Source organism: Nitrobacter sp. (assembly GCF_051535215.1).
Classification (GTDB): Bacteria; Pseudomonadota; Alphaproteobacteria; order Rhizobiales; family Xanthobacteraceae; genus Nitrobacter.
In genome coordinates this window covers 169,706-390,207 of sequence record NZ_JBPPLY010000003.1, presented here as the reverse complement: position 1 = coordinate 390,207, position 220,502 = coordinate 169,706, and the positions used below count along the sequence as shown (strand labels likewise).

206 protein-coding genes and 5 tRNA genes (1 of these 211 cut by a window edge) are annotated in these 220,502 nt (G+C 62.1%); 138 read left to right on the top strand and 73 right to left on the bottom strand.

The window, feature by feature from the left end:
• Window positions 1-68 precede the first annotated feature (68 nt).
• Window positions 69-926 carry a class I SAM-dependent methyltransferase gene (locus ACS3WB_RS06270; protein WP_438274695.1) on the top strand — a complete coding sequence of 286 codons (858 nt, stop codon included), beginning with the start codon at window positions 69-71 and terminating at the stop codon, window positions 924-926.
• 9 nt (window positions 927-935) lie between these two features.
• On the opposite strand, the gene ACS3WB_RS06265 is transcribed toward ACS3WB_RS06270, so the two are convergent.
• The 3 genes from ACS3WB_RS06265 to ACS3WB_RS06255 form a co-directional block, all read right to left on the bottom strand.
• Entirely contained in the window at window positions 936-1,259 is a 324-nt protein-coding gene (locus ACS3WB_RS06265; protein ID WP_438274694.1) for a hypothetical protein, read from the bottom strand.
• 119 nt (window positions 1,260-1,378) lie between these two features.
• The gene (gene pepT, locus ACS3WB_RS06260) at window positions 1,379-2,632 is read right to left on the bottom strand and encodes a peptidase T (RefSeq protein WP_438274693.1); all 1,254 of its coding nucleotides are present in this window, start codon (window positions 2,630-2,632) and stop codon (window positions 1,379-1,381) included.
• Between the two features lie 161 nt (window positions 2,633-2,793).
• The gene (locus ACS3WB_RS06255; RefSeq protein WP_319796536.1) at window positions 2,794-3,129 is read right to left on the bottom strand and encodes an HU family DNA-binding protein; all 336 of its coding nucleotides are present in this window, start codon (window positions 3,127-3,129) and stop codon (window positions 2,794-2,796) included.
• A 177-nt stretch (window positions 3,130-3,306) separates the two neighbouring features.
• On the opposite strand from ACS3WB_RS06255, the gene ACS3WB_RS06250 reads away from it, so the two are divergent.
• A tRNA-Asp gene (locus tag ACS3WB_RS06250) sits at window positions 3,307-3,383 on the top strand.
• A 196-nt stretch (window positions 3,384-3,579) separates the two neighbouring features.
• Here ACS3WB_RS06250 and ACS3WB_RS06245 read toward each other — a convergent pair.
• Window positions 3,580-3,774, bottom strand: a complete 195-nt coding sequence (locus ACS3WB_RS06245; RefSeq protein ID WP_438274692.1) for a hypothetical protein — start codon at window positions 3,772-3,774, stop codon at window positions 3,580-3,582.
• Between the two features lie 329 nt (window positions 3,775-4,103).
• Between ACS3WB_RS06245 and ACS3WB_RS06240 the strand changes: the two genes are divergently transcribed.
• The 27 genes from ACS3WB_RS06240 (at window position 4,104) to ACS3WB_RS06110 (ending at window position 32,198) form a co-directional block, all read left to right on the top strand.
• Window positions 4,104-4,469: an NADH-quinone oxidoreductase subunit A gene (locus ACS3WB_RS06240; RefSeq protein WP_438274691.1), complete on the top strand. Its 366-nt coding sequence runs from the start codon at window positions 4,104-4,106 to the stop codon at window positions 4,467-4,469.
• Window positions 4,460-5,074 carry a NuoB/complex I 20 kDa subunit family protein gene (locus ACS3WB_RS06235; protein ID WP_438274690.1) on the top strand — a complete coding sequence of 205 codons (615 nt, stop codon included), beginning with the start codon at window positions 4,460-4,462 and terminating at the stop codon, window positions 5,072-5,074. Before ACS3WB_RS06240 ends, ACS3WB_RS06235 begins: the two co-directional genes overlap by 10 nt.
• A 12-nt stretch (window positions 5,075-5,086) precedes the next feature.
• A complete protein-coding gene (locus ACS3WB_RS06230; RefSeq protein ID WP_438274689.1) occupies window positions 5,087-5,707 on the top strand; it encodes an NADH-quinone oxidoreductase subunit C in 621 nt (206 codons plus the stop codon).
• Window positions 5,707-6,918 (top strand): NADH-quinone oxidoreductase subunit D, encoded by a 1,212-nt coding sequence (locus tag ACS3WB_RS06225; protein ID WP_438274688.1) that lies wholly within the window; start codon window positions 5,707-5,709, stop codon window positions 6,916-6,918. Before ACS3WB_RS06230 ends, ACS3WB_RS06225 begins: the two co-directional genes overlap by 1 nt.
• On the top strand, window positions 6,918-7,880 hold the full coding sequence (locus ACS3WB_RS06220; protein WP_438274709.1) for an FkbM family methyltransferase: 963 nt from the start codon (window positions 6,918-6,920) through the stop codon (window positions 7,878-7,880). Before ACS3WB_RS06225 ends, ACS3WB_RS06220 begins: the two co-directional genes overlap by 1 nt.
• A 13-nt stretch (window positions 7,881-7,893) precedes the next feature.
• Window positions 7,894-8,649: an NADH-quinone oxidoreductase subunit NuoE gene (gene nuoE / locus ACS3WB_RS06215; RefSeq protein ID WP_438274687.1), complete on the top strand. Its 756-nt coding sequence runs from the start codon at window positions 7,894-7,896 to the stop codon at window positions 8,647-8,649.
• Complete coding sequence (gene nuoF, locus ACS3WB_RS06210; RefSeq protein WP_438274686.1) at window positions 8,649-9,974, top strand: NADH-quinone oxidoreductase subunit NuoF; 1,326 nt, start codon at window positions 8,649-8,651, stop codon at window positions 9,972-9,974. The genes nuoE and nuoF overlap by 1 nt, the downstream gene beginning before the upstream one ends.
• 5 nt (window positions 9,975-9,979) lie before the next feature.
• Window positions 9,980-12,055: an NADH-quinone oxidoreductase subunit NuoG gene (gene nuoG / locus ACS3WB_RS06205; protein ID WP_438274685.1), complete on the top strand. Its 2,076-nt coding sequence runs from the start codon at window positions 9,980-9,982 to the stop codon at window positions 12,053-12,055.
• A gap of 5 nt (window positions 12,056-12,060) precedes the next feature.
• Window positions 12,061-13,131 carry an NADH-quinone oxidoreductase subunit NuoH gene (gene nuoH / locus ACS3WB_RS06200; RefSeq protein WP_438274684.1) on the top strand — a complete coding sequence of 357 codons (1,071 nt, stop codon included), beginning with the start codon at window positions 12,061-12,063 and terminating at the stop codon, window positions 13,129-13,131.
• Between the two features lie 7 nt (window positions 13,132-13,138).
• Window positions 13,139-13,627: an NADH-quinone oxidoreductase subunit NuoI gene (gene nuoI, locus ACS3WB_RS06195; protein ID WP_292611435.1), complete on the top strand. Its 489-nt coding sequence runs from the start codon at window positions 13,139-13,141 to the stop codon at window positions 13,625-13,627.
• Window positions 13,628-13,827: 200 nt separating this feature from the next.
• Complete coding sequence (locus ACS3WB_RS06190; RefSeq protein ID WP_438274683.1) at window positions 13,828-14,466, top strand: NADH-quinone oxidoreductase subunit J; 639 nt, start codon at window positions 13,828-13,830, stop codon at window positions 14,464-14,466.
• Window positions 14,463-14,771: an NADH-quinone oxidoreductase subunit NuoK gene (nuoK, locus tag ACS3WB_RS06185; protein WP_292611439.1), complete on the top strand. Its 309-nt coding sequence runs from the start codon at window positions 14,463-14,465 to the stop codon at window positions 14,769-14,771. Before ACS3WB_RS06190 ends, nuoK begins: the two co-directional genes overlap by 4 nt.
• A gap of 53 nt (window positions 14,772-14,824) precedes the next feature.
• Window positions 14,825-16,894: an NADH-quinone oxidoreductase subunit L gene (nuoL, locus tag ACS3WB_RS06180; RefSeq protein ID WP_438274682.1), complete on the top strand. Its 2,070-nt coding sequence runs from the start codon at window positions 14,825-14,827 to the stop codon at window positions 16,892-16,894.
• A gap of 1 nt (window position 16,895) precedes the next feature.
• Window positions 16,896-18,404 carry an NADH-quinone oxidoreductase subunit M gene (locus ACS3WB_RS06175; RefSeq protein WP_438274681.1) on the top strand — a complete coding sequence of 503 codons (1,509 nt, stop codon included), beginning with the start codon at window positions 16,896-16,898 and terminating at the stop codon, window positions 18,402-18,404.
• A 22-nt stretch (window positions 18,405-18,426) separates the two neighbouring features.
• Complete coding sequence (gene nuoN / locus ACS3WB_RS06170) at window positions 18,427-19,863, top strand: NADH-quinone oxidoreductase subunit NuoN (protein ID WP_438274680.1); 1,437 nt, start codon at window positions 18,427-18,429, stop codon at window positions 19,861-19,863.
• A 14-nt stretch (window positions 19,864-19,877) separates the two neighbouring features.
• Window positions 19,878-20,690: a biotin--[acetyl-CoA-carboxylase] ligase gene (locus ACS3WB_RS06165; RefSeq protein ID WP_438274679.1), complete on the top strand. Its 813-nt coding sequence runs from the start codon at window positions 19,878-19,880 to the stop codon at window positions 20,688-20,690.
• Complete coding sequence (locus ACS3WB_RS06160; RefSeq protein WP_438274708.1) at window positions 20,690-22,360, top strand: ribonuclease J; 1,671 nt, start codon at window positions 20,690-20,692, stop codon at window positions 22,358-22,360. The genes ACS3WB_RS06165 and ACS3WB_RS06160 overlap by 1 nt, the downstream gene beginning before the upstream one ends.
• 112 nt (window positions 22,361-22,472) lie before the next feature.
• Window positions 22,473-22,877: a methylmalonyl-CoA epimerase gene (gene mce / locus ACS3WB_RS06155; protein WP_438274678.1), complete on the top strand. Its 405-nt coding sequence runs from the start codon at window positions 22,473-22,475 to the stop codon at window positions 22,875-22,877.
• Window positions 22,877-23,152: a DUF1467 family protein gene (locus ACS3WB_RS06150; RefSeq protein ID WP_438274677.1), complete on the top strand. Its 276-nt coding sequence runs from the start codon at window positions 22,877-22,879 to the stop codon at window positions 23,150-23,152. The genes mce and ACS3WB_RS06150 overlap by 1 nt, the downstream gene beginning before the upstream one ends.
• 73 nt (window positions 23,153-23,225) lie before the next feature.
• Entirely contained in the window at window positions 23,226-23,597 is a 372-nt protein-coding gene (locus tag ACS3WB_RS06145) for a DUF2946 domain-containing protein (RefSeq protein WP_438274676.1), read from the top strand.
• Between the two features lie 91 nt (window positions 23,598-23,688).
• Entirely contained in the window at window positions 23,689-25,908 is a 2,220-nt protein-coding gene (locus ACS3WB_RS06140; RefSeq protein ID WP_438274675.1) for a TonB-dependent receptor domain-containing protein, read from the top strand.
• Between the two features lie 95 nt (window positions 25,909-26,003).
• Window positions 26,004-26,528, top strand: coding sequence for a copper chaperone PCu(A)C (locus tag ACS3WB_RS06135; RefSeq protein ID WP_438274674.1), 525 nt, complete (start codon window positions 26,004-26,006; stop codon window positions 26,526-26,528).
• Window positions 26,528-27,058 (top strand): YcnI family protein, encoded by a 531-nt coding sequence (locus tag ACS3WB_RS06130; RefSeq protein WP_438274673.1) that lies wholly within the window; start codon window positions 26,528-26,530, stop codon window positions 27,056-27,058. Before ACS3WB_RS06135 ends, ACS3WB_RS06130 begins: the two co-directional genes overlap by 1 nt.
• A gap of 8 nt (window positions 27,059-27,066) precedes the next feature.
• Window positions 27,067-28,641 (top strand): copper resistance CopC/CopD family protein, encoded by a 1,575-nt coding sequence (locus tag ACS3WB_RS06125; protein WP_438274672.1) that lies wholly within the window; start codon window positions 27,067-27,069, stop codon window positions 28,639-28,641.
• A 175-nt stretch (window positions 28,642-28,816) separates the two neighbouring features.
• Entirely contained in the window at window positions 28,817-30,136 is a 1,320-nt protein-coding gene (gene proS, locus ACS3WB_RS06120; protein ID WP_438274671.1) for a proline--tRNA ligase, read from the top strand.
• Window positions 30,137-30,209: 73 nt separating this feature from the next.
• Window positions 30,210-31,490 (top strand): lipoprotein-releasing ABC transporter permease subunit, encoded by a 1,281-nt coding sequence (locus ACS3WB_RS06115; protein WP_438274670.1) that lies wholly within the window; start codon window positions 30,210-30,212, stop codon window positions 31,488-31,490.
• A 9-nt stretch (window positions 31,491-31,499) separates the two neighbouring features.
• Entirely contained in the window at window positions 31,500-32,198 is a 699-nt protein-coding gene (locus ACS3WB_RS06110; protein ID WP_438274669.1) for an ABC transporter ATP-binding protein, read from the top strand.
• A 44-nt stretch (window positions 32,199-32,242) separates the two neighbouring features.
• Here the strand turns inward: ACS3WB_RS06110 and ACS3WB_RS06105 are convergent, their stop codons facing one another.
• The gene (locus ACS3WB_RS06105; RefSeq protein ID WP_438274668.1) at window positions 32,243-32,500 is read right to left on the bottom strand and encodes a DUF3551 domain-containing protein; all 258 of its coding nucleotides are present in this window, start codon (window positions 32,498-32,500) and stop codon (window positions 32,243-32,245) included.
• 246 nt (window positions 32,501-32,746) lie between these two features.
• Between ACS3WB_RS06105 and pyrF the strand changes: the two genes are divergently transcribed.
• From pyrF to lpxB, 18 genes are all read left to right on the top strand, one after another.
• The gene (gene pyrF, locus ACS3WB_RS06100; protein WP_438274667.1) at window positions 32,747-33,463 is read left to right on the top strand and encodes an orotidine-5'-phosphate decarboxylase; all 717 of its coding nucleotides are present in this window, start codon (window positions 32,747-32,749) and stop codon (window positions 33,461-33,463) included.
• Between the two features lie 122 nt (window positions 33,464-33,585).
• The gene (locus ACS3WB_RS06095) at window positions 33,586-33,813 is read left to right on the top strand and encodes a hypothetical protein (RefSeq protein WP_438274666.1); all 228 of its coding nucleotides are present in this window, start codon (window positions 33,586-33,588) and stop codon (window positions 33,811-33,813) included.
• 367 nt (window positions 33,814-34,180) lie between these two features.
• Window positions 34,181-37,687: a DNA polymerase III subunit alpha gene (dnaE, locus tag ACS3WB_RS06090; RefSeq protein WP_438274665.1), complete on the top strand. Its 3,507-nt coding sequence runs from the start codon at window positions 34,181-34,183 to the stop codon at window positions 37,685-37,687.
• Between the two features lie 169 nt (window positions 37,688-37,856).
• A complete protein-coding gene (locus ACS3WB_RS06085) occupies window positions 37,857-40,328 on the top strand; it encodes a caspase family protein (RefSeq protein WP_438274664.1) in 2,472 nt (823 codons plus the stop codon).
• A gap of 360 nt (window positions 40,329-40,688) precedes the next feature.
• A complete protein-coding gene (locus ACS3WB_RS06080; RefSeq protein ID WP_438274663.1) occupies window positions 40,689-41,687 on the top strand; it encodes a 30S ribosomal protein S2 in 999 nt (332 codons plus the stop codon).
• 124 nt (window positions 41,688-41,811) lie between these two features.
• Window positions 41,812-42,735, top strand: coding sequence for a translation elongation factor Ts (tsf, locus tag ACS3WB_RS06075; RefSeq protein ID WP_438274662.1), 924 nt, complete (start codon window positions 41,812-41,814; stop codon window positions 42,733-42,735).
• Window positions 42,736-42,790: 55 nt separating this feature from the next.
• Window positions 42,791-43,507, top strand: coding sequence for a UMP kinase (pyrH, locus tag ACS3WB_RS06070; RefSeq protein WP_438274661.1), 717 nt, complete (start codon window positions 42,791-42,793; stop codon window positions 43,505-43,507).
• Window positions 43,508-43,556: 49 nt separating this feature from the next.
• The gene (gene frr, locus ACS3WB_RS06065) at window positions 43,557-44,120 is read left to right on the top strand and encodes a ribosome recycling factor (RefSeq protein WP_292611750.1); all 564 of its coding nucleotides are present in this window, start codon (window positions 43,557-43,559) and stop codon (window positions 44,118-44,120) included.
• Between the two features lie 19 nt (window positions 44,121-44,139).
• A complete protein-coding gene (locus ACS3WB_RS06060) occupies window positions 44,140-44,898 on the top strand; it encodes an isoprenyl transferase (RefSeq protein WP_438274660.1) in 759 nt (252 codons plus the stop codon).
• 5 nt (window positions 44,899-44,903) lie between these two features.
• A complete protein-coding gene (locus tag ACS3WB_RS06055) occupies window positions 44,904-45,746 on the top strand; it encodes a phosphatidate cytidylyltransferase (protein WP_438274707.1) in 843 nt (280 codons plus the stop codon).
• A gap of 3 nt (window positions 45,747-45,749) precedes the next feature.
• The gene (gene dxr, locus ACS3WB_RS06050; RefSeq protein WP_438274659.1) at window positions 45,750-46,973 is read left to right on the top strand and encodes a 1-deoxy-D-xylulose-5-phosphate reductoisomerase; all 1,224 of its coding nucleotides are present in this window, start codon (window positions 45,750-45,752) and stop codon (window positions 46,971-46,973) included.
• A 458-nt stretch (window positions 46,974-47,431) separates the two neighbouring features.
• Complete coding sequence (locus tag ACS3WB_RS06045; RefSeq protein WP_438274658.1) at window positions 47,432-48,583, top strand: M50 family metallopeptidase; 1,152 nt, start codon at window positions 47,432-47,434, stop codon at window positions 48,581-48,583.
• A 285-nt stretch (window positions 48,584-48,868) separates the two neighbouring features.
• The gene (bamA, locus tag ACS3WB_RS06040) at window positions 48,869-51,406 is read left to right on the top strand and encodes an outer membrane protein assembly factor BamA (protein WP_438274657.1); all 2,538 of its coding nucleotides are present in this window, start codon (window positions 48,869-48,871) and stop codon (window positions 51,404-51,406) included.
• Between the two features lie 32 nt (window positions 51,407-51,438).
• On the top strand, window positions 51,439-52,524 hold the full coding sequence (lpxD, locus tag ACS3WB_RS06035) for a UDP-3-O-(3-hydroxymyristoyl)glucosamine N-acyltransferase (RefSeq protein ID WP_438274656.1): 1,086 nt from the start codon (window positions 51,439-51,441) through the stop codon (window positions 52,522-52,524).
• Between the two features lie 3 nt (window positions 52,525-52,527).
• Complete coding sequence (fabZ, locus tag ACS3WB_RS06030) at window positions 52,528-52,983, top strand: 3-hydroxyacyl-ACP dehydratase FabZ (protein WP_438274655.1); 456 nt, start codon at window positions 52,528-52,530, stop codon at window positions 52,981-52,983.
• Window positions 52,983-53,789, top strand: a complete 807-nt coding sequence (gene lpxA / locus ACS3WB_RS06025) for an acyl-ACP--UDP-N-acetylglucosamine O-acyltransferase (RefSeq protein ID WP_438274654.1) — start codon at window positions 52,983-52,985, stop codon at window positions 53,787-53,789. Before fabZ ends, lpxA begins: the two co-directional genes overlap by 1 nt.
• Window positions 53,790-53,823: 34 nt before the next feature.
• Complete coding sequence (locus tag ACS3WB_RS06020) at window positions 53,824-54,681, top strand: LpxI family protein (protein WP_438274653.1); 858 nt, start codon at window positions 53,824-53,826, stop codon at window positions 54,679-54,681.
• Window positions 54,681-55,856 carry a lipid-A-disaccharide synthase gene (lpxB, locus tag ACS3WB_RS06015; protein WP_438274652.1) on the top strand — a complete coding sequence of 392 codons (1,176 nt, stop codon included), beginning with the start codon at window positions 54,681-54,683 and terminating at the stop codon, window positions 55,854-55,856. Before ACS3WB_RS06020 ends, lpxB begins: the two co-directional genes overlap by 1 nt.
• Before the next feature lie 94 nt (window positions 55,857-55,950).
• Here the strand turns inward: lpxB and ACS3WB_RS06010 are convergent, their stop codons facing one another.
• The 3 genes from ACS3WB_RS06010 to gltX all read right to left on the bottom strand — a co-directional run bounded on the left by ACS3WB_RS06010 (window position 55,951) and on the right by gltX (window position 60,142).
• Window positions 55,951-57,171, bottom strand: a complete 1,221-nt coding sequence (locus ACS3WB_RS06010; protein ID WP_438274651.1) for an amidohydrolase family protein — start codon at window positions 57,169-57,171, stop codon at window positions 55,951-55,953.
• A gap of 97 nt (window positions 57,172-57,268) precedes the next feature.
• Window positions 57,269-58,570 (bottom strand): citrate synthase, encoded by a 1,302-nt coding sequence (gene gltA / locus ACS3WB_RS06005; protein ID WP_438274650.1) that lies wholly within the window; start codon window positions 58,568-58,570, stop codon window positions 57,269-57,271.
• Between the two features lie 147 nt (window positions 58,571-58,717).
• Window positions 58,718-60,142 carry a glutamate--tRNA ligase gene (gene gltX, locus ACS3WB_RS06000; protein ID WP_438274649.1) on the bottom strand — a complete coding sequence of 475 codons (1,425 nt, stop codon included), beginning with the start codon at window positions 60,140-60,142 and terminating at the stop codon, window positions 58,718-58,720.
• A 219-nt stretch (window positions 60,143-60,361) separates the two neighbouring features.
• On the opposite strand from gltX, the gene ACS3WB_RS05995 reads away from it, so the two are divergent.
• Window positions 60,362-62,041, top strand: coding sequence for a glutamine--tRNA ligase/YqeY domain fusion protein (locus tag ACS3WB_RS05995; RefSeq protein WP_438274648.1), 1,680 nt, complete (start codon window positions 60,362-60,364; stop codon window positions 62,039-62,041).
• Between the two features lie 310 nt (window positions 62,042-62,351).
• On the opposite strand, the gene ACS3WB_RS05990 is transcribed toward ACS3WB_RS05995, so the two are convergent.
• Window positions 62,352-62,915, bottom strand: coding sequence for an AAA family ATPase (locus ACS3WB_RS05990; protein WP_438274647.1), 564 nt, complete (start codon window positions 62,913-62,915; stop codon window positions 62,352-62,354).
• Between the two features lie 273 nt (window positions 62,916-63,188).
• On the opposite strand from ACS3WB_RS05990, the gene ACS3WB_RS05985 reads away from it, so the two are divergent.
• Window positions 63,189-65,471, top strand: a complete 2,283-nt coding sequence (locus ACS3WB_RS05985) for a ComEC/Rec2 family competence protein (protein WP_438274646.1) — start codon at window positions 63,189-63,191, stop codon at window positions 65,469-65,471.
• Between the two features lie 30 nt (window positions 65,472-65,501).
• On the opposite strand, the gene lexA is transcribed toward ACS3WB_RS05985, so the two are convergent.
• Together lexA and ACS3WB_RS05975 are read right to left on the bottom strand one after the other, a co-directional pair.
• On the bottom strand, window positions 65,502-66,206 hold the full coding sequence (lexA, locus tag ACS3WB_RS05980; protein ID WP_438274645.1) for a transcriptional repressor LexA: 705 nt from the start codon (window positions 66,204-66,206) through the stop codon (window positions 65,502-65,504).
• Between the two features lie 153 nt (window positions 66,207-66,359).
• Entirely contained in the window at window positions 66,360-67,574 is a 1,215-nt protein-coding gene (locus ACS3WB_RS05975; protein ID WP_292619568.1) for a molybdopterin molybdotransferase MoeA, read from the bottom strand.
• A 504-nt stretch (window positions 67,575-68,078) separates the two neighbouring features.
• On the opposite strand from ACS3WB_RS05975, the gene ACS3WB_RS05970 reads away from it, so the two are divergent.
• Complete coding sequence (locus tag ACS3WB_RS05970; RefSeq protein WP_292619566.1) at window positions 68,079-68,474, top strand: SPW repeat protein; 396 nt, start codon at window positions 68,079-68,081, stop codon at window positions 68,472-68,474.
• Here the strand turns inward: ACS3WB_RS05970 and moaC are convergent.
• The 4 genes from moaC to ACS3WB_RS05950 form a co-directional block, all read right to left on the bottom strand.
• A complete protein-coding gene (moaC, locus tag ACS3WB_RS05965; protein ID WP_438274644.1) occupies window positions 68,463-68,975 on the bottom strand; it encodes a cyclic pyranopterin monophosphate synthase MoaC in 513 nt (170 codons plus the stop codon). The genes ACS3WB_RS05970 and moaC overlap by 12 nt on opposite strands.
• A 254-nt stretch (window positions 68,976-69,229) precedes the next feature.
• Window positions 69,230-70,045: an indole-3-glycerol phosphate synthase TrpC gene (gene trpC / locus ACS3WB_RS05960; protein WP_438274643.1), complete on the bottom strand. Its 816-nt coding sequence runs from the start codon at window positions 70,043-70,045 to the stop codon at window positions 69,230-69,232.
• Window positions 70,046-70,054: 9 nt separating this feature from the next.
• Window positions 70,055-71,068 carry an anthranilate phosphoribosyltransferase gene (gene trpD, locus ACS3WB_RS05955; protein WP_438274642.1) on the bottom strand — a complete coding sequence of 338 codons (1,014 nt, stop codon included), beginning with the start codon at window positions 71,066-71,068 and terminating at the stop codon, window positions 70,055-70,057.
• Between the two features lie 36 nt (window positions 71,069-71,104).
• Entirely contained in the window at window positions 71,105-73,012 is a 1,908-nt protein-coding gene (locus ACS3WB_RS05950) for a SurA N-terminal domain-containing protein (protein ID WP_438274641.1), read from the bottom strand.
• 257 nt (window positions 73,013-73,269) lie between these two features.
• Between ACS3WB_RS05950 and tpiA the strand changes: the two genes are divergently transcribed.
• The 5 genes from tpiA to ACS3WB_RS05925 all read left to right on the top strand — a co-directional run bounded on the left by tpiA (window position 73,270) and on the right by ACS3WB_RS05925 (window position 78,512).
• Window positions 73,270-74,022, top strand: coding sequence for a triose-phosphate isomerase (gene tpiA / locus ACS3WB_RS05945; RefSeq protein WP_438274640.1), 753 nt, complete (start codon window positions 73,270-73,272; stop codon window positions 74,020-74,022).
• 140 nt (window positions 74,023-74,162) lie between these two features.
• The gene (gene secG, locus ACS3WB_RS05940; RefSeq protein WP_438274639.1) at window positions 74,163-74,552 is read left to right on the top strand and encodes a preprotein translocase subunit SecG; all 390 of its coding nucleotides are present in this window, start codon (window positions 74,163-74,165) and stop codon (window positions 74,550-74,552) included.
• A gap of 165 nt (window positions 74,553-74,717) precedes the next feature.
• Window positions 74,718-76,349, top strand: a complete 1,632-nt coding sequence (locus ACS3WB_RS05935) for a CTP synthase (RefSeq protein ID WP_438274638.1) — start codon at window positions 74,718-74,720, stop codon at window positions 76,347-76,349.
• A 91-nt stretch (window positions 76,350-76,440) separates the two neighbouring features.
• Window positions 76,441-77,304 (top strand): 3-deoxy-8-phosphooctulonate synthase, encoded by an 864-nt coding sequence (kdsA, locus tag ACS3WB_RS05930; RefSeq protein ID WP_438274637.1) that lies wholly within the window; start codon window positions 76,441-76,443, stop codon window positions 77,302-77,304.
• Window positions 77,301-78,512, top strand: a complete 1,212-nt coding sequence (locus tag ACS3WB_RS05925; protein WP_438274636.1) for an MFS transporter — start codon at window positions 77,301-77,303, stop codon at window positions 78,510-78,512. The genes kdsA and ACS3WB_RS05925 overlap by 4 nt, the downstream gene beginning before the upstream one ends.
• 13 nt (window positions 78,513-78,525) lie before the next feature.
• Here the strand turns inward: ACS3WB_RS05925 and queF are convergent, their stop codons facing one another.
• Window positions 78,526-79,002 carry a preQ(1) synthase gene (gene queF, locus ACS3WB_RS05920; protein ID WP_438274635.1) on the bottom strand — a complete coding sequence of 159 codons (477 nt, stop codon included), beginning with the start codon at window positions 79,000-79,002 and terminating at the stop codon, window positions 78,526-78,528.
• A 240-nt stretch (window positions 79,003-79,242) separates the two neighbouring features.
• Between queF and eno the strand changes: the two genes are divergently transcribed.
• Window positions 79,243-80,526, top strand: coding sequence for a phosphopyruvate hydratase (gene eno, locus ACS3WB_RS05915; RefSeq protein ID WP_438274634.1), 1,284 nt, complete (start codon window positions 79,243-79,245; stop codon window positions 80,524-80,526).
• A gap of 57 nt (window positions 80,527-80,583) precedes the next feature.
• On the opposite strand, the gene ACS3WB_RS05910 is transcribed toward eno, so the two are convergent.
• Window positions 80,584-81,258, bottom strand: coding sequence for a hypothetical protein (locus tag ACS3WB_RS05910; RefSeq protein ID WP_438274633.1), 675 nt, complete (start codon window positions 81,256-81,258; stop codon window positions 80,584-80,586).
• 222 nt (window positions 81,259-81,480) lie between these two features.
• Here ACS3WB_RS05910 and ACS3WB_RS05905 point away from each other — a divergent pair, with 222 nt between their 5' ends.
• The 4 genes from ACS3WB_RS05905 (at window position 81,481) to ACS3WB_RS05890 (ending at window position 84,403) form a co-directional block, all read left to right on the top strand.
• Window positions 81,481-82,731: a hypothetical protein gene (locus tag ACS3WB_RS05905; RefSeq protein ID WP_438274632.1), complete on the top strand. Its 1,251-nt coding sequence runs from the start codon at window positions 81,481-81,483 to the stop codon at window positions 82,729-82,731.
• A 14-nt stretch (window positions 82,732-82,745) separates the two neighbouring features.
• On the top strand, window positions 82,746-83,333 hold the full coding sequence (locus tag ACS3WB_RS05900; RefSeq protein ID WP_438274631.1) for a protein-S-isoprenylcysteine O-methyltransferase: 588 nt from the start codon (window positions 82,746-82,748) through the stop codon (window positions 83,331-83,333).
• Window positions 83,334-83,467: 134 nt separating this feature from the next.
• Window positions 83,468-84,025, top strand: a complete 558-nt coding sequence (locus tag ACS3WB_RS05895) for an NADPH-dependent FMN reductase (RefSeq protein WP_438274630.1) — start codon at window positions 83,468-83,470, stop codon at window positions 84,023-84,025.
• Between the two features lie 60 nt (window positions 84,026-84,085).
• The gene (locus tag ACS3WB_RS05890; RefSeq protein ID WP_438274629.1) at window positions 84,086-84,403 is read left to right on the top strand and encodes an FtsB family cell division protein; all 318 of its coding nucleotides are present in this window, start codon (window positions 84,086-84,088) and stop codon (window positions 84,401-84,403) included.
• Here ACS3WB_RS05890 and ACS3WB_RS05885 read toward each other — a convergent pair.
• Window positions 84,382-84,603, bottom strand: coding sequence for a hypothetical protein (locus ACS3WB_RS05885; protein ID WP_438274628.1), 222 nt, complete (start codon window positions 84,601-84,603; stop codon window positions 84,382-84,384). The genes ACS3WB_RS05890 and ACS3WB_RS05885 overlap by 22 nt on opposite strands.
• On the opposite strand from ACS3WB_RS05885, the gene pdhA reads away from it, so the two are divergent.
• From pdhA to ACS3WB_RS05855, 6 genes are all read left to right on the top strand, one after another.
• Window positions 84,602-85,624 (top strand): pyruvate dehydrogenase (acetyl-transferring) E1 component subunit alpha, encoded by a 1,023-nt coding sequence (gene pdhA, locus ACS3WB_RS05880; protein WP_438274627.1) that lies wholly within the window; start codon window positions 84,602-84,604, stop codon window positions 85,622-85,624. The two genes, ACS3WB_RS05885 and pdhA, sit on opposite strands and share 2 nt — an antisense overlap.
• Window positions 85,625-85,650: 26 nt before the next feature.
• Window positions 85,651-87,066: a pyruvate dehydrogenase complex E1 component subunit beta gene (locus tag ACS3WB_RS05875; protein ID WP_438274626.1), complete on the top strand. Its 1,416-nt coding sequence runs from the start codon at window positions 85,651-85,653 to the stop codon at window positions 87,064-87,066.
• 18 nt (window positions 87,067-87,084) lie between these two features.
• The gene (locus ACS3WB_RS05870) at window positions 87,085-87,522 is read left to right on the top strand and encodes a hypothetical protein (protein ID WP_438274625.1); all 438 of its coding nucleotides are present in this window, start codon (window positions 87,085-87,087) and stop codon (window positions 87,520-87,522) included.
• A gap of 9 nt (window positions 87,523-87,531) precedes the next feature.
• Window positions 87,532-88,899 carry a pyruvate dehydrogenase complex dihydrolipoamide acetyltransferase gene (locus ACS3WB_RS05865; RefSeq protein ID WP_438274624.1) on the top strand — a complete coding sequence of 456 codons (1,368 nt, stop codon included), beginning with the start codon at window positions 87,532-87,534 and terminating at the stop codon, window positions 88,897-88,899.
• Between the two features lie 76 nt (window positions 88,900-88,975).
• Window positions 88,976-90,397 (top strand): dihydrolipoyl dehydrogenase, encoded by a 1,422-nt coding sequence (lpdA, locus tag ACS3WB_RS05860; RefSeq protein WP_438274623.1) that lies wholly within the window; start codon window positions 88,976-88,978, stop codon window positions 90,395-90,397.
• Window positions 90,398-91,040: 643 nt separating this feature from the next.
• Complete coding sequence (locus tag ACS3WB_RS05855) at window positions 91,041-91,865, top strand: tetratricopeptide repeat protein (protein ID WP_438274622.1); 825 nt, start codon at window positions 91,041-91,043, stop codon at window positions 91,863-91,865.
• A gap of 133 nt (window positions 91,866-91,998) precedes the next feature.
• Here ACS3WB_RS05855 and xth read toward each other — a convergent pair whose 3' ends face one another.
• Window positions 91,999-92,790 carry an exodeoxyribonuclease III gene (gene xth, locus ACS3WB_RS05850; RefSeq protein WP_438274621.1) on the bottom strand — a complete coding sequence of 264 codons (792 nt, stop codon included), beginning with the start codon at window positions 92,788-92,790 and terminating at the stop codon, window positions 91,999-92,001.
• Between the two features lie 77 nt (window positions 92,791-92,867).
• A complete protein-coding gene (erpA, locus tag ACS3WB_RS05845) occupies window positions 92,868-93,200 on the bottom strand; it encodes an iron-sulfur cluster insertion protein ErpA (protein ID WP_438274620.1) in 333 nt (110 codons plus the stop codon).
• 112 nt (window positions 93,201-93,312) lie between these two features.
• Between erpA and ACS3WB_RS05840 the strand changes: the two genes are divergently transcribed.
• The 7 genes from ACS3WB_RS05840 to gyrA all read left to right on the top strand — a co-directional run bounded on the left by ACS3WB_RS05840 (window position 93,313) and on the right by gyrA (window position 103,571).
• Complete coding sequence (locus ACS3WB_RS05840) at window positions 93,313-94,527, top strand: deoxyguanosinetriphosphate triphosphohydrolase (protein ID WP_438274619.1); 1,215 nt, start codon at window positions 93,313-93,315, stop codon at window positions 94,525-94,527.
• Between the two features lie 38 nt (window positions 94,528-94,565).
• Window positions 94,566-96,359 (top strand): arginine--tRNA ligase, encoded by a 1,794-nt coding sequence (argS, locus tag ACS3WB_RS05835; RefSeq protein WP_438274618.1) that lies wholly within the window; start codon window positions 94,566-94,568, stop codon window positions 96,357-96,359.
• A 103-nt stretch (window positions 96,360-96,462) separates the two neighbouring features.
• The gene (locus tag ACS3WB_RS05830; protein WP_438274617.1) at window positions 96,463-97,941 is read left to right on the top strand and encodes an SPOR domain-containing protein; all 1,479 of its coding nucleotides are present in this window, start codon (window positions 96,463-96,465) and stop codon (window positions 97,939-97,941) included.
• A 46-nt stretch (window positions 97,942-97,987) separates the two neighbouring features.
• Window positions 97,988-99,007 (top strand): beta-N-acetylhexosaminidase, encoded by a 1,020-nt coding sequence (gene nagZ / locus ACS3WB_RS05825; protein WP_438274616.1) that lies wholly within the window; start codon window positions 97,988-97,990, stop codon window positions 99,005-99,007.
• Window positions 99,004-99,840, top strand: coding sequence for a segregation and condensation protein A (locus tag ACS3WB_RS05820; protein ID WP_438274615.1), 837 nt, complete (start codon window positions 99,004-99,006; stop codon window positions 99,838-99,840). Before nagZ ends, ACS3WB_RS05820 begins: the two co-directional genes overlap by 4 nt.
• 18 nt (window positions 99,841-99,858) lie before the next feature.
• Complete coding sequence (gene scpB, locus ACS3WB_RS05815) at window positions 99,859-100,644, top strand: SMC-Scp complex subunit ScpB (RefSeq protein ID WP_438274614.1); 786 nt, start codon at window positions 99,859-99,861, stop codon at window positions 100,642-100,644.
• 185 nt (window positions 100,645-100,829) lie between these two features.
• Window positions 100,830-103,571: a DNA gyrase subunit A gene (gene gyrA, locus ACS3WB_RS05810; RefSeq protein WP_438274613.1), complete on the top strand. Its 2,742-nt coding sequence runs from the start codon at window positions 100,830-100,832 to the stop codon at window positions 103,569-103,571.
• A 245-nt stretch (window positions 103,572-103,816) separates the two neighbouring features.
• Here gyrA and ACS3WB_RS05805 read toward each other — a convergent pair whose 3' ends face one another.
• Window positions 103,817-104,071 (bottom strand): hypothetical protein, encoded by a 255-nt coding sequence (locus tag ACS3WB_RS05805; protein WP_438274706.1) that lies wholly within the window; start codon window positions 104,069-104,071, stop codon window positions 103,817-103,819.
• A 475-nt stretch (window positions 104,072-104,546) separates the two neighbouring features.
• Here ACS3WB_RS05805 and coaD point away from each other — a divergent pair, with 475 nt between their 5' ends.
• The 6 genes from coaD (at window position 104,547) to tgt (ending at window position 108,842) form a co-directional block, all read left to right on the top strand.
• A complete protein-coding gene (coaD, locus tag ACS3WB_RS05800; protein WP_438274612.1) occupies window positions 104,547-105,044 on the top strand; it encodes a pantetheine-phosphate adenylyltransferase in 498 nt (165 codons plus the stop codon).
• Between the two features lie 34 nt (window positions 105,045-105,078).
• Window positions 105,079-105,639 carry a peptidylprolyl isomerase gene (locus ACS3WB_RS05795; RefSeq protein ID WP_438274611.1) on the top strand — a complete coding sequence of 187 codons (561 nt, stop codon included), beginning with the start codon at window positions 105,079-105,081 and terminating at the stop codon, window positions 105,637-105,639.
• A 9-nt stretch (window positions 105,640-105,648) separates the two neighbouring features.
• A complete protein-coding gene (locus ACS3WB_RS05790) occupies window positions 105,649-106,083 on the top strand; it encodes a hypothetical protein (protein ID WP_438274610.1) in 435 nt (144 codons plus the stop codon).
• Entirely contained in the window at window positions 106,059-106,523 is a 465-nt protein-coding gene (locus tag ACS3WB_RS05785; RefSeq protein WP_438274609.1) for a peptidylprolyl isomerase, read from the top strand. The genes ACS3WB_RS05790 and ACS3WB_RS05785 overlap by 25 nt, the downstream gene beginning before the upstream one ends.
• A 109-nt stretch (window positions 106,524-106,632) precedes the next feature.
• On the top strand, window positions 106,633-107,712 hold the full coding sequence (queA, locus tag ACS3WB_RS05780; RefSeq protein ID WP_438274608.1) for a tRNA preQ1(34) S-adenosylmethionine ribosyltransferase-isomerase QueA: 1,080 nt from the start codon (window positions 106,633-106,635) through the stop codon (window positions 107,710-107,712).
• Window positions 107,709-108,842: a tRNA guanosine(34) transglycosylase Tgt gene (gene tgt, locus ACS3WB_RS05775; protein WP_438274607.1), complete on the top strand. Its 1,134-nt coding sequence runs from the start codon at window positions 107,709-107,711 to the stop codon at window positions 108,840-108,842. Before queA ends, tgt begins: the two co-directional genes overlap by 4 nt.
• Here the strand turns inward: tgt and ACS3WB_RS05770 are convergent, their stop codons facing one another.
• Window positions 108,843-109,082 carry a hypothetical protein gene (locus tag ACS3WB_RS05770; RefSeq protein ID WP_438274606.1) on the bottom strand — a complete coding sequence of 80 codons (240 nt, stop codon included), beginning with the start codon at window positions 109,080-109,082 and terminating at the stop codon, window positions 108,843-108,845.
• A gap of 364 nt (window positions 109,083-109,446) precedes the next feature.
• Between ACS3WB_RS05770 and cysK the strand changes: the two genes are divergently transcribed.
• The 3 genes from cysK (at window position 109,447) to ACS3WB_RS05755 (ending at window position 111,041) form a co-directional block, all read left to right on the top strand.
• Complete coding sequence (gene cysK, locus ACS3WB_RS05765; protein WP_438274605.1) at window positions 109,447-110,424, top strand: cysteine synthase A; 978 nt, start codon at window positions 109,447-109,449, stop codon at window positions 110,422-110,424.
• A gap of 29 nt (window positions 110,425-110,453) precedes the next feature.
• Window positions 110,454-110,696 carry a BrnA antitoxin family protein gene (locus ACS3WB_RS05760; protein ID WP_438274604.1) on the top strand — a complete coding sequence of 81 codons (243 nt, stop codon included), beginning with the start codon at window positions 110,454-110,456 and terminating at the stop codon, window positions 110,694-110,696.
• A gap of 147 nt (window positions 110,697-110,843) precedes the next feature.
• Window positions 110,844-111,041 (top strand): hypothetical protein, encoded by a 198-nt coding sequence (locus ACS3WB_RS05755; protein ID WP_438274603.1) that lies wholly within the window; start codon window positions 110,844-110,846, stop codon window positions 111,039-111,041.
• A gap of 4 nt (window positions 111,042-111,045) precedes the next feature.
• Here the strand turns inward: ACS3WB_RS05755 and ACS3WB_RS05750 are convergent, their stop codons facing one another.
• The 7 genes from ACS3WB_RS05750 to ACS3WB_RS05720 all read right to left on the bottom strand — a co-directional run bounded on the left by ACS3WB_RS05750 (window position 111,046) and on the right by ACS3WB_RS05720 (window position 116,698).
• Window positions 111,046-111,543, bottom strand: coding sequence for a hypothetical protein (locus tag ACS3WB_RS05750; RefSeq protein WP_438274602.1), 498 nt, complete (start codon window positions 111,541-111,543; stop codon window positions 111,046-111,048).
• Between the two features lie 16 nt (window positions 111,544-111,559).
• On the bottom strand, window positions 111,560-111,910 hold the full coding sequence (locus tag ACS3WB_RS05745) for a hypothetical protein (protein ID WP_438274601.1): 351 nt from the start codon (window positions 111,908-111,910) through the stop codon (window positions 111,560-111,562).
• 160 nt (window positions 111,911-112,070) lie between these two features.
• Entirely contained in the window at window positions 112,071-112,280 is a 210-nt protein-coding gene (locus ACS3WB_RS05740) for a hypothetical protein (protein WP_438274600.1), read from the bottom strand.
• A 405-nt stretch (window positions 112,281-112,685) separates the two neighbouring features.
• Window positions 112,686-112,955, bottom strand: a complete 270-nt coding sequence (locus ACS3WB_RS05735; RefSeq protein ID WP_438274599.1) for a hypothetical protein — start codon at window positions 112,953-112,955, stop codon at window positions 112,686-112,688.
• 82 nt (window positions 112,956-113,037) lie between these two features.
• Window positions 113,038-113,113: transfer RNA gene (locus ACS3WB_RS05730), tRNA-Lys, on the bottom strand.
• Between the two features lie 149 nt (window positions 113,114-113,262).
• Complete coding sequence (locus ACS3WB_RS05725) at window positions 113,263-115,932, bottom strand: glycosyltransferase (protein WP_438274598.1); 2,670 nt, start codon at window positions 115,930-115,932, stop codon at window positions 113,263-113,265.
• A gap of 190 nt (window positions 115,933-116,122) precedes the next feature.
• Window positions 116,123-116,698, bottom strand: a complete 576-nt coding sequence (locus tag ACS3WB_RS05720; protein ID WP_438274597.1) for a beta-1-3, beta-1-6-glucan biosynthesis protein — start codon at window positions 116,696-116,698, stop codon at window positions 116,123-116,125.
• A 259-nt stretch (window positions 116,699-116,957) separates the two neighbouring features.
• On the opposite strand from ACS3WB_RS05720, the gene ACS3WB_RS05715 reads away from it, so the two are divergent.
• The gene (locus tag ACS3WB_RS05715; RefSeq protein ID WP_438274705.1) at window positions 116,958-118,583 is read left to right on the top strand and encodes a beta-(1-6) glucans synthase; all 1,626 of its coding nucleotides are present in this window, start codon (window positions 116,958-116,960) and stop codon (window positions 118,581-118,583) included.
• On the opposite strand, the gene ACS3WB_RS05710 is transcribed toward ACS3WB_RS05715, so the two are convergent.
• Both ACS3WB_RS05710 and ACS3WB_RS05705 read right to left on the bottom strand, forming a co-directional pair.
• Entirely contained in the window at window positions 118,543-118,923 is a 381-nt protein-coding gene (locus ACS3WB_RS05710) for a hypothetical protein (RefSeq protein WP_438274596.1), read from the bottom strand. The two genes, ACS3WB_RS05715 and ACS3WB_RS05710, sit on opposite strands and share 41 nt — an antisense overlap.
• A gap of 187 nt (window positions 118,924-119,110) precedes the next feature.
• On the bottom strand, window positions 119,111-120,505 hold the full coding sequence (locus ACS3WB_RS05705) for a hypothetical protein (protein ID WP_438274595.1): 1,395 nt from the start codon (window positions 120,503-120,505) through the stop codon (window positions 119,111-119,113).
• Window positions 120,506-120,654: 149 nt separating this feature from the next.
• Here ACS3WB_RS05705 and glmU point away from each other — a divergent pair, with 149 nt between their 5' ends.
• A complete protein-coding gene (glmU, locus tag ACS3WB_RS05700; RefSeq protein WP_438274594.1) occupies window positions 120,655-122,016 on the top strand; it encodes a bifunctional UDP-N-acetylglucosamine diphosphorylase/glucosamine-1-phosphate N-acetyltransferase GlmU in 1,362 nt (453 codons plus the stop codon).
• Window positions 122,017-122,069: 53 nt separating this feature from the next.
• On the opposite strand, the gene ACS3WB_RS05695 is transcribed toward glmU, so the two are convergent.
• The 4 genes from ACS3WB_RS05695 to ACS3WB_RS05680 form a co-directional block, all read right to left on the bottom strand.
• Window positions 122,070-122,288 carry a hypothetical protein gene (locus ACS3WB_RS05695; protein WP_438274593.1) on the bottom strand — a complete coding sequence of 73 codons (219 nt, stop codon included), beginning with the start codon at window positions 122,286-122,288 and terminating at the stop codon, window positions 122,070-122,072.
• A 163-nt stretch (window positions 122,289-122,451) separates the two neighbouring features.
• Complete coding sequence (locus ACS3WB_RS05690) at window positions 122,452-122,649, bottom strand: hypothetical protein (RefSeq protein ID WP_438274592.1); 198 nt, start codon at window positions 122,647-122,649, stop codon at window positions 122,452-122,454.
• Window positions 122,650-122,837: 188 nt separating this feature from the next.
• On the bottom strand, window positions 122,838-123,725 hold the full coding sequence (locus tag ACS3WB_RS05685; RefSeq protein ID WP_438274591.1) for an outer membrane protein: 888 nt from the start codon (window positions 123,723-123,725) through the stop codon (window positions 122,838-122,840).
• A gap of 249 nt (window positions 123,726-123,974) precedes the next feature.
• Window positions 123,975-124,418 (bottom strand): hypothetical protein, encoded by a 444-nt coding sequence (locus ACS3WB_RS05680; RefSeq protein ID WP_438274590.1) that lies wholly within the window; start codon window positions 124,416-124,418, stop codon window positions 123,975-123,977.
• A gap of 139 nt (window positions 124,419-124,557) precedes the next feature.
• Between ACS3WB_RS05680 and ACS3WB_RS05675 the strand changes: the two genes are divergently transcribed.
• Entirely contained in the window at window positions 124,558-124,740 is a 183-nt protein-coding gene (locus ACS3WB_RS05675; protein WP_438274589.1) for a hypothetical protein, read from the top strand.
• A 340-nt stretch (window positions 124,741-125,080) separates the two neighbouring features.
• Here ACS3WB_RS05675 and ACS3WB_RS05670 read toward each other — a convergent pair whose 3' ends face one another.
• On the bottom strand, window positions 125,081-125,287 hold the full coding sequence (locus ACS3WB_RS05670; protein WP_438274588.1) for a hypothetical protein: 207 nt from the start codon (window positions 125,285-125,287) through the stop codon (window positions 125,081-125,083).
• 209 nt (window positions 125,288-125,496) lie between these two features.
• On the opposite strand from ACS3WB_RS05670, the gene ACS3WB_RS05665 reads away from it, so the two are divergent.
• A complete protein-coding gene (locus ACS3WB_RS05665; RefSeq protein WP_438274587.1) occupies window positions 125,497-125,997 on the top strand; it encodes a ferritin-like domain-containing protein in 501 nt (166 codons plus the stop codon).
• A gap of 162 nt (window positions 125,998-126,159) precedes the next feature.
• A complete protein-coding gene (locus ACS3WB_RS05660; protein WP_438274586.1) occupies window positions 126,160-126,351 on the top strand; it encodes a hypothetical protein in 192 nt (63 codons plus the stop codon).
• Window positions 126,352-126,395: 44 nt separating this feature from the next.
• Here the strand turns inward: ACS3WB_RS05660 and ACS3WB_RS05655 are convergent, their stop codons facing one another.
• Window positions 126,396-126,713 (bottom strand): hypothetical protein, encoded by a 318-nt coding sequence (locus tag ACS3WB_RS05655; RefSeq protein ID WP_438274585.1) that lies wholly within the window; start codon window positions 126,711-126,713, stop codon window positions 126,396-126,398.
• Window positions 126,714-126,841: 128 nt separating this feature from the next.
• On the opposite strand from ACS3WB_RS05655, the gene ACS3WB_RS05650 reads away from it, so the two are divergent.
• On the top strand, window positions 126,842-127,081 hold the full coding sequence (locus ACS3WB_RS05650) for a hypothetical protein (protein WP_438274584.1): 240 nt from the start codon (window positions 126,842-126,844) through the stop codon (window positions 127,079-127,081).
• A gap of 317 nt (window positions 127,082-127,398) precedes the next feature.
• On the opposite strand, the gene ACS3WB_RS05645 is transcribed toward ACS3WB_RS05650, so the two are convergent.
• Window positions 127,399-127,725: a hypothetical protein gene (locus ACS3WB_RS05645; RefSeq protein ID WP_438274583.1), complete on the bottom strand. Its 327-nt coding sequence runs from the start codon at window positions 127,723-127,725 to the stop codon at window positions 127,399-127,401.
• A gap of 108 nt (window positions 127,726-127,833) precedes the next feature.
• A tRNA-Asn gene (locus ACS3WB_RS05640) sits at window positions 127,834-127,908 on the bottom strand.
• Between the two features lie 255 nt (window positions 127,909-128,163).
• Between ACS3WB_RS05640 and ACS3WB_RS05635 the strand changes: the two genes are divergently transcribed.
• From ACS3WB_RS05635 to ACS3WB_RS05610, 6 genes are all read left to right on the top strand, one after another.
• On the top strand, window positions 128,164-128,826 hold the full coding sequence (locus tag ACS3WB_RS05635) for a protein-L-isoaspartate O-methyltransferase family protein (RefSeq protein WP_438274582.1): 663 nt from the start codon (window positions 128,164-128,166) through the stop codon (window positions 128,824-128,826).
• Window positions 128,827-129,030: 204 nt separating this feature from the next.
• Window positions 129,031-129,267: a twin-arginine translocase TatA/TatE family subunit gene (locus tag ACS3WB_RS05630; RefSeq protein ID WP_438274581.1), complete on the top strand. Its 237-nt coding sequence runs from the start codon at window positions 129,031-129,033 to the stop codon at window positions 129,265-129,267.
• A gap of 94 nt (window positions 129,268-129,361) precedes the next feature.
• A complete protein-coding gene (gene tatB, locus ACS3WB_RS05625) occupies window positions 129,362-129,883 on the top strand; it encodes a Sec-independent protein translocase protein TatB (RefSeq protein WP_438274580.1) in 522 nt (173 codons plus the stop codon).
• The gene (gene tatC, locus ACS3WB_RS05620) at window positions 129,880-130,689 is read left to right on the top strand and encodes a twin-arginine translocase subunit TatC (RefSeq protein ID WP_438274579.1); all 810 of its coding nucleotides are present in this window, start codon (window positions 129,880-129,882) and stop codon (window positions 130,687-130,689) included. The genes tatB and tatC overlap by 4 nt, the downstream gene beginning before the upstream one ends.
• A 157-nt stretch (window positions 130,690-130,846) precedes the next feature.
• Window positions 130,847-132,304: a serine--tRNA ligase gene (gene serS, locus ACS3WB_RS05615; protein ID WP_438274578.1), complete on the top strand. Its 1,458-nt coding sequence runs from the start codon at window positions 130,847-130,849 to the stop codon at window positions 132,302-132,304.
• Complete coding sequence (locus tag ACS3WB_RS05610) at window positions 132,304-133,632, top strand: chloride channel protein (protein WP_438274577.1); 1,329 nt, start codon at window positions 132,304-132,306, stop codon at window positions 133,630-133,632. The genes serS and ACS3WB_RS05610 overlap by 1 nt, the downstream gene beginning before the upstream one ends.
• A gap of 48 nt (window positions 133,633-133,680) precedes the next feature.
• On the opposite strand, the gene ACS3WB_RS05605 is transcribed toward ACS3WB_RS05610, so the two are convergent.
• Entirely contained in the window at window positions 133,681-133,881 is a 201-nt protein-coding gene (locus ACS3WB_RS05605; RefSeq protein WP_438274576.1) for a hypothetical protein, read from the bottom strand.
• A gap of 300 nt (window positions 133,882-134,181) precedes the next feature.
• Here ACS3WB_RS05605 and surE point away from each other — a divergent pair, with 300 nt between their 5' ends.
• Window positions 134,182-134,949: a 5'/3'-nucleotidase SurE gene (gene surE, locus ACS3WB_RS05600; RefSeq protein ID WP_438274575.1), complete on the top strand. Its 768-nt coding sequence runs from the start codon at window positions 134,182-134,184 to the stop codon at window positions 134,947-134,949.
• Between the two features lie 75 nt (window positions 134,950-135,024).
• Here the strand turns inward: surE and ACS3WB_RS05595 are convergent, their stop codons facing one another.
• Window positions 135,025-135,414, bottom strand: a complete 390-nt coding sequence (locus ACS3WB_RS05595) for a response regulator (protein ID WP_438274574.1) — start codon at window positions 135,412-135,414, stop codon at window positions 135,025-135,027.
• A gap of 304 nt (window positions 135,415-135,718) precedes the next feature.
• Here ACS3WB_RS05595 and ACS3WB_RS05590 point away from each other — a divergent pair, with 304 nt between their 5' ends.
• Both ACS3WB_RS05590 and ACS3WB_RS05585 read left to right on the top strand, forming a co-directional pair.
• A complete protein-coding gene (locus ACS3WB_RS05590) occupies window positions 135,719-136,372 on the top strand; it encodes a protein-L-isoaspartate(D-aspartate) O-methyltransferase (RefSeq protein WP_438274573.1) in 654 nt (217 codons plus the stop codon).
• Window positions 136,373-136,499: 127 nt separating this feature from the next.
• On the top strand, window positions 136,500-137,831 hold the full coding sequence (locus ACS3WB_RS05585) for a peptidoglycan DD-metalloendopeptidase family protein (protein ID WP_438274572.1): 1,332 nt from the start codon (window positions 136,500-136,502) through the stop codon (window positions 137,829-137,831).
• Between the two features lie 151 nt (window positions 137,832-137,982).
• Here the strand turns inward: ACS3WB_RS05585 and ACS3WB_RS05580 are convergent, their stop codons facing one another.
• Window positions 137,983-138,942, bottom strand: a complete 960-nt coding sequence (locus ACS3WB_RS05580) for an ATP-binding protein (RefSeq protein WP_438274571.1) — start codon at window positions 138,940-138,942, stop codon at window positions 137,983-137,985.
• Window positions 138,943-139,235: 293 nt separating this feature from the next.
• Between ACS3WB_RS05580 and yajC the strand changes: the two genes are divergently transcribed.
• From yajC to ACS3WB_RS05555, 5 genes are all read left to right on the top strand, one after another.
• Window positions 139,236-139,637, top strand: a complete 402-nt coding sequence (gene yajC, locus ACS3WB_RS05575; RefSeq protein WP_438274570.1) for a preprotein translocase subunit YajC — start codon at window positions 139,236-139,238, stop codon at window positions 139,635-139,637.
• A 12-nt stretch (window positions 139,638-139,649) separates the two neighbouring features.
• Window positions 139,650-141,251 (top strand): protein translocase subunit SecD, encoded by a 1,602-nt coding sequence (gene secD, locus ACS3WB_RS05570; protein ID WP_438274569.1) that lies wholly within the window; start codon window positions 139,650-139,652, stop codon window positions 141,249-141,251.
• A gap of 16 nt (window positions 141,252-141,267) precedes the next feature.
• Window positions 141,268-142,395, top strand: coding sequence for a protein translocase subunit SecF (gene secF, locus ACS3WB_RS05565; protein WP_438274568.1), 1,128 nt, complete (start codon window positions 141,268-141,270; stop codon window positions 142,393-142,395).
• Window positions 142,392-142,778, top strand: coding sequence for an Mth938-like domain-containing protein (locus tag ACS3WB_RS05560; RefSeq protein ID WP_438274567.1), 387 nt, complete (start codon window positions 142,392-142,394; stop codon window positions 142,776-142,778). Before secF ends, ACS3WB_RS05560 begins: the two co-directional genes overlap by 4 nt.
• 96 nt (window positions 142,779-142,874) lie before the next feature.
• The gene (locus ACS3WB_RS05555; RefSeq protein ID WP_438274566.1) at window positions 142,875-143,738 is read left to right on the top strand and encodes a phytoene/squalene synthase family protein; all 864 of its coding nucleotides are present in this window, start codon (window positions 142,875-142,877) and stop codon (window positions 143,736-143,738) included.
• Window positions 143,739-143,741: 3 nt separating this feature from the next.
• On the opposite strand, the gene ACS3WB_RS05550 is transcribed toward ACS3WB_RS05555, so the two are convergent.
• From ACS3WB_RS05550 to ACS3WB_RS05540, 3 genes are all read right to left on the bottom strand, one after another.
• A complete protein-coding gene (locus ACS3WB_RS05550; protein ID WP_438274565.1) occupies window positions 143,742-144,842 on the bottom strand; it encodes an AMP-binding enzyme in 1,101 nt (366 codons plus the stop codon).
• 24 nt (window positions 144,843-144,866) lie between these two features.
• Window positions 144,867-146,300, bottom strand: a complete 1,434-nt coding sequence (trmFO, locus tag ACS3WB_RS05545; RefSeq protein ID WP_438274564.1) for a methylenetetrahydrofolate--tRNA-(uracil(54)-C(5))-methyltransferase (FADH(2)-oxidizing) TrmFO — start codon at window positions 146,298-146,300, stop codon at window positions 144,867-144,869.
• A gap of 349 nt (window positions 146,301-146,649) precedes the next feature.
• The gene (locus ACS3WB_RS05540; RefSeq protein WP_438274563.1) at window positions 146,650-147,585 is read right to left on the bottom strand and encodes a DUF2189 domain-containing protein; all 936 of its coding nucleotides are present in this window, start codon (window positions 147,583-147,585) and stop codon (window positions 146,650-146,652) included.
• 448 nt (window positions 147,586-148,033) lie between these two features.
• Here ACS3WB_RS05540 and ACS3WB_RS05535 point away from each other — a divergent pair, with 448 nt between their 5' ends.
• The gene (locus tag ACS3WB_RS05535) at window positions 148,034-148,411 is read left to right on the top strand and encodes a DUF3597 domain-containing protein (RefSeq protein WP_438274562.1); all 378 of its coding nucleotides are present in this window, start codon (window positions 148,034-148,036) and stop codon (window positions 148,409-148,411) included.
• Window positions 148,412-148,579: 168 nt separating this feature from the next.
• On the opposite strand, the gene ACS3WB_RS05530 is transcribed toward ACS3WB_RS05535, so the two are convergent.
• Window positions 148,580-148,852 carry a GNAT family N-acetyltransferase gene (locus ACS3WB_RS05530; RefSeq protein ID WP_438274561.1) on the bottom strand — a complete coding sequence of 91 codons (273 nt, stop codon included), beginning with the start codon at window positions 148,850-148,852 and terminating at the stop codon, window positions 148,580-148,582.
• Window positions 148,853-148,939: 87 nt separating this feature from the next.
• Window positions 148,940-149,221, bottom strand: a complete 282-nt coding sequence (locus ACS3WB_RS05525; protein WP_292614910.1) for a GNAT family N-acetyltransferase — start codon at window positions 149,219-149,221, stop codon at window positions 148,940-148,942.
• 302 nt (window positions 149,222-149,523) lie between these two features.
• On the opposite strand from ACS3WB_RS05525, the gene ACS3WB_RS05520 reads away from it, so the two are divergent.
• On the top strand, window positions 149,524-149,934 hold the full coding sequence (locus ACS3WB_RS05520; RefSeq protein ID WP_438274560.1) for an NADH:ubiquinone oxidoreductase subunit NDUFA12: 411 nt from the start codon (window positions 149,524-149,526) through the stop codon (window positions 149,932-149,934).
• Window positions 149,935-150,119: 185 nt separating this feature from the next.
• Here the strand turns inward: ACS3WB_RS05520 and ACS3WB_RS05515 are convergent, their stop codons facing one another.
• Entirely contained in the window at window positions 150,120-151,835 is a 1,716-nt protein-coding gene (locus ACS3WB_RS05515) for a FecR domain-containing protein (protein ID WP_438274559.1), read from the bottom strand.
• Between the two features lie 567 nt (window positions 151,836-152,402).
• On the opposite strand from ACS3WB_RS05515, the gene ACS3WB_RS05510 reads away from it, so the two are divergent.
• Together ACS3WB_RS05510 and ACS3WB_RS05505 are read left to right on the top strand one after the other, a co-directional pair.
• Complete coding sequence (locus ACS3WB_RS05510) at window positions 152,403-153,326, top strand: DUF2155 domain-containing protein (protein WP_438274558.1); 924 nt, start codon at window positions 152,403-152,405, stop codon at window positions 153,324-153,326.
• 201 nt (window positions 153,327-153,527) lie between these two features.
• Window positions 153,528-155,285 (top strand): methyl-accepting chemotaxis protein, encoded by a 1,758-nt coding sequence (locus ACS3WB_RS05505; RefSeq protein ID WP_438274557.1) that lies wholly within the window; start codon window positions 153,528-153,530, stop codon window positions 155,283-155,285.
• A 71-nt stretch (window positions 155,286-155,356) separates the two neighbouring features.
• Here the strand turns inward: ACS3WB_RS05505 and aat are convergent, their stop codons facing one another.
• The 10 genes from aat to ACS3WB_RS05455 all read right to left on the bottom strand — a co-directional run bounded on the left by aat (window position 155,357) and on the right by ACS3WB_RS05455 (window position 165,288).
• A complete protein-coding gene (gene aat, locus ACS3WB_RS05500) occupies window positions 155,357-156,034 on the bottom strand; it encodes a leucyl/phenylalanyl-tRNA--protein transferase (protein ID WP_438274556.1) in 678 nt (225 codons plus the stop codon).
• Window positions 156,035-156,106: 72 nt separating this feature from the next.
• Complete coding sequence (locus ACS3WB_RS05495; protein ID WP_438274555.1) at window positions 156,107-157,195, bottom strand: sensor histidine kinase; 1,089 nt, start codon at window positions 157,193-157,195, stop codon at window positions 156,107-156,109.
• On the bottom strand, window positions 157,192-157,632 hold the full coding sequence (locus ACS3WB_RS05490; protein WP_438274554.1) for a response regulator: 441 nt from the start codon (window positions 157,630-157,632) through the stop codon (window positions 157,192-157,194). The genes ACS3WB_RS05495 and ACS3WB_RS05490 overlap by 4 nt, the downstream gene beginning before the upstream one ends.
• Window positions 157,629-159,230, bottom strand: a complete 1,602-nt coding sequence (locus ACS3WB_RS05485) for a sensor histidine kinase (RefSeq protein WP_438274553.1) — start codon at window positions 159,228-159,230, stop codon at window positions 157,629-157,631. Before ACS3WB_RS05485 ends, ACS3WB_RS05490 begins: the two co-directional genes overlap by 4 nt.
• A gap of 85 nt (window positions 159,231-159,315) precedes the next feature.
• A complete protein-coding gene (accC, locus tag ACS3WB_RS05480; protein ID WP_438274552.1) occupies window positions 159,316-160,671 on the bottom strand; it encodes an acetyl-CoA carboxylase biotin carboxylase subunit in 1,356 nt (451 codons plus the stop codon).
• Window positions 160,672-160,696: 25 nt separating this feature from the next.
• Window positions 160,697-161,185 carry an acetyl-CoA carboxylase biotin carboxyl carrier protein gene (accB, locus tag ACS3WB_RS05475; protein WP_438274551.1) on the bottom strand — a complete coding sequence of 163 codons (489 nt, stop codon included), beginning with the start codon at window positions 161,183-161,185 and terminating at the stop codon, window positions 160,697-160,699.
• Between the two features lie 35 nt (window positions 161,186-161,220).
• On the bottom strand, window positions 161,221-161,697 hold the full coding sequence (gene aroQ, locus ACS3WB_RS05470) for a type II 3-dehydroquinate dehydratase (protein WP_438274550.1): 477 nt from the start codon (window positions 161,695-161,697) through the stop codon (window positions 161,221-161,223).
• A gap of 286 nt (window positions 161,698-161,983) precedes the next feature.
• Complete coding sequence (locus ACS3WB_RS05465; RefSeq protein ID WP_438274549.1) at window positions 161,984-162,784, bottom strand: DUF1236 domain-containing protein; 801 nt, start codon at window positions 162,782-162,784, stop codon at window positions 161,984-161,986.
• Between the two features lie 174 nt (window positions 162,785-162,958).
• Window positions 162,959-163,726 carry a DsbA family protein gene (locus tag ACS3WB_RS05460; protein WP_438274548.1) on the bottom strand — a complete coding sequence of 256 codons (768 nt, stop codon included), beginning with the start codon at window positions 163,724-163,726 and terminating at the stop codon, window positions 162,959-162,961.
• 122 nt (window positions 163,727-163,848) lie between these two features.
• Window positions 163,849-165,288, bottom strand: a complete 1,440-nt coding sequence (locus tag ACS3WB_RS05455) for a M48 family metalloprotease (protein ID WP_438274547.1) — start codon at window positions 165,286-165,288, stop codon at window positions 163,849-163,851.
• Between the two features lie 173 nt (window positions 165,289-165,461).
• Here ACS3WB_RS05455 and ACS3WB_RS05450 point away from each other — a divergent pair, with 173 nt between their 5' ends.
• Both ACS3WB_RS05450 and ACS3WB_RS05445 read left to right on the top strand, forming a co-directional pair.
• On the top strand, window positions 165,462-166,649 hold the full coding sequence (locus ACS3WB_RS05450) for a pyridoxal phosphate-dependent aminotransferase (RefSeq protein ID WP_438274546.1): 1,188 nt from the start codon (window positions 165,462-165,464) through the stop codon (window positions 166,647-166,649).
• A gap of 263 nt (window positions 166,650-166,912) precedes the next feature.
• Window positions 166,913-169,033 (top strand): sodium-translocating pyrophosphatase, encoded by a 2,121-nt coding sequence (locus ACS3WB_RS05445; protein ID WP_438274545.1) that lies wholly within the window; start codon window positions 166,913-166,915, stop codon window positions 169,031-169,033.
• A gap of 256 nt (window positions 169,034-169,289) precedes the next feature.
• On the opposite strand, the gene ACS3WB_RS05440 is transcribed toward ACS3WB_RS05445, so the two are convergent.
• Window positions 169,290-169,550, bottom strand: a complete 261-nt coding sequence (locus ACS3WB_RS05440) for a GCG_CRPN prefix-to-repeats domain-containing protein (RefSeq protein ID WP_438274544.1) — start codon at window positions 169,548-169,550, stop codon at window positions 169,290-169,292.
• On the opposite strand from ACS3WB_RS05440, the gene ACS3WB_RS05435 reads away from it, so the two are divergent.
• Both ACS3WB_RS05435 and ACS3WB_RS05430 read left to right on the top strand, forming a co-directional pair.
• Window positions 169,526-169,777, top strand: coding sequence for a hypothetical protein (locus ACS3WB_RS05435; protein WP_438274710.1), 252 nt, complete (start codon window positions 169,526-169,528; stop codon window positions 169,775-169,777). The genes ACS3WB_RS05440 and ACS3WB_RS05435 overlap by 25 nt on opposite strands.
• A 117-nt stretch (window positions 169,778-169,894) precedes the next feature.
• Window positions 169,895-170,710, top strand: a complete 816-nt coding sequence (locus ACS3WB_RS05430) for an isocitrate lyase/PEP mutase family protein (RefSeq protein ID WP_438274543.1) — start codon at window positions 169,895-169,897, stop codon at window positions 170,708-170,710.
• 81 nt (window positions 170,711-170,791) lie between these two features.
• Here ACS3WB_RS05430 and ACS3WB_RS05425 read toward each other — a convergent pair whose 3' ends face one another.
• Window positions 170,792-171,205 (bottom strand): hypothetical protein, encoded by a 414-nt coding sequence (locus ACS3WB_RS05425; protein ID WP_438274542.1) that lies wholly within the window; start codon window positions 171,203-171,205, stop codon window positions 170,792-170,794.
• Window positions 171,206-171,704: 499 nt separating this feature from the next.
• Between ACS3WB_RS05425 and ACS3WB_RS05420 the strand changes: the two genes are divergently transcribed.
• Together ACS3WB_RS05420 and ACS3WB_RS05415 are read left to right on the top strand one after the other, a co-directional pair.
• Window positions 171,705-175,199, top strand: a complete 3,495-nt coding sequence (locus tag ACS3WB_RS05420; protein WP_438274541.1) for an indolepyruvate ferredoxin oxidoreductase family protein — start codon at window positions 171,705-171,707, stop codon at window positions 175,197-175,199.
• A gap of 121 nt (window positions 175,200-175,320) precedes the next feature.
• Window positions 175,321-178,002 carry a PAS domain S-box protein gene (locus ACS3WB_RS05415; RefSeq protein ID WP_438274540.1) on the top strand — a complete coding sequence of 894 codons (2,682 nt, stop codon included), beginning with the start codon at window positions 175,321-175,323 and terminating at the stop codon, window positions 178,000-178,002.
• A 55-nt stretch (window positions 178,003-178,057) separates the two neighbouring features.
• On the opposite strand, the gene ACS3WB_RS05410 is transcribed toward ACS3WB_RS05415, so the two are convergent.
• The 3 genes from ACS3WB_RS05410 to ACS3WB_RS05400 all read right to left on the bottom strand — a co-directional run bounded on the left by ACS3WB_RS05410 (window position 178,058) and on the right by ACS3WB_RS05400 (window position 180,279).
• Entirely contained in the window at window positions 178,058-178,408 is a 351-nt protein-coding gene (locus ACS3WB_RS05410; RefSeq protein WP_438274539.1) for a GrlR family regulatory protein, read from the bottom strand.
• 328 nt (window positions 178,409-178,736) lie between these two features.
• On the bottom strand, window positions 178,737-179,417 hold the full coding sequence (locus ACS3WB_RS05405) for a glutathione S-transferase family protein (protein WP_438274538.1): 681 nt from the start codon (window positions 179,415-179,417) through the stop codon (window positions 178,737-178,739).
• 349 nt (window positions 179,418-179,766) lie between these two features.
• Window positions 179,767-180,279, bottom strand: a complete 513-nt coding sequence (locus ACS3WB_RS05400) for a hypothetical protein (RefSeq protein ID WP_438274537.1) — start codon at window positions 180,277-180,279, stop codon at window positions 179,767-179,769.
• Between the two features lie 146 nt (window positions 180,280-180,425).
• On the opposite strand from ACS3WB_RS05400, the gene ACS3WB_RS05395 reads away from it, so the two are divergent.
• Window positions 180,426-181,208: a nodulate formation efficiency C protein gene (locus ACS3WB_RS05395; protein ID WP_438274536.1), complete on the top strand. Its 783-nt coding sequence runs from the start codon at window positions 180,426-180,428 to the stop codon at window positions 181,206-181,208.
• A 383-nt stretch (window positions 181,209-181,591) separates the two neighbouring features.
• Here the strand turns inward: ACS3WB_RS05395 and ACS3WB_RS05390 are convergent, their stop codons facing one another.
• On the bottom strand, window positions 181,592-181,744 hold the full coding sequence (locus ACS3WB_RS05390) for an aa3-type cytochrome c oxidase subunit IV (RefSeq protein WP_438274535.1): 153 nt from the start codon (window positions 181,742-181,744) through the stop codon (window positions 181,592-181,594).
• Between the two features lie 1,369 nt (window positions 181,745-183,113).
• Window positions 183,114-183,190: transfer RNA gene (locus ACS3WB_RS05385), tRNA-Arg, on the bottom strand.
• A 370-nt stretch (window positions 183,191-183,560) separates the two neighbouring features.
• On the opposite strand from ACS3WB_RS05385, the gene ACS3WB_RS05380 reads away from it, so the two are divergent.
• Window positions 183,561-184,886 (top strand): tetratricopeptide repeat protein, encoded by a 1,326-nt coding sequence (locus tag ACS3WB_RS05380; protein ID WP_438274704.1) that lies wholly within the window; start codon window positions 183,561-183,563, stop codon window positions 184,884-184,886.
• A gap of 27 nt (window positions 184,887-184,913) precedes the next feature.
• On the opposite strand, the gene ACS3WB_RS05375 is transcribed toward ACS3WB_RS05380, so the two are convergent.
• The gene (locus ACS3WB_RS05375; protein WP_438274534.1) at window positions 184,914-185,330 is read right to left on the bottom strand and encodes a hypothetical protein; all 417 of its coding nucleotides are present in this window, start codon (window positions 185,328-185,330) and stop codon (window positions 184,914-184,916) included.
• A gap of 364 nt (window positions 185,331-185,694) precedes the next feature.
• On the opposite strand from ACS3WB_RS05375, the gene ACS3WB_RS05370 reads away from it, so the two are divergent.
• Complete coding sequence (locus tag ACS3WB_RS05370) at window positions 185,695-187,995, top strand: CHASE2 domain-containing protein (protein WP_438274533.1); 2,301 nt, start codon at window positions 185,695-185,697, stop codon at window positions 187,993-187,995.
• A gap of 168 nt (window positions 187,996-188,163) precedes the next feature.
• Here ACS3WB_RS05370 and ACS3WB_RS05365 read toward each other — a convergent pair whose 3' ends face one another.
• The 3 genes from ACS3WB_RS05365 to ACS3WB_RS05355 form a co-directional block, all read right to left on the bottom strand.
• A complete protein-coding gene (locus ACS3WB_RS05365) occupies window positions 188,164-188,553 on the bottom strand; it encodes a cupin domain-containing protein (RefSeq protein ID WP_438274532.1) in 390 nt (129 codons plus the stop codon).
• A 112-nt stretch (window positions 188,554-188,665) separates the two neighbouring features.
• Window positions 188,666-189,793, bottom strand: a complete 1,128-nt coding sequence (locus ACS3WB_RS05360; protein WP_438274531.1) for an S-(hydroxymethyl)glutathione dehydrogenase/class III alcohol dehydrogenase — start codon at window positions 189,791-189,793, stop codon at window positions 188,666-188,668.
• 169 nt (window positions 189,794-189,962) lie between these two features.
• The gene (locus ACS3WB_RS05355; protein WP_438274530.1) at window positions 189,963-190,625 is read right to left on the bottom strand and encodes a peroxiredoxin; all 663 of its coding nucleotides are present in this window, start codon (window positions 190,623-190,625) and stop codon (window positions 189,963-189,965) included.
• A gap of 368 nt (window positions 190,626-190,993) precedes the next feature.
• Here ACS3WB_RS05355 and ACS3WB_RS05350 point away from each other — a divergent pair, with 368 nt between their 5' ends.
• The 3 genes from ACS3WB_RS05350 (at window position 190,994) to ACS3WB_RS05340 (ending at window position 194,106) form a co-directional block, all read left to right on the top strand.
• Window positions 190,994-191,563: a hypothetical protein gene (locus ACS3WB_RS05350; protein ID WP_438274529.1), complete on the top strand. Its 570-nt coding sequence runs from the start codon at window positions 190,994-190,996 to the stop codon at window positions 191,561-191,563.
• Between the two features lie 157 nt (window positions 191,564-191,720).
• Window positions 191,721-193,736 carry an acetyl-CoA carboxylase biotin carboxylase subunit gene (locus ACS3WB_RS05345; protein ID WP_438274528.1) on the top strand — a complete coding sequence of 672 codons (2,016 nt, stop codon included), beginning with the start codon at window positions 191,721-191,723 and terminating at the stop codon, window positions 193,734-193,736.
• 70 nt (window positions 193,737-193,806) lie between these two features.
• Entirely contained in the window at window positions 193,807-194,106 is a 300-nt protein-coding gene (locus ACS3WB_RS05340; protein WP_438274527.1) for an acylphosphatase, read from the top strand.
• Between the two features lie 56 nt (window positions 194,107-194,162).
• Here the strand turns inward: ACS3WB_RS05340 and lipB are convergent, their stop codons facing one another.
• Entirely contained in the window at window positions 194,163-194,888 is a 726-nt protein-coding gene (lipB, locus tag ACS3WB_RS05335; protein ID WP_438274526.1) for a lipoyl(octanoyl) transferase LipB, read from the bottom strand.
• A gap of 63 nt (window positions 194,889-194,951) precedes the next feature.
• Between lipB and ACS3WB_RS05330 the strand changes: the two genes are divergently transcribed.
• Together ACS3WB_RS05330 and ACS3WB_RS05325 are read left to right on the top strand one after the other, a co-directional pair.
• Window positions 194,952-195,194: a FliM/FliN family flagellar motor switch protein gene (locus tag ACS3WB_RS05330; RefSeq protein ID WP_292614625.1), complete on the top strand. Its 243-nt coding sequence runs from the start codon at window positions 194,952-194,954 to the stop codon at window positions 195,192-195,194.
• Between the two features lie 213 nt (window positions 195,195-195,407).
• Window positions 195,408-195,492 (top strand) — tRNA-Leu (locus ACS3WB_RS05325).
• A 55-nt stretch (window positions 195,493-195,547) separates the two neighbouring features.
• Here the strand turns inward: ACS3WB_RS05325 and ACS3WB_RS05320 are convergent.
• The gene (locus ACS3WB_RS05320; protein WP_438274525.1) at window positions 195,548-196,486 is read right to left on the bottom strand and encodes a DUF4062 domain-containing protein; all 939 of its coding nucleotides are present in this window, start codon (window positions 196,484-196,486) and stop codon (window positions 195,548-195,550) included.
• 370 nt (window positions 196,487-196,856) lie between these two features.
• Here ACS3WB_RS05320 and ACS3WB_RS05315 point away from each other — a divergent pair, with 370 nt between their 5' ends.
• From ACS3WB_RS05315 to thiL, 11 genes are all read left to right on the top strand, one after another.
• Window positions 196,857-197,090, top strand: coding sequence for a hypothetical protein (locus tag ACS3WB_RS05315; protein WP_438274524.1), 234 nt, complete (start codon window positions 196,857-196,859; stop codon window positions 197,088-197,090).
• 216 nt (window positions 197,091-197,306) lie between these two features.
• Entirely contained in the window at window positions 197,307-197,438 is a 132-nt protein-coding gene (locus ACS3WB_RS05310; protein ID WP_438274523.1) for a DUF3606 domain-containing protein, read from the top strand.
• 194 nt (window positions 197,439-197,632) lie between these two features.
• Complete coding sequence (locus ACS3WB_RS05305; RefSeq protein WP_319798168.1) at window positions 197,633-197,830, top strand: hypothetical protein; 198 nt, start codon at window positions 197,633-197,635, stop codon at window positions 197,828-197,830.
• 43 nt (window positions 197,831-197,873) lie between these two features.
• The gene (locus ACS3WB_RS05300; protein ID WP_438274522.1) at window positions 197,874-198,041 is read left to right on the top strand and encodes a hypothetical protein; all 168 of its coding nucleotides are present in this window, start codon (window positions 197,874-197,876) and stop codon (window positions 198,039-198,041) included.
• Window positions 198,042-198,338: 297 nt separating this feature from the next.
• Window positions 198,339-199,640: a serine hydroxymethyltransferase gene (gene glyA / locus ACS3WB_RS05295; RefSeq protein WP_438274521.1), complete on the top strand. Its 1,302-nt coding sequence runs from the start codon at window positions 198,339-198,341 to the stop codon at window positions 199,638-199,640.
• Window positions 199,641-199,776: 136 nt separating this feature from the next.
• Window positions 199,777-200,259, top strand: a complete 483-nt coding sequence (nrdR, locus tag ACS3WB_RS05290; RefSeq protein WP_292614511.1) for a transcriptional regulator NrdR — start codon at window positions 199,777-199,779, stop codon at window positions 200,257-200,259.
• Complete coding sequence (gene ribD / locus ACS3WB_RS05285; RefSeq protein WP_438274520.1) at window positions 200,256-201,407, top strand: bifunctional diaminohydroxyphosphoribosylaminopyrimidine deaminase/5-amino-6-(5-phosphoribosylamino)uracil reductase RibD; 1,152 nt, start codon at window positions 200,256-200,258, stop codon at window positions 201,405-201,407. Before nrdR ends, ribD begins: the two co-directional genes overlap by 4 nt.
• 81 nt (window positions 201,408-201,488) lie before the next feature.
• Window positions 201,489-202,097, top strand: coding sequence for a riboflavin synthase (locus ACS3WB_RS05280; protein ID WP_438274519.1), 609 nt, complete (start codon window positions 201,489-201,491; stop codon window positions 202,095-202,097).
• A 68-nt stretch (window positions 202,098-202,165) separates the two neighbouring features.
• Window positions 202,166-202,657: a 6,7-dimethyl-8-ribityllumazine synthase gene (gene ribH / locus ACS3WB_RS05275; RefSeq protein ID WP_438274518.1), complete on the top strand. Its 492-nt coding sequence runs from the start codon at window positions 202,166-202,168 to the stop codon at window positions 202,655-202,657.
• 7 nt (window positions 202,658-202,664) lie between these two features.
• Window positions 202,665-203,147, top strand: coding sequence for a transcription antitermination factor NusB (gene nusB / locus ACS3WB_RS05270; protein ID WP_438274517.1), 483 nt, complete (start codon window positions 202,665-202,667; stop codon window positions 203,145-203,147).
• 53 nt (window positions 203,148-203,200) lie between these two features.
• On the top strand, window positions 203,201-204,172 hold the full coding sequence (thiL, locus tag ACS3WB_RS05265; RefSeq protein WP_438274516.1) for a thiamine-phosphate kinase: 972 nt from the start codon (window positions 203,201-203,203) through the stop codon (window positions 204,170-204,172).
• A 117-nt stretch (window positions 204,173-204,289) separates the two neighbouring features.
• Here the strand turns inward: thiL and ACS3WB_RS05260 are convergent, their stop codons facing one another.
• Window positions 204,290-207,334: an Rne/Rng family ribonuclease gene (locus tag ACS3WB_RS05260; RefSeq protein ID WP_438274515.1), complete on the bottom strand. Its 3,045-nt coding sequence runs from the start codon at window positions 207,332-207,334 to the stop codon at window positions 204,290-204,292.
• Window positions 207,335-208,025: 691 nt separating this feature from the next.
• Here ACS3WB_RS05260 and ACS3WB_RS05255 point away from each other — a divergent pair.
• The 7 genes from ACS3WB_RS05255 to ACS3WB_RS05225 all read left to right on the top strand — a co-directional run bounded on the left by ACS3WB_RS05255 (window position 208,026) and on the right by ACS3WB_RS05225 (window position 220,392).
• Window positions 208,026-209,300: an N-acetylmuramoyl-L-alanine amidase gene (locus ACS3WB_RS05255; RefSeq protein WP_438274703.1), complete on the top strand. Its 1,275-nt coding sequence runs from the start codon at window positions 208,026-208,028 to the stop codon at window positions 209,298-209,300.
• A gap of 183 nt (window positions 209,301-209,483) precedes the next feature.
• A complete protein-coding gene (locus ACS3WB_RS05250; RefSeq protein WP_438274514.1) occupies window positions 209,484-211,976 on the top strand; it encodes a penicillin-binding protein 1A in 2,493 nt (830 codons plus the stop codon).
• 253 nt (window positions 211,977-212,229) lie between these two features.
• Window positions 212,230-213,361, top strand: a protein-coding gene (prfB, locus tag ACS3WB_RS05245; protein WP_438274513.1) for a peptide chain release factor 2 whose coding sequence is annotated in 2 segments (ribosomal slippage) — window positions 212,230-212,298 and window positions 212,300-213,361 — 1,131 coding nt in all. Because the reading frame shifts where the segments join, the coding sequence is not laid out codon by codon here.
• Between the two features lie 447 nt (window positions 213,362-213,808).
• On the top strand, window positions 213,809-215,206 hold the full coding sequence (locus ACS3WB_RS05240; RefSeq protein ID WP_438274512.1) for a TolC family outer membrane protein: 1,398 nt from the start codon (window positions 213,809-213,811) through the stop codon (window positions 215,204-215,206).
• Between the two features lie 277 nt (window positions 215,207-215,483).
• A complete protein-coding gene (locus ACS3WB_RS05235; RefSeq protein ID WP_438274511.1) occupies window positions 215,484-216,182 on the top strand; it encodes a PopZ family protein in 699 nt (232 codons plus the stop codon).
• Between the two features lie 182 nt (window positions 216,183-216,364).
• A complete protein-coding gene (locus ACS3WB_RS05230; RefSeq protein WP_438274510.1) occupies window positions 216,365-219,229 on the top strand; it encodes a valine--tRNA ligase in 2,865 nt (954 codons plus the stop codon).
• Window positions 219,226-220,392, top strand: coding sequence for an MFS transporter (locus ACS3WB_RS05225; RefSeq protein WP_438274509.1), 1,167 nt, complete (start codon window positions 219,226-219,228; stop codon window positions 220,390-220,392). The genes ACS3WB_RS05230 and ACS3WB_RS05225 overlap by 4 nt, the downstream gene beginning before the upstream one ends.
• Here the strand turns inward: ACS3WB_RS05225 and ACS3WB_RS05220 are convergent.
• A protein-coding gene (locus tag ACS3WB_RS05220) for a DNA-3-methyladenine glycosylase (protein ID WP_438274508.1) crosses the window boundary here: on the bottom strand, window positions 220,373-220,502 show its 3' end. It continues 491 nt past the right edge of the window; only the last 130 of its 621 coding nucleotides appear in the window; its start codon lies beyond the right edge, outside the window; its stop codon occupies window positions 220,373-220,375. The genes ACS3WB_RS05225 and ACS3WB_RS05220 overlap by 20 nt on opposite strands.

Here is a 220,502-nt window from a genome sequence, read left to right as displayed (position 1 = left end):
ACCGAGAGGGTCGGGAGTTCGAATCTCTCGCCGCCTACCATTGATTTCAGGTTCCTGCGGGAGCGGCGATGGCGGAAGGTCCCCAGACACCGAACGCGGACCAGATCGCTTACTGGAATGGACCCGGCGGTCAACGTTGGGTCGATCGGCAGCAGGCTCAGGATGAGATGCTGGAGCCGGTGTCGGCGATCCTGCTCGATCGCGCCAAATCGCATCCGGGCGAGCGCGTCATTGATGTCGGCTGCGGCTGCGGCGCCACCACGCGGGCGTTTGCCGAGAAGGTCGGCGCTGCGGGCCGCGTTCTCGGTGTCGACGTCTCGGCGCCGATGCTCCAACGGGCAAGACAAGTCGCGCCACAAAACGCTCCGATCGAATTCCGGCTCGCCGACGCCAGTGTCTATCCGTTCAAGCCGGGGTGGTATGATCTGATCATCTCCCGTTTCGGCGTAATGTTTTTTGCCGAGCCGGCCGCGTCGTTCGCCAATCTAAGGAAGGCATTGCGGCCGGGCGGCCGCCTGACCTTCGTGTGCTGGCGCGAAGCGCGCGCCAATCCGTGGCTGATGGCGCCGCTGCGGGCTGCTTACAATCATGTCCCGAAACTGCCCGAAGTCGGACCGGAGGACCCCGGTCCATTTTCCTTCGCCTCCGAAGCCCGCGTTCATCGCATCCTCGGCGAGGCCGGCTTTTCCGACACGTCAACGGAGGCTTGCGATCTCACATTGGATGTGGCGATCGGCCGTGGGCTCGATGCCGCTGTCGAGTCAGCCCTTCAGATCGGTCCCACCAGCCGCGCGATCGAGGGACAGCCTGCCGACGTCGTTGCCATCGTCAGGAAGTCAGTCCACGGGGCGCTCGCTCCGTTCGCCAAAGGGCAGGCGGTTTTGCTTCCGGCGTCGATCTGGGTCGTGACCGCGCAAAATTCCTGAGCGGCGCCTCTAGTCCTGGCAGTAGCCGTAGAATCCGCAGGCGTAGGGCAGCCGGTCGAAATAATAGCTCAGGACCGAACGGTCCTCGTAGTAGGGACGATAGTAGAAGTCGTTCGGTCGTCCGTAATAACCGGGCACCGGCGGCGGAAACCGGAATCGATAGAGCGCGCTTTCGGGATAGTCCTTCTCCTCCTCGCGCACGATGCGCGCGCGCGAAGGAGCGGCAGGCTCGGCGAAGATTTTGCCGATGCGGCTATGCACGGGAAGGTCGGCAGCCAATCCGGTCGATCCCATCGCGGCGAGGCCGATGACCGCGAGCAAGCTGGTGCGCATTTTTCTGTCCTCGTTGATTCGAGGATCATATCGCCCGACGTTTAGGAAAGATTAACGATGTCGCAATGGCTCGTTGTACGATCATGCCGCGCATTCATGCCGTCATTGCGACCATCTCGTCAGGCGCGTTCTTCCCAGATCGCGGCAAGATGCACGATGGTGCGGACTGCCGCTTCCATATCCTGCACGCTGACCCATTCGGTGCGTGAATGGAACGCGTGCTCGCCCGCGAAGATGTTCGGACAGGGCAGGCCCATGAATGAGAGCCGCGAGCCGTCGGTGCCCCCGCGAATGCTGCCTTTGACCGGCGCGAGGCCGGCGCGACGTATGGCTTCCATCGCGTTGGCAACGATCTCCGGATAACGCTCCACGATCTGCTTCATGTTGCGATACTGCGGATGGATCTCCAACCGATACGTTGAATGCGGAAAATCCGCCATGACGTCGCGGACGATTTTCTCCAGCAGGCCTTCCTTCTCCTTCAGGCCGGCATCGGTGAAATCGCGCACGATGAAGCTGAGCGTCGCGTGCTCCAGCGTGGCGCTGATGCCGGTCGGATGCAGGAAGCCCTCGCGTCCATCGGTGGTTTCGGGCGAGCACGTATCCTTCGGGAGCCGCTCGACGATGCGGGATGCGATCTTGATCGCGTGCTCCATCTTTCCTTTGGCGAAGCCCGGATGGGCGCTGACACCCTCGATGGTAATGACGGCGCCGTCGGCGGAGAACGTCTCGTCCTCGATATGACCGGCGGTCTCGCCGTCGATGGTGTAGGCGAAGGCCGCGCCCAGTTTTTTCAGATCGACCTTGTCGACGCCGCGCCCGATTTCCTCGTCCGGCGTGAAAAGGATCTTGATGGTGCCATGCTTAATCTGAGGATTGGCAAGCAGCACCTGGGCGGCGTCTATGATCTCGGCGACGCCAGCCTTGTTGTCGGCGCCAAGCAGCGTCGTGCCGTCGGACGTGATGATGTCGTTGCCGATCTGGTCGGCCAGCGCCGGGTTGTCGGCGGTGCGGATCACCTGCGACGGATCGCCGCAGAGCCCAATGTCGCCGCCGCGATAATTCCTGACGATCTGTGGCCGGACGTTTGCCCCTGAACAGTCCGGCGAGGTGTCCATGTGCGAGCAGAGGCAGATAATCGGCACCTGTTTGGTGCTGTTCGCCGGGATCGTCGCATACACATACCCGTGCTGGTCGAGATGGGCGTCCGCCACGCCGATCTCCTGCAGTTCACGCACCAGCAGGTGGCCAAGGTTCTTCTGTTTCTCCGTAGACGGGCAAGTCGGAGACGCCGGGTCCGACTGGGTATCGATGACGACGTAGCGCAGGAAGCGCTCCGTCACCGTATGGTTGAATGTCATCGGAGCGGCCATCGTATCGAAAGGATTATCGCAGGGCGGCAGTCTATCCGGAGATCAGGTCAATGACATCTGCCTGACCGTGACGATCCGGTTTCATGACGACGGCCTGGCGATCCGGTTTGCCGAAAAACCTCAGGCGTTCAAACCGGACCGTTCCGATCCGCGCACTTTGGTCAGACGGCTTCCTTGAGCTCTTTTGCGGCCCGGAACGCAACCTTCTTGGAAGCCTTGATGTGAATGGCTTCGCCGGTAGCCGGGTTGCGACCCATGCGGGCGGCGCGCTTGCGGACTTGAAGGATGCCGAGACCGACGATGCGAATGCGGTCGCCCTTCTTGAGGTGCTTGGTGATGCGGGTGACCATGTCGCCCAGGATGGCCTCGGTGGCCTTTTTCGACAACTCATGGTCGTCGGCCAATGCCGCCGCGAGATGCTTCAGCGTTACGGTGCTCGGGGTCGCTGCCTTCTTCGCCATATGGCTTTCCTCGTCGTTGCTGGCTTCGGAAGCCAAGGCGTATCAGGCCTTGGTCGATTCGGGGAGGTGCCGACCCCGTCGTTTTGCCTGTAAACAGCCTGTTTTTTGCATTGATCCCTCGAAAACGCCTGTCGTCCAGGGGGATTTGCAACCGCCTTGACTTGGAAAGGTCCCGCCTTTAAGCCCTGACACCTGCGCGGATACATGGCGTCCGCGGGAGTAGCTCAGTTGGTTAGAGCGCCGCCCTGTCACGGCGGAGGCCGCGGGTTCGAGTCCCGTCTCTCGCGCCAGTGTTTTCAAATAGTTAACTTCAGCCGGAACGAGACTTCCTGACTGCCGCCTCGGGACGACTTTCCGACTTCAGCTTCGGCCGCGTTTCTTGACGCGTTGCGCTTCGTCGCTAACAGAAGTCTGTACGCAAAGTCGCCGATGGCCGTTTGGACACCGATCCGAGATCGGCAACATCCCATCGACCGCCTGAGTAAATCACCTTACCAGCAATATTCCCGAACTGGATATCATCGTCGGCTGGCCGGCCTTGAGGACATGGACGGTCTGGACAGCATTGGCGCCGGGGCGGACGGAGGCGCCGAACGCTGCCAGCGAGGCGCCGAGGATCAGCGCGACGGCCACGATCTTCAGGTGGGTGGTGCGGTCCGCGCTCTTGATCGAATGGTTCATGGTGCCCTCCTGTTTTCCGGCGTCGCATGCGCCGTTGGCAGAAAGAATAAATCCGGTCTGTTTCAGAAAGGCTTCGCGGCCTTCCCAAAATGGTTTCGTTTGCCTAATTTTTTCCGGAGGCGGGTGGGGGGTGAGGGAATGTCGCGGCGCAGTGCCGAGGGGACGGCCGCCGCGCCGTCAACGGCTCCTGTCAACCCGCAAAATCTCTCTCTCGGGTGCGTCAAATTGGGCTATCTTGCCACCCCTGTTGCACTAAGCTAAAGCCTCTCAAAAGTTCCAAAGCCTAACAAAAACTGCGGGTCGAGGGGCCGCAGCGAGGGGAAGCGCCGATGACCGGCATTTTGCAGAACTATCTCCCGCTTGTGGTGTTTATCGGTATAGCGGCCGTGATCGGTGCCGTGCTGTTGATCGCTCCTTTCATCGTCGCCTATCAACAGCCGGACCCGGAGAAGCTTTCGGCCTATGAATGCGGATTCAACGCGTTTGACGACGCCCGCATGAAGTTCGACGTCAGGTTTTACCTCGTCGCAATTCTTTTCATCATTTTTGACCTTGAGGTCGCATTTCTATTCCCTTGGGCGATCACGTTCGGCAAGCTCGGCGCCACGGGCTTCTGGTCGATGATGGTGTTTCTCGGTGTGCTGACCATAGGTTTTGCGTACGAATGGAAGAAAGGCGCGCTCGAATGGGATTGAGTTCCCCTACCGCTAGGTTCGCGAATGCTGCTTCCTCTGCCGGCGGTCCGGTCGCGGACCCGGCAGCAGCTTCGATTCTCGACCCTCGGACCGGCCGGCCGGTGGGCGCTGGCGATCCTTATTTTCTCGAGGTCAAGCACGAACTGTCTGACAAGGGCTTCTTCGTCGCCGCAGCCGATGATCTCATCACCTGGGCGCGCACCGGCTCGCTGATGTGGATGACCTTCGGGCTCGCCTGCTGCGCGGTCGAGATGATGCAGGTGTCGATGCCGCGCTACGACGTCGAGCGTTTCGGCTTTGCGCCGCGGGCTTCCCCCCGCCAGTCGGACGTGATGATCGTAGCGGGCACGCTGACCAACAAGATGGCGCCTGCGCTGCGCAAGGTCTACGACCAGATGCCGGAACCGCGTTACGTCATCTCGATGGGATCGTGCGCCAACGGCGGCGGGTATTACCATTATTCCTATTCGGTGGTGCGCGGCTGCGACCGGATCGTACCGATCGATGTCTACGTGCCGGGCTGTCCTCCGACGGCGGAAGCGCTTCTCTACGGCATCCTGCTGCTGCAGAAAAAGATCCGGCGCACCGGAACCATCGAACGCTAGAGGTTTGAAGGAATGGACGACAGCAGACTCGATGCCTTGGGTCAGATGATCGTTGCCACGCTTCCCGGCGCGGCGATCGGGCATGCCGTGTCGTTCGGTCAATTGAGCGTCACGGTCGATGCCGCGAAGATTGTCGAGGTTGCCCGTTTCATTCGCGACGATCAGCGCTGCCGCTTCGTCAACATCACCGACGTGACCGCGGTTGATTATCCCGGCCGGGAGAAACGCTTCGACGTGGTCTATCACTTCCTGTCACCGACGCTGAATACGCGCATTCGTCTGCGGGTCGAGGCCTCGGAGACCACGCAGGTGCCATCGCTGATCGAGGTGTTTCCCGGCGCTGACTGGTTCGAACGTGAGACCTACGATCTCTACGGCGTGATCTTCACCGGGCACCCCGACATGCGGCGTTTGTTGACCGACTACGGGTTCGACGGACATCCGCTGCGCAAGGACTTTCCGCTCACGGGGTTCGTCGAGGTGCGTTACGACGATGCCGAGAAGCGGGTGGTGTACGAGCCGGTGCGTCTCAATCAGGAATTTCGCAAGTTCGATTTCATGTCCCCATGGGAAGGCGCGGACTATCCGCTGCCGGGGGACGAGAAGGCGACCGGCGGCAAGGCGGGTGGCTGATGAGCGAAGCAGCACTTGGTACCGAAACTCCCGGTATGCGCAACTTCACCATCAATTTCGGTCCGCAGCATCCGGCCGCGCACGGCGTTCTGCGCCTGGTGCTGGAACTGGATGGCGAGGTGGTCGAGCGTGTCGATCCGCACATCGGTCTGCTTCACCGCGGCACCGAGAAGCTGATCGAGCAGAAGACCTATCTTCAGGCGATTCCTTATTTCGACCGGCTCGACTACGTCGCGCCGATGAATCAGGAGCACGCCTTCTGTCTCGCGGCCGAAAAGCTTTTGGGGATCGCAGTGCCCCGCCGCGGCCAGTTGATCCGGGTGCTCTACTGCGAGATCGGCCGCATTCTCTCGCATCTCCTCAACGTCACCACGCAGGCGATGGACGTCGGCGCGCTCACGCCGCCGCTGTGGGGCTTCGAGGAACGCGAAAAGCTGATGATGTTCTACGAGCGCGCCTCCGGCTCGCGCATGCATGCCGCGTATTTCCGCATCGGCGGTGTGCATCAGGACCTGCCGCCGAAACTGATCGACGACATCGACGCCTGGTGCGATCCGTTCCTTCGGGTCGTCGCCGACCTCGACCAGTTGCTGACCGCCAGCCGCATTTTCAAGCAGCGCAACGTCGATATCGGCGTGGTGACCCTGAAGCAGGCGTGGGAATGGGGTTTCTCCGGCGTCATGGTTCGTGGCTCCGGCGCGGCCTGGGATCTGCGGAAGTCCCAGCCTTACGAATGCTATGCCGAGATGGATTTCGATATTCCGATCGGCAAGAACGGCGACTGCTACGATCGCTATCTCATTCGCATGGAGGAGATGCGGCAGTCGGTGCGGATCATGAAGCAGTGCATCGCCAAGCTGCGCGCCGCCGACGGGCAGGGGCCGGTGGCGGTCGAGGACAACAAGATTTTCCCGCCGCGACGCGGCGAGATGAAGCGTTCGATGGAAGCGCTGATCCATCACTTCAAGCTTTACACGGAAGGCTTTCACGTTCCGGCGGGCGAAGTCTATGCGGCCGTGGAAGCGCCCAAGGGAGAGTTCGGCGTCTACCTCGTCTCCGACGGCAGCAACAAGCCTTACAAGTGCAAGATCCGCGCGCCGGGTTTCGCGCATCTGCAGGCGATGGATTTCATCTGCCGGGGGCATCTGCTGGCTGACGTCTCTGCCATTCTCGGCTCGCTCGACATCGTGTTCGGAGAGGTTGACCGGTGATCGCACAGCCGCCGATCCAGTTCGACCGGACTTCCGGCGTTCTCGAAGGAGCCAGCTCCTGGGAACGCGCGGCGGCGCTGGCCCTGGTTGCGGGCTCTAAGGTGTCGTCGCTGTTCGCGCATCGCGGCTACAACATTTGCGCCAACCTGCTGCGCAAGACGTTGCCGGAGCGCGACATCGCCGTCAGGCTCAATTCCGACGCCACGTTCGCGTTTCCCTATGGCGACGGTTACTGGAGCAAGCTGCTCAATCGCTCCTTCAAGTATGAAGACGAGCTTGAGCTACTGTTTCTCGACTCCGCCGATGTCGACTACACGTTGCTCGATTGCGGCGCCAATTACGGTTACTGGTCGGTGCTGGTCACCAGCAAGCCGTTCGGGTCGCGCAAGGCGATCGCGATCGAGCCATCATCGACGAATTTCGCCAAGCTTTCCAACAACGCCAAGATCAACGGCAACCGCTTCGAGGTCATGCAGAGTGCCATCGGCGCGGCGCGCGGCACGGCACGCTTGTCCGGCACCAAGCACGAGGCCTTCAGCATCGCCGGCGGCGCCGGCGCGGGCGGGGAGAGCGTACCGGTGCTGGCGCTCGACGATCTGCTCGACGACGGCAAGATTTCGCCGGACGGCAAGTATCTCATCAAGCTCGATGTCGAGGGCGTCGAGATTGAAGCCATCAAGGGCGGCACCCGCGTGCTGCGAGGCGACGCCGTGGTCCTGTGCGAGGAGCACGGCAACGATCCGAACCATACCGTCTCGCGTTACATTCTTGAGCAGACGCCGCTCACGCTGATCGTGCACGATCCGGCCAACGGCCGCTTCGAGACGTTGACCGAACTCTCCATTCTGGATCGCATCAAGGTCGCTTCCCACGTCGGCTACAACGTGTTCGGAACCTCGAGCGCATTCTGGCAAGATCGTTTTCGTCGCCTGAACGCGACCGCGTCGCAACGTGTTCATTGAGAGCTGGAGTACGATGTCCGTTCGTCGCCTGGCACCAAAAGAAAAACAGCCCGAGAGCTTCGCTTTCAGCGCGGAGAACCTCGCCTGGGCCAAGAAGCAGATCGCGCAATACCCGGCGGGTCGTCAGGCGTCCGCGGCCATCGCGATTTTGTGGCGCGCGCAGGAACAGAACGGCGGGTGGATTTCCGAGGCGGCGATCCGCGCGGTCGCCGATTTGCTCGACATGCCCTACATCCGGATGCTGGAGATCGCGACCTTCTACACGATGTTCCAGTTGCAGCCTGTCGGCAGGAAGGCCCACATCCAGGTCTGCGGCACCACGCCGTGCCGGCTGCGCGGCGCCGAGGACATTCTCGACGTCTGCAAAAGCCGCATTCATCACGAGCCTTTTCATCTGTCGAAGGACGGCGACTTCTCCTGGGAGGAGGTCGAGTGCCTCGGCGCCTGCGTCAACGCGCCGATGGTGCTGATCTGGAAGGATACCTATGAGGATCTGACGAAGGAGAACTTCGGCAAGGTGCTGGATGGATTTGCCGCAGGCCACCCGCCGAAGCCCGGCCCGCAGATCGATCGCCAGTTTTCCGCTCCCATCGGCGGTCCGACGACCTTGGATACGGCGGCCGGGAAAGGCGAAGGCGGGCGGCGTGCAAGCGCGCAACCGGCATTGACGGATGCGGACGCCAAGAAGCCGACCGACTCCGCAAGCCGGCGGGAAAGCCCCACGCCGAAACCTCCCGCCGACGACGCGACCAGGAAGGGCAAGACCTGATGCTCGACGACAAGGATCGCATCTTCCGCAATCTCTACGGCCTCCACGACTGGCGGCTTGCCGGCGCCCGCCGCCGTGGCGCATGGGACGGCACCAAGGCCATCGTCAACAAGGGTCGCGACTGGATCGTCAGCGAGATGAAGGCATCGGGCCTGCGTGGCCGTGGCGGTGCGGGTTTCCCGACGGGCATGAAATGGTCCTTCATGCCGAAGGACAATGCCGATGGCCGCCCGAGCTACCTCGTCGTCAACGCCGACGAGTCCGAGCCCGGCACCTGCAAGGATCGCGAGATCATGCGGCACGATCCGCATCTCTTGATCGAAGGCTGTCTGCTGGCCGGCGTCGGCATGGGCGCCCATGCCGGCTACATCTACATTCGCGGCGAATTCATCCGCGAGCGCGAGCATCTTCAGGCCGCCATCGACGAGGCCTATGAGGCCAGGCTGATCGGCAAGGACAATATCCACGGCTTCCCGTTCGATCTGTACGTCGCCCATGGCGCAGGGGCCTACATCTGCGGCGAAGAAACGGCGCTGCTGGAAAGCCTGGAAGGCAAGAAGGGCCAGCCGCGGCTGAAACCGCCGTTCCCGGCCAACGTGGGTCTCTACGGTTGCCCCACCACCGTGAACAATGTCGAGTCCATTGCAGTCGCGCCGGACATCCTGCGGCGCGGCGCGGCCTGGTTCGCCGCGATCGGCCATCCCAACAATGTCGGCACCAAGCTGTTCTGCATTTCGGGGCACGTCGAGCGTCCTTGCAACGTCGAAGAGGCGATGGGCATCACGTTCCGTGAACTGATCGAGACCCATTGCGGCGGCATCCGCGGCGGCTGGAACAATCTCAAGGCAGTCATTCCCGGTGGCTCGTCGGTGCGCATGGTGCCGGCCGAGCAGATTATCGATACGCCGATGGATTTCGACAGCCTGAGCAAGCTGCGCTCCGGCCTCGGCACCGCCGCGGTTATCGTCATGGACAAGTCCACCGACCTGATCCGGGCGATTGCGCGGATTTCGTATTTTTACAAGCATGAGAGTTGCGGCCAGTGCACGCCGTGCCGCGAAGGGACCGGCTGGATGTGGCGGGTGCTGACGCGGATGGCGGAGGGCCGCGCTCACAAGCGCGAGATCGACATGCTGCTCGAAGTCACCAAGCAGATCGAGGGTCACACCATCTGCGCGCTCGGCGACGCGGCGGCCTGGCCGATCCAGGGGCTGATCGCGCATTTCCGTCACGAGATCGAGGAGCGCATCGACCAGTATTCGCACAAGGCCGACCGCGACGATCAGGGCATCCTCGATCCCGCGCACATGGTCGCGGCGGAGTAGGGGCCATGACAAAACTCATTGTCGACGGCAAAGAGATCGACGTGCCCGCCGAGTACACGCTCTTGCAGGCGTGCGAAGCCGCGGGCGCCGAGATTCCGCGCTTCTGTTACCATGAGCGGCTTTCGATCGCGGGCAACTGCCGGATGTGCCTTGTCGAGATAAAAGGCGGTCCGAAGCCGGTCGCGAGCTGCGCCTGGGGCGTGCGCGACTGCCGTCCGGGTCCGAACGGTGAGCCGCCGCAAATCTCCACGCGTTCGCCCATGGTGAAAAAGGCACGCGAAGGCGTGATGGAGTTCCTGCTGATCAATCATCCGCTCGACTGTCCGATCTGCGATCAGGGCGGCGAGTGCGATTTGCAGGATCAGGCGATGGGATACGGCGTCGATACCTCGCGTTTCGCCGAGAACAAGCGCGCGGTCGAGGACAAGTATCTCGGCGCGCTGGTCAAGACCTCGATGAACCGCTGCATCCAGTGCACGCGCTGCGTCCGCTTTTCGGCGGAGGTGTGCGGCGCGCCGGAAATGGGCGCGATCGGCCGCGGCGAGGACATGGAGATCACCACCTATCTTGAAACCGCGCTCACCTCGGAACTGCAAGGCAACCTCGTCGATATCTGTCCGGTCGGTGCGCTGACGTCGAAGCCATATGCATTCGCGGCGCGGCCGTGGGAGCTCGGCAAGACCCAATCGATCGACGTGATGGATGCGGTCGGATCCGCCATTCGGGTCGATACGCGCGGGCGCGAGGTAATGCGCATCCTGCCGCGCGTCAACGAGGCGGTGAACGAGGAGTGGATTTCCGACAAAACCCGCCACGTCGTCGACGGCTTACGCACCCAGCGGCTCGATCGTCCTTATATCCGTGAGGACGGCGTGCTGCGCGAAGCCTCGTGGTCGGAAGCGTTCGCGGCGATTGCTGCGAAAGTCACACAGGCCGACGGTAAGCGGATCGGTGCGATCGCGGGCGATCTTGCCGCTGTCGAGGAGATGTTCGCGCTGAAGGAGTTGCTATCGAAACTCGGCTCGGTCAACGTCGCGGTGCAGGGCGGCGACGCGTTCGATCCGGCGGCAGGGCGGGCGTCCTACATCTTCAATCCGACAATCGCCGGCATCGAGCAGGCCGACGCGCTTTTGATCGTGGGATCGAACCCGCGCAAGGAAGCGGCGATCCTCAATGCGCGCATCCGCAAGCGCTGGCGGACCGGTCAACTCAAGATCGGGGTGATCGGCGAGAGCGCCGACCTGACTTACGATCATGATTATCTCGGCGCCGGCCCGGAATCACTCGCCGACCTCGCGGCCGGAAAGAACAAGTTCCTCGGCGTGCTCAAAGGCGCCGGCCATCCGATCGTGCTGGTCGGTGCGGGCGCGACATCGCGGCGTGACGGCAGGGCCGTTCTCGCGGCGGCGGCGAAGCTCGCCGTCGACGTCAGTGCACTGAAGGATGGCTGGAACGGATTTGCGGTGCTTCACGATGCGGCGTCGCACGTCGGTGCGCTGGACCTCGGCTTCGCGCCCGGGAAAGCCGGCATGACAGTCACGCAAATGACCGAACCGGGTGAACTCGACGTTTTGTTTTCGCTCGGGGCCGACGAGATCACGGCGCCGGACGGGGCGTTCGTCGTCTATATCGGGACTCATGGCGATGCCGGCGCGCATCGTGCCGACGTGATCTTGCCGGGGGCGGCCTACACCGAGAAGACCGGCATTTACGTCAACACGGAAGGCCGGGTGCAGATGGCTGACCGCGCCGGCTTCCCGCCCGGCGAGGCGCGGGAGGACTGGGCCATCATCCGCGCGTTGTCCGACGTGCTGGGCAGGACGCTGGGCTATGACTCGCTGGCGGCGCTGCGGCAGGCGATGTTCAAGGCGGTGCCGCATTTGATGCGGATCGACCGGATCGAGGCCGGCGATTCCCGCGCGGTCAAAAATCTTGCGGGCCGGGGCGGCAGCATCGAGAAATCGCCGTTCAAGGCTGCGATCGGCGACTATTATCTGACCAACCCGATCGCGCGGGCCTCGGCCGTGATGGCGGAATGCTCGCGGCTCGCGTCGGGTCGCATGCTGACGGCGGCGGAGTGAGCGTCATGGCCGAATTTTTCGCAATGCCGTTATGGACGGACTTTCTCTGGCCGCTGATCGTGATGGTCGCGCAAAGCGTGCTGCTGCTTGTCGTTCTGCTGATCGCGATCGCCTACATCCTGCTCGCCGATCGCAAGATCTGGGCGGCGGTGCAGATCCGGCGCGGGCCCAACGTCGTCGGGCCGTGGGGTCTGTTTCAGTCGTTCGCCGATCTTCTGAAGTTCGTGCTGAAGGAACCGATCATTCCCTCCGGCGCCAACAAGGGCGTGTTCCTGCTGGCGCCGCTGGTCTCCTGCGTGCTTGCGCTGGCGGCGTGGGCGGTGATCCCAGTCAATTTGAACTGGGTGATCTCCGACATCAATGTCGGGATTCTCTACATCTTCGCGATCTCGTCGCTGTCGATCTACGGCATTATCATGGGCGGCTGGTCGTCGAATTCGAAATATCCATTTCTCGCGGCATTGCGTTCGGCGGCGCAGATGGTCTCGTACGAAGTCTCTATCGGCTTCGTCATCATCACAGTATTGCTCTGCGCCGGCTCGCTGAACCTTACGGCCATCGTCGAGGCCCAGCATGCCCGCGGTCTGGCCAGCATGATCGGATTGCCGTGGCTGACCATCCTGAACTGGTATTGGCTGCCTCTGCTGCCGATGTTCGTGGTATTCTATGTATCGGCTCTGGCCGAGACCAATCGTCCGCCGTTCGATCTTGTTGAGGCCGAATCCGAGCTCGTCGCGGGTTTCATGGTCGAGTATGGCTCGACGCCGTACCTGTTGTTCATGCTCGGCGAATATGTCGCCATCACCACGATGTGCGCGATGGGCGCGATCCTGTTCATGGGCGGCTGGCTGCCGCCGGTCGACCTGCCGCCGTTCACCTGGGTGCCCGGCGTCGTCTGGTTCTCGCTGAAGCTGCTGTTCATGTTCTTCATGTTCGCGATGGCGAAGGCGATTGTGCCGCGCTACCGCTACGACCAACTGATGCGGCTCGGCTGGAAGGTGTTCTTGCCGCTGTCGCTGGCGATGGTGGTCATCGTGGCGGGCGTATTGCAGTTCGCCGGCATCGCGCCGAAGTGAGGTTGCCATGAGTATCAACGCAACAGCCCGTTCGCTTCTGCTGACCGAGTTCGTATCGGCCTTCTTCCTCACCATGCGGTATTTCTTCAAGCCGAAGCCGACCATCAACTATCCCTTCGAGAAGAATCCGATCTCACCGCGCTTCCGCGGCGAGCATGCGTTGCGCCGTTATCCGAACGGCGAGGAGCGCTGCATCGCCTGCAAGTTGTGCGAGGCGATCTGTCCGGCGCAGGCCATCACCATCGAGGCCGGCCCGCGCCGCAACGACGGCACGCGCCGCACCGTGCGCTACGACATCGACATGGTGAAATGCATCTATTGCGGATTGTGCCAGGAGGCCTGTCCGGTCGATGCCATCGTGGAGGGACCGAATTTCGAATTCGCGACCGAGACCCGCGAGGAACTCTACTATGACAAGGCCAAGCTGCTCGCCAACGGCGACCGTTGGGAACGCGAGATCGCGAAAGCGATCGAACTCGACGCGCCGTACCGGTGAGGTGAGGGCATGTTGATGAACGGAGCAGCATCCGGCACGCGCGGCTCTCTCCCCCCTTGCGGAGGAGAGTTGGAGAGGGGGGTAAACCCCACGCTCGGCATCCGCGGCATCCCCCCCTCCCTGACCCTCCCCCGCAAGGGGAGAGGGAACAGCCATGCATGCGCCGAGGTCTTTGCGATCAATAGCTCGGGGGTACGCGGATGATCCTTCCCGCGCTGTTCTTCTATTTGTTCGCCGGCGTGTGCGTCGCATCCGCCGCGATGGTCATCGTCTCGCGCAATCCCGTGCACTCGGTGCTGTTTCTCATTCTGGCATTCGTCAATGCCGCCGGACTGTTCATCCTGTTGGGTGCGGAATTTCTGGCGATGATCCTGATCGTGGTCTATGTCGGCGCGGTCGCGGTATTGTTCCTGTTCGTCATCATGATGCTGGACGTGGATTTCGCCGAATTGCGCGAGGGCTTTCTCGAATATCTGCCGTTCGGCATGGTGATCGCGGCCATCTTCCTGCTTGAACTGCTGCTGGTTGTCGGCGGCTGGACCCTCACTCCGGCGGTCACGAAATCGATCACGGCGGCCATTCCGGGCGAGGTGAGCAATACCGAGGCGCTCGGCCTCGTGCTCTATACGAAGTACATTCATTATTTCCAGCTCGCCGGCATGGTGCTGCTGGTGGCGATGATCGGCGCCATCGTGCTGACGCTGCGGCACAGGGAAAGCGTCAAGCGGCAGGACATCAATGTCCAGAACGCGCGAACTCCCGAGATGGCGATGCGCGTGCGCCAGGTCGCCTCCGGGCAGGGACTGCAGGACGCTGACGCTACGGAGTGGGTGAAATGACGATCGGGCTCGGTCACTATCTGGCGGTCGGCGCGATCCTGTTCACGCTCGGGATTCTCGGCATCTTCCTCAACCGCAAGAACATCATCGTCATCCTGATGTCGGTGGAGCTGATCCTGCTGGCGGTCAACATCAATCTCGTGGCGTTCTCGGTGTTCCTGGGCGACATCGTCGGACAGGTGTTTACGCTGTTGGTGCTCACGGTCGCCGCGGCGGAGGCCGCGATCGGTCTTGCTGTTCTCGTTGTCTATTTCCGCAACCGCGGGTCGATCGCGGTTGAGGACGTCAATCTGATGAAGGGCTGAAGCATGATCCGGAGAAGCGAGGACCGCGTGGTCATGCTCAATGGGGTGGGTGCATGATCGAGGCAATCGTCTTTTTGCCGCTGATCGGTGCGATTCTCGCCGGGCTGATTGCACTGGTGGGCGCGCATGGGCGCAACCCAAGCGGCGATACGGTCGACCATCACGGCGACCACGGTCATGCGCACGTGGCCACGGCGCATGACGATCATGGACATGGCGATGACCATGGCCACGACGACCATCACGTTAGCGAACCACCGGCGGCGGGATCGCGCGCGGCCGAGCTGATCACGACCGGCCTGCTGATCGCGTCCGCAGCCCTGTCATGGATGGCGCTGGTCGACGTCGGCTTCATGCATCATGACGCGCGGATCGCGCTGTTCTCGTGGATCTCCTCCGGCGATCTCCAGGTCGGATGGTCGTTGCGGGTCGATACGTTGACGGCGGTGATGCTTGTGGTCGTCACCACGGTGTCGTCGCTGGTGCACTTCTATTCGATCGGCTACATGGACGAGGATCCGAACCGTCCGCGCTTCTTCGGCTATCTCTCGCTGTTCACCTTCGCGATGCTGATGCTGGTGACGTCGGATAACCTGGTCCAGTTGTTCTTCGGCTGGGAAGGCGTCGGACTTGCCAGCTATCTGCTGATCGGATTCTGGTACCGGAAGCCGTCGGCGAATGCGGCGGCGATCAAGGCGTTCGTGGTCAACCGCGTCGGCGACTTCGGCTTCTCGCTCGGCATCTTCGCGGTGTTCATGCTGGTCGGATCGACGGATTTCGACACCATCTTCGCGGCGGCGCCGGGCCTGACCGGAAAGACCATCCACTTCCTCGCCTGGGACGTCAACGCGCTGACGTTGATCTGCCTTCTGCTGTTCATGGGCGCGATGGGCAAGTCGGCCCAGTTCCTCCTACACACTTGGCTGCCCGACGCCATGGAAGGTCCGACGCCGGTGTCGGCGTTGATCCACGCGGCGACCATGGTGACCGCCGGAGTGTTCATGGTGGCGCGGCTGTCGCCGTTATTTGAACTGTCGCAAGATGCGCAGGCTTTCATGATGTTCATCGGCGCGACCACGGCATTTTTCGGAGCGTCGATCGGTCTCGTTCAGAACGACATCAAGCGGATCATTGCCTATTCGACCTGTTCGCAGCTCGGCTACATGTTCGTGGCAATGGGAGCGGGGGCCTACTCCGTCGGCATGTTCCACCTGTTCACCCACGCCTTCTTCAAGGCGCTGATGTTCCTGGGCTCGGGATCGGTGATCTATGCGATGCATCACGAGCAGGACATCCGCTATATGGGCGGTCTGAAGGATCGCATCCCCTTCACGTATTTCGTGATGTTGATCGGCACACTGGCGCTGACGGGATTTCCGCTGACGGCCGGTTATTTTTCGAAGGATGCGATCATCGAATCCGCTTACGCAGCCCACAATCCATTCGCCTACTACGGGTTCTTGATGACCGTGATTGCGGCCGGCCTGACCTCTTTCTATACGTGGCGGTTGCTCTTCAAGACCTTCCACGGCGAGCCGCACGATCAGGCCCGCTATAAGGCCGCGCACGAAAGTCCGATCTGGATGCTGATCCCGATCGGCATTCTTGCGGCTGCCTCGATTCTCGCTGGCTATCCGTTCAAGGAGTTGTTCACGGGCCATGGGGTCGGAGAGTTCTTCGGGGACTCCGTGAAGATGCGCCCGCACATCATCGAGGCGATGCATCATATCCCGCAGACAGTCGCTTTCCTGCCCACCGCGATGATGATCCTGGGGTTTGCGGTGGCTTGGCTGTTCTATATTCACCGGCCTCTTATTCCGGTCCGGCTCGCCCGCGAACACCAGATGCTCTACCAGTTTCTGCTCAACAAGTGGTACTTCGACGAACTGTATGAGGTGATCTTTGTGCGTCCGGCGAAATGGCTGGGCCGCTTCCTATGGAAGAAGGGCGATGGCTACCTCATCGACGGCTTTGGTCCCGATGGCGTTTCGTCCGGCGTGCTCGATGTCACGCGAAACGTGGTCAGGTTGCAGAGCGGCTATCTCTACCACTATGCGTTCGCAATGCTGATCGGCGTCGCCGGCCTGATCACCTGGTTCATGTTCGGCGCGGGAGGCCAGTGAAATGACGACCTGGCCTGTTCTGTCGGTCACGACGTTTCTGCCGCTGGTTGGCGCGATTCTGATTTACGTGATGGCACGTGGCGGCGACGAAGCCGCCAACCGGACTGCGCGCTGGATCGCGTTGTGGACGACTGTTGTTACGTTTGCGGTGTCGCTGATCCTAGTCACCCGCTTTGATCCCGCCAATACCGACTTCCAGTTTGTCGAGGAGTCGACCTGGTTGGCGGCAAGCATTCGCTATCACATGGGAGTCGATGGCATCTCGCTGCCGTTCGTCATTCTGACGACGGCGCTGATGCCGCTCTGCATCATCGCGAGCTGGAAATCGATCACCAGCCGCGTACCTGCCTACATGATGGCGTTCCTGATTCTGGAAACGCTGATGGTCGGCACGTTCTCGGCGCTCGACCTGCTGCTGTTCTACGTCTTCTTCGAAGGCGGCCTGATCCCGATGTTTCTCATCATCGGGATCTGGGGCGGCCCGCGCCGCGTCTATGCCACCTTCAAGTTCTTCCTCTACACGCTGCTTGGCTCGGTGCTGATGCTGCTGGCCATCATGGCGCTGTACTGGAATGCCGGCACGACCGACATTCCGACGCTGATGCATACGGCTGTCCCATACAATCTGCAGAAGTGGGCGTGGCTTGCCTTCTTTGCCTCGTTCGCGGTCAAGATGCCGATGTGGCCCGTGCACACCTGGCTTCCCGATGCGCATGTCGAAGCCCCGACGGCAGGTTCGGTCATCCTTGCCGCGATCCTGCTGAAGATGGGTGGCTACGGCTTCCTGCGTTTCTCGCTGCCGATGTTCCCGCTCGCGTCGCACGATTTCGCGCCGCTGGTTTTCACGCTCTCAGCCATCGCGATCGTCTACACCTCGCTGGTCGCGCTGATGCAGGAGGACATGAAGAAGCTGATCGCCTATTCGTCGGTCGCCCACATGGGCTTCGTGACCATGGGAATCTTTGCCGGCACCATGCAGGGCATCCACGGCGGCGTGTTCCAGATGGTGTCGCACGGCATCGTGTCGGGCGCGCTGTTTCTTTGCGTCGGCGTCGTCTACGACCGCATGCATACGCGGGAGATCGCGGCTTATGGCGGGCTCGTCAACCGGATGCCGCTTTATGCGCTGGTGTTCCTCGTCTTCACGATGGCCAATGTCGGACTTCCCGGAACATCCGGATTCGTGGGCGAATTCCTGTCGCTGATCGGCACTTTCAAGGTCAGCATCCCCACGGCGGTGGCGGCGACGCTCGGCGTGATCCTGTCGGCGGCCTACGCTTTGTGGTTGTACCGGAAGATCGTGTTCGGGGCGCTGGTCAAGCCGACGCTCGCGACTATTAAGGATCTCACGTTGCGGGAAGGGTTGACGCTGGCGCCGCTGGTAGCACTGACGATCCTGTTCGGCGTTTATCCGAAGCCGGTGCTCGATCTGTCGGCGGCCTCCGTGCAAAATCTCGTCAACAACTATGCAAGCGCGACCGCCGCCATCAAGGCGGCGGCGCTGCCATGATCACGGCAGGTCAGGACACCCTATGATGTTTGAGGCTGCCGGATATCAACTGCTTCCCGTATTGCCGGAAATCGTGCTGGCGGTCGGAGCAATGGCGTTGCTGATGATCGGGGCGTGGTCCGGCCCGCGCGCCGCCGCTCTGATTACGGTTCTGGCTATATGCCTGCTCGGCGCTGCCGGCGTGATCGAGTACCTGCTGCCGAAGGGCAGACTGGTCACGTTCGGCGGCAGCTTTGTCGTCGATGAATTCGCGCGGTTTCTCAAGATCGCAGCGCTAGCCGGTTCGGCTGCGACGCTGGTGCTATCCCGCGAGTTCATCGAAGACGACTCCCGGCGGATGTTCGAGTTCGCGATTCTGGTGATGCTTTCGACGGTCGGCATGATGGTGCTGATTTCGGCGGCTGACTTGATCATGCTGTATCTCGGGCTCGAATTGATGAGCCTCGCGCTTTACGTGGTGGCGGCGAGCAACCGCGACAACGTCAAGTCTACCGAAGCGGGTCTGAAGTATTTCGTCCTTGGCGCACTGGCGTCAGGGATGCTGCTGTACGGCGCGTCGCTGATCTATGGTTTCACGGGCACCGTCAGCTTTGCGGGTATCGCAGCGGCTGCGAAGACCGGCAGCATCGGCATTATCTTCGGCCTCGTGTTCCTGCTGGCGGGCTTGTGCTTCAAGGTGTCGGTGGTGCCGTTCCACATGTGGACGCCCGACGTTTATGAAGGCGCGCCGACGCCGGTCACGGCGTTCTTCGCCTCGGCGCCGAAGATCGCGGCGATGGCGGTGTTCACCCGCGTGGTGCTCACCGCGTTTTCCGGCATCGCCTCGGAGTGGCAGCAGATCGTGGTTTTCGTTGCAATCGCATCCATGGCGCTTGGTTCGTTCGGCGCGATCGGGCAACGCAACATCAAGCGAATGATGGCTTATTCGTCGATCGGCCATATGGGTTTCGCGCTGGTCGGTCTTGCCGCCGGCACCGTCGAGGGCGCGCAGGGCGTCCTGCTGTATCTGGTCATCTACGCCGTGATGACGTTCGGGGCATTCACCGTCATTCTCGCCATGAGCCGTGACGGCCAGCCCCTGGAGCAGATCAGCGATTTCGCGGGGCTGTCGCGCACCAATCCTCTGATGGCGTTCTTCTTCGCGATGCTGTTGTTTTCGCTGGCCGGCATTCCGCCGCTGGCGGGTTTCTTCGCCAAGTTCTATGTCTTCACCGCCGCGATCAAGGCGGGACTGTTTACGCTTTCGGTGATCGGCGTCATCACCAGCGTGGTCGGCGCGTTTTACTACCTCAACGTCATCAAGGTGATGTATTTCGACGAACGTGCCGAAGCAACAGATGCCGTACATATCGAATTGCGGTCGGTCGTGGCAGCGACGGCGATCTTCAACATGCTGTTTTTCGCCTATCCGGCGCCGTTGGTCAGTGCCGCCACGGCAGCCGCGAAGTCATTATTCTGAATGGCATCGCTTAAATGACATTTTCGCTAGGTTCACGAGCCGCATCATTAGGCTACCGGCTCGCGGCCTTCGACAGTATCGGTTCAACCAATGCCGAAGCGCTGATGCGTGCGCGGACCGGAGAGACCGGTCCGATCTGGCTGGTGGCGAAGGCGCAGACGGCAGGGCGCGGCCGCAGACAGCGCGCCTGGCTCGCACCACCGGGCAATCTGGCCGCCAGCATTCTCGAAGTCATCGACGTGTCGCCCGGCGTGGCGGCGACCCTGAGCTTTGCCGCGGGACTCGCACTCGAATCTGCGCTGAAAACCGTCAGCCTTGAGGCGCGCGTGAGATCTCCGGGGTCTGATAACGTGACGTTTCAGTTGAAGTGGCCGAACGATGTGCTGGCAGGCGGCAAGAAACTTGCGGGAATTCTGCTGGAGGCCGAGACCGTCGCACAAGACCGTCTGGCCGTTGTCGTCGGCATCGGCGTCAATGTCGCCGCCGCACCCGAAGGAATGCCGAATCCTGCGGTCTCGCTGCGCGACCTCGGCATCGACATCGGCGCCGAGGATGTGTTTCGCGCGCTGAGCGAGGCCTGGGTGGAGTTTCGCGGCGTCTGGGACGAAGGACGTGGCTTTCGCAGCCTCAGGCGTCTATGGCTCGATCGGGCGGCCGGGGTCGGCCAGACTGTTTCGGTTCAGTCCGGCGCGTCCACGATATCCGGTCGCTTCGATAGCCTCGACGACGACGGCTGCTTGATCGTTGCGACCTCTGATGGCAGGCGCGTGGCTGTCTCCGCCGGCGATGTGTATTTCGGCGCGGCGGCATCGATCGGAGCAACATGATAGCGCGGCCCGATGAACTCATGTTCGCTCCGCTCGGCGGCGTGGGCGAGATCGGCATGAACCTGTCGATCTACGGGCTTGGCAACCGCCATCAGCGAAGTTGGCTCGCGGTCGATCTCGGTGTGTCTTTCGGCGACGAGGAGCATTTGCCGGGCATCGATCTCATCATGCCGGACATTCGCTTTCTCGAAAAAGAGCGGAAAAACCTCGTGGGACTCGTACTGACTCATGCCCATGAGGATCACTTCGGCGCGATCATCGATTTGTGGCCGCGTCTGAAATGTCCGATCTACGCCACGAAATTCAGTGCGGCGCTGTTTGAGGCCAAATGCGCGGCGGAACGCAATCCGCCGGAGATTCCGGTGACAGTGGTGCCGTCCGGCAGCCGCGTCGATATCGGCCCCTTTGGCGTCGAATTCATTCCCGTGGCGCATTCGATTCCGGAATCCCATGCGCTTGCGATTCATACGGCTGCGGGAATCGTCCTGCATACCGGAGACTGGAAGATCGATCCGACCCCGCTCGTTGGTCTGCCGACCGACGAGCGGCGGCTTCGCGAACTCGGCGACGAAGGCGTGCTGGCGCTGGTCGGCGATTCCACCAATGCGGTCCGCGACGGGCGCTCGCCCTCCGAAACCGAAGTCGCCAGCACGATCGCAAAATTGGTGAAGGCCGCCAGAGGCCGCGTCGCGGTGACGACGTTCGCATCCAATGTCGGGCGGCTGCGTGCCGTAGCCGACGCCGCGCGCCGAGCGGAACGGGAGGTCGTTGTGGTCGGCCGCGCCATGGAACGCGTGGTGCAGGTCGCGCGCGAGACGGGACATCTGGACGGGATGCAGGAATTCCGCAGCGTCGATGTGTATGGCCATCTTCCGCCGGACAAGGTGCTGGCGGTGTGCACGGGCAGCCAAGGCGAATCTCGTGCGGCTCTCGCGCGTATCGCCAGGGACGATCATCCGCAGGTGACGTTGAACCGCGGCGATACCGTGATCTTCTCCTCGCGCACCATTCCCGGCAACGAGAAAGCTGTCGGCGCGATCATCAATGGTCTCGTGACTCAGGGTATCGAGGTCATTACCGACCGCACCGAACTGGTTCATGTCTCCGGCCATCCGCGCCGCGACGAACTGAGGGATCTGATCGCGTGGGTTCGTCCGCAGGTGCTGATCCCCGTACACGGCGAGGCCTTGCATCTTTTCGAGCATGCGCGGTTGGCGCGCGCCGCGGGCGTCCCGAAAGTCCTGACCTGCAAGAACGGCGATCTGGTCCGGCTTGGACCGGGAGAACCCGGTATCATCGAAGAATTGCCCTCGGGACGGTTCTACAAGGATGGCTCCATTCTCGAGGATTCGAAATCGCGTGCGGTCGTCGAGCGTCGGCGCATGGCATTTGCCGGCTGCGTGTTCGTGGCGCTCGTTGTTACCGACAAGGGCGAACTGATTGACGATCCCGAGATCGATCTCGTCGGCATTCCGGAAAAAAATCCCGCGGGCGAACTGCTCGACGATATTGTTTTCGAAACCGTGATCTCGACGATGAAGTCGTTGCCGCGAACGCAGCGGCGCGATCCGGATTCGATGGCCGAGTCATTGCGCCGCGCCGTGCGGGCAACGATTGCGGAAGAGTGGGGAAAGAAGCCGCTTTGCTACGTTCACGTTCTGGTGAGTTAGTCTCGTGAGTTTGATAGGCCCCTTGACGGCGAGCATCGGACGTCGGACGTGGATGTCCATCCTGCCTGCGCAGGCGTCGCCAGTTGAAATCCAATCATCGAAGTAGGACGAGATGCTGGGCCGGCTCAATCATGTAGCGATCGCGGTCAGGGATGCTGAAAAGGCGGCCAAGATCTATGGCGCGGCCTTCGGCGCGGAGATTTCCGCCGCGGTGCCGCTGCCGGAACATGGAGTGATCACCGTGTTTGCGGCGCTGCCAAACACCAAGATCGAATTCATCCAGCCGCTCGGCGATGCTTCTCCGATCGCGAAATTTGTTGAACGCAACGCCGATGGCGGTATTCACCATATATGCTATGAGGTACCGGATATCGTCGCGACTCGTGATCTTCTGATATCGGAAGGCGCACGTGTTCTCGGCGACGGTGAGCCGAAGATCGGTGCGCACGGCAAGCCGGTGCTTTTCTTTCATCCGAAAGATTTTTCCGGCGCGCTTGTCGAGATCGAGCAGTCCTGATGGCCTCCGCAATCTTTTCCGGCTTTGCTATCTACTTCGTGTTCTGGTGGATCACGCTGTTTCTGATGCTGCCGTTCGGTATCCGAAGCCAGCATGAAGACGGCGACCACGCTCCGGGTACCGATCCGGGAGCCCCGGTGATGGCGTTGATGCGCCGCAAGGTGATCTGGACCACGATCGTTTCGATGATCCTCTATGGGACGGCGACGTGGGCGTATTACTCGGGTTTGCTCAATGTTACGCGGCTCTCCCGGCTGATGGGCTTTCCGGGTTAGGCTGGCGTCCCGGAATCCGGCTCGACACCCCGGCCGGGCCATGGTAGCTCTCGGCCCGAAAGGCTGGGGGTCCATGCGACGGCGGCTGGGAAAATTTCTTCCGATCGTCATGATTGCAATGCTGGTGCAGGTTTTTGCACCGGTTGCGGCCTGTCTTGCATTCAGCACCGCGGCGTCCGATCCGCTGGCGGGGGCGATCTGTTCGCATGCTGCCGATGCGACCGCGTCGCAAGACGGTCAGACTGACCCGCAGCAGGGGCAAGCCAACTGCTGCACGTTATGCGGCGCGGTTCATTCCGCAACTCCGACCCCTGACCCTCAAAGCTCAGTCGTCACGGTTGAGCGCGAGGTCAACGCGGTCATCTGGCGTGAGCTGAGCTTCGTGCTGCCGTCCTCCGCGGCAGACTCCAACGCCCAGGCCCGAGGCCCTCCCGGAATTTCCTGATTTAGTAAATTTTGAATGATTGCTGCGATGACATTGCAGTGATCCGATCTGTTCGAACGCTCCGGCGATTGTCCGGCATCAGGAATATGTCATGTTCAACCACCTCGCCGCCGGCGGAGGTAGCGCGCTTTGCGGCGCGCTCGCGACGATAGTCGCGATTTCATCACCTTCACCGGCTCTCGCGCAGTCCAGTTCCGGTGCCATGTTGCCCGCCGTGACGGTTACGGCGCCCCAAGCCAACCGCCCCGCGCCGAAGCGCGCGATGCGCAGTGCGGCCCGGTCAAATCAGACGCCCCGCCGTGTGGCTGCGCGCAATGCTCCAGTGCCGTCGCAAGTCCCCGTTCCGGCAACCGTCCCCGCATCCTTGACGGTAGCCACCGCGCAGCAGGCGCTGCGGGAAATCCAGCAGACGCCCGGAGGCGTCGCGCTGGTGACGGCCGACGCCTACAAGAACTCGACGGTCGCCAACACCATCAAGGACGTGCTGGACTATGTGCCCGGCGTCTTCGCCCAGCCAAAATGGGGCGACGACACCCGGCTGTCGATCCGCGGTTCTAGTTTGTCGCGCAACTTCCACTTGCGCGGCGTGCAGCTCTATATGGACGGAATCCCGATCAACACCGCCGACGGCTACGGTGATTTTCAGGAAATCGACCCGACCGCGTATAAATACGTCGAGGTGTTCAAGGGCGGCAATGCGCTGCGCTTCGGCGCCAATTCGCTCGGCGGCGCCATCAATTTCGTGACGCCTTCCGGCCGCGATCCGTTCGTCAACGGCGTCAGCGTCGATGCCGGTGCGTTCGGCTTCCGGCGGCTGCAGGCGAATGCGGGCGGCAGCAACGGCCCGTGGGACGGATTCATTACGGCATCGACCCAGGCGAGCGACGGCTTCCGCGACCACAGCAACGGTCATTCGACGCGTGTGAGCGGCAACGTCGGCTATCAATTCTCGCCGGATTTCGAAACGCGGTTTTACATCAATGCCAATGACGTGCGGCAACGCATTCCCGGCACCGTCAGCAAGGATTCGGCGCTGACGTCGCCCCAGACAGCCGCCGCCGGCAACATTGCGCTCGACCAGCAGCGTAACATCGACACCGTGCGTTTAGGCAACAAGACCACGGTGCGGTTCGACGATACGACCGTCGAGTTCGGTGCGTTCGGGGTCGACCGGCATCTGATGCATCCTATCTTCCAATGGCTGGATTATCACTACCTGGACTATGGCGGGTTCGCGCGGGTGACCGACGACCGAAATATCAGCGGATTCCGTAACCGCCTGGTAGCGGGCGTCAATCTGCTCGACGGCAGCATCGACAACCGGCAGTTCGCCAACCTCGCAGGCCAGAAAGGCGCGCTGCTGTCGTCGTCGATCGATCGCTCGCAGAATACCTCGGTCTATGTCGAGGATTCGTTCTATTTCCTGCCAAACGTCGCCGCTGTCGCGGGCACGCAGTTCCTCTACGCCACGCGCGACCGTCGGGATCGCTTCCTGAGCGATGGCGATCAATCGGGCCGAACCGAGTTCAACCTTTGGAGCCCGAAGGGCGGGTTGCTATGGCAGATCGATCCGACCTGGCAGGCCTTTGCCAATGTCTCGCGCAGCGCCGAGGTGCCGAGCTTCGGCGAGAGTGCGAATGGCCCCGGCATTCCCACGATTCCGTTCACCAGCATTCGCGCGCAAACCGCGACGACCTATGAGATCGGCACCCGCGGCCACAGGCCGGATGCCACATGGGAATTGACGTACTACCGGGCGCAGATCCGGAACGAGCTGCTCTGTCTCTACAGCGCGTTCGGCAACTGCAACGTCACCAACGCCGACCGCACGATGCATCAGGGCATCGAGGCTGGCGCGGGTGCCGCGATCTTCCGTAATCTGTTCGTGCGCGGCGACAAATCCGACAAACTCTGGCTCAACGTCGCCTACACCTTCAATGATTTTCGTTTCGACAACGATGCATTGTTCGGCAACAACCTGCTGCCGGGCGCGCCGCGCCACTTCGTCCGCGCCGAGCTGCTCTACAAGCATCCCAACGGATTCTACGTCGGTCCGAACCTCGAATGGGTGCCGCAGGGCTACTATGCCGACAGCGCCAATACGCTGAGCACTGATGCCTACGCGATCTACGGGCTGAAGGCGGGCTTCGACGATGGTGGCAGGTATTCCGGCTATATCGAGGCTCGCAACCTCGCCAACAAAGCGTATATCGCGTCGGCTGCGATCATCGACCGGGCCAACGCCAATTCACCATTGTTTGAACCCGGCACCGGGCGAGCGGTCTATGCTGGATTCAAAGTCCGATGGTGAGAATGTCAGTCACTGCGCACGCTCGCTGTCATGATCCCGTCCGGTGTTTGGGACGGATTATTTCTACGGCGACAGAACCAAAAATGGAGAGTGTCATGAGATCATCGTTGATGCTTCGCGGCATGCTAGGTGCGTTCGCGATTGCCGCGCTTGCTGCGCCGGTCCACGCCGAGTCCGTCAAGGCCGGCGACCTCGTCATCTCGCAGCCCTGGACCCGTGCCACGGCCGGCGGCGCCAAGGTTGGCGGCGGCTATCTCACCATCGAGAACAAGGGCACGACTGCCGACAAGCTTGTCGGCGGCTCGACGGAGGCGGCCGCCAAGCTCGAGGTTCATCAGATGAGCACGAGTAATGGCGTGATGAAAATGCATCAGGTTGAAGGCGGCCTCACCATCGAGCCGGGCAAGACCGTCAAGCTTGCGCCCGGCGGCTATCACCTGATGCTGGTCGATCTCAAGCATCCGTTCAAACAAGGCGAGAAGGTGCCGGTGACGCTTGAATTCGAAAAAGCGGGCAAGGTCGACGTCACGCTCGATGTGCAAGGCATCGGCGCGCGGGCGCCGAGCACAGCGGCCAGCGGAGCGATGATGGATCATCAGCATGACGGTCATATGAAGTGATGCGCCCGGCAAGATTGTGGATCGGTTCGGTCGTTGCGGCGGCTGCCGCACTGGCCTCGTGCAACGCGGCGCTGGCGCACGTCACGGTGCAGCCTGCGGACGCGCCTGCGGACAGTTATGCGCATCTCGTCTTCACCGTGCCGCACGGCTGCAATGGCAGTGCGACCACGGCGCTGCGGATCAAATTTCCGGACGGAATCCTGTCGGCGAAACCGCAGATGAAGCCGGGCTGGAAAGTCGAAATCAAAAGCAGAAAGCTCGATGCGCCGGTGCAGGGGCCGCACGGCAAATCCATCACCGATGTTGTCGACGAGGTGGCGTGGCACGGCGGCCCGTTGCCGGATAACCTCTACGACACGTTTGGCTTGATCGTGCGGCTTCCGGACAAGGCTGGACAGAGTCTTTATTTTCCTGCCGTGCAGGAGTGCGAGCAGGGCGTCGAGCGCTGGATTGAAATCCCTTCCGCCGGGCAGGACTCTGACAAACTGCGTACGCCTGCGCCGGTGGTTCGCCTGAAGGCCAGCCACTGAGCGCGTCCGTGAGACGTTTGGCGGCGGTATTGTGCTTGCTGCTGGCGGCATTGATGCTGCCTTCGGCGGCCTTCGCCCACGCCAGCCTGATCGCCAGCAGTCCCGCGGACGGTGTGCTGCTGGCGCGCGCGCCCGCGACGCTGACGCTGACCTTCAACGAGCCGGTCGAACCGCTGACGATCCGGATCGTCGATCAGGGCGGCGCGAGCGAGAGCGTCACTGAGATTCGTCGCGACGGCGCGCAGCTCGTCCTCACGCCGCCGGTTCTAGGTGATGGCGCGCATGTCATCAGTTGGCGGGTGGCTTCGGCGGACGGTCATCCGGTGGGCGGTTCCGTAACGTTCTGGGTTGGCCGGCGCGACGTGGATGCGCCGCGGGCGGTGCGCTCGAATGATTCGCTGCTGCGCGGTGCGATCTGGCTGGCGCGGCTGGCGATCTACGTCGGTCTGTTCGTCGGCGCCGGCGGCGCGTTCTTCGTGGCCTGGATGCGCGCGCCGTTCGCGCCGGCAATGCGCGTGATCGGAAGCAGCGTCGAGTTGATCGCGCTGGCCGCACTGGCGTTCTCGGTCGGATTACAGGGGCTGGACGCCCTTGGCCTGTCGCTCTCGTCGTTGCCTGACGCGGAGGTCTGGGCCGTCGGCGCTCGCGGCTCGTTCGGGTTGTCGGCTGCGATCGCGTCCGCGGCCTTGCTTCTGGCCCTGCTATCGCATCGTGTCGGCGGGATTGGCGGAAAGGCGATGTCTCTCGGCGCTCTGGCCGGCGTCGGACTGGCACTGGCGGCAACCGGTCATGCTGCCACCGCCTCGCCGCGATGGCTCACCGCGCCCGCGGTGTTCGTTCACGGCGCTGCCCTGGCGTTCTGGGTTGGGTCCTTGGTCCCGCTCGCATTGGCGATGCGCGAACCCCGCCAGACCGCCGTCGACGTCCTGACGCGGTTTTCACGCGTCATCCCGTTCGCCGTCGCCGCGCTGCTGGCGAGCGGCCTGTTGCTCGCCGTCGTGCAGCTTGAGCGGGTGGATGCGCTGTGGACCACGAATTATGGTCGCGTCCTCGCGGTCAAGCTGGTCCTCGTGGCGTTGCTGCTGGCGATCGCGCTCTGGAATCGCCTGTATCTGACGCCGCGGATCGGGCAGGGCAGTCCTGACTCTCGCGGCCACATGCGACGGACGATCGTCGCCGAACTGGTGCTGGTGGCCGCTATCCTCGGCGTTGTCGGACTCTGGCGCTTCACTCCGCCGCCTCGCGCGCTGATGGTCGCGACCGAGCCGTTCTTCACGCACATCCATACCGGGCGAATGATGGCGGATGTGACGGTGTCGCCGGGCCGCGCCGGGCCTGTCAGCATTGCCATCCAGTTGCGAACGCCGGACGAAGAATTGCTATCCGCCAAGGGTGTGTCCGTCTCGCTGTCCAGCCCCGACAACGGCATCGAGCCCTCGATCACGGAAGCGCGATCGCTGGGCGATGGACAGTGGCAGGCGTCGATGGCCGTCCCCATTGCCGGGCGCTGGACCCTTGCGCTCGACGTACTGATCTCGGATTTCGATCAGGTCCATGCCGAGACCGAGATTCAGATCAAATAAAACGGAGTCTTTGGCAACTCCGGGAGCGTCCCGCGATCCGGGCACATAATTTGTCCGGGCCGAGCGGAATTCCGCCGCTTTCGCGCGGCTTGTCCTCCTGCGGCCCTTGTATTTTGTCAGCCGATCCGGTTTCACTGCGAGCGTTCCCATCCCGAAGCGATTCCCAGGCCTGCCCATGCGTTTGTCGCGGTTCTTTTTGCCGATCCTGAAGGAAACTCCAAAGGAAGCCGAGATCGTCTCGCACCGGCTGATGCTGCGGGCGGGCATGATACGCCAGGAGGCGGCCGGCATTTATGCCTGGCTGCCGTTGGGTCTTCGCGTGCTCAAGAAGATCGAGGCGATCGTGCGCGAGGAGCAGAATCGCGCCGGTGCCATCGAGGTGCTGATGCCGACGCTGCAACTCGCCGACCTCTGGCGCGAGAGCGGGCGCTACGACGCCTATGGGCCGGAGATGCTGCGGATTCAGGATCGGCACAAACGCGAGTTGCTGTATGGGCCGACCAACGAAGAGATGATCACGGAGATTTTCCGCAGCTACGTGCGGTCCTATAAGAACCTGCCGCTCAATCTCTATCATATCCAGTGGAAATTCCGCGACGAGCAGCGCCCCCGCTTCGGCGTCATGCGCGGCCGCGAATTTCTCATGAAGGATGCCTATTCGTTTGATCTCGACGAGGCAGGCGCGCGGCGCTCCTACAACAGGATGTTCGTCGCGTACTTGCGCACGTTCGCCCGGATGGGGCTGAAGGCGATCCCGATGCGCGCGGAGACCGGCCCGATCGGCGGTGATCTCAGTCATGAATTCATAGTTCTCGCCGAGACCGGGGAGTCCGGCGTCTATATCGACAAGGACGGTCTCGATCTTCCGGTGCCCGGCACCGAAGTGGACTACGACGGCGACCTCACGCCAATCGTCAAGCAGTGGACCACGGCCTATGCCGCCACCGAGGACGTGCATGACGCAGCGCTCTACGAGCGCGAGGTTCCGGAGGCGAAGCGCATCCACACCCGCGGCATCGAGGTCGGGCAGATCTTCTATTTCGGCACCAAGTATTCCGACTCGATGAAGGCGCTGGTGGCGGGCCCCGACGGTGTCGAGCAGCCGATCCATGGCGGCTCCTACGGCGTGGGAGTCTCCCGCCTGGTCGGCGCGATCATCGAGGCCTGTCACGACGAGGCCGGCATCAAGTGGCCGGACGCGGTGGCGCCGTTCACGGTTGCGATTCTCAATCTGAAACAGGGCGCCAGCGATACGGACGCCGCGTGCGAGCGGCTGTACCGCGAGCTTACGGCCAAAGGGGTCGACGTGCTTTACGACGACACCGACCAGCGGGCAGGCGCGAAGTTCGCGACCGCCGACCTGATCGGTGTCCCCTGGCAGTTGATGGTGGGACCCAAGGGGCTCGCCGAGGGCAAGGTCGAGATCAAGCGGCGCGCGGACGGCACGCGGGAGAATGTCGCGCTGGAGGATGCCGTTACGCGGTTGATAGCGTAGCGATTATCCACCGCGCGCGGCGTTCAATGCCATTCCGGCCACAATTGGCCGCGAATCATGGGATTATCGAATAATGGATGAGACCATGACCCAGCCGCTCCGGACCAAGCCGTTTGCCGCTTTCGAGTGGATGCTGTCCGGACGCTATCTGCGGGCGCGGCGGAAGGAAGGCTTCATCTCGGTCATTGCCGGCTTCTCTTTCCTTGGCATCATGCTCGGCGTCGCCACGCTGATCATCGTGATGGCGGTTATGAACGGCTTCCGTACGGAACTGCTCAGCAAGATCCTCGGCCTCAACGGGCATTTGCTGGTCCAGCCGCTGGAGTCGCCGCTCACCGACTGGAAGGACGTCGCCGACCGCATCAGTCAGGCGCCCGGAATTCGGCTCGCCGCACCCGTCGTCGACGGTCAGGCGCTCGCGTCTTCGCCGTTCAATGCCGCTGGCGTTTTCGTCCGGGGCATCAGGGCGAGCGATCTCAGCAACCTCACCTCCATCGCCAAGAACATCAAGCAAGGCACGCTCGAGGGCTTTGATGAAGGGCAGGGCGTGGCCATCGGCCGGCGTCTTGCCGATCAGCTCTCGCTACACGCGGGCGACAGCGTCACGCTGGTTGCACCGCGCGGGGCGGTGACTCCGATGGGCACGACGCCGCGCATCAAGCCGTACAAGATCGCGGCGGTGTTCGAGATCGGGATGTCCGAATACGATTCCACCTTCGTGTTCATGCCGCTTGCCGAGGCGCAGGCCTATTTCAATCGCGCCAACGACGTCACCGCGATCGAGGTCTATACGGACAATCCGGACAAGATCGACGAATACCGCAAGGCGGTGACGGAAGCCGCGGGCCGGCCGGTGTTCCTGGTCGACTGGCGGCAGCGCAACTCGACGTTTTTCAACGCGCTCCAGGTCGAGCGCAACGTGATGTTTCTGATCCTGACTCTGATCGTCCTCGTCGCGGCGCTGAATATCGTTTCGGGCCTGATCATGCTGGTCAAGGACAAGGGCAGCGATATTGCCATCCTGCGCACCATGGGCGCGTCGCAGGGATCGATCATGCGCATTTTCCTGATCACCGGGGCGGCGATCGGCGTCGTCGGCACGCTCACCGGCTTTGTCGTCGGGCTTGTGATCTGTCTCAACATCGAATCGATCCGGGAATTCCTGTCATGGCTCACGAGCACAGAGCTGTTCTCGCCGGAGCTTTATTTCCTGTCCAAGTTGCCGGCTGAAATCGATTTTCGCGAGACCAGCGCGGTGGTGATCATGGCATTGACGCTGTCGTTTCTCGCGACCCTTTACCCGTCGTGGCGTGCCGCGCGCCTCGATCCCGTCGAAGCGCTGCGGTACGAGTGAGCGGCGGACATGGAGCACGGGGAAAAGGAGATACCGGTTGTTTATCTGCACGATATCAAACGACAATACACGCAGGGCGAAACAAAACTGACCATTCTGGACGGCGCGAAGCTTGCTCTATGGGCGGGCCAGTCCGTCGCGCTCGTGGCCCCCTCGGGATCCGGCAAATCGACCTTGCTGCACATCGCCGGGCTGCTCGAGAGTCCGGATGCGGGGGAAGTTTATATCGGGGGAACCGCGACGTCAGGCCTCTCGGATGTGGAGCGCACGCAGATTCGGCGCACCGATGTCGGGTTCGTCTACCAATCTCACCGCCTTCTTCCGGAATTCACGGCGCTCGAAAACGTCATGCTGCCGCAGATGATCCGCGGCCTCAAACGGTCGGAGACGATCAAACGCGCGCGCGAAATTCTCGCCTATCTCGGTCTCGACGACCGCGTCACCCATCGGCCGGCGGAGTTGTCGGGCGGCGAGCAGCAGCGTGTCGCGATCGCACGTGCCGTCGCCAACGCGCCGCGGGTGCTGTTGGCTGATGAACCCACCGGCAATCTGGATCCCCACACCGCGGATCATGTTTTCAATGCGCTGATGCAACTCGTGAAAGCCACGCGCGTGGCAATGCTGATCGCGACGCACAACATGGAGCTCGCGGATCGGATGGACCGGCGGGTCTCGCTCGAGAACGGTCAGGTTGTCGAACTGGATTGAGGCGGCGAGGCCCTCCCACCAAGCCGGGCCCTGGCATTTCTGAATCAACGGTTGTGCCGTCGGTGCCGCCGTCGATTTGAGTCGCCTTTCGGGCTGGCGAAAAACGGATTCTCCTGGCACTGGGCGGGAAGGCCGGATGCCAACCGCCTGCATTGTGCGAAGGTCGTGTACCCGCAATCGTTATACGAGATGACGGGCCCGTAAACCACCATGCAGACCGGATAACGGCTGTCCCAGGCCTGTGCGTGAGCGGTTCCGCACGAGCACATTATGGCTGTAGCAATCAGGAGTGCTGCGCGCATGGATTGAATCCGGGCAGTGGATGGTCACTGATAACGCTTTCAGCGAGCGTTCGGGGCCTTCCGGATCGTTTAAAAGGCTGTGCAGGGATTATAGCGACGCCTTCTCTGCCTCGATATATTCTTGTGTGAAACGGCTTCGTGTAGCAAAACGCGACCCTGGCCTTTAAAGTTTATCGTTCGGTCCGACGGTCATGTCGGCCTAATCGCCTGGAAATCCCGATGGCAATCGCAGCGGCAGCTTGAGATATGACAGACTCGCTCGATCTCGCCCGCGAGAAGCTGATCGTCGCTCTCGACTACTGGAACGTGGAGGACGCGAAGAAGCTCGTTCGCGACCTCGGCGACGAGGTGTCTTTTTACAAGATCGGTTTGGGTCTCCAGCTTGTCGGCGGAAACGAGTATGCCAGGGAACTGATCGCCGAGGGCAAGCGGGTATTCCTGGATTACAAATATTACGACATCGCGGAGACCGTCCAGCGCGCGGTCGCGCAAGCAGCCAAGCTGAATGTCACCTTCCTCACCGTCCACGGCGTTACGAGCATTATGAAAGCCGCGGTCGCCGGCCGCGGCGACTCCGACATGAAAGTTTTCGGCGTCACCGTGCTGACGAGCATGGATGCCGACGACATCAGCGAGATGGGCTTCGAATGTAACGTTGAAGACATCGTGATCGCCCGCGCCAGGAAGGCGCTCGAGGTCGGGGTCGACGGCGTCATCGCATCCGCCCTGGAAGCCGCCGAGCTTCGCAAGCATACGCGCAACAAGCTGATGATCGTTTCGCCCGGTATCCGCTCGAGCGGCGGCGAGCGGCACGACCAGAAGCGGGTGGCGACACCGTCCGAAGCCATCCGTGCGGGAGCCGATTATCTGGTGCTGGGCAGACCCATTTACGCGGCATCGGACCCGAAAGCCGCCGCCCGGACAATCATCCGGGAGATGGCAGGCGCCCTGAGGCCGGATTGAGATTGTGCCGGGCGCTTGAACCTGATCAAACAAATCGCAGTTTGGCTAGCTGAACAATAAAGGCTATTCCCTTGCCGAGATGACGTAAGGTGATGGCCAAACCAGGCATCTTGAGGAAACGAATGAGCGAACAAAAAAAGCGTGATCGTCGGACCGTGGCGGTGATTGAGTCGGAGACGCTGGTTCGTCCGGACGGGCGTGCCGGTATCAGGTTGCTGTTGCTGGACCAGGATACCGAGGAAGAAGAATCAATCGTATTCGAGGTCAGCCTTCTAGGTATTGCCCGGTTTCGCAAGGACCTGGACGTCGCAGAACAGCATATTCTCAAAAGCCGAAATCAAACTCCCTAGTCTCCCTCATTAACCATCGGAGTTATTCGACGAACTGGCAGGTGGTCCCGCCCTTGACTTTGAGAACAAAACATAAACAATGTTCTTGTTATGTTTCATCACGGGAGGACATCATGCTGAGAATGTTTGTGGAGGAGGCGGCGGCGCTGGCCTCGATCGTCCTGTTCGTTGGAATGGTGGCCGTCTGGGCGCAACTCATTCCGCAGCTGTCGTGAGCGAGCGCCGTCGTTCCCGACGATCTGGGGAAAGCCGGAATACCTCATGATCGAGCCGGGGTTTCGCATGGACATGCCGGGTGCAAGTCACCACCATCCGCTGGCGAGTCGGCTCGGGCCGTCAGCAAATAACCTGCATCCGATGAACACCCATGATCCAGAAGTCCGCAACCGCCAACGCCGGTTTTGTTCACCTGCACGTCCATTCGGCCTATTCGCTGTTGAAGGGCTCGATCAAGATCCAGAAGCTGGCCGAACTGGCCAAGGCCGACCATCAGCCGGCACTGGCGCTCACCGACACGGACAATATGTTCGGTGCGCTGGAATTCTCCGATAAGGTCGCGGGTTACGGGATTCAACCGATCGTCGGGTGTGAACTCGCGGTCGATTTCGGCGATCAGGACCCCACGGCGCGCAGCGTGCTTCCCTTTGCCCGGATTGTGCTGCTGGCGGCGCGCGAGGCCGGTTATCGCAATCTGATGCGGTTGAATTCCCGGGCGTTCCTCGAAACCCCGGTGCATCAGACGCCGCATATCAGGGCGGAGTGGCTTCGGGACGAAAACGAAGGGTTGATTGCCTTGACCGGCGGCCCCGAGGGACCGGTGGCGCTGGCGTTCAATGCCGATCTGTCCGCTCTTGCGGCTGCGCGCTGCGACCAACTCGCCGGCATTTTCGGCGACCGGCTCTATGTCGAACTGCAACGTCACGGCCTCGACAAGGAACGGCGCGTCGAAGGCGCGTTGATCGATCTCGCTTATGCCAAGGGGCTGCCGCTGGTCGCAACCAACGAACCTTATTTCGCCACCTCCGAAGACTACGAAGCCCACGATGCCTTGCTGTGTATCGCCGGCGGCCGCCTGGTCGCGGAAACCGACCGCGATCAACTGACGCCGGATCATCGCTTCAAGACCCGCGCGGAAATGGCTGTGCTGTTTGCCGACATTCCGGAAGCGCTGTCGTCCACGATTGAAATTGCGGAGCGCTGCGCATTCCGCCCCCTCACGCGCAAGCCGATCCTGCCGAATTTCACGGTGGGCGCCGCCGCCGACATGGCTGATGCGAAAAACGACGAGGCCGCCGAACTGCGACGTCAGGCGGAGGAGGGGCTGGCCAACCGCTTGGCGGTTCACGGTCTTTCGCAGGGAATGACGGAGGAGGATTATCGCGCGCGTCTGAGTTTTGAGCTCGATGTCATCACCCGCATGAACTATGCGGGCTACTTCCTGATCGTTGCGGACTTCATCAAGCACGCCAAATCCGAGGGCATTCCGGTGGGACCGGGCCGCGGTTCCGGCGCCGGCTCGCTGGTGGCTTATGCGCTCACCATCACCGACCTGGATCCGATCCGGTTCGGTCTGCTGTTCGAGCGCTTCCTCAATCCCGAACGCGTGTCGATGCCCGATTTCGATATCGATTTCTGTCAGGAGCGGCGCGGCGAGGTCATCGACTACGTGCAGAAGCGCTACGGCCGCGATCAGGTCGCGCAGATCATCACCTTCGGAACGCTCCAGGCGCGCGGTGTGCTCCGTGATGTCGGCCGTGTGTTGCAGATGCCTTACGGTCAGGTCGACAAGCTGACCAAACTGGTTCCGCAAAATCCGGCGGCGCCTGTTACCCTGGCAGCGGCGATCGACAGCGAGCCGAAGCTTCAGGCGTTTCGCGACGAAGACCCGGTAGTGGCGCGCGCGTTCGACATCGCCCAACGCCTCGAAGGGCTGACGCGTCATGCCTCGACTCATGCGGCGGGCATCGTGATCGGCGACCGTCCCTTGAGCGAACTGGTGCCGATGTACCGCGATCCGAAGTCGGACATGCCGGTGACCCAGTTCAACATGAAGTGGGTCGAGCCCGCCGGACTCGTGAAGTTCGATTTTCTCGGCCTGAAGACGCTGACCGTTCTCGACGTCGCCGTGAAGCTTTTGAAGCAGCGTGATATCGACATCGATCTCGCCACGTTGCCGCTCGACGATGCGGCGAGTTACCAGATGCTGACGCGGGGCGACGTGGTCGGCGTGTTCCAGGTTGAAAGTCAGGGCATGCGGCGGGCGCTGGTGGACATGCGCCCGGACCGCTTCGAGGACATCATCGCACTGGTCGCGCTGTATCGGCCGGGACCGATGGCGAACATTCCGACCTACTGTGCGCGCAAGCATGGTGAGGAAGAGCCGGAATACCTGCACCCGATGCTGGAGCCGATCCTGAAGGAGACCTTCGGCGTCATCATCTATCAGGAACAGGTGATGCAGATCGCGCAGGTCATGGCCGGCTATTCGCTTGGCGACGCCGACCTGCTGCGCCGCGCGATGGGCAAGAAGATCCGCGCGGAAATGGAAAAGCAGCACGCGGTTTTTGTCGCCGGCTCTGTCAAGAACGGCGTGCCAAAGGCGCAGGCGGAAACGATTTTCGAATTGCTGGCGAAGTTTGCCGATTACGGCTTCAACAAAAGCCATGCCGCAGCTTACGCGCTCGTGTCCTATCAGACGGCGTACATGAAAGCGCATCACCCGGTCGAGTTTCTGGCGGCGTCGATGACGCTCGATATGAGCAACACCGACAAGCTGTCGGAGTTTCGCGCCGAGGCCCACCGCCTCGGCATCAAGGTCGAAGCGCCCTCGATCAACCGCTCCGGCGCGACCTTCGAAGTCAGCGATGGCGTCATCTGTTATGCGCTTGCGGCGCTGAAAGGCGTCGGCGCGCAGGCGGTCGAACAGATTGTCGAAGCGCGCAACACCGGTATGTTCACCTCGCTGGCCGATTTCGCCGCCAGGGTGCCGCCACGCGCGATCAACAAGCGCGTGATCGAAAGTCTCGCTGCCGCGGGCGCGTTCGATGCGCTCGAACCCGATCGCGCGCGCGTGTTCGCCGGTGCCGAGGCGATCCTCGCGGCATGCCAGCGCAGCCACGAAGCCGCGATGCTCGGTCAGGACGACATGTTTGGAGGCATGGCGGATGCGCCGGCCATCATGCTGCCCCAGGTCGAGCCCTGGCTGCCTGCCGACAGGCTGAGGCGTGAGTACGAGGCCGTCGGGTTTTTCCTGTCCGGGCATCCGCTCGACGACTACGCGACCGCGTTGAAACGGTTGCGCGTCCAGTCATGGGCTGAGTTTTCCCGCGCGGTGAAAACCGGCGCGACCGCCGGCAAGGTCGCCGCAACGGTCGTCTCGCGAATGGAACGGCGCACCAAAACGGGCAACAAGATGGGAATCCTCGGGCTCTCAGACCCGACCGGTCATTTCGAAGCTGTGCTGTTCTCGGAAGGGCTGGCGCAATTTCGCGAGGTGCTCGAACCGGGGGCGGCGGTGCTGCTGCAACTCGGCGCGGAACTGCAGGGCGACGAGGTTCGCGCCCGGATTCTGCACGCGGAACCGCTGGATGATGCGGCGGCAAAGACCCAGAAGGGCCTTCGGATTTTCCTGCGCGATACCAAACCGCTGGACTCGATCGTGAAGCGACTTCAGGGACCCGAGAATGACGATCCGGCAGGGCTCACCAGGGTGCCCGCACCGAGGCCATCCGGTGACGGCGACGTCTCACTGGTGATGCTGCTGGATCTCGAGACCGAGGTGGAAATCAAGCTTCCGGGCCGTTTTCGGGTCTCGCCGCAGGTCGCAGGCGCCATCAAAGCGGTTTCGGGGGTCGTGGACGTCCAGGCACTCTAAGCCGATCTCGACTGCCCGGATTCACACCCCTCGCTCGAGAGAGCGGCCTTACAGATAACCGCTTTTTTGGAGTGCCTTGTTCGGACCGCTTTTCGTTCAAATACTGTTCAGACACCCGCGCGCTGAATACCTCGAATTCATGTTTGGCTGTTGGTAGGGCAGAACGATCATGCGCCTGAACGCAAGCTTCGCAATCTTTGTGTCATGTCTGCTGCTCCTCGGTGCGTTCTCGATCCCGAGCGCGGCTGTTGCCCAGCAACAGGAAAAGCGTATCGCGCTTGTGATCGGAAATGGTGCTTATACCAAGGTGCCGCTCGCAACGGCGGCCAATGACGGCGGGTTGATCGCGCAGACCTTGCAGGCGGCGGGCTTTGACGTCACCGGCGCCCGCGACCTCGATGGCGACACGTTGCGCGGTGCGTTCCGCGATTTCATGAAGAAGGCGGAAACATCCGGCCCAGATACCGTCGCGGTGGTTTATCTCGCGGGTTATGGCCTCCAGTTTTCCGGTGAGAACTATTTCATCCCGGTGGATTCGACGATCGCGCATGACACCGATATTCCAACCGAGGGCTTGCGCATCGGCGATTACATGCGCCAGCTCACAGCGTTGCCGCTAAAGCTCAGCGTCGTCATGCTGGACATCGCGCGCGAGCAGCCGTTCATCGAAGACGGATCGATTGCCAGCGGCCTGGCGCTCGTCGAACCTAATCCGCGGATGCTGATCGCATTCAACGCTGCGCCGGGCACGGTCGCGCCGGAAGAGCCGGGGCCCTACGGCGCCTACGCGCAGGCGGTGGCTGAAATGATCCGTACCGGCGGCCTGCCGCTTCCCGAGTTGTTCAACCGCGTGCGCTTGCGCGTCAACGAGAACACCAAGGGCGCGCAAGTGCCATGGGATACGCAGAAGGTCGACGATGCGCAATTCATGTTCTTCGATCGTGCGCCGGATGCGCCAGCAGTCGCATCGTCTGACCAGGCAGCGGCGGTGCGTGACAAACCGATCCGTGATCTCGGCGCCTCGGATGCCTATCTGGCCGCGCTCGATCGCGACACCTTGCAGGGTTATGAGGATTTCATCGCTGCTTATCCCCAGGACCCGATGGCGAAGCGGGTCAGGGCGATTATCGCGGCGCGCCGCGAGGCGATCACCTGGCGGCGCAGTTATCGGGCCGACACGCCGGACGCCTACTGGTCATACCTGCGACGCTATCCGCGAGGGCCTCACGCCGCTGATGCGCGGCGCAGGCTTTCGATCCTGTCGGCTGCGCTCGAGCCGCCGCAAACATTCACGATGCTGGACTACGATGTTCCGCCGCCGCCTTCCGACGAGATTGTCTACGTCGACCGGCCGGTGCTGATGTTCAGTGATCCGGATTTCGATTTCGCGCCGCCGCCACCGCCACCGGTGTTTTTCCTGCCTCCGCCGCCACCGGACTTCGTCGTGCTGGAGCCGCCACCGCCGCCGATCGGATTGTTCTATCTGCCGAGCCCGTTGTTCGTGCCGATACCGGCCTATGTCAGCGCCCCGGCTTACGTTCGGCCTCCACCGAACAACATCATCTTCACCAACATTCACAACACGACGGTGATCAATAATGTCATCAACCGTCCGCCGCCCGCGGCAAATCCGGCAGCGCCTTTGGTGAACCCGGCTGGGCCCGGCGCCAGAATAGGTCCGGGACGGACTCCGGCCGCGCGAGATCAGGTCAGCCAGCCCGCTGTACATCCAGGACCCGCGCTCCCCGCCGCGGTGATGCGGAAGGCAACTCTGATCCAGGAAGGGAAAGCGCCGGTCCCGCCGAGCGCGTCGATTAATCCGGCTACAAAAGCCGGATCGTTCAGAAGGTCGACGGACAGGCCACCCGGACCGCGCCGTGCTCTGCCTGCGGCTGGCGGCACACAGGCTCAGCCGGCTGCTCCGCAACCGGCTACGGCTCACCAGGCCCCGGCCTCGAACGGGCACCCGCCGGCCACGGCGGCGCAGCCCGGCGAGCCAGCGCCAGGCCGGGATTCGATCCCGGATTCGACCGGCAGGCAGTTCCCGAAAACCAACGCGCTGCCGGTGCCCGGCATCAGGGGTACGCCGCCGGCGCCCGGTGCGGCGACGCCCAGACCTGGACCAAAATTTGGACCTGGCGCAACCGTTCCTGAGACGGGACCGGCTTCCGGTGTTCGAGGATCGCCGGTCACCGGGCCGGGCGGCAGAGCATCCGGTCCCGCCGCGCCACAACCTGACGCTGCAAGGCTGCGGCCACGAGGGCCGCAAGCTGAACCGCAAGTCCGAAGGTCGACGCCGCCATCCCGCATGGCTCCAACGGCTGTCGCGCCGCTGTCACGGGCTGCTCCCAGGTCCGCTTCGCCGCGTCCACATGCACCGCCGCCACGCGTCGCCTCGCCGCCGCGTCCTGCGCCGCATGTCGCACCGCCGATGCGGCGGATGGCGGCGCCTCCGAGACCTGCGCCGCCGCGGTCAGCACCGCATGCGGCACCGCCGCCACGAATGGCGCCACCTCCACGCGCCGCACCTCCGCCAAGGGCTGTCGCGCCGCAACGGGCGCCGCCTGCAGCCCATTCGGCGCCGCCACCTCGTGGCGGACGTGGAGCCAAAAAGTGCCCGCCGCACGTTGACAAATGCTAGCAGCGACGCCGGTTCGGATTCGTCCCTTTACCGGCGTTGTTTTCCGGATACGGCTGGAGGCTTCTCTTCTGATTGAATCAGAAGCGAAGCTCCAGATTATTGTTTTGAGGCGTTTCTTCCTGCGAACCGTCCATTCCCTGGGTCAGGCCCGAGGACATGCTTCGCCCGAAAACGCGATAAGGGCCGGAAATCCTTGCGCCAGGGCAGGGCGGCGGTTATAAGCCCCGCCATCTCACACGGAAACATGGCCTAAACAGCCGTCCGGTGGCAGCCGGGCCGCATTCCTTTTGGTTGATGCCTTTTGGTTTGATGGCTTGCCTGCTCACACGTTTCCGGAGGAACCAACCGGAGAATTGAACCATGGCGCTTCCTGAATTTTCCATGCGCCAGCTGCTTGAGGCTGGCGTTCATTTCGGCCACCAATCGCACCGCTGGAATCCGAAAATGTCGGATTACATTTTCGGTGCGCGCAACAACATCCATATCATCGATCTCGCGCAGACCGTGCCGCTGCTGCATCGCGCGCTGCAGGCCGTCAGCGATACCGTCGCCAAGGGTGGCCGCATCCTGTTCGTCGGCACCAAGCGTCAGGCGCAGGACGGCGTTGCAGAGGCCGCGAAGCGGTCGGCGCAGTACTTCGTCAATTCGCGTTGGCTCGGCGGCACGCTGACCAACTGGAAAACGATTTCCGGCTCGATCAAGCGGCTGCGCCATCTCGATGAGGTGCTCGGCTCGGGCGACGCCAATGCCTACACCAAGAAGGAGCGTCTGACGCTGCAGCGCGAGCGCGACAAGCTCGATCGCTCGCTCGGCGGAATCAAGGACATGGGCGGTCTGCCGGATCTGATCTTCGTGATCGACACCAACAAGGAAGACATCGCCATTCAGGAAGCCCAGCGGCTCAATATTCCCGTCGCGGCGATCGTCGACACCAATTGCGATCCGAAAGGCATCACTTATCTTGTGCCCGGCAATGACGACGCCGGCCGCGCCATCAGCCTGTATTGCGACCTCATCGCACGCGCGGCGATCGACGGCATTTCGCGCGCCCAGGGCGAGTCCGGCGTTGATATCGGCGCTTCGGTTCAGCCGGTGCAGGAGGAGCTTCCGGCTGCCGCGCAGCCATCAGGCTTCCAGGGCCTTGCGGGTCCGCGGGGCGTCGCCGACGATCTCAAGAAACTCACGGGCGTATCCGGTGCGATCGAGAAGAAGTTCAACGACCTCGGCATCTTCCACTACTGGCAGCTCGCCGAGCTCGATCACGATACCGCGCACAAGATCGGCGAAGAGGTCGGGCTTCCGAGCCGGGCCGACGGCTGGGTCGCTCAGGCCAAGACGCTGACGGCCGAAGCGGAATGATGCGACGGGTGGCGGTTTCAGCGGCCACCCTCTTTCATAATAAATTTTCTGACTTGTTTCCTGAGTAGAGACGGCGGCCGGCGAGTTGCGCCGCAGTCTCCTGACAGGCAAAGGGCACACAGCAATGGCGACAATCACCGCAGCGATGGTCAAGGACCTGCGCGAAACCACCGGCGTGGGCATGATGGATTGCAAGCAGGCGCTGACGGAAAACAACGGTGACATGCAGGCTGCGATCGACTGGCTGCGCAAGAAGGGGCTGTCCAAGGCCGCCAAGAAGGCCGGCCGCGTCGCGGCCGAGGGCCTGATCGGCACCGTCACCAGTGGCAACAAGGGCGTCGTCGTCGAAGTCAATTCGGAAACGGATTTCGTCGCGCGCAACGACCAGTTCCAGGGGTTGGTCAAGATGGTGGCGCAGGTCGCCCTCAGCGTCGGCGCCGATGTTGAAGTGATCAAGGCGGCCAAGATCGGGAGCGCCACGGTGGAGACGGCCATTTCGGATGCGATCGCCACCATCGGTGAGAACATGACGTTGCGTCGCGCGGCCTTGCTCGAAGTCAGCAAGGGAATTGTCGCAAGCTATGTCCACAATGCCGTCATCGACGGCGCCGGAAAAATGGGCGTGATCGTCGCGCTTGAGTCGGCGGGCAACGCCGATGAACTGGCCGCGCTCGGCCGCCAGATCGCGATGCATGTCGCGTCCTCGAACCCGCTTGCCATCGATCCGTCGGGGGTCGATCCCGCCATCGTCAAGCGCGAAAAGGACATCCTCGCAGACAAGTTCCGCCAACAGGGCAAGCCCGAGGCCATGATCGAGAAGATCACCGAGTCCGGCCTGAAGACTTTCTTCAAGGAACAGACCCTGCTGGAACAGCCGTTTATCTTCGACGACAAGAAAAGCGTCGGTCAGGCGCTCAAGGAGGCCGAAGCTAAGGTCGGCGCGCCGGTGAAGCTGACGGGCTTTGTGCGCTACGCCCTCGGCGAGGGCATCGAGAAAGCTGAATCCGATTTCGCGGCCGAGGTGGCCGCGGCTGCCGGACAGGGGTGACGCCGGGCCCGAACGGGCGGAGACACAACTAGACTCACGGCGGAGCTAACGCATCATGGATGAGCCGGCCTATCGTCGCGTTGTCGTTAAACTGTCCGGGGAATATCTGGCGGGCTCGCAACCCTTCGGCATCGACCAGCCGACCATCGATCGAATCGCCGGCGATCTGACCGCGGCGCGTGAACTGGGAACCGAAATCGCGGTTGTCGTCGGTGGCGGCAACATATTCCGGGGCGTCGAGGTATCGTCCCGCGGCGTCTCGCGGCCGACCGGCGATATGATGGGAATGCTTGCGACCGTCATGAACTGCCTTGCGCTGGAGGCAGCCCTCGAACGACGCGGGCAGTCGGCCCGCGCCCTGTCCGCCTTCGTGATGCCCGAAGTCTGCGAGCTTTTCACCCGCCGCGCGGCGCACAAATATCTTTCCGAGGGCCGCATCGTTCTGCTTGCCGGCGGCACCGGCAATCCCTTTTTCACGACCGACACCACCGCGGTTCTTCGCGCCGCGGAGATCGGCGCGCAGGCCGTGCTCAAGGCGACGAACGTGGACGGCGTCTACAGTTCGGACCCGAAGAAGGATCCGTCTGCCAAACGGTTCGAGCGGTTAAGCCACTCGCAGGCGCTCGAAGGCGGCTATAAGGTCATGGATGCGACGGCTTTCGCGCTTGCCCGCGAGACCTCGCTGCCTATCATTGTGTTCTCGATCGCGGAAGCGGGCTCGATCGGCGCCATCCTCAGAGGCAACGGGCGCGGGACGATCGTCGCCAGTTGATCAGTGTCGTCAGGTTGGGTGTGGGTCAGGTTTCGGATTGGAGAGTAGCATGGCGTCGGGGAATTTCGATATCGGCGAACTGAAACGCCGGATGCAGGGAGCGACGCAGTCTCTCAAGCATGAGCTGGGTAGCTTGCGGACCGGGCGGGCTGCATCGTCGATGCTCGATCCTGTGCAGGTGGAGGCCTATGGCAGTCACATGCCGTTGAACCAGGTGGCGACGATCAGTGTCCCCGAGCCGCGCCTTCTGTCGGTGCAGGTCTGGGACAAGTCGATGGTCAAGGCGGTGGAGAAGGCGATCGTCGACTCCAATCTTGGACTGAGCCCGGCCACCGAAGGCCAGGTGCTTCGGCTGCGCATCCCCGAGCTCAACGAGGAGCGCCGCAAGGAACTGGTGAAGATCGCGCATAAATATGCCGAGGCGGCCAAGGTGGCGGTTCGGCACGTCCGGCGTGACGGTCTGGATGCGATCAAGAAACTTGAGAAGAATCACGAGATTTCTGAAGACGATGAGAAGCGCCTTGCGAACGATGTTCAGAAGGCGACGGACGGGGTAATCTCCGAAATCGATCAATTGCTGGCGGGCAAGGAAAAGGAAATCCTCACCGTTTAGCCGGGACTGGACTGACCTGATGTCGAACGCTGTAGCGCCTGCAATCGAGGGATCGGACCAAGCCGATACGCCGCTGCACGTTGCGATCATCATGGATGGCAACGGCCGATGGGCGGCCGCAAGAGGGTTGCCGCGCGCGGAGGGGCATCGTCGCGGGGTCGAGGCGCTGAGACGCGTGGTCCGTGCCGCAAGCGAACTGAATATTCTTTATCTGACGATTTTCTCTTTCAGCTCCGAGAACTGGTCGCGGCCTCCGAGCGAGATCAATGATCTCTTCGGCTTGCTGCGAAGGTTCGTCCGCAACGACCTGGCGACGTTGCACCGCGACGGGGTGCGCGTGCGAGTTATCGGCGAACGTGCAGGGTTGGAGCCCGATATCAGCGCGCTGCTGACCGAGGCGGAGGAACTGACCAAGGACAACACCCGCCTCAATCTCGTGGTCGCGTTCAACTACGGCTCGCGGCAGGAAATCGCGAACGCCGCACAGCGACTTGCGCGTGAAGTCGCGGACGGCAAGCGCGATCCGGCCACGATCGACGCCGACACGCTTGGTCGATATCTGGATGCGCCGGATATTCCCGACCCCGATCTGATCATTCGCACCAGCGGCGAGCAGCGGTTGTCGAATTTCCTGATGTGGCAGGCGGCCTATAGCGAGTTTGTGTTTGTCCCGATTCACTGGCCGGACTTCGACAAGACCGCGCTCGAAGGCGCCATCGCGGAATATGCCAGACGCGAGCGCCGTTTCGGCGGGCTGGCTGCGAAGACCGGGTCGTGACGGGCGTGAATCAGGAACAGTTGGCGTCCCCCGCTGCCGGGGAATCGCGAAATCTCCGCACGCGCATCATTGCCGCGCTTGTGCTTGCGCCTGCTGCGATCGGGATCGCATGGGCTGGCGGACCGCTATGGGTTGGACTTGTAACGCTTGCGGCCATCGGCATGTACGTGGAATGGCTGAGCATCGTTGGCGCCGCGCGGGAAAAGCAGACCGTCGCCGCGGGGATCGCGGCGCTCGTCCTGTCCGGGCTGTGTCTGGCGCTTGGACACGGCACGTTCTCGCTGGTTGTTCTCGTGATCGGCATTGCAGCGGTCGCGGCGGTGTCGCGGCGGTTGCAGCTTTGGTCGGTGGGAGGGTTCTGTTACGCGGCGGCGGCTGCATTTGCATCGGCTCAGGTTCGCCTCGACGATGCCTACGGGTTCGTCGCGCTGATATTCGTCATGCTGGTCGTATGGGCGGCCGATATCGGAGGATATTTCGCCGGCCGCGGCATCGGCGGACCAAAATTGTGGCCTCGCGTCAGCCCGAAGAAGACGTGGGCCGGCGCGATCGGTGGGTTCGCGGGCGGGCTCGCTGTTGCCGCAGGCTTTGCCGCCTTCGGTCCTGGAAAACTGGTGCCGTTGCTTTTGCTCGCCGCTTTTCTGTCCGTCGTGTCACAATCGGGCGACCTGTTTGAATCGGCGGTCAAGAGACGTTTCGGGGTCAAGGACTCCGGTCAGATCATTCCCGGACACGGCGGTCTGCTCGATCGCCTCGACGGCTTTGTTGCGGCGATCATCGCTGCCGCTCTCTTCGGATTTATGCGTGGCGATGCGAATGGCATCGGTCATGCTCTTATGGTTTGGTGAGTTATGAGTGCTGTTCCGTTGAAAAATGACAAGCCGGTTCAGGCCGGCGTCAGGACCGTAACGGTTCTGGGAGCGACCGGCTCGATCGGCGACAGCACGATGGATTTGTTGCGAAGCGCGCGCGGCCGTTATCGTGTCGAGGCGCTGACGGCGAATTCCAACGCCAAGATGCTTGCCAAACTCGCGCGAGAATTCGACGCGCGCTTTGTCGCGGTCGCCGATACCTCATGTTTTGGCGAGTTGAAGGAAGCGCTCGCCGGCAGCGGCATCGAGTGCGGCGTCGGAGAAAGCGCGATCATCGAGGCAGCCTCGCGTCCGGCCGACTGGCTGATGGCTGCGGTGAGCGGGGCGGCCGGGCTGAAGCCGGCGCTTGCAGCCGTCGATCGCGGGACAACGATCGCGCTTGCGAACAAGGAGTGCCTGGTCTGTGCCGGCGATTTTTTCATGCAGCGCGCCGCCAAGGCCGGGGCCTGCATCCTGCCGGCCGACTCCGAACACAATGCGCTGTTTCAGGCCCTGAGTTCGGGAAACCGCGACGAACTCACACGCGTGATCATTACCGCGTCGGGCGGACCGTTCCGCACCTGGGTCCCTGCCGACATCGAGAACGCGACGCTGGCGCAGGCGCTGAAACATCCGAACTGGAGCATGGGCCGAAAGATCACCATCGACTCGGCGTCGATGATGAACAAGGGACTCGAAGTGATCGAGGCTGCCTGCCTGTTTGCGCTGGCGCCGGAGGAGATCGACGTGCTGGTCCACCCGCAATCGATCGTCCACGGCATGGTCGAGTTCTCCGATCGATCCGTCGTCGCCCAACTCGGCACACCCGATATGCGGACCCCGATCGCCCATTGCCTCGGCTGGCCGGAGCGCATCGCCGGGCCGGCGACAAAGCTTGATCTCGCCAAAATCGGGCAACTGACGTTCGAGGCGCCGGATTTCGCCCGATTCCCGGCGTTACGGCTGGCTTATGACGCGCTGAGGACAGGAAACGGTGCAACCACTGTCTACAACGCCGCGAACGAGATTGCCGTTGCGGCGTTCATCGGCGAGAAAATAAGGTTCGGAGCCATCGCGCGTCTGGTCGAGGCTACCTTGAACAACTGGATCCGGGCGGGAAATCTCGCACCTCTCGCGTCCGCTGACGATGCCATCGCCGTTGACCATAATGCGCGAAACATGGCTGCGTCGCTCTTGCCACAAATTGCCGCGAAGGCATCCTAGAGCGGGACGAGGGAAAGTTTGCGGTGGTTTTTCGCCTCCGTCACGCTTCTTAAAAAACGAGTCAAATCAAGATCATAGGGTCCCGCTTCTGAATGGTCAGAAACGGAAATATTCCAGTGCAATGGATGGATGTCGCGTCTTCCGCTCGATTGCGGGTTACACGCAAATGTCAAATTCAAAACTTCACTGGTAACTTATATTTGCTAGTGATCCTTCGAGTCTAACATTCGCGGGAATGCTCGCTAAAACCGGACGCGGATGCTAGAAATCAAACGGCGAGGGCGTCTCAGGTCAGACCCGAATACGTGGTATGAGACATACGGGTATGAGACAACGGTGCGCGTGGCGAAAGCGCGTCAATCGAAACCATAGAGGTTCGCTTTTGATTCACCCAGAAGCTGAAAGCTTCTAAGGGCGTTCGGGACCAGGGCCTCCCGGCGCTGGACGAGGGAAATGGAATGGCCGAATTTTTTCTTAATAGTTTCAACACATTAAGTTCGGGTGTCATAGGCTACATCGTTCCATTCCTGTTTGTTCTCACGATCGTCGTTTTTTTTCACGAACTGGGCCATTTTCTAGTTGCGCGCTGGGCCGGCGTGAAAGTCCTCGCGTTCTCTATAGGCTTTGGCCCCGAACTGGCGGGCTTCAACGACAGGCACGGGACGCGTTGGAAGGTCTCGGCCATCCCGCTCGGCGGCTATGTCAAGTTTTTGGGCGATGAGTCCGAAGCAAGCACACCGTCCAGCGCGGCTCTCGCGTCCATGACCGCGGAGGAGCGCGCCGGCAGCTTCCACCACAAGAATGTCGGCCGGCGTGCCGCGATCGTGGCTGCTGGCCCTATCGCCAACTTCATCCTCGCGATCTTCATTTTCGCCGGCCTGTTCACGTTTTTGGGCAAGCCCAGCACGACGGCGCGCGTCGACGGAGTGCTGGCCGGGAGCGCAGCTGAAGCCGCCGGTTTCAAACTCGGCGACATCGTGACCGCGATCAACGGCAGCAGGATCGACAGCTTTTCGGATATGCAGCGAATCGTCGGAACCAGCGCCGGCGAGACGCTGACATTCACCGTGAAGCGCGGTGATGCGGTCATCGATCTGCGGGGAACTCCGGAACTGAAGGAAATCAAGGACCGGTTCGGGAACGAACAACGGATCGGCGTGCTCGGGATTTCGCGCGCGACCGCGCCCGGCGACGTCACCACCGAAAGGGTCAACCCGGCGGCGGCGCTATGGCTCGGCGTGAAGGAGACCTGGTTCGTGGTCGACCGCACGCTGGCCTATATCGGCGGGATTTTCACCGGACGCGAGGCTGCCGATCAGGTCGGCGGCCCGCTTCGCATCGCGCAGATATCCGGACAGGTCGCCACGATCGGCCTTGGCCCGCTGATCCATCTTGCCGCCATTCTTTCCGTGTCCATCGGATTACTGAATCTGTTTCCGGTTCCCTTGCTGGATGGTGGGCATCTTTTGTTCTATGCGGTGGAAGCAGCCCGGGGCCGCCCGATATCCGAGCGCGCCCAGGAAATGGGCTTCCGAATCGGTCTCGGCCTGGTGCTGATGTTGATGGTCTTTGCGACCTACAATGACATACTGCATCTGGCCGGCTCGTGAGTCGCACGCCTGGAGCGAGGGAAGGGGAAAAGTCGTAGCGGTTTCCGTTTCGCGTCCCGCTTCTCAAATATGAGAATCGATCACGTTCGTGATTTTGTATCGATTCGATCCACAATCATCGCAATCCGGGCGTGACTATTGGGCAACGTCTTGGAGTTAAATTGGAATTGCACTGCGAAAGGCCGTTTGCCGCTACCGAAAAATTGGCTACAAGCAGCGCGAATGGGAATCTGCCGCACCCGCGGGGAACGGGTCGGCATCAGAATTGATAAGGGCGCATTGCGCATGAATGTTGGAATGCGAGTGTTACGGGGGACACTGCTCGCCGCCCTGGTAGTCGCGACCGTGCCGGTTGCCGCTGTCGTGGCTGTCCCGCTCGTGTCGTCGCCCGCTGCGGCCCAGACCCTTTCGTCGATTTCGGTCGAGGGAAACCGTCGGGTCGAACTGGAGACGATCCGTTCGTATTTCAAGCCGGATGCCAGCGGGCGTCTTGACCAGGCGAGCATCGATGACGGGTTGAAGGCGCTGATCGAAACCGGTCTGTTCCAGGATGTCAGGATCAACCGGGTCGGGGGCAGGCTGGTGGTCTCGGTCGTGGAAAATCCGGTCATCAACCGGGTCGCGTTCGAGGGCAACAAGAAGGTCAAGGACGATCAACTGACGGCGGAAATCCAGTCCAAGCCGCGCGGCACGTTTTCCCGGCCGATGGTCCAGTCCGACGTTCAGCGAATCGTTGAAATCTACCGCCATTCCGGCCGCTACGATGTGCGCGTCACTCCCGAGATCGTCGAGCAGCCGAACAACCGTGTCGATCTGATCTTCGCGATCAACGAGGGCGGCAAGACCGGCATCAAGTCGATCGAATTCATCGGCAATCATGCTTTTTCGTCCTATCGGCTGAAGGACGTGATCAAGACGCATGAGTCGAATTTCCTGAGCTTTCTCGGCGGAGGCGACGTTTATGATCCCGACCGCGTCGAGGCGGACCGCGACCTGCTGCGCCGCTATTATCTGAAGCACGGCTTTGCCGACGTTCAGATCGTTGCCGCCCTGACCGAATACGACCCTGATCGCCACGGCTTTCTCGTCACCTTCAAGATCGACGAAGGCCAGCAGTACCGCGTCGGATCGGTGACGTTTGAGTCGTCGATCCCAACGCTCGATGGAAACTCGCTGCGCAGCTTTTCGCGCGTCAACGTCGGTGCGCTCTATAACGCTGAGGCGCTCGAAAAATCCGTCGAGGAGATGCAGGTCGAGGCGTCGCGGCGCGGATACGCCTTTGCCGTGGTGCGCCCGCGAGGCGATCGCAACTTCGATGCTCATACCGTCTCGATCGTATTCGCGATCGACGAAGGTCCGAGAACCTACATCGAGCGGATCAACATCCGGGGCAATACGCGGACGCGGGACTATGTGATCCGTCGTGAATTCGATATCTCGGAAGGTGACGCCTACAATCGATCGCTGGTGGATCGTGCCGAGCGCCGCCTGAAGAACCTCGATTTCTTCAAGTCGGTCAAGATCACGACCGAGCCTGGATCCTCCAGCGATCGCGTGATCCTGGATGTCGACGTCGAAGACAAGTCGACCGGTGATTTCTCGGTTTCGGGTGGCTATTCGACGACGCAGGGCGCGCTAGCGGAAGTCAGCGTCTCCGAACGCAATCTGCTCGGCCGCGGCCTGTTCGCGAAGGCCTCGGTCCAGTATGGCCAGTACGCGCGGGGATACTCGCTGTCGTTCGTCGAGCCGTATCTGCTGGACTATCGTGTCGCGCTCGGGCTCGACCTCTATCAGCGCGAGCAACTCGCCAACCAGTACATTTCTTATAACGTCAAGACGCTTGGATTCAGCCCGCGGTTGGGATTCGGCCTCCGCGAGGATCTGACGCTGCAATTGCGCTACTCGATCTTCCAGCAGGAAATCGGGCTGCCGGATGTCCTGCGGAATTGTAATAACAATATCGGCGATCCGAACTACAACCCGTCGCCGGCCTTTATCGCTGCCGGAAACCCCGCCAGCCCGTCGAACACCTCAAGCTTGGGTTGCTACTCCGATGGCGAAGCTTCTCTGCCTATTCGCCAGGAGTTGGAGCGCGGTCGCACTCTGACCTCGATGCTCGGCTACACGCTGACCTATAACACCCTCGACAACAACAAGAACCCGACCGAGGGTCTGCTGATCGATTTCCGGCAGGACTTCGCCGGCGTCGGCGGCGACGTCAAATACCTGAAAACTGCAATCGACGCGAAATACTATCAGCCGCTGGTTTCCGACATTGTTGGTCTGGTGCATCTGCAGGGCGGTATTCTGAACAATCTCGGCTCCTACGCCGGACAGAACGGAATTCGCATGCTGGATAATTTCCAGATGGGTCCCAATCTGGTCCGCGGCTTCGCGCCGAACGGCATCGGTCCGCGCGACATCAATTATCTGAGCACGATGGATGCCTTGGGCGGCACCAAGTACTGGGGAGCCTCGGTTGAACTACAGATGCCGTTCTGGTTCCTTCCCAAGGAAGTCGGGTTGAAGGGCGCGGTTTATGCGGATGCTGGCTCGCTCTGGGATTACAAGGGGCCGACCTCTTACGCGCTGACCAATGAATTCAATACGCCGGGCTGTATCCCGAGCACGTCGAGCGGCAACCCCGGCACCTGCGCCGGTCTGCAATACGACGACACCAACGTGATCCGGACCTCGGCGGGTGTCGGCCTGATCTGGCAATCTCCGTTCGGCCCGCTTCGCTTCGATTACGCCGTGCCGATCACTAAGGGCAAGTACGACCGGGTGCAGGAGTTCAGATTTGGCGGCGGCACGACGTTCTGAGCGTGATCACGACACGCACCGCAACGGATGGAATGGCGCAACCGGCATTCTTTAAGCCACCGCCGTTGTCGACGCTGGCCGAAATAGCGGCGTTGACGGGAGCGCAGTTGGTCGACCCTTCCCGGGGTGCCCAGCGGATTACCGGCCTCGCTTCGCTTGATGAGGCCGGGCCGGCGCATCTCACGTTCTTCGACAATCACAAGTATGCCGCGCAACTGGCGGCAACAAAGGCCGGCGCCTGTCTGGTCAATCCCCGATTCGAGGCCAGCGTTCCGGCCCACGTGGCTGTCCTGCGCTCAGCGGCTCCGTTTCGGGCGTTCGTGAAGATCGCGCGCGAATTTCATGCTGACGTGCTTCGGCCGCAATCGTGGTTCGACAACGAGACGATCTCTGCCTCCGCTGTCATTCATCCGTCGGCGCGTCTTGAAGACGCAATCGTGGTCGATCCGTTGGCTGTGATTGGCCCCGGAGCAGAAATCGGAACCGGTTCGGTAATTGGTTCGGGTGCGGTGATCGGCCCCGGCGTGCGGATCGGCCGGAATTGCAACGTGGGCGCCGGTACAACGATCCAGGCCGCCCTCATCGGCAACAATGTGCTCATTCATCCCGGCTGTCACATTGGGCAGGACGGCTACGGTTTCATTTTCTTCAGCTCCGAAGGCCACGTCAAAGTCCCGCAGACCGGGCGTGTATTGATCCAGAACGACGTCGAGATCGGCGCCGGCACGACCATTGACCGGGGCAGCCTGCGCGATACCGTCATCGGGGAAGGGACGAAAATCGACAATCAGGTCCAGATCGGCCACAATGTGACGATCGGCCGGCGCTGCCTGCTGGCGGCCCAGATCGGCCTGGCGGGCAGCCTGACGATCGGCGACAACGTGGCGCTGGGCGCCAAGTGCGGGATCAATAACCATCTCCATATCGGTGATGGCGCGCAGGTCTCCGCCATGAGCGCGGTCAAGGACGATATTCCTCCGAACGGCCGCTGGGGCGGTTATTTCGCAAAACCGACCAAGCAGTGGTTCCGCGAAATCATTGCGGTGGAACGTCTGGTGCGCGATGGTGCGCCGAACGCTGGATCGGCCACGTCCGATCCGAAGGATCGAGGTGCGTGAGTAATGGAGTCGCCGATCAAGTTCGAGGAGGTGGACATTGCCACCATCCTCAAAACCCTCCCTCATCGTTATCCATTCCTGCTGATCGACCGGGTCATCAACATTCGCGCTGACTACAGCGGTATCGGCGTGAAGAACGTTACGATCAATGAGCCTGCGTTCCAGGGGCACTTCCCGGAACGGCCGGTCTATCCGGGTGTGCTGATGATCGAGGGGATGGCGCAGACGGCTGGTGTCATCGGCATCATGTCGGTAGAGGGCACCGAAAAACCCCGCGCGGTCTATTTCCTGACCATCGACAAGTGCAAGTTCCGCAAGCCCGTCATGCCGGGCGATATCGTCGAATATCACATGCGCAGTATCGGGCGGCGCAAAACGATGTGGTGGTTTCACGGCGACGCGAAAGTGAACGGCATCACCGTTGCCGAGGCCGACGTCGGCGCGATGCTGACCGACTGATGGGTAAGATCGATCCTACCGCGCGAATTGAAGATGGCGCCGTGATCGGGGAGGGGACCGAAATCGGGCCTTTCTGCGCGCTCGGTCCTCATGTCGTTCTCGGCTCGAATTGCCGCCTGATCTCGCATGTATCCATAGCGGGGCACACGACCATCGGAGCGAACTGTACGATTTATCCGTTCGCGGCGCTCGGCGGGCCGCCGCAGGACCTCGGCTATCGCAACGAGCCGACGCGTCTTGAGATCGGCGAGGGCTGCACGATCCGCGAAAGTGTAACGATGAATGTCGGCACGCCCAAGGATGTCGGCGTGACCCGCGTCGGCGCGCGCGGGTTCTTCATGAGTTACAGTCATGTCGGCCATGATTGCCAGGTCGGCGATGACGTGATCTTCGCCAATTCGGCAACATTGGGTGGGCACTGCAGGATCGGAGATTTCGTCTATATCGGCGGGCTCTCGGCGGTGCACCAGTTCGCACGGATCGGCAGGCAGGCCATGATCGGCGGCCTCACCGGCATTCGTGGCGATGTCATTCCGTATGGCTTCGTCAACGGCCAGCATGGGCACCTTGAAGGTCTCAACGTCGTCGGCATGAGACGGCGCAAGTTCACCCGCGAGCGTCTCGCCAGGGTCAGATCCTTCTATCAGGACCTGTTCTACGGACCGGGTCTGTTTGCAGACCGTCTCAAGGGCGTTCAGTGCCGAGCGTCGGACGATCCCGCCATTGCGGAGATCCTGGCCTTTATTGGCGAGGACAAGCATCGTCCTCTATGCTTGCCGCAGGATGGTGCAACCAGGTCCGCATAGCGGAAGCCGTCGGGCGAGCCATACTGATCGAGCCATGACTGATCGCGCTTCTGACATCTCCTCGCCGGTCGGCTTGATTGCCGGCGGCGGAGTGCTGCCGTTCGCGGTCGCGGATTCGCTTGTGACGCGAGGCATCGAACCGGTTTTTTTCGCGCTGAAGGGTATTTGCGATCCGGAGAAGGTTTCGAGATTCCGGCATCACTGGATCGCGGTCGGCCAGATCGGCAACGCCGAACGTCTGCTGCGCGCGGAAAACTGCCGCGATCTGGTTTTCATCGGGACGCTGGTTCGCCCGGCTCTTTCCGAGATACGTCTCGACTGGGGCACCGTTCGGGTGCTGGCCCATGTTCTGGCGGCGTTCCGCGGCGGCGACGATCATTTGCTGTCGGGAATCGGTCGCATCCTCGAGCGCGACGGTTTTCGAATGGTCGGCATCAAGGACGTTGCGCCGGATTTGCTGATGCCTGCGGGATGCCTGACCGGAAAAACGCCGGATCAATCGGCTCAGGCCGACATAGCGAATGGTCAGGAGGTGCTGCGCGCGTTGAGTCCCTTTGATATCGGGCAGGCGGCCGTGGTGATCGACGGTCATGTGGTCGGCGTCGAAGGCATCGAGGGAACGGACGCGCTGCTGGCCCGCATTGCTCAGCTTCGCGCGGAGGGCCGCATCCGTGCGAAAACTGCGCGCGGTGTTCTGGTGAAAATGCCGAAGGCAGGACAGGATCTGCGCTACGATCTGCCGACGCTGGGTCCGCGCACCGTCGAGAATGCGGCTGCCGCCGGACTCGCGGGCGTCGCCGTCGTCGCCGGCAATACGCTCGTAGCCGAACCCCAGGCGCTGGTCGGCGCGGCTGATGCGTGCGGCGTGTTTGTTGTCGGGCTGCCCGCGTAATGCCTGACCAGACAGCCGCAAATAATTGCCGAAAGATATTTCTTATCGCGACGGAAGAATCGGGCGATCGTCTCGGCTCCAGCCTGATGAAAGCTTTGCGGCTGCGGCTCGATAGCGCCGTGCGGTTCGAGGGCGTCGGCGGTCGGTCGATGGCGCGCGAGGGCCTCGTATCGTTGTTCCCGATCGAAGAACTCTCGATCATGGGTTTCGCCGCGGTGGTCAAACAGATTCCCATGATCCTGCGCCGCATTCGCGAAACCGCCGATGCCGTGATCGCAGCCGCGCCTGACATGCTTGTCATCATCGACAGTCCCGACTTCACCCATCGCGTCGCGCGTCGGGTGCGTGCGCGCAACCCCGATTTGCCAATTGTGGACTACGTCTCGCCTTCGGTGTGGGCGTGGCGGCCGGGTCGGGCGCGGGCGATGCGCAGTTATGTCGATCACGTGCTGGCGCTGCTGCCGTTTGAACCTGAAGAATATCGCAGGCTCGGAGGTCCGCCGTGCACCTATGTCGGGCATCCGCTGATCGAGCAGGTCGCATTGCTGCGGCCGGACGTACAGGAACGTGAGCGACGCGACGCGGCGCCTCCGGTGCTTCTTGTGTTGCCCGGAAGCCGGCGCAGCGAAGTCCGCCATCACATGTCCGTCTTCGGGGAGACTCTCCGAATTTTGCAGCAAAGCATTCCCTACGTCGATGTGATTTTGCCGACGATGTCGCATCTCGTTGATGAGATAACAAAAGCCGCCGCGCACTGGCCGCTTCAGCCTCGGGTCGTGGTCGGCGAGGATGACAAGCGCGCCGCGTTCCGCATTGCTCGCGCCGCGCTCGCCAAATCCGGCACGGTCACGCTGGAACTGGCGCTTGCCGGCGTCCCGATGATCGCAGCCTACAAGGCGGGCACGGTGGAGGCCTGGATCGCGCAGCGCGTGATCCGCGTCTCGTCGGTCATTCTTGCAAATCTCGTGATCGGTGAAAATGTCATCCCCGAATTTCTTCAGAAGGACTGCGTGCCGGCTACTCTTGCCGCGGGGCTGCGTGAGGTGTTGGATGACACACCGCTACGGCGTCGTCAGATCGAGGCTTTTGCCAGGCTCGATGCAATCATGGCGACAGATAATCAATCGCCGAGTTCACGTGCCGCTGAGGTGGCGCTGGCGGTGTTACGGCGGTAGAGTCTTTCACTCTTCCACGGCAATGGTGAGAGATTCCAGCTTCCTGATTGACGCGTTTTCTTCATGCGGACCGGATCCACCTCGCTCGAAAACGCTATGGGTTCAATGGTTCTCGTTGCAATACGCCGTCACGTACGATGCATTTGCCGTAGCGGTATACTGTCCGTGGTTTCGGCACCGCGACCACAGCTTCGGGAATGTGTGCGGCCTTCACAACCACGAAATTAGCGGGTGCGCCGATTTTAAGGCCGTAATCCGCAATACCAAGTGCCCTCGCGCCGTTGGCCGTTACGATATCGAACGCTGCTTCCAATTCATCGTCGGTGAGTAAACCGGAACGGTATCCGATCATCATGGCGCGTCCGAGCATGTCGCCGTCGCCATAGGGCCACCAGCTATCCCGGATGTTGTCGCTGCCGGAGAATACCGTAACGCCGGCCTCTCGCAGCGGCAGCACCGGCGGGAAGGCGCGGGCGCCGGGTGCGTTGGTCATGATCGCGATACCCGCTTCGGCGAGAATGTCGGCGATGCGTCGGACCGTATCGGCGGAAATATCGCCGAGACAGTAGGCGTGGCTGATCGCAACCTTGCCCTGCATGCCCAGCGCGCGGGTGCGCGCAGCGATTTCCTCGATCGAGAAAGCGCCCATCATATCGGGTTCATGAAGGTGAAAATCGACGGGTACGCCGCGCTTTTCGGCGATCCTGAAAACGACGTCGAGATGCCCCTTCACATCCCGGTCGAACGACGCGGGATCGAGGCCGCCGATTACGTCAGCGCCGTGATCGAACGCCGCGTCGAGCAGCTCCATCGTTCCAGGACAGGTGAGGACCCCGCTCTGCGGGAAGGCGACGAGCTGGATATTGATGAGATCGCGATATTGCTCACGCACGGCGGCGATCGTATCCAGCGATTTCAGGTCGACGCTAGCATCGACCATGACATGGCTGCGCATTTCAGTAGAGCCGTTGGTGATGCACAGTTCGAGCTGGTTGCGCGCACGCTGCTCCATCGGCGCAGCGACGGCCATGTTGCGGCGCTGAATAGCCACGCGCTCGCGCACGTCGAAACCGGCAGTGCACGGGATGTGCGGCTGCCAGGCATCTCCATAAAAACTGGTATCAAGATGAATGTGGCCTTCCACGAAACCGGGTAGTGCAAGCGCACCTCCGAGATCGATCACGTTTGTTGCCGGCGCGGCTTCTGCGCCGGCGCCGATTGCCGTGATACGGCCATCGAAAACAGCGATCGCGGACGGGGTGCCGTCACCCAGCCGGAGGTTGCGAAACAAGATGTCTGGCGGTCTCTGGGACATCAACCGGCCTCTCTTGTTGCAATAGCCGTGCGCGCCACAGGCGAAGGACCGGATTCAGATCCCAGCCCTGTTTCGTATAGCTCGTTCCTGCCCCTCGCTACTTGCGATCGGCCATGTCGATGTAATCGCGGCGTGTGGCGCCGGTATAAAGCTGTCGCGGGCGGCCGATCTTCTGATGGGGATCCTCGATCATCTCGCTCCACTGGCTGATCCAGCCGACAGTTCGTGCCACGGCGAACAGGACCGTGAACATTGATGTCGGGAAGCCCATCGCCTTCAGCGTGATGCCGGAATAGAAATCGACGTTCGGGTAGAGCTTGCGATCGATGAAATACTGGTCGTTCAGGGCGATCTTCTCGAGCTCGATGGCCACCTTGAGCAAAGGATCGTCGCCGTGACCGGTTTCGTTGAGAACCGCGTGACACATCTTCTGCATGATCTTTGCGCGCGGATCATAGTTCTTGTAGACGCGATGGCCGAAGCCCATCAGGCGCACGTCGCTGTTCTTGTCTTTCACCCGTTTGATGAAATCGGGAATCTTGTCCACGGTTCCGATTTCGGCCAGCATGGCTAGCGCCGCTTCATTGGCGCCGCCATGCGCCGGTCCCCAGAGACATGCAATGCCGGCGGCGATACACGCGAACGGGTTTGCGCCTGACGAACCCGCGATACGCACCGTCGATGTCGAGGCGTTCTGCTCATGGTCGGCATGCAAGATGAATATCTTGTCGAGCGCGTCCGCCAGAACGGGATTGATCGTGTAATCCTCGCAAGGCACGGCGAAGCACATGTAGAGGAAGTTCCCGGCAAAACTCAGCGAGTTTTTCGGATACATGAACGGCTGGCCGATGTTGTACTTGTAGGCCATCGCAGCCAGTGTCGGGATCTTCGCGATCATGCGCATCGATGCGATAACGCGCTGCTGCGGATCGTTGATGTCGGTCGAGTCATGATAGAACGCGGCGAGCGCGCCGACCGCAGCCACCATCACCGCCATCGGGTGAGCGTCGCGGCGGAAACTCTGGAAGAAGCGCGCCATCTGCTCGTGCACCATGGTATGGTGGGTGACGCGCCTGCTGAAATCCTTCTTTTGCGCCGCGGTCGGCAATTCGCCGTAAAGCAGAAGATAGCAGGTCTCGAGGAAGTCGCCCTTTTCAGCGAGTTGCTCGATCGGATAGCCGCGGTATTCAAGGACGCCCGCATCGCCATCGATATAGGTGATCTTGGATTGACAACTGGCGGTGGACGTGAATCCCGGATCGTAAGTGAACAGACCCGCATGCGCGTAAAGCTTGCCGATGTCGATGACGTCAGGTCCGATCGTGCCGCTCAGAACGGGAAGCTCGTAGGTCTTGTCGTCGACCGTCAGAGTTGCGGTTTTTGTGCTTGTTGCGTTCATCGCGAAGCCCCCCGATGAGATCGTTGCGGGCCGCCTAGTTCTCTCGATGAGACAGTGAGACTAGTCGGTCATTCCAAAAGCGCCGCGCAATGGGTATCGTATTGCAGTGGGCATCGCAAGATCGCGAAAACAGCGGCTGATTCGGCGTTACGGAGAGCTCTGATCGCCGAGCCGGGCCAGGCACGTCTCTCTTCCGAGCACGGCCAGCACGTCGAATATGCCGGGAGATGTCGTTCGTCCTGTCAAGGCAATGCGAAGCGGTTGCGCGATGGCGCCGAGCTTGAGGTTGTTTTGTTCGGCGAAACGCCGCATCGCGGCTTCGGTGGTTTCCGCGCTCCACGCTGTTACTGATTCAAGTGTTGCGCGAAGCTTCCCGATCAGCGTGCGCGTCTCCGGCGTCAGCAGCGCCACGGCTTTGGCGTCCAGCGTCAACGGTCGATCGGCGAAGATAAATCTGGCGCTGTCGATCAGTTCGATCAGGGTTTTGGCTCGTTCCTTGAGCCCGGGCATCGCGCGCAGCAGTTGATCGCGCGTGACATCGGTCAGTTTCGGTTTGATGTCGGCTCCCTGGGGAACGTAATCAAGCGTTTCTTCGAACAAAGTGACGAGAAGGCGATCGTCGCAATTGCGGATATAGTGGCCGTTGAGGTTTTCAAGTTTGGCAAAATCGAAACGCGCCGCGGAGCGCCCGATCGCGGAGAGGTCGAACGCGTCGATCATCTCCTGTGTGGAGAAAATCTCCTGATCGCCATGGCTCCAGCCGAGCCTGACCAGATAGTTGCGCAGCGCCGCCGGCAGGTACCCCATGGCGCGGTAGGCATCCACCCCCAGCGCGCCGTGACGCTTGGAAAGCTTCGATCCGTCCGGACCGTGGATGAGCGGAATGTGGGCCATCACCGGGAGAGTCCATCCGAGCGTGTCGTAGATCTGCTTCTGGCGGGCGGCGTTGATGAGGTGATCGTCGCCGCGAATGATGTGCGTCACGCCCATGTCGTGATCGTCGACCACGACCGCAAGCATGTAGGTCGGCGTGCCGTCGCCCCGCAGCAGCACGAGATCGTCGAGGTTCTCGTTCTGCCAGGCGACACGTCCTTGAACCTGGTCCTCGATCACGGTTTCGCCGGTCAGAGGCGCCTTGAGACGAATTGTCGGTTTGACGTCCGGCGGAGCCTCCGACGGACCGCGGTCACGCCAGCGGCCGTCGTAAAGCTTGGCGCGGCCCTCGGCGCGCGCCTTCTCCCGCATCGCGGTCAGTTCCTCCTGTGTCGCATAGCATCGGTAAGCCTTGCCTTCGGCGAGCAGTTGCTCGGCGATATCGCGGTGCCGCGCCGCGCGGGAAAACTGGTACACGACATCGTCGTCCCACGTGATACCGAGCCATTTGAGTCCATCGAGAATAGCCTCGATCGCAGCCGTCGTGGAGCGCGCGCGATCGGTGTCCTCGATCCGCAGCAGCATCTTGCCGCCGTGCTTGCGCGCATAGAGCCAGTTGAACAGCGCTGTTCGGGCACCTCCGATGTGAAGAAAGCCGGTCGGCGATGGAGCGAAGCGGGTAACGACGGGTGCGGTCATTTTTCACGGATCTGAGGCTTCGGAGACGGTATTGGCGGGCGTTTATCACACCTCGGATTCGCATGCACGGCTAATTGGCTGCATCATCAATTCAGCGAAGGTATTCCGGCCCGCTTCAAAAGCGCTGAAGCGGCTGTGCCATTCCTCAAACCGGCGGCATCTCGGCCCTTGGCGGGCGCCTGCGGATTTGGCACATAGGCGCAGCTTGAAAGGCACACAATGAACGACGAATCGACTGCGGAAGCTGGCCGGGATTTCATACGCGATATCGTGGCGGCCGACCTCGCGTCCGGAAAGCACAAGAGCATCGTCACCCGGTTCCCGCCGGAGCCGAACGGCTACCTGCATCTGGGGCACGCCAAATCGATCTGCCTGAATTTCGGTATCGCCGAAGAGTTCAGCGGCCGCTGCAATCTTCGCTTCGACGACACCAATCCGGCCAAGGAGGAACAGGAATACATCGACGCGATCCAGCGCGACGTGCGCTGGCTGGGTTTCGATTGGGGCGACGGCTTGCACTACGCCTCGGACTATTTCGAGCAGCTTTACGCCTGGGCACAGCACCTCATTCGCGCGGGCAAGGCCTATGTCGACGACCAGTCACAGGAGGAAATCCGACTGGCGCGCGGCACGCTGACCGAGCCCGGTACGAACAGTCCGTTCCGCGACAGGCCGGTCGACGAAAATCTCGATCTGTTCGCGCGGATGCGGGCGGGAGAGTTCCCCAACGGTGCGCGGGTTCTGCGCGCCAGGATCGACATGGCAGCCGGCAACATCAATCTGCGCGATCCGGTGCTCTATCGGATTCTGCACGCCTCCCATCCACGCACGGGAACGGCGTGGAACATCTATCCGAGCTACGATTTCGCGCATGGGCAATCGGACTCGATCGAACACATCACGCATTCGATCTGTACGCTGGAGTTCGAGGATCACCGTCCGCTGTATGACTGGTTCCTCGACAACCTCCCGGTGCCGTCGCGGCCGCACCAGTACGAATTCGCCCGGCTCAACGTCACGCATACTCTTTTGTCCAAGCGTGTGCTGACGGAGCTGGTTCGCGGCGGTCATGTCTCCGGCTGGGATGATCCGCGCATGCCGACGCTCGCGGGCCTGCGGCGGCGCGGCGTGCCAGCCGAGGCGCTGCGCGAGTTCATCAAGCGGATCGGCATCGCCAAGGCCAACAGCACCGTCGACATCGGGATGTTCGAGTTCGCGGTCCGCGAGACGCTGAACAGGAGCGCGCCGCGCCGCATGGCCGTCTTGCGTCCGCTCAAGGTGGTGATCGAGAACTATCCTGAAGGCGAAAGCGAGGAGCTTGAGGCGGTCAATCATCCGGACGATCCATCGCAGGGCACGCGACGCATCCGGTTCGGGCGCGAGCTTTATATCGAGCGGGATGATTTCATGGAAAATCCGCCGAAGAGGTTCTTCCGCCTGTCGCCGGGCAACGAAGTGCGGCTGCGCTATGCCTATTTCGTTACATGCCGCGAGGTGGTCAAGAACGCGGCGGGCGAAGTGATCGAGCTCCGCTGCACCTACGATCCCGCGACCAAGGGCGGCAACGCGCCCGACGGCCGCAAGGTGAAGGCCACCATGCATTGGGTGAGCGCGGCCGATGCGGTGCCGGCCGAGATCAGGCTCTACGGTCATCTGTTTGCGACCGCGCAGCCGGACGCCGCGAACTTCGTATCCGAACTCAATCCGCAATCGCTCGAGACTCTGTCAGGCTGCATGGTCGAGCCGGCGCTGGCCGGCGACAATGCGGAGGGCGCGGTGCAATTCGAGCGGCAGGGTTATTTCTGCCGCGACCGGGATTCGTCACCCGGCCGTCTCGTGTTCAACCGGACGGTCGGCCTGCGCGACACCTGGGCAAAGGTAGCCGCAGCCGGATCGTGAATTCGCCGGTATTCCGTATCCGTTCCACTGTTCCTTGCGCGCTCTCTTCCGCTAGATCGTGATCAGGTTTGATTGAGTTGTCGTGCCCGGCTTTATGCCGAGCATCCGCGCCTCGAAGTGTGAACCGTTTCAAAGACGTGGATGGCCGGGACAAGCCCGGGGCCACGTGGCGGACACGACCGGCGTTGGAATCTGAATGCCGGTCACGGCTTCCCTTGTTGCAGATCATGTCGCAGTGCTCTGTCGCTTGCCACAAAGACATGCGACGCGCGCCCCCGACGCTCCGGCGGCCGCCAATCTGTCGCGGCTTTTAGGATTTTCGCGACAGGCACTTTGAACCATCAGCCGAGGGGATCGGTTGAAGCGCCGTAAGAAAACTATGTATCTTGCTCTTGCTGCTTAGGCGGACGACCGGTACGTGCGCGCCAAGCCGCAGCCGCTCGTTTTCGATCTTCGGCCGATAGTCCCGGTCGAAGGTCCAGACAAAACGTAGAAAGGTGATGAACTCCTTGTTTAGCCGCTCGGAGCAACCAACGGGCATGTCCGGCCTCGGCCTTCGCAGAAGGTTCCGAACAACCACGCGTCTGAGGCAGGTGGCGCGGGGTGTGTCCATCCAGATCACGAGGTCCGCGCGCGGCAGGCGCAGGTCGAAAGTCCGGCGGGAATAGTTTCCCTCGCAAATCCACTCCGGCCCGGAAATCGCATTGGCAACCCGCCGTCGGAAGTCCATGGGCTCGGGTTCTTTCCATTTCGGCCGCCAGAAGAGCCGGTCGAGATGAACGACTGAGCAGGAGAGCCGCTCGCCCAGCACGCGCGCGAGCGTCGATTTTCCGCTCCCGGCATTGCCCAGAATGACGATCCGCCGTGGTAACATTGCTATCCACCAGCTTTCGCGAGATCACCCGCCTGCATGTATTGTTCAAGTAGAGGCACCGGCCGCAATTTTCCGCATAACGGACATGGTGTCGCGAATCTCCCAAAACCTGCGACACATTTTTAAGGCCCGATAAGCGGCAGGTTTCAAATCGTTACCGTCAGGAAATGTCTGTCTCGGTCTGAATCCGCCCGGCCATGACGCATTGAAACACTTCATCGTCAACTCATCCTATTCTAGCATTGCGGCGAGGGCGCGAGGGGTGGTGGCCGGATGCCGGAGCGGGGCAGGGCTCGGGATCGGACAGGCGGGTACGCGGGAACATGGCCGCCGCGGAAGGCTGTCGCCGCCAGTCCTTCGCAGGTCTCTTCGGGCACCTTGCCGGCGCTTGCGGCCCGGCTGCGAGACTGGGTGCGCGCCGAAGCCGGACCGGGGCGGCTGTTGTCCTGGGTGCCGGTGGCGTTCGGCGCTGGCATCGCGATCTATTTTGCAGCCGATCATGAGCCGATAGCCTGGATCGTCGTCCCGACTGCCGGCTTCCTCTGTCTGGCCGCACTGCTGCTGCGTCGGCATCGGCTGTTTCCTGTGGCCGTCATGATCGCCGCAATGGCTGCGGGTTTTGCCGTCGCCACGATGAATACGGCGCGGATGGCGCACGTTGTCCTGAAGCGGTCGATGTATTCGCCGATGCTCAAGGGTTTCGTCGAAACCCGCGAGGTGCGCGAGCGCACCGATAGATTTGTTTTGCGTGTCGTGCGGATGGACGATTACCGGCGCCACGTCAAACTGGATCGCGTGCGGCTGTCGGTCAGGAAGGGCACCGCGCCGGCCGTCGGCAGCTTCGTGGAATTGAAAGCGCGGCTGCAGCCGCCGCTCACGCCTGTGCGGCCCGGAAGCTACGATTTCGCGCGCGACATGTATTTCCAGGGCATCGGCGCCTCCGGTTTCGTCATGGGTGCGATCAAGATCGTGGATCCTCCGGACGGCGGCGGGATAGCCTTGCGTTACGCCGCGCTGATGCAGCAGCTTCGCGACGCCATCGATGCCCGCATCCGCCTTGTCCTCGACGGCGATTCACGGGCGATCGCCACCGCGCTTCTGACCGGTCGGCGCGACGCCATCACGACGCCGGTCAACGATGCGATGTTCATTTCGGGGCTCGGCCATGTGCTCTCGATTTCCGGCTATCACATGGCCGTGGTCGCCGGTGTCGTGTTCTTCGCGGTGCGCGCGCTGCTGGCGTTGATCCCGGCGCTGACGGCAGTTTTCCCGATCAAGAAATGGTCGGCGGCGGCGGCGCTCGCGGCGGTGGCGTTTTATCTGCTGCTGTCGGGCGCCGAGGTCGCGACCCAGCGCTCATTCTTCATGACGGCGGTGGTGCTGATCGCAGTCATGGTCGATCGGCGCGCCATCACGTTTCGTACGCTGGCTGTTGCGGCGATGATCGTGCTTGCGATTGCGCCGCAGGCGCTGGTGCATCCGAGCTTTCAGATGTCGTTCGCGGCAACGCTCGGGCTGGTGGCGCTGGTCCAGCTCGGGATGCCGAAACTGTTCGCGACGCCCGATCACTCGCCGACCGCGCGCGCCGCGCTATGGGGCGGCCGGGAAATCGTCACGCTCGCGCTGGCCTCGTTCGTCGCCGGACTCGCGACCACGCCCTATGCCGCGTTTCATTTCCATCGCGTGACGCCCTATGGCGTGGTCGCGAACCTGCTGGCGATGCCCGTTGTCTCGGCGCTGGTGATGCCGGCGGGACTTCTCGGCCTTGCAGCCATGCCGTTTGGCTTGGATGGCGTGTTCTGGCGGCTGATGGATTTCGGCATCGAATGGATGATCGCCGTGGCCCAGTGGGTTGCGGCGCTTCCCGGCGCCATTGGCCGCATGGCGGCGTTCGGAACGGGACCGCTGATCGCGGCGACGGCGGGCATCATTCTGCTCGGACTGCTCAGGACGCCGCTGCGCTGGAGCGGCGCGGCCATCATCGGGCTGGCGATCGCCTGGTCGCTTGCGGTAGCGCAGCCGGACATTCTGGTCTCCGCCGACGGCCGCAACGTCGGCGTGCGAGGTGGTGACGGCCGCCTGCATCTGATCAGCACGGGCAAGGACGCCTTCACCGTCAAGGAATGGCTGGCGGCCGACGCAGACAGGCGCGGGCCCGCCGATCCTTCGCTCGCGGAGGGTGTTTCCTGTGACGACGCAGGCTGCGTGGTCAAGGCGAGCGACGGCGGAATTGTCGCGCTGGCGCGGCGGCCGGATGCGATGGAGGACGACTGCCTGCGGGCGGCGGTGATGGTGACGGCATGGCAGGCTCCAGAGGGATGCCTCGCGCAGGTCGTCGATCAGGAGCGACTGCGCCGGAAAGGCGCTCTGGCGCTGCGGCGGGGCCCGGGCAGCGCAAACGGCTTTGTCGTCGATGCGGTCAGGCCCGAGCGTGTCGACCGGCCATGGTCGCCAGCCCCCGCCGATGAAAAGCCAAAGTCGATCGGCGATCGAGCGGAGCCCGCGCGTCCGATCGATGCCACGCCCGCGGCAGACGATCTCCAGCCCGACGATTGAGCGGACTGCCGGCGATCGCTATTCGCCGGATCAGTACTTGCGGTAGATGCCGATCAGCTTGCCCTGGATCTGCACGCGGTTCGGCGGAAGGATACGGACCTCGTAAGCTGTGTTCGCGGGCTCGAGCGCGATCGAGGCCCCGCGGCGGCGGAAGCGCTTCAACGTTGCTTCCTCTTCGTCGATCAGCGCAACGACGATGTCGCCGGTTTCCGCCGACTCGTTGCGCCGGATCAGCGCCAGGTCGCCGTCGAGAATTCCGGCTTCGACCATCGAGTCGCCGCGCACCTCAAGCGCGTAGTGCTCGCCATTGCCGAGCATGTCCGGCGGAACGCTGATGGTATGGCTGCAGGTCTGCAACGCTTCGATCGGCGTGCCGGCCGCGATGCGCCCCATCACCGGAACGGCGACAGGGCGGTCCGCGGCGTCGTCGACGTTGCCGCTGGGCCGGCGGACCTTGCCGAGATTGCCTTCGATGACGCTCGGCGTGAAACCGCGCCGGCCACCGCCGCCGCCGGCGGCGAGCTCCGGCAGTTTGATGACCTCGATGGCGCGCGCGCGATTGGGCAGGCGGCGGATGAAGCCGCGCTCCTCCAGCGCCGTAATCAGGCGATGGATGCCCGACTTGGAGCGCAGATCGAGTGCATCCTTCATTTCATCGAACGAGGGCGGAACGCCGGATTCCTTCAGCCGTTCGTTGATGAATCGCAGGAGTTCGTACTGTTTGCGCGTGAGCATGCCGACTTTAGTCCCCGATTGATGGCGCCCGCCGTCCGATTCCGATAACGATGGCTCGCAATGTCATGAGTTCTCGAAACAAATCATGAACGAACACTATATGTTCGATATGTGTTCCGCAAGTGTTTAATTTAGCGTCAACGGAGCGAGGTTTTACGACAACGCGAGTTTGATGATGTCGCACGGTTCACCCTTGCGGGCGGCGGGTGCGAACGGCGCGCGGACCACGAGCGCTTCCGCCGCGGCGAGATTGCCCAGCAACGAACTGTCCTGATGACCGACCGGCGTCGCGGTCGGCAGCCCCTCGGCCGAGTACGCCAGGCGCGCGCGCAGGTAATCCTGCCGTGCCTGATTGGAGGCGAGGTCCTTGCCGAGCAAAGCGCGTTCAACGCGATGGCCGACGTCCTCGCGCCCGGACAGTGCGCGGATCAACGGCACCATGAACAGGAACGCGCAGATATAGGACGAGACGGGATTGCCGGGCAGGCCGATCACGCGCATCGGGCCGAGCCGCCCGTGCATCATAGGCTTGCCTGGCCGCAGCGCGATCCGCCAGAACGCGATCTCCACGCCTTCGGCGTCGAGCGCACGCTTGACGAAGTCATGGTCGCCGACCGACGCGCCGCCGGTGGTGACGAGAATGTCGGCGCCGCTGTCGCGGGCGCGGCGGATGGCGGTCCTCGTTGCGTCCAAGGTGTCGGCGACGACGCCGAGGTCGAGCGCCTCGGCGCCTTCGCTGCGGGCGAGCGCGCGAAGCGCGTAGCCGTTGGACAGGATGATCTGTCCGGGGCCCGGCGTTGTGCCCGGCAGGACCAGTTCGTCGCCGGTGGCGAGCACGGCGACCTTCGGACGGCGATGCACCGGCAGGTCCGGGTAGTTCATGCCTGCGGCCAGAGAGAGATGGCGGTCGGTGAGATAGCTATGGGCGCGCAGCAGCACGTCACCCTCGCGAAAATCGACGCCGGCGGCGCGGATGTTCTTTCCGGCGGCGGTGGCTTCCTTGAGGATGACATGCTCGCCGTCGCGTTCGGTGTCTTCCTGGATCACGACGGTATCGGCGCTGTCCGGCACCACGCCGCCGGTGAAAATCCTCAAAGCCTCGCCGGCCTGCAGCGCCCGCGCGAGAGGCCGTCCCGCGGCGATCTCGCCGATCACATGCAGCCGCGCCGGAATCGTCGCGATGTCGGCGGCGCGCACCGCATAGCCGTCCATCGCCGACATCGCGACCGGTGGCTGGGTGCGGCGCGAGGGAAGGTCGCGTGCCAGCACCCGGCGATGGGCGTCGTCAAGGCCGACCATTTCTTCCGGCAGCGCTTCGACTCCGGCAAGAACAGCCGCTAAGGCGTCGGCAACCGCCATCAAGGGCATGACCATTTTCTCCCAGGGTCCCACCGGTCCGATTTCCGGGATCGGCGGGAGGCTGTGCGAACGTTACAATCAAAGAACTGCTGGCAAACATAGATTGCCAGATGGGTTTTTTAGATTTGGCGTCCGCCTTGCGAGGCTGCCGCCGGTCGGCTGGATCGTCGAAGAAACGAGCACGCTTCGCCGGCGTAGGACCTCATCTACAGAACTTGCGATCCGCAGACAACGTTCGCCGAACATTGCGACGGGCCGTTCAAACGGGTTCGCCCTGCTGAGGGCCGCCTCACCGGCAAGGGCTCAACTGTCTGATGAACTCCCGAACCCGAATCCTATCGAGATCATCGGGTTGGCGACATTTTCTGATTCGAGATCAAAACGCCCATGAAGGGTAGACAAACCTTAATGAGGGAACGACGGAACCGTCCGAGGCCGGGTCGGTTGTTCGAAAATCGGGAGGGGTGATTCGGGCGAGGGCAATGGTTGGAGGGCGCAGACAAGGAGGCATCCATGAAGTGGAAAAAATGGCGACGGGAATCGATCCTCGACGTCTACAATCTCGTGCTGGCTCTGGGCCTGTTTGCGACTCCCTGGTTTCTCGCGCGGGCCACAGCGACGACGGACCTCGATATCTGGGCCAGCGCCGCGGCGATCGGCGTGATCTCGGTGGCGGCGCTGCTGGCGTTCGCCCGGTGGAAGGAATGGGCCAACCTGCTGCTCGGTCTCTGGCTGATCGTCTCGCCCTGGGTTTTGGGCTTCGCCCATACCCGCGCCATGCACTTCAGCATTGGCATCGGCGTTGTGGTCGCGTTCCTGGCGGCGCTGGAAATCTGGCTGGTCTATGACAAGGAGGATGAGGCTCGCCGCCTTGCGCAGGCCGAGCATGACCGGCCGCTATTTCACTGACGGAGCCTCCGTCACGAGGTAGTGGCCGGACTTGCCGCCCTTCTTCTCGACGAGGTGAATGCCTTCGATCCTCACCCCGCGTTCGACGGCCTTGATCATGTCGTAGATGGTGAGACAGGCGACGGAGACGGCGGTCAAGGCTTCCATCTCCACGCCGGTCGGGCCGGAGACCTTGACGCTGGCCTGCACCCGGCAGCCCGGAATTTTTTTGTCGGTCTCAATGTCGAGCGTGACCTTCGACAGCGCCAGCGGATGACACAGCGGGATCAGGTCTGAGGTTCGCTTGGCCGCCATGATGCCGGCGATGCGGGCGGTGCCGAGCACGTCGCCTTTCTTGGCGTTGCCGCTTTCGATCAGCGCCAGCGTTGCTTTCGTCATGACCACCACGCCTTCGGCGACGGCGACGCGTTCGGTCGCGGGCTTGGCCGAGACGTCGACCATCCGCGCTTCGCCTTTGGCGTCGATGTGGGTGAGGGCGGGTTCGTCTTTCTTGCTGACCATATGCGTCCTTTACCCGCCCCTTGAGGGGAAGGGTCGGACAGCGGAGCCGTCCGGGGTGGGGTGAATGTCGTCCGGAAGAAACCCGAACATGGTGCGCATTTTGTTAAGCCACGAGTTGTCGGCAACCATCAGGCACTTCAATGGCTGGAATATCACCCCACCCCGATCGCCCCGGACAACGCTATGCGTTGCTCGGCGCGACCGACCCTCCCCCTCAAGGGGAGGGTGAGGCCGAAACGCTATGCGCCACTTCCTCATGGTTTCGCCGCGTCCGCCTCGTTCCGCGCCAGCAGTGTGCGGGTCGCGGCGGTGACGTCGGCCTGCCGCATCAGGCTTTCGCCGACGAGGAAAGTGGAGATGCCGACCCGCTCGAGCCGCGCGAGGTCGGCTTGTGCGAAGATGCCGCTTTCGCCGACCAGCAGGCGGCCTTTCGGCACGAGCGGCGCCAGCGCTTCGCTGGTCGCGAGCGTCGTCTCGAACGTGCGCAGGTTGCGGTTGTTGATGCCGATCATCGGCGAACGGAGTTTCAGCGCGCGATCGAGTTCGGCGCGATCGTGAACCTCGAGCAGCACGTCCATGCCAAGATCGAACGCCGCCGCCTCGATGTCTGTCGCCGTCGCATCGTCGAGCGCGGCCAGGATGATCAGGATGCAGTCGGCCCCATGCGCGCGGGCCTCGGCCACCTGATAGGTATCGAACATGAAATCCTTGCGCAGCACCGGCAGCGACGTCGCGGCGCGGGCGGCCGTCATGAAATCGAGCCGGCCTTGAAAGGAGGGCGCATCTGTCAGGACGGACAGACAGGCCGCGCCGCCGGCCTCGTAGGCGCGCGCCAGCGCCGGCGGATCGAAGTCGGCGCGGATCAGCCCTTTCGAGGGCGAGGCCTTCTTGATCTCGGCGATCAGGGCATGGTCGCCGCGGGCGTGTTTTGCGCGGATGGCCCCCACGAAGCCACGCAGCGGCGACGCTGCTTTGGCGGCTGCCATGACCTCGGAAGGCGGACGCGCACGCTTGGCGGCTGCGATTTCCTCGCGCTTGTAGGCTTCGATCTTGGTCAGGATGTCAGCCATGCCACGTCGTCAACCGTTGGATACCGCGATCAGCCGCTTCAGCTTGTCCATGGCCGCGCCGCTGTCGAGCGATTTCGCGCCGAGCGCGACGCCGTCCTTCAGGTCCTTCGCTTTGCCCGCAACGATCAGGGCCGCCGCCGCGTTGAGCAGCGCGACGTCGCGAAAAGCGCCAGGCTTGCCTTCAAGCACGCCGCGCAAGGACGCTGCGTTCGCCTCGGCGTCTCCGCCCTTCAGCGCATCGCCACCCGCGCGGGACAGTCCCGCGTCATCCGGCGTCACCTCGAACGTGCGGATGTTGCCGTTTTCGAGGGTCGCCACGAATGTCGGGCCGGTGAGGGTGATCTCGTCGAGTCCGTCGGAGCCGTGCACCACCCACACCGAATCCGAACCGAGGTTCTTGAGCACCTGCGCCAGCGGCTCAACCCATTTCCGCGAGAACACGCCGACCATCTGCCGCCTGACGCCGGCCGGATTGGACAGCGGGCCAAGCAGATTGAAGATGGTGCGGGTCGCGAGTTCGACGCGTGTCGGGCCGACGTTCTTCATCGCCGGATGATGCGTCGGCGCGAACATGAAGCCGATGCCGGCCTCGCTGACGCAACGGCCGACCTGTTCGGGCGTGAGGTCGATCCTGATGCCGAGCGCGGCGAGGCAATCGGCGGCCCCTGATTTCGAGGACAGCGCACGGTTACCGTGCTTGGCGACGGGAACGCCCGCGCCGGCGACGATGAAGGAGGCGCAGGTCGAGACGTTCACCGAGCCCGAGCCGTCGCCGCCGGTGCCGACCACGTCCACGGCATCCGCCGGCGCCGTCACCCGCAGCATCTTGGCGCGCATCGCCGCGACCGCGCCCGTAATCTCGTCGACGGTTTCGCCGCGCACGCGCAACGCCATCAAAAGGCCGCCCATCTGCGAGGGCGTCGCCTCGCCGGACATCATGCTGTCGAATGCCGACGCTGCCTCCTCGCGCGTCAGCGTCGCGCCGGTGGCGACTTTTCCGATCAGGGCCTTGAGATCGTCCATCGAATGCTTTCGGGAATATGGGACGCCGTCGATCCGTTAGTTCGAATTGGCGCCGGTGACCTGCGCCACCGCCGCCTGATTGATCGTGGTGCCGATCTCGGTTTCGAGTCTGACGATGTACTGGCCGACGTCCTCATCGGCCAGGGCGCGCTGCAGGCTGTCCTTCAGTTTCTTCATTTCGTCGGAGGCGGGATCGAGCGGCTGTACCTTCACGTCGGTGACACGGAAAACCACCCAGTCTTCAGGGCCCGCGCCGGGCGCCTGTCCGGCTCCGTCCTTGGCCGTGCGGAATACCGCGGCGATCACGGCGCCCGGCAGGCCGCCCGCCGTGCCGTCGCGCTTGATGTCGCTCGCGCTCTCGACCTTCAGACCGAAACCGGCCGCCTCGTCGGCGAGCTTGCCGCCCTTATCGAGCTTGCGGACCATGTCCGTCGCCTTGGTCATCAGCCGGCTGCCGATCTGTTCGTCGCGCCATCCGGCCTCGACCTTGTCCTTGACCTCGTCGAGGGTGCGCTCGCGCGAGGGCGTGACGCCGAGCACGTCGAACCAGACGTAGCCGTTATTGCCGATCTGGAGCGTTTCGTTGTCGACGCCGACATCGCTGGCGAAAGCCTGCGCGATCAGTTCGACGCCCGGCGGCAGCCCCGTGACCGGTTTGCCGTCCGGCGCGCGTCCGGAACGGTCGACGGCATCGATGGTGACCGCGGTGAGGCCGAGCTTCTTGGCGGCCTCGACAACGCTCGCCCCGCCGCCGCGCTCGTCCTCCATCTTGTTGTGGAGGTCGTTGACTTCGGCGCGCGCGCGATCGACCGCAATATCGTGTTTCAGTTTCGCGGCGACGCCGTTGTAGGTCGGCTGGTTGCCGGGTTCGATCTTGCCGACCTTGACCAGCGCGACACCGAACTTTCCCTGGATCGGCTGGCTGACCTCATCGGTCTTCAGCGAGAAGGCGGCGTCGGCGGTGGCCGGGTCGATGATCTCCGACCTGGTGACCGTGCCCAGATCGACGTCGGAGGCCGCGAGACCGCGCTCCTTGGCGATGTCGTCGAAGGAGGCGCCGGCCTGGATCTTGCTCCGCGCCGCCTGCGCATCCGCCAGGTTCGGAAACACCATCTGCCAGAGCTGCCGCTTTTCTGGTGTGGACAGCTTGTCCTTCTGTTCCTCATAGGCCTTTTTGGCATCCTCGTCGGACACCGTTATCGATTTCGCGATCGACTCCGGCGTCATCACGACGAAAGCGATCTTGCGGAATTCAGGCGCGCGAAACTGCACCTTGTGGGCGTCGAAATAGCTCGCAAGCTGCTCCGGCGTCGGCGGATCGATGTTTCCGGCCTGCGCGGTGCCGAGCTTGACATAGTCGATGGTGCGTTGCTCGTTCTGGAAGCTGTTCAGCATATCGAGAAGCGTCTTCGATGGCTCTACACCGGCCGCCACCGTGCCGGCGATCTCGCGGCGCAGCGTCGTATGCCGCTGTTCGGCGACGTAGCGTTGCTCGGTGTATCCCATCTGGCGGATCAGGCCCGCGAAGCGCGCCGGGTCGAATGCATTGTTGGCGCCCTTGAAGTTGGGATCATTCATGATCTGTCGCTTGATCTCCTCGTCCGACGCGTTGAGGCCCTTGCGCCGCGCGTCCTCGTCAAGCGCGGCTTCCGCGATCACCTGCTGCAACACCTGACGGTCGAGGCCGAGGGCCCTGACCTGGTCGGGAGACAGCGAACGCCCGAACTGGCGCCCGATCTGCTGCAGCCGGTCATTGTAGATCTCGCGGAATTGCTCGGTCGAAATCTGGGTGCCGCCGATCGTGGCTAGGGTCGACTGGCCGAAACCGTGAAAGATGTCCGCGATGCCCCAGATGCCGAAAGCCACGATCAGCAGGCCCATCACGATGGTCATGAGGGTCTTGCCGAGCCAGTTGGATGAGGCGTTACGTATTCCTCGAAGCATGAGTCCGTCTTTTGCAGGAGGGGGCGGTTCGCGTCTCGGCGAAAGTAGCCGCGCGAGCGCGTCACCGAGTTGATAACGCATCATAAAGTGGCAATCCAGCGCTCGCAACCTCGGCGGGACGAACCGTCGCGCGTTGCGGCGGATAGCGGAGACTGGTCCCGGTGGATAACCTCTGCTAGCTAGACCCCTCGAACCTTCGACGCGGGGATCGCGCGTGCCGAGGGGACGAACTGTCGAAATCACCCATGAGAGATTCCATGACCGGGCTGCGACCGCTGATTGCTGGAAACTGGAAGATGAACGGCCTCAAGGCGTCGGCCAGCGAACTCGGCCAGATGATCGCAGGCGCGGACGGTCCCGCGCAAAAGGCCGATCTGCTGATCTGTCCGCCGGCAACGCTGCTGCTGGCCTTTGCCGGGGCGGTTCAGGGATCGCCGCTGCGAATCGGTGCGCAGGATTGTCACCCCAAGCCCTCCGGAGCCCATACGGGCGATATCTCCGCCGAGATGATCGCCGATGCGGGCGCGACCGCCATCATCGTCGGCCATTCCGAGCGGCGCGCCGACCATGGCGAGACCGACGCGCTGGTGCGGCAAAAGGCCGAGGCAGCGTGGCGGGCGACGTTGATCGCGATCGTCTGCGTCGGCGAAACCCAGGACCAGCGCGATGCCGGCCAGACGCTCGAGGTGGTCGGACGGCAGCTTGCCGGTTCGCTGCCGGATGGCACGACGGCCGCCAATCTCGTCGTCGCCTACGAGCCGGTCTGGGCCATCGGCACCGGCCGCACCCCGACGCCGCAGGATGTACAGGAGGTTCATGGATTTATCCGTGATCAGCTCAACCAGCGCTTCAGCGGAGAGGGGGCCAAGATCCGCATCCTCTATGGCGGCTCGGTGAAGCCGTCGAACGCTGCGGAGTTGCTGGCTGTGCCGAATGTGAACGGGGCGCTGATCGGTGGCGCCAGCCTCAAGGCGACGGATTTTCTGGGGATCGCCCAAGCCGTTGCCTGATCGGTTCAAATCGCGGCGAAGGGTCGGTTTGCGGGGGTGGCAATCCCGCCGGCGATCGTGTAGACAGCGGCCAACTTCAACCCCCACAGGCGTGCCCGACCGGGTTACCCGGCGCGATTGCTTGTGACGGACGGTGTTCGATGCAGACCGTAGTTATCGTTCTCCACCTGATGATCGTTTCGGCGCTGACTGTCGTCGTGCTGCTGCAGAAGTCCGAAGGCGGCGGCCTCGGCATGGGCGGCGGTGCGGGCTTCATGTCGAGCCGTGGCACCGCGAACCTGTTGACGCGCACCACCGCTTTCCTCGCGGCCGGTTTCTTCTTGACCAGCCTGTTCCTGTCCTGGCTTGCGGGCTACGAGCACAAACCGGGTTCGATTTTGGACGCCGCACCGGCGTCGCAGTCGCAGCCGGCAGGAGGCGCGACACCGGTCGCTCCGCCTGCGAGCGGCGGCCTTCTCGATTCGCTGAAACAATCCGAGCAACCGGCCGCGCCGGCGCCCGCGGGTCCGCAGGCGCCTCGCTCGCAATAAAGCAGGGCGCCATGCAGGACCGAGGTTGCCGTCCTGCATAAATAGCCTCATCTAAGAAACTGCAATCGTTAGAATTTTGAAGTCACCCACAGCCGATCCGCATTCTGGCTGACGGCTGCGATTGGTTTTGGCGAATCGACACGGGAGCCTTAAAGGTTGAGTCCCATGGCGCGCTATATTTTCATTACCGGCGGCGTGGTTTCCTCGCTCGGAAAGGGTCTGGCATCGGCGGCGCTCGGCGCGCTGCTGCAGGCGCGCGGCTACAAGGTCCGCCTTCGCAAGCTCGACCCCTATCTCAATCTCGATCCCGGCACGATGTCGCCGTATCAGCACGGCGAGGTGTTCGTCACCGACGACGGCGCCGAGACCGATCTCGATCTCGGCCATTACGAGCGCTTCACCGGGCGTCCCGCGACCAGGCAGGACAACATCACCACCGGCCGCATCTATCAGGATATCCTGACCAAGGAGCGCCGCGGCGATTATCTCGGCGCGACGATTCAGGTGATCCCCCATGTCACCAACGCCATCAAGGAGTTCATCCTCGACGGCAACGACGGCTACGACTTCGTGCTGTGCGAGATCGGCGGCACGGTGGGCGACATCGAGGGGCTGCCGTTCTTCGAGGCGATTCGCCAGCTCAAGAACGACCTGCCGCGCGGTCATGCGGTCTACGTTCACCTGACCCTGCTGCCGTTCATTCCGAGCGCAGGCGAGTTGAAGACCAAGCCCACGCAGCATTCGGTGAAGGAACTGCGCTCGATCGGCATCCAGCCCGACATCCTGTTGTGCCGCACCGACCGGGAAATTCCGAAGGAGGAGCGCCGCAAGCTCGGGCTGTTCTGCAACGTCCGCGAAAGCGCCGTGATCGAGGCGCGCGACGCCGACAACATCTATGCCGTGCCGGAAGTCTATCACGCCGCGGGCCTCGACGACGAGGTTCTGGCGGCGTTCGGAATCGAACCGCGGAAGCCGCCGGCGCTGCAAGGCTGGCACGAGGTCAACGAGCGTATCCGCAATCCCGAAGGTGCGGTGACGATCGCGATCGTCGGCAAGTACACCGGCATGAAGGATGCCTACAAGTCGCTGATCGAGGCATTGTCCCATGGCGGCATCGCCAACAAGGTGAAGGTCAATCTCGACTGGATCGAGAGCGAGGTGTTCGAAAACGAAGACGCCGCGCCGTTCCTCGAACACGTCGACGGCATTCTGGTGCCGGGCGGGTTCGGCCAGCGCGGCGCCGAAGGCAAGATCAAGGCGGCGCGGTTCGCCCGCGAACGGCATGTCCCTTATTTCGGCATCTGCTTCGGAATGCAGATGGCCGTGATCGAGGCGGCGCGCAATCTGGTGGGAATCGAGAACGCAAACTCGACCGAATTCGGTCCGACCAGCGAACCCCTGGTCGGTCTGATGACGGAATGGCTGCGCGGCAACGAACTGGAGAAGCGCTCCAGGGCCGGCGACCTCGGTGGCACCATGCGGCTCGGCGCTTACCCAGCGGCGCTCACGCGCGGCAGCCGCGTTTCCGAAATCTATGGCGGCGCGCTGGAGATTTCGGAGCGGCATCGCCACCGCTATGAGGTCAACACAGCATACAAGGACCGCCTTGAGCAGCACGGCCTGCGCTTCTCGGGTATGTCGCCCGATGGTGTTTTGCCCGAGATCGTCGAATACGAGGATCATCCCTGGTTCATCGGGGTGCAATACCATCCCGAACTGAAATCGCGGCCATTTGAGCCGCATCCGCTGTTCGCCTCGTTCATTCAGGCGGCGGTAGTGCAGAGCCGGCTGGTATAGGCTGCGCTTGAGCGCAAATATTCGAAGTCGCGACAGGCGGGTTGATCCCGCCGCTGCCGGCCTGCATGGTCGGCCAGCAAAGGAATCCGTCTTGAATCAGTCTCTCTCCGCTGCGTCTGTCGTCGCTGTCGGCCCGGTCACTTTTGGTCAGGACCGGCCGCTGTCGGTCATCGCCGGCCCATGCCAGATGGAAAGCCGCGCCCATGCGCTCGAAGTTGCCGGCGCGCTGAAGGAAATCGCCACGCGGTTGAATATCGGCCTTGTCTTCAAATCCTCGTTCGACAAGGCCAACCGCACCAGCGCCTCGGGCGCGCGCGGGATCGGACTGAAAAAGGCGCTGCCGATTTTCGCCGAGATCCGTGCCTCGCTGGGATTGCCCGTCCTCACCGACGTGCATGAGGCCGCGCAATGCCTCGAAGTCGCGCAAGTGGTCGACGTGCTGCAAATACCCGCCTTTCTGTGCCGGCAGACCGATCTTTTGCTGGCGGCGGCGGCGACCGGCAAGGTTATCAACGTCAAGAAAGGGCAATTCCTCGCGCCCTGGGACATGGCGAACGTGGTCGCCAAGATCGTGGAGGGCGGCGACCGCAACGTGCTGGTAACCGAGCGCGGCGCGTCCTTCGGCTACAACACGCTGGTCTCGGATATGCGTGCGTTGCCGATTCTTGCGCGCACCACCGGCGCACCCGTCATCTTCGACGCCACCCATTCGGTGCAGCAGCCGGGCGGGAAGGGGACATCCTCGGGCGGCGAGCGCGAATTCGTGCCGGTGCTGGCGCGCGCAGCGGTCGCGGTCGGCGTCGCCGGCGTGTTCATCGAGACCCATCCCGATCCCGATCATGCGCCTTCTGACGGTCCCAACATGGTGCCGCTGCGCGAGTTCGAGGCACTGGTGCGGCGACTGATGGCGTTCGATGCGCTGGCGAAGGCGGTCGATCCGGCCCCTGCGAAATGACATCGGCCACCCCGGCCGCGGCCGGACCGCACAAATTGCCGCCGCTTCTGAATATTGTCGCGCTCGCCACTTTTGCGGCGAGCCTGTCGACGCGCGCGCTGGACCCGGTGCTGCCGCATGTCGCCGACGACATGTCGGTGACGGTTGCGACCGCCGCCGGCCTGTCGGCGATAACCGCCTTCTCGTTTGCGCTCGTGCAGCCGCTGATCGGCGCGGCCGCCGACGTGTTCGGCAAGGCGCGGCTGATGCTGGTTTGCCTGGTGCTGCTCGGCATCGCGAACGTCGCAGGCGCGCTCTGCACATCCTACAGCGCGCTGTTCGTGACGCGCATCTTCGCAGGCGTCGCGTCGGGTGGTGTTTTCCCGGTCGCGCTCGGCATGGCGAGCGATCTCGTCCCAGTGTCACAGCGGCAGGTGGCGATCGGCAGGACGATCGCGGGTACTGTGAGCGGTAATCTGCTTGGCGCGTCCTTTTCCGGGGTGATCGGCGATCTCGTCGGCTGGCGCGGCGTGCTTGTCGTCCTCGGCGTGCTGGTTTTGGCCGCCTCGACCGCCGTCGGCGTTGGATTCCGCCGCGGCAATGCGATAGCTGCCTCGCGGCAGATGAAGTTCACGGATCTGCGCCATGGCTACCGGCAGATCTTCACCAATCCCAACGCCAGGGTCTGCTATTCCGCGGTTTTCATCGAAGGCTGCTGCGTGTTTGGCCTGTTTCCTTACGTCGCGGCGTTTCTGTTCGAACTCGGCGAAACGCGGCTTTCGGTCGCGGGCATCGTTATCGCGGGATTTGCAGTCGGCGGCCTGTTCTACACGATGACGGTGTCGCGCCTACTGTCGGCGCTCGGCATCCGCAGCATGATGATAGCGGGCGCAATGCTGGCGGCGGCGCAGATCGTGGCCGTCGCTCTCGGTCCGGACTGGCGTATCCAGACACTCAGCTTCATCCTGATGGGCTGGGGCTTCTACATGCTGCACGGCTGCCTTCAGGTGTTCGCCAGCGAATTGTCCGAGCAGGCGCGGGCGACCGCGTTGTCGCTCCATTCGTTCTTCTTCTACATGGGTCAGACGGCCGGTCCGATCGCCTATGGTGCGAGCCTTGCCTGGGTGGGCAAATTTCCGACCCTTGCCGCAAACGCGGTTCTCATCGCGATTCTCGGACTGGTCTGCGCGCGCCTGCTGGCCGGGAGGGCCGGCATGCGCGAGGGGTAGAGCATCCGCGGCTTCAACCCCGTCCCCGGTACGATGGCACGTCCTGATCGGGAATCCAGACGCCCTTCGGCGCGGTTCCGGTCTGCCAGAACACGTCGATCGGAATGCCGCCGCGCGGATACCAGTAGCCGCCGATGCGCAGCCATTTCGGCCTGATCGCAGCGGCGATGCGCTTGCCGATCGCAACGGTGCAGTCCTCGTGAAAAGCGCCATGGTTGCGGAAACTCGCCAGATAAAGTTTGAGCGATTTCGACTCCAGCAGCCACGATCCCGGCACATAGTCGATCACGAGGTGCGCGAAGTCCGGCTGGCCGGTGACCGGACACAGCGCGGTGAACTCCGGCGCCGTGAACCGCGCGACATAATTGGTGTCCTTCTGCGGATTGGGTACACGGTCCAGCTTCGCGGCCTCCGGCGAATCCGGCCACGTCACCGCGCGACCAAGCTGCAGCGTGGGTGATTTTGGCGAGGATGGAAGCTTTCGTGGCATGATTATCTCCATCGGAGCGCGGTCAGCAAAACTGGAAGCCGGTTTGGCGTCCGATCGCGCGCCGAACTTATTTTGAACGGCGCATGATCTTTTGGCCAAACCGCTCACACTTTGGCGGATCATGCGCTTCTGATAGCCAATCGTAACGAATACGTCACGATTCACGGCCTTTCCCGCGCCCAAGCATTGCTGTAGAAGCACCGCAAAATCCAGTGATTCAAGTGATTCAAGAGGTTCTTAATGACCGCCATCGTCGACATCATCGGCCGCGAAATTCTCGACAGCCGCGGCAATCCGACCGTTGAGGTCGACGTGGCGCTCGAAGACGGCGCGATGGGCCGCGCCGCGGTGCCATCGGGCGCTTCCACCGGAGCGCATGAGGCGGTCGAACTGCGCGACGGTGACGAAACCCGCTATTTCGGCAAGGGCGTGCGGAAGGCGGTCGACGCGGTGAATGGCGAGATTTTCGATGCCATCGGGGGCATGGACGCCGAGCAGCAGACGCAGATCGACGATATCCTGATCGAACTGGACGGGACCGCGAACAAGAGCCGGCTCGGCGCCAATGCGATTCTCGGCGTGTCGCTGGCGCTTGCCAGGGCTGCGGCGGACTCGCTCGATATGCCACTGTACCGCTACGTCGGCGGCGTCTCGGCGCGGACGCTTCCGGTGCCGATGATGAATATCGTCAACGGCGGCGTGCACGCCGACAACCCGATCGACTTTCAGGAATTCATGATCATGCCGGTCGGCGCCGCGACCTTCTCGGACGCATTGCGCTGCGGCTCGGAAATCTTTCACACCCTGAGAGCCGAATTGAAGAAGGCCGGCCACAATACCAACGTCGGCGACGAGGGCGGTTTCGCACCGAACCTGCCATCGGCCAGCGCGGCGCTCGATTTCATCATGAGCGCGATCGTCAAGGCCGGTTACAAGCCGGGCGACGACGTGGTGCTGGCGCTCGATCCGGCCGCGAGCGAGTTCTTCAAGGACGGCAAGTATGTCTATTCGGGCGAGGGGAAGACCCGCTCGGTCGAGGAGCAGGCGAGATACCTTGCCAAGCTGGCGGCGGACTATCCGATCGTCTCGATCGAGGACGGGATGGCCGAGGACGACTTCGAGGGCTGGAAGCTCCTCACCGACCTGATCGGCAACACCTGCCAGCTTGTCGGCGACGACCTGTTCGTCACCAACGTGGCGCGGCTCGCGGACGGCATCAGGAACGGCCGCGCCAATTCCATCCTCATCAAGGTCAACCAGATCGGCACGTTGACCGAGACCCTGGCTGCCGTCGAAATGGCCTATAAAGCCGGCTACACCGTCGTGATGTCGCACCGCTCGGGCGAAACCGAGGATTCCACCATCGCCGATCTCGCGGTCGCCACCAATTGCGGGCAGATCAAGACCGGTTCGCTGTCGCGATCGGACCGCGCCGCCAAATACAACCAGTTGCTGCGCATCGAGCAGCAGCTTGGCGCTCAGGCGAAGTATGGTGGACGTGCGGCGCTGAAGGCGCTGGCGTAGCGCTCCTACTCGGGCGGATAAACAGGCGGCCGGCGCATTAGGATTGTGCCTTGCCGCTTACTGCGCCGCAGGTGCGGCCGAGACCTCATGGCGTTTGGCGGGCCGCTTGACACGATGGGTGCCCCCGCCGACCGCCTGCAGCACCGCCGCGATCGCCTGGCGATGGAGGGCATCGGCCTTGTCGATCACGAAATGGTTGTAGGCGCCGCTTTCATTGAGGTTGGAAAGGCTGCCGCGGAACTGTTTGCCGGGCTCGACGGGACGGCCCCATGCGGTTGGCACGTAGAAATTGATGATTCGGCGCACGTTCGGTGGAACCCGGTCCGGCGCGGTCGGATCGAAGTTCACGATCAGCGCCACGGGAATTCTGTTGGCGTTCAACTTGCGCGCCAGGGAAATCGTCGTGTCCGCGCCGTAGGAATGGCCCATCAGGATGACGGGCTCGCGATTGCCCGCGTGATACTGGGCTGTGATGCTGTCGGCAAGCGATGACCAGGATGTATAGGAGACGGCCTCGGCCCTTACGCCGACTTTCTCGAGTTTCGCGGCCAACTCGTCCATGCCAAGAGAAAAGACGTTAAACAGGCCGCGCATCAGGTAGACGTGGCCGGGCCGGTGCGGCGCGATGGTCTGCGCGTCGGCCGACGTTGTCAGCATCCCGCCGATCATCAGGAACAGACTTACCATTGCGGCATGCAGGCCGCGGCGCGCAGGCTGGAAAATGCTCAGCATCAAAGGTTCCAGTTCAGATGACGTGCGGATCGCACTATATTTCGCCTCCACGTTCTCCCGTCAATCGCGCCGCCATAAATCCTGTGGGTTGTGATTGAAACGTCACAACTGATCGTGTCTCCGGACACGTATTCGCAGCCGGATTCTGTAGTATCCTGATCGTGGCCAGAATGAATTCATGCAAAAACACTGTTCGATAACAGCGAGGAAGTGACGGATTGCATGATCGCAAGGCGGCATGTCTTTCATATTGGCGGATACGATCCGATCTCGCCCGAGCAGCAACTCGACCGGTTCCGCCGGTCGCTGTCGCTGTTTCAGCGAACCTGGGGCGTTCGTGCTGAAATCGTGAGCGGCATCGAGGCGACGCCGGTCAGCGCGTCATGGGAGATGGAGGCCTCGGGTCCCAACTGGAACACCCGTACGTCCTACGAAATGCTGAGGTGGGACGATCTGATCCGGGAAGATCATGCTCGCGGCATGTGGTCGCGTCTGTGTGAGGCCTTCACCACGCTGGCCGACTTCGTCCTGACCGGCACGCTGTTTCGTTTCATGTATTCGAGCTGGAAATATGCCGGCTTCTTTCTATTCCCGTATCTGTATCTCGCAGGGTTTGCCGCGTGCGGGGCCGTCATAGGGTACGGTCTGGTTCGGCTCGCCGGCGTCACCGGGTTTGCGGCAATCCTGCTCATGGCGGCGTCGACCGTCGGCATGACGGCAGGTCTGCTGTACCTGTTGGGCTGGCGATGGCCGATCAATCACGTGTTCGACGACTGGATCTTCTCGCGTGAGTTCGTCTACGGAAAGCGGCCGCGCATGGATGCGCGGATCGAACAGTTCGCGGAACGAATTCTCGAGAGAGTTCGTAACGCCGATGTCGACGAGATCGTCGTTGTCGGCCATTGTCTCGGCGCCGCGCTGGTGATGGATGCGGTTGCGCGCGCGCTTGAGCGCGAACCGGAGCTTGCGAGGTGCGGCCCTCCGCTGTGCATCCTGACCGTCGGCGCCACCATTCCGAAGTTCTCGCTGCATTCGCGCGGGGAGCGCATTCGTCAGGCCACGCAAACGGTCGCCGACGAGCCTCGAATCCGATGGACCGAATATCACGCGCGCGATGACGCCATCAGTTTTTACCGCTTCGATCCGGTCACATTGAAGCGTTTCAGCCGCGAGCGCTCCGACGGACGTCCGAACATCCGGCGCGTGCAGTTGCACGACATGATGGACAAGGCCAGCTTCCGCCGTCACCGCTTCAACTTCATGCTGTTGCACTACAAGTTCCTGATGGGAAACAGCGTGCGCGCCAATTACGACCATTGCCTCATCATCTGTGGCCCGCTGCCGTTCGACGAGATCACCGCGCCGCGCGGCGGAGTCGAGCGCTTCGGAGAGGATGGTGCTCTTCTTACGAAAGCCCGGCCTGTGGCGACGGCAGCGGCCATTCCGGCGGATGCCGCCGCCGACGCGGTTTAGGCGCAGCGTTGATCATGTCCTCCATTGCGCTCGGACAGACGATCTGGCTCGTCGGCATCGTCGCCTGGTTCGTCATCCGCTATCCCTACGCTCGGCGGGCGCGGCGCACCGCGACCTTGCGGCGCGACGGCGCCTGGCGCGAGCGCGCGCTTTTGGCTGTCGCCTTTCTCGGCCTGTTCGCGATCCCGGCTCTCAATCTTGCGACGGGATGGCCGCGTGCGTTCGCCTATGATCCGGGTTACGGGCTCGTCTTGTCCGGCGCCGCATTGTTCGCATTTTCGCTTTGGTTATTTCGTCGTTCGCACAAGGATCTCGGCCGGCAGTGGTCGGCGGCGCTTGAGGTGCGGGAGGGGCATCGGGTTGTCCGCAACGGCGTGTACCGATCAATCCGCCATCCGATGTATGCGTCGTTCTGGCTGTGGGCGGCCGCGCAAGCCTGCCTGCTGCCGAATCTCGTCGCTGCACTGAGCGGGCTTCTCGCCGTGGCGTTGTTGTTCTTCGCGCGCGTGAATTTCGAGGAGCGGATGATGATCGAAGCCTTTGGCGACGACTATCGGCGCTACATGAAGGAAACAAAACGGATTATTCCCGGCGTGTATTGATTGGCGCAACGCGGGCGTCGTCAATCGGAAGCGCGAATCAATCTTGCGACTTGCAATAAAGGTTCCGATAAATAGATGCATTTGCATTGTTCAGGACCCGCCGGATTTGAAGCGGCACAACCACAGGATCGATCATGGCATCCCAATTCAGCGTCGCCGTTATCGTCGGCAGCCTTCGCCGAGAGTCATTCTCCCTGAAAATCGCCAAGGCCTTGACGAAGCTTGCGCCATCCTCGCTAAAGCTCGACGTCATCACGCTCAACGAATTGTCGTTCTACAATCAGGATCTTGAGGCTACGCCGCCAGCCGATTGGGTGAGTTTCCGCGAGCGCGTGAAGAAGGCGGATGCCGTCCTGTTCGTGACTCCCGAATACAACCGGTCCGTTCCGGGCGTTCTCAAAAACGCCATCGATGTCGGATCGCGCCCCTACGGACAGAGCGTCTTCGACGGCAAGCCCGGCGGCGTCATCAGCAATTCGCCGGGCGCCATTGGTGGGTTCGGCGCCAATCATCATCTGCGCCAATCGCTGGTATTCCTCAACGTGCCGGTGTTGCAGCAGCCGGAGGCCTATGTCGGCGGCATTGGCGATGCGTTCGACGAAAACGGCGAGCTGGTCAAGACCTCCCTGCGCGAGTTTCTCGAAGCCTACATCAAGGCCTTCGCCGCCTGGGTCGCGCAGCAGAAGAAATAGGAGGCTGCGCGAGGGCCGACCATTAGCGAAGCCTTAACCGGGTCGCCGCATCGTCTGGCCATGGTCTCGCGTTCACGACTCAAATCGCTGCTTACCGGGCTCGCCCTCTACACGATGGCGGCGATGATCGTCGGCTATTTCGGCGTCAACGCCTATACCGGCAAGTACGGGCTGAATGCCCGGCAGGAGCTTGACCAGGAGATCGTCGCGCTGACTTCCGAGCTGGCGCGGCTGAAGGCGGAGCGTGCCGAGGGCGAGAAGCGGGTCGCGCTCCTGCGCTCGAGCGGAATCGACCCTGACATGCTGGACGAGCGTGTCCGCTTCCAACTCGACTACGCCAACCCGCGCGATCTCGTTCACGTCATCCGCCCGAAATAATCCGACGCCGGCAGCCCTTGCGCGTGATTGCGTCCGACCGCGAAAACCTGTCGTCTAATTTCAAAAACGTTCCTTTTTCGGTCATGGAATTTCGCTGACGCTGCAATGCGGAAGCGGTGCGCATCAATTTGATCGCGCGCTTTCAAGGTGGTGCGAGTTGAGCTAGAGAAGGTGATCCTTCCCGCATCCGGATTTGACATGGCCGCATCCAAGAAAAGCGTCGCGCAGACAGCAGACAACGGCTCGGAGAGCGGGTCGCCCCCCGCGTTCACGCGCGAGCAGGACCTTCAAGCCTTGCGCGACATGCTGCTGATCCGCCGTTTCGAGGAAAAGGCCGGCCAGCTCTATGGAATGGGTGCGATCGGCGGCTTCTGCCATCTCTACATCGGTCAGGAAGCGATCGTGGTCGGGATGCAGATGACGCTCGGAAAGGGCGATCAGGTCATCACCGGATACCGCGACCATGGCCACATGCTGGCCTGCGGCATGGATGCCAAGGGCGTAATGGCCGAACTGACCGGGCGTCGCGGCGGCTATTCCAAGGGCAAGGGCGGCTCCATGCATATGTTCAGCAAGGAGAAGCACTTCTACGGCGGCCACGGCATCGTCGGCGCGCAGGTGTCGCTCGGAACCGGCCTTGCCTTCGCCAACCGCTACCGCGGCAACGACCGCGTCAGCCTCGCTTATTTCGGAGACGGCGCCGCCAATCAGGGCCAGGTTTATGAGAGCTTCAACATGGCGGAGCTTTGGAAGCTTCCGGTGGTCTACATCATCGAGAACAATCGCTACGCGATGGGCACGTCGGTGACGCGCTCGTCTGCGCAGACCGATTTCTCCAAGCGCGGCGTGTCCTTCAACATTCCCGGCGAGCAGGTCGACGGGATGGACGTCCGTGCCGTGAAGGCGGCGGGCGACAGGGCGGTGAAGTGGTGCCGCGAGGGCAACGGCCCTTATATCCTGGAGATGCAGACCTACCGCTATCGCGGCCACTCGATGTCCGACCCCGCGAAGTACCGCACGCGCGAGGAGGTCGACAAGGTCCGGCACGATCAGGATCCGATCGAACAGGTCCGCAACCGGCTGCTGGCGGACAAGGTCGCCGAGGACGAACTGAAGAAGATCGACGCTAAGGTGCGCGAGATCGTCAATATGGCCGCGGACTTCGCGCAGAACGATCCCGAGCCTGACGCATCCGAACTTTACACCGACATTTACCGCTGAGCGCGCAAGCCTTTTTCGGAGCGACCATGCCAATCCAAGTTCTGATGCCCGCGCTTTCGCCGACGATGGAAAAGGGCAACCTCGCCAAGTGGCTGAAGAAAGAGGGCGAGGCGGTGCGGTCCGGCGACGTCATCGCCGAGATCGAGACCGACAAGGCCACCATGGAGGTCGAGGCGACCGACGAGGGCACGCTCGGCAAGATCCTGATTCCGGAAGGCACCAACGATGTCGCGGTGAACACGCCGATCGCGACCATTCTTGCGGATGGGGAAAGCGCCGCTGATCTCGGCAAGGCGGAGGCGCCCAAGGCCGCCAGGATGCCCGCTCAAGATGTGTCCAGCGAGGTCGCCGAATCCCGCGCGCCGGTCGGCGAGGGCAAGCCGATGATCTCGGATCCCAAGCGACCTGCCGGCACAGCGGCGGAGATTCCCGAGGACCCCGACATTCCCGCCGGCACCGAGATGGTGACCATGACCATCCGCGAGGCGTTGCGCGACGCCATGGCGGAGGAAATGCGCCGCGACGGCGACGTCTTCCTGATGGGCGAGGAAGTGGCTGAGTATCAGGGCGCCTACAAGGTCTCGCAGGGCCTTTTGGAAGAGTTCGGCGCGCGGCGCGTGATCGATACTCCGATTACCGAGCATGGCTTTGCCGGCGTCGGCGTCGGCGCGGCGTTTGCCGGCCTGAAGCCGATCGTCGAGTTCATGACCTTCAATTTCGCGATGCAGGCGATCGACCAGATCATCAACTCCGCCGCCAAGACGCTTTACATGTCCGGCGGGCAGATGGGCTGTTCGATCGTGTTCCGGGGACCGAACGGCGCCGCCGCGCGCGTCGCCGCCCAGCACAGCCAGGATTATTCGGCGTGGTATTCGCAAATCCCGGGCCTTAAGGTGATCGCGCCGTATTCCGCCGCCGATTATAAAGGGCTTTTGAAAGCTGCGATCCGCGACCCCAATCCGGTGATCTTCCTCGAAAATGAAATCCTTTACGGGCACACCGGTCCGGTGCCGAAGTTCGAAGACTATGTGCTGCCGATCGGCAAGGCGCGGATCGCGCGCGCCGGCCAACACGTCACGCTGGTCTCATGGTCGAACGGCATGACTTATGCGTTGAAGGCGGCCGATGAACTCGCGAAGGAGAGCATCGAGGCCGAGGTCATCGATCTGCGCACGCTGCGTCCGATGGATACCGACACCATCGTGGCCTCGGTGCGGAAGACCGGTCGCGCGGTGACCGTGGAGGAGGGCTGGCAGCAGTCCGGCGTCGGTGCCGAGATCGTCGCGCGGATCATGGAGCATGCGTTTGATTATCTCGACGCGCCGGTAATGCGCGTCTCGGGCAAGGACGTGCCGATGCCGTACGCGGCCAATCTCGAGAAGCTCGCGCTGCCGTCGGTGGCTGAAGTTGTCGAAGCGGCCAAGGCCGTCTGTTATCGGTAGAAGCTGGAAGAACTTCCAATGCTGTATGGCGGAAATTCTCTTGTGTGGTGGGAAACGCCGCTTTCATCGGGAGCTTATAAGAATTTTTCTATAACCGAAGGGTCGTGGAAGAATGACACCTTTTCGGTGCCGATCGATTGTGTTCGTGAGCAGGACGATCACTGGGAGCAATGGGAGTGTTCCATCAATAAAGCTGTATGGGTACGTGTGATCGCAGATGAGTTCTATGAGGCGGGAATAGAATTGCCAAAGCTGCCGAATGGGCCGTTCCGGGCTCCGTTCTTTCGCATTACCCGATCAAGTCACACTCCGGTCTATGAAGAGCTTCTGAAAATAACCGGAGTGATGAAGTCAAAGGCTGCAGATCAAATAAGGGAATATCTGGTTTCCAGTATGGGAAATCAGGTTCATTTTCTTGCGATGGAAGAGCCGGTATTCAGGCGACTAGCGAATTGAAGGACGATTATGCCGATCAACATCCTGATGCCCGCGCTGTCGCCGACGATGGAGAAGGGCAACCTCGCCAAGTGGCTCAAGAAGGAGGGCGACAAGGTCAAGTCCGGCGACGTGATCGCCGAGATCGAGACCGACAAGGCGACCATGGAGGTCGAGGCGGTGGACGAGGGCACCATCGCGAGGATTCTGGTGCCGGAAGGTACGCAGGACGTACCGGTCAACAATGTGATCGCGGTGCTCGCCGGTGACGGCGAGGACGTGAAGGCGGCGGCGAGCAGCGGCGGCGCTGCGAAAGCCGAGCCGAAGGCCGAAGCAAAAGCAGAATCCAAGGTGGGAGAGAAGGCTGGCAGCGAGGGAGCGACTCGAACCCCGGACTCATCCTCCAGCGCTCCTGCGCCCAAGCCGGCATCGTCAGGAGCGCAGGCAGCATCGACGGCTTCCGCCAACGGCCATGGCCGCATCTTCTCCTCGCCGTTGGCGCGGCGGCTGTCGAAGGAAGCGGGGATCGAGCTTGCGCGCATCGATGGCAGCGGTCCTCATGGCCGCGTCGTCGCGCGCGATGTGGAGCAGGCGAAATCCGGCAAGGGGCTGAAGGCACCGGCTGCGCCCGCAGGCGCGCCGTCAATCGCGCCCGCGATGTCCGACAAGCAGATTCTGTCGCTGTTCGAGGACGGCTCCTACGCGATCGTGCCGCATGACAATATGCGGCGTACGATCGCGCAGCGCCTGACCGCCTCGATCCAGACCATTCCGCATTTCTATCTGACGATGGACTGCGACATCGGCAGGCTGCTTGCCGCGCGTGAGGACATCAACGCGTCTGCACCGAAGGATAAAGAGAAGAAGCCACTCTACAAATTGTCGGTCAACGACTTCGTCATCAAGGCGATGGCGATTGCGTTGCAGCGCGTGCCGAATGCCAATGTGAGTTGGACCGAAGGCGGCATGCTTAAACATAAGCATTCCGACATCGGGGTCGCGGTGGCGATGCCGGGCGGGCTGATCACGCCGATCATCCGTAAGGCGGAGACGAAATCGCTCTCGGCGATCTCATCTGAAATGAAGGACTTCGCCGCGCGGGCGCGGGCGCGAAAACTCAAGCCCGAGGAATATCAGGGCGGCACCACGGCCGTGTCGAACCTCGGCATGTACGGCATCAAGGATTTCACCGCGGTCATCAACCCGCCGCACGCCACCATCCTCGCGGTCGGCGCCAGCGAGGAACGTGCGGTCGTGCGGGGCGGGAAGATCGAGGCGGCGCACATCATGAGCGTGACGCTGAGTTGCGATCACCGCGCGGTCGACGGCGCGCTCGGCGCGGAGCTGATCGGTGCGTTCAGGACGCTGATCGAGAACCCCGTGATAATGATGGTGTAGGATCTTCTTTTCCTCTCCCACAACGGAGAGAGGGAACGGGGAGCCAGACAAACTCACTTCGGAATAGCGAATATTTATGCCCGACACCTCCTTCGACGTCATCATCATCGGTTCCGGTCCCGGCGGCTACGTCACCGCGATTCGCGCGGCGCAACTCGGCTTCAAGACGGCGATCGTCGAGAAACAGCATCTCGGCGGCATCTGCCTGAACTGGGGCTGCATTCCGACCAAGGCGCTGCTGCGCTCGGCGGAAATCTATCATTACATGCAGCACGCCAAGGATTACGGCCTGTCGGCGGAGAAGGTGAGCTACGACCCGAAGGCGGTGGTCCAGCGCTCGCGCGGGGTTTCGAAGCGCCTCAACGAGGGCGTCGGCTTCCTGATGAAGAAGAACAAGGTTGCCGTAATCTGGGGCGAGGCGTCGATCGACGCGCCCGGCAAGATCACGGTGAAGGCGGGCAGCGCCGATGCGCCGAAAGGCGTGCTGGGCGCGGGCAGCTATCAGGCCAAGCACATCATCGTCGCCACCGGTGCGCGGCCGCGCGCGCTGCCGGGGCTGGAGGGCGACAAGAAGCTGGTGTGGACCTACTTCGAGGCGATGGTGCCCGATCGCATGCCGAAGTCGCTGCTCGTCGTCGGCTCCGGCGCGATCGGCATCGAGTTCGCCTCGTTCTTCCGCACCATGGGTGCGGAGGTCACGGTCGTCGAGGTGGTGCCGCAGATTCTTCCCGTCGAGGATGCCGAGATCGCCGGCCTTGCCCGCAAGCAGTTCGAGAAGCAGGGCATCAGGATCATGACCTCAACCAAGGTCACCAAGCTCGACAGAACGGCCGACAGCGTCGTCGCCACAATCGACGATGGCAAGGGCAAGCCGGTCACCGCCGAGTTCGAGCGGGTGATTTCGGCGGTCGGCGTGGTCGGCAATATCGAGAACCTTGGCCTTGAGAAACTCGGCGTGAAGACCGATCGCGGCTGCATCGTGATCGACGGTTATGGCAGGACCAGCGTGTCCGGCATCTACGCGATCGGGGACGTCGCCGGACCGCCGATGCTGGCGCACAAGGCCGAGCACGAGGGGGTCATCTGCATCGAAGCGATCAAGGGGCTGAAGCCGCACCCGATGGACAAGCTGCTGATCCCCGGCTGCACCTATTGCCACCCGCAGATCGCATCCGTAGGCCTGACCGAAACCAAGGCGAAGGAGGCGGGCAGGGACATCCGCGTCGGCCGCTTCCCGTTCGCCGGCAATGGCAAGGCGATTGCGCTCGGCGAGGATCAGGGGCTGGTGAAGGTGATCTTCGACAAGACGACCGGCCAGCTTCTGGGCGCGCACATGATCGGCGCGGAAGTCACCGAGTTGATCCAGGGCTATGTGGTGGCGATGAACCTCGAAACCACCGAGGAAGAGCTGATGCACACCATCTTCCCGCATCCGACGCTGTCGGAAATGATGAAGGAAGCCGTGCTCGACGCTTACGGCCGCGTGCTCAATATGTGAGAAGCTATAGCGCTTTCGAGCGAAGTGGGTGCCGGTTCGCGTGAAGAAAACGCGTCAAAAAATTAAGGCTGTGCCGGCTTATAGCCTGAAGCCGTTCCGAAACCGGGCCGGCCGGCCCACGGTTGCCGGGGAGCCACTTTTGTTGCCAGCGCGCAACACCGATCGGACATTTAACCCTGTCAACAGGTGGCTCTTGCAGACGCCGCTATTTAGCCACACCACTTCGTGAATTATTCCGAATGTCGGCTGAAGGCGGACGCTCATCCTGGCTTGGGGACATCCTCTCGCCGGAGCGATCCGATCAAAAAAAGAAGCCGCCGGGGAAACAGGTAGGCGATGGTCGAGACGGGGATCAGGAGCAGGCTGGCGAACCGTCATGCGACGGCAGGTCGGGATCGCACGTCCCATCGCTGGTTTCATGCCGCGGGATCGAGCGGGCGGCAACTCCGATGGCCCGTCGGATTCCGTCGCTTCGTCGTTATCGCGGGAGCACTTGACGTAAATTTGACCAGCGGCGGATGCACCGAACGAAAGACCAATTGGCAGCGTCGCGCGACCAACCCTACATCCATCTTGCTCAGGAAAAATGCCCAGCGGATCGGACCGGCAGCCGGCGGTGGCGGGGTATATGAGAAATCGCGTCATGTGGACGTCTAGGAGCAGAGTTCTTGTTGTGTTGGCGTGGGGCGCGATTTGCGCCAGCGTGCCGGCGTCCGCTTTTGACGGAACCGTAGCCGGGCAGTCGGATTCAGCGACGGCAGCGGCGCTCCCCGTGGCCGCCGCGCCTCTCGCCGGTGGTCAGGCGCTGAAGAAGGCGGTTCCTCCGGGCACCTCGCTGACGGCGCTGCAATATGCCGCCGAGGGCGGGCATCCCATTGCCCAGTGGCGGCTGGGGCGGATGTATGCGAACGGCGACGGCGTCACCCAGGACGATCAGCGCGCCTTCGAGTACTTCAGCCGTATCGCCAATGCCCACGCTGAGGACAGCCCTTCGGCGCCGCAGGCCGCTGTTGTCGCCAACGCCTTCGTTGCGCTGGGACGCTACTACCTCCAGGGTATCCCGAATTCGACGATCAAGCGCGACGCCGAGCGCGCGCGAGAGATGTTCTCCTACGCGGCCTCCTATTTCGGCAATGCCGACGCGCAATACGATCTGGCGCGGCTTTACCTCAAAGGGATCGGCGCTCCCCACGATGTGAAATACGGCGCTCGCTGGCTCGGCCTTGCGGCGCAGAAAGGCCAGCATGAGGCCCAGGCGATGCTGGGCAAGATGCTGTTCAACGGCGATCAGTTGCCCCGCCAGGCGGCGCGCGGCTTGATGTGGCTGACGCTCGCCCGGGACGCAGCCCAGCCGGACGAGACCTGGATCACCGAAAGCTACAACAAGGCGATCGCGAAGGCTTCCGAAGACGACCGCGCCATGGCCCTGCAGATGCTGGAGCATTGGGTGCAGGGGCGGCGGGACTGACGCCGTTTTCGAGTGCAACCTTTTCGCGGCCCTCGTCCGTGCGACCGCAGGACTCAATATCCCTGGCATCCAATTGTAGTGGGGCGTCCGAATCCCTGCATTCGCTGGGATGACCGGACCCGCGGCTTGATGTTCAGATGGTTTGTAGATCGAGGTCGATCCAGACCGGGACATGGTCCGACGCCTTTTCCCAGGCGCGGACATGGCGATCGATCCCGACCGCGCTGAGCCGGTCGCTGGCCTGCGGCGACAGGAGCAGGTGGTCGATCCGCAACCCGTTGTTCTTCTGCCAGGCTCCGGCCTGATAATCCCAGAAAGTATATTCCCCGGCGGCGTCGGAGGCCGCGCGTAGCGCATCGGTCAGGCCGAGCCCGAGCAGCGTCTGAAAGGCTTGCCGCGTCTGCGGCCGGAACAACGCATCGTCAACCCACGAGGCCGGATTGTAGACGTCGCGCGGAGCCGGGATGACGTTGAAGTCGCCGGCAAGCACGAAGGCTTCCTCGCTTTTCAGCCTCTCGCGTGAATATTCAATAAGTCGCGATATCCAGCTGAGCTTATAAGGATACTTCTCGGTATTCGGCGGATTGCCGTTGGGCAGATAAAGGCAGGCGATCCGCACGACGCCGTGCTTGAGCGAGACCACGCCTTCGAGGAATCGCGACTGCACATCGCCCTCGTCGCCGGCAAGCCGCGGCCGGGTCTCGTCGAACGGGAATTTCGACAGCAGCGCCACGCCGTTGAAAGTCTTCTGGCCGTGCGTCACCACATTGTAGCCGAGCGCTTCGATGGCCTCGCGCGGAAACTGCTCGTCGACGCATTTGGTTTCCTGAAGACAGACGACATCCGGCGCGGTTTCCCCGAGCCAGGCGAGAAGATGATCCAGCCGCTGCCGGATCGAATTGACGTTCCAGGTGGCTATGCGCATGAGGGGATTTCCGCGTGTCACTGCCGGATCTGGTCGGACTTGATCCGGCGCGGGTCGGGTCCGCGCGTGACAGGGAGCTAGATCGAGAAGCTGGTGCCGCAGCCGCAGGACGCGGTGGCATTCGGATTGACAACCCGGAACGACGCCCCGATCAGGTCGTCGACGAAATCGACTTCGGAGCCGCTCAGGAACGGAACCGAGGCGGGATCGACGAGCACCACCGCAGTATCCCGCGCGATCACCAGATCGTCGTCGGCCTTGGCGCGTTCGATGTCGAACTTGTACTGGAAGCCCGAGCAGCCGCCGCCTTCGACGCTGATCCGCAGCATGGCGCCGTCGCCCTCGGATTTGAGGATCTCCCCGATCCGGCGCGCGGCGCGTTCGCTGACGGTGATGTTGGCTTCGGTCATCGTGCGACTCCGTATGCGATGGGCGGGTATTGTCCAATATTTTGCAATGCCCGCAAGCCATAGTTAAGTGCGCCGGACACCGGAATCAAACGATCGGAAGGGGCAAATCGCCGTGTCAGTCGGAATGGCAGCTCCCCGCGCGCCCTATGCCAGCAATCCGGACCGCAGCCGTGGCCGCCTGTTCGCCGAGCCGCCGAGCAGGACCCGCAGCGCTTTCCGGCGCGATTGCGACCGGGTGATCCATTCGACCGCGTTCCGGCGGCTGAAACACAAGACCCAGGTGTTCGTCTATCACGAAGGGGACCACTACCGGACCCGTCTCACCCATACCCTCGAGGTGGCCCAGATCGCCCGCGCGCTGGCCCGGCAGCTCGGCCTCGACGAGGACCTGACGGAGGCGCTGGCGCTGGCTCACGATCTCGGCCATCCGCCGTTCGGCCACGCCGGCGAGCGGGCGCTGGACGTCTGCCTTGATGCGTTCGGCGGTTTCGACCACAACGCGCAGACGCTGAGGGTCGTGACGCTGCTGGAACATCGTTATCCGGATTTCGACGGCCTCAACCTGACCTGGGAAACGCTGGAAGGGGTGGTCAAGCACAATGGCCCGCTGACCGACCGCACCGGCAACCCCGTCGGGCGCTATCAGCATCGCGGCATCCCGGTCGGAATCGCCGATTTCAACCGAACCTACGATCTGGAGCTATGGAGTTTCGCCTCGCTCGAGGCCCAGGTCGCGTCGCTCGCCGACGATATCGCTTACGATGCCCACGATATCGACGACGGCCTGCGGGCCGGGCTGTTCGCCGTGGATGACCTGAAGGCGATGCCGCTGACCGCGGCGATGGTTTCCGACATCGCGCGCGGCCATCCGTTGCTGGACGACGACCGGCGAGGGGCCGCGCTGGTGCGCGAACTGATCTCCTGCCTGATTACGGCCGTTGTGTCCGAGGCGGAGCGGCGGCTTGCCGATGCGCGGCCGCAATCGGCTGCGGAGGTGCGCAGCCATGGCCGTGCGCTGATCGCCTTTCCGCCGGAGATGGCCGAGGCCGAGGCGCTCATCAAGGCATTCCTGAAACAACGGATGTATCGTCATCCTCGCGTCAAGCGGGTGATGGACGAGGCCGAAACCATCGTCCGGGACCTGTTCGCGCGCTACCGCGACGATCCGGCGGCGCTTCCCCCTCAATGGATGCCGGAGGGCGACGACAGCCGCGCACTCGATGCCGAAACGGCGCGCAGGATCGGCAATTTCATCGCGGGGATGACCGATCGCTTCGCCATCACCGAGCATCGCAGGCTTTTTGACTCGACCCCGGATTTGCGTTAGGCGGCGCGTAGTCCGTCTCCAGGCAAATCGCAGATATCATGACCGATTCCAGTCCATCCCAGCACCTTTTCGCAGACGTGCTGGCGCGGGTGCATACGGTATGCGCCGCGCTCGCGGAAGAAGGCGCGCTGCCGGCGGGACTGGACCTGTCGCGGATCGTGGTCGAGCCGCCGCGGGATGCCTCGCACGGCGACATGGCGACCAATGCCGCGATGGTGCTGGCCAAGGATGCAAAGTCGAAGCCCCGCGATCTTGCGGACATAATTGCCGCGAAACTGCAAGCCGACGGTCTGATCGACAAGGCCGAGATCGCCGGCCCCGGCTTCATCAACCTGACCTTGAAACCGCAAGCCTGGTCGGATGCATTGCGTGCGGTGCTGCGAGAGGGCGAGGGCTATGGCCGCAGCCGGGCTGGCGCGGGCGAGAAGGTCAACGTCGAATACGTCTCCGCCAATCCGACCGGGCCGATGCATGTCGGCCATTGCCGTGGCGCTGTGTTCGGCGACGCTCTCGCGAGCTTGCTGTCGTTTGCGGGCTACGACGTGACCCGCGAATACTACATCAACGATGCGGGTGCGCAGGTCGACGTGCTCGCGCGCTCCGCGTTTCTACGCTACCGCGAGGCGCTGGGTGAGGACATCGGCGAGATTCCGGAAGGGCTTTATCCCGGCGACTATCTGAAACCGGTCGGGCAAGCGCTTGCCGCTGAGTACGGCGACAAGCTGCGGAATGCGCCCGAGGCCGAATGGCTGTTGGTCGTGCGCGCCAAAGCCATCGCCATGATGATGGAGATGATCCGAGGCGACCTCGCTGCGCTCAATATCACGCATGAGATGTTCTTCTCGGAACGTTCGCTGATTGAAGCGGGCAGCGATCAGGTCGCCGCCACCATCGATTTCCTGCGCGGCAAGGGCGACGTCTATGAGGGACGGTTGCCGCCGCCGAAGGGCGCGCCGGTTGAGGACTATGAAGATCGCGAGCAGACCCTGTTCCGCGCCACGGCTTACGGCGACGATGTCGACCGTCCACTGAAGAAGTCGGACGGCGGCTACACTTATTTCGCGTCCGATATCGCCTACCACAAGACCAAGTTCGACCGCGGTTTTCTCAATATGGTCGATGTCTGGGGCGCCGATCACGGCGGATATATCAAGCGCGTGCAGGCCGCGATCAAGGCGGTGACGGCGGGCAAGGCCAGCCTCGATGTCAAGATCGTGCAACTCGTGCGGCTGTTGCGAAATGGCGAGCCGGTGAAGATGTCGAAACGCGCCGGTGATTTCGTCACGCTACGCGACGTGGTCGATGAAGTCGGCTCCGATGCCGTGCGCTTCATGATGCTTTTTCGCAAGAATGACGCGGTATTGGACTTCGATCTTGCCAAAGTGATCGAGCAATCGAAGGACAACCCGGTGTTCTATGTCCAGTATGGCCACGCCCGCGGCTTCTCCATCTTCCGCAACGCGCGCGAGGCGTTCCCCGATTTGCCGGAGGACGACGCGACGCGCAGGGACTTCCTTGGCGATGCCGCCGTCGAGCGGCTGACCGATCTGGCGGAGCTTGGCCTGCTCCGGAGGCTCGCGCTTTATCCGCGGACCGTCGAAGCGGCCGCGGTGGCGCATGAGCCGCACCGGATTGCATTCTATCTGTATGATCTCGCAAGTGAATTTCACGCGCTTTGGACGAAAGGGCGCGATTTGCCTCATTTACGCTTCATTATCAATAATGATGCAGAAATAACCAGGGCGCGGCTGGCGCTGGTTCAGGGTGTTGTCTCTGTTCTCGCATCAGGACTTGCCGTTCTCGGCGTTCATGCGCCGGCCGAGATGCGATAATGGGTATAGCCGACACGAGGGGGCTTCGGTGACGGCTTGATTGGCTGCTGTTTCGTTTAGAACGAGCGAGTTGGCGCCTTTCCGGAAGGGACGCGACATCACGATGGCTAATCGATACCAGGACAGATCTTTCCGGGACGACGACGATTACGGGCGTGACGATTACGGACGCGACGAGCGCCGCGCAGGCGGCCAGCCCGAGACCGATCCGCTCGCGGAACTCGCCCGGCTGATCGGCCAGACCGATCACTTCGACGACGTCAAACGACGCGCGCCACCGGCTCCGGCAGATGATCCGGTCGATCACTTCGAGTCCATTGATCAATTCGGGCCCGTCGATCAATTCGGGGCCGTCGATCACTTTGAGCCGGCTCCTCCGATCGAATCCGCCGGGCCGCCGTCATGGATTCAACGACGGATGGTTCAACCCGATCCGCAGGTTCAAGCTGCCCCGCCGGTCGAAACCGCCCCGCACCCGGTTTTGCGGCGCGCGGCGGTCTATCCTGACAACGAGCCGCAGCATCATGAGCCTGAGCCCTATCATGAAGCCGCTGACCGCTACGACGACGTGCTGTTCGGTCGGCTGCCCGACGGGCGGAACGCGCATGCGTATGAAGACCAGTTTCCTCGCGAGAGTTATCCGGAAGCGCCGTTCGATTATCAGGGCTACGGCGAGGTGGAGGACGAACCTGCTCCGCGACGTCGCGGCAGGATGACGACGGTGGTCGCGGTTCTGGCGCTTGCGGTCATCGGCACCGGCGCGGCCTACGCTTACCGCAACTATGCCGGCACCGCCCGGAACGGCGCGCCGCCGGTCATCAAGGCGGACTCCGAGCCCAACAAGATCCTTCCGCAAAAGGTCGCCTCGGGCGATGCCGTCAGCAAACTGATCCAGGACCGGATGACCACGGAGAACGGCACCGAGTTGATGGTGTCCCGTGAAGAACAGCCGGTCGACGTCAAGGAAGCCACGACCTCCAGCCCGCGCGTGGTCTTTCCGCCGCTGAACCAGAACACCAATCCGCCGCCGACGGCGAGCGTGACTCCGAACGTCAGGCCGCCCGCAACGGTTACGAACGGTACCGTCGCGGGCGATGAACCGCGCAGGGTCAGGACGCTGACGGTGCGCGGCGATCAGTCTGACCTCGCAGCAGCGGCCGTCGCCCGCCCGGAAACTCCGGCAGCGCCTGTCGCGTCGCCCGCCCGACATGCGCCTCCTGCCACTACCGCACCTGCTGGAAACGGGCCGCTGGCGCTGTCGCCACAGGCCGAATCGCGGATGCAGGTGGCTTCGACCAATCCGGGGCAGCATGCTCCGGCCTCAGTCGGTACCGGCGGCTACCTCGTCCAGGTCTCCTCGCAACGGAACGAGGCCGATGCGCAGGCCTCGTTCCGGGCGCTGCAGCACAAATTTCCCTCGGTGCTGGGTTCGCGGAGTGCACTGGTCAAACGCGCCGACCTTGGCGCCAAGGGCGTCTATTACCGCGCCATGGTCGGGCCGTTCGGCTCGTCCGAAGAGGCCTCGCGCTTCTGCGGCAGCCTCAAATCGGCCGGCGGACAGTGCGTCATCCAAAGGAATTAACAGCGGTTTCCTTGACCCTCGCCGCCGACCCAAGCTAATCGGCGCCATGGCTGCGCGCGCATTTATTTCGGGTACGTCGGGCCTGACCCTGACAGCGCAGGAGCGCGAGTTCCTGCGCGAGGAGCGGCCCTGGGGCTACATCCTGTTCAAGAGGAATATCGACAATCCTCTACAGGTCGCTCGTCTTGTTCAAGATTTTAGAGAAACTGTCGGCGATGCCGATGCCCCGGTCCTGATCGACCAGGAAGGCGGCCGGGTGCAACGCCTGAGTTCGCCGCACTGGCCGGTCTATCCGCCGGGAGCGGCGTTCGGCGCTCTCTATGATCGCGATCGCGCTTTAGGGCTGAAAGCGGCGCGGCTGAGCGCGCAACTGATTGCGAACGATCTTGCCGACCTTGGCATCACCGTCGATTGCCTGCCGCTCGCGGACGTTCCGGTACCCGGCGCCGATGCCGTCATTGGCGACCGCGCCTATGGATCCGAGCCGGACAAGGTCGTGGCAATCGCGCGCGCCGTCACCGAGGGGCTGGAACTGGGCGGCGTTCTGCCGGTTCTGAAGCACATTCCGGGGCACGGGCGGGCGACCGCCGATACCCATCTCAAGCTCCCGGTCGTGGATGCCTCGAAGAACGATCTGGAAACTGTTGATTTCGCTGCTTTCAGGGCGCTTGCCGATCTGCCGATGGCGATGACCGCGCATGTTGTGTTCAGCGCAATTGACGCCACCCAACCGGCCACGACTTCTGCGACAATCATCGAACAGGTGATTCGCGGCGCGATCGGATTCCAGGGTTTGTTGATGAGTGATGACGTGTCCATGAATGCATTGACGGGATCGATCGCGGATCGGACACGCGCGATCGTTTCCGCCGGCTGCGACATGGTTCTGCACTGCAACGGCGATCTGGCGGAGATGCGGCAGGTGGCAGGCGAAGCGCCCGAACTGTCCGGTGAAGCTCTGAAGCGTGCGCAAAGAGCCTTGGCGTCGCGCAAGCCTCCCCAGCCTTTCGACCGCGAAGCGGCGCGGGCAGAACTGGATGCGTTGACGGGAGCGGTGGGCGCATGAGCGCGGAAATTCTGTCATTCGAAACGGGACGGCCGGCCGAGCGCGTCGATAACGACGACGCGTTGGCACTCGTCGTCGATGTCGAGGGCTATGAAGGCCCGCTCGATCTGTTGCTGGCGCTCGCCCGACAGCAGAAGGTCGACCTGTCGAAAATCTCCATTCTGGCGCTCGCCGACCAGTACCTCGTCTTCATAGAAGCGGCCCGCAAGATTCGTCTCGAACTGGCCGCCGATTATCTGGTGATGGCGGCGTGGCTTGCGTTCCTGAAATCGCGGTTGCTGCTGCCGGAACCGGCGACCCCGGATGGACCGAGCGCGGGCGAGATGGCCACGGCGCTCGCCAACCGTCTGCGTCGCCTCGAGGCGATCCGCGAGGCGGCCAACCGCCTGATGAACAGGCCGCAGTTCCAGCGCGACATCTTTCCGCGCGGCAATCCCGAAGCGATCGCCGAAATCCGCCATCCGCGGTTCACGGCGACACTTTTCGATCTGCTCACCGCTTATGCCACCCAGCGGCAACAGCGCGTTCTGACCACGGTTCACCTCGCCAAGCGCACGGTCTGGTCGCTGAGCGAAGCGCGCGCCTCGCTCGAGCGTCTTGTCGGGCTGGCCGACGAGGACTGGGGATGCCTCGATGAATACCTGATGACCTACGTCGTCGATCCCTCGCAGCGGGCCACAGTGTTCGCGTCGAGTTTCGCTGCCGCGCTCGAACTGGTGCGCGAAGGCGTCATGGATCTGAACCAGAAAGAGGCGTTCGCGCCGCTCTATTTTCGCAAGCGCGTGCCGCCGGCATCCGCTCCGGTGACGGTGCCCGACGCGCCGGCCCAGTAAGAAGAAGGAGACCGAGCGATGGCAAGCCTGGCGGAGATGCGCGTGGCGCAGGTCGAGGAACCGGAGTCGGAACTGCCGATGGCGCGCCCAGAAGAACTGCGATTGCTGGAGGCGCTGCTGTTCGCCTCGTCCGAGCCGCTGGATCAGGCAGCGCTGGCCAAGCGGATGCCCGACGGCGTCGACATCAAGTTGGCGCTTGCGCAATTGCAGGCGGACTATGCCTCGCGCGGTGTCAATCTGGTGCGCGTTGCCAACAAATGGACGTTCCGCACCGCGGGCGATCTGGCCTGGCTGATGACGCGGGAAAGCACCGAGACGCGGCGGCTGTCGCGCGCGGCGATCGAAATGCTGGCGATCATCGCCTACCACCAGCCCGTGACCCGGGCCGAGATCGAGGAAATCCGCGGCGTCGTGACCTCCAAGGGGACGCTCGACGTGCTGCTGGAGACCGGCTGGATCAAGCCGCGCGGTCGCCGCAAGACCCCGGGGCGTCCGCTCACCTTCGGAACCACCGAGGCGTTCCTGTCCCAGTTCAGCCTCGAAAACCTCGGCGACCTGCCGGGTCTGGAAGAACTGAAGGGAACGGGATTGCTGGACTCCCGTCTGCCCGGCGGGTTCAGTGTTCCGACGCCGTCGGACGATCCCGCTTTGCGCGACGATGAGGATCCGCTCGAAGCCGGCGATCTCGAACTGGCGCTGGTCCCGACGCTGGAGCCGGAGAGCGATGGCTCGGCTGATGGCGACGAGGGCGCGGGTGGTCCTTCGGATGACGAAGAGAACGCCAAAGACGGCGAACTTTCGTAAAAGCGCGGGGGCGTCGGAACCAGCCTTCGGCCGGGTTGCCGGAGGAGCTCTCAGGTCGGCTCGGATCGTCAGCTAAGTATCTGGATAAACAAGAGGAAAAACGTTGCTTGAGGCAGTGTCGGGGGTGGTCTGCCAGGCCCCGATGCGCTATATGATTCCGGACACAAACCGACCGGAATCCTCTCTTGTCAGATACCGAAGATACGAAGTCCGGAGAGCCGCCGGCGCCCTCGGGCATTCGTCCCATTTCCATACTCGAGGAGATGAAACGCAGCTACCTCGATTACGCCATGAGCGTGATCGTGGCGCGCGCGTTGCCGGATGCGCGCGACGGTCTGAAGCCGGTTCACCGCCGCATCCTCTACGCGATGTACGAGAACGGTTTCGAGTGGAACAAGCCTTATCGCAAATCGGCGCGCACCGTCGGCGACGTCATCGGTAAGTACCATCCCCACGGCGATCAGTCGGTTTATGACGCGTTGGTGCGCATGGCGCAGGATTTCTCGATGCGCGTGCCGCTGATCGACGGGCAGGGCAATTTCGGCTCGGTCGACGGCGATATGGCGGCGGCCATGCGCTACACCGAATCCCGCCTCACCAAGATCGCGCAATCGCTGCTCGATGACATCGACAAGGACACCGTCGATTTTCAGCCGAACTACGACAGCAGCGAGAAGGAGCCGTCGGTTCTTCCGGCGAAGTTTCCGAATCTTCTGGTCAACGGCGCCGGCGGCATCGCGGTGGGCATGGCCACCAACATTCCGCCGCACAATCTCGGCGAAGTCGTCGACGCGTGCGTGGCGTTGATCGACGATCCTGCGCTTCCGATCGACGATCTCATCAAAATCATTCCGGGGCCGGATTTTCCCACCGGCGGTATTATCCTGGGGCGGCAGGGCATCCGTTCGGCCTACCATCTCGGCCGCGGCTCGATCGTGATGCGCGGCAAGGTGTCGATCGACACCATCCGCAAGGATCGCGAGGCGATTATCGTCTCGGAGATCCCGTATCAGGTCAACAAGGCCAGCATGGTCGAACGCATCGCCGACCTGGTGCGCGAGAAGAAGATCGACGGCATCTCCGACCTGCGCGACGAGTCCGACCGCGAAGGTTTCCGCGTTGTGGTCGAACTGAAGCGCGACGCCGTCCCCGAGGTCGTGCTCAACCAGCTCTACAGGTTCACACCGCTGCAAACCAATTTCGGCGCCAACATGGTGGCGCTGGATGCGGGGCGGCCGCAGCTCATGAACCTGAAAGACCTGCTGACGCTGTTCGTCGCGTTCCGCGAGCAGGTGGTTACCCGCCGCACCAAGTTCCTGCTCAACAAGGCGCGCGACCGCGCCCACATCCTGGTCGGTCTCGCCATCGCCGTCGCCAACATCGACGAGATCATCCGCGTGATTAGGGAGTCGCCGGATCCCAACAGTGCGCGCGAGACCTTGATGTCGCGCGACTGGCCGGCGAAGGACGTGGCGGCGATGATCACGCTGATTGACGATCCGCGCCACCGTATGTCGCCGGATGGCACGGCGCGACTGTCGATGGAGCAGGCCAAGGCCATTCTCGATCTGCGCCTGCAACGCCTGACCGCGCTCGGCCGCGAGGAAATTTCCGAAGAGCTCGACAAGCTCGCTGTCGAGATTGCCGATTATCTGGATATCCTGCGCTCGCGCGCGCGCGTGCAGGCGATCGTCAAGACCGAGCTTTCGGCGGTGAAGGCCGAATTCGCCACTCCGCGCAAGACCGTCATCGTCGAGCAGGAGGGGGAGGTCGAGGACGAGGACCTGATCCAGCGCGAGGACATGGTCGTGACCGTCTCGCATGCCGGCTACGTCAAGCGGGTGCCGCTGTCGACCTATCGCGCGCAGAAGCGTGGCGGCAAGGGCCGCTCCGGAATGCAGACGCGCGAGGAGGATTTCGTCAGCCGCCTGTTCGTGGCGTCCACGCACACGCCGGTGCTGTTCTTCTCCTCGCGCGGCCAGGTCTACAAGGAAAAGGTCTGGCGTCTGCCGATGGCCGCGCCAAACGCGCGCGGCAAGGCGATGATCAACATTCTGCCGCTTGAACAGGGCGAACGTATCACCACCATCATGCCGCTGCCGGAGGACGAGTCGTCCTGGGCCAATCTGGACGTGATGTTCGCCACCACCAGCGGCACGGTCCGGCGCAACAAGCTGTCCGATTTCGTCGACGTCCGCCGCTCCGGCATCATCGCGATGAAGCTCGGCGAGGGCGAGGCGATCGTCGACGTACAGATTTGCACCGAGCGCGACGACGTGCTGCTGACCGCCGCCGGCGGCCAGTGCATCCGTTTCCCGGTGACCGACGTGCGCGTGTTTTCGGGCCGGACATCGATGGGCGTGCGGGGTATCGCGCTGGCCGGCGGTGACCGGGTGATCTCGCTGTCGATCCTGCACCACTTCGAGGCGACGCCGGCCGAACGTGCCGCCTACCTCAAGCAGTCCGGCGCGATCCGCCGCGCTGCGACCGGCGAGGATATCGAACCCGAAGAAGCAACGCCGGAGGCCGACGAGGCCGCGCACACCGATCTCTCGCTGCCCGAGGGGCGCTATGTGGAAATGGGCGCGGCCGAGCAGTTCGTGCTCACGGTGACGGCGCAGGGCTATGGCAAGCGGTCATCGTCGTTCGAGTTCAGGGTGTCAGGTCGCGGCGGCAAGGGCATCCGTGCCACCGATCCGACCAAGATCGGCGAGATCGGTCACCTCGTGGCCGGGTTCCCGGTCGAGATGTCGGACCAGATCATGCTGGTCAGCGACGGTGGCCAGTTGATCCGCGTGCCGGTGGAGGGCATCCGCATCACGTCTCGCGCATCCAAGGGGGTTCGAGTCTTCAACACCGCCGACGACGAGCACGTGGTGTCGGTCGAGCACATCCGCGAGGAAAACGAGAACGGCAACGGCGGATAGAGCAAGATCCCGAAAAGTGGAAACCGGTTTTCGGAAAAGATCATGCTCAAACAAAAGGTACCGACCAGAGAGCTTCACTTCTGATCGAATCGGAAGCGAAACTCGGGATTATTGTTTTGACGCGCGTACCGGCGCCCGCTTCGCTCGAAAACGCTATAGCCCGCGTTTGTGCCGCAACGCAAAAGCCGCCCGTGGGCATACGGGCGGCTTTGCCTTGGAGGCTCGAAGATCCGGGAAAATTCGGATCAGCGATTGTTTGCCGTCACCAGACGGGCTTCACGAACGGCAGTCCTGGAATCGGCGGTACGCAGGCAGGACGCCGCGAAATTCGGCCAGGTCTGCTCCGAGCAGGCCGTCGCTGCCGGACGGATGTCGAGACGGTCGCCCTTGGCGAGCGCGGTCGGCGTGCTCGCCGAAACTTGCGGAGCGAAACCCGGGAGAAGGGTGAGGGCGGCTGCGATGAACGCTGCAACCGCGACGGCGGAAAGAGCCTTGATCATGACGGTCCCCTGTTTGTCGGGTCTGGCCGTTTGCGGCTTGTCGACCCTGTTGGTTGACGGATTGATAGCCAGTTCCTGTTTCGCGATGTCTTCGCTGTCTCGGGAAAGTGGTTTCATCAGTCGAAGAATTGTTTCGTCCTGAAGGGTGGACGAAACAGAGCCCCGGAAAATCACAACGATTTCAGTGGTCTTGCTGTCATGACGATAAGACGCGCCAGCCCCCGAATTGGTTCGGTCGATCTTTCGAAATAAATATCGGCTCTCGCGACGATATTTGCGGAACCTGCTTCGCTTGCGGCGTCTGAACAGGCGCGCTAAAGCGAAAACGAGGTTCGATTAATGGTCATGCCCGAAGGCGGTCAAAAGACGTGGATGGTCGGCGAGGCGAGCGAAGCGACGCCGTTTTTCGAATGCCTGTGCCCGGCCGTGACGCGTTGAATACTTGACGTCAGTTCCACCCACTTCAGACGAGACCATGCCCCGCGTCGCGCTCTATCCCGGATCGTTCGATCCTGTCACCAACGGCCATCTCGATGTCGTCAGGCACGCTGTGGTCCTATGCGACCGACTGATCGTTGCCATCGGCGTTCATCCGGGAAAGACGCCGCTGTTCTCGGCGCAGGAGCGTCTTGCGATGACGCGCGCGGTGCTCGCGCCGGTCGCCGCTGAAGCCGGCTGCGCATTCGACTGCACCACTTACGACGGTCTCACGGTCGCCGCCGCACAGAAGGCCGGCGCCACGATCCTGATCCGCGGGCTGCGCGACGGCACCGATCTCGATTATGAGATGCAGATCGCCGGCATGAACGAAACCATGGCGGGCGGCGTGCATACGGTATTCGTCCCGGCTTCGCCCGGCGTTCGCCCGATCAGCGCCACACTGGTGCGTCAGATCGCGGCCATGGGTGGCGACGTATCCGCTTTCGTCCCGCAATCGGTCGCGTCGAGTCTCAAGACCAAATTCGTCGGTTGAATGAACCAGCCCTTACCTTTGATCCGGAGTTGTCATGATTAGAATCCTTGGCCTCGTCGCCGCGCTGATGTTCGCGATCCCCGCTTTCGCCCAACCGCTGCCTGCCAACCTCGACAAGCAGAACGCGATTGTGATCGACAGCACCAAGGGCCGGATCGTCATCAAGCTGCGGACCGACATCGCGCCGCAACATGCCGAGCGCATCAAGCAGCTCGCCCGTGACGGCTTCTATAACAACGTTCCCTTCCATCGCGTCATGGACGGCTTCATGGCGCAGACCGGCGACGGCCAGAATTTCAACGGCACTGGCGGATCGAAATATCCCGATCTGAAGGCGGAATTCTCGAACGTGCCGTTCAAGCGCGGGGTCGTCGGCATGGCGCGCGCGGGAAGCCCGAACTCGGCGAACTCGCAGTTCTTCATCTGCTTCGCCGATGCATCTTTCCTCAACGGCAAATACACCGTGGTCGGCGATGTGGTGTCCGGCATGGACGTGGTGGACAAGCTGAAGAAGGCGCCCGCCAACTCGGCCAGCGGCACCGTCACCGATCCGGACAAGATGCTGAAGGTTCAGGTCGCCTCCGACATCAAGTGAAGGCGTAACGTGCGTTGCTCCATCCCGGTTGCGATCCTGCTCATCCTCGCCGGAAGCACCGGATCGGGACCAGCACTCGCGCAGGAAGATGGAATTCCCAACCTGGCCGCCTTGTCCGCGCGGTTGAAGCAATGCTGGGAGCCGCCAGCCTTGCCGCGCGGAAATCCCGGCATGGAGATCACCGTGCAGTTCACATTCAAGCGCGACGGCAATCTGCTGGGACGTCCCCGGATCACCTATGAGACACGCAACGCGACGGACGACGAACGCATCATCTACCGGACGGCCGTGATGGAAGCATTGCAGCGTTGTGTTCCGATGCCGTTTACCCCGGGCATGGGCGGCGCCATTGCGGGCCGGCCGCTGACCATCCGATTTGACGATCGACGAATCCATCCCAAACCGAAAGAGAAGAGAGCATGGCTGACAACGACAACACTTTGATTCTCGAAACCACGCAGGGACCCGTCACGATCGAGATGCGTCCCGATCTCGCACCCAATCACGTTGCGCGGATCAAGGAGCTGGTTCGTGAAGGCTTCTACGACGGCATCGTCTTCCATCGCGTCATCGACGGCTTCATGGCGCAAACGGGATGCCCTCAAGGGACCGGAATGGGCGGCTCCGGCCAGAAGCTGAAAGCCGAATTCAACCGGGAGCCCCACGTGCGCGGCACGGCATCCATGGCGCGGGCGCAAAGCCCCGATTCCGGCGACAGTCAGTTCTTCATCTGCTTCGATGACGCCACGTTTCTTGACGGGCAATACACTGTCTGGGGCAAGGTGATCGAAGGCATGGAGAACGTCGACAAGATCAAGCGCGGCGAGCCGGTGCAGAATCCCGACAAGATCGTCAAGGCCAGGATTGCGGCGGACGCAGCCTGATCGTCATTCCAACATTCCAGACCGAAGCAATGGCCGGACGTGTTCCGGCCATTGACGTTTCGGGTCGGCGGGTTCAGTGACGGACTGTCTTCGTCAATTTGATAATTCCATGCGAACCGATCTCTTCGATTTCGAACTGCCGCCCGAGAGCATCGCGCTTCGTCCGGCGAGCCCGCGCGATTCCGCGCGGATGCTCGTGGTGCAGCCGGGAGCCGGCTTGCACGATCAACGCGTGAGCGATCTGCCGGACTGGCTGCGGGCCGGCGACCAGCTCGTGGTGAACGACACAAGGGTGATTGCCGCGCAATTGCACGGACGCCGCATCGGCCGCGAAGCCGAGCCGAAAATCGATGCGACGCTTATCAAGCGTCTCGATGGTTCGCGGTGGAACGCGCTGGTAAGACCGGCCAAGAAACTCAACGCGGGAGACATCGTCCGCTTCGGCAATGAGGGGCGGGTGTGTTTTCTCGGGCATCTGGATGCGGAGGTCGAAAGCAAGGGCGAGGAGGGCGAAGTCACGCTCGCTTTCTCGTTCCACGGGCCGACGCTGGATCAGGCCATCGCCGATCTGGGCTCGCCGCCGCTGCCGCCGTACATTGCCTCAAGACGCGCGCCGGACGATCGCGATGCGGCGGACTATCAGACCATGTTCGCCGCTCATGAAGGCGCGGTCGCCGCACCGACTGCGGGGCTGCATTTCACGCCGGCGATGGAAGCGTCGCTGCGCGACCGCGGCGTCGGCATCAACCGTCTCACCCTGCATGTCGGCGCCGGCACGTTTCTCCCGGTAAAAACCGACGACACCGCGGGACATCGCATGCATTCGGAATGGGGCGCGATTTCCGCCGAGACCGCCGAGACACTGAACGTGGCGCGCGCGAACGGCGGTCGGATCGTCGCGGTCGGAACCACATCGCTGCGGCTTCTGGAAAGTGCGGCGACGGGGGAGGGCCGGATTACGCCCTTCACCGGCGAGACCGCAATCTTCATCACGCCGGGTTATCATTTTCGCGCCGTCGACATTCTGATGACGAACTTTCATCTGCCGCGCTCGACGCTGTTCATGCTGGTGTCGGCCTTCAGCGGGCTGGACACCATGAAACAGGCCTATGCTCACGCGATCGCGGGCGGCTATCGCTTCTATTCCTATGGCGACGCCTGCCTGCTGTTTCCGGGCAAGTCCGCATGAGCCTCGCCAATCATTTCAAGCTGCTCGGTCTGGACGGCGAGGCCCGCACCGGGCTTCTCACCACACCGCACGGCACGGTGCGAACGCCGGCGTTCATGCCGGTCGGGACGCAGGGCGCCATGAAGGGTCTGCAATGGAGTGAGGTGCGCGACGCCGGCACCGACATCGTGCTTGGCAACACCTATCACCTAATGCTGCGGCCGGGTGCCGAGCGGATCGACGAACTCGGCGGCCTGCAGAAATTCACCACCTGGGGCGGACCCATGCTGACGGATTCCGGCGGCTTTCAGGTGATGTCGCTGGCGCAGTTGCGAAAGGTGAAGGAACACGGCGTCACCTTTCGCTCCCACATCGACGGCACGGCGATCGAATTGACGCCGGAGCGCGCGATCGAAGTCCAGCGGCTGCTCGGCTCCGACATCGCGATGCAGCTCGACGAATGCGTTCGACTGCCGGCCGAGCGCGGCGACATCGAGCGCGCCATGCAGCTCTCGCTGCGCTGGGCCGAGCGGAGCAAGCGCGCCTTCGAAGTGGCGGCCGAGGGGCACATGCTGTTCGGTATCGTTCAGGGCGGCGACAAGCCGGAGCTGCGTCGCACGAGCGCGCGCGAGTTGGTCGAGTTCGGTTTCCACGGCTACGCCATCGGCGGTCTTGCGGTCGGCGAACCGCAAGCCGTCATGCTCGCGATGATCGAGGAAACGATCCCGTCGATGCCCGCGGATCGGCCGCGCTATCTGATGGGTGTCGGCACGCCTGACGATCTGGTGGAATCCGTCGCGCGCGGCATCGACATGTTCGATTGCGTCATGCCGACGCGGAATGGACGTCACGGCATGGCGTTCACCCGCTTCGGCCAGATCAATCTGCGCAACGCACGTCACGCCGACGACCCGCGCCCGCTCGACGAGGAAAGTTCATGGCCGGCATCGCGGACCTATTCGCGGGCCTATCTGCACCATCTGGTGCGAACGGGCGAAACGCTGGGCGCGATGCTGCTGTCCGGGATCAACGTCGCATATTACCAGAGCCTCATGCAGGCCATGCGCACGGCGATTGCCGAAGGAAGCTTTCAGCAATTCCGCGAACGGACGCGAGCAGACTGGGCGCGCGGCGATATTGCCGCGCGCTGATCACGGGTGGGGACGGACGATATCCTGTTTGCAGGCAATGCGCTGGACGACATGCTTGGTCACGAAGCCGTAACCGCAGGTATCGCAAGTCCACAGATGACCGATGACGTTGTCTGACATATATGCGGATGCTTCCGCCGCAATCATCGTATCAGCACAAACCGGGCAGGTCGGACGATCGGTTCCGCGCCGCGCGGAATGCGTCAGGGCGGTCGACGGGATTTCAGCAATCGCTGGCATCGTGACCTCCTCTTTGCTCTTTGATTTATCAGCCCGCGCTCTTCATACTCTCATTGTTTGACGATGTCGCAACACAAATACGTTTCTTTTACGATTCTAATGGTCCGCGAACTCTTGCCGCGCGTGTTAGAATTGTAAGTATCGCCGGCAAACACAAGTTGCTGTTGGAGTTTTGAATCTAACATTTGCCTCCTGGGGTGCACGGCCAGGTGGATCGCGAATGTCAAATTCACTCAGCAGTTTTGCGAGTGCCCGGTTTTGCAGCGCAACGGATTGTTGCCGCGAGCGGCGCTTGCCCCCGGGCGCCGGCTGACCTTATGGAAAGGGTGCGCGTCGTTTCAACCCGTTACTCAAGGATGCTGACATGGATACGAAGTCGAGTCCCGATACGTCGCACCGTGCCGGCCGTGGCCGCGTGTTCGACAGCATCGTCGAGACGGTCGGCGATACTCCGATCGTCCGGCTGCGCCGATTGCCGCAGCAGCAAGGCGTGAACGCGACGATTTTAGCCAAACTGGAATACTTCAACCCGGCTGCGAGCGTGAAAGACCGTATCGGCGCCGCGATGGTCATTGCGATGGAGAAGGCTGGCAAGATCCACGCCGATACCGTCCTGATCGAACCGACGTCGGGCAACACCGGCATTGCACTGGCCTTCGTTGCAGCCTCGCGCGGCTATCGCCTGAAGCTGGTGATGCCGGAATCGGTTTCGACCGAGCGTTGCAAGATGCTGGCGTACCTCGGCGCGGAAATCGTTCTGACGCCGGCGGCGGAAGGCATGAGGGGATCCATTGCCATGGCCGAGGAGCTGGTACGCGCCACGCCGCACGCCGTGATGCCGCAACAGTTCAAGAACCTCGCCAATCCGGAGGTTCACCGGCGCACCACGGCGGAGGAGATCTGGAACGATACTGGCGGAAACGTCGATTACATTGTCGCGGGCGTTGGTACCGGCGGCACCATCACGGGGATCGGTCAGGCCCTGAAGCCACGCAAGCCGTCGCTGCGCGTCGTTGCGGTGGAGCCGGAAGAGAGCGCGGTCCTGTCCGGCGGCCGGCATTCGCCGCACAAGATCCAAGGGATCGGCGCAGGTTTCGTGCCGGAGATTCTGGATCGTTCCGTCATCGATGAAATCGTCAAGATCGACAGCGCCACCGCGCTCGACACCGCCCGCGCATTGGCGCGCAGCGAAGGCATTCCCGGCGGCATTTCGTCCGGCGCGGCGATCGCGGCTGCGCTTGCCATTGGCAGGCGGCCGGAGAGCGCGGGCCGGACAATCCTTGCCATCGTCCCGTCGTTTTCGGAACGCTATCTCTCGACCGCTTTGTTCGAGGGTATTTGATTGAATTGCCTGTCCAGGGGAAAGAGGCGATGGCAGAACCACCAAGACGGCCAAGGACGCTGAACGATGCCCGCACCGAGGCGGAGGCTGCGTTCAAGCAGGTGACAAAGAAGATCGCCGAAGCTCCACCGAAAACAACGGCGCTGCCCGGCGTCAAGGAGCTTGTGTCGCTGCGGATCGACCAGGACGTCCTGCAATATTTTCAGGAAGGTGGTCCGGGCTGGCAGGATCGCATCAACGCCGCTTTGCGCAAAGCGGCCGGCATCAGCTAGCGCCTTTCCGTTTCTGATAGAATCAGAAGCGGGGCTCTATGATTTTTATTGAGGCGTTTTCTTCACGCGAACCGAATCCGCTTCGCTTAAAACCGCTGTAACCTGCCGGGCTGATGCGCGAAGCCTCTAAAGAGAAGCTATTTCAAAATGACCCAACAAAGGCATTCGGCGGATTTTGTGACCGGGTTCGCGACCGGCTGGCCTGAGGACAAGCCCGATCTGATCATCCTGTCCTTGACGACCGTCAACGGCCGCAAGGACTATGCGCTCACAAAAGAGCATGCGGAACTGATTGCGAAGACGCTGAAGGCAACCGCCAAAAACACGAAGCCCATAAAGGTTTGAAAATTCAGGAGCGCGACAGCGAGATGTTGGCTCCCCTGAACTGTCCGTCCGAGCGGATGACGACGTCCTGCCGGTTGCCATTGGTGGTCAATTTGAGCTTCGCCGTGAACGCAGGAGCGCTGACGTCGACGTTGAACTGGCCGTTGCCGGCGCGTCCTTCCAGCGTTCCGCCAACATTGCGGCTGGTCTCTCGCCAGTCGCCGGACAGAACCCCGCCGCGCGCGAGCACATTGCTCTTGAGTTCGAATTTGTAGCTGTCGCTGGCGCACAGCAGCGTCTGATTGAGGCCCTGGGCGTCGCCGCTCACCGCGTAGGTGGCCTTGCATCGAATTTTTTCGGTCGAACCGTCCTCGAGCTGTATGGTGCCGCGTCCGGTCCAGACGCCGCCAAGGCCCTCGAACGGACCGGGACCCGCGCAGGTCGCGGACACCGACAACAGCATTGCGAAACCGGCGGCACACGTCGCCGTTAATCCTCGTGACATCGCCGTCCCGAATCCCATTGCCCCAATCCCGATTTTACTGACGCGACGCTTCCCAGCGGCCGCTACACGGCATGCCGGCGGATGCGCTATTCCATTTGCCGGATCCCGCATTGCCGCTGAGCTGTCCGTTGGCGAAAGCGCCGCGGATCGACACCTTCACATAACCCTGGCTTCCGACGCTGCCGGTGACGTCGGCGTCGGCCGCAGACACCTTTCCGTGGCTGACGGTAAGTGGATATTGTGAGACCGGGTCGCAGCTACCCGTCTTCGTGACAATCTTGACGTTCCAAAGCCCGTCGTAATCCGTTCCGGCAAGGGCCGGAACCGCGAAGCCCGCACTCAGGACGCATGAAAACAAAACAGCTTGAACGCCAACAACGCGCATGGACCAATTCCTCGATTTCGTGATCCCCCGGTTATTCCGGCAGATTGTGTTCAAAATGAGCGGCGGGGCGGAGCCGGCCGCCAAGCTTGCTGGAGGGTTAATCTACGTGTCATTTAGAGTTTGACGCTGATTCTGGCAAATCAACAATGGAGTCAATGTATTACGATGGGGGCGGTTCGTCCTCGTCGGTATGACTGTTAGGGCCGCGACTGAAAACGCCGTAGTCCCTGGATCTGCTGCCGTCGGCCGGCGTGATCCCAGCCGAGGCCAAACCGAGCTTGAGAAGCTCTCTCACCGCAGCCGCCCGGGTCGGCATCCGGTTGGCAAAACGGAAATTGTCGACCGTCGCGAGTTCCTCGAGGGAGAGCATGATTTGCAATCGTTCTTCGCGTCCGTTCATGTCGCAATCGCCATTACTCAAAATGAGTAAGCAATCAACGTGGCGCTATGGCTTCAGGTTCCACCACCGCCTCAACAGACTGAAAATGAGTAAAATATAGAAATATTCCAATAACTTAGATGTTGTGCGCCGGCGCGAAGGCTGATACCTTTATGGCTCATGGAGGCAGCCAATGGATAAAATCAAGCTTCCGAAAACACCGCCGAAACTTCCGAAACGGCAAGCCGAGGAATCGGATGCCGAGAAGTGGGCAAACAGCCCCGGCCTTCGACCTCCGAAGTAACGACTGCTGGATGCAGGCGGCAGGACCGCCGGCAGCCTTTCGCCTGATGACCTTGGTGTAAGGTGAATACGCGCGTCACCAGCCGGCGCTGCTTATTTGTAAACGGGAACCTCTCCCTTGCTTGCCTTTTCCATGTCCGCGACCGCCTCGCGCCAATAGGTCACGACGGCATTCCAGTCCGCATCGCTGCGCAGGTGCGGAAAATCCTTCTCGTCATAGGCCACGTATTTATCGACGATGGAGCGAACCTGGTCCCGGCTGATGGAGGTCCCGCCACCGTTCGAGTAGGCGTGCAGGTCATGGATGGCCGCGAGGATGTCGTCAGTGAGCAGAGCGGCGGCAAAGACCATTTCGAAGTCCATTTCAGCCTCTCCACGGAGCGATTGTCGCGAAGCCGCAGCAGATTGAACGCGACGCCTCTGCCGAGCCTATATCGGCCATGATTGGTGAGCGCGGAGGGACTCGAACCCTCGACCCCATGATTAAAAGTCACGTGCTCTACCACCTGAGCTACGCGCTCACATGTCGCGCTGTGTAGGGGTACCCTCAGCCCGGGTCAATAGTCGCCGGGTTCGGCGCGCGATCCTGCACAACGCAAACAAACACCCCGAAATCCAGACCTTAGAGGCAGGATTTCCAGCAATCTGCAAAGGCGTAATGCTGGCCGGATCAGGTCGTCTCGCGCTGAATTTCGGGGACGACTGGAGGTGATCCGCCGGTCGGCATCGATGCCGGCCGCAGGCCGATCAATTCGGCGCTGCGGATGCGGGCATTGCGCCAGAACGAGAATTCATTGATGCGCGAGGTCTCGAGGATGGCGATCCCCACGGCCGACAGGAAGGGCAGGCTCTCAAGCACCAGCACGCCGGCGAAAATGTAGATCTCGTGGACCCCTTTGTACTGGTTGGATGCGATCAGAACGACCGCTCCGGCCAGCAGAAGGACGCCGATCACCGCTTCCCAGAACGCCTGAAACTCGATCGACATTCGCGACAGGCCGCCCTTGGAGGTGCGCGCGAAGGCGAGGTGTTCGGTGATCAGTCCTTGCGCGACCGCTCGGGACACCGTCCACTGAACCGACATGGCGGCCACCATTGCGCCGAGCATCTGCGCGGTTTTGACCGGCACGCGCAGGCGGTACAGCGCCATGAAATGGACCAGCGACACCACAAACGCCGCGATGATCGGCAGGGTCAGGATCTTGTCCGGGATGGCGATGTCGGCGAAGGCCACGATCGGCACCCAGATCAGGTTGAGGATCGCAACGACGACGCCCAGACTTTCCGCGCCGAGCCAGTTGAGCCAGCCGAGGGTGAATTCGCGTTTCTGGTCCTGCGAGAGCCGGCTCGCGCCCGGCAGAAAGCGTCGCCAGTGTTTCTTGACGATCTGGAAGCCGCCATAGGCCCAGCGGTGGCGCTGTTTCTTGAAGGCCTCGTAGGTGTCGGGCAGCAGGCCGTGACCGTAGCGGGTGTTGGTGTAGTGGGTTGTCCAGCCATGCTCGATCATCGCGAGGCCGAGGTCGGTATCCTCGCAGATGGTGTCGCCGGCCCAGCCTCCCGCCATATCCATCGCGGCGCGGCGGATCAGGCACATCGTGCCGTGGACGATGATAGCGTTGGCTTCGTTGCGCTGGACCATGCCGATGTCGAAGAAGCCGGCATATTCTCCGTTCATGATGTAGTGCATCAGCGAGCGGTCGCCGTCGCGGTGATCCTGCGGGGCCTGGACGATACCGACCCGCGGATCGTTGAAGGCCGGAACCAGGTCTTTGAGCCAGTCCGGCTGAACCACATAATCGGCATCGATGACGCCGATGATCTCGGCGTCGGCGGCTGTGCGTTCCATGGCGATGCGCAGCGCGCCAGCCTTGAAGCCCTCGACCTTTTCGGCATTGATGAACTTGAAACGCTCGCCGAGCGTGCGGCAGTGTTCCTGGATCGGCTGCCAGAACGCCGGATCCGGGGTGTTGTTGATGATCACCACGCATTCGAAATTCGGATAGTCGAGGCGCGCGACCGCATCGAGCGTCTGCTTGAGCATCTCGGGCGGCTCGAAATACGCCGGAATGTGGATCGAGACCTTGGGCAACGGCGCGTCGGTGGCCGCCGATGCGGCGGCCACTGCATCCCTCGTGATCAGCCGTTGGGGGCCTCGTCCGAACGCCACGGCCGCGATCTCCTCGATGCGCGCCATCGCGATCAGGATCAGCGGCACCAGCAGGATCAGGCCGAGCGTCAGCGCGAAGGCCGAACCGAAAACGAAGTAATGGGTGGTCCAGTAGGCGAAGACCGTCGCGACCCAGGCGCCGACGCCGTTGGCGGTTGCCGACAGCAGCGTGGCCTGCATCACCGTGGGGCGGACCAGCCGCAGGATGGGCAAGGACAGCAGGATGCCGATCAAAAGCGCGATGCCGGCGAGTTTCCAGTAGGCTTCGTTGACGACGGGACCGGTCCAGGAAAATTTGGGTTCGCGATCCGCGTTGAGAACGCCCCAGTAGGGACCGACGCCGCCTTCGAAGAACTTCCACGGCTGATCGATGGCTTCGACGATGTTGTATTCCATGCCGATCGACTCGGCCTTGGTGACGAAGTTGCGAAGCGTGACGGCTTGCTGGAACGGACCCGGATCGGCGTTCCGGAGATTGTACCCCGCGCTCGGCCAGCCGAACTCGGCGATCACGATCCGTTTGCCGGGAAAGGCGTCGCGCAGTTTCTGGTAGATGATCAGAGCCTGATCGACGGCCTGCTTGCTCGAAAAGCCCTCCCAATAAGGCAGGATGTGTGCGGCGATGAAATCGACCGACGATGCAAGCTCGGGGTGCTCCAGCCAGATGTTCCAGATTTCGCCTGTGGTCACAGGCACATTCACGGAACCTTTCACGCGCTGAATGAGTTTGATCAGGTCCGAGACTTTCTGGTCGCCTCGATAGATCGTTTCGTTGCCGACGACGATGCCGTTGACGTTGCTGTTGTGTTTCGCAAGGTCGATGGCGGCCAGCATCTCGCGTTCGTTGCGCTCGACGTGCTTGTCGATCCAGGCGCCGACCATGACCTTGAGGCCGAATTCGTTGGCGATCGGGGGCACCAGTTCGACGCCGCCGGTCGACGAATACAGGCGGATCGCGCGGGTCATCGGCGCCAGCGCTTTCATGTCGGAGCGGATTTTCTCGACGGTGGGAATATTGTCGATATCCGGATGCGCCGTCCCTTCGAAAGGCGCGTAGGATACGCTTGTGAGGACACCCTTGAAGTCGGGAGCCTGCTGCTTGTCCTGAAGAACACCCCAGAGCGCGGCGTGTGCAGCGGTCACAAAGAAAAGAACGGCGACGACAGCGCGCATCGCGACTAAACCATAAGGGGCGAGCATAACAGGACCGCGGACCCGTCCCCTAGGCCCGACACATCGGCAGAGATAGTTCTGCCATGCAATTTAACAACTGGTATGACGCCATGGCGTTTTGAGGGCGGTCGACGCGTCAACCGCGAAAATCGAATATCGTTCCTTCGCAGGGCCGGCAGAAATGCACGCGCTATTTTTTCGGCGCGGCGGGAGCAGGCGCCGGCTGTGCCGGCGGCGGAGCGGCAGGGGCGGGCGTAGCGCCTGCGGCCGGTGCGGACGCCGCATCCGCGGCGGGCTCGGCCGGTTTCGCGTCCGGATTGATCCAGCAGGTATGAACGCGGCCACTCAGTGCGTCGGGTGCCTTTGGATCGATCGGCCCGAACCGGACCAGACAGCGGAACGCCGCCTGAACGTGGCCGCCGGGGCAGCCGAAACGATCGTAGAGATCGAGATGACGAAAGGCCGTGTCCAAATCGTCGCGCCACATCAGAACGACCACGCGGCGGCCGAGCCAGACGCATTCCGGATTCCCCGCAGGCCCGTTGATAACGCGCGCGGCCTCGACGAATTCGTCGGTTTTGCGCTGGCTGTCCTTGGCGGTATCGGCCCCATTGGTCGAGTTGGCCGGGGGCGGCTTGTTCTGATCCTGGGCACGGAGATCGCCGCTTTGCGCAATCGCGCCGCCGATGCTGAACAGCAAGGCGAAACCGGGAACGGCAAGACCGCGCAAGACCGCGTTGTGGAATCCGAACAGCATTCGACGCATGACGTCTCCCGGCTCTCGCTGCCGCAACCGTATGGCGGCAACCGCCACCCATAATCCAGGTGTCAGATGCCGCTCAAATTGGTCCCCAATACGGCGAAGCATCCCCGGTTTCCATGGCGGAAATTCCGGATCTTGTCCAGCAAGCCAACCGGTTTAATCCGATCGTGGTAAAGCCGCGGGCTGATAAGGTTGTGGTCGTCCGGCCGACGCTCTTGGCATAAGCGCCTCGACCCGCTAATCGACGACATTCTCGCGGAGGATAGAGCCGATTTCCTTTCGTACGCCACTGGCGCTTCTCGTCATTTCGCTGGGCCTGATCGCGGCGGCGTGGTGGTGGTTCGGCGAGCCGATCCGGCTTGCGCGCGCGCCGATCGATCCGGCGGTGAAACTGGAATGCGTGTCGTATGCGCCGTTCCGGGGCGAACAGACCCCGCTGATCGCAACCACTGAAATTCCGCCTGAGCAGATCGCCGAGGATCTTGCCCAACTGGCCAAGATCTCGAAATGCGTCAGAACCTATTCGATCGAGAACGGCCTCGATCGGCTGCCGGCCCTGGCGGCGAAGGTGGGTCTCAAGGTGATCCAGGGCATCTGGCTCGGCAACGACCGCCTGAAGAACCTCGCGCAGATCAACGTCGCGGTCAGGCTGGCGAAGGAAAATCCCGACACCATCATCGCGCTGGTTGTCGGCAATGAGGTTCTGCTGCGCGGGGAGATGACCGCCGCCGATCTCGCCGCCAACATCCGCCTGGTGAAGTCGCAGGTGACGGTGCCGGTAACCTACGCGGATGTCTGGGAATACTGGCTGCGCAACCGCGAGGTCTATGACGCGGTCGATTTCGTCACCATCCACATCCTGCCGTATTGGGAGGACTTTCCGATCCGCGCGCGCAACGCGGCCGCGCATGTCGACGCCATCCGCAAGCAGGTCGCCGTGGCGTTTCCCGCCAAGGAAATCCTGATCGGCGAGACCGGGTGGCCGAGCGCCGGCCGGATGCGGGAGGGCGCGCTGCCGTCGCGCGCCAACCAGGCGCGCGTGGTGTCCGAAATTCTCGACATGGCAAAGCGCGAGAAATTTCGCGTCAACCTGATCGAGGCCTACGATCAGCCCTGGAAGCGTCAGCTGGAGGGGACGGTCGGCGGCAACTGGGGCTTGATCGACGCCATCCAGCGCAAGCTGAAATATCCGCCCGGCGAGCCCGTCAGTAATTTCCCGCTCTGGAAAATCCAGATGGGCGCAGGGATGGGATTGTGCGTCCTCATCTTCATGGTCGCCATGCTGACGTTGCGGCGAAAGCCTTGGAAACCGCGGCCGATGTCCTGGATCGCGGTTGCGGTATCGGCGACGGCGGCCGGAATCCTGCTCGGAGTGGCCGCGGACAAGCTGTGTTACGAGAGCTACGGTTTCGGCAATTCGCTGCGCTGGGGATTGCTGCTGGCGGCCGGAATCCTCTCGCCGTTGCTGGGCGCGAATGCGCTGATGTCCGGACGCGCGCTGCCGACATTCGTTGAATTGATGGGACCGCGCCACGGCCGCACGAGGTCGGTGCTGCCGATAATGTTGGGAATCACCTGGCTCGTGACCACCTTGATCGCGGCCGAGACGGCGCTCGGCTTCGTCTTCGATCCGCGCTACCGCGATTTTCCCTTCGCCGCGCTGACGATGGCGGTGGCGCCGGGCTGGGCGCTGGCGTGGCTCAATCGTCCGCTCACCGGCAGCCGTCCGATTGCAGAGTCGGTTTTCGCCGGCCTGCTGGTGATCGCGGCCGTCTTTGTCGGCTTTAACGAAGGCCCGAAAAACTGGCAGTCGCTGTGGACCTGCGTGGTCTACGCCATGCTCGGCATCACGCTGTGGCGGGCGCGGGCCGCGCAAAGCCAAGGATAAGCAGGCCGATCGCGAGACCGGACAGGCCGACATTGTAGAGGACGATTCCGAATCCGGCGGCAGCGAGCCCCGCGGTCAGCAGCACGATCGACGGCCGGATCACGTGCAGCACGGCGATGACCAGCGCAGTGATGCCGAAGACGTGGTTGCGAAACAGGTAGGCCGCGACGCTGCGACTCATGCACAGCATCGTTTGCAGGCCGCCGTCGCATGCCAGCGACACCGTGGACAGTTCGACCGCGAGATAGCGCAGATAGAGTGCGTAACCGACGCTGAGAAACCCGACAATCAGCAACCATTGCACCTGGTAGGGTGTCAGCCGGAACGGATCTTTTTTCATGAGGCCAATATGATCCGGAACGCTCGGTCGGACAACCCGGAACTGGAGCGCTTCGTCTGCGATTGAATCAGGAGCAAAGCTCCATGATTTTGTTGTGACGGGTTTTCTTCACGTGAACCGGCATCCATCCCTCGGGTCAAGCCGAGATGCTTCGCTCGAAGCGATGTCGCGCGCACGATCGGCCGCTTCAGTGCGAGGACGAGCCGAATGCTGGCTGCGGCGCCGGCTGCGTTAACGGCGTTGGCGGCGGCTGCGGCGCCGGTTCTTCGGCACGGGCGGGTCGTCCGCTGTGCCGATGTCGTGACGACGTCCATTTCGGTTTTTTCGTCGTGGCCGCGGCGGCTCCGCTTTCCCTGACCGGTTCGTTGGTGGCGAGGCGTTGACCTTCGAACACGGTCGCTTCGCAGGCGCGGCCATTCTCGGTCAGGACCGCGCAAATCCTTGCCGCGGCCGCCGCATCGGCCAGCGGTCCGGCGACGAGACGCAACTGCATGCCGATCCCGTTGCTATGTTCCTTCAACACAATGATCGGGTAAAGCGAACTCAGTTCTTTTGCCTCCGATCTCAGAACGCTCCGCCACAGCGCCCGCAAGCCCTTGATCGAGTTGGCGCTGCCAAGATCGACGCCGAAATCGGTGTGCGGCACAGGAATGTGGATCGGGGATGTTGACGATCCGGGTACCTCGATCACCGGGGGGATCGACGCGACGACGATCTGCGCGTCTTTATTCCCGGCATCCTTATTCCCGGCATCCTTGCGCGTGTGAGGCTCCCTTTCGTCGTTCGGCTTTGTCGTTGCAGGGGTAACAGATGACGTTTCATCCGGACCGGACCTCGTTGCCGGCTCGTCCCCCGCGACGATCGCAGGTCGTGACGCGGCCTCCGGTTTGGCTTGCATCGCCGCCGAAGCGGGTGATGAATGTGCGGACGCGGAGACTGTGGATGACGGCTTTGCCGTCGGTTCAACCGCCATGACAATCGGAGCCGGCGCAGACGGCTGCGCATTCGCGGAGGACACGCCGTCCTCCGGTGGGCTTTTTGATGTCCTTGGCGCGTCGAGCCGTGCCGTCCGCAGTGTAAAATCAGGCGGGGGGAGGAGCGGCGGCTCCGCCGGTACCGACTCCAGGGCGGCTTCCGTCGGAGAGCCCTGATGCGGTTCATTCTGCGCGGCATGTTGCCTGATGGAGCCGGTGACGGAATCGAGTCCCTGCTCAAGCACGGTTATGCGGGCGAACAGCCGGTCGCGATCGCCGTTCAGTGTGTCGATGGCGGAAGATATGCGGCTGATTTCACGTTCGCTCACCTTCGCCATCGATTGAAGCTGCTGCGATTGCCGAGCCAGATCGGCTGCGGTGGCATGGTCCTGACGGAAGATGGCCCCGGCTCCGTTCCCGGATCCGTTCCCGGTCTGGTTGGCCAGAATTGCGAGGGTGATGGCTGCGAGGGTGCCGAGGCCCCAGGATCCGAGGCGCCACAGGACACGGCGGTCGAACGTGCCCTCGTCGGCCAGAAATCCGCTCAGCCAGCCGCCACTTTCATCGGCCGGCTCCTTCGTCGATGATTTTTTTTGATTCTTCGCCATAATTAATGACGTCGGACCCCCCGCACACCGAATCATGGCCAAATGCTAACAGGAAATCCGCCCGATCTCAGGGAGCCGGGCAGTTTCCCCTTCGGGCAAAACATTTTATGACGGCGCGGCGCATGATGCGCCGGAGAATGAGGGCTCGAATGACCGGCCGAAGCTGTCTGACCATCGTGCTGGCTGCAGGCGAGGGGACGCGGATGCGTTCCGCCCTGCCGAAGGTGCTGCATCCGGTGGCGGGGCGGACGCTGCTGGCGCATGTGCTGGCCGCCGCCCCCGCGGGGCCGGGAACATCGCTGGCGGTCGTCGTTGGTCCGGGCCATGAGGTGGTCGTCGCCGATGAAGCAAGGCGCGTGCGGCCCGATGCCATGACATTTGTCCAGAGTGAGCGTCTCGGAACCGCGCATGCCGTGCTCGCAGCGCGCGAGGCCATCGTCCGCGGCGCCGACGATCTGGTGATTGCCTTTGGCGACACGCCGCTGATCTCGGCCGACACCTTCGCGCGGATGCGGGCGCCGCTGCATGCCGGCGCGTCGCTCGTCGTCCTCGGCTTTCATGCCGCCGATCCCACGGGCTACGGCCGTCTGATCGTGGACAATGGTCGCTTGACGGAGATCCGCGAGCAGGCGGAGGTCAGCGCCGAGGAGCGCCACATCACGCTGTGCAACGCCGGCCTCATGGCGTTCGACGGCAGGACGGCGCTGCAGATCATTGAAAAAATCGGCAATGCCAACAGCAAGGGCGAATACTATCTCACCGATGCGGTCGGCATCGTCAGGGAGTCCGGTCTGACGGCAGCGGTGATCGAAACCGGCGAGGACGAGGTGCGCGGCATCAATACCAAGGCTCAACTGGCCCAGGCCGAACAGGTCATGCAGGCAAGGCTGCGCAAGGCGGCGCTCGATGCCGGCGTGACGATGACCGGCCCCGAAACGGTTTTTCTCGCCGCCGACACCTCGTTCGGCAAGGACGTGACCATCGAGCCTTACGTCGTCATCGGGCCGGGCGTGACCATCGCCGACGGCGCCGTGATCCATTCGTTCTCCCATCTCATCCAGTCATCGATCGGCCGCAACGCTTCGGTCGGCCCCTATGCGCGGCTGCGGCCGGGAACGTCGCTCGGCGAGGGCGCGAAGATCGGAAACTTCGTGGAGACCAAGGCGGCCGTTCTCGAAGCAGGCGTCAAGGTCAACCACCTGACCTATGTCGGCGATGCTCATGTCGGCGCTCGCGCCAACATCGGCGCGGGCACCGTCACCTGCAACTATGACGGCTTCAACAAGTCTCGCACCGAGATCGGCGAAGGCGCCTTCATCGGTTCCAATTCGTCGCTGGTCGCGCCGGTGAAGATCGGCAACGGCGCCTATGTCGGAGCGGGGTCGGTGGTTACGCGGAACGTGCCAGACGACGCGCTCGCGGTCGGACGCAGTCAGCAGACCGCGCGCGAAGGCTGGGCAAAGCGATTCCGCGAGATGAAGGCGCTCGCCAAGAAGCCGAAGACCGGTTGACATCAGGCCGGTTGAAAATCGGGACAGGGGAAGAATTGGCCGGCGCTGGCGACCTACCCGTCTTCCTCGAATTCCGAGAACATTGCCCGCGTCAGGCGCCAGCCACGCGGCTTCGCCCGTTGCGGCTTCTCGTCGGGTTTATGCCGGACGATTTTCGGCTTCGCGACGGTGCTGCGGAACGGCGGCGGCCAGTGCGCGAGGCGCGACGTCCCTTGTCCGAGCGAGGACTTTCGCATCGCGGAAAACTGTTTGGGATTGCGCGTATTGTTCACCGTCCATGATCCTCCTCTCGGGAAGAGCCTTCGGCAAAAACGTTGCGCGTTGATTAAAGCGGGGACGCAAAGTCGAACGGTCGGCCAATCCGGTCGCGCGGCGGCATCCGTCTGGATGACGCCTGGTGAGGCGACCGCAGCCTGTCCCGAAGAAAGACCGATTTTATTTCCGGGGGCACTGACCGGCGTTTTGCCGTTCGGTCATGGCGTTGCTGCACCAGTTGGAGCAGCCATTATTGCTGGCTCCGCGGTGCTTGCACTCCTTGAGGCAGGCGTCATAGGAGCAGTTGACCTTGGCGGCGCTGGCGATGGTGGGGAAAAAAAGCGTCGCCGCGAGAGTTGCAATTAAAAGAATGCGCATCTGAACACTCCTCCGCAATAACGGAAGACTAACCCGTAATCGGACAACGGGAAATGCCGTTCGTCAGCGGCGGCAGGAATTTCGGTTCGGCGAATAAATGCGCCCGCATACGGTTTCGAGGGGGCGATTCATCCTTAAACTAAAGAGGCCAGCCCGAAGGCTGGCCAACCGGAGATTTATCCTGGAAATCAGTTGAAGTGATAGTTCACGCCAATCCGAGCGATGTTCGATTTGAGGCTAACCGAGTGGCTGAACACGTTGGATGGAAAAGCCAAGGCCGGTGTGTAAGCGGTCAGATTGGTGCTGCTCGCCGAGACACTGCCAAGATCGACATAGAGATACTCGGCTTTGAGGGACCAACCGCCTCCAACCCGGTATTCGCCCCCCGCTCCGACGGTCCAGCCAACACGCGTATCGCTGAGCGATGCTGATTCGGCGGCGGTTGCGAAGGTGTCAGTGAAAGCCCAGTTCGCCTTCACGTCGGCAATCGCCGCTCCGCCTGTGGCATAGAGCAAGAGATTCGGAGTCGCGATCAGGCCAAGACGGGCGCGGATGGTGGCCAGCCAGTCAGCGGATACGGACGAGTTAATCGTAAATGCGGTCGGACCGCAGCATGGGTAAACTGCGCCACTGGTTGCGCCGCCACGGAAGCCGAACCAGTTGATATCGCCTTCGACGCCGAACAGGATTTGGTTGTTGGCCTGCCAGTTATAGCCGGCCGTAAAGCCGCCGGTGACGTTGGAGTCATGGAATTTTTGCGCGCCCGCAGCCGCAATAGGCGGGACGCTGGTGACGTCGAAGTAGCCGGTCAGCGAGTAAACGGTCGAGGTTCTTGGATCGGCATCGCCCCACTGGCCGCCGACGTTTCCGCCAAGATAGAAGCCCGACCAGTTGTAGGTCTCGGCAACCATGGGAGGAGCCTTGGTGTACGTGCGCGGCGCTAGATCTGCCGCGTTTGCAATACCTCCAACGGCGATCAGTGCAATGGACGCGATCAATAGCTTTTTCATCGGATTTCCCAGCCCATGGAATTTCCCAGTAAGCACGTGATTCGATGTCGATCCAAGAGCCGCCAAAATTGCCGACCTGAAATTGTCGGAGGTGTGCCGATTTCGCAACGTTCGCTTGGGAGCGGATCAGGATTAAAAAGGGGGCGAAAGGCAGTCGCCTAATTGGCTCCCCAGGGGTGGGCTGCCAACAAATAACAAAACTCGAGAATCCGAGACCTCCGCTTCCATCAGAAGCGAAAAGGGTGCTGGCGAAAAACGCGAGCCGTCGAGTTCGGCTACGCACTCTTCGGGTTATCGTCTTCAGTTCACGGATTGCTATTTTTCAATTGCTTCCAGGAAACGCGCGCGCCAGCGCGCTTCGAAAGAATCGTCCTGAGTCATCGAGGCCTGCGCATCCAAGAGGCTGTAATTCGCTGGAAGGCCGTTTAGTTTACGGTAGACATCCAGATCGGCCAGCCGTTTTTTCAGCTTGGCATTCTCGTCGGTCAGAATCTTAAGACGACGAGCCTCGGACATATGATTGGACGCTTGTGTCGTTTGAGTCGATGACCAGTGCAACATCGATCGCGACAACATCGGCTTGCCTGCATACCAGCACTTTCGGCCATCTATAAGCCGATAGGACCAATGCGATCGCGCGTGCGACGGCCATTCGGGGCTGCATTGGATCGCCTGTGCAGGATTCGTCGACACGAAAAACGCAAGCGACGAAACTCCGGCCATGGAAGCCGCTAGAATAAACAAATGAAATCGTTTCATTTGGACCCCACGCAACTGAACGCCACACACAAAACGAAAAAATAATACTTCTAATTGCAACAGCTTACTTCGCAAAATTAGTCATAATTTGGGCAGTTTTCCACAGGATATGCACAGGGTTATCCCAAAGTGGGAGAGGGTGGAAACCTCACTTTTTGACGAGTTCGACGACGGCGGTTCGCAGAAACCGATGCATTGGCCGTGGCTTGGCCACGTTTTGGCAGCCCGGATCGGCATCGGCGGTAACGGGGTGGGAATTCAGGTCGGCGCCCGGGCGGTCACATCCCTCGCGGCGGGCAAGAGGATGCCGTCTTCCAGTTGATCTACCATTCCGGCCTCGAGAACAACGAGGCCAACAGATGCGATCCCGTTCTATGGTGCGGAAGCGTTAACGTCGCCGATCATGAAAGCGGCTTCTTCATGCCTGTGTGATGCATGGAGCGATCGCAACTCGGTTTGGCTTGAGGCGTTGGATCGCGTGCCGCTCCTGGCAATCTTGATCTGAGCGAAAGCGGAGCGGATGGCCGCGTGGCGCCGCCAGAGCTCCGGTTTATTCGGGGGAACGAACCCGCGGCCCAGAGAGCCACTCTCGGCAGCGGGTTTGGACGGACCACAACTTGAGCCGTTACGGCGGAGTTAGAGAGTCCGGTCGCCGAAACTTGCTATTTGTTCGAATGCGAATGTGCGGTGCTGCTGTGCCCATGCGCTTTACCGCTGTGTTCCTGGGCTACTGACGAATGTTCCTTTCCTCGATCGTGGCGGCCGCTTTCGTGATGATGAGCAGCTTGACGATGATGATGGGCTGCTGCCTCATGATGAGCTGCAGCGTTGAGATGGTGTTCGCTTGAAGGGTGTTTGGTATCGGCCATTGCTCTTTTTCTCCGCTAAAGCCCCGGCCTATAAACTTTACCGAGCAAGTTCGTTCCCGCAGAGTCAGGAGCCGAAGATCACCATGATTGACCGGTGGTCTCGGTCTGAGCCCGATGGTCCTGACAGGCGTTTACGATCAGTGAAGCCGTTCCTCTTAGGAACGATGTTCCGTCACACAAGTTAGTGCGCTTTAGCGAGGGAGCGACGTGTGGCCAAGAAACCCAAGAAGCTTGAAGATCTTTTCCACGAAACGCTGAAGGACATTTACTTCGCCGAAAACAAAATTCTCAAGACGCTGCCAAAGATGGCGAAGGCCGCACAGTCGAAGGAGTTGCGGTCTGCCTTCAACAAGCACGAGCAGGAAACTCGGGGACAAGTGAAGCGGCTTGACCGCGTTTTCAAGATGATCGGAAAGCCTGCCCGAGGCAAAACATGTGCGGCCATCAACGGCATCGCCGAAGAAGGCTCCGAGATAATGAAGGACTTCAAGGGAATGCCGGCGCTCGATGCCGGGCTTCTCGCGGCCGCCCAGGCCGTGGAGCACTATGAAATCTCGCGCTATGGGACGCTTTCGACTTGGGCGCAGGAACTGGGGTACAGCGAAGCAGTCGACCTGTTGGAAGCTACCCTTGCTGAGGAAAAGGCTACTGACAGGACACTGTCGGATATCGCCAAGGCGGTCGTAAACGCCGAGGCCGAAGAGGAATGATTTCAAGTTCAAAAAAAAGCTCGCCATAGCGGCCGCACAACGTTCGGTTTGTCGATCCAGGATATTCAGCTCTCTCGCGCGTGAGGGTCACCCATATCCACTGCGAATTTGCAGGACCAACTGATTACAAGGGCCAACTGATTACAAAGCCAGGGCATCCCGATGAACAAATTTGTCCAATTCACCGACGCCTCCACCAGCCACGAAATCTTCGTCAGCGTGCCTCACATCATCGCGGTTACGCCTACTTCTGCAGACCGAACGCAAACGTGGATTCACACGGCTGATCCCCAAAATCCGACATACACGATCGACGAGAACGTCGACACAGTGATGCAGAAGCTCCGTGGTTAGGCCTTACCCTTCTGCACCGGAAAGCACCTCCAAGCGCGCCCAGTTCATTCCAGCCACCAATCGTTCGACCTGCCCATATCCTCGATAAGATGCCAACGCCTGATGTTCTCCGGGGTCAAGCTTGAGTAGAACTGCTCCCACGCGGTCCTGAACTCGGCCTTGGCTATTTCAAGGCTGTCGGCCGATCCGCTGCACCAGGGCGGGATTGGAAGCGGCGGGTTGACGTGCCAGCTCCATGCCGTTGACCCGTCCAATCCGAACGTCTTGTGGATCCTGCCTACGCTGCGACCCTCGTGGATCACGCAATAGTCGTTTGGCAGCTTGTCGCCGGCGATAACCGTGGGTCGAAACAGAAGATTCATCGCCTCGATCTAGGACTGCATGGGCCGAATCCCAGGTCTCCGTCCGCCCCAAGCTCCCTGAACTGATCGCGACTCCCGATTTGCTCGGCTGACCATTACATCTCTGGCGCCGCATGTGGAGTAGCGAGATGCCCCGCACCCCGAAAGATCTCGCTGATCGGATGGCCGCCCGGCGCCGGCAGGCCCGCGCTGACGATGGTTTTGCGCGCGAGACCTTCACCCAGCCACGAGACCAGGCCCGCCGGACCGCGAGGGCGTTCCTCGATCGCTGGCCGGCCGCCGCGTACATGTCCGCCGTCGAATCCTGGCGCGAGTTGCCGGGCGGCGAGATCGAATTCACGATGAAACGGTTGCGCAGCGCGGATTAAATTTACATCCCACCCTGCGGTCACGACGCTGGACCCGAGTGATGAGCGGATCAGTTCCGTCGCAGTCGGGGCACTGGGAACAGGGGACCGTCGCTGCCGGTTGGGAAGGTCCTGGTGATGGGGGGTGCTAACCCACATCGAAAACCCGCCGGCGAAGGGGATCACCGGCGGGTTTGGGGGGACGGAGGAACCGGTGGGGGAGGCCCGTCCTCATAGATAATGCTCGCGATTGGGAGTTGTTCCTGAAGGCAAAGAACGTTTATGGCCAAGTAAAACGTTCTTCAAAGAGTGAGCGACAACGATCCTGAGACGATCAATTAATCCCGCTCGGCGGGGTTTCTATTTCGGCCGAAGTTCATCGCGTCCCGTTGCAGTATCTGCCCTTTTACCGGCATTGAGATATCCAGCTGGTCTTCAAGACCATGGTCGACGTAGGCGCGAACAATCTCAGCATTCGAGGGATTGCGGCCGATGATTGACGTGATAACCGCGAGCACGTTTCCCGAATAATCAGAGTCACCCCAGGCCAAACTACGAAGCAAGCGATCGTGCCGGGTTATGATGTCAGCGCAATTGGTGAGAAGTCCGAGTTCTTGCCATCGCTCATTGTCGAAAGTTTCGACGATCTTCATCTTCAGGCGCAAGACTTCGGCCGGGGATAAAGGCTTTATCGCTTGTGGTCATGATCCCGAAGAAAGAAAAAGCGCCTCAGCGGGCGCCTTGTCAAAACCAACCTAACTACTTGATTTAAATGGCTCCCCGGGCTGGATTCGAACCAGCGACCATTCGATTAACAGTCGAATGCTCTACCGCTGAGCTACCAGGGAACATGCGAAACGTCATCGCAGGCAGGCAGCCTATAACAAAGCCTCCCACGCTTGCAAAGCGGGAAATGGGCAATCCGTGGCCGTTCCGCAAGGAAGAACGGCCGGCTGATTCCGTCCGCCGGACGATCTGCAACCGACGGAAAACGCTGCGACAAAATGCAACGGCAGGCAATGGCCATTCCACCAAATGCTTGCATCGACCGTGGGGGTGCCTTAGTCCTCGGGGGAACTTTTGCTGGGGTCAAAGGATCGCCGATGTCTGATTTTTCGACCGCTCGCAGGAATATGGTTGATGGTCAGGTGCGCCCCAGCGATGTCACCGATCACAGGATCATCGACGCGATGCTGGCGTTGCCGCGCGAGGTCTTCGTGCCGGAGGATCGGCGCGCGCTGGCTTATCTGGATCTCGATCTGGACGTCAGCGAAAAGGGCGCGCCGAAGCGGTTTCTGATCAAGCCCATGGTGGTGGCAAAGATGGTCCAGGCCGCCGACATCAAGAGCACCGACAACGTTCTCGTGGTCGGCTGCGCAACCGGCTACACCGCTGCGCTGGTTGCGAAGCTCGCACGCCGCGTGACCGCGACCGAAGGCGACAAGGCCCTGGCGGCGAAAGCGGCCGGCATTCTTGCGACGCTCGGTCTCGGAGAGGTGAGCGTGGTGGACGCCACAGCGCCCGAAGGCGCGCCGGCCAACGCACCTTATGACGCGATCATTTTGGAGGGCGCGACCGAGGTGGTGCCGGAGTCGCTCTACCGGCAACTCGGCGACGAGGGGCGCCTGGTCGGGGTATTCGCCATGAGCACGCCGCGGGCGATGCTCATTACGCATTCGCACTCCGATTTCGGCGACCGCCCTCTGTTCGATGCCTCGGTTCCGGTGCTGCCGGGTCTTGAACGTCCTGCGGCCTTCGTTTTCTAACGGAATGGTTCGGAGCCGCAGGGCAGCGCGGCTGTTCGAATCCGCTGCCTTGTTCCGCCGTGTTCATGGCCGACTAAAGTCATAAGGTTACCGGGCTCCTTTTAGATCTGCCGGGGCCTAAATCCTTGTTTTCGCCGACCCCTGAGCCTACCTTCCGTACAGTTTCGGCCGGACTCCGGCCGCCGATCTTTGGAGGATTGCAGGATGGGTTCACTGAGCATCTGGCACTGGATCGTGGTGATCGCGATCGTCCTGCTGCTGTTCGGCCGCGGGAAGATTTCAGACCTGATGGGCGACGTCGCGCAGGGTATCAAGGCCTTCAAGAAAGGGATGAAGGACGATGAGACCGCCGCGGAAAAGCCCGAGCCCGTGAAGACGATCGACCACAACGCGCAGCCGTCTGGCACGAACCGGTCCGACGTCGGCAGCAAGACGGTCTGACGATACGGCAAGCCTGACGATACGGCCGCGGGTCGCGAATCCGGACTACGAACGCGCCGATCCGGCGCAAGGCCTCGCGTGAGCGGAAAATCTCATGTTCGACATCGGGTGGAGTGAACTGGTCGTCATCGCGGTCGTCGCCCTGATCGCCATCGGCCCGAAGGAACTGCCCGGCGTGCTGCGTACGATCGGACAGTGGATGGGCAAGGCGCGCAGGATGGCCGCCGAATTCCAGGGACAGTTCAACGAGGCGATGCGCGAAGCCGAAATGGCTGACCTGAAAAAATCCTTCGACGAGGTGCGCGACGCGACCAGCGGACTGACCAGCGGCAAGCTGATGACCAAGCTGACCGAATCGCTCGGCGAGCCGCCGAAGCTCGAGGATTTTGATAAGCCTGCCGCATCCGTCGACGGCGCTTCCGCAAGCGGAGCGGCTGTGCCGGAGGCCGGGATCCCCGAGCCTTCCGCGAAAGCCGACGCCGTGGCGCCTCCATCCGAACCGTTGGCGATCACGCGCAATTTTCAGAGCGTCCCTGCCAGGCCAGAGCCGGTCCTGCATGAGACGCCGCCTGAGGCCGGTAAGGACGAAGCGGTCAAGGACGTCAAAGCGTCATGAGCGCCGAAGACATCGAGGCCAGCAAGGCCCCGCTGATGGATCACCTGATCGAGCTGCGCTCGCGGCTGATCAAGGCGCTGTTCGGTTTCGGTGTCGCATTCATCTTCTGCTTCTTCTTCGCCAAGCAGATCTACAACGTGCTGGTCTGGCCGTTCGTCTGGGTCGCCGGACCGGAGAACTCGAAGTTCATCTACACCGCGCTGCTCGAATACTTCATCACCCAACTGAAGCTCGCGCTGTTCGGCGCGGGCTTCATCTCGTTCCCGATCGTGGCGACGCAGATCTACAAGTTCGTGGCGCCCGGTCTCTACAAGCACGAGCGCAACGCGTTTCTGCCGTATCTGATCGCCACCCCGGTTTTCTTCGTGCTCGGCGCGCTGGTGGTGTATTTCGTGGTGCTACCGATGATCGTGCGCTTCTCGCTCGGCATGCAGCAGATGTCCGGTCCCGAAACCGCGCAGATCCAGTTGCTGCCCAAGGTCGGCGAATTCCTGTCGCTGACGATGTCGCTGATCTTCGCCTTCGGTATCGCCTTCCAACTGCCGGTGATTCTCACGCTGCTCGGGCGGATCGGTGTCGTCACCTCGAAGATGCTGCGCGACAAGCGCCGCTATTTCATCGTCGCGGCTTTCGTCATCGCGGCGGTGCTGACCCCGCCCGACGTCCTGAGCCAGACCTCGCTGGCGCTGCCGCTGCTCCTGCTCTACGAGGGCTCGATCATCGCCGTCGGCATGGTCGAGAAGAAGGCCGCCAAAGCGGCCGGCGCGACGGCCACCTCGCCCCCGGCTGGAAACCCGGCGGAGTAGGGCCGTCCGGCCGGACTCATCTGCTATCATCTCCCCGATTCCCGTCGTCATCGTTCGCCAACGGTTTCCAATTCCGGCCATTCGGGTTACTGGATGCCCGCTTTCGCGGACAGGATGCCACTGCTCTCGCCGCTTCTTCTCTTTTGGACTGACTCCCATGCACGACATCAAGGCGATCCGCGACAACCCGCAAGCATTCGATGCCGCGCTGAAACGGCGGGGGCTGGAGGGGCTGTCATCGTCGCTGCTTGCGATCGACGAGAAGCGCCGCGCGGCCATTCTCGCGTCCGAGCAGGCGCAGGCGCGGCGCAACGCGGCATCGAAGGAGATCGGCGAGGCCAAGAAGGCCAAGGACGATGCGCGCGCCGCGAAGCTGATGGCGGAGGTTGCCGAACTCAAGACCAACATGCCCGAGATGGAAGCGGCGGCGAAGACGGCGGACGAGGAGCTGAAAAAGGCGCTGGCCGAGATTCCAAACCTACCGCTCGACGAAGTGCCCGAGGGCGCCGACGAGCATGGCAACGTGCAGCATCACATCTTCGGAAAAAAGCGTGACTATGCATTCACGCCCAAACCGCACGACGATCTCGGCGGCGCGCTTGGCGACATGGATTTCGAGGCGGCGGCGAAACTGTCGGGCGCGCGCTTCGTCGTATTGAAGCGCGGATTGGCGCGGCTCGAACGCGCCATCGGTCAATTCTTCCTCGACGTCCATACCGACGAGCACGGCTATACCGAAGTCAATCCGCCGCTCCTGGTGCGCGGCGATGCGATGTTCGGCACGGCGCAACTGCCGAAGTTTGAGGACGATCAATTCGCGACGTTACGAAAGTCTGATGAGATAGAAGCTCAGAAACGGTTTGCGGCGGAAGTTCAAGAAATTTGCTCGGCGTACGATTTGAAGCATCGGGATGCTGGCTATGATGTGTCAGAGCTAATCGAGAGAGCATGCGCGGATGCGAGGAAGAAGCTTGAGTACGAAAACCGTCTCTGGCTCATCCCCACCGCCGAAGTCCCGCTCACAAACCTCGTCCGCGAATCCATTCTCGACGAAAAAGAACTGCCGCTGCGCTTCACTGCGCTGACGCCGTGCTTTCGCGCGGAGGCGGGCGCGGCGGGGCGCGATACCCGCGGCATGATCCGTCAGCATCAGTTCAGCAAGGTCGAACTGGTGTCGATCACGACGCCGGAAGCATCAAAAGACGAGCACGAGCGCATGTTGTCTTGCGCCGAGGAGGTCTTGCGCCGGCTCGACCTGCATTATCGCGTAATGACGCTGTGCACCGGCGACATGGGCTTCGCCTCGCAGAAGACCTATGACATCGAGGTCTGGATGCCAGGACAAATTTCAAGCCAGGGTGAGGGCGGCGCTTACCGCGAGATTTCGTCCTGCTCGGTGTGCGGCGATTTCCAGGCGCGGCGCATGGACGCGCGCTATCGCGCGAGCGACGGCAAGCCGCGCTTCGTCCATACGCTCAACGGCTCCGGCACCGCGGTCGGTCGCGCGCTGATCGCGGTGATGGAGACCTATCAGCAGGCCGACGGCTCCATCGCCGTGCCTGACGTGTTGCAGCCCTACATGGGTGGCCTCAAGGTGATCGATCGCGGGGGATAATGCAGAGGCCGCATCTCACCGAACGGCAATTGCGATTGGTCCGGGTCATCTCGACCCGGTGGCAGCGGCGGGTCATTTTCGTCGCGGGCGGTCTTGCCGTCGGCGCGGCCGCGGTGGGGTTGACGCAGGCCTCCGATCTGGCCCAGTTCCTGTTCGCGCATCTGCTCGAGAAATGGCGCTATGCGTCCTTCGTCGTTACCCCGCTCGGATTTGTGCTGTCGGTGTTTCTCACCTTGCGGTTCTTTCCGAACTCGCAAGGCAGCGGCATTCCGCAAGCCATCGCCGCGCGTGAACTCGGCGACCACGAGGCGCGCGGCCGGCTGGTCTCGTTTCGCATCGGGGTCGGGAAAATCCTTCTCACCGTGCTGGGGCTGCTCTGCGGCGCATCGGTGGGGCGCGAGGGTCCGACCGTGCAGGTCGGCGCATCCATCATGTTCGCAATCGGGCGGATGTCGCCGCGCCGCCAGCCCGGCCTGATCCTTGCGGGAGCGGCTGCTGGCGTCGCCGCGGCCTTCAACACGCCGCTTGCGGGGATCGTCTTCGGCATCGAGGAAATGAGCCGCGCCTTCGAGGTGCGCACCAGCGGCCTGATCATCGGCACCGTGATCGCGGCCGGGCTGACCTCGCTGGCGCTGGTCGGGAATTACGCCTACTTCGGCCACACCGCGACCACGCTCGGTAACGGCGTCGACTGGCTGACGGTACCGATCTGCGGCGTCGTCGGCGGCCTTGCGGGCGGATTGTTCAGCCGTCTTGTGATCGTGCTGGCGTTCGGGCTTCCGGGACGGCTCGGCTCGCTCATCAAGCGCCATCCGCTTCCGTTCGCGTTCGCTTGCGGGCTCGGCGTCGCCGTGTGCGGATACCTGTCCGGCGACACGATCTACGGCACTGGCTACGCGCAGGTAAAGCACGCGCTGGAGAGCGGGGCGCCGCTGCCCGAGAGCTTCGGGTTGCTGAAACTGCTTGCAACGCTGCTCTCGACCGTAAGCGGCATTCCCGGCGGAATCTTTTCGCCCTCGCTCGCGGCCGGCGCGGGCCTCGGATCCAACGTGGCCCATTTTTTTCCGGGCACGCCGATGGGCGCGATCCTGCTGCTCGGCATGGTGTCGTATTTTGCGGGCGTGGTGCAGGCTCCGATCACCGCCTTCGTGATCGTGACGGAAATGACCGATAATCACGCCATGGTGGTGCCGCTGATGGCGGCGGCGCTGATTGCCTATGGCAGCTCGCGGCTGGTCTGCAAGGAGGGCGTCTATCACGCGCTGGCCAAGGGATTCTTGCAACGCGCCCGCGCGGACAACGCTTGTGCGACCGGAAACGCGCAGTGAGGGCAGACTGGTCCGGGGCGGCGCGTGTGACGCCGCCCTCGGAGATTTTCAGGGAATGCACGTTCCGCCGATATGAGACGGCGTTTTGATCTGACCACAGACCGAGCCGCCGGTGACCCAGACTGCGACGCCGTATTTGCCGAAGGACACCTCGATCCCGAAATAATCCTTGTCGGCGACGATGGTGATCTCGCCGCCGCCCACGTCGTTGAGTTCGCCTGCGGTCAGCTCTCGTATGTCGCTATGCATGTGTGGCTCCTGTCATAAAAACCGGGTATTTCCGGTCGCGACATCGGGCATAGACGCGCAGTCCAGCGGGCGATGTGAGATGCATCACCCAAACGAAAAAATCCTCCGTGCAAGTGGGATCGTCGGGTTTGCCAGGCCCGGCCTGGCCGGATAAGAGGTGGCCGGACGGCTAGAGCCTTTCCGCTTCTGATGGAATCAGAAGCGGAACTCCATTTTTAATTTGACGCGTTTTCTTCACACGAACCGGTACCCACTTCGCTCGAAAACGCTCTAGCAGCGGCCGAAAAAGGCACCTCACGAATGCGAATTCTCTGTACCAACGACGACGGCATAAACGCGCCGGGCCTCACGACCATCGAGCAAATCGCGAGGGAGTTGTCCGACGATGTCTGGGTGGTCGCACCCGAGCACGATCAATCGGGCGTGTCGCATTCGCTTTCGCTCAACGATCCGCTGCGGCTGCGCGAAATCGGACCACGCCATTTCGCGGTGAAGGGCACGCCGACCGATTGCGTAATCATGGGATCGCGGCACATTCTCGGCAAAAAGGGGCCTGATCTCGTGCTGTCCGGGGTCAATCGAGGCCGCAACGTCGCCGAGGACGTGGTTTATTCCGGCACCATCGCGGGCGCGCTCGAGGGCACGATGCTCGGCCTGCCGTCGTTCGCACTGTCGCAGGAATTCAGCATGGAGACCGGCGACAGGCCGGTGTGGGAAACCGCGCTCACGTTCGGGCCGCAGATTCTGCGCAAGGTGATCGACGCCGGCATTCCCAGAAACACGGTGGTCAATGTCAACTTCCCGGCCTGCACGCCGGAGCAGGTCGAGGGCGTGCTGGTGACGCGGATGGGCAAGCGCAATCTCGGCTTCCTCAAGATCGTTGAACGCCGCGACGGTCGCGGCAATCCGTATTTCTGGATTGGATTCGAGAAGGCGGACGCCATGGACACTCCGGCGGCGGGCACCGATCTTGCGGCAATCGCGTCGCGGTGCGTCTCAGTAACGCCGCTGCGGCTGGATCGCACTGATGATGCTTTTCTCGAAGTTCTGACGACGGCCTTGAAGTAGGATGCGCGGTTCTTTTCGCAGAGAAGAAAATGCCTGTTGAGTGGCCACGGCGCTTTCGCGCGAAGCTCGCGATGTTCAGGTGCGCTCGGCCGTGGCGCTGCGGTTGAGCGCGCTCTCGATCATGACCGCGAGGTTTTCCATCTGGAATGGTTTCTGCAATGCCGGGCGGTCGCGATATTCCGGCGGCAGGCCCTGCATGCCATAGCCGGTCGCGAAAATAAAAGGCCGGTTGCGTCCCTCGATCACTTCGGCCACAGGGGAAATCAACTTGCCGTTGACGTTGACGTCGAGAATGGCGATGTCGAAGTCGGCGGTCTGCGCGAGCATGAGCGCCTGCTCGATATCGCCGGATTCGGCGGCGATACTGTAGCCAAGCTCCTCCAGCATGTCCGCAACCATCATACGGATCATGACCTCGTCCTCGACGAGGAACACCGAGCCACCGGACGGTTTTACTGGCGCCATCGAAGAGACCGATCCCTTGCCCAATTTCCAATACAGGGTCGCAAATTACGCCTGCCAAGGCAATGCGTGCCGCTGCCGCGGCGGGCATGATATGGTATTGCGGGGTCGAATTGCAGCTACCACTTGGACGTAATTTTGGGGCTTCCGGCGCCCCGGGCCGGCCCTGTGCTGGGCCGCTCTCTCGTTCCGCGGGGGAACAAAAATTTGATCCTCCGGATTGACCCGGCCGGCGATCCGCGCAGATTTGCATCACCTGATCTTGATATTCGGCGCGGCCAGGCGCCAGCGCTCGAGAGTTCATCCAATGCCCCTCGTCGATCGTCCGCCGCCCGAGAAGATGATGTTTCAGCTCACCCTGCGGCGGCGCGGCATCAGCGATCAACGGGTATTGCGCGCGATGGAAGGCATTCCGCGCGACCTCTTCGTTGAGGCGGCCGATCGCGACGATGCGTGGCTCGACACAGCGCTCGGCATCGCCTGCGGACAGACCATCAGCCAGCCTTTCGTCGTCGCCTATATGACGGAGCGGCTGGAATTGCGCGACGACAACCGGGTCCTGGAGATCGGCACAGGCTCCGGTTATCAGGCCGCGATTTTGTCTCGTCTGTGCCGCGAGGTCCTGACCATCGAACGGTTTCGCGTGCTCGCCGAACGTGCGCGCGCCCGGCTGGAGCAACTCGGTTGCGAGAACGTCGAGATCATGCTGGGCGACGGCTTCGACATTCCACCCGAAGCGGGACAATTCGACCGCATTCTGGTGACGGCGGCGATGGAGCAGATTCCGGACGCGCTGATAGCCCGGATCGAGCCCGGCGGGCTTCTGATCGCGCCGGTCGGCCCGCACAATGGGCGGCAGACGCTGATCCTGCTCCGGCGGACCACCGCCGGACTGGTCCGCAAGGAATTGATTGACGTCCGCTTCGTGCCGGCGCTGCCGGGCATCGCCCGCGAACTTTAGCCGTCCGCGAATTTTGGGCGCGTAAAGTTCCGTCGTCGCCGCAATGCGTTGTTCGAACGGTTAAAGGCTTATTTACTCGACGCGTGTTTAGTCAATTTTGTAGTTAAGTTGCGTCGAGTGAGTAACCATGTCCCGTGTCGTCGAGGTGTTTTGCTCGCGTCGCGTACCGCAGGTCGCGGTGCTGGCGCTGGTGTCGATCGGTTTTGCCGGATGCAGTGCGGACATGTCCTCGCGCCTTGCGCAGATGGACAGTGGTCCGCAGCAATCAAGTGGTTTCGGGTGGCAGCGCGAGTCCACCGGCTCGGTGGCGCCAGCGCCGGCGGCGCCTGTCGCACGCCGCGAGTTGCCGCAGTATTCGCGGTCGCAATATCAATCCCAGCCGCTGCCGCCGCCGATCTCGACGCCAAAAACCTATCCGGTGGCATCGAGCGTCTCCGACAGCGGGCGAAGCGCGCACTCGTATGCGCCGCCATCCCGTCCGATCGAGTCCGCCAGCCATGTCGCATCGCGGGACGGCTGGAATCACAATGGCGGCACCTCGATCATCGTCGGCACCAGCGACACGCTGGAGGGGCTGTCGCGACGCTATGGAGTTTCCACCGCCGAAATCCTCAAGGCCAACGGCTACCGGGGCCCCCGCACGCTGCAGCCCGGCCAGCAGCTGATCATTCCGAAGCGCACGGCGGCGGACACTCGTGCCGCTCCGGCTGCGAAGCCCGTCGCGGTCGCAGAGGCTGCCTCCGCCACCCACTACGTCAATCGTGGCGACACGCTGATGAGCATCGCACGCCGCAATCATCTCGCGGTCGGCGAACTCGCCCGCGCCAACGGCCTCCAGCCGGGTGCGACATTAAAGGTCGGCATGAAGATAACGGTGCCGACAAAGGTCGCCGCCGTGCCTGCCCAGCCTGTTGCCGCTACGACCGCGCCTCCCGCCGCGGCTGCGCCTGCGCCGGCGGTTCACATGGCGGCGGCGACGCCGGAAGGTCCGGTGCAGAAGGTCAATCTCGCGGTTACGACGACGCCCGAAGAGGCCGCGGTCAAGCCGGCGGTGAAGACCGCCGAGGCGACCGGCGCGCTGCCGACCTTCCGCTGGCCGGTCCGCGGCCGTGTGATCGCGGCCTATGGCGCCAGGACCAACGGCAAGTCAAATGACGGCATCAACGTCGCCGTGCCCGAGGGCACGCCGGTCAAGGCTGCCGAGGACGGCGTCGTTGCTTATGCCGGCAACGAACTCAAGGGTTACGGCAACCTGATCTTGGTTCGGCATCCCAACGGTTACGTGACCGCATATGCCCATGCGAGTGAATTGTTGGTGAAGCGCGGAGATACCATCAAGCGCGGCCAGGTCATTGCCAAGTCGGGTCAGTCGGGCGAAGCGGCGTCGCCGCAGCTCCACTTCGAGATCCGAAAAGGATCTTCACCGGTTGACCCGCTTCATTTCCTCAACGGGGCGTGAGGGCAACAGCATAAACGAGTGCAGCACCGTCACCCGCGAGAACGGGTGATTCCGGTCCGGGATGTCTCGCGATAATCGAAAAAGGCAGGGCGCACGATGCCTGCCGTCGCGGGTATCACGTGGCTTTTGCAAAAGGTGTCTGTTGCAAGAGCTACTTCGTCAGATGTACGCCCAGTCGTCCCGCCAGTTCCTGCGTGAACTGCCAGGCGACGCGTCCTGATCGCGAACCGCGCGTGGTCGCCCATTCCAGCGCTTCGCGTTCAAGTTCGGCGTCGTCGAGCCTGATGCCGAAGTGGGCGCAATAGCCGCGCACCATCGCGAGATATTCGTCCTGGCTGCAACGATGAAAGCCGAGCCAGAGGCCGAAGCGATCCGACAGCGAAACCTTTTCCTCGACGGCCTCGCCGGGATTGATCGCGGTCGATCGCTCGTTCTCGATCATGTCCCGCGCCAGCAGATGGCGACGGTTCGACGTCGCGTACAGGATGACATTGTCGGGACGTCCCTCGATGCCGCCCTCGAGCACCGCCTTCAACGATTTGTACGAGGCGTCATTGCCGTCGAACGACAGGTCGTCGCAAAACACGATGAAACGGAAGTCCGACGAGCGGAGCTGTTCCATCAGGCCCGGCAGGCTCTCGATATCCTCGCGGTGAATTTCGATCAGCTTGAGCCGACCGCCGGCCTGGGCGTTGACGCTCGCATGCGCCGCCTTGACCAGCGACGACTTGCCCATGCCGCGCGCGCCCCAGAGCAGGGCGTTGTTCGCAGGCAGGCCCTTGGCGAAGCGTTCGGTGTTCTCGATCAGGATGTCGCGCATCCGGTCGATTCCCTTGAGCAGGCCGAGGTCGACCCGGCTGACGCGGGGCACCGGCACCAGTCGTCCCTCCGGGTGCCAGACGAAGGCGTCCGCCTGTGTCAGCGCCACGCCATTGTCGGTCTTTGTTGCCGCGGACATGGCCGCGGCGATCGCTTCGAGCGCGCTCGCGATCCGTTCCGCGGCGGCTGGCGCCGCGGCCGGTTTCGGACCTTTTGTCGCGCCGGCGCCGCGGTTGCCGGTGCGAGCCCTCGGCGTTTTAGGGGCGCCGGTTTTCCCTGACTTTCTTGCCATCCCTCGACCTTCCTGAACGTGCACCCTTAGCTAGAGCACGATCACGAAAAGTGGAAATCGGTTTTCGGATAAGATCGCGCTCGACTAAAAAGATAGGCCTGAAGTCGGATCCGACGCAGCTGAATCGGACTCAGGGCCCTCGAGCCCCCCGCAAGCAGCCGAAATAATGAGGCCCGATCAAGGGTCTGGCGGCGTTGCAATTGGGACCGTGGCCGCTATAGTCCGCGCGAATTTGTCTCGCGCCGGGCGACACTGCCGTCGCGCGGGCCTGCTCCATTTCAAGGATCGTCCGAATGTTCATAACTCCTGCGTTTGCTCAGGCCGCCGGTGCCGGCGATACCAACAACCTGCTGATGTCGCTGCTGCCGTTCGCGCTGATCTTCATCATCATGTATTTCCTGATCATCCGCCCTCAGCAGAAGAAGTCGAAAGAACATAACGAATTGGTGAAGAATATCCGCCGCGGCGACACCGTCATCACCTCGAGCGGTCTCGTCGGAAAGGTCACCAAGGTGGTGGACGACGACCAGATCGAGTTCGAAATCGCGGATGGCGTCCGGGTACGGCAGATGCGGCAAATGATTTCGATCGTCCGCGCCAAGGGAGAGCCGGCGAAGGGCGAGCCGACCAAGGGTGAATCGGCAAAGGGACGCGCCAAAGGCGAGGACGCCAAGGACGACGATGCCGCGAGCTGACGGGTTATCGCGATGCTGTACTTTACGCGGTGGAAAGCGCTGGCGATCGTCGTAACCGCCTTCCTGGTCTGCCTGTGCGCCGTGCCGAACTTCTTTCCGGAGGCGCAGGTCAAGACCTGGCCGAAATGGGCGCAGCGCCACCTCGTCCTGGGCCTCGATCTTCAGGGCGGCTCATATCTGCTGCTCGAGGTCGATTCCAACTACGTCAAGAAAGAGAAGCTTGACCAGGTCCGCGACGACGCACGCAAGGCGCTGCGGGACGCGCGGATCGCCTATACCGGCCTTGCCGTCAAGAACGGCGCGGTCGAAGTGCGCATCAGCAAGGATGATGAATTCCAGACCGCGCTCGGCAAGTTGCGCGATCTGTCGCAACCGCTCGGCGGCCTGCTCGGCTCCAGCGGTCAGCGCAGCCTTGAAGTCAGCAGTGCTGAAGGCGGGCTGATCCGCCTGGCGGTTCCGCAAGCCGCGGTCACCGACCGCATCCGCCAGTCGGTCGAGCAGTCGATCCAGATCATCGAGAAGCGCGTCAACGAACTCGGCACCGTCGAGCCGCTGATCCAGCGTCAGGGCACTGACCGCATTCTGGTGCAGGTGCCGGGATTGCAGGACCCGACGCGGCTGAAGGAAATCCTCGGCAAGACCGCCAAGATGGACTTCCGCATGGTCGATTCGAGCGTATCGCCCGAACAGGCCCTGCAAGGCCGGGTGCCCGCCGATTCCGAAGTGCTGATGAGTTCGCAGGCGCCCAAGACGCCTTATGTCGTCAAGAAGCAGGTGCTCGTCTCCGGCGGCGACCTGACCGACGCGCAGCCGGGATTCGATTCGCGTACCAGCGAGCCGATCGTGACCTTCCGGTTCAACAGCAACGGCGCGCGCAAGTTCGCGCAGGCGACATCGGAAAACGTCGGACAGCCGTTCGCCATCATCCTCGACAATGAGGTGATCTCCGCGCCGGTCATCCGCGAACCGATTACCGGCGGCTCCGGCCAGATTTCCGGAAATTTCACGGTGCAGGAGGCCAACGACCTTGCGATCCTGCTGCGCGCCGGCGCGCTGCCGGCGCCGCTGACGATCATCGAGGAACGCACCGTCGGTCCCGGCCTCGGACAGGATTCGATCGAAAAAGGCGAACTCGCCGCCTATGTCGGTTCGATCATGGTCATCCTGTTCATGCTGCTGACCTACCGGCTGTTCGGGGTGTTCGCGAATATCGCCGTCGCCATCAACGTTGCCATGATCTTCGGCGTGCTGTCGCTATTGAACGCGACGCTGACGCTGCCCGGCATTGCCGGCATCGTGCTCACCGTGGGCATCGCCGTCGATTCCAACGTGCTGATCTATGAGCGCATTCGCGAGGAAATCCGCGGCGGCCGCACCGCGATTTCGGCGATCGACGCTGGCTTCAAGCGGGCGCTGGCGACGATCCTGGATTCCAACATCACGACGTTCATCGCGGCCGCGGTGCTATTCTACATCGGCACCGGTCCGGTGCGCGGCTTTGCCGTGACGCTCGGCATCGGCATCATCACCACCGTGTTCACCGCATTCGAGGTGACCCGGCTGATCGTCGCCACATGGGTGCGCTGGAAGCGGCCCCAAAACGTGCCGATCTGATGACGCGGAGCCGGCTGTGACTCACTGGATTTTGCTCGGGCTCGGTGCCCTCATCGTCGTGCTGACCATCGTCAGTTGCTTCGGCCTGCTGCCGTCGCTGCGGATCGTCCCGGACAACACGCATTTCGACTTCACGCGCTTCCGCCGCATCAGCTTTCCGATTTCCGCGGTGCTGTCGATCGTCGCCATCACGCTGTTCTTCACGCACGGCTTGAATTTCGGCATCGATTTCAAGGGCGGCACGCTGCTCGAGGTGCAGTCGAAGTCGGGCGATGCGAACCTGGCGAGCATGCGCACCACGCTGAACGGCCTCGGTCTCGGCGAGGTCCAGCTTCAACAGTTCGGCGGCCCGACCGAAGTGCTCATCCGCGTCGCCGAACAGCCGGGCGGCGACGCCGCGCAGCAGGAGGCGGTTCAGAAGGTGCGGGGCGCGCTCGGCGAGACCGTCACCTATCGCCGCGTCGAGGTGGTCGGCCCGCGCGTGTCCGGCGAACTGCTCGCCTACGGCATGGTCGGCCTGATGCTGGCGATCCTCGGCATCCTGATTTATCTGTGGTTCCGGTTCGAGTGGCAGTTCGCGCTCGGCGCCATGATCGCCAACGTACATGATATCGTGCTGACGATCGGCTTCATGTCGATCTCGCAGGTCGATTTCGACCTCACCAGCATCGCCGCGCTTCTGACCATCCTGGGTTACTCGCTCAACGACACCGTCGTCATCTACGACCGCATCCGCGAGATGCTGCGGCGCTACAAGAAGATGCCGATGCCCGAGCTGCTCAACGAGTCGATCAACTCGACGCTATCGCGCTCGATCATCACCCACGTCACGGTGACGCTGGCACTGCTTGCGCTGCTGCTGTTCGGCGGACCGGCTATCCACAGCTTCACTGCCGTGATGATGTTCGGTGTGGTGCTGGTCGGCACCTACACCTCGATCTTCATCGCCGCGCCGATTCTGATCTATCTCGGGGTCGGCGACCATCGCGCCGATGTCGAGGAGAAGCCGGCCAAGTCTGAGGCGGCCAAGCAGCCCGAGATGGCCAAGCCCGAGAAGACAGCTAAGCCCGAGGAAGCGGCCAAGCCGGAGAAGACGGTCAAGCCTGAAAAGCCGGCCAAAGCTCGGAAGCCATCGAAGCCGTGAGCGGCGACCTGCCGGAGGTGCCGCACCTCCCGCGGCCTGCGGCGATCGAGGCCTATGGCAGCGGCGGCTTTCGCTTCGATACCATGTCGCATCGCGGCTCGCTGCTGTGCCTGCCGGATGGCATCTGGGCGTGGTCCGTGACCCGGCCGGACGACATCGATCGCCGCGCGCTGGCGCGCGTCTTTGCGGGCTCGGCCGCGATTGATACGTTGCTGATCGGCACCGGCACCGAGGTCTGGCTTGCTCCTGCCGAACTGCGCCAAGCCCTGCGCCGCGTGAGCGTCGGAGTGGACACCATGCTGACCGGAGCAGCGATCCGGACCTACAACATCATGCTGGGCGAGCGGCGCCGGGTCGCGGCGGCGCTGATAGCCGTTCCATGACAACCTTACCTCACTGGCAGCGCCTGATGGTGCTGATATCCGTTCCATGACAAGCGCGATGGCGAGGCGGTACCCGACGGTCCTGCGCGTGACGTCATGAGCGACGGTGCATCTGAAAGTTCGTCCGCTGCGTTCTGCGCGGAGCTTGTGCGCAACCACGATTTCGAAAACTACGCGGCGACGTTGTTCGCGCCGCCGCGTAGCCGCCGCGCGCTGCTGGCCCTTTATGCCTTCAACGTCGAGATAGCCAAGGTCCGGGAGCAGATCACACAGCCGCTGCCGGGCGAAATTCGCCTGCAATGGTGGACCGATATGCTCGCCGGCGCAGGCCACGGCGGGGTCGAAGGCAATCCGGTCGCGGCCGAACTGTTGCTCGCGGTTCGCAACCACGGTTTGCCGGTCGAACGTCTGTCGCGGCTGATCGAGGCGCATCAGTTCGACCTCTACAACGATCCGATGCCGGACATGACGGCGCTCGAACAATATCTCGACGATACCTCGTGCGCGCTGTTTTCGCTCGCCGCACGCGTCGTCGGACACGAGACCGATACGATGGATCATCTGGCGCGCCACGCCGGCCTTGCGCACGGCATCGCACAGGTGATCGCGCAACTGGGTTTTGACGCATCAAGGCGGCAGTCGTTCGTGCCGCTGCAATTGCTGGAGCAGCACGGCGTCGATCCGGAAAAGATGTTTGCGGGCCAGGACACGCCGGCGCTTCGCGCGGCCCTCCGCGCGCTCGCGGAAGATGCACGATCGCATCTGGAAAACGCGATGGCCATGCTGCCGGACGCCCCGCCGCGGTCGCGAACAGTCTATCTCCCGCTCGCGATGGTGCGCCGTGCGGTGAACGATCAGCCCCGCGCGGATAACGATCCCTTCATGCCGCGGCCCGCATCGCGGCTGCGCATTCTGTGGACGTTGTGGCGCGCCTCCCGCGCGAGGCCGTTTCGCGACTGACGATCAGGATGGAAGTGCCTGGTCGGTCGAAGCAAAGTTGAAGCGGTCGCGCAGGTTTTTCCGGCTTTCCAAAATACCTCGGAAGAATTCACGGTCCGCGGGGCTGGTGATCAGCGGCTCGATCAGATCGATCTGGTTCATCGCAATGAGCTGCAGGATTTCCGTGCGTACCTTGCCGCTCGCATCGCGCGGCAGGCTGGGAACGATCTGGATGTGCTCCGGTGGTTTCGGGGTGCGCACCGAGCCGAGCGCCGAGCGCAACTGCGCTTCCAACCCGGCCTGATCGGCTTCCACAAAGGCGTAAAGCCCGACGCCGGTGCGGCGGTCGGCGAATGCGACGATGGCGGCGTCACGTACGTCGCTGTTTTCGCGGATGCGCGCGATCAGCACAGGGGCGTCGTTGACGAGACGACGGCCGCCGCCCTCGCGGTCGGTGAAGCTGAACAGCCCGCGCGTGATGGCCTGATATACCTTCTTGCCGGTCATCAGCCAGGTGCGCGCGATGATCGACTTGTGCGCAAGGATCCTCCGCTCACTCGGCGTCAGGGCGTTCGGTGCATACGTGCGCTTGTGCTTCAGAAGATGCCGCAGGTCTTCGTAAGCGGCGATACGAAACAGCGGCGAGCGTCGCGTGAAGCAGGCAGCTAACTGGAAGTCGGTCAGGTAGGCGCGGCCGTCGCTGCCGCGCAGCCAGTTCTGTTCCTTGGCGAGATCGTTGTGGCAGATGCCGGCGCGATGCAGCTTGCGCAGCGCAAGCTTGCCGGACTGAAAGTATGCGAGGTCGTCATAAGGTTTGGCGAGATGAAGCGCCACGCCGTCGACGAAACCGCGTACCAGCGAGCGGCGGCCGTTCCACAACAGCTTCGGGCCGACGCCGAGATCGCGTGCGAGCGTCAATGCCTTGCGTTCGCGCTCGAACAGATGCCGCGCGACGGGATAAGACCACCACGGCACCTGATCGAGCCGCCGCAGCACCGCGTCGACCTCGCCGGAGTCCGTTCGGAAACGTCCCCGCTCGACGGTCGAGAACACGTCGCGCTTCAGCAGGACACCCTCGGTCCAGGTTGTGGACAGGAATGCGGCGTCCTGTTTCGGAAGGGACATGAACGATCCTGAAAACGCGTTGAACTATGCGGCCGCTGCCGGACGAAGCGCGTCCGCGATCCAGCGGTCGAGATCGGTGAGCGCGCGGGCACAGACCGCCTGTTTTTTCGCTGTCGTCTTCTCGTTGCCGCGCAGCCGCGTGCCGTCCGGCTTCTTCGTCGGTGGATTGGCGAGCGGCGGAAACAAGCCGAAGTTGACGTTCATCGGCTGGAACGAGCGCGGTCCGGCGTCGATGGTCTCGATGTGTCCGCCGGTGATGTGGCCGAGCAGCGCGCCCAGCGCCGTGGTCGGGGGCGGAGTCGAAAGGATCCGCCCGCGCGCGTCGGACGCGGCATAGAGGCCGGCGATCAGGCCGATGGCCGCGGATTCCACATAGCCTTCGCACCCCGTCATCTGCCCGGCGAAGCGCAGCCGCGGCTCGGCGCGCAGGCGCAACTGCGGGTCGAGCAGTTTCGGCGAATTCAGGAACGTGTTGCGGTGCAAGCCGCCGAGGCGGGCGAACTCCGCGTTCTCAAGTCCCGGAATGGTGCGGAAGATGCGGGTCTGCGCGCCGTGCTTCAGCTTGGTCTGGAATCCGACGATGTTGTAAAGCGTGCCGAGCTTGTTGTCCTGTCGCAACTGCACAATGGCATAGGGCTTCACTGTGGGCTCGTGCGGATTGGTGAGGCCGACCGGCTTCATCGGACCGTGCCGCAAAGTCTCACGGCCGCGTTCAGCCATGACCTCGATCGGCAGGCAGCCGTCGAAGTAGGGCGTGTCGGTCTCCCAGTCCTTGAAGGTGGCTTTCTCGCCCTCGATCAGTGCGTCCACGAAGGCGTGATACTGCGCCTCGGTCATCGGGCAATTGATGTAATCGGCGCCGCTGCCGCCCGGACCAGTCTTGTCATAGCGTGACTGGAACCAGGCCTTCGACATGTCGATGGAGTCGCGATGGACGATCGGCGCGATCGCGTCAAAAAAAGCCAGGGCGGATTCATCGGTGAGCGCGCGGATCGCATCGGCGAGGGGAGCCGTGGTGAGGGGACCGGTGGCGATGATGACGTTGCGCCAGTCCGCAGGCGGCAGGCCGGCGACCTCGGCCCGGCTGATCTCGATCAACGGGTGATCGCCGAGGGCTTTGGTCACGGCGGACGAAAAGCCTTCGCGATCCACCGCCAGCGCGCCACCGGCCGGCACCTGATTGGCGTCGGCGCAGCGCATGATCAGCGATCCAAGCCGCCGCATCTCGGCATGAAGCAACCCGACCGCGTTGTTCGCCGCATCATCGGAGCGGAACGAATTGGAACAGACAAGTTCCGCCAGGCCATCGGTCTGATGCGCCGCGGTCATTCGCTGTGGCCGCATCTCGTGCACCACCACCCGAACGCCATTATTGGCGACCTGCCAGGCGGCCTCCGAGCCGGCGAGGCCGCCACCGACGATATGAACGGCGGCGTTGGAGAAGTCGATCTGTGTCATGGACAAAGGGGTAGCGCGTTTTCCCGTCCAGGGGAATCGCCTTTGCGGCAGCAGTCATGGAGTAAACGGTGCGCGGCGCTGTATCGAGTTTCCCGCGAGCGCAGGATGAGCTGATAGATATGAATATATATTCATTGTTATCAAGATGATCCTGCTTACGAAATCTCAGCGGTCACCGTGATGGGGCTGGGCGCTTTATCATTTGTGAGCGAAGGGAATACGGGTTCGCGTCAAGAAGCGCGGCAAGACAAAATCATAGAGCATTCTGATTCCATCGGCAGCGAGGTTCTGGCTGAACATTTCACACGACCGTCTCGCGACGGCCGTGTGAGAGGCATGCGTCTTCCCGTCAATCCGCGCTATCGTAGAATCGGTGCTTGCGCCCGTAAGGCGGGAACAGGACAGAAGGGAAGTCCGCCGCGTAGCGCTTTTCCCTTTCCGTTTCTGGAACCTCGTGTGCTGACGACGTCAAAGGGCTCTCGATCGCCTTGCGATAGAGGTGCCACGTCGCATGACCGAGCAACGGCATCACGATGGTAAGGCCGAGGAAGAAGGGGATCGACCCGATCACCAGCAGGACGGCGACGATCAAGCCCCATTCCGCGGCTGCGAGAGGATTCTTCGCAACTACGCGCATCGACGTCAGCATGGCGTCGGCCATGTCGGCGTGCTGATGAAGCATCAGCGGGAACGATACGATACTGATGCACAAGGTGACGGCCGCAAACAGGAAGCCGACGCCGCAGCCGACCACGATGAGACGCCAGCCCTCGGAGGTGGTGAAGACTCGTCCGAGGAAATCGGGAATAACCGATGCCGGGGCGTTGCCGAAGGTGGACACGTAAATTGCGTGCGCCGTCGCCAACCAGACGAAGAAAATGACAAGCAGGAGCGCGCCGAGTCCGAGCATCGAGCCGAACGACGGTGCCCGCAACACGCGGAACGCGTGCCAGGCGGACGCCTCCATGCCGAGTTCGCGCCGATAGCTCAGTTCATAAAGTCCAAGCGCCGCAAACGGCCCGATCAGCGCAAAGCCGGCGGCGATCGGAAACAGCATCGGCAAGACCGAATAGCCGAGCACCATCCGCGCTACAAGAATTCCGATTATGGGATAGATCACACAAAGGACAATGGCGTGGCTGGGCACCGCCTTGAAGTCTTCCCAGCCCAGCCTCAGCGCATCGAAAAGGTCGGAGAGGCCGATGTGCCGGATAACCGGTCCATCGGTGGCGACCGTTCCTGATCGTAGTCGTGACGTGGCGTCAACAGGATAAGAGGTGGCCATGTTCGTTGTCTCCCTTTCACGGGGCCAATCACGCCGTCAGAAGGCGCAGGTTTGGCCCTCCGGAAACGATCACGATCAAGCCCAGACGCGAAAGCAAGGAACCTGGTCTTGCCGCGACCTGTAAGGCAATTCTAATCCCTATCGCTGGTTTTCGTTGCTCACTGTTCAGTGATTTTTTTCGGCCGCCGGTCAGTGCGGTAACAGGAGGCCATGTCGTCGCGACTTTGAATTGCATGCGAGCAAACCCGTTCGCAAAGCGCGACAGTGTCAAATGCGACATTGTGATGTCGCTAGCAGCGAACCAAACAAGCGCTCTCTTTCACGCGGCGTGGCATTGTCATTGGCAAGCCGTAACGAGGCGGCTACTCTTTTCGCGACCGGACGGAAACGGACGCGAGTTCCGCCCCGGATTGATCTGCACAAGACGAGAAGCTATTGGAGCGGCACAATGAGCATATTCGGAAAGATCATGGGCGCCATCTTCGGCACACACGCCGAAGCGGCAACACCGGCGCCTGAAGCAGGCGGCGGCGCTGTCGCTCCATCGGGCGCTGCGCCCGCGGGCAGCGTTGATGTCGCGGCCATTCTCGACAAGGCCGTCGCCGCCAAGAAGGAAAAGCTCGCATGGCGGACATCGATCGTCGATCTGATGAAGGCTCTCGATATCGACTCCAGCCTGAGCGCCCGCAAGGAACTGGCGAAGGATCTCAAGTATTCCGGCGACACCAACGATTCAGCGGCAATGAACATCTGGCTGCATAAGCAGATGATGGCTCAACTCGCAGCCAACGGTGGCAAGCTGCCGCCCGATATCAAGCAGCACTGATGCGTTAGGGTGTTTTCGAGCGAAACATGTCCTCGGACTTGATCCGAGGATAGACACCGGTTCGCGTCAAGAAAACGCATCAAGACAATAGTGGGGAGCTTCTGATTCAACCGGAAGCGAAGACGCAGCAGCGGACGTCCGCTGGCGTCCAGCGGTTGACCCGCAGCCTCAAGCCACGCGGTCGGCTTCTTCCGGATGTTTGTCAAGATAGTTGGCGACGAAACCGCAGCCGGCGACCACCTTCAGGCCCTCGGATCGGATCAGCGCCAGCGCACCCTTCACCAGCGCCGACGCGATGCCGCGCCCGCGCAGCTCGCGCGGCGTTTCGGTGTGGGTGATGACGACAACACCCGGCGCGAGGCGGTAGTTCGCGAAAGCAACGCCGCCCTCGACTTCCAGTTCAAAGCGGCTCAGGGCTTTGTTGTCGTTGACCGCAATCATGTTCGCGCTCGGTTATTTATTCCACCCGGCGCTTCAGTTTGGCCCGCTGCGGGCGTAATCTCTTCAAGAGCGCGGGCGCTGAGCCTCTTACAAATTCGGCCTCAGCAGATCGGCATAATCCGGATGCTTCTCAAGCCAGTCTTTCACGAAGGGACACTGAGCGCCGACCCTGAATCTGTCAGCGCGGACCTGATCCATTGCGCCCTGCACGAGTTCCGAGGCAACGCCCTTGTCTCTGAGTTCAGGCGGAACCTGGGTATGGGTGAACACGATGATGCCGTCCAGAAATCGATAGTAGGCAGCGGCGATATGCCCGTCCACTTCGAGTTCGTAGCGATGTTTTTCCATGTTGTTGACGACTTCGGACATTTCGCAGCCTTTATATTTTCATGCCTGACGGCAACATTCAGGGTTCTGTCTTGCCCGTCAACAGCCCGCAACCTTGGATACAGAGTGCGGTGTCGGGCGCAGCGGATATCTCGCCGGACGGAGGGGAGGTGGGTCTGTAAGGCAGCTTGGCCGAAGGCGCAACCCGCCAATTCGGACCGATCCGCAACCCGTCGGCCGTCAGGCCGGGACGCGCCATTCAGCCGCGGGTCGCGCTGGACAAGAGCGCGGCGGGATGCCATCAAATCGAGGTACTATGCCCCTTTCGGCAATGGAATCCGGCCATGAAGCAGTTTTTCCTTAAACTCTTTACCTGGTGGAACGGCCAGACCTTCGGCACGCAGCTCTGGACGTGGCGCTTTGGCGAACTGGTCGGGCAGGACAGCCAGGGCAACCGCTATTACCGGACGCGGGGCGGAAAGATCGACCCGACGCTCGGTTTCGAGCGGCGCTGGGTGGTCTACAACGGCTATACGGAAGCCAGCCGCATTCCGCCGGAGTGGCACGGCTGGATTCATCATGTTGTGGATGTTCCGCCGACCAAGGAAAACTATAAGCCGCGCGAATGGCAGAAGCCGCATGTGCCGAACATGACAGGCACGCCGGCCGCCTATCGCCCGCCCGGGTCGACGATGGTGAGCGGCCGCCGCCCCAAGGCGACCGGCGATTACCAGCCCTGGATGCCCGGGAAATAGAGACGCCGACGCGCCATATCTCAATCCCACTACACGGGCCTGCGGTTGCGTCATGGCAGCCGTGCAGTCGACGGCGCGCGGCGACACGGTGGTTCCGCGCTCGCTCAGGCTGAGTGTGTGCGAAGAAGCGTTTCAGCGGGTCATGACCGGACCATAGCCGTTCGAAGAATGGCGTCGTTTCACTTTCAGCGCTTGCTGGCCGCGAAGATGCCGCTGCCGAGATAATTGTTGGCGCCTGAAATCGCGACGCTTCCGCCCATCTCGCCGACCGGGCTGGTTTTTCCCTGAAAGAAGCTGCCTTGCAGCACCATGCTGCGGCTGCCTGCATCGCCCGCGATGGTGCCGCCGAAGTTACGCGGGTCGGTGTTGAAGTTCACGTTGCCGGAATAATTGGTACTGTCGAGGTTGGTCACGCTGACGGCTCCCGTGCGCTGACCGAAATCGACGGCGTTGGAGAAGCCGCCGGCGACGAAGCCCGCGCTGTTCACGTTGGCGATGACGTGACCGGTGTAGGTGGCGGTGCCCGTCGTGGGCACGTCACTGATGCTGCCAACCGGCCGGCCGGCGACCCAGGTGCCAATAAGCGTTTCGTTCGGCGCCGCGTTGCCGTTGGCTGCACTGACCGCCCAAAATCCCCAGCGCGTGTAATCGCACTGACACGCCGTCAGATTTGGAATCGCACTGGTGACGACCTGGTTCGCTGCGACGCCGTTGGCGGAAACGAGCACGCCGGTGACTGCTTTGTTGTTGACGGTGGAGTTGTCAGGGATGTTCGCATAAAAATTGTTGTAATCGGAATAGCCGCTGTTGGCTGGGCCGGTCGATCCAGTCGATCCGAACTGGAACAGCGCGTGAATACTATGTGCGAGCTGCGTGAACGGATTCGCCGGGTCATAGGCGTATATGTCCAGATTGCTCTGAACGCGATTGTTGGCCGCATCGAGGTTGATCGCCGCCGTGCCGGTGATCGGACGGTTCGGGTTCAGGTTAACGACGTCCAGTCCCCCGACGTATCCGGTCAGCGTTGTTGAAGATCGCGGGTTGTTGTCGATAGGCGGCGTGTTGTTGCCGCCCTTCGGCCGATCCGCGATCTCCTGCACCCCCGCCGCCTGATTGGAGGTTTGGATCGACTGGGTGAACGCGGACGTGATCGCATTGACCTGCTGGACGATGGTGGGCGGAGTAGGAGAGGGCGGTGCGCCCGATCCCGTCACCAATCCGCCGGGTGATCCGGTTGCGTTGTGCTCTGCGGCTGCGACATTCGCCGCCGACGCCGCGCCTGCGCGCGCGCCGCCTGTTTGACCGACCGCGCTCTGAAACCGTGCGATCTGCTGCTGCACGAATCCCGGCGGCGGCAGGCCGGGCGGAGTCGGTGGCCCGTCGGCTTGGGTTTGTGTGAATTCGCCGGCGCCGAGCGTCACGGTCTGACCGCCGGAGTTCACGGTCATCGTGCCGTAACCGGAATAGATGCCGCCCTTGCCGTCGGTCATCATCACGCCGCCGCGAATGCCGATCAACGCCGAGGCGGTCTTGATCTCGGCGTCACCATTGTGGCTGATCTGGCCGCCGACGAAACGCAGCGCGCCCTTGCCGAGCGTCGCCGCCAGCTTGCCGGTGTTGGCGCTGGGATCATAGACGTATTCGTCAATCGTAAGATCGCTGTTCGGACCGATGGTCATCGAGGTCTTGTCGAGGAACAGCAATTGCACCGAGCCGCTGGACTTGGTCTGGATGCGTTCCTTGTGCGCGATCGATTGACCGATGGTGATGGTCTTCAGGTTCGCGGTCGCGGCCGGGTTGACCGCCGATGCCGTGCCGACCTGTTGGGCCTGCGCCGTCGCGCCGCAAAGCGCCAGCACAGCCGTCGTTATTGCAAGCTGAAGCGCCCCCGTCCGGCTCATGGCAATCCCCGACACGCAAAACTTAAAAGGCGAGTATAGCTTCATGAATATAGCCCTGAACACCTCGAATGCGCCAACCCCGCGAGCCTACCAAAATACCATTCAGGACTCGAATGATGCCATCTGTTGCCCTAAATCCACTGCCGTATGCTCTTCCCCAAGCCGGCTTGCCCCGCCTGCTTGTTCGGCGCGGACTACTTGCCGGCGTTGAGGCGGCGAGCACAGCAAGCGGATCAACTCCGTCGCAACGGCGGCGTTGGCGTTCCACGAATTTTCTCCGCGCCTTGTTCACCGCGCCTTGGTGGGATCGCGCCCGTCGAAGCGGCCGCGTTTTTTCAGACTGGCGGTGCGATGGTCATCATCGAAGGCTGTCGGCCGTCGCTGCTCCACGGATGCAACTCGATCTGCGATCCGCGAGCGAGAAGGCTGCGCATCCGACTGGTGCGCAAAGGCCGCCCTTTCCCCGCCGCAATCCCCGTGTTAACCGGGCCCCTGCGAGCGGCTTGGAGCCTTTAAATTTCTGTACAATGTTCCGGCCCTGATTCGAGCCAGACAAAGCCGCGCAAGATGTTCCGAACCATTGTCATAGCCGGTTGTGCGGCTTTCATTATCGCCGCCCTCACCGTGGCGACGTCGCCTGCGCGAGCGCAGATCGGAAATATTTTTTCGGATCCCGTACCGCGCCCGCCGGCTGCCATTCCGCGTGGGCAGGGGGCACCCGATGACGATGAGGAAGACGTGCCGGACCTGCCTCGGCAGGGCCGTGTGCTGCCGGCGCCGTTGAATCCCGGCCAGGGCGTCGCGCCGCCGGGACCGGTGCAAACTCAGCCGCTGCCTCCGCCCGGCACGACCGTGGTTCCGCAGAACGCGCCCGGTGGAGTTGCGGTCGCGCCGCCTTCGCCCAACCGCCAGCCACCCGCACAATCCCCGCCGCGCTCGGCTCCTCCCGCGCCGGCCACGCTGCAACCGGGCGATGAAGTCGTCACCGAGCCGCCGGCGCAGAAGGTCATCAACAAGAAGGCGGTCTTTTCCGGCCTCGACAAGATCACCGGCCGCATCATCCACTTCGACGAGGAGGTCGGAGAAACCGTGCAGTTCGGCGCGCTGCGGGTGAAAACCGACGCCTGCTACACGCGCCCGGCGACCGAAGCGGCAAACATCGACGCCTTCGTGGAGGTCGACGAGATCACTCTCCAGGGCGAGGTGAAGAGAATATTCTCCGGTTGGATGTTCGCGGCGAGCCCCGGCCTGCATGGCGTCGAGCATCCGATCTATGACGTCTGGCTGACCGACTGCAAGGACCCCGAAACGACGGTCGTCAACGCGCAGCCGGATCCGCCGAAGCCGGCGGCCCCGCCGCCGCCCGCCAAGCGAACGCCGCGACAATCCACGCGCCAGCCGCGCCAGCCAGCGCCCCCTCCGCAACCGGCGCCACCGCCGCCTCAGCAGCAGCCGCGTAGCAATCCGTTCTTTCCGCCGTTCGGGCAGTAAGCCTGAAAGCTTCAACGACGGTTGACAGGCCGGGATGCAAATCTCCCGGCGGCGCCGGCGTGATGTGTCCGGTACCATAACGATTCATTCGCATTTGAGAATCTATTGTTCCGATCGTCCCCGTTGTCGTCGGCGATTCGAAACGGTGCCGATCAGGCCATACGTGCCGCCACAGCCAATAATTTTCTGGAGCTACTTACGATGCGTTTCATCGAAAATCTGCGAATCGGCACAAAGCTCGCAATCACATCGCTCCTCAGCATCATCATGGTCGTCGCGCTGATCTATGTTCAGATGAGCGGTAGCGATGCGGTGCGCCAGGCTAACGAGAGAGCGGAAACCCAGAATCTGCTCGCAGTGAAAGGCACCGAAGCGAAATCGTCGACTCGCGGCATGATGATCGGAGTTCGTGACATTCGTCTTGCAAGCACGCCGGCGCAGTTGCTGGCCGCCCAGGAAGAAGTCGCCACTCATTACAAGGCGGCACGGGGATTCATCCGCGAAGCTATCGCGCTTTCGAAGTCGGCTGAAAATCTTGCGCGACTTGAGAAGATGAACCAGCTCGCCGATCATTATATGAACAATGGGGCCAAGCCGATTGCCGCGGCCCGCGGCGAATTGCTGGAGATCGAAGCTAAGCAGGGCGCCGACATGAAGGCCGACGCCGGCGCGCGGCTTGCCAAGCTTGGGAGTGAGGCTGTCCGGTTGACCAAGGAAGTCGCCCTCCCGGCGGCGAAGGAGTTGGCCGAAGTTTCGGAGAAGGTCGTCGGATTCGCCAACGAGCGCGTTGAAGAGGAAAAGGCGGCGGCGGCACGGGAAGAAGCCTCCGCCCAACGGATGTCCATGATACTTGGCGGCGTGGTCGCATTGCTGCTGATCGGCGCCTGCGTCCTGTCGATCGTCACGATCGCCAAACCGATCTCGGCGCTGACCAAATCCATGCTGGAACTGGCGGAAGGCAATTTCGCGGTCGTGTTGCCGGGACTTGGCCGCAAGGACGAAGTCGGCGCCGTCGCCGCCGCCGTCGAGAGGTTCAAGGTGGTGTCCGAGCAGAAGGCTCGCGAGGAAGCCGAAGCGAAGCGGAAGCAGGACGAGATCGCCGCCCAGCAGCGGAAGGCCGACATGATCAGGCTGGCCGATTCGTTCGAGGCCGCCGTCGGCGAGATCGTCGAAACAGTCGCGTCCGCCTCGACCGAACTGGAAGCATCGGCCAGCACGCTGACCTCCACAGCGGAGCGGGCCCAGCACGTGACGACCACGGTTGCGGCCGCTTCCGAGGAAGCATCGACCAACGTCCATTCAGTCGCCGCCGCAACTGAAGAGTTGGCATCGTCCGTCACCGAAATCGGCCGTCAGGTGCAGGAATCAGCGCGCATCGCGAATGAAGCGGTCGACCAGGCCCGCAAAACCAACGATCGCGTCGGCGAACTGTCTCGCGCCGCGGGCCGCATAGGAGACGTCGTTGAACTGATCAACACAATCGCAGGTCAGACAAACCTGCTTGCCCTCAACGCCACGATCGAGGCGGCCCGGGCGGGCGAGGCCGGCCGGGGGTTTGCGGTGGTTGCTTCCGAGGTGAAGGCGCTCGCCGAGCAGACCGCGAAAGCCACTGGCGAGATCGGCCAGCAAATCTCGGGCATCCAGGGCGCGACGCAGCATTCGGTCGACGCCATCAAGGAGATCGGCGGCACGATCGAGAAGCTTTCGGAGATTGCCTCGATCATCGCGGCCGCGGTGGAAGAACAAGGGGCTGCGACGCAGGAGATCTCGCGGAACGTGCAGCAGGCCTCGCAAGGTACCCAACAGGTATCTTCCAACATCGCTGACGTCCAGCGCGGTGCAACAGAGACCGGCTCGGCTTCGTCACAGGTGTTGTCGGCCGCGCAGTCACTGTCCAGCGACGGCAACCGGCTGAAGCTCGAAGTCGGGAAATTCCTGAACTCGGTTCGAGCCGCGTAAAGATACTGCTCGCGCCGGGGCGCGCAAAGGCGTCCCGGCGCGTTGGCTTGCAGAACATGCGGTCCGAGATGTCACGGGCGGCTGGCGATGATCCCGAGCGCGTCCGCGCCTGGCACCGGCCGGTCCAGCGGCAGGGCTCCGAAGTCGGCGCGATTTTCCAGCGCAACGTCCAGCAGCATCCGGTAACGCCTGCGCGGGATTTCGATCGCGCCGAAACCGCGCAGATGATCGGTCACGAATTGCGTGTCGAGCAGCACGAAGCCGCCCGCGATCAGCCGGGCGACCAGATGCACCAGCGCGACCTTTGAAGCGTCGCGCACGACGTGGAACATGCTCTCGCCAAAAAAGGCGCGGCCCAGCCTGACACCGTAGAGGCCGCCCGCGAGTTCGCCTCCCTGCCAGACTTCGACGCTGTGGCAGTGGCCGAGTTCATGCAAGGCGATGTAAAGTTCGCGGATGCGGCGGTTGATCCAGGTATTGTCACGGCCCGGTTGCGGCGCGGCGCAGCCGTCGATGACCGCTTTGAAAGCGGTATCGATCGTTACGGTGAAACTGTCCGATCGTACCGTGCGCGCCAGCCGCGACGGGACTCGGAATCCTTCGAGCGGGATCACGCCGCGCATCTTCGGTTCGACCCAGAACAGCGTCGGATCGTCGACGCTTTCTGCCATCGGGAAAATGCCGCAGGCGTAGGCGCGCAACAGCAACTCGGGCGTGATCTCGGAAGCTGCGGTCTCGCGGGACATCATGCGCCTTTTAGCAGAGCGGAGCGCCGCCGGGCTTCGAGAATACGCGGACGACGCGTTTCACCGCAAGCCGGCTCAGGCAGCCGTTGCTGGCGTGAGCTTCGCGGCCGGTGAAATCGCGCGCGGGAACCGCAGCACGATCCGCGTTCCGGCATGGGTGAGATCGCGTTCGGTCTGGGCGTCGAGTTTCTGCGCCATCGCTGAAACAATCCGCTGGCCCATTCCGGTCGAGCGTGGATCGGCTTTTGCATTGAGGCCGACGCCGTCGTCTGCGATCGAAAGCTCGATGTCGCCGCCGTCGATCGCGAGTTCGACGTGGATCGGACCCGGACCGTCCGGATACGCGTATTTGACCGCGTTCATCACCAGCTCGTTGACGATGATTCCGATTGCGACGGCGCGATCCGGGTCGATCTCGATGGGTTCCGCCTTCAGATCGAGACGCGACATCCGATTGCCCTCGGTGGAGCGCCGGAGATCCTCAAGCAGCGCTTCAAGATACTGGTTCAGCAGCACGCTCTTCAGATCGTGCGAGGTGTAGAGGCGCCGATGCACCTGCGCCACGGCCGCCACGCGTCCCATCGCGCTGCTGAGCGCGACCTTGATGTTTTCGTCGGGACTGGAATTGGCATGCAGGTGCAGCAGCGAGGCGATGATCTGCAGACTGTTGCCGATACGATGGTTGACCTCGCGCGGCAGCACCTCGCGCTCGCTCGCCAGTGCTGCATAGCGATCGCGCGAGGCGCGAACTTCTGCCTCGGCCTGGTCGCGTGCTTTCCGGATGTGAGCCTGCCGGATCGCCACTTCGGCCGCGACCCCCAGCAGGGGAACGAATTCGCCGAGCGTGTCCTTGACAAGATAGTCGGCGGCACCGGCCTTGAGCGCGGTCACGGCGATCTTGGAGTCCTGCGATGCGGTGACGAACACGATCGGCGGCGCGTCGGGGATTGCCTGAATCCGTTTCAGCGTCTCCAGCCCGTCGAGACCGGGCATATATTGATCGAGCGCGATCACATCGATGCCGCCCTGCGCGATGCGTGCAAGCCCCGATTCACCGTCGAGAGCGTGCTCCACGCAAAATCCATGGCGCGTCAGGCCGCGCTGGACCAGCCGGGCGAGCGCCTTGTCATCGTCAACGTAAAGCAGGGTTGGCTTGGCGCTCATGAGGTGGTCCGGGGAACCTGAATGATGGAGAAGAACAGACCGAGTTGCCGGATGGCGTTGGCGAAACTCTCGTAGTTCACCGGCTTCGTGATGTAGACGTTGCAGCCGAGTTCGTAGCACCGCTTGATCTCCTGGGAGTCGTCGGTCGTCGTCAACACGACCACCGGTGCGCATTTCAGGTGTTTATTTTCTTTCACCTGCCGCAGGATATCTATCCCGGTCATGTCAGGCAGATTGAGATCGAGCAGAATCAGCAGCGTCTCTCCCTTGTGAGGCGGCGCGTTGCCATTCGCGCCGAACAGGTAGTTGAGGGCGTCTGTACCGTTTCTGAACGGCTTGATCTCATTATTGACACCGGAACGCCGTATGTTGCGCTCGATTAGCCGGGCGTGACCTTCATCATCCTCGATCATGATGATGACGACTGGTTTACTCATGATTGCTTGTCCCGATTGATGCCTGTCCATGTGGCGGGAAGGGTAACAGTAAACGTGCTTCCGTGGCCAAGTTCCGACGCGACGGACATGGTTCCGCCGAGCCTGCGGACCAGCGCGCGGACGTGCGCAAGGCCGATGCCCTGGCCCGGCCGATCCTGCGTACCGGCGCGCCGGAACAGGTCGAAGATTCGCTGGTGATCCTTGGGATCGATGCCACGGCCGTTATCGGTGACTTCAAAGATGGCGAATCCAAGCTTGCGCCGGCCGCCAATGGCGATATCGCCGGGAACGCCCGGCTTAAGATATTTCAGCGCATTGTCGATCAAATTGGAGAAAATCTGCTCGATGGCAAGGCGGTCGCTGACGATATCCGGCAGCGGTTCGACGCGGATTTCGGCGTCGGCTTCGGCGGCCTGATGCGCCATGGTCGACGCGATGTTCTCGATCAAATCACGCATGGCGATCTGATCGGGGTAAAATTCGCGCCGCCCTTCGCGGGTGAGGTTGAGGATCGCGCTGATCAGCCGATCCATCTTGGCGATCGACGACTTGATGAAGCCGAGAGCCTCGGCGAAGTCCTGCGACAGTTGTTTGTCGGATTCTTCGAGAACCGGTTCGACCTCGGCGGCCGTCTCGTCGGCAGCCGGCGGCGGAGCGCCGTCCGGCCGGCTCAGGGTCGCGATACGTTTGAAGATGTCGCCGCGCAATTCGTCCAGTTCGCTGGTGAAGCCCATGATGTTGACCAGCGGCGAGCGCAGATCGTGGCTGACGATATAAGCGAAGCGCTGGATTTCATCATTGGCCTCGCGGAGGTCGGTGGTTCGTTTCTCCACGGTCGATTCGAGGTTGAGATAGTTGTCGCGCAACTGGCTTTCAGCCACGTCGCGCGCCCGGCTTGACCGGCGCACCAGGAAGATCGACGTCCCCGCGAAAACCACGATCAGTCCTGATCCGATACTGGTGACAGCAGCCGAGAGCGACTGACTGGCGTCGGCCGACTTGACCCGAGCCGCAAACAATCGGTCTTCCTCGGCGCGCATCTCGTTGGCGAGGTCGCGGATCTGGCCCATGACATCGCGCGTGGCTTCCTGGCGGGCCATTTCGGTCGCTTCGGCGAGCCGTTCCGTTTGCACGAGGTCGATGCTGTGCCGCAATTGCGCGATCCGCTGCTCGGTTTGCGGGATGATCTGATCGAGCCGCTGCTGTTGGTAGGGATTGTCGATGGTCAGCGTTCTCAGCCGTTCGAAACTGGCAGGAATCTGGGCCGCTGCCTCTTCGAAGGCGTTTCGAAATTCCGGACGCTGCGTGAGCACAAATCCGCGTTGCGCGCTCTCGGCGCGCCGCATCTGCAATTGGGTGAGGGAGATTTCGTTCTCAACCTCCATGCTGTGCAGGGTCGAGCGGGCGTCTTCGCGCGCCTTGTTCACGAGGTAGACGGAGGTTGCGCTGATCAGCGTCAGAACCACCAGTCCCGCGGCCAGCAGTACGATCTGGCCGAACGCTTGAGGCAATGACTTGCCGCGGCTTGACGCCACAAGATGGTGCTCAGCCTCGGTCAATAACGTATCGTCCCCCCGCACGGTTTCATGCCTGGCCATTGCCAAACGCTTGAAGGGGGCATCCGGTTCCCTTCTTCCTCGTGATTTTAGTCAAACCGGGAGGTGGGGACTCGGAGGGGAGGGATCAAGCTCCCGTCAGGTCGCCGCTTGCGAGGTACTGTTCCAGCCAATGGATGTGGTAATCGCCGTCGATGATGCCCGATTCGCGGACCAGAGCCCGGAAAAGCGGCAGGGTGGTCTCGATTCCGTCCACCACCATCTCGTCGAGCGCCCGCCGCAGTCTCATCAGGCATTCGGCGCGGGTCTTGCCGTGGACGATCAGCTTGCCGACCAGCGAGTCGTAGTAGGGTGGGATGACATAGCCCTGATAAACGGCGGAATCGATCCGCACGCCGAGCCCTCCGGGCGGATGAAACCGCACGATCTTGCCAGGCGAGGGGCGAAAGGTGACGGGATTCTCGGCGTTGATCCGGCACTCGATGGCATGGCCGTTGATGACGACTTCCTTCTGGGTCGCGGGAAGGTCGCCGCCGGCGGCAATGCGGATCTGCTCCAGCACCAGATCGATGTCGGTGATCATCTCGGTGACGGGATGCTCGACCTGGATGCGGGTGTTCATTTCGATGAAATAGAACTTGCCGTCTTCGTAGAGGAATTCGACGGTGCCGACGCCGAGATACTTTATCTCGCGCATCGCCTTGGCGACGGTTTCCCCGATCTTGTTGCGGGCGGCGGCGGTCAGGATCGGCGAAGGCCCTTCCTCCCAGACCTTCTGGTGACGCCGCTGCAACGAGCAGTCGCGCTCGCCAAGATGAATGGCGCCGCCGCGTCCGTCGCCGAGCACCTGGATTTCGATGTGGCGCGGCTTCTGCAGGTATTTTTCCAGATAGACGGACGCATCGCCGAATGCCGCGCGTGCCTCATTGCCGGCGGTCGAGATTGCCATGGCGAGGTCGTCGGGGGTCTTGGCGATTTTCATGCCGCGTCCGCCGCCGCCGGCGGCCGCCTTCACCAGCACCGGAAATCCGATCGCCTTGGCGATCGCCATGGCGTCGTCATCCGGGCTGATGCCGCCGTCGGAGCCGGGGACCACCGGAATGCCGAGCCGCTTCGCGGTCTTCTTGGCTTCGATCTTGTCGCCCATCAGGCGGATGTGTTCGGCCTTGGGGCCGATGAAGTGCAAGCCGTGGTCGGCGAGGATTTCGGCGAAGCGGGCATTCTCGGACAGGAAGCCGTAGCCGGGATGCACGGCATCGGCGCCGGTGATCTCGCAGGCTGCCAGCAGCGCCGGAACGTTGAGATAGCTGTCCTTTGCCGGCGGCGGTCCGATACAGACGCTCTCGTCCGCGAGTCGTACATGCATGGCGTCGGCGTCGGCGGTGGAGTGCACGGCGACCGTCGCGATGCCGAGTTCCTTGCAGGCGCGCAGGATACGCAGGGCGATCTCGCCGCGATTGGCAATCAGGATCTTGTCGAACATTACTGCGCCTGCGGTTCGAACGGCATCATTCGATAATGACCAGCGGCTCGCCGAACTCGACGGGCTGGCCGTCCTCGACGAGAATCTGCGTGATGGTGCCGGCCCGCGGCGATGGAATCTGGTTCATCGTCTTCATGGCCTCGACGATCAGCAGCGTCTGACCTGCGGTGACCTTGGACCCGATTTCGATGAAGGGCTTGGCGCCCGGCTCGGACGCCCAATAGGCCGTGCCGACCATGGGCGAGGGGACCATGCCCGGATGCTTGCTGACGTCGGGGGTGCCGGAAGCCGGCGCGGTGACAGGCATCGGCACCGTGGCCGCAGCCTGATAGCTCGCGGGCATTGCCGTGCCCACGTTGCGGGCGACCCGCACCCGGAGTCCGTCGCGTTCGATCTCGATTTCGGTGAGCTTGGTCTCGTCCAGAAGCGCGGCGAGCTCGCGGATCACCTCGCTTTCCTCGCGTCGTCCGTCACCGGTTTTTGTTTTTGCTGCGTCTCCAGGCTGCGGGGCCATGTTCTCGATCCGAAACTTTCTCTGTGGGATGACGCTTAAACGTCAGGATTTGACTTTCTGCCGGACTTCGCCGCGCCGATTCTGGCGGCAAGGCCGTCGATGGCGAGCCGGTAGCCGTCGATTCCGAAGCCGCAAAGGCTGGCAAAGGCGGCGCTTGCCGTGAAGGAATGATGGCGGAAGGTCTCGCGCGCATGGATGTTGCTGATGTGGACCTCGACGGTGGGGATACCCGCCGCGACCAGTGCATCATGAAGCGCAATCGAGGTGTGCGAGTAGCCGCCGGCATTGATGACGATGCCGGCCGCCCGCTTCGCATGAGCGTCGTGAATGAAGTCGATCAGTTCGCCCTCGCGGTTGGACTGGCGGCAATCCGCGGTCAGTCCGAAGCCCGCAGCCGTATCGGCGCAGAGCTTTTCGACGTCCGCAAGCGTGGCGCGGCCATAGATTTCCGGCTCCCGGGTCCCGAGCATGTTAAGGTTCGGGCCGTTGAGCACGTAAATGGTCCTGGCCATCTGAAATCCCGAAAGCGGTCGTTCCGGCGCCGTGCGCCGAAGTTTCGGGTCGTTATATGTAACAAGAGAGCCAAGGGGAAGCCTGAAGGCTCCGGCATTCTGCTTCAAAGGCCTCGCTTTTTTCGCGAAACGCGAGGCAGAACATACGGAAATTGCTTGTTAACCAAGGGTCGGGAGCACGAACGGGTGGGAAGAGGGACGTCCGCGGAGGGCGCTCGGCTGCCGCGCCGGCCGCCGCGGGGCCCCGGGATGGGCCCCGCTTGCACGCCGTGCGAAGAATTCCGGATCAGGCCTCCAGAACCGCGACGATCTCGAAGGTCCGTGGATCGACGACAATGATCTCGTCACGAACCAGGAAGAATTCATAGCCGCGCCAGCTCGGGTAGATGTCGACGATCTCCATCGGCAACGGATGGAATGTCACCGTTCGCGGCACTCGCGTTCCGACAGCGATCGAGAAATTGACGTTCGTCGTCGGCTGCACATGCTGATTCCTGATGACGGTCGTGATCCTGGTGCGCTGTTCCGTCGAGAGCTTGGCGCCGGAACCGGCCTGACCCGTCGTCGTGGTCGATGATTTGTTGGTGTCCGCCGCGTTCCGCGAGGAATCGGACTTCATTCCGTTGCGCTCTTCAGCGTTGCGGTTGTGATCCATCTTTCCATTGCGCTCTTCGGTTCGCCGGTTCCGCTCCTCGGTCTTTCCGTTGCGATCCTCGGCACGCATGCCCTTGTCGGACTTGCCCGATTCATTGCGCTCCGAGCGCATTCCCTTGGAATGATCGCTGCCTTTCCCGTACTCTTCGGCGGATCGTTCGTTCTTCATTTTGCCGGGGTGGGTATCCTGCGCACGCTGTCTGGACTCGCTTCCTCGGCTCGTGCCTTCATTCGACATGCCGCTATCGGAAGCGTCGTTGCGCATCGGAGCGGTCGCTGATCCGCGGCCTTGTTCCGTCGAGGGCGGGCTCTGCTGCATGGTCGATCCACCGCCGCCGCCCTCTCGGCCCATGCCGGTTCCTTGCGCGTAGGCGAATCCCGTTCCGGCGATCAGCGCCGCAGCCGCCGTCGAGAGAAGAAAGTGTTTGGTCATTGATGTCTCCTCACTTGTTGCATGCCCGCCCTACAACGGTGCAGTGAGGACCTATGTTCCGGCGCGATCCGGGTTCCGCCGGATTTGTTTTCTGAATGCAGGATAAACGAACCCGTTGCAGCTCAACGAAAAAGGCCCCGCTGGAGCGGGGCCTGACGTTTGATGACAAAGCGATCAGCAGGATGACTTTCCGCAGCGTGCGGTGCTGATCTTCTCCTTGAGCGTCTCAAGACCCACCGCGCCGACGACCACTTGCTTGCCGATCACATAGCTCGGCGTTCCGTTCATGCCCATCGCCTCTGCAAGTTTGAAACTCTCTTCCAGCGTTGCCCGGACTTCGGGACTGTTCATGTCTTTTTCGATGCGGGCTGTATCGAGACCGGCGTCCTTGGCGGCTGCCAGCGCGCGTGCCTTGTCGGCCTGGCCGCGTCCGCCCAGCAGCCGTTGATGGAAGTCGAGATATTTCTTGCCGCCGGGGTCCTGCATGCGGACGGCTACCGCAACCTGCGCGGCTTCGACCGAGCCGGGGCCGAGGACCGGAAATTCTTTCAGGACGACCTTGAGCTTGGGATCCGACTTCAGGAGATCGAGCATGTCGGTCATCGCGCGCTTGCAGTAACCGCAATTGTAATCGAAGAACTCGACGAAGGTGACATCGCCGTCCTTGTTGCCGAGGGTGACGCCGCGCGGCGAGTTGAAGATGGCGTTGGCATTCTCGGTAACCGCGGCCTCATGCTTGAGCGCTTCGGCCGCAGCCTGGCGTTTGCTGAGTTCGGCCGAGACCTCCTCGAGAACCTCGGGATGGGCGAGCAGATAGCCTTTGACGATCTGTTCGATTTCGCCGCGCTGGCTGTCGGTGAAACTCTGCGCCGAAGCGGTCAGGGGGGCGACTCCGACCGCAAGCGCGAAAAGGGCAGGAGCGAGAAACCGGTGCGATGGCATATCAAAATCCTTTGGAAGGTCTCGTTGTTCGGAGGCGCGTGGCTGGTGCCGTCTATTGGTCCGGTTCTGACATCCGCATCGCGAGCCCGCGGCAGGTGGTAACGAATGTCAAATCAACTCCGCTAGTCTTTCTTGTCGGGCATCTTGGCTGAAACGATATCGTCGGCCTTGACCCATCCGGGCGTGCCGATGGCGAAACGGGTCTTCGCGCGCGATGCCAGCTCACGCGCGGTCTTGTTGTCGCCGCGCAGAGAGGCGGCCTGCGCCGAGGCGAGATCGGCCTGAGCGTAATCGCCCTTGCGGCCGTATGCCATTGCGAGCTGCATATATCCGAGCGGCGCTTCCGGCTCGCGGGCCAGTGCCGCGCGCAGGATTGCAATGGCTTCATTGGTGTTGGCCGTATTGTTCGAGGCCACGAGCGCCTGCCCGAGCAGCATCTCGATGAGCGGGGCGTTGTGGGACAACTGCACCGCTCGCCGCAGCGGGGCAATCGCTTCCGCCGGACGCCCTCCCTCGAGCAGAGCCTGTCCACGCACCTCGTAGAAATAGGGATTTTGCGGCTGCAGCTTGATAAGCGCGTCGATTTGCTCGATGGCCGAGCGCAGATCGCCGTGCAGATAGGTGCTGATGGCGTGCGCATAACGCGCGGGCAGGCTGGTGTCGGACAGCGGATAGCGGCGGTATATGGTGTCCTGACGTTCCATGAATGCCGATATCTTGGCGCGCACCATGTCGTGGCGCATTTGCAGTGCCGGATCGTCCTTCTTGTTCCAATTGGGACTCGTCTTGGCGAGTTCCGCGAGCGCGGCGACACGGTCGGCCGGCATCGGATGCGATTGCACATAGGGATCGGCGCCGTGCGCAGCGAACAGGCTTTCGTCGGTAAAGCGCTTGAAGGTTTCGTACATGCCCCGGGCGGATTGGCCGGTGGCATTCAGGAATTTCACGCCGGCGCGGTCGGCGTTCTCCTCCTGCTGGCGCTGGTAGGACAATAGGCTGCGGCGCGCGATCTCCTGCGGTGCGCTGATCGCGGCGGCGCCGATATTGCTGGCGGCGCCATTGCTTCCGCCACCGCCGGCGGCTCCCGCGGCGAGCGCTCCCGCGCCAAGCAACATGGCGATGATCAGTTGGGTCTGCGTTCGGGCGAGCTGCTCGCGGAATTTGGACAGATGCCCGCCGGCGAGATGCCCGGTCTCATGCGCGAGCACGCCGATCAACTGGTTCGGCGTGGCGGATTGCAGAATCGCGCCATAGTTCACGAAGATGCGGCGGCCGTCGGCGACGAAGGCGTTGAACGTCTTGTCGTTGATGATGACCATCTGGATGTTGTTTTTCTGGAGGCCGGCGACGCGCAGGATCGGACTGGTATAGTCGCGCAGCAATTGCTCCGTCTCGGTATCGCGCAGCACCGGCGGTCCCTTGCCCTGCTGGGCGTGGACCGGCAGCGAGGCGCTCGCGAGCGCGCAGGCGGCGACCAGCGCGGTGAGCTTCGACAAGGCACGGCGGGCCAGGACGCCAGGCCGCCGGATTGTCGTTTCTTTGCTAGCTGCCTTTGGGATCATTGGACCTGGTTCGAATCCGGTATATGTCCTAACAAAACGCCGAATACGGCGGCAACGCGGCTTCGTAAATCGCCTCGAATATCCCTCGGATTCCGAAGTTCGCATCAGGTGGCTGCAAGGATATGCGAAGTTCGGAATCGGGACACCAGGCGAGAGCGCATTAACAGATTTCCATGCTCGATGCGACATTGAGAGACAGGACCAAAGGCTTGCTGGCGGCATCTGGCCGCAGCCAGGTTCCACCCTTCATGGTCATGGACGTGATGGCCGCGGCGGCGCGGATCGAGGCCGCGGGCGGCAACGTCATTCACATGGAGGTTGGGCAGCCATCGGCGCCGGCGCCCCGCGCCGCGCTGGATGCGGCCCGCGCCGCGCTTGAGCGGGGCCGGATCGATTACACTTCGGCGCTCGGTATTCCGTCGCTGCGGACGCGGATCGCGCAACACTACCGCGACGCCTATGGCTGCATGGTCGATCCCGAACGCATCGTCGTGACCACGGGATCGTCGGGCGGTTTCGTCCTCGCGTTTCTTTCGATGTTCGAACCCGGCGACCGGGTCGCGGTGACAGTGCCAGGCTATCCGCCATATCGGCACATCCTGACCGCGCTCGGCTGCGAGCCGGTGCTGATCGAGACGTCGAGCGAAAACCGTCACGCCCTGACCGGCGAGGCATTGCTGGACGTTCATCGCAGGACGCCGTTGAAAGGCGTGCTGGTCGCAAGCCCGGCCAACCCGACCGGCACGATGATGTCGCGCGAGGCTCTGACGCATCTGATGGCGGCCGCCGAAAGCGAAGGCATCCGTTTCATTTCCGACGAGATCTATCATGGCCTCGATTATGCGTTTCCGGCTGTGACCGCCGCGGAGCTTTCGCCGCACGCCGTCGTGATCAATTCGTTCTCGAAATATTTCTGCATGACCGGCTGGCGGGTCGGCTGGATGGTGGTGCCTGAGCCACTGGTGCGGCCGATCGAGCGGCTTCAGCAGAATCTGTCGATTTCGGTGCCGACGCTGTCCCAGATCGCAGCCGAGGCGGCATTTTCGGGCCGCGAGGAGATGGAAGTCGTCAAACACGGCTATGAGGCGAACCGCCATATTTTGATCGCGGGTTTGCCGCAAGCCGGATTGAGCGAATTCCTGCCGGCGGACGGCGCCTTCTACCTCTATGCCGACGTCTCGAAATTTACCTCCGACAGTTACGAGTTCGCACGGAAGATGCTGGAAGAGGCGCATGTCGCCGCGACACCCGGCGTCGACTTCGATCCGCTTCGCGGTCGCTCTTTCCTGAGGTTTTCCTACGCCCGTTCGGAGGCCGAGATGCGCGAGGCGGTCGCGCGAATTGCACGATGGCTGGCCTAACGGCAGGGGACGATCGAAACCGCCAGACCGCGCGCCGACCCGCCGGCGGTGCTTGCTGTGCGCAAGCGCCGGCATTTTATTGCAATTCCTTACGGAATTCGGCGGTCTAGCCGTAAGGCGGCGTTGCGCCGGAGGTTCGATTTTGGCATGGTCCCGCCCGATTTGAGGTCGCCTTGCAACGAGGCGAACTTCGTTTTCCGGTATGTCCGTTCGCGGGCTCGCGGCTTTGTCGGGGCAACTTCAGGGATTCTGAGGCAAATTCAATGACAGCACTAGTAGTGATTGTGCTCTGCGGAGCGCTTTCGATCGTTTATGCCATCTGGGCGACCTCGTCCGTATTGGGGGCCGATGCGGGAAATCCGCGGATGCAGGAAATCGCTGCGGCGGTGCGCGAGGGCGCGCAGGCCTATCTGCGTCGGCAGTACACGACGATCGCAATAGTAGGCATCGTGATCTTCGGACTGCTCGCCTATTTCCTCGGCGTGCTGGTGGCCGTCGGCTTCGCCATCGGTGCGATCCTGTCGGGAGCGGCAGGCTTCATCGGCATGAACGTTTCGGTTCGTGCCAACGTGCGCACCGCGCAGGCGGCGACCAAGTCGCTGGCGGGCGGACTTGAACTCGCCTTCAAGGCCGGCGCGATCACGGGCATGCTGGTCGCCGGTCTCGCTCTGCTCGGCGTGACCATCTATTTCGCCTATCTGACGCACTTTGCCGGTTATGCCGCGAACAGCCGCACGGTTGTCGACGCGATGGTCGCGCTCGGCTTCGGCGCATCGCTGATCTCGATCTTCGCCCGCCTCGGCGGCGGCATTTTCACCAAGGGTGCCGATGTCGGTGGCGATCTCGTCGGCAAGGTGGAAGCCGGCATCCCTGAAGACGATCCGCGCAACCCGGCGACGATTGCCGACAACGTCGGCGACAACGTTGGTGACTGCGCCGGCATGGCCGCGGACCTGTTCGAAACCTACGCGGTGACCGCGGTCGCCACCATGGTGCTGGCCGCGATCTTCTTCGCGACATCGCCGTTGCTTGTGAATATGATGACGCTGCCGCTCGCCATCGGCGGCATCTGCATCATCACCTCGATCATCGGGACGTTCTTCGTCAAGCTCGGCAACAGCCAGTCGATCATGGGCGCACTCTACAAGGGCCTGATCGCCACCGGCATCCTCTCGCTGATCGGCGTCGGCGCCGCCATCTATTGGCTCGTCGGCTTCGGTCCGCTGGCCGGCGTCAGCTATACCGGCCTCGAACTGTTCGCCTGCGGTGTCGCCGGCCTCGTCGTCACGGGGCTGATCATCTGGATCACCGAATACTATACCGGCACTGACTATCGGCCGGTGAAGTCGATTGCCCAGGCCTCGGTGACCGGACACGGCACCAACGTCATTCAGGGCCTTGCGATCTCGATGGAAGCCACGGCGCTTCCGGCGATCGTCATCATCGCGGGCATTCTGGTCACCTACAGCCTTGCCGGCCTGTTCGGCATCGCCATCGCGACCACCACCATGCTGGCGCTGGCCGGTATGGTCGTTGCGCTGGATGCGTTCGGTCCGGTGACCGACAATGCTGGCGGCATCGCGGAAATGGCCGGGCTGCCGAAAGAAGTCCGCAAGTCGACCGACGCTCTCGACGCCGTCGGCAACACCACGAAAGCCGTCACCAAAGGCTATGCGATCGGCTCCGCCGGTCTTGGCGCGCTGGTGTTGTTCGCGGCCTATAATCAGGACCTCAAGTTCTTCATCGGCGACTCCGCAAATCACGCGTACTTCCAGGGTGTCAATCCGGATTTCTCCCTCAACAATCCCTATGTCGTGGTTGGCCTGCTGTTCGGCGGTCTGCTGCCGTACCTGTTTGGCGCGATGGGGATGACCGCGGTGGGACGTGCGGCGGGTGCGATCGTCGAGGAGGTGCGTCGCCAGTTTCGTGAGAAGCCCGGCATCATGCGAGGCACCGACAAGCCCGACTACGGCAAGGCCGTGGACTTGCTGACGAAGGCTGCGATCAAGGAGATGATCATTCCCTCGCTGTTGCCGGTACTGTCGCCGATCGTTGTCTACTTCGCGATCTATGGGATCGCCGGCGGCGGTGCTGCCGGCAAGTCAGCGGCGTTCTCGGCGGTGGGCGCCATGCTGCTCGGCGTGATCGTGACCGGCCTGTTCGTCGCGATCTCGATGACCTCCGGCGGCGGCGCTTGGGACAATGCCAAGAAGTATATCGAGGACGGCCATCATGGAGGGAAGGGCTCCGACGCGCACAAGGCGGCGGTGACCGGCGACACCGTGGGCGATCCCTACAAGGATACGGCAGGCCCGGCGGTCAATCCCATGATCAAGATCACCAACATCGTGGCGCTGCTGTTGCTGGCGGTTCTGGCGCACTAACCAAGCCGTCAAGATACGATCCAACTGAAAACCCGCGGCGTGCGCCGCGGGTTTTTTGCATGCCAACGTTTCGAGCGAAGCATGTCCTCGGGCTTGATCCGGAAGTGGAAACCGTTCGCGGAAAACGCGCCAAATTAAAATAGAACGCTTGGCTCCGAGCGGACTGACGACAATCGGAGCAATTGAAAAAGGGCGGGGTTGGCCCGCCCTTTTTCGCGGCACAAAAATAAATACGCGTGTCAGGATTTCGCGCACGTCACCACCAGGTGCGACAGACCCGCCGGCCCGGTCCCCAATAGCGGCAACGACGATGCGGCCGCACGACAACCGGCGGACCGCCGCGATTCATCCGACAACCGCCACGAGGCCCGCGATGGAAGCCGCGACCACAGCCGCCGGCGACCTGAATGACATCGGCATGTACTCCCGATGCTGGCTGCGCCAGCGGCATGGCCTCGGCCATACCAAAGGTGGCAACGGATCCGGCCAGAAGTGCTGCTGCAAAAAATGCCTTCATCGATTGTCCTCTTGTTTGGCCGCAACAATGCGGCAGCTTCAGTGACTCGCGTGGTGAAACTGGGCAATAACTCTGTCGAAAATCTGGCGACGCTGCGAGGCGGGGTTACTTACAAAAACCATGTCGTTCCGCGTCGAAGACGCGCAGGTAACGCAGGTGAGACCAATTTGTTTCCGCTCAAATGGCAATCAAGCGCTTTGCTTCGATGGGAGGTCGAACAACGCTGAGATATCGGCGCCTGCTTTCATATTTTGATTGTCCGAAGCATTCGCGTCGAGAAAGCGAGTATAAGTTATCGCTCGCACCAATCGCCTGTGAACGTGACCGGGAAAGGAGACCTTTAGATGCCGTCGACGGCCGAAAAACGCGCGACGTTCCGCAAGCTTCACGAGAGCGGCTGTTTTGTGATTCCCAACCCCTGGGATGTCGGCAGCGCCAAGGCGTTGCAGGGCATGGGCTTCAAGGCGTTGGCGTCGACCAGCGCAGGGCTTGCCTGGTCGATCGGCAAGGCTGACAACCACATCACCTTGAATGATGTGTGCGACCACCTGACCGCGCTGTGCGCCGCGGTGGATCTTCCCATCAACGCCGATTTCGAAAACGGCTTCGCCGACGAGCCCGACGGCGTCGCGGCCAACGTATCACGCGCGGCAAAGACAGGCGTCGCCGGATTGTCGATCGAGGATTCCACCGGTGACAAAGCCAAGCCCCTCTACGACAGGAGGCTCGCGATCGATCGAATCCGCGCTGCGCGCAAGGCAATCGATGACGATCGCAGCGACGTTCTGCTGGTCGGACGCTGCGAAGCCTTTCTCTGGGGCATGCCAGATCTCAAGCTGACGATAGACCGGTTACAGGCCTATGCGGACGCAGGTGCGGATTGCCTGTACGCCCCGGGCCTGAAATCGAAAGACGACATTGCTGCCGTCGTGAAGGCCGTTCATCCCAAACCGTTCAACCTGCTGATCGGTTGGCCGGGGCTGAGCGTCGCCGAGGCAGCCGACCTTGGCGTTCGCCGCATCAGCGTCGGCGGCGCCCTGGCGCGCGCGGCGTGGGGCGGCTTTTTTCGTGCGGCGAAGGAGATTGCGGAGAAGGGCACCTTTGACGGGCTCGGGACGGGCCATCCCGCCAGCGAGTTGAACGCGATATTTTCCGGCTGAGAGTCTTTCACCGGTTCACCCTGAAAGGAATAGCGGCATCGCGGAGAATGCTCGCCATTCCTGCAGGAAGCCTGCTTGCGGTTACTTGTTGGCGCCGGGGGTCAGTGTATTGCCGCTCTGCGGATTAGCCGGTTGTGTCGAGTTCGGCGGCGCTGCACCGGTGGTGAGGCCCTGTTGGGTATTGGAAGGCGTCACGTCGCGAATTCCCGGCCCCACCGGCGGCTTCGCGGCATTGTTTTGCGCCGTACTCGGACTGGCAGATTGGCTCGGGGTCGAACTGGTCTGGTTCGATCCGGTCGTACTGAGGCCATAAAACAGCGCGCCGAGTAAGATGGCGATCGCTACGCCATATATGGCGATGCGGCCGCCACGAGTCGGATTCTCGGCGAGCAGCGGATCGAACTGGGGTTTGTCGTCGAAGCGCGTGGCTTGCTGTACGTTATTGTCAGCGAGGTCGCGCTCATGCGGATCGGGTGACTTTCGTTCATTGGCCATGCTCATTCTCCGTTTTCCAGAAAGGGCAAACCTCATGAGCCAAAAGGGTTCCGGCTTTTGCGCCAATTCGGCCTAGGGCCGCAGTGATAACGCAAAGGTGGATTTCGCCTTATCAGTCTGGAACCCGCAGCCTAAGTAACCTCACCGGACCCGAAGACAGTGGCGGCAATGAGAACGAAGAGGGAGCCCGAAAGGCCGCCGGCTTGAACCAGTCAATCCTGAAACGGCGGATATCTTATGGCGGCTTGTGGCCGCCGCTTTGCCGCGCCAGCGGGAGATGAGCGGCGCGTCATCGAGTGGGCGAGTCCAGCCGCGACACAAGCTGCCGACTTAGGCAATTCTTTCGCAACGAAATTACGTTTTTCTACGCTAGTTTTTCCGGATTCCCGATCATCTGGATTCGTGAAACGGTGTGGTTCTTGAAGCCCATAAGGCTGGTTCTGGGGGCTCGGGATAACTAACTCTATTAATGCCGTCGCAGCCACGAGCAGAGGGTGCAATGGGAATCGATCAGGGTCCGATCAGTCTCGATCAGAAATATACCCAGGGTACCGGCCACATCTTTACAACCGGCCTTCAGGCGCTTGTTCGTTTGCCGATGGCGCAAATCCGTCGCGACCGCGCCGCTGGCCTCAATACCGCCGGCTTCATTTCAGGCTATCGCGGCTCGCCGCTTGGCGGTTACGATCAGCAGCTTTTCGCCGCGCGCAGCCATCTCGAACGCTACAACATCAAATTCCAGCCCGGCGTGAACGAGGATCTCGCGGCGACCGCGGTCTGGGGTTCTCAACAACTCCATCTCTCGCCGGGGGCAGCCTACGACGGCGTGGTCGGGATCTGGTACGGCAAAGGGCCGGGTGTCGACCGGTGCGGCGACGTATTCCGGCACGGCAATGCCGCAGGTTCGGCGAAGCACGGCGGCGTGCTGTGTCTGGCGGGCGACGACCACGGCGCCAAATCCTCCACCGTGCCGCATCAGTCGGATCACGCGTTCATCGCGGCGCTGATGCCCTATCTCTACCCATCATCGATTCACGAAATGATCCAGATGGGCCTGCTCGGAATCGCGATGTCGCGCTATTCCGGCTGCTGGGTCGGGATGAAGGTCATTACCGAGACTGTGGAGACCACTGCCGAGATCGACCTGGCCGACGAATTGACCCCGTTTGTCGTGCCATCCGACTTCGAGATGCCGCGCGGCGGCTTGAACCTGCGCTGGCCCGACGATCGCTACGATCAGGACCGGCGCTTGCAGGACTATAAGGGTTTCGCCGCCGTCGCGTTTGCGCGTGCCAACAGGATCAACCGCGTCACCATGGACTCGCCGCACGCGCGGTTCGGCATCATGGCGTCCGGAAAAAGCTACGAAGATGTCCGGCAGGCGTTGCGCGAACTCGGAATCACCGAGCAGGTCGCCGCCCGGATCGGATTGCGGCTTTACAAGATCGGTATGCCGTGGCCGCTCGAGCCGCAGGGTGTGCGCGAATTCGCCGTCGGGCTCGAGGAAATCTTCATCGTCGAGGAACGCCGCGAAATCGTCGAGAACCAGGTCAAGCAGGAACTTTTCAATTGGCGCGACGACGTGCGGCCGCGCATCGTCGGCAAGATGGACGATCACGACAAGCGGTTCCTGCCGTTTGCTGAGGAGTTGAGCGTTGCATCGCTCGCGACCTCGCTGACCGAGCGGTTGCTGCGTTTGAACCTCAATCCGGAAATCGCCGAGATGTTGCGCGCCAAGGCCGACTGGTTCAACGGCCGACAGGCTACGCAAATGCAAGCGGCGTCCCCGGTCGCGCGCGTGCCTTATTTCTGCTCGGGCTGCCCGCACAACACCTCGACCAGGGTGCCCGAAGGCAGCCGCGCCACGGCCGGCATCGGTTGCCACTACATGGCGCTGTGGATGAATCGCAATACCGAGACGTTCACCCACATGGGGGGCGAAGGTGCGCCATGGGTCGGAATTGCTCCCTTCACCAATGAGAAGCACATCTTCGCCAATCTCGGCGACGGCACCTATTTCCATTCGGGAAGCCTCGCGATCCGTCAGGCTGTCGCTTCCAAGGCGAACATCACCTACAAGATTCTCTATAACGATGCCGTCGCCATGACCGGCGGCCAGCATGTCGATGGCGATCTGTCGCCGCAGCGGATCACCTTTCAACTTCATGCCGAAGGCATTCGCGACATTTATCTCGTGTCCGAGAATCCGGATGCTTACCCGGCGGCCGATATCGCGCCGGGGACTCGAACCGCGCATCGCGACGACCTCGATACGGTCATGAAAACCTGCCGGGAGACCAAAGGTGTCTCGGCGATCGTGTTCGTGCAGACCTGCGCCGCCGAGAAGCGACGGCGGCGCAAACGCGGCACCATGGAAGATCCGCCGCGCCGCGTCCTGATCAATCCGGCCGTCTGCGAAGGCTGCGGCGATTGCTCGGTGCAGTCGAATTGCATTTCCGTGGAGCCGCTCGAAACAGAGATGGGGCGCAAGCGTACCATCAACCAGTCATCCTGCAACAAGGATTATTCCTGCATCAAGGGCTTCTGCCCGTCGTTTGTCACGGTCGACGGTGGCCACCTGCGTCAGCGTGCGCCGGCAGACCTCGGCGCGATCGGCGAACTGCCGGAACCACCGTCGCGGCCATCGCTGGAACAGCCGTACAATATTGCGGTCGGAGGCGTTGGTGGCACGGGCATGCTGACCATCGGCGCACTGCTCGGCATGGCCGCACATATCGAAGGCAAGGCCAGCATGATCCTGGACATGTCCGGCCTCGCCCAGAAGGGCGGTGCGGTTCTGAGCCATGTCCGATTGTCGCGGAATCCTGCCGATGTGACCTGTTCGCGGATCGTTACCGGCACGGCTGATCTTGTCATCGCCGCAGATGAAGTGGTTGCGGCCGCCAAGGATACCATGACGCTATGCGAGTCGAGCCGCACGCATGGTGTCATCAATACCCATCTCATTCCGACCGCCGATTTCGTTCTCAACCGAGACTTCAATTTTCAAAGCGGCAAGGTCGGCCGCGTTCTTGAAACGGCGCTGTGCAAGGATGCGACCTTCATGGACTTCACCACGCCGGCCGAGTCGTTGCTTGGCGACTCCATCGCCACCAATATGATGATGATGGGATATGCCTATCAGAAAGGCCTGCTGCCGCTGGCGGCGGAGGCGATCGAGCAGGCGATCGAGGTGAACGGCGTTGCGGTCAAGATGAATATCGAGGCGTTCCGGCTCGGGCGGCTTGCGGTGGTCGAACCGGCGCGTCTCACGGAGATGATGAAAGGGAAGGACGAACCGAAAGCGGTGAAGACGCTGGAACAGATGTCGCTCGACGAGATTGTCGCCCATCGCTCGGTCTTCCTTGCGGGCTATCAAAATAAGAGGCTTGCGGAAAAATATCGCCTGATGGTCGATCGGGTCAGGAAAGCGGCGGCCGGAGGCGGCTACGACGACACGTTGCCTCGGGCGGTCGCCGTCAATTATGCCAAGTTGCTCGCCTACAAGGATGAGTACGAAGTGGCGCGCCTCTATACCGACGGCCGCTTCGAAAAGCAGCTTGGCGACCAATTCGAGGGCGACTACAAGATCAGCTTCCACCTCGCGCCCCCAATGTTTTCCAGCAAGAAGGATGCGCTCGGCCGTCCCGTCAAGAAATCCTATTACGGGTCACGGATGATGCCGGTTTTTCGGCTGCTGGCGAAGATGAAGGGCTTGCGCGGCACGCCCTTCGATGTGTTCGGTTATAGCGCGGAGCGTCGGTTGGAACGCGATCTGATTGCGGCGTACGAGAAGGATGTCGCCTTCGTGCTGGACAAGCTTTCGCCGGCCAATGTCGAGAGCGCAATCGAGTTGTTGTCGCTGCCGGATCGCATCCGCGGCTACGGCCCGGTCAAGGAAATGGCGGTGGCCGGTGCCAGTATTCGCCATTCGGAGTTAATGCGCGAGCTTGCGGATGCTCCGCCGGCGCCACGGCAGATTGCCGCGGAATAGGACGAGGGTGGCGACAGCTCCGGAATAAGGGCCGGAGGCCCCGCCGCTGACAATGGCCCGATATTTCCCGAAACCGCAATCCGGCCTATAATGAATCGTCGGGAGGCCGGTCCAAAGCGCCATGCAATCCAGGTTCGGAGCACTTTTTCAGCGGATGCAATCGTCATCGCTGTCGATCGGCCAGATTACCTTCGGCGGATTTTTGCTGGTGCTGTCGATCATTGCGATAACCAGCGTGGCCAATGTTGTTGCAACGCGACATCTCGACAATACCTTTGCCGAGTTGCACCGGCTGGACAAGGTTGGTGACCTTGCGGAGGAAATCGATCGCCGCATGAACGAACTGCGTCTTGCAGCACGAGACTACGTCACCGATCCGGGCGCGCAGTCCAGCCAGGTGTGGGGAGCCGCATCATCGCTCAACGAGGTGCTCAAGAAGACCCGCATAGAGCTTGCGCGGGACCAGCAGGAGATGATCGACGGCGTCACGACTCGGTTGGAAGCCTATCGTAGCGGAATCGCGCGGGTAAGCGACCTGATCGCAAGCCGCGCGCAATTGATCGAAACTCTACCTCAGCTACGTGAAAAGCTTGAGGCCGTAACCGAGCAGGCCGCCGATCAGTCGGCGTCGCGAACGTTGTTTCGCGCCCAGAGCGATGTCGCCGCGGCGTTGCTCGGGCACGACCCGGCCGCCGCAGAGCAGTCGGCGGAGAAGATGCGCGCCATCCCTATCGGCATACCTGCGGTACGTGACGCCGTCGAGGCCTATGCGGACGCCGTTATTGCGATCTCCCTGCGGGAGCGTCAGATCGCCGATCTCGACCGGGATGTGTTGGGTACCGAAGGCCGGCTGATTGGACGGGTCACGAAATTGTTGCGCGAACTCAGTGCGCAACGCGAACAAGTGCTGTCGCGCGATTTCGCGCGCACGCTGGCCGAAACCAAATGGCAGAGCATCGTTCTCGGCACCGCAGGCATCATAATCGGTCTGCTCGCCGCCATGTTCGTGGTACGGCGCACGATCCGGCCCTTGAAGGCCATCGCGAGGGCGATCCGGAAGGTGGCTGGCGGCGAAAAGCAGGCATTGATCCCCGGGACCGACGTCGACAACGAGATCGGAGATATCGCACGCGCCGCTGAAGTCTTTCGTCGGACGCTTGCTGAAGCCGACTCGGCGCGGGAAGCTGCCGTTCGTGCATTGGCCGAGCAGCGTCTGGCCGAAGAGAGCTACCGCAAATTGTTCGAAGGTTCGGTGGATGGAATTTACGTCACGACGCCGGGCGGTCAATTGCTCGATGCCAACCCCGCGCTGGCGCGGATCATGGGCTATGACAGCTCGGACGACCTGATCCGCAACATCGGCGATATAACGCAGATGATCTATGTCGATCCGAAGGCGCGCGCCGAATACCAGTCCCGAATGGAGCGCGATGGCACTGTCCGCGAGTTCGAGTATCAGGCCCGCCACCGTGACGGCAGCATCCTCTGGCTTTCCGACAGCGCGGCGGCCGTGCGCGATGAAAATGGCCTTATCGTCCGCTATGAGGGTGCGGTCCGTGACATTACCGACCAGCGGCGGGCCGAGGAGGCGATCGCAGAAGGACGGCGGCTGCTGCAACTTGTCGTCGACACCGTCCCGGCGGTGATCAACGTCAAGAACGCCGACCTTCGTTACGTGCTGATGAACCGTTACATGGCAGGAATCTTCGGAATCGAACCTGCAGATGCGATCGGCCGAACGACGAGCGATTTGATGTCGCGTTACGGTGCGGCCAAGACCGACGAGAACGACAAGCGGGTCCTCAAGAGCGGGAAGGAACTCGGCTTTTACGAAGAGGAGTATGAGGATTCGTCTGGCGCGATGCGGCAATGGCTGGTCAACAAGCTTCCGATCCGCGGCCCCGATGGTCATATCGAGAACATCGTCACGGTCGCGCTCGACATCGCCGACCGCAAGCGTAACGAGCATGAAATGCGGCAGGCCAAGGATGCGGCCGAGGCGGCGCTGCGCAACCTGCGCGAAACCCAGAATTCGCTGATCGAGGCGGAGAAACTTGCGGCGCTAGGCCGTCTCGTGGCGGGCGTCGCTCACGAAGTGAACAATCCTGTCGGCATCAGCCTGACGGTAGCGTCATCCCTGGAGCGCAAGATCGCGGTGTTCGCCGAGGAAGTCGAGCGCGGCGAGTTGCGGCGCTCGAGCCTGAACGATTTTGTAGCGACCAATCGTGATGCGGCCTCTCAGCTTGTCGCCAATCTCAATCGCGCAGCCGAACTGGTCCAGTCGTTCAAGCAGGTTGCCGCCGACCGCAATTATTCGGACAAACGGATTTTCGACTTGGGCGAACTCACCGAGCAGGTCGTCATGAGTCTGCGTCCGGGCCTGCGCAAACAAAATGTGACGCTGACGGTCGATTGCGAACCCAATCTGACGATGAACAGCTATCCCGGGCCTTACGGGCAGGTGCTCACCAATCTCTTCCTGAACTCGCTGGCGCATGCGTTTCCTGACGGCGAGGGTGGCGCGGTCGATATCAATGTGCGGGGAGTCAACCAGGAAAATGTCGAGATCCTGTTTTCCGATAACGGATGCGGCATGAGCCCCGATGTCCGGCGCAAGGCATTCGACCCGTTCTTCACCACACGGCGTGATCAGGGCGGCACCGGTCTCGGTCTGCACATCGTCTACAACATCGTGACGAACCGTCTTGGAGGACGCCTCGATCTTGACTCCGGATCCGGAGAGGGCACGCGGATTCATATCGTTTTGCCGCGCATCGCTCCGATGGAACTGGCAGCGGAGTAGCGGTCCGATGCGCAACAACGACGTGCGCGGGGGCAAAATTACGCGGGTTGAAGCTTCAGTCCGTATCGGCGAGCTTGCGTAGCGTTGCCTGAAAAATCTGACTGGCCTTTCCGACCAGAGCCGTTCCGTTCATCGTGCCGGTGGTATCTGTGAATGTGCCGGTCACGCCGACGCCCACGGGTTCGGTGCTGCCGAACAGCACATTTCCGTCGGGGCTCGGCGTGTGGCACTGGATAAGAACCTCGCCCCTGAACGTGCCGTCGCTTTTCGTGAAATAACTGCCCGTATAGAACAGATAGGCGTCGCCGCCGAGGATCTTGCCGTCGCGGAACATCACAACGCCGCTGCCTTTGCCCACACGCCCGTCGAGCAAGGCGACGTGAACCGAATACAGCCCATTTTTCATGGTGTTCCGCTCGTAACCCGCATTTTTGTCTTGTCCCGGCGCCATTATGTCAAAGAGGTTGTGAGCGCGTCAATGCGACATGGCGAGGAACCCGTTCGAGAATAGAAGGCGCACGCTGGTGAAGCATGGCGGGGATCACCTCGCCGAAGGGTTCCACCAGCGAGATCGTCTCGATGACGAAAAGGTACGATGATCACGCTCACGTCCCGGCAGCGGTCGCTGCTTGCGGAAGCTGGATCTCTCGCCAGCCGTTTGACAAAGTCCTTTGAAGCGGAGAGGGCATGGCTGGCCGATCCAGGCCCCCGACCGCAGCCACCTGAATTCACCGCTACGTTTCGAGGTAGTGCCTTGGCATCGCGTCCCGGTAAGGGAACATAGCAAAAAAGGGCCGAGCTTCATCGATCACGCGCCTGACGGACGGACGCTGCATCAGACGATCCAGATAGGCCGTTAAGTGTCGCTGGTCGCGGGAAAACGGATGGACGATGGATGCGAAGAACAATGCAGGCAAAGCGGAGCAATCCGCCATGGTAAAGTCGTCGCCGACTGCCCAACACTTGTCCCGAATTTGGTTCTCGATCATGCTGTACGCCTGATCTAGCATCGATCTCGCTTCGCCAATACCATATGGATCGGTAGCATTCGTCGGACGGATTTTGTCCGTGACGATCTTCTGCATCGGCACGCTGACATAGAGATCGAAGAAGCGATCCCACAGGCGCACCTGCAATTGCAGCGCGGCGTCGCCCGGCAGGAGTTGAACAGGCCCCGGATAGTGCTCCTGCAGATACTCGATGATGATGCTCGTCTCCGGAACGGTGCGCCCCGTCACACTGTCATGGAGGACCGGGATCTTCCCCACCGGCCATCGTTCAAGGTGAGCGGCCGCCGAACCGGGATCAGCGAAGTCAACTGTCCGGCTCTCAAAAGCGGTTTCGTTTTCATATAGCCCGATCAGCACCTTGTGGCAGAACGAGGCCAGAGGGTGCATGTAGAGAGTGAGTGTCATGGCTCGCCAATGGTCTCCTGATGTAGAAAATTATATCGCGTGACGGCAGCCCGCTAACCTTCACCGTCCGATTGTCGCTCGGCAAAGATACTGCCTGCGATGCCCCCGAAGCGGCCTGCAGATCAATGGCGTTCTGTTCGACGCCAGCGCATTCAGAGTGTCATGCTGGTGAGCGAGGGGCGCGCTTTGCAGCGCAAGCGATGTATGTTCTTCAATTGATCGGGTGGATACCGACGCGCATGAAGAAAAACCCTGCTTCTGATAAAATCAGAAGCAGGGGAGGTCCTTGACTTAATTCGATTGGAAATCGCTTCGACAGACGACGACTTCGCGGCGAAGGAGGATCGCGCTATTTCGACCGGGAGTGCGACTTATGCGAGCTGGATTTGCTCTCCGTTGCTGTCTCGGAAGCGACCTGCTGCGAAAGCTGATCGAAACGTGTGCGCAGATTTCCTACATCCGTCTGGAGAGTTTCTATCGTCGTCTTGACGGACTTGGGGGTTGTGCCGGCGTTATCCAGCTTGGTCCTGAGGGCGTCGAAATCGGACGCCTTGAACGTGCCTAGCTGCGTATGCATGGCGGAGAGTTGCGATTCCAGTCCCTTGATCTGCGCCTCTATATGTGAGGTATCGACTGCTGGGGGAGCCTGCACCTTGGCTTCGAGCGCGGCCATTCGCTTGTCAAGCCCGGCAACCGCATCTGCGGAGGCGACTGCTACTTTCGGCTTCGGCGGAACGTCTGCCAGCGCTTTCGACGGAAGCGGGGCGCCGGTACTCCATACCAAACCCACGCTGCCGAAGAACACCGCAGCGACAATGGCTATGCCCCAGATCAATCGGTTAGAGTGGTCGTGTTGGTTCATCACGCTGCCTCCCTCTTGTGTTGTCTTGTTGACTTATCTCCCTTCGGGCCAATTGCGGACTATGACGGCTCTGCGACTATTTGTACAGGGGTAAGACGACACCTGTGCGTTGGGATGATGTGCCCCAAATTGATTGGACGGTCCTCATGACTCATCGTTGGCCGCTGCTCTTTGCTGCGTTCGTGACCGCAATTTTTGGTTGCGCGTATGCCCAAGGAGATTCCTTGATCAGGCGCGTCGAGACAACGTGGCGGGCGCAGGACGGAGCGACGATCGACGAAATACTGACCCGTGTTGCCGAAGCCGCCCACTTTGTTCCGAGAGGATGGGAAGCCAGACAAAAGCATGACACCGAAGATTTCGTATCCCTTTCCTGGGCCAGAAGTCAGAGCGACACGCGTGACGACGAGCACGAAATCACGTGGGACGTTTCGGCCGACGGAGGGATGTCACTCGGGCCGGCTCGTTGGAAGACGGTGGAACTCGGCTGGCGACCCTTCGCATTGTCTCTCATTGCCCGCGAAGTGGCGGACGGATATCCGCAGCCTAACCTGGCCTTCTTGCGCGATGCGTCCAACTACGACTTTGTCGTCACCGCGCAAGGTGGCCTGGGCGACCTCTTGAAGAAAGGACGCTGCTCGATTGGCAACCCTGTATCTCTTGACTACGTCGTTCTGCCCGAAAAGATGTCGAAGGATGACCTTTGGCGGCTCCAGCTTTCGGTGGATTGCGACATCAAAGGCCCGTCATACTTTACGCATGGAGGCATCATTATTTTCACAAAGATGAATCGTGACGCGTGGCAGCCCGCTTCGTTTTTTGCTCGTCGCATCGCCAAATATCCTCCGGGCCATTGGTTTGAGCAGGTGGAACCGGACGAGCAAAGAACGTTCGATGCAGTTCGCAAAGTGCTCAAGGGCGGGAAGTAACTCGATAAGCTTGGAGCTTTTTCGCTTCTTTATCTGGCCTCAGGATTGATGTGACGCGTTTCTCTTCTCGCGAACCGGTCGCCCATCCTGGCGAGGCTTCCCGGATAGCGCCCCTCGCAACTGTCGCGGTCACGCGATCGCTCAACGATAGCGCGCTCACCGAAGTCGAAAACGACGGCACCGTTTAGTTGGAATAGTTGAGAACGAGGCTTTAGTGGAAAATTGAGGCGCACCCAACGAACAAGCAAGACGCGCTGTGGCCGGGGCTCACGTCGTTCGCGCAATCCGAGGGCAATCAGGCCAAGGATCACGCGCACGACTAGAGCACCGGCTACATTGCCAGCGAAACGAAATCAGGGACGGCCGAAACGAGAGGCCGAAACTTAGCCGAGGAAAATCGCCAGTAAGATGACGATGGTGGCCACGGTCGCTGCGGCGATCAGACCAATCTTGATGAAAGTCCTATACTGCCGCTCATGCGCCGGATAATCCATTCCGTCCGACGTTGTGTAAACCATCTCGCTATGATCCGACATGTCAAGTCTCCCAATGCAGGTTGAGCTTGCATTGTGAGATTAGCGCAATCTCCATTGCTGTCGATCCTTCGGCGCGTCACGATCCTGTGACGGCGAAGACGTTGCGACGTGACGCGCGCGCGATGGCTTGGTGTTCCATTGGTTACGATTACAACACTCAGAAGGAAGCGAAGCGGAGAGCGATATGGGCATGTCGCGACGTCGTGCCTGTCGTATTGTAATGGCGGGCGACCTGGCGAGCGTTGCCAGCCCGAGGATCAGGTTGGTGGTGTTAAGGGTCTGTGGTCCGTCGTCCTGCACGCGGATGTCGGATATGTCTGCAGTCATCTGCATGACAACTTCATCGTGGAGGTGAACGTATCATTTACGCAGCCGCTCACGTCACGGTGACGGCGACCTACGATCGCTGAGCCATGCGATTGTCAGCGTTTATCAGACTCACGCAAGCTCAAGGTGAGCGTCTCGGTTATGACATGAGCTACATCGCAACGTAGCAAGCAGGTCCGAGCGGGGCTGCCAGCGCAGTCTGCTGGAAGGCCGGCAGCCCCATTGCCGACGGACACTAAACGCCAGCATCAAAAGCATATCCGAGAAGAAGCTATTCGAGTTATTCCTATTTTGGCGACGCTGCTATGCGTCCTGTTTTTGACGAAGCTGCTATGCGTCCTGTTCGTGTCACGTGCCGCGAGTCGAAGCGTCCTTCATTGCAAAAATGCAAAGAACGAACTTTCAAGAAAAGCTTCAGGCTGCTCCGATCCGGTCATGCAGCCGTGGTTTATTGGGCGTACACAGGCTGGCTTGTCTGTAACGACGGAAGGTGGGTGAGCCATCCGTAACCAGCCCACCCAGCGCGCCAGTTTATCTGTCGGTGCGTCACCAGCCGGGATGTACCGGCCGTGCCGGGGACGGTCGCTGGATCGTCAAGTTTGGCAATGATGGCCATCGTGTGCGACAACGACCACGCTAATTGCCGGTGCGATCGCGTTAAGCTGTCAACACGACCGCGCTCGTTGCCAACCTCCAGACGAGAAACCATAACGGTCTGCTTGCAATCTGGGCTGTTCGTCTGCGACCACACCAATGAATTCTCTATCGTGCTGTGTCCGGTGGCCTTGGTGTTTCTCGGTGTAGGCTTGGCGATGTTCACCCCAAGCCTCACAGACCGTCTGACGCTCTATCAGTCCTGCGCATCGGAGAACTTCATGCGCTTGTGCTTGCGCACTCCTGCCGCTTCCACGGCTTACAGGGCAGGCTTCGAAGGCGTGCAAATGATGAGTCCGCCATCAGCGTCCCGAAACGAACCGGCGATGCCCAAGAAGCTGAATTGCAAAAATTGCAATATTTCCAATGGAAATAGATGATTCTGAGGTGGCGCGCTCGGAGAGATTCGAACTCCCGGCCCTCGGAATCGAAATCCGATGCTCTATCCAGCTGAGCTACGAGCGCCCCGCACCCTTATAGGAAGAGCGACGCCCCGATGTCACGCGCTTTGCCGGGCTCGGCCGCATTGTGTCGGTGGACATCCTGCTCTGGTGGTTCGGAACAGGAACAAAAGGAGGGGCGGGGTAAACCTTGGTACCCGATCCGAGGTTCGTCTGCGGGACACCAAGTCATTGATTTTGCTTGTTCAATGTGTGGTAAAAAGGTGACGCCGCGCTGAAATTGCCTGGCGCGACAGTTAACGTCGTTCCAATTGCGCTGGCTGACGCTAATCTGCCGTCCCATTAGGTTGCGGATTTCCCTCGATATTCCACGGAGATGGAAAGGAAGCCTGCATCAAAAAATAGTTTTGGGTGGCGGCGTGACATTTGTTCAGATGGTGAAAGCCGTATTTGTTTTGCTGGCGACGATTGCCTGCTGCTCGGCAGCCGCGGCGCAATCGCCGGCACCGCCCGTCACGGCTGCAGCCGTGGTCCAGCAGGATTACGACGCGCTGTTTCAAGCGATGTACAAAAATCCCTCCGATCTGGAGACGAGCTTCAAGTTCGCTGAGCAGGCTGTCAAGCGCGGCGACTATGAAGCGGCTATCGGCGCGCTCGAACGTATGCTGTTCTTCAATCCGAATCTGCCGCGCGTGAAGCTTGAACTTGGCGTTCTGTATTTCAAGCTCGGCTCGTACGAACTCGCGCGCAGTTACTTTCAGGAGGCGATCAAGGCCGCCGACGCCCCCGATGAAATCAGGGCGCAGGTCCTCGCTTATTTGACCGAGATCGACCGCCGGCTTGCTCGGTACGAGTTCAGCGTGTTCACCACCGGCGGCTTCCGCTATCAGACCAACGCCAACCTCGGCCCCTCGAGTCTCATGGTGCGCGCGCTCGGTCAGGATGCTCTTCTCGACGGCGCGTTCGGCAAGCGTCCGGACTGGAATTTCTTCCAGACTTTGACAGCCAACTACGCGTACAAGATCGGCACGCGGGGAGACGCCATCGAGGCGAGCTTCCTCGGCGTCAATTCACGCCAATACAAACTCAACCAGTACAATCTGGGACTGGTTGAACTCGTTGTCGGGCCGCGCATCGCGATTGGCCAGAACGCATCGTTCAAGCTCTACGGCATTGGCGATCAGGTTTGGCTCGGGGACGCCAACTATTTCTCGGCCGGGGGCGGCGGCGTGTCCGCTCGCACGACCGTCGGCGATCGCGGACTTCTGGAGGCGTTCGTCGAGGAGCGGCGTCGCGATTTTTCTGATTCGAATAACTTTCCGACCGCCAGTCAGCAGAGCGGAGATCTGCTGTCGGCGGCTGTGACGTCGGATTTGCGCTTCGGAGCGCTGCACTGGACGGCGCGCGCCGGATACGATCAGAACCGCGCGGTCTTCGATTACTATTCTTACAGGCGCTATTCAATCGACATGGCGTTCCCGTACGCGTTCGCCCTGGGGGTGTTCGGCACGCCGCATCAGTTCGTGATCGCGCCCACGATCGGCTTCAGCTGGGCCAACTATGATGCGCCCAATCCGATCATCGACCCCGTCATGGTGCGGAACGACAGGGAGCAACGCTACGGCGCGATCTTCGATGCGCAGGTGTATAAGAACGTCGGCGTGCGGACGCAGGTCCAATACATCAAGATCGACTCGTCGCTGCCGAACTATACGACCGACAATCTTTCAGTCTCGATCGGACCGACCGCGCGGTTTTGAGCCGAATCTTTCTCTGGTCGGTTCGCGTTAAAGCGCAGCGGCGGTGTATCCGCGCATGTGAACGACCCACGGGACCGACCGGCCGTCTTTTGCAGGGACATATCGCGCGGTTGCCGAGGCTTGCATTCTATTGCCGGCATCTTCCACGACGACAGACATCGTCAGCCCGTCGACCGACGGCTGGATTCTCTGGATGAGGGCCGGTTGCGACGCGATGACAGTTCTGGCCGCCGTAATGGCTTCAGCCGAACTCACGTCAGCGGGCCGATCGATATTTGCCGCCAGCGAGTTGACCCCGGCAAGCGCAGCGTCGTCGGCAATCTCCTGCAAGTGCGTGTTCGCTCCGGCATGAATGGAAAATGCGACGCCGGCTAGCGCTGCAAGGGGGAGGGCCATCGCCGCCATCAGGGCGAGATTTCGCCTCCTGAAAAACGTATCGGCCATCATTGTCGCCTGCCTCTCCTGATAAACTCCGAAGGCAAGCATGAGAGACAGACGGCGGATTTGTCGTTAATCTTGCGAGCGGGAGTTCTGAAACCTCTTGCAGTGCTGAAAAATTGGCTATTTTCGTCGCGCCAAATCGAACAGATTTCGTTAATGTGCCGGTAACGTTCGTGCCGTCTGCCCCGACGGGCCGTCGTGCCACCGACCGCAAATCGTGGAACCGGATTGAGACTTTGATGTCGTCGCTCCCCTCAGCGTTTTCGAGCGAAGTGGAATCCGGATCGCATGAAGAAAACGCGTCACAGCAAGAAACTCACCGTTTTTGTGAAACGGTGAGTGACTATAGCTACGTCGAGATCGGACGATGAAGGCTGCGGCGCGTTTCCGCGGCACCCTGCGCGTCCGGATCATTTTGGCGGCGGCGCGTCTGCGCCGGCTGATGCGCAACAAGAACCTTCGCGCCGTTGGCGCGGCGGTGGCGACGCTTGTCCTGCTCACCTCGCTGCGCGCTTACGATCCACGCATCGTCACCGAATTGAAAGAGCGTACCTTCGATACCTATCAGCGGCTAAAGCCGCGCGCTTATACCGATCAGCCGGTGCGTATCGTCGATATCGACGAGGCCTCAATCACCGAATACGGACAATGGCCATGGCCGCGGACGCGTCTTGCCGCGCTGACGCGACGGCTTGCCGACCTTGGCTCCGGCGTGATCGCATACGACGTCATATTTTCCGAGCCGGATCGCACCACGCCGAGCCGGCTCGCCAACGATCTGAAAGATTCCGGCGCCCCCGATCTCGATCAGACCCTGAAACTGCTTGCGAACCTGCCGGATCATGATCGGGCGTTCGCGGACGCCATTGGCAAGACAGGTGTGGTGCTCGGCTTTGCCGCCGGCAACGCAGCCAACGCCCAGCGCCCGCCGGTGCGAGCCGGGCTGGCCTTCGTCGGCGTCAACCCGGCCAAGGTGCTGGCGCCGTTTCACGGCACGGTGTCGAGCCTGCCGATCCTCAATGAAACGGCCGCGGGCATCGGCGGCATCAATCTGAGTTCCCATGACCGCGCCGGCATCGTGCGCCGCGTGCCGATGTTGTTTTCCGATGGCACGAACGTTTATCCTGGTCTGGCGGTCGAGGCGCTGCGCGTCGCCCAGAACCAGAAAAGCATCATCGTCCGCGGGACCGGATCGAGCGGCGACAGCGACACCGGCCACGCCGCGCTGATCGACATGCGGGTCGGGGCGTTCAAGCTACCGTTGACCAGCAACGGAGAGTCCTGGGTCTATTTCAGCCGCGACCAGCCGCAACGTTACGTGTCCGTGAAAGACATTCTCGATCCCGCCAAGGAAGCCGCGGTCAAGCCTCTGATCGATGGCGCGATCGTCCTCGTTGGCGCATCGGCCGCGGGCCTGATGGATTCGCGTGCGACGCCGCTCGGGGGATTGGTTCCGGGCGTGGCGATCCAGGCCCAACTGATCGAACAAATCCTCGCGCAGGATTTCATCGAGCGCCCGGACTGGACAAACGGGCTTGAGATCGTCCTGACCGTTCTGTTCGGTGCGTTGGTCGCGGGCCTGGTGCTGGCGTTTGGCGCCCGGTTTTCATTCTATGCCGGCGTCGTGGTGTTCCTTGCAGGACTCGCGGGATCGTGGATCGCGTTTTCGCATTTCCGCTTGCTGATCGACCCCATCTTCCCGTCGCTTGCGGCACTGGCGGTTTATATCGCGGTCGAGCGCGTACTCCACGTCGCCTCCGACCACGAGAAGAAGTTTGTGCGCCAGGCCTTCGGTCAATATCTCGCGCCAGAGTTGCTCGCTCAGCTTGAAAATTCGCCGCAGGCGATGCGCCTTGGCGGCGAGTCCCGCGACATTTCCGTGATGTTCATGGATGTGCGCGGCTTTACGCCAATCTCTGAAGCCCTGTCGGCGACGGAACTGGTCGATTTCATCAATACGCTGCTGGCGCCGCTGTCGGATGCGATCCAGGATGAGATGGGGACGATCGACAAGTACATCGGTGACTCGATTATGGCGTTCTGGAACGCTCCGGTCGAGGTTCCCGATCATGCGACCCGGGCCTGTCGCGCCGCGCTCAAAATGCGCGCCGCGATTGACGCACTCAACGATGCCGACGTCTTCGGATTTTCGGCGCGCGGTTTCGGGGATCCTCGCGTTAGGATCGGGGTCGGCATCAATGCCGGATTGGCCTGCGTCGGCAACATGGGATCGCAAAGGCGATTCAATTATTCCGCCATGGGCGACGTTGTGAACGTCGCGGCCCGGATCGAGTCTGCGAGCAAGGCGCTTAATGTGGACCTTCTGGTTTCGGAGGACGTGGCGCAGCGGGCAAAAGGGATCGCGTTACTGGAGGCGGGCGAAATTCTTTTGAAAGGCAAGTCGCGGCCGACCAAAATCTACACGATCGCGGGAGATGAGGCGGTGGCGGCATCGCCTGAGTTCGCCGAATGGAAGCGGATGCACGGTGTGCTGCTGGGCGCGATCAAAACCCGTCATTTACAAGAGGCGAACACGGCGCTGGCGCGGTGTCGCGAACTCGCCGGCGAGGACATGCAGGATTTCTATCGTCACTTTGCCGAACAGATCGCAGCGCTCGATACGGCGCCGCCGCAGCCTGCTTCGGCAGGCAAGCTGATGCATCGATGATCGCATCGCTCCGGATTTTTGCTCGAGTGTGCTGCCGCCCTCTCATTCCCGTATGGTTTTGCATCGTGCTTAGAGCGTGATCCCGAAGGGGAAACCGGTTTTCGGGGAAAGATCATGCTCAAACAAAAGATAAGCGACAAGTCTGGTTCAACGCAGTTGAAACAGGCTCTAGCCGTAGGGTGTTCCGTCCTTGCGTGTAAATATCCAGCGGCCGGGTGCAGCCATTTTCGCCTGAATATCATCGGCGGGGTAGCTGTCTTCGTCGCCGGGTGAACGATCCCCGATCTCGATATAAACCACATCAGCAGCCGTCCGATTGATGAGGTGATGGGCACGGCCGGCGGCTGGGAAACCCGCGCACATGCCAGGCTCGAGATCGATGTCACCTTCATCCGTGACGAGGGTCGGCCGTCCTTCGAGGATGTAGATGAATTCGTCCTGCTTGCTGTGCCGGTGCAGCAGCGCGGATTCCCCGCCTGGAAACAGCTTCGTCAGGTTCACGCCGAAATTTGTCAGGCCGAAATGATCGCCCAGCGGACGTTTTTCCCGCTTCAGCATCCGCGAGAAAAATGGCTCGGGATAGTTCGACGGCTTCGTGCGAGGCGGAGTATGAGCTGCGACAAGCGCGAAAGGTGGTTGCTTTGTAGAATCGCTCATGCGCTATTTCGATTCAGAACGTCACGACGCTGCGTATTGACTGGCCTTTGTGCATCAGGTCGAACGCCCGGTTGATGTCGTCGAGCGGCATGACGTGAGTAATCATCGGGTCGATCTGGATTTTACCCTGCATGTACCAGTCGACGATCTTCGGCACATCGGTGCGTCCGCGCGCGCCGCCGAACGCGGTGCCCTTCCAGACCCTGCCGGTGACGAGCTGGAACGGCCGCGTCGCGATTTCGGCGCCAGCGGGGGCAACGCCGATCACGATCGACTGTCCCCATCCACGGTGACAGGCTTCGAGCGCCTGACGCATCACCTTGACGTTGCCGGTGCAGTCGAAGGTGTAGTCAGCGCCGCCAATTTGATCAGCGCCCGACTTGGTCATGTCCACGAGGTGAGGGACGAGATCCTTGCCCATGTCCGTCGGGTTGACGAAGTGAGTCATGCCGAAGCGTTCACCCCACGCCTTGCGGTCGTCGTTGATGTCGACGCCGATGATCATGTCGGCGCCGGCGAGCCGCAGCCCCTGCAGCACGTTCAATCCAATGCCGCCGAGGCCGAACACGATCGTCTTCGCGCCGGGCTCCACCTTCGCCGTATTGATGACCGCGCCGATACCGGTGGTCACGCCGCAGCCGATGTAGCAGACCTTGTCGAATGGCGCGTCCTCACGGATTTTCGCGACCGCGATCTCCGGCAGCACGGTATAATTGGCGAAGGTCGAAGTACCCATGTAATGGTGGATCTTCCTGCCATCGAGCGAGAAGCGGGACGTGCCGTCGGGCATCAGCCCCTGGCCTTGGGTGGCGCGGATTGCCGTGCAGAGATTGGTCTTGCGCGACAGGCATGACGGACATTGCCGGCATTCCGGCGTGTAGAGCGGAATGACGTGATCGCCTTTCTTCACCGACGTCACGCCCTTGCCGACATCGACGACCACGCCGGCACCCTCATGGCCGAGAATCGCCGGAAACAGTCCTTCCGGATCGGCGCCTGACAGCGTGAACTCGTCGGTGTGGCAGACGCCGCTGGCCTTGATCTCGACCATGACTTCGCCCTCGCGCGGCCCATCGAGTTCCACGGTCGTGACTTCCAGCGGCTTGCCGGCGGCAATGGCGACTGCGGCGCGAACGTGCATGGTGGTTTCCAATTCTCTATCGGTAGGGGAGGTTGCGCGCGTCGCCGCGCAAACTGCTGTCACCGCCTAGCATAGGTTCGTGCGCGCATGGCGGCAACCGCGAGCATGCCATAAAAAAGAAGGGACGCCGTGGCGTCCCTTCATGCACTCTTCTGAACGCGAGGACGGCCTAGTCCTTCGGCTGCTCGACGATGCGGAAATACGGCTTCGGCGATTTCCAGCCCTTGGGGAATTTCTTGCGCGCTTCTTCCTCCGGCACCGCTGCGGAGAGGAACACGTCGTCGCCCGGCTTCCAGTCCGACGGCGTGGAGACGCTGTGCTTGGCGGTGAGTTGCAGGGAGTCGATCGCGCGCAGCACTTCCTGCCAATTGCGGCCGGTGCTCATCGGGTAGACGAAGACCAGCTTGATCTGCTTGTCGGGGCCGATCACGAAGATATTGCGCACGGTCTGGTTGTCCGCTGGCGTCCGCTTGTTGACGTCGCCCGAGGTGCTGGCCGGGAGCATGCCGTAGAGCTTGGCGACGTTGAAATCGACGTCGGCGATCAACGGATAGTTCGGCGCGACGCCTTGCGTCTCCTCGATGTCCTTAGACCACAGATGATGTTTGTCGGTCGGGTCGACGCTGATGCCGATCAGCTTGACGCCGCGCTTGTCGAACTCCGGCTTGAGCCGTGCGACGGCGCCGAGCTCAGTGGTGCAGACGGGCGTAAAATCCTTCGGATGAGAGAAGAAAAGTCCCCAGCCGTTGCCGAGCCATTTGTGGAAGCTGATGTGGCCTTCGGTGCTTTCTGCTTCGAAGTCCGGCGCAGGCGAACCAATCGATAAAGTCATCGTCACGTCCTTGTGTCAATTAACGGCGGGATATGGCGAATATAGGCGGCAGGAGTGGGAAACGGAACCGGATAATCAAAAAGGATAATATCTTTCTTGGCGCAAGCGTTGCGGAGCATCTTCCTGTCGGGTCCCGGTCGGTCCGACGAATTAACGCCTACGGCTTTGTGATCGAGATGCCGCGATGTTGCCGCGGCCATGCCCCACGCGCGCCGAACGGTACTGCGATCGACATGAACCGCGATGCTAGTCGCGGCGACAAACCGACGTCGGGGTATTCAGAGCGCATCAGCGGATTGCCGGATTTTAACGAACGATTCACGTGCGTGTGAGTGTGTAGACCAAATCCAGAAGTGAGAACCAAGCCTATGTCTTCCGACACCTCCGCCGTCGGCCCGATCGACATTTCCACCATTACCAGCCCGGAAGCCGTGGTTGCCGCGCTCGCTACCGTTCGCGACAGCGTCATCACTGGGGAAGGGCCGACCGCACGCGGCCGCGTTCACTTTTCCCGCGTGCTCGACTCCACCGATGCGTCATGGTGCGCGCGGCTCCTGACGGCTGTTGCCGTGGATAACCGGCCGGTGAGCCGGGAGGAGGCCGAAGCCCTGTTCGAAATCAACGATGCCGCTGCCGAGCGATGCGACGACGGACAGTTCGATGATCTTTTTACCAAAGCGATCGTGCATCACGCTGCATCCGCCTCAGGCCTGCCGGTGCCGCCGCGCAGCATCGCCTTGGCGCCGACGACCGCGATCGAAAGCTGGGCCCCGACCAGGGCAGTGGGCGTCAATATCGAAGTGCTGGAATGGATCGCAACCCAGATGCGCGGCAAGCGCCGCAGCAATCGTCATTTGATGGCGCTGGTTGCGAGCCTGATCGGCGCGGCGACCCTGCCGTTGGTTCATTTTCCGAACATTTTCGATCTCGGCATGTAGGCCTCGCGGAGATCCTGCACGGGCGTTCCGGCCGAAAAGTCTTTGCTCCTGTTTTCTTTTTTCTGTACGAGGGAATGGTTCGCCGCGTTCCAAGGCCAGATCGCGCAGACCGTCCGGAAGACTGGACCGCGCCTCAAGGTTGCAGGTCAACAGGCAGATGTTCAAACGGATACTGATCGCCAATCGCGGCGAGATCGCCTGCCGGATCATCAAGTCGGCCCGCCGAATGGGCATCGAAACCGTAGCCGTGTATTCGGAGGCCGATCGCGACGCACTTCACGTCGAGATGGCCGATGAGGCCGTTCTGATCGGGCCGCCGCCGGCGGCCGAGAGCTATCTCGTCATCGAGAAGATCGTGGACGCCTGCCGCAGGACCGGGGCGCAGGCCGTGCATCCCGGATACGGCTTTCTGTCGGAGCGCGAGGCGTTTCCCCGCGCGCTCGCGGATGCCGGCCTGGTTTTCATCGGGCCGAATCCCACAGCGATCGCGGCGATGGGCGACAAGATCGAATCCAAAAAGGCCGCGGCAAAGGCCGGAGTTTCGACCGTTCCAGGCTATCTCGGCGTGATCGAGGATGACCGGCACGCCGTCAAGATCGCGGACGAGATCGGCTATCCCGTGATGATCAAGGCATCGGCGGGAGGCGGCGGAAAGGGCATGCGCATTGCGCATGCGAGCGCCGAGGTCGCCGAAGGGTTCAATCTCGCGAGGGCCGAGGCGAAGTCGTCGTTCGGCGACGACCGGGTCTTCATCGAGAAATTCATCATCGATCCCCGCCATATCGAAATCCAGGTGCTCGGCGACAAGCATGGCAACACGATCTACCTTGGCGAGCGCGAGTGCTCGATCCAGCGGCGAAATCAGAAGGTCGTCGAGGAGGCGCCGTCGCCGCTGCTTGACGAGGCCACCCGGCGCAAGATGGGCGAACAGGCCGTCGCGCTGGCTCGGGCGGTGAATTACGACTCGGCGGGCACTGTCGAATTCGTCGCCGGCCAGGACAAGAGCTTCTACTTTCTCGAAATGAACACGCGGCTCCAGGTCGAGCATCCGGTCACGGAACTGGTCACCGGCATTGATCTGGTTGAGCAGATGATCCGCATCGCAGCCGGAGAAAAACTCTTGATCGCGCAGAAGGATGTGACGCTGACGGGATGGGCGGTTGAATCGCGCGTCTATGCGGAAGATCCGTTCCGCGGTTTCCTGCCCTCGGTCGGCCGCCTCGTCAAATATCGTCCGCCGGCAGAAACGAACCGGGACGGCATCGTTGTGCGCAATGATACGGGGGTGTACGAGGGCGGCGAGATTTCCATCCACTATGATCCGATGATCGCGAAGCTCGTGACGCACGGGCCTTCGCGCCGGGCCGCCATCGAGGCGCAGGCTCACGCGCTCGACGCGTTTTACATCGACGGCATCCGGCATAACGTTCCTTTTCTGTCGGCCCTGATGCACCATCCGCGCTGGCGCGCCGGCCACCTTTCGACCGGGTTCATCGCCGAGGAATTCCCAAACGGATTTACGGCGCGGACACCACAAGGAGAGACGGCGTTCAGGCTGGCCGCGGTGGCGGCTGCCATCGATCACGTACTCGGCGAACGCAAGCGACGGATTTCCGGCCAGATGTCCGGTCGTGTCGTCAGACGCGAAGGTCGCCGTGCGGTCTGGCTCGGCCGCGATGAAATCCTGCTCGATGTCGCCCGCGAAGGCGATGTCATCGCGGTCCGCTTCGTCGCGACGGATGGAGATGCCGGCGACACCTATAGGCTGCTCTCGCGCTGGGTGCCGGGCCAGGCGGTCTGGCAAGGTATGATCGACGACAATCCGGTCGCGATGCAGGTCAGGCCTGTCGCAAACGGATTCCGGCTCGCGCATCAAGGCTTCGAGATCGTGGTCAACGTGTTCACCGAAACCGAGGCGGGGGCGGCGCGGCTAATGCCGGCGGCGACGGCGGCCGACAACGGCAAGAAGCTGCTGTGTCCGATGCCGGGCCTCGTCGTCTCGATCGCCGTGACGGAGGGACAGGAAGTCAAGGCCGGCGAGACGCTGGCGGTGATCGAAGCCATGAAGATGCAGAACGTGCTGCGGGCCGAGCAGGACGGAGTCATCAAGAAGATCGCAGCCGTTCCAGGGTCGACCCTGGCGGTCGATGCGCTGGTCCTCGAATTTGCGTGAGATGGCGGTGTTCGCCAGCGCCTTGAAGCCTTGTCCGCGCGCGGCGTGAAGTGCCGGAAATGAAACGCCAATGGACGATGTAGTTCGTCAGATCGTGATCCGCGGCCGCGTGCAGGGCGTCGGCTTCCGCTACTGGGCGACGATCGAAGCCATCCGTCTCGGCGTTGCCGGCTGGGTACGAAACCGCCGTGACGGCAGCGTCGAGGCCTTGTTCACGGGACGCGCCGAAGCCGTCGCCGACATGGTGGCACACTGCCGGAACGGACCGGAATCCGCGCGCGTCGATGCGATCGAGGATCAGCTTGTGACGGCGGCCGCCTTAAAGTTGATCCGGCCCGGCGAGCGCTTCTCACAACTTCCGACGGTGTAAGCAAACCATGGCGCCACGGCCTGCGACCACGCGGTTTCGTACCAGCAGCGCAGAGGTCAGGTGACTTTTTCCGGCATACGCAGTTCCGAAGGCCCGAACACCTCTGCGAAGGCGCGCCGGAGCGCGATGTCCACATCTACCAGTCCGACACGAAGGCCGAGATCGGCGAGACTGGTGACGCCGTAGCGCGGGTCGGTGACGCCGCAGGGCACGATGGCATCGAAATGGCTGAGGTCGGGTTCGACATTGAGCGAGACGCCGTGGAACGATACCCAGCGGCGCAGCCGCACGCCGATCGCCGCGATCTTGTCCTCATGGCCCGGCCCCTTGTCCGGGCGCGCCACCCAGACACCGACCCGGTCCTGCCGCCGTTCGCCCTTGACGTCGAAAGCGCGGAGCGTGCGGATGATCCATTCCTCGAGTCCGGCGACGAACGCCCGCACGTCGGGACGGCGACGCTTCAAATCGAGCATAACATAGGCCACGCGCTGGCCGGGGCCGTGATATGTCACCTGGCCGCCGCGCCCGGTCGAAAACAGCGGAAAGCGGGTCTGCAGCAGATCGCCTTCGCGCCCGCTGGTGCCTGAGGTGTAGAGCGGAGGGTGCTCCAGCAGCCAGACCAGTTCCGGAGCTTCACCCGAGGCGATCGCAGCCGCCCGCGTCTCCATGGCGGCAACAGCATCGGGATAGGGCACCGGCGCATCGGACAGGACCCAGTCGACGGGCTTGCCGGGCGAGGCTGCACACGGCTTCAGATCGAGAAGCTGGCGGTCATTAACCATTGTCTAACCATAACGTGGTGGTCTTGGACCGTATCAATTTTGCAGGTTCGTGAGTCCGTATTCGTGGCGACGCTCGATAAAGTATCCGTCGATCTCATGGTGGTCCTGGGGACCACGTCGATGCCCGTTCATCAGGTCATGCGGCTCAGCCGCGGCGCTATCATCGAACTGGATGCTACCGAGCAGGACGAGGTCAAGATCCTCGCCAACAACATGCCGGTCGCCAGCGGTGTGGTAATGGTCAATCGCAACCGCATTGCGGTTGAAGTCAAACAGATGCTGCCGCGAACCCCCGATCGCAGGTAATCGCTGAGTTGCGGGTCGGCAACGGACGGACCCAAGATAGGCGACGGGATCAAAAGCACACCCGAAACCCCTGATTCCAGTATCGTTATGGGTCCAAGGCAATGCTTGTTTCGGATCGCTTTACGTTCTGCCGGGCCTTGTCCCCCCACCATTGTTTTGTTACATCGGCGCCGTCGATCCGGTCAGGGCATCAGCCTTGGCTCCGATCCAATAGCGCTCGTGGCGGAATTGGTAGACGCGCTGCCTTGAGGTGGCAGTGAGTAACATCGTGGGGGTTCGAGTCCCTCCGAGCGCACCACCTCACAAAAATGATCCGGAGGTCGCGTTAAGTGATTGCGGAATCTGGTCGATCATTAGCGTCGCGACTGGAGAAACCGTTTTCCCTTTTCGGTTACGGACCAGGCAATGTGATTGGAAAACCCCGCGATGATCGAGCGGGATCTGATCAGGCCCATGGTTTCCAGCCGGTCCCGGATGACGGTCGCGCTTTTTTCGCCAAGCTCCCAATAGTCGGACATGCGAAATTTCTGCCGGTACCAATATCCGACAAGCTCTCGAACGTAGGCTTCCGAGGGGCTCTTGAGGAGCTGGTCATAAATTCCGACAAAAACATCGCCCAATGAAATCGACTTGGAGACGATGTCCGGAACCCCTTCTTCAGATCGATAGACGAGGAATTCCACGGTAATCGAATCGACCGATCCTGCGAGGACCAGTTCCGTCGAGCCGCGATTGAGATTGGCCAGTTTCTGATGAAAGTCCGCATTCTCGATGCGGAGTCTTTCCAGTTCCTGGAGGACTTTTGGATCGATGGCTTGATCGCCGCGTATCCAGCCGGTTCTCGGCTTCAGGTTAACCGCGGTTGCGACGGCCATCACGACCTTCATGCAAAGGTCGCTTTCATTGATCCAGGTTTCGACGATGCCGGCTGTCCTCAAACGAGCTTTGAAAGCATCCAGTCTTTCCTTTAGTCCGGCGTCCGGTTCAAAAGTTTCAGAAAGGAACGCAAGTATCGGAACGTCTTTCGACCGCGCGTATTCAAATGCTCCTTCGCTAAAATTAAGACCGTCATGCGAGAGAGAGCCATAATGGCCGCCGACGATCGTGATGAAATAGTCGCTTCGGTCAATGATCCGCTTGATGTAATCCAGTTGCGTTTGATCGGTTGCCGGAAGCACCTCCAGACCAGCAGGCATGTATCCCGCTTTTGCCAACGTGTTGCTGACGGCCTGTCGTTCGTCCCTCAAATCGTTGTAGGTCGAACTGATGAAAACCTGAAAAACCCGATTCACGTGATTTCCACATGCGGCTGATATCGTAAGCAACTGACGCGCGGAATAGGACGTGGGATTTCATTAAGGTGGCATTGCTGGATCGGCAATTGCAGCGCGTTCGGGCTGGGGACGTTGCATCGTTAAGCACAGATTCCCACCAGCCGTCATCCGTTTCGGCCGACATCCGTTTCGGCCGATGAGTCAGCTCGCGGAACGTAGGGGGAACGTTCAAGGGGGGCGTGCAGGCTCTCCGATTATGCGACGACGCAGATATGGATGTCGGTGCCTTCGAACATCTTTTTAGAAAGTCTGTAGTGAAATCCAGCTTCCCGGTGCAAGCGCAGAAAATATTAACTTTTTATTTACTATACGATTCCAGCATTCGCTCATGAGCATCTCACGCAGAACAACTCATAGCGATTTACGATCGCTCGAAGCTGCCGCAGCGGTGGCGCGCAGCGGCTTCGCCTGCATCTTTTCCTCTTCCGACGAGTACGAACGCGCCCTCATCACAGAGCGCCGAGCCCGGGGGCGCTATAGCGCTCGCCAGGGGAGTTGGACGATGACAGCGCTCATCGTACTGGCCCTCTCGGTGACGGGGGCGGTTATGTATTGGGTATGACCTGCCGGGTCTCGTGAGCGCAGTCTTCCAGGAAATCATGTCATTTCATGGCCGTAAGCGGATCTGGTTTCCCGATTGGCCGAAACCGGAAACCGTATCTTAACCGTTACGGCATGGCGCTGTGGCGGGCTGCGATTCGATTGCTACATTCAGGGAATGATCCAGCTTGTACCAGTTGCATCAGTGATATCCGCCTACCAGAAACCAGAGGCCACGGTGGATACCAGTAACCACGCCCAGACCGATATCTGGGCGAGCCGGCTGAATGTCTCGCGCGAGACGTTACTGGAGGCGGCCGAACAGGTCGGACCCTCGGTCGCCGCGCTCCGCCGCTATCTTTCCAAATAACGCAGTTTCCACCGACCAGCACGGTCTCGTCGCTGGCTGATGTCTTGCTGCGCTTGCGGCGCCAGTTCCATTTTGTGACCTGTGTCATTGAAGGCCGCTGGCGCGTGATTCACATCACGGACCGCTCCGGTTCTGTCTTGCATCCTGGTCGCGTCGTCAAACAGACGATGTGTCAATCAGCGAGGAGAACCACGATGAACAGGACTTCCACGACCGGTGACATCCGTGCGCTCACGGGTGATGAACTCAACAACGTATCGGGCGGCATGAAAGCCGTAGTGTTTGTCGACCGGATGTTCATGACGATCGAGGCCGACGCCAATCATTACGGCGTCGTTGTCCGGCCCGGCTTCGAACACACCTGTGTCAGCTTCGGCGGCGACGGCTGCTGAAAACTGACGTCAACCAAACGCACATCAACTTCAGGAGACTGCAATGTCCCAGCAGACCAGAAACAACGAGACTCGTGTTCTCACGTCGGATGAGGTGGACGCCGTGTCGGGCGGCGCCAAATCGCTCCACAACGAGTTTTCGGTCGGCGGTTATAAGATGACCATCGACGCAGACGCCGTGCACTACACCGTGGTCGTCACGGAGAAATAACTTGCGAACCCAATAAGCCGGTCAGCCCGCCTGAAGCCGGGTGCACTGACCGGCCTATTCCGCCGATTTGGCCCTGGCCGTGCCGGGCTTGGCCCGACCCTAGGGGAGGGGCGGGCGGGGTGCTCCGATCTTTCGCAATCTCCCGCGCCCACCATATATTGCCCGGACATCGAAGCGCAGGCGCAACACCTTGGCCGCCCCAAACCGATGTGCTATCTGGCTGGGGCCGCTTCGATCGCCCGTTACTGCTGCTCGCACCCGGTCTCAACGGGCTGCGCCGCCAAGGATATTCTGTCGATGGACTTGACCGCCAAAACCGCTTCTGCGCCCGATTCCTTCTTCGCGGCCGCCTTGGCCGAGGCCGATTCCGAAATCGCCGCCGCGATCAAGGGAGAGTTGGGCCGCCAGCGCCACGAGATCGAACTGATCGCGTCGGAAAATATCGTCAGCCGCGCAGTTCTGGAGGCGCAGGGCTCGGTATTGACCAACAAATACGCCGAGGGTTATCCGGGCGCGCGCTATTACGGCGGATGCGAGTGGGTTGACGTCGTGGAAACGCTGGCGATCGAGCGGGCCAAGAAGCTGTTCGGTGCCCAGTTCGCCAACGTCCAGCCGAACTCCGGCAGTCAGATGAACCAGGCGGTGTTCCTGGCGCTGCTGCAGCCCGGCGACACTTTCATGGGGCTTGATCTTGCCGCCGGCGGTCACCTGACTCACGGCGCGCCGGTCAATATGTCCGGCAAGTGGTTCAAGGCCGCGCACTACACCGTGCGGCGCGACGACCACCTGATCGACATGGACGAGGTGGCGCGGCGGGCCGAAGAGGTCAAGCCGAAGCTGATCATCGCCGGTGGCTCGGCCTATTCGCGGCCGTGGGACTTCAAGCGCTTCCGCGAGATCGCCGACAGCGTCGGGGCTTATCTGATGGTGGACATGGCGCACTTCGCCGGCCTCGTCGCCGGGGGCGTGCATGCCTCGCCCGTCCCGCACGCGCATGTGACCACGACCACTACCCACAAGTCGCTGCGCGGTCCGCGCGGCGGCCTGATCCTGTGCAATGATGAGGCGCTCGCCAAGAAGTTCAATTCGGCGATCTTCCCCGGCCTGCAGGGCGGTCCGTTGATGCACGTCATCGCCGCCAAGGCCGTCGCGTTCGGCGAGGCGCTGCGCCCGGACTTCAAGCTTTACGCGAAGAACGTCGTCGAAAATGCCAAGGCGCTGGCCGAAAGCCTGCGTGGCCATGGCTTCGATATCGTCTCCGGCGGTACCGACAACCACCTGATGCTGGTGGACCTGCGGCCCAAGGGGCTGAGAGGCAACGTCTCGGAAAAGGCGCTGGTTCGCGCAGGCCTCACCTGCAACAAGAACGGCATTCCTTTTGATCCCGAAAAGCCGTTCGTGACTTCCGGTCTTCGTCTCGGCACGCCGGCGACCACCACGCGTGGCTTCGGGGTTGCGGAATTCAAGCAGGTCGGCGGCCTGATCGCCGAGGTGCTCAACGCCATCGCGCAGGCCGAAGATGGCAAGGCTCCGCTGGTCGAGGCGGCGGTAAAGGAGAAGGTCAAGGCGCTGACCGACCGTTTTCCGATCTATCAGTAATGACGAAGCTTTGGCCATGTAACCCCGCCGTCATGCACGGCTTTATGCCGGGCACCTACGACTTTGATGGCGGACGGCTCAGAGATGTGGAAGGCCGGGACGAGCCCGGCCTTGACGCGAACGAGGAGGCGCGTTGATGCGCTGCCCGAGTTGCAACAGTCTGGATACCCAGGTGAAGGACTCGCGGCCGACGGAAGACTCGGCTGTGATCCGCCGGCGGCGCGTCTGCATGGCCTGCAATTTCCGCTTCACCACCTTCGAGCGCGTGCAGTTGCGTGAACTCACGGTCATCAAGCGCAACGGACGGAGGGTGCCCTTCGATCGCGACAAGCTGGTGCGCTCGCTGCAGATATCCTTGCGCAAACGGCCGGTCGATGCCGAACGCGTCGAGACCATGGTGTCGGCCATCGTCCGCGAACTGGAGAGTGGCGGCGAGGCGGAAATTTCGTCCGAGACCATCGGCGAAATCGTGATGGAGCATTTGAGGAGCCTCGACGACGTCGCCTATGTGCGCTTTGCCTCGGTCTACCGCAATTTCCGGGAGGCCAAGGATTTCGAGGCGGTGCTGGGTGAGCTTTCCAGCGAGGACGACGCGCGGCAGGTGCCGCTGCGCAAATGATCTTCCGCGTTCTGGAAGAGCAATACGGCGAGAAACTCCGGACGGCCAAGGCCGCTGATTTGCATTTCATGCAACTGGCGCTGGCGCTGGGACGCCGCGGCCTCGGCGCGAGCGCGCCCAATCCCGCCGTCGGCGCCGTCATCGTGAAGGACGATGTAATCGTCGGCCGCGGCTGGACCCAGCCGGGAGGCCGTCCGCATGCCGAGGTCGAGGCGCTGCGGCGCGCGGGAGAGGCGGCGCGCGGCGCGACGCTGTATGTCACGCTCGAGCCATGTTCGCATGTCGGGAAAACGCCGCCATGCGCCGACGCCGTGATAGCCGCCGGCATTAAACGGGTCGTATCCGCCATCGAAGACCCAACTCCGGAGGTCGCGGGGCAGGGCCACGCCCGGTTGCGAGCCGCTGGAGTAGCGGTCGAAGTCGGCCTTTGCGCACTCGAGGCGGCGCAACATCATGCCGGCCATTTCCGGCGGGTCCGGGACAAGCGCCCGCACGTCATCCTCAAACTCGCCACGTCCAGCGACGGAAAGATCGCAGCCGCCGGAGGCACGCCGGTCGCCATCACGGGCGAGGCGGCGAGAGCACGGGTGCATCTGCTGCGCGCGCAGTGCAACGGCATCCTGGTCGGCATCGGCACCGTGCTGGCCGACGATCCTCTCCTGACCTGCCGGCTTCCGGGCATGGAAACGCGCTCGCCACCGCGCGTGGTGCTGGATCACGCGCTGCGTATCCCGCATGAGAGCAGGCTGGTGCGGTCCGCGCGCGAGACCCCGCTTTGGGTGATGGCTTCCGACCCTATTGAAGCCTCCACGGCCGCGAAACTCGGTGAATCCGGCGCGCAGGTCGTGCGCGTTCCGGTTGCCGCCAGCGCGCCCGGGCTCGATCTGGTCGCTGTTCTCCGCGCCCTGTCCGAGAGGGGTGTCACGCGCCTGATGGTCGAAGGCGGCGCGCGTGTTGCAACTTCATTTGTTGCGGCCGGTCTGGTCGACGAAGCGTGGCTGCTGCGTGGTCCCGATCCGATCGGCGACGAGGGGGTGCCGGCGCTTAGCCTCCTGCCGCTCTACGCCATCACCCGATCGTCTCAATTCAAGGTTCGTGCGAGCGAGACGCTGGATCAGGACACGCTCACGATTTACGAACGCGCCTAGAGCCTTTCCGCTTTGCTCGAAAACGATATAAATCGGGATAGTTTTGAATTCGAAAGCGTTCGGCCGCTACGGAAGGTTCTGATGTTCACCGGCATAGTGAGCGACATCGGCGAGATCGAAAGCCTGACGCCGACGGCGCAGAACCGGCTGCATCGGCTGCGCATCCTCTGTCACTATAATCGCAGCACCATCGCGGACGGCGCGTCGATCGCCTGCAACGGCATTTGCCTGACGGTTGTTGCCTCGGGAGTCACCGGCGGGCGGACCTGGTTCGACGTCGATGTCGGGGCTGAGACGCTCGACGTGACGACGGCAAAGCAATGGCCGGTGGGAGCGCGTCTCAATCTCGAACGTGCGTTGAAGATCGGCGACGAACTCGGCGGCCACATCGTCGCAGGGCATGTCGACGGAATCGCAACGGTCGTTGCGCGCGACGATCTGCATGGCATGGCGCGCTTCGAATTGCGCACAGCCCGGGATCTGGCGCGCTTCATCGCAGCCAAGGGTTCGGTGACGCTGGACGGCGTATCGCTGACGGTGAACGCCGTGCGGGACGAAACGTTTTCGGTGCTTATCATTCCGCGAACGCTCGATGTCACGACGCTGGGGGGGTGGCACGCGGGCAGGGAGGTCAACATCGAGGTCGACCTGATGGCGCGTTACGCGGCGCGGCTGAACGAGATGAAGTAGGCTTTCGATAAATGTATCATGCGCGGACTTGACCCGCGTATTCTTCCTCTTAACAAGATGAGCAGGGCATGGCAGAGGCAAGGCGCGCAGCGCCTCAGGATCGGACCGACGTCTCGGGCGCGCGCGCCCTGATCGTCGAGGCGCGGTTCTACGACGACATTCAGGATGCGCTGCTCGAAGGCGCGGTCGCGGAACTGAGATCCGCCGGCGTCGGTTATGAGGTCGTCGCCGTTCCGGGCGCTCTGGAAATCCCCGCGGCGATTGCCATGGCACTTGATGCGGCGGAGCGAAATGGCGAGCCTTACGACGCGGTGGTTGCGCTCGGCTGCGTGGTGCGCGGCGACACCATTCATTTCGAGATCGTCTCGATGGAATCCTGCCGCGCGCTGATGGATCTGTCGGTGCAGCGGCGTGTGCCGGTCGGCAACGGCATCATCACTGTCAATACCGAGGCGCAGGCATGGGCAAGAGCGCGCGCGAGCGAATTGAACAAGGGTGGCCATGCGGCGCAGGCGGCGCTGGCAATGCTGCGGATCAAGCGCCGGTTGGCGAAGGCGTAACAACACGATGGCGGACATCAAGGCGAGTATCGACAGGAAAGCCAACCGACGCGGCGCGGCGCGGCTTGCCGCCGTGCAGGCGCTTTATCAGATGGAGATCGGCGGCGCAGGCATCAACGACGTCTTCGCGGAGTTCGACAGCCACTGGCTCGGCAGCGAAGTCGAAGGCGACAAATATCTCCCCGCGGAGGCCGAATTCTTCCGTGACGTTGTGGCGGGCGTCGTCCGCGATCAGGGAAAGCTCGATCCGTTGATCGACGATGCGCTGTCGAAGGGCTGGCCGCTGAAGCGTATCGCAGCAATCCTGCGCGCGGTGCTTCGCGCCGGCTCGTACGAACTGGAACACCGCAAGGATGTTCCGGCGCGCGTGGTGGTGTCAGAATATGTTGATGTTGCCCACGCCTTCGTTGAGAAGGAGGAGGCCGGTATGGTCAATGCGGTGCTCGATCAGATCGCGCGCCGTTTCCGCGCCGACGAGTTTGCGGGCTGATCGCTGCTGTCCGACGGCGTTGTCCCGAGTTCGCATTCACGGGGATCGAAAGCATGCCGTCCGGTGAAGACGATCTGATCGCGCGCTACTTCAGGCCGATCGCGACCGACCCGGGCGCGCTTGGGCTTACCGACGACGCGGCCATCCTGAAATGCGGTCGCGACGATCTCGTGATCACGACCGACGCCATTGTCGAAGGCGTTCATTTCCTGAGCGGCGATCCGCCGGATACAGTCGCCAGGAAAGCCTTGAGGGTCAATCTTTCCGATCTTGCCGCCAAGGGAGCTGCGCCGGCCGGCTTCGTCATGAGTCTTGCCTTGCGCAACGCCGATGAGGGTTGGCTCTCGTCATTCGCGCGCGGGCTCTCCGACGATGCAACCGGATTTGGCTGCCCGCTGCTTGGCGGCGACACCGTGGCAACGCCGGGGCCGCTGACGATTTCCATCACCGCCTTTGGTCGCGTGCCGCCTGGTGAAACGATTCTGCGTAGCAGCGCGGAGCCCGGCGACCGCATCGTTGTTTCCGGCACCATCGGTGACGCTTCGCTGGGGCTCGCTGTTCTCACGGGAAAAATGACTGTCGGCGATGTCGCGATCCGCGAGATGCTGCTCGGCCGCTACCGGATTCCGCAACCGCGCATCGGTCTGGCGGAAAGCGTTCGGAATTATGCGCGCGCCGCGATGGACGTGTCTGACGGCCTGGCCGGCGATCTTGCTAAGCTGTGCGCGGCGTCCGGAGTTTCGGCTGTGATCGATGCCGCGTCCGTTCCGTTATCGGACGCAACCCGCGGACTGATCGAGCAAGGTCAGACGTGTCTTGAATCCGTGGTGAGTGGTGGCGACGATTACGAGATTCTGTGCACCATCACTGAGGATCGCTTCAGTGATTTCGCCCGCACGGCGCTCAGCGTCGGCGTCGCGGTAACATCGATCGGAACGATCGTTGCGGGCGACACGCCTCCGAAGTGGCTCGACGCCGAAGGCAAGGAGATCGCGCTCTCACGGCTTTCCTATAGCCATTTCTGAATCGTGGAGCCGTTGCGGTTTTGATGGAATCAAGGCCGGCGCTTTAGCGTCGTGTGACCCTATGCAACGAAAAAACGCCCGGCATAGCCGGGCGTTTTGAATTGAGAAGAGCGCGCTTCAGCCGCCGTTACCGAACCGGCGCGACCACCACCCTGCACGACGTGGACGGCCTTCGTTCGATTCTTCCTGAGGCTGTTGCGGCTCAGGAGCCGTTTCTTCCGGCTGGCTTTGAGCCGCGGGCGCAACCGGGGGCGCCTCTTCCGAAGTGAAGCTCACCTTCTCGCGCACCGTCGAGCGCCGGCGAACCGTTTTCTCGGATTCTGATATGGCCTGATCCTTGCCGTCGTCCGGGCTCGCGATGTCCGGCTGCCCGGCAGAGTTCTGAGGCTGAGCTTCGACGTCAGGCGAACCGACCTGCGGTTCAGGCTCAGGGGCGATCGGCGCCGAGTCGAAGTCGGCGACGGCTTCCACCACTTCCGAATCTGAGGTCGGACCGAGTTCGTCGGAAATCGAGCCGGTGAGACCCGCGCCTGTACTTCCGCGGCGACGTCTGCCGCCACGCCGTCCGCGACGTCGCGGTCGCCGCTCGCCGTCCGGAGACTGATCAGCTTGCGCTTCGGGATCCTGCACTCCAGCGTCATCTCCGTCATTTTCGACGTCGTCGGTCATGAAGCGCGCCGCGGCGAAATCAGCGGGAATCAGCACGTTATCGGTATCGTCATCAGGCGCGATCTGATCGTCGCGGATTTCTACGGATCGTTCGCGCCGGGACCGGCGGCGTTTTCGCTTGCGGCCGTCGCCTTCCGCTTCGCTAACCGCTTGTTCATCGGTGCGGACTTCGGTATCGCCGGTCTCGGTCTCGGCTTCGGTATCGAGAGGCTGCTCATCCTCAGCGGCTTCTTCGGGCTGCGGAGGGAACGCGGCAAGTTGCGCGGTCAGCAGCGCTTTCGCGGCTTCCAGCGTATGCACCTGCTCACCGCGATCGATGATGAACGATTGCTGACCGGCGATCGCAGGATCGGCGATCACGGAAAGACCGACCTTGAAGCTGTGTTCGAGGTCGCGCAGATGACCGCGCTTCTGGTTGAGCACATACAGCGCGACGTTGGTGCGTGTCCGCACGATAAGATTGTGCGTCGCGCCTTTCATCAGGGTTTCCTCGAGGCTGCGCAGCAACTGCAACGCCACCGAAGGAACCGAGCGCACGTGACCGGTGCCACCGCAGTGCGGGCAGGACTCGGTCGAGCTTTCCAGCATGCTGGCGCGAATGCGCTGGCGCGACATTTCCAGAAGGCCGAAGTGCGAGATGCGTCCGACCTGGATGCGCGCACGGTCGTGGCGCAGACAGTCGCTGAGCTTGCGCTCCACCGCACGGTTGTTGCGCTTCTCGTCCATGTCGATGAAGTCGATGACGATGAGGCCGGCGAGATCGCGCAACCGCAACTGTCTGGCGACTTCCTCGGCTGCCTCGAGATTGGTCTTGAGCGCCGTATCCTTGATGTGATGCTCGCGGGTCGAACGGCCGGAGTTGACGTCGATCGATACTAGCGCCTCGGTCTGGTTGATTACGATGTATCCTCCGGAGCGAAGTTGCACCGTCGGCGAGAACATCGCATCGAGCTGGCTTTCCACGCCCATGCGCGAGAATAACGGCTGATAATCGTGATATGGCTTTACCGCGCAAACGTTGGACGGCATCAGCATCTTCATGAAATCGCGCGCTTCCTGATAACCGGCTTCGCCGGCGACCTGGATCTCGTCGATTTCCTTGCTGTAGAGATCGCGTAGCGAACGCTTGATCAGCGAGCCTTCTTCATACACGAGGGTCGGCGCCTGCGACCGCAGAGTCACGTCACGCACGGTTTCCCACATGCGGATCAGATACTCGAAGTCGCGTTTGATCTCCGGCTTGGTGCGCGCGGCGCCGGCGGTGCGCAGGATAACTCCCATGCCTTCGGGCACATCCAGGTCCTGCACCACCTCCTTCAGCCGCGAACGGTCCTGCGCCGAGGTGATCTTGCGGCTGATGCCGCCGCCGCGTGCGGTATTTGGCATCAGCACGGCGTAGCGGCCGGCCAGCGACAGATAGGTCGTCAGCGCCGCGCCCTTGTTGCCGCGCTCTTCCTTGACCACCTGCACCAACATCACCTGGCGACGCTTGATGACTTCCTGAATTTTGTACTGACGCCGCGGCCGGTAGGTGCGCTCCGGCACTTCCTCCAGCGCATCGTCGCCGCCGACGGATTCGACCTGCTGATCCTCCTCGGTCTCGCCATCGTCCTCATCCTCGTCGGCGGGGACGACATCGTGATCGTGAGCTTCGTGATGGTCGTGAGGTTCGTGTACCTCTTCGACAGTGAGAACGGCCGGTTCAGCATGATCGTCTTGAGCGTCAAGAGCGTGCGGCTCGAAATCGGCCGCAGGCGGATTCGATGCTACCGGGGCTGCGTCGGAGGCATCATGCGCCTCGTCGCGATGCTCAAAGGCAACGTTATCCGAGGGAGACGTGAAGGCAAGGTCTTGCGATTCGTGCGGGCCATCGGCATCGATTTCGTGACGGTCGGAACCATACGGATCGTCGTGCCCGACATTATCTTGAGCCTGCTCGTGATGTTCGTGATGTGCGTCATCCTCGTATGGATGATCGTGATCCTGAACCTCGTGTTGCTGCCCGACATGATCGTCCGACGTCGATTCGTCGTGAGGTCGGCCGTACTGCGACGCATCTGCCGCCGCGTCCTCATGGTCCGCATCCTCGACGATGGCGCTCTGCACGCGTTCGCCGTGGTCGCGCCGGCGCGAACTGCGATTCCGTGAGCGGCGGCGGCTGGAGCGATCTTCCGACTCTTCTTCCGCCTCGCGATGCGCGCGCTCGTCGGCTTCGATCAGCGCCTGACGGTCGGCGACCGGAATCTGATAATAGTCAGGATGGATTTCGCTGAACGCAAGGAAGCCGTGTCGGTTTCCGCCGTATTCGATGAACGCGGCCTGCAGCGAAGGTTCCACGCGGGTGACCTTGGCCAGATAGATGTTGCCGCGCAGTTGTTTGCGCTGGGCGGATTCGAAATCAAATTCCTCGACGCGATTGCCGCGAACCACGACCACCCGGGTCTCTTCCGGGTGGGTGGCGTCGATCAACATCTTGTTGGGTTTGTTGGACATGTTGGAGCTCTTGGCGGCGGAGGGCGCATGGCACGGCGCGCGCGTTTCGCGCGGCCGGGTGACGCAACGGTCCACCTGATTCGGGGGTGAGGGGAAGGCCGCGATGCGATCCTGGGCGCCTTGCCGATCCTGTTCCCGGCGCGGCGCGGCGTGCGAAGCTCTCGTCTCGCGTCGGCGCGGTCCTTGCGGGGATATTGGTCGGCTCTTCAGTCTGGCGCATCAGGCGTCGGCCCGTCTGAACAGGTTGGCGGCAAAAGCACCGCCGGATATCTCGCTGCCGGACCGACGCGGCGCCAAAGTGCCTGTCGGCTGTCGTACCTCGTGGCCGCAGGGCCGGGACAATCGGTCATTACCTTCTGAAACCGTCCCCGGCGCAAAAAACCTGGTACCGGACGCCCCCCAAGCTCGAAACCGCCGCTCCAACTCGACCGCGCGAAGCGCTGGCTGGGTGGAGGGGGCAGAACGCGGGCACCTCAAGCAATTTGAGATCCTGCGCCGCACCGGGAGGCTGTACGCGATACAACCGGGAGTTTAACCGTCAGCACTGTCATACATACGTGGATTGCTTGACGCTTGCAAGGGACAGCATCTCCCGCGGGCAGGACCGACAGTATTTGTTGTGGGCGGATTTAAGGTCCGATTAACCCTACGGTTCTATTGCGGTAAAATGCAGCTCGGAGGCATGGGTTCGTTGGCGGGCCGCGCAAATCTGGGAATCATGTGGCTCTGCGCCACTGCGCTGTTTCTTTCCGGCGCGGCTTCACTCGCCGCCGGAAACGACCATGATCGCCCCGAGATTGCGGGAGATTTTCCAATCGCCTCGGAGGTCCGGCTCGCGGGCGATGAGAAACAGACCCGCTTCATTCTGGATCTGGACAAAAAGATCGATATCCATCCCTTTTTGCTGGCCAATCCTGATCGGGTCGTCATTGACATCCCACAGGTGAGCTTCCGCCTGGCCCCCGACGCTGGCGCCAACGGACGCGGCCTGATCAAGGCGTTCCGCTACGGACTGGTGATGCCCGGCGGATCGCGGATCGTGTTCGATCTCGCCGGTCCCGCGAAAATCGAAAAGGCCTATGTACTCGATGCAGCAAACGGTCAGCCGCCCCGCCTGGTGGTCGAACTGGAGGCCGTCGACCGGGCTGCATTCAATCGCCTGTTGGCGTCGTCAAACAGTTCCGAGGGGATGAGGGGTGCGGTTTCCCCCGACCTGGTCGATGCGACCGGTTCGACCCCGGCGGCGACGCCTTCGGACACGCGTCCCGTGGTCGTAATCGATCCGGGCCATGGCGGAATCGACAACGGAACCGAGGCTTCGACGGGAGAGACGGAAAAGGATCTGGTGCTGGCCTTTGCCGTGGCTCTGCGTAATCGCATCGAGCAGGACGGCAAATATCACGTTATTATGACCCGGACCGACGACACCTTCATCCCGCTGGCCGAGCGTGTGCATGTCGCCCGAACCAATGGGGCTGCGCTGTTCGTGTCGATCCATGCAGACGCGCTGCCACGCCGTGAGGGCGATGCCCGGGGCGCAACGATCTACACGCTGTCGGACAAGGCATCGGACGCCGAAGCGGAGCGGCTGGCAGACGCTGAAAACAAGGCCGACGCGATCGGGGGCGTCAACCTGACCGAGGAGCCGACCGACGTCGCCGATATCCTGATCGACCTTGCGCAGCGGGAAACGCGCACGTTTTCAAACCGCTTCGCCCGGTTGTTGATGAGCGAGATGCAAACGACCATGCGGATGCACAAGCATCCGCTGAAGTCGGCCGGGTTCAGGGTCCTCAAGGCGCCCGACGTGCCGTCGGTATTGATCGAACTGGGGTTCGTCTCCAACAAGGCAGACCTTCGTCAAATGGTATCTGAAGACTGGCGCTCCAGGACGGTTGGTTCGGTTGCGAACGCGGTTGAGGCGTTCCTTGCGAAAAGAGTGGTTTCGGCTGGGCCGGCCCATTGAAGCCCTAGTTTGGCCACAGCGGCCGCTCTATAGAAAAGTTGTCGCAAGTTCGCAGAATCGGCCACAACCGGAGTTCCTCTCCGGCGGATGCTTCGACGAACGAACGCATCAACCGACGGAATCAAGGCTCGCGGACTCGCCGCCATATCGCCCGGCGGCCGGCAACGAAACGGACATTCGATAATGCGCTTGCTGCTGCGATTCGTCGGTTTCCTGTTTGCAGCGGGAACGATCCTGTTCCTGGTCGGCGTCGCAGCGGCGGCAGGGCTGATCTGGCATTTTTCGAAGGACCTGCCGGACTATTCCCAGCTTCAGAATTACGAGCCGCCGGTGATGACACGCGTCCATGCGTCCGACGGTTCGCTGCTCGGTGAATACGCGAAGGAACGCAGGCTTTACCTGCCGATACAGGCGGTGCCGAAGCTGGTCATCAATGCTTTCCTCGCCGCGGAGGACAAGAATTTCTACGAGCACGGCGGCATCGATTATTCCGGCATGGCGCGCGCGGCGTTGCTGTATGCCCAGAATTACGGGTCCAACAAGCGGCCGCAGGGCGCCTCCACGATCACCCAGCAGGTTGCCAAGAACTTCCTGCTGACTAATGAAGTTTCCTTCACCCGCAAGATCAAGGAAGCCTTGCTCGCGATGCGGATCGAGCGGGCCTATTCCAAGGACAAGATCCTCGAACTGTACCTGAACGAGATCTACCTTGGCCTCGGCGCTTACGGCATCGCGGCCGCGTCGCTCGTGTATTTCGATAAATCGGTCAATGAATTGACCGTCGCCGAGGCCGCATATCTCGCGGCCCTGCCCAAGGCGCCCTCGACCCTGCATCCGGTAAAAAATCACGAACGCGCGGTCGAGCGCCGCAACTACGTCATCGACCGGCTGCTGGAGAATGGCTGGATCAAGCAGGCCGACGCCGAGCAGGCCCGCAAGGATCCGCTGATCGTCACCAGCCGCGCCAACGGAGCGCATACCTTTGCCGGCGAATATTTTGCCGAGGAAGTCCGGCGCGACCTGTTTGAGCGCTACGGCGAGAAGAAACTCTACGAAGGGGGGCTGTCGGTCCGCACCACGCTCGACCCGAAATTGCAGGCGGTTGCGCGCAAGACCATGGCCAATGGCCTGGTCAACTATGACGAAGCCCAGGGCTGGCGCGGCGCAATCAGCAAGCTGGATATTTCCGATGACTGGGGCGTGAAACTCGCCGATGTCAAATCGCTGTCCGATATCGCGCCCTGGCGGATGGCGGTGGTCCTGGAGTCCGATGACAAGTCCGCACGGATTGGATTTCAGCCTGGCCGCGAGCTTGGCGGCGCCGTGAGCAAAGAGCGGCAAACCGGCTTGATCACACTCGACGGCGTCAAGTGGGCCAAAGCCCTTTCGGGGCCGGGGCGCGGCCATACGGCGACGAAAGTGTCACAGGTGCTTTCGCCCGGCGACGTCATCTATGCCGATCCGTTGATCGGCAAGGACGGCAAGATCGTCGAGGGTGAATACCGGTTGCGGCAACTGCCCCTCGTGTCGGGCGCGATGGTGGCCATGGATCCCAGGACCGGCCGTGTGCTGGCAATGGTGGGCGGATTCTCGTTCGATCAGAGCCAGTTCAATCGCGCGACGCAGGCCTACCGGCAGCCGGGCTCATCGTTCAAGCCGATCGTCTATTCCTCGGCGCTCGACAACGGCTATACGCCCTCGACCGTCATCGTCGATGCGCCGATCGAAATCGATCAGGGGCAGGGGTCCGGCGTGTGGCGTCCGGAAAACTATTCGAAGGAAAAATACTACGGCCCGCAAACGCTCCGGAATGCGCTGCGGCTCTCGCTCAATACCGTGACGGTCCGGTTGGCGCAGGATATCGGCATGCCTTTGATCGGCGAATATGCCAAGCGCTTCGGGGTTTATGACGAATTGCCGAACTATCTCTCCTACGCGCTTGGGGCCGGCGAAACGACGGTGCTGCGCATGGTGACCGCGTATTCGATGTTCGACAATGGCGGAAGGCGCGTGAAGCCGACCCTGATCGACCGCATTCAGGATCGCTATGGCCATACCATCTACAAGCACGACACGCGCGAGTGCCGCGGTTGCGATGCGCCGGAGGGCTGGAAGAACCAGCCTGAGCCCCAGTTGATCGACCACCGCGAGCGGGTGCTGGACTCGATGACGGCCTATCAGATCACCTCCATGATGGAGGGCGTGGTGCAGGCCGGCACTGCTACCGTCATGCGGGATGTCGGCAAACCGATCGCCGGAAAGACCGGCACCACTAACGACCAGAAGGACGCCTGGTTCATCGGATTCTCGCCGGACCTCGTCGTGGGCGTCTATATGGGCTACGACAAGCCGCGCAATCTCGGCCGTACCGCGACCGGCGGACACTTGGCGGCGCCGATCGCACGCGATTTCATGAAGATCGCACTCGCCGATAAGCCGGCCACGCCGTTCTCTCCCCCTCCCGGCATCAAGCTGGTTCGCGTCGATGCCAAGACCGGCATGCGTGCCGGTCCCGGCGATACCGGCAAGACCATCCTCGAAGCCTTCAAGCCTGGTACGGCGCCGCCCGACAATTATTCCGTGATCGGGGTGGCGGACCCGGACGGACGTCAGCCGCAGTCGCTTCCTGACGCCGATCGCAGCCTGTTCCGGCCCGGAACGGGCGGGCTTTACTAGAGTCTTTTCCGCATCTGATGGGATCAGTGGGACTCTCACGCGAACCGGTCTCCACTTCGCTCAAAACGCTACAGCCCACTGTCGAAAAACCTTTCCGGTCACCGGACGCGGCGCCAGCGGCGCTCCGAAATGACGCCTGTCCGCTTTGCGCGGACGGCGGATCATGCTCTATCGCGATTGCACTTTACCGCCTTCGCGGCTACATCACCTGCGACCATTGAGCGAAGTCGTGAGATGCGGATCAGAGAAGGCCATGCGCGCTGAAATCGAAAGGCTCGTCGAAGAGATCAAGCAGTCGGTCGGGCTGCTGAGGAGGCATCTTTGACGTCGAAGCATCAACCGCGCGCCTTGCTGAACTGAACAAACTCGCCGAGGATCCTGATCTCTGGAACGATCCCCAGAAGGCGCAGAAGCTGATGCAGGAGCGGACCTCGCTGGAGGATTCGCTGACCGGTATCGGCAAGGTCGAGGGCGAACTCGAGGACCAGATCGGGATGATCGAACTCGGCGAGGCCGAGAACGATCAGGCCGTCGTCGAGGAAGCCGAAGCCGCCCTGAAGTCTCTCAAAAAAGAGGTCGCGCGGCGCGAACTCGAGGCACTGCTCTCGGGCGAGGCGGATCGCTTCAACTCCTATCTTGAGGTTCATGCCGGCGCCGGAGGCACCGAGAGCCAGGACTGGGCTGCGATGCTGCTGCGCATGTATACGCGCTGGGCCGAGAATCGCGGTTTCAAGGTCGAGTATCTGGAAGAAACTCCTGGCGAAGAGGCCGGCATCAAGTCGGCGACGATCCAGGTCAGCGGTCACAACGCCTATGGCTGGCTCAAGACCGAGGCAGGCGTGCACCGTCTGGTCAGAATTTCGCCGTTTGATTCCAACGCACGTCGCCACACGTCATTTTCCAGCGTGGCGATCTTCCCGGTGGTGGACGACAGCATCAAGATCGACATCAAGGAATCCGACGTCCGCACCGATACCATGCGCTCCGGCGGTGCTGGCGGCCAGCATGTCAACAAGACCGAATCGGCAGTGCGGCTCACGCACATTCCGACCGGGGTCGCGGTCGTTTGTCAGGCCGGGCGTTCGCAGCACAAGAATCGGGCTCAAGCCTGGGACATGCTGCGAGCGCGACTCTATGAAATCGAACTCAAGAAGCGGGAAGAACAGGCGGCCGCTGATCAGGCGGCCAAGACCGACATCGGTTGGGGCCATCAAATCAGGTCCTACGTCCTGCAGCCCTATCAGATGGTGAAAGACCTCCGGACCGGCGTGCAGACGTCAGATACGTCAGGCGTGCTCGACGGTGACCTCGATGAATTCATGGCGGCGACGCTGGCGCAGAAAGCCTTCGGTATCTCGCCGGGCGCCGTCGAAGATGTGGATTAGCCGATGCCGAGATTGGTCTCGTGCGGTTGGCGGTCGCAGGGGCACGGCGCGGCATATCAGCAGTGTCGCTGCTCATCACGCTTTATCATCTATAGTCAAGGCATGAGATGAACTCCCGTGGCGGGGAGTTATCAAACGCAAATGACATTGAAATCAGGGTGTTGCCTGCGTTCTCCTTGATCTCGGAGGAGTAGGGAAGCCATTAATTTAGCGTCGCGAAAAACCAGGAATTGCAAAGAGAGATTGGTTTAATTTGGCCACAGTTCCAGTCCAGTCCATCAGGTGTGGCCGCGATGCCCCAGCCGGAGAGTTTCGATCGAGATTGCCCGCAAGGGGTTCCGTCTTGCTCTCACGGCGAATATGCTTGTACGGGGACAAATTGGCTTGAGGGGTCCGGCGCTAAGGCAAAGGCGGCCTTGACGCTCGGAAAGAAATGGAACTCGGCGGATGGGTGGTGTGAGACTGCTGAGCGGGGCTGCCGCGCTGGTTGTTGTGACGGCGTGTTCGGGGGTGACGACACCGGTCCTCGCCGACACGATCGAGGCGGCGCTGGTGCGCGCCTACCAGACCAATCCCCAGCTCAACGCACAGCGCGCGTCGGTTCGCGCGACCGACGAAAACGTGCCGCAGGCTCTGTCCGGTTATCGGCCGAAGGTCGCCATAACGGCGAGCGGCGGTTATCAGTATACGGACGCCACGCAAGGCGTGCCGGGAGGCCCGGGGCAAACGCTTCACGGCGCACAGGCACCGGCGGCTGTCGGCGCAACGGTGTCGCAGACCTTGTTCGACGGCTTTCAGACGTCAAACAAGACCCGAGCGGCGGAAGGACAGGTCTCGGCGTCGCGCGAGGGCTTGAGGGTTCTCGAACAAACCGTCCTGCTCGCTGCGGCAACCATCTACATGGACTACCTGCGCGATTCCGCCATCGTGGAAGTCCAGCGCAGCAACGTCCGCGTGCTCGAGGAGACGCTCAAGCAGACGCGTGATCGTTTCAATGTCGGCGAAGTCACCCGCACCGACGTCGCGCAGTCGCAGGCTCAGCTTGCCGCCGGTCGCACCCAGCTTATGACGGCCCAATCCACTCTCACGACGACGCGTTCGAATTTTCGCCGCATCGTCGGCAACGAGCCGGGGCAACTGGCACCGGGGTCGCCAGTTGACCGTTTTCTGCCGGCGTCGCTCGCAGGCGCGGTGGATCTTGGCCTGACCCAAAACCCCAACATCACCGCCGCGATGTACGGCATCGACGTCAGCCACCTGCAGGTCAAGGTAGCCGAGGGCGCACTGTTCCCGACCGTAAGTCTCCAGGCCAACGTGCAGCAGGGCTACGCGCAGCAACTCACAGTCCAGAAGCAGTTCTTTGCATCCGCGATCGCGCAGGTGTCGGTGCCGATCTATCAGGGCGGAGCAGAGTATTCGCTGATCCGCCAGTCAAAGGAAACGCTGGCGCAACAACGGCTCACGCTCGAACAGGTCCGCGATCAGACTCGCGCCAGCGTGGTGCAGGCATGGGGCCAGCTCGAGGCGGGCAAGTCGCAGGTGGTATCGGCGCAGGCGCAGGTTGAAGCCTCCGAAGTCGCGCTCAACGGCATTCGCGAAGAGGCCAAGGCAGGACAGCGCACCACGTTCGATGTGTTGAATGCGCAACAGACGCTCGTCAATGCGCGGGTTGCGCTGGTGACAGCCCAACACGATCGCGTCGTGGCTTCCTACGCCGTGTTGAATGCTGTCGGGCGGCTGTCGCCGCAGGTGCTGAAGCTGAACACCACCATTTACGATCCGAGTGTCCATTATCACCAGGTTCGTGACAGTTGGGTCGGCGTGCGTACGCCGGACGGACAGTGATCATGCGCTGAAGAGCGCGTGTCCACAGCCCTTTGCTTGCAATCAATTGATGCCGTGCCATACCTTTGCATGAGGCCACGAATCGATTCGTGCGATATCGGGGTGCCGATGGGCTTGCTGCGGAGTTCGTGGCGGAGAACATCGGCGTCGATTTGCAGCGCGTGATCCGGAGACAAATCGGGTTTGCGATTGAAATCCGAGGCCGCATTCGGGATCGGGAATTCCTATCGCTTGATGCCAGGACGCTGGTGCGGGCCGCGAAGATTTGGAGTTGGACATGACGCAGCCTGCAAAGGTCCAAGAACCCTCCATGGAGGAGATTCTGGCGTCGATCCGCCGCATCATCGCCGATGACGAAAAGCCCGCGGCGGACGCAAAGACAGCGGTTAAGGATGCAACGGTCGCGAAACCCCAGCCGGTTCCTCCGTCCAAACCGGCCGCGCCTGCAAAGTCGGCTGCCATGACCGCAATTCCTCCAGTGACGATCATGCCGAAGCCGGCTGCCGACAACAGTCAGGACGACATCGATGCGCTGCTCGCAAATCTCGATGCTGCAACCACCGAAGAGGAGGTTCGTCCGGCTCAGGATCCGGTCGAGGAGGTATTTGAACTGACCGACGAGATGGCCGTTCCGTCCCCCGCGCAGGCCGCTTTTCAGAAGGTCGAACCGCAGGACGATCTGGAATTTGAGGAGGCTGCTCCGGCCGGCCGAGCCGGTCCGGGCACCGTCGAACGACCAGCCGCCCACGCGGCGCCGGCCGCGCAAATATTGTCGCATTCGACGGTTTCGGCGGTCGAGACCGCCTTCAACTCGCTCGCCACCACGGTTTTAAGCAACAATGCCCGCACACTTGAGGACCTCGTCAAGGAGATGCTGCGCCCGATGCTGAAGTCCTGGCTCGACGACAACCTGCCGGGACTGGTCGAGCGCATCGTCAAGACCGAAATCGAGCGGGTATCGCGGGGTCGCCCCTAAGCTGTTCCCGGAACCGCCTTTCGGCGGTGACCGCCTGACCTTGAGACCGTCATCCGCCCACCCGAGGCCGGTTTATTCGGCAGTCGTGTTGACTTGGCGCGCGCTGAAAGGCTTTTAGCGGTCAGACGCTCTTCATTTCTGCGAATTTGCCCGAGACGACACCCCAGTGTGATTGCATTGCCATGATCGAAAAGACCTATCAGCCTGCCGACATTGAAAGTCGCATGTCCCGTCTCTGGGAAGAGGCCGACGCGTTCAAGGCCGGACGGGCGGATCGCCGCGACGCTGAACCGTTTACGATCGTCATCCCGCCGCCGAACGTCACCGGCTCGTTGCATATGGGTCACGCGCTCAACAACACGTTGCAGGACGTGTTGTGCCGTTTCGAGCGCATGCGCGGCCGCGACGTGTTGTGGCAGCCCGGCACAGACCACGCCGGCATTGCGACGCAGATGGTGGTGGAACGGCAGTTGATGGAGCGGCAAGAACCCGGCCGCCGCGAGATGGGTCGCGCCCGGTTTCTCGAGCGTGTCTGGCAGTGGAAGGCGGAAAGCGGCGGCGCCATCGTCAACCAGTTGAAGCGCTTGGGCGCCTCATGCGACTGGTCGCGCGAGCGTTTCACCATGGATGAGGGCTTGTCGCGCGCTGTCGCCAAGGTGTTCGTCGAACTGCACCGCGCCGGCCTAATCTACAAGGACAAGCGGCTGGTCAACTGGGATCCGAAGCTGCTCACCGCGATTTCCGATCTCGAGGTCAAGCAGATCGAGGTCAAGGGCAGCCTCTGGCATCTGCGCTACCCGATCGAGGGCAAGAGCTTCAATCCGGACGATCGTTCGACCTATATCGTCGTCGCTACCACGCGGCCTGAGACCATGCTGGGTGACACGGCCGTCGCCGTCCACCCCGAGAACGAGAAACTCGAGCATCTGATCGGCAGCAATGTCGTGCTGCCGCTGGTCGGCCGCATCATCCCGATCATCGGAGATGACTATGCCGATCCGGAAAAAGGCACCGGCGCCGTCAAGATCACTCCGGCGCATGACTTCAATGACTTCGAGGTCGGCAAGCGCCACCGCCTGCCGCAGATCGGCGTGCTCGACCGCGAAGGCCGGCTGGCGCTATCCAATAATGAGGATTATCTGCGCGGTCTGCCCGAAGGCGCATTGATGCTGGCGGAAGAATTCGACGGCATGGATCGCTTCGCCGCGCGCAAGGCGATCGTCGCGCGTCTCGAAGATTTCGGCTTCCTCGACAAGGTCGAGCCGCACGCGCATATGGTGCCGCACGGCGACCGCTCCGGTGCGGTCATCGAACCCTATCTGACGGATCAATGGTACGTTAACGCCAAGCAACTGGCGCAGCCGGCGATTGCGGCCGTGCGCCTGGGCGAAACCACGTTCGTGCCGAAGAACTGGGAGAAGACCTACTTCGAGTGGATGGAGAACATCCAGCCGTGGTGCATCTCGCGCCAACTCTGGTGGGGTCACCAGATTCCGGCCTGGTATGGCCCGGACGGCAAGGTGTTCGTCGCGGAAACAGAGGACGAAGCGATCGGCCATGCGCTCGGCTACTATGTCGAGAAAGGCATCATCACCGCCGAGCAGGGCGCTGCAATGGCGAGCGATCCTGCAAAGCGCGATGGCTTCATAACGCGCGACGAGGACGTGCTCGACACCTGGTTCTCTTCAGCGCTGTGGCCGTTCTCGACGCTCGGCTGGCCTGACGCGACGCCGGAGTTGAAACGCTATTATCCCACCAACGTGCTGGTCACGGGTTTCGACATCATCTTCTTCTGGGTCGCCCGGATGATGATGATGGGTTTCCATTTCATGAAGGAAGCGCCGTTTCCGAAGGTCTATATTCACGCGCTCGTCCGCGACGAGAGCGGTGCAAAGATGTCGAAGTCGAAGGGCAACGTCATCGACCCCCTTCATCTGATCGATAAATACGGCGCCGATGCGCTGCGTTTCACGCTCGCGGCGATGGCGGCGCAGGGCCGCGACATCAAGCTGTCGTCGCAGCGGGTCGAGGGGTATCGCAATTTTGCGACCAAGCTCTGGAACGCCTGCCGCTTCGCGGAAATGAATGAGTGCGCTGTTCCCGCTCAGTTCGATCCGACCGCCGCAAAGGAAACGCTCAACCGATGGATCGTTCACGAGACCGCGCGCGCGACGAGCGAAGTCACCGCGGCCATTGAAGGTTATCGCTTCAACGACGCCGCCGGCGAAATCTACCGCTTCGTCTGGAACGTCTACTGCGATTGGTATCTGGAACTTGCAAAGCCCGTTCTGATCGGCGAGGACGGGCCCGCCAAGTCGGAGACCCGCGCCATGGTCGCGTGGGCGCGCGATGAAATTCTGAAGCTTTTGCATCCGTTCATGCCGTTCATCACCGAGGAGTTGTGGGCGGTGACATCGTCGCGCGCGCAACTGCTGACGCTGTCTCCCTGGCCGGTCAAGGCCGAACTCACCGAACAGCAGCAGGCGTTGCTCGAGGCGGTCGCGTGCGATCCCTATGCCGCGCCTGAGCCGCTTGCCAATCCGTCGAAACCCTATTTCCGCGACGAGGCGGCCGAGGCCGAGATCGGCTGGGTTGTCGATCTCGTCGCCGCCATCCGCTCGGTCCGCGCCGAAATGAATATTCCGCCCGCGACGCTGACGCCGCTGGTGCTCGCGGGCGCATCCGCCGAGAGCAAGGCGCGGGCGCAACGCTGGAGCGAGGTCGTCAAGCGAATGTCCCGGCTCGCGGACATCTCATTCGCAGACCGTGCGCCGGCAGGCGCCGTGCAACTGTTGATCCGCGGCGAAGTCGCTGCGCTTCCGTTGAAAGGCGTCATTGACCTCGCCGCCGAGCGGGCACGGCTGGAGAAGGAAATCGCCAAGGCCGATGCGGACATCATGCGGGTCGACTTGAAGCTCAGCAATGAGAATTTCCTCGCCAACGCGCCTGAAGACATTGTCGAGGACGAAAAGGAAAAGCGCGAAGCAGCAAGCGCGCGCAAGGCGAAATTCGTCGAGGCGCTGGAGCGTCTGAAGGCTGCTGAGTGAGCGCAACGCGGTCGTCGTCGCTGCGACCCTTGAGCCTGCTCTGGCTTAGCGGGGTCGGACTGCGGCTTACGATCCTTGCGGTGCCGCCGGTGCTGGCGGCCATCATTTCGGATCTTGCGCTGTCCGGAACCGAGGTTGGCATTCTCAACGCCATTCCGGTCAGCCTGTTCGCGCTGATCGCGGTCCCAGGATCACTGCTCATCGCTCGCGTCGGCGCCATCAAGGCGCTGGTGGTCGGCCTCCTGGTCGCCAGCGCAGGGTCGGCGCTGCGCGGTTTCGCCATCGATGCGATGACGCTGTTCGCCGCAACCGCGATGATGGCGGCTGGTGTGGCGCTGATGCAACCGGCGCTGCCGCCGCTGGTGCGGCAATGGGTGCCTCACCGGATCGGTTTCGCCACAGCGGTCTACACCAACGGCTTGCTATGCGGGGAAATCTTTCCCGTCGTATTTGCGGCAATCGTCGTCCCCTTGCTGGGAGGCGGGTGGCGCGCGAGCCTCGAACTCTGGTCGTTTGCTTCGGCGGTGATCGCACTGGTCGTCTTCATCGCGCGCCCGGGTGGGGAGGGCGTAGCGGCCCGGCACGGCCGCTGGATGCCGGACTGGCGCGATCCGCTGCTCTGGAAAGTCGGCCTCGTCGCCAGCGCGAACAATCAGCTTTATTTCTGCACGAATGCATTCCTGCCGGGCCTGCTGCTGCAAACCGGCCATACCGACCTGATCGGGCCGGCGCTGTCGGCGCTCAACCTCGGACAGTTGCCGGGATCAATCCTCCTCATGGTCATCGCGAGCCGGCTGGAGCGGCGGAAATGGCCGCTCGTCCTCACCGGCGTTCTCGGCCTGATTGGCGCTGCGGGTGTCGCAACCACCACGAACTTGTGGGGAATCGTAGGCGCGGCGGCGCTGGTCGGCTGCACCTGCGCCGTGGGCCTGACTCTTGTGCTGACACTGCCGGCATTGCTCGTTGCGCCGGAGGACGTGCCCCGCATGTCAGCGGGAATGTTCACGATCGGTTACGGCATTGCGATGCTGATCTCGATCGTCAGCGGAATGGTCTGGGATATCACGGGGAACGCCGCGTTCGCATTCGTGCCGATCGGCCTTGCCGTCGTGCCGATGGTCGTGTTCCCGCTGATGATCGATCTCAGGGCGCAACGTTCCTGAACGGCTTGCTCAGGAATTTCGACCCCTTCAATCCGTATCGCCATGGCAGGTCGACGGCCTTGGTGATGCCGATGCGCACGCCGGTGACGACTTCAAACTTGGCTGTGCGC

Excerpts from the sequence above, each read along its gene's own strand:
- ACS3WB_RS06270 (WP_438274695.1), top strand. The coding sequence starts at position 69 with ATGGCGGAAGGTCCCCAGACACCGAACGCGGACCAGATCGCTTACTGG.
- ACS3WB_RS06265 (WP_438274694.1), bottom strand. The coding sequence starts at position 1,259 with ATGCGCACCAGCTTGCTCGCGGTCATCGGCCTCGCCGCGATGGGATCG.
- pepT (WP_438274693.1), bottom strand. The coding sequence starts at position 2,632 with ATGGCCGCTCCGATGACATTCAACCATACGGTGACGGAGCGCTTCCTG.
- ACS3WB_RS06245 (WP_438274692.1), bottom strand. The coding sequence starts at position 3,774 with ATGAACCATTCGATCAAGAGCGCGGACCGCACCACCCACCTGAAGATC.
- ACS3WB_RS06240 (WP_438274691.1), top strand. The coding sequence starts at position 4,104 with ATGACCGGCATTTTGCAGAACTATCTCCCGCTTGTGGTGTTTATCGGT.
- ACS3WB_RS06235 (WP_438274690.1), top strand. The coding sequence starts at position 4,460 with ATGGGATTGAGTTCCCCTACCGCTAGGTTCGCGAATGCTGCTTCCTCT.
- ACS3WB_RS06230 (WP_438274689.1), top strand. The coding sequence starts at position 5,087 with ATGGACGACAGCAGACTCGATGCCTTGGGTCAGATGATCGTTGCCACG.
- ACS3WB_RS06225 (WP_438274688.1), top strand. The coding sequence starts at position 5,707 with ATGAGCGAAGCAGCACTTGGTACCGAAACTCCCGGTATGCGCAACTTC.
- nuoE (WP_438274687.1), top strand. The coding sequence starts at position 7,894 with ATGTCCGTTCGTCGCCTGGCACCAAAAGAAAAACAGCCCGAGAGCTTC.
- nuoF (WP_438274686.1), top strand. The coding sequence starts at position 8,649 with ATGCTCGACGACAAGGATCGCATCTTCCGCAATCTCTACGGCCTCCAC.
- nuoG (WP_438274685.1), top strand. The coding sequence starts at position 9,980 with ATGACAAAACTCATTGTCGACGGCAAAGAGATCGACGTGCCCGCCGAG.
- nuoH (WP_438274684.1), top strand. The coding sequence starts at position 12,061 with ATGGCCGAATTTTTCGCAATGCCGTTATGGACGGACTTTCTCTGGCCG.
- nuoI (WP_292611435.1), top strand. The coding sequence starts at position 13,139 with ATGAGTATCAACGCAACAGCCCGTTCGCTTCTGCTGACCGAGTTCGTA.
- ACS3WB_RS06190 (WP_438274683.1), top strand. The coding sequence starts at position 13,828 with ATGATCCTTCCCGCGCTGTTCTTCTATTTGTTCGCCGGCGTGTGCGTC.
- nuoK (WP_292611439.1), top strand. The coding sequence starts at position 14,463 with ATGACGATCGGGCTCGGTCACTATCTGGCGGTCGGCGCGATCCTGTTC.
- nuoL (WP_438274682.1), top strand. The coding sequence starts at position 14,825 with ATGATCGAGGCAATCGTCTTTTTGCCGCTGATCGGTGCGATTCTCGCC.
- ACS3WB_RS06175 (WP_438274681.1), top strand. The coding sequence starts at position 16,896 with ATGACGACCTGGCCTGTTCTGTCGGTCACGACGTTTCTGCCGCTGGTT.
- nuoN (WP_438274680.1), top strand. The coding sequence starts at position 18,427 with ATGATGTTTGAGGCTGCCGGATATCAACTGCTTCCCGTATTGCCGGAA.
- ACS3WB_RS06165 (WP_438274679.1), top strand. The coding sequence starts at position 19,878 with ATGACATTTTCGCTAGGTTCACGAGCCGCATCATTAGGCTACCGGCTC.
- mce (WP_438274678.1), top strand. The coding sequence starts at position 22,473 with ATGCTGGGCCGGCTCAATCATGTAGCGATCGCGGTCAGGGATGCTGAA.
- ACS3WB_RS06150 (WP_438274677.1), top strand. The coding sequence starts at position 22,877 with ATGGCCTCCGCAATCTTTTCCGGCTTTGCTATCTACTTCGTGTTCTGG.
- ACS3WB_RS06145 (WP_438274676.1), top strand. The coding sequence starts at position 23,226 with ATGCGACGGCGGCTGGGAAAATTTCTTCCGATCGTCATGATTGCAATG.
- ACS3WB_RS06140 (WP_438274675.1), top strand. The coding sequence starts at position 23,689 with ATGTTCAACCACCTCGCCGCCGGCGGAGGTAGCGCGCTTTGCGGCGCG.
- ACS3WB_RS06135 (WP_438274674.1), top strand. The coding sequence starts at position 26,004 with ATGAGATCATCGTTGATGCTTCGCGGCATGCTAGGTGCGTTCGCGATT.
- ACS3WB_RS06130 (WP_438274673.1), top strand. The coding sequence starts at position 26,528 with ATGCGCCCGGCAAGATTGTGGATCGGTTCGGTCGTTGCGGCGGCTGCC.
- proS (WP_438274671.1), top strand. The coding sequence starts at position 28,817 with ATGCGTTTGTCGCGGTTCTTTTTGCCGATCCTGAAGGAAACTCCAAAG.
- ACS3WB_RS06115 (WP_438274670.1), top strand. The coding sequence starts at position 30,210 with ATGGATGAGACCATGACCCAGCCGCTCCGGACCAAGCCGTTTGCCGCT.
- ACS3WB_RS06110 (WP_438274669.1), top strand. The coding sequence starts at position 31,500 with ATGGAGCACGGGGAAAAGGAGATACCGGTTGTTTATCTGCACGATATC.
- ACS3WB_RS06105 (WP_438274668.1), bottom strand. The coding sequence starts at position 32,500 with ATGCGCGCAGCACTCCTGATTGCTACAGCCATAATGTGCTCGTGCGGA.
- pyrF (WP_438274667.1), top strand. The coding sequence starts at position 32,747 with ATGACAGACTCGCTCGATCTCGCCCGCGAGAAGCTGATCGTCGCTCTC.
- ACS3WB_RS06095 (WP_438274666.1), top strand. The coding sequence starts at position 33,586 with ATGAGCGAACAAAAAAAGCGTGATCGTCGGACCGTGGCGGTGATTGAG.
- dnaE (WP_438274665.1), top strand. The coding sequence starts at position 34,181 with ATGATCCAGAAGTCCGCAACCGCCAACGCCGGTTTTGTTCACCTGCAC.
- ACS3WB_RS06085 (WP_438274664.1), top strand. The coding sequence starts at position 37,857 with ATGCGCCTGAACGCAAGCTTCGCAATCTTTGTGTCATGTCTGCTGCTC.
- ACS3WB_RS06080 (WP_438274663.1), top strand. The coding sequence starts at position 40,689 with ATGGCGCTTCCTGAATTTTCCATGCGCCAGCTGCTTGAGGCTGGCGTT.
- tsf (WP_438274662.1), top strand. The coding sequence starts at position 41,812 with ATGGCGACAATCACCGCAGCGATGGTCAAGGACCTGCGCGAAACCACC.
- pyrH (WP_438274661.1), top strand. The coding sequence starts at position 42,791 with ATGGATGAGCCGGCCTATCGTCGCGTTGTCGTTAAACTGTCCGGGGAA.
- frr (WP_292611750.1), top strand. The coding sequence starts at position 43,557 with ATGGCGTCGGGGAATTTCGATATCGGCGAACTGAAACGCCGGATGCAG.
- ACS3WB_RS06060 (WP_438274660.1), top strand. The coding sequence starts at position 44,140 with ATGTCGAACGCTGTAGCGCCTGCAATCGAGGGATCGGACCAAGCCGAT.
- dxr (WP_438274659.1), top strand. The coding sequence starts at position 45,750 with ATGAGTGCTGTTCCGTTGAAAAATGACAAGCCGGTTCAGGCCGGCGTC.
- ACS3WB_RS06045 (WP_438274658.1), top strand. The coding sequence starts at position 47,432 with ATGGCCGAATTTTTTCTTAATAGTTTCAACACATTAAGTTCGGGTGTC.
- bamA (WP_438274657.1), top strand. The coding sequence starts at position 48,869 with ATGAATGTTGGAATGCGAGTGTTACGGGGGACACTGCTCGCCGCCCTG.
- lpxD (WP_438274656.1), top strand. The coding sequence starts at position 51,439 with ATGGCGCAACCGGCATTCTTTAAGCCACCGCCGTTGTCGACGCTGGCC.
- fabZ (WP_438274655.1), top strand. The coding sequence starts at position 52,528 with ATGGAGTCGCCGATCAAGTTCGAGGAGGTGGACATTGCCACCATCCTC.
- lpxA (WP_438274654.1), top strand. The coding sequence starts at position 52,983 with ATGGGTAAGATCGATCCTACCGCGCGAATTGAAGATGGCGCCGTGATC.
- ACS3WB_RS06020 (WP_438274653.1), top strand. The coding sequence starts at position 53,824 with ATGACTGATCGCGCTTCTGACATCTCCTCGCCGGTCGGCTTGATTGCC.
- lpxB (WP_438274652.1), top strand. The coding sequence starts at position 54,681 with ATGCCTGACCAGACAGCCGCAAATAATTGCCGAAAGATATTTCTTATC.
- ACS3WB_RS06010 (WP_438274651.1), bottom strand. The coding sequence starts at position 57,171 with ATGTCCCAGAGACCGCCAGACATCTTGTTTCGCAACCTCCGGCTGGGT.
- gltA (WP_438274650.1), bottom strand. The coding sequence starts at position 58,570 with ATGAACGCAACAAGCACAAAAACCGCAACTCTGACGGTCGACGACAAG.
- gltX (WP_438274649.1), bottom strand. The coding sequence starts at position 60,142 with ATGACCGCACCCGTCGTTACCCGCTTCGCTCCATCGCCGACCGGCTTT.
- ACS3WB_RS05995 (WP_438274648.1), top strand. The coding sequence starts at position 60,362 with ATGAACGACGAATCGACTGCGGAAGCTGGCCGGGATTTCATACGCGAT.
- ACS3WB_RS05990 (WP_438274647.1), bottom strand. The coding sequence starts at position 62,915 with ATGTTACCACGGCGGATCGTCATTCTGGGCAATGCCGGGAGCGGAAAA.
- ACS3WB_RS05985 (WP_438274646.1), top strand. The coding sequence starts at position 63,189 with ATGCCGGAGCGGGGCAGGGCTCGGGATCGGACAGGCGGGTACGCGGGA.
- lexA (WP_438274645.1), bottom strand. The coding sequence starts at position 66,206 with ATGCTCACGCGCAAACAGTACGAACTCCTGCGATTCATCAACGAACGG.
- ACS3WB_RS05975 (WP_292619568.1), bottom strand. The coding sequence starts at position 67,574 with ATGCCCTTGATGGCGGTTGCCGACGCCTTAGCGGCTGTTCTTGCCGGA.
- ACS3WB_RS05970 (WP_292619566.1), top strand. The coding sequence starts at position 68,079 with ATGAAGTGGAAAAAATGGCGACGGGAATCGATCCTCGACGTCTACAAT.
- moaC (WP_438274644.1), bottom strand. The coding sequence starts at position 68,975 with ATGGTCAGCAAGAAAGACGAACCCGCCCTCACCCACATCGACGCCAAA.
- trpC (WP_438274643.1), bottom strand. The coding sequence starts at position 70,045 with ATGGCTGACATCCTGACCAAGATCGAAGCCTACAAGCGCGAGGAAATC.
- trpD (WP_438274642.1), bottom strand. The coding sequence starts at position 71,068 with ATGGACGATCTCAAGGCCCTGATCGGAAAAGTCGCCACCGGCGCGACG.
- ACS3WB_RS05950 (WP_438274641.1), bottom strand. The coding sequence starts at position 73,012 with ATGCTTCGAGGAATACGTAACGCCTCATCCAACTGGCTCGGCAAGACC.
- tpiA (WP_438274640.1), top strand. The coding sequence starts at position 73,270 with ATGACCGGGCTGCGACCGCTGATTGCTGGAAACTGGAAGATGAACGGC.
- secG (WP_438274639.1), top strand. The coding sequence starts at position 74,163 with ATGCAGACCGTAGTTATCGTTCTCCACCTGATGATCGTTTCGGCGCTG.
- ACS3WB_RS05935 (WP_438274638.1), top strand. The coding sequence starts at position 74,718 with ATGGCGCGCTATATTTTCATTACCGGCGGCGTGGTTTCCTCGCTCGGA.
- ACS3WB_RS05925 (WP_438274636.1), top strand. The coding sequence starts at position 77,301 with ATGACATCGGCCACCCCGGCCGCGGCCGGACCGCACAAATTGCCGCCG.
- queF (WP_438274635.1), bottom strand. The coding sequence starts at position 79,002 with ATGCCACGAAAGCTTCCATCCTCGCCAAAATCACCCACGCTGCAGCTT.
- eno (WP_438274634.1), top strand. The coding sequence starts at position 79,243 with ATGACCGCCATCGTCGACATCATCGGCCGCGAAATTCTCGACAGCCGC.
- ACS3WB_RS05910 (WP_438274633.1), bottom strand. The coding sequence starts at position 81,258 with ATGCTGAGCATTTTCCAGCCTGCGCGCCGCGGCCTGCATGCCGCAATG.
- ACS3WB_RS05905 (WP_438274632.1), top strand. The coding sequence starts at position 81,481 with ATGATCGCAAGGCGGCATGTCTTTCATATTGGCGGATACGATCCGATC.
- ACS3WB_RS05900 (WP_438274631.1), top strand. The coding sequence starts at position 82,746 with ATGTCCTCCATTGCGCTCGGACAGACGATCTGGCTCGTCGGCATCGTC.
- ACS3WB_RS05895 (WP_438274630.1), top strand. The coding sequence starts at position 83,468 with ATGGCATCCCAATTCAGCGTCGCCGTTATCGTCGGCAGCCTTCGCCGA.
- ACS3WB_RS05890 (WP_438274629.1), top strand. The coding sequence starts at position 84,086 with ATGGTCTCGCGTTCACGACTCAAATCGCTGCTTACCGGGCTCGCCCTC.
- pdhA (WP_438274627.1), top strand. The coding sequence starts at position 84,602 with ATGGCCGCATCCAAGAAAAGCGTCGCGCAGACAGCAGACAACGGCTCG.
- ACS3WB_RS05885 (WP_438274628.1), bottom strand. The coding sequence starts at position 84,603 with ATGTCAAATCCGGATGCGGGAAGGATCACCTTCTCTAGCTCAACTCGC.
- ACS3WB_RS05875 (WP_438274626.1), top strand. The coding sequence starts at position 85,651 with ATGCCAATCCAAGTTCTGATGCCCGCGCTTTCGCCGACGATGGAAAAG.
- ACS3WB_RS05870 (WP_438274625.1), top strand. The coding sequence starts at position 87,085 with ATGCTGTATGGCGGAAATTCTCTTGTGTGGTGGGAAACGCCGCTTTCA.
- ACS3WB_RS05865 (WP_438274624.1), top strand. The coding sequence starts at position 87,532 with ATGCCGATCAACATCCTGATGCCCGCGCTGTCGCCGACGATGGAGAAG.
- lpdA (WP_438274623.1), top strand. The coding sequence starts at position 88,976 with ATGCCCGACACCTCCTTCGACGTCATCATCATCGGTTCCGGTCCCGGC.
- ACS3WB_RS05855 (WP_438274622.1), top strand. The coding sequence starts at position 91,041 with ATGTGGACGTCTAGGAGCAGAGTTCTTGTTGTGTTGGCGTGGGGCGCG.
- xth (WP_438274621.1), bottom strand. The coding sequence starts at position 92,790 with ATGCGCATAGCCACCTGGAACGTCAATTCGATCCGGCAGCGGCTGGAT.
- erpA (WP_438274620.1), bottom strand. The coding sequence starts at position 93,200 with ATGACCGAAGCCAACATCACCGTCAGCGAACGCGCCGCGCGCCGGATC.
- argS (WP_438274618.1), top strand. The coding sequence starts at position 94,566 with ATGACCGATTCCAGTCCATCCCAGCACCTTTTCGCAGACGTGCTGGCG.
- ACS3WB_RS05830 (WP_438274617.1), top strand. The coding sequence starts at position 96,463 with ATGGCTAATCGATACCAGGACAGATCTTTCCGGGACGACGACGATTAC.
- nagZ (WP_438274616.1), top strand. The coding sequence starts at position 97,988 with ATGGCTGCGCGCGCATTTATTTCGGGTACGTCGGGCCTGACCCTGACA.
- ACS3WB_RS05820 (WP_438274615.1), top strand. The coding sequence starts at position 99,004 with ATGAGCGCGGAAATTCTGTCATTCGAAACGGGACGGCCGGCCGAGCGC.
- scpB (WP_438274614.1), top strand. The coding sequence starts at position 99,859 with ATGGCAAGCCTGGCGGAGATGCGCGTGGCGCAGGTCGAGGAACCGGAG.
- ACS3WB_RS05805 (WP_438274706.1), bottom strand. The coding sequence starts at position 104,071 with ATGATCAAGGCTCTTTCCGCCGTCGCGGTTGCAGCGTTCATCGCAGCC.
- coaD (WP_438274612.1), top strand. The coding sequence starts at position 104,547 with ATGCCCCGCGTCGCGCTCTATCCCGGATCGTTCGATCCTGTCACCAAC.
- ACS3WB_RS05795 (WP_438274611.1), top strand. The coding sequence starts at position 105,079 with ATGATTAGAATCCTTGGCCTCGTCGCCGCGCTGATGTTCGCGATCCCC.
- ACS3WB_RS05785 (WP_438274609.1), top strand. The coding sequence starts at position 106,059 with ATGGCTGACAACGACAACACTTTGATTCTCGAAACCACGCAGGGACCC.
- queA (WP_438274608.1), top strand. The coding sequence starts at position 106,633 with ATGCGAACCGATCTCTTCGATTTCGAACTGCCGCCCGAGAGCATCGCG.
- tgt (WP_438274607.1), top strand. The coding sequence starts at position 107,709 with ATGAGCCTCGCCAATCATTTCAAGCTGCTCGGTCTGGACGGCGAGGCC.
- ACS3WB_RS05770 (WP_438274606.1), bottom strand. The coding sequence starts at position 109,082 with ATGCCAGCGATTGCTGAAATCCCGTCGACCGCCCTGACGCATTCCGCG.
- cysK (WP_438274605.1), top strand. The coding sequence starts at position 109,447 with ATGGATACGAAGTCGAGTCCCGATACGTCGCACCGTGCCGGCCGTGGC.
- ACS3WB_RS05760 (WP_438274604.1), top strand. The coding sequence starts at position 110,454 with ATGGCAGAACCACCAAGACGGCCAAGGACGCTGAACGATGCCCGCACC.
- ACS3WB_RS05755 (WP_438274603.1), top strand. The coding sequence starts at position 110,844 with ATGACCCAACAAAGGCATTCGGCGGATTTTGTGACCGGGTTCGCGACC.
- ACS3WB_RS05750 (WP_438274602.1), bottom strand. The coding sequence starts at position 111,543 with ATGGGATTCGGGACGGCGATGTCACGAGGATTAACGGCGACGTGTGCC.
- ACS3WB_RS05745 (WP_438274601.1), bottom strand. The coding sequence starts at position 111,910 with ATGCGCGTTGTTGGCGTTCAAGCTGTTTTGTTTTCATGCGTCCTGAGT.
- ACS3WB_RS05740 (WP_438274600.1), bottom strand. The coding sequence starts at position 112,280 with ATGCTCTCCCTCGAGGAACTCGCGACGGTCGACAATTTCCGTTTTGCC.
- ACS3WB_RS05735 (WP_438274599.1), bottom strand. The coding sequence starts at position 112,955 with ATGGACTTCGAAATGGTCTTTGCCGCCGCTCTGCTCACTGACGACATC.
- ACS3WB_RS05725 (WP_438274598.1), bottom strand. The coding sequence starts at position 115,932 with ATGCGCGCTGTCGTCGCCGTTCTTTTCTTTGTGACCGCTGCACACGCC.
- ACS3WB_RS05720 (WP_438274597.1), bottom strand. The coding sequence starts at position 116,698 with ATGCGTCGAATGCTGTTCGGATTCCACAACGCGGTCTTGCGCGGTCTT.
- ACS3WB_RS05710 (WP_438274596.1), bottom strand. The coding sequence starts at position 118,923 with ATGAAAAAAGATCCGTTCCGGCTGACACCCTACCAGGTGCAATGGTTG.
- ACS3WB_RS05705 (WP_438274595.1), bottom strand. The coding sequence starts at position 120,505 with ATGGCGAAGAATCAAAAAAAATCATCGACGAAGGAGCCGGCCGATGAA.
- glmU (WP_438274594.1), top strand. The coding sequence starts at position 120,655 with ATGACCGGCCGAAGCTGTCTGACCATCGTGCTGGCTGCAGGCGAGGGG.
- ACS3WB_RS05690 (WP_438274592.1), bottom strand. The coding sequence starts at position 122,649 with ATGCGCATTCTTTTAATTGCAACTCTCGCGGCGACGCTTTTTTTCCCC.
- ACS3WB_RS05680 (WP_438274590.1), bottom strand. The coding sequence starts at position 124,418 with ATGAAACGATTTCATTTGTTTATTCTAGCGGCTTCCATGGCCGGAGTT.
- ACS3WB_RS05670 (WP_438274588.1), bottom strand. The coding sequence starts at position 125,287 with ATGGCCGATACCAAACACCCTTCAAGCGAACACCATCTCAACGCTGCA.
- ACS3WB_RS05660 (WP_438274586.1), top strand. The coding sequence starts at position 126,160 with ATGAACAAATTTGTCCAATTCACCGACGCCTCCACCAGCCACGAAATC.
- ACS3WB_RS05655 (WP_438274585.1), bottom strand. The coding sequence starts at position 126,713 with ATGAATCTTCTGTTTCGACCCACGGTTATCGCCGGCGACAAGCTGCCA.
- ACS3WB_RS05650 (WP_438274584.1), top strand. The coding sequence starts at position 126,842 with ATGCCCCGCACCCCGAAAGATCTCGCTGATCGGATGGCCGCCCGGCGC.
- ACS3WB_RS05635 (WP_438274582.1), top strand. The coding sequence starts at position 128,164 with ATGTCTGATTTTTCGACCGCTCGCAGGAATATGGTTGATGGTCAGGTG.
- ACS3WB_RS05630 (WP_438274581.1), top strand. The coding sequence starts at position 129,031 with ATGGGTTCACTGAGCATCTGGCACTGGATCGTGGTGATCGCGATCGTC.
- tatB (WP_438274580.1), top strand. The coding sequence starts at position 129,362 with ATGTTCGACATCGGGTGGAGTGAACTGGTCGTCATCGCGGTCGTCGCC.
- tatC (WP_438274579.1), top strand. The coding sequence starts at position 129,880 with ATGAGCGCCGAAGACATCGAGGCCAGCAAGGCCCCGCTGATGGATCAC.
- serS (WP_438274578.1), top strand. The coding sequence starts at position 130,847 with ATGCACGACATCAAGGCGATCCGCGACAACCCGCAAGCATTCGATGCC.
- ACS3WB_RS05610 (WP_438274577.1), top strand. The coding sequence starts at position 132,304 with ATGCAGAGGCCGCATCTCACCGAACGGCAATTGCGATTGGTCCGGGTC.
- ACS3WB_RS05605 (WP_438274576.1), bottom strand. The coding sequence starts at position 133,881 with ATGCATAGCGACATACGAGAGCTGACCGCAGGCGAACTCAACGACGTG.
- surE (WP_438274575.1), top strand. The coding sequence starts at position 134,182 with ATGCGAATTCTCTGTACCAACGACGACGGCATAAACGCGCCGGGCCTC.
- ACS3WB_RS05595 (WP_438274574.1), bottom strand. The coding sequence starts at position 135,414 with ATGGCGCCAGTAAAACCGTCCGGTGGCTCGGTGTTCCTCGTCGAGGAC.
- ACS3WB_RS05590 (WP_438274573.1), top strand. The coding sequence starts at position 135,719 with ATGCCCCTCGTCGATCGTCCGCCGCCCGAGAAGATGATGTTTCAGCTC.
- ACS3WB_RS05585 (WP_438274572.1), top strand. The coding sequence starts at position 136,500 with ATGTCCCGTGTCGTCGAGGTGTTTTGCTCGCGTCGCGTACCGCAGGTC.
- ACS3WB_RS05580 (WP_438274571.1), bottom strand. The coding sequence starts at position 138,942 with ATGGCAAGAAAGTCAGGGAAAACCGGCGCCCCTAAAACGCCGAGGGCT.
- yajC (WP_438274570.1), top strand. The coding sequence starts at position 139,236 with ATGTTCATAACTCCTGCGTTTGCTCAGGCCGCCGGTGCCGGCGATACC.
- secD (WP_438274569.1), top strand. The coding sequence starts at position 139,650 with ATGCTGTACTTTACGCGGTGGAAAGCGCTGGCGATCGTCGTAACCGCC.
- ACS3WB_RS05555 (WP_438274566.1), top strand. The coding sequence starts at position 142,875 with ATGAGCGACGGTGCATCTGAAAGTTCGTCCGCTGCGTTCTGCGCGGAG.
- ACS3WB_RS05550 (WP_438274565.1), bottom strand. The coding sequence starts at position 144,842 with ATGTCCCTTCCGAAACAGGACGCCGCATTCCTGTCCACAACCTGGACC.
- trmFO (WP_438274564.1), bottom strand. The coding sequence starts at position 146,300 with ATGACACAGATCGACTTCTCCAACGCCGCCGTTCATATCGTCGGTGGC.
- ACS3WB_RS05540 (WP_438274563.1), bottom strand. The coding sequence starts at position 147,585 with ATGGCCACCTCTTATCCTGTTGACGCCACGTCACGACTACGATCAGGA.
- ACS3WB_RS05535 (WP_438274562.1), top strand. The coding sequence starts at position 148,034 with ATGAGCATATTCGGAAAGATCATGGGCGCCATCTTCGGCACACACGCC.
- ACS3WB_RS05530 (WP_438274561.1), bottom strand. The coding sequence starts at position 148,852 with ATGATTGCGGTCAACGACAACAAAGCCCTGAGCCGCTTTGAACTGGAA.
- ACS3WB_RS05525 (WP_292614910.1), bottom strand. The coding sequence starts at position 149,221 with ATGTCCGAAGTCGTCAACAACATGGAAAAACATCGCTACGAACTCGAA.
- ACS3WB_RS05520 (WP_438274560.1), top strand. The coding sequence starts at position 149,524 with ATGAAGCAGTTTTTCCTTAAACTCTTTACCTGGTGGAACGGCCAGACC.
- ACS3WB_RS05515 (WP_438274559.1), bottom strand. The coding sequence starts at position 151,835 with ATGAGCCGGACGGGGGCGCTTCAGCTTGCAATAACGACGGCTGTGCTG.
- ACS3WB_RS05510 (WP_438274558.1), top strand. The coding sequence starts at position 152,403 with ATGTTCCGAACCATTGTCATAGCCGGTTGTGCGGCTTTCATTATCGCC.
- ACS3WB_RS05505 (WP_438274557.1), top strand. The coding sequence starts at position 153,528 with ATGCGTTTCATCGAAAATCTGCGAATCGGCACAAAGCTCGCAATCACA.
- aat (WP_438274556.1), bottom strand. The coding sequence starts at position 156,034 with ATGATGTCCCGCGAGACCGCAGCTTCCGAGATCACGCCCGAGTTGCTG.
- ACS3WB_RS05495 (WP_438274555.1), bottom strand. The coding sequence starts at position 157,195 with ATGAGCGCCAAGCCAACCCTGCTTTACGTTGACGATGACAAGGCGCTC.
- ACS3WB_RS05490 (WP_438274554.1), bottom strand. The coding sequence starts at position 157,632 with ATGAGTAAACCAGTCGTCATCATCATGATCGAGGATGATGAAGGTCAC.
- ACS3WB_RS05485 (WP_438274553.1), bottom strand. The coding sequence starts at position 159,230 with ATGGCCAGGCATGAAACCGTGCGGGGGGACGATACGTTATTGACCGAG.
- accC (WP_438274552.1), bottom strand. The coding sequence starts at position 160,671 with ATGTTCGACAAGATCCTGATTGCCAATCGCGGCGAGATCGCCCTGCGT.
- accB (WP_438274551.1), bottom strand. The coding sequence starts at position 161,185 with ATGGCCCCGCAGCCTGGAGACGCAGCAAAAACAAAAACCGGTGACGGA.
- aroQ (WP_438274550.1), bottom strand. The coding sequence starts at position 161,697 with ATGGCCAGGACCATTTACGTGCTCAACGGCCCGAACCTTAACATGCTC.
- ACS3WB_RS05465 (WP_438274549.1), bottom strand. The coding sequence starts at position 162,784 with ATGACCAAACACTTTCTTCTCTCGACGGCGGCTGCGGCGCTGATCGCC.
- ACS3WB_RS05460 (WP_438274548.1), bottom strand. The coding sequence starts at position 163,726 with ATGCCATCGCACCGGTTTCTCGCTCCTGCCCTTTTCGCGCTTGCGGTC.
- ACS3WB_RS05455 (WP_438274547.1), bottom strand. The coding sequence starts at position 165,288 with ATGATCCCAAAGGCAGCTAGCAAAGAAACGACAATCCGGCGGCCTGGC.
- ACS3WB_RS05450 (WP_438274546.1), top strand. The coding sequence starts at position 165,462 with ATGCTCGATGCGACATTGAGAGACAGGACCAAAGGCTTGCTGGCGGCA.
- ACS3WB_RS05445 (WP_438274545.1), top strand. The coding sequence starts at position 166,913 with ATGACAGCACTAGTAGTGATTGTGCTCTGCGGAGCGCTTTCGATCGTT.
- ACS3WB_RS05440 (WP_438274544.1), bottom strand. The coding sequence starts at position 169,550 with ATGAAGGCATTTTTTGCAGCAGCACTTCTGGCCGGATCCGTTGCCACC.
- ACS3WB_RS05430 (WP_438274543.1), top strand. The coding sequence starts at position 169,895 with ATGCCGTCGACGGCCGAAAAACGCGCGACGTTCCGCAAGCTTCACGAG.
- ACS3WB_RS05425 (WP_438274542.1), bottom strand. The coding sequence starts at position 171,205 with ATGGCCAATGAACGAAAGTCACCCGATCCGCATGAGCGCGACCTCGCT.
- ACS3WB_RS05420 (WP_438274541.1), top strand. The coding sequence starts at position 171,705 with ATGGGAATCGATCAGGGTCCGATCAGTCTCGATCAGAAATATACCCAG.
- ACS3WB_RS05415 (WP_438274540.1), top strand. The coding sequence starts at position 175,321 with ATGCAATCCAGGTTCGGAGCACTTTTTCAGCGGATGCAATCGTCATCG.
- ACS3WB_RS05410 (WP_438274539.1), bottom strand. The coding sequence starts at position 178,408 with ATGAAAAATGGGCTGTATTCGGTTCACGTCGCCTTGCTCGACGGGCGT.
- ACS3WB_RS05405 (WP_438274538.1), bottom strand. The coding sequence starts at position 179,417 with ATGACACTCACTCTCTACATGCACCCTCTGGCCTCGTTCTGCCACAAG.
- ACS3WB_RS05400 (WP_438274537.1), bottom strand. The coding sequence starts at position 180,279 with ATGAACCAACACGACCACTCTAACCGATTGATCTGGGGCATAGCCATT.
- ACS3WB_RS05395 (WP_438274536.1), top strand. The coding sequence starts at position 180,426 with ATGACTCATCGTTGGCCGCTGCTCTTTGCTGCGTTCGTGACCGCAATT.
- ACS3WB_RS05390 (WP_438274535.1), bottom strand. The coding sequence starts at position 181,744 with ATGTCGGATCATAGCGAGATGGTTTACACAACGTCGGACGGAATGGAT.
- ACS3WB_RS05380 (WP_438274704.1), top strand. The coding sequence starts at position 183,561 with ATGGTGAAAGCCGTATTTGTTTTGCTGGCGACGATTGCCTGCTGCTCG.
- ACS3WB_RS05375 (WP_438274534.1), bottom strand. The coding sequence starts at position 185,330 with ATGGCCGATACGTTTTTCAGGAGGCGAAATCTCGCCCTGATGGCGGCG.
- ACS3WB_RS05370 (WP_438274533.1), top strand. The coding sequence starts at position 185,695 with ATGAAGGCTGCGGCGCGTTTCCGCGGCACCCTGCGCGTCCGGATCATT.
- ACS3WB_RS05365 (WP_438274532.1), bottom strand. The coding sequence starts at position 188,553 with ATGCTGAAGCGGGAAAAACGTCCGCTGGGCGATCATTTCGGCCTGACA.
- ACS3WB_RS05360 (WP_438274531.1), bottom strand. The coding sequence starts at position 189,793 with ATGCACGTTCGCGCCGCAGTCGCCATTGCCGCCGGCAAGCCGCTGGAA.
- ACS3WB_RS05355 (WP_438274530.1), bottom strand. The coding sequence starts at position 190,625 with ATGACTTTATCGATTGGTTCGCCTGCGCCGGACTTCGAAGCAGAAAGC.
- ACS3WB_RS05350 (WP_438274529.1), top strand. The coding sequence starts at position 190,994 with ATGTCTTCCGACACCTCCGCCGTCGGCCCGATCGACATTTCCACCATT.
- ACS3WB_RS05345 (WP_438274528.1), top strand. The coding sequence starts at position 191,721 with ATGTTCAAACGGATACTGATCGCCAATCGCGGCGAGATCGCCTGCCGG.
- ACS3WB_RS05340 (WP_438274527.1), top strand. The coding sequence starts at position 193,807 with ATGGACGATGTAGTTCGTCAGATCGTGATCCGCGGCCGCGTGCAGGGC.
- lipB (WP_438274526.1), bottom strand. The coding sequence starts at position 194,888 with ATGGTTAATGACCGCCAGCTTCTCGATCTGAAGCCGTGTGCAGCCTCG.
- ACS3WB_RS05315 (WP_438274524.1), top strand. The coding sequence starts at position 196,857 with ATGAGCATCTCACGCAGAACAACTCATAGCGATTTACGATCGCTCGAA.
- ACS3WB_RS05305 (WP_319798168.1), top strand. The coding sequence starts at position 197,633 with ATGAACAGGACTTCCACGACCGGTGACATCCGTGCGCTCACGGGTGAT.
- ACS3WB_RS05300 (WP_438274522.1), top strand. The coding sequence starts at position 197,874 with ATGTCCCAGCAGACCAGAAACAACGAGACTCGTGTTCTCACGTCGGAT.
- glyA (WP_438274521.1), top strand. The coding sequence starts at position 198,339 with ATGGACTTGACCGCCAAAACCGCTTCTGCGCCCGATTCCTTCTTCGCG.
- nrdR (WP_292614511.1), top strand. The coding sequence starts at position 199,777 with ATGCGCTGCCCGAGTTGCAACAGTCTGGATACCCAGGTGAAGGACTCG.
- ribD (WP_438274520.1), top strand. The coding sequence starts at position 200,256 with ATGATCTTCCGCGTTCTGGAAGAGCAATACGGCGAGAAACTCCGGACG.
- ACS3WB_RS05280 (WP_438274519.1), top strand. The coding sequence starts at position 201,489 with ATGTTCACCGGCATAGTGAGCGACATCGGCGAGATCGAAAGCCTGACG.
- ribH (WP_438274518.1), top strand. The coding sequence starts at position 202,166 with ATGGCAGAGGCAAGGCGCGCAGCGCCTCAGGATCGGACCGACGTCTCG.
- nusB (WP_438274517.1), top strand. The coding sequence starts at position 202,665 with ATGGCGGACATCAAGGCGAGTATCGACAGGAAAGCCAACCGACGCGGC.
- thiL (WP_438274516.1), top strand. The coding sequence starts at position 203,201 with ATGCCGTCCGGTGAAGACGATCTGATCGCGCGCTACTTCAGGCCGATC.
- ACS3WB_RS05260 (WP_438274515.1), bottom strand. The coding sequence starts at position 207,334 with ATGTCCAACAAACCCAACAAGATGTTGATCGACGCCACCCACCCGGAA.
- ACS3WB_RS05250 (WP_438274514.1), top strand. The coding sequence starts at position 209,484 with ATGCGCTTGCTGCTGCGATTCGTCGGTTTCCTGTTTGCAGCGGGAACG.
- ACS3WB_RS05240 (WP_438274512.1), top strand. The coding sequence starts at position 213,809 with ATGGGTGGTGTGAGACTGCTGAGCGGGGCTGCCGCGCTGGTTGTTGTG.
- ACS3WB_RS05235 (WP_438274511.1), top strand. The coding sequence starts at position 215,484 with ATGACGCAGCCTGCAAAGGTCCAAGAACCCTCCATGGAGGAGATTCTG.
- ACS3WB_RS05230 (WP_438274510.1), top strand. The coding sequence starts at position 216,365 with ATGATCGAAAAGACCTATCAGCCTGCCGACATTGAAAGTCGCATGTCC.